The following is a 228,987-nucleotide window of genomic DNA, read 5'->3' as shown; positions in this document are numbered from 1 at the left end:
AACCGGGTGAACGGCTCTCCGCCGTCCACCTCGAAGGTCGTGTGTTGCGGGGCGTGGTTGGCATGTTGGGCCGCGGCGACGAAATAGGCCGCCGAACCGACCGCCTTCTTCAGATCGGGATTCGTACCCGAGATGATCGCCGCATCCACGCCGATCCCGGCCATCACGCCGAAGTACTCGGGCTCACCACCGTCGGCGCGCACCGACACCAGATCGATCGGGTGATCGGTGCCCTCGAAGGCCAACTCCAGGGCGGCCCGCTCGTCCAGGGGAATGCCCAGATTCTTCGCCAACAGGTTGCCGGTGCCGGCCGGAATCAGCCCGAACGAAATTCCCGTCCCGGCCAATCCGTTGCAGATCGCCCGAATCGTCCCGTCGCCGCCGGCACCCAACACCAGATCGACCTCCTTGCGGCGGGCCACCTCGGTCATCTCCGCGCCGGGGTCCTCGGGGGTGGTCTCCAACCAGATCGGACGGGCCCAGCCGCGCGAACTCAGTTCGTAGTGCACATGGCGCCGAAAGGTCGCCTCATCGGTGACCTTGGACGGGTTCAGAATCACCGCACAGCGCGGTTTCAGCTCGGTGCCGTCCCGGGCCAGGGCTCGGCTGCGGCGGGCGGCCAGCGCGGTCAACTCCGGCGGCACCACCTTCACCCCGGCCAACACCAGACAGGACGTCGCCGCGAAGGCGCCGAACAGCAGGCCCCCGATCAGGTCACTGAACCAATGCGCCCCCAGCACCCAGCGGTCGAACCCGACCAGGGCAATCACCGCCACACCACCGAGTCGCCAGCCGATCGTCACCCGCGTCGACTGACGGGTGACCACCACCGTGGCGGTGATCAGAATCGCGGCCATCGTGGTCGCGGTGACATGCCCGGACGGGTAGGCAAAGCCGGATTGGGTGATCAACACCAACCCGTCATCGGGACGTGGACGGGCGAAGATCTGGGCGATCAGCCACCGGCCGAGGGCCCCGATGGGCAGCGAGAACAGCAACGCCCAACTCATCAGCCGCAGCCGGCGGCGCCAAGCCCAGACGGCCAGAATCAGCAGCACCGGATAGATCACGAAGGGGTGGGTGAACACCGCGATCGCCGAGGCGATCTGCCCCACGGGTGAGGTCAGTGCCGGGGGCCGGCCGATGCTCAACCGGCGATCCAGGCCCTCGAGCGCCCCGGCGCCGACCAGCAACGTCCACACCACGAAGGCCAGCAGCGAGCCGACGGTCACCAGCAAGCTGAACCGTGAGATCGCCCGAGGTGCCATGTGACGAACAATACGTGTGCGTACCCTGTGCCCATGTCACCCACAACCCGGCCGCGTCACGCCATCGTGCTGGGCGGCGGCCGGTCGCGCCGGATGGGCACCGACAAACTCGCCCTGCCGGTGGCCGGAACCACCGTGCTGCAGCGCACCTGCACCGCCGCCCTGACCTGGGCCGAAGAGGTTGTGGTTGCCGGCCCGGCCCGTCCCTGGTCGGACGAGAGGGTGCGGTTCGCCGGTGAGGATCCGCCCTTCGGGGGTCCGGTGGCCGGTCTCGCCGCGGCCCTGGCAGCACTTCCGGACGAGCCGGCCGAGGTGCTGCTGTTGGCCGGTGATCTGGCCGATCCGGCCGCGATCGTGGCCCGGCTGGCGGCCGCCGACCTCGGACCCGACGGGGTGGTGCTGCTCGCCGACGACGGCTGGCCGCAGCTTCTGGCCGGGCGCTACCGCCTGCAGGCATTGCGCACCGCACTGGCCGCGGCTCCCAGATTGCGCGATATCGGGGTGCACCGGGTGTTGGGCACCCTCGAATTGGCCCGCATCCCCACCGAGGCAGACATCCTCGGCGATCTCGACACGCCGACCCAGGCTCGTGCCGCGGGAATCGACCCCGATTTTTGACAGTTACGACACGTGGTAGGAGTAGAGGCCCAATCCTTATTACGTTTTGTCGTAGCGCATGGGAGACTTTGGTATGAGCACCGACTCCGCACGCATTGACGGGCCTGCTTCGGACGCCTTGTTGAAGATCGGAAAGTTCTTCAGCAGGTGGGACGGGACCGAGGACGGACGGGCAGTGTTCCGCGAAGGCGGACGTGCCGGTGATGTCTTCTACCGCGACCGCTGGAGCCACGACAAGGTCGTGCGGTCCACTCATGGCGTCAACTGCACCGGTTCCTGTTCCTGGAAGGTGTACGTCAAGGACGGCATCATCACCTGGGAAGCCCAGCAGACCGACTACCCGTCCACCGGCCCCGACCGGCCCGAATACGAACCCCGTGGTTGCCCCCGGGGCGCCGCCTTCTCGTGGTACACCTACTCACCCACCCGGGTGCGCTTCCCCTACGGACGCGGCGTGTTGATCGAGATGTACCGCGAGGCCAAGAAGCGTCTCGGCGACCCGGTCGAAGCCTTCCGGGAAATCTCCACCGACCCCGAGAAGCGCCGCCGCTACCAGCAGGCCCGCGGCAAGGGCGGCCTGGTGCGGATCAGCTGGGAGGAAGCGGTCGAGATCGCCGCCGCCAGCTACATCAACACGATCAAGCACTACGGCCCCGACCGGTGCGTGTCCTTCTCGCCGATTCCGGCGATGAGTCAGGTCTCGCACGCCATCGGTACCCGCTTCACGCACCTGATCGGCGGTGCGATGACCAGCTTCTACGACTGGTACGCCGACCTGCCGGTCGCCTCACCCCAGGTCTTCGGTGACCAGACCGACGTCCCCGAATCGGGCGACTGGTGGGATGCCACCTACCTGATGATGTGGGGCTCCAATGTGCCGGTGACCCGCACCCCGGACGCCCACTGGATGGCCGAAGTGCGATACCGCGGCACCAAGGTGATCACCGTCGCCCCCGACTACGCCGACAACGTGAAGTTCGCCGATGAATGGCTGCCCGCCCAGGCCGGCACCGACGGGGCCCTGGCGATGGCGATGGGCCACGTCATCCTCAAGGAGAACTTCGTCGACAAGAAGGTCGACTACTTCGACTCCTATGTGAAGCAGTACACCGACCTCGGCATGTTGATCACCCTGGTCGAACACCCCAACGGCCAGGGCCTGACCGCCGGCAAGTTCCTCACCGCGGCCGACCTGCCCGCGTACGCCGACAGCGCCGATGCGGCCTTCAAAACCGTGATGTGGGACGAGGCCACCGGGGCCCCGGCCATCCCGAACGGCACCATGGGTCACCGCTACAACGAAGAGGGCCTGGGGGAGTGGAACCTCGATCTGGGTGACATCGAACCGGCCCTGACCCTGCTGGGCGGTGCCGACACCACCAACGTCGAGGTCGCCCTGCCGTGCTTCGAAGACCCCAAGGGGGTCGGCTCGATCATCCGCCGCGGCGTACCGGCGCGCATGGTCGAGGGGCAACTGGTCACGACCGTGTTCGACCTGATGCTGGCCCAGTACGGCGTCGGACGGGAAGGACTGCCCGGGGTCTGGGCCGACAGCTACGACGACGTCAACGTGCCCTACACCCCGGCCTGGCAGGCCGAGATCACCTCGGTGCCCGCCGAGGCCTGCATCCGCGTCGCCCGCGAGTTCGCCACGAACTCCGAGGAGTCCAAGGGCCGCACGATGATCATCATCGGTGCCGGCATCTGCCACTGGTTCCACGCCGACGCCACCTACCGGGCGATCATGGCGCTGCTGATGCTCACCGGTTGTATCGGACGCAACGGCGGCGGCTGGGCGCACTACGTCGGCCAGGAAAAGTGCCGTCCGATGACCGGCTGGTTCAACATGGCCAACGCGACCGACTGGACCCGTCCGCCGCGCACCATGATCGGTACCGCCTATTGGTACATGCACACCGACCAGTGGCGCACCGACGGATTCTCCGGCGACCGGATCACCTCCCCGCTGTCGACCGGGGCGCTGGACGGGCTGCACACCGCCGACGCGGTGGCCCTGTCGCAGCGACTCGGCTGGATGCCCTTCTACCCGCAGTTCGACCGCAACCCCCTCGAACTGGCCGACGAGGCCAAGGCCGCGGTGGAAGCCGGGGAGTACGAAACCCCGGCCGCCTATGTCGCGGCGAAACTGAAGTCGGGTGAGCTGAAGAGTTCGGTCGAGGACATCGACGCCCCCGAGAACTGGCCGCGCACGATGATCCTGTGGCGGTCGAACCTCTTCGGTTCGTCGGCCAAGGGCAACGAGTACTTCCTGAAACACCTCCTGGGCACCCACCACAACGTGATGCCCAACGAGCACGGCGCCGACCTGCGACCCGAGGTCGTCCAATGGCACGACGAAGCACCCGAGGGCAAGCTCGACCTGCTGATCACCGCCGACTTCCGGATGACCAGCTCGACCCTGCTGTCCGACATCGTCTTCCCGGCCGCCACCTGGTACGAGAAGTACGACCTCAGCTCCACCGACATGCACCCCTATGTGCATGCCTTCACCCCCGCGATCGACCCGCCCTGGGAAACCAAATCCGACTTCGACGTGTTCACCGAACTGGCGCTGAAGTTGTCCGAACTGGCCAAGGGACGTCTCGACACCCGCCTCGACCTGGTCGCGGTGCCGATGCAACACGACACCCCCGGCGAGATCGCCCAACCCGGCGGCCACGTCCCCGATTGGCGGGGCACCGACGTGCCGGCCGTCCCGGGCAAGAACCTGCCGCTGCTGCAGGTCGTCGAACGTGACTACACCGCGATCGCCGACAAGCTGCTGACCGTCGGCCCGCTCGCCGAGAAGCTCGGTTTCACCGTCAAGAACATCACCTATGACGTGAAGCACCAGGTCGACCGGCTGGCCAAGTTGCACGGGGTCTACCCCTCCGGCCCGGCCGCCGGACGTCCGGCGATCAACACCGACGAACGGTTGGCCGAGGCGATCCTGACCTTCTCGGGCACCACCAACGGCGAACTCGCCACCCAGGGATTCCGGGATCTGGAACGCAAGACCGGACGCAAGCTGGCCGACCTGTCGGCGGGCTCGGAGGAGAAGATCATCACCTTCGTGCAAACCCAGCAGGCACCCCAACCGGTGATCACCTCACCCGAATGGTCCGGATCCGAAACCGGGGGCAGACGCTACGCCGCCTTCACCATCAACACCGAACGGCTCAAGCCGTGGCACACCCTCTCGGGCCGGATGCACTTCTTCCTCGACCACGACTGGATGATCGACGCCGGGGAACAGTTGCCGATCTTCCGGCCGCCGCTGGACATGACCCAGGCCTACGGCGAACCCGAGATCGGCCCGACCGGCGAGAAGGCGATCACGCTGCGCTACCTCACCGTGCACAACAAGTGGTCGATCCACTCCGAGTACCAGGACAACCTGTTCATGTTGAGTCTCGGACGGGGCGGACCCCAGGCGTGGTTGAGCGTCAACGACGCCGCCAGCATCGGGGTGCGCGACAACGACTGGATCGAACTGACCAACGCCAACGGGGTGTTCGTGGCCCGTGCGGTGGTCACCCCGAAGCTGCCGGACGGGATCGCCTACGTCCAGCACGCCCAGGAGCGCACGATCGACGTGCCCAAGTCGGAGGCCACCGGTAGGCGCGGCGGCATCCACAACTCGGTCACCCGCATCCTGCTCAAACCCACCCACCTGATCGGCGGTTATGCCCACCAGGCGTACGCCTTCAACTACATCGGTCCCACCGGCGTACAACGCGACATCGTGTCGACGGTGCGTCGCCGCTCCCAGGAGGTGCAGTACTGATGGCCAAGAAGCGTCGCGTGATGGCCCAGGTCGCGATGGTGATGAACCTGGACAAGTGCATCGGATGCCATACCTGTTCGGTCACCTGCAAGCAGGCCTGGACGAACCGGGCCGGCACCGAATACGTCTGGTTCAACAACGTCGAGACCCGTCCCGGGCAGGGATACCCCCGCACCTACGAGGACCAGGAGAAGTGGCAGGGCGGCTGGGTCCGCACCCGCTCGGGTCGGCTCAAGCTGCGTTCCGGCGGCCGTTTCAAGAAGCTGCTGTCGATCTTCGCCTCCCCGGTGCAGCCGGAGATGGCCGACTACTACGAACCCTGGACCTACGACTACGAAACCCTGATCCAGGCACCCCTGGGCGACGACTTCCCGGTCGCCCGGCCCAAATCGCTGGTCACCGGCGACGACATGGCGATCGAGGCCTCGGCGAACTGGGACGACGCGCTGGGCGGTATCCACGAAACCGGGGACGAGGACCCGATCGTGCGCAAGCTGCGCGAGGAGGCCAACACCCAGATCAAGTTCGAGTACGAGAAGGCGTTCATGATGTTCGTGCCGCGCATCTGCGAGCACTGCCTGAACCCCTCGTGCATGGCCTCCTGCCCGTCCGGTGCGCTGTACAAGCGGGCCGAGGACGGAATCGTGCTGGTCGACCAGGATCGGTGCCGCGGCTGGCGGCACTGCATCACCGGCTGCCCGTACAAGAAGATCTACTTCAACCACCGCTCCGGCAAGGCCGAGAAGTGCACGATGTGTTACCCGCGCATCGAGGTGGGCCTGCCCACCGTGTGCTCCGAAACCTGCGTCGGCAGGCTGCGGTACATCGGCATCATCCTCTACGACGCCGACCGGGTCACCGAGGCGGCCCTGGCCGACGAGAAGGACCTGTACCAGGCCCAGCTCGACCTGATGCTCGACCCGCACGACCCGCAGGTGATCGCCGATGCGAAGGCCAACGACATCCCGAGTGACTGGCTGGCCGCGGCTCAGAAGTCGCCCGTCTACGCGCTGATCAAGCACTTCAAGGTGGCGCTGCCGTTGCATCCGGAATACCGCACCATGCCGATGGTCTGGTACATCCCGCCGCTGTCGCCGGTGATCGACCTGCTGAAGGGCCAGGGTCACGATGCCGAGGCCGCCGGCAACCTGTTCGGGGCGATCGACGCGTTGCGCATTCCGGTGGAGTATCTGGCCGAGTTGTTCACCGCCGGCGACACCGAGATCGTCACCGGGGTGCTGCAGAAACTCGCCGCGATGCGTTCCTACATGCGCGATGTCACCCTGGGTCGGCCCAGGCAACCGGAGTTGGCCCACGCGGTCGGCATGGAGCCGGGCGCGATGGAACAGATGTACCGGCTGCTGGCGATCGCCAAGTACAACGAGCGCTACGTCATTCCCAAGGCCCACCGCGAGCAGGCACACAACCTCGAGGAGATCGGCTGCTCCCTCGACTTCGAGGACGGCCCGGGCATGGCCGAGGGGCCCTTCGGCACCTCGTCCGGACGGGTGGTGCCGGTCGCGATCGAAAGCTACGCCGACGCCAAGGCCCGGCAGACCGATGCGAGTGGTGCCTGATGTCGGCCGTGGTGTTCCAAGCCGCCGGGATGCTGTTGAGCTACCCGGACGAGACCCTGCTCGCCCGGCTGCCGATGATCGAACAGGCGGTCGCCGAAGCGGGTGTGGCCGGTGACTTCGGCCCGACCATCGCACACCTGCGCAGCCGGCCCCTGATGGAGTTGCAGTCCTGGCATGTCCAGGAGTTCGACCTGTCGCGCCGCCACGCCCTGCACCTCACCTACTGGACCGACGGGGACACCCGCCGCCGCGGTGAGGTGCTGGCCGCCATCAAGCAGACCTACCGCGAATCGGGCCTGCTGGTCGATCTGGACGGGGAACTGCCCGACTACCTGCCGATGGTGTTGGAGTTCACCGCCACCGGCGACCACCGGCTCGGGGTGGGCATCCTGAACCGGTACCGCGCGTCGCTGGAACTACTGCGGCTCGCGCTGGTCGACGACGACCTGCCCCAGGCCGGGGTGCTGGCCGCCGTCTGCAAGGCCCTCGGCGGGCCGTCACCGCAAACCCGCGCCCAGGTGCGCGACCTGATGGCCGGGCCGCCGCGCGAAACCGTGGGCCTGGACCCCGTCATGCTCCCGTATCCCACCCTGCAAGGAAGCTGAGATGAACGTTCTGCTGTGGGGAGTGCTGCCCTACCTCGTCGTGCTCATCCTGGTCGGCGGCCTGATCTGGCGGTATCGCTTCGATCAGTTCGGCTGGACGACCCGTTCGTCGCAGGTGTACGAATCAAAGCTGCTGAAGATCGGTTCACCGATCTTCCACTTCGCCCTGCTGGCGGTACTGATCGGCCACATCGTCGGCCTGCTGATTCCCAAGGCCTTCACCGACTGGATCGGTCTCGACCAGCACACCTACCACCTCGGCGCCTTCTACGGTGGCGGCCTGGCCGGCCTGGCCCTGGTGGTCGGGTTGGTCCTGCTGATCTACCGGCGCCGGTCGAACAAGGCGGTGTTCCGGGCCACCACCTGGAACGACAAGGTGATGTACGTCGTCCTGGCCGGGGTGATCGGGCTGGGGCTGTTCGCCACCCTGACCGGTGACACCTACGCCTCGGGCGCCGAACACAACTACCGCGAAACGGTGTCGGTGTGGTTCCGCTCGCTGTTCATCTTCCAACCGAAGGTGGAGGCGATGGCGGCGGCGACCTGGCAGTTCCAGGCCCACGTGATCATCGGCCTGCTGCTGTTCGCGATCACCCCGTTCACCCGTCTGGTGCACGCCTTCACCGCGCCGGTGCACTACCTCTTCCGTCCCTACATCGTCTACCGCTCCCGCGACACCAGCCCGCGGCACTCCCACACCACCCCCGGCCGTGGATGGGAGCCGATCGAAACCCCGCGCAGCAAGCGCTGAGCCGACCCCGACAACAACACAACGAGTAGAAGGCCTTCCCGGTGAGCAAACTGATTGAAGTCGCACCCATCCACGACACGGGCAAGGGTGCCGGCCGGGTGATGACGATGTCGACCATCGCCTTCACCCTGATGTTCGCGGTCTGGTTGATGTTCGGCATCCTGGGCATCCCGATCCAGAAAGAACTCGGCCTGTCGGACGAGCAACTCTCCTGGATCAGCGCCCTGGCCGTACTGAACGGCTCGATGTGGCGGCTGCCCGCCGGCATCCTCACCGACCGGATCGGTGGCCGCAAGGTCACCTTGTTCATGCTCTTCGCCACCGCGATCCCGGCCTACCTGGTGTCGTTGGCGAACAGCTACGTGCTGGTGCTGGTACTGGCCTTCTTCGTCGGTTTCGCCGGCAACCTCTTCTCGGTCGGTACCGCCTGGAACTCCGCCTGGTTCGGGCGCGACCGACAAGGACTCGCGCTCGGCGTGTTCGGGGCCGGCAACGTCGGCGCCTCGGTCACCAAGTTCATCGGCCCGCCGCTGATCGCAGCCACCGCCGGGTCCACCTTCCTGCTCGGCATCCAGGGTGGCTGGCGACTGATCCCGGTGATCTACGCGGCGCTGTTGATCATCACCGGCATCGCCACCTGGTTGATCGTGCCCCGGGTCGACCGGGCCCCCGGTGCCTCGCGGTCGATCCGGGAAATGCTGCAGCCGCTGAAGAACCTGCGGGTGTGGCGGTTCAGCCTCTACTACGTCGCGGTCTTCGGTGCCTACGTGGCCCTGTCGGCCTGGTTGCCCAAGTACTACGTGGACAACTTCGATGTCTCGCTGACCACCGCCGGATTGCTCACCGCCACCTTCATCTTCCCGGCCTCCCTGCTGCGGCCCCTGGGCGGCTGGGTCAGCGACCGGTGGGGCGCCCGCCGGGCGATGTACTTCACCTTCGCGGTGATGCTGGTCACCAGCGGCATCCTGATGATGCCGAACGGGTTCCTGACCATCGTCCACCCGGGTGGGGAACAAACCACCCACCTGCACTACACGATGCAACTGCCCTTCTTCGTGGTTCTGGTGTTTCTGCTCGGCTGCGCGATGGGCATCGGCAAGGCAGCCGTGTACAAGCACATTCCGGAGTACTTCCCCGACAATGTCGGCTCGGTCGGTGGCCTGGTCGGCATGCTCGGCGGCCTCGGTGGCTTCTTCCTGCCGCCGCTGTTCGCCTACACCAAGACCTGGTCGGGCTTCCCGAGCAGCACCTTCTTCTGCATCTTCGTTCTGGTTGCCATCTGCGCGGTGTGGATGCACTGGACGGTTCACCACATGTTGGCCAAGGCCACGCCCGAGTTGGCTGGTCGGATCGAAAGCGACGCATCATGAGCACCAAGTTGGAAACCGAAGGCGACTGGCTCAAGACCTGGGATCCGGAGGACCCCGACAAGTGGGACAAGGGCCTGGCCTGGCACACCCTGGTCATCACCACCTTCACCCTGACCCTGTGCTTCGTCGCCTGGTTCCTGCCCAGCGCGATCATCCCGAAGCTGAACGCCCTGGGGTACGAGTTCACCAAGACCCAGCTCTACTGGATGGCCTCGATGCCCGGCCTGTCCGGCGGCCTGCTGCGGTTGGTCTGGATGGTGCTGCCACCCAAGATCGGCACCCGCAAGATGGTCGCCCTGACCACCCTCCTGCTGGTGCTGCCGGTGCTCGGCTGGGGTGTCGAGGTGACCAACCCGGACGTGCCGTACTGGCGGCTGATGGGCTTGGCCTTCCTGGCCGGTATCGGCGGTGGCGCCTTCTCGGGCTTCATGCCGTCGACCTCCTACTTCTTCCCCAAGTCGAAGCAGGGCACCGCGCTCGGCATCCAGGCCGGCATCGGCAACTTCGGGGTGTCCCTGGTGCAGTTGCTGACCCCGTGGTTGATCGGCTTCGGCATGTTCGGCTTCCTCGGCTCGCAGCAGATGTCGGTCTCGGGCGAGAACTCGATCACCGTCTGGTACCAGAACTCCGCGCTGGTCTACCTGCCGTTCATCATCGCCGGCGCCATCTGGGCCTACATCGCGCTGCGCTCGGTGCCGATCAAGGCCAACATCAAGCAGCAGTTCGACATCTTCGGTAACCAGGACACCTGGTGGATGACGATTCTCTACATCATGACCTTCGGCACCTTCTCGGGCCTGTCGGCCCAGTTCGGCCTGCTGATGAACAACCTCTACGGGTCGGGCAACTCCGCCATCGTGGACGGCGTCGGCGCCACCGCCAGAGTGCTGGTCGAGGGCTACCAGGTGCCGGACGCGGTCAAGTTCGTCTTCCTCGGCCCGCTGGTCGGTGCCGGTGCCCGGGTGCTGTTCTCACCGCTCACCGACAAGATGGGTGGCGCGATCTGGACGCTGATCTCCGGCGTCGGCGTGCTCGGCGCGATCATCTTCACGATCCCGGCACTCACCCCCGACCTGAGCTCGGCCGAGGCGCTGAAGGGCGACTTCAACCAGTTCCTGTGGGGCATGCTCGCGATCTTCCTGTTCTCGGGCATCGGCAACGCGTCCACCTTCAAACAGATGCCGATGATCTTCGAGAAGCGCCAAGCCGGCGGGGTGATCGGTTGGACGGCCGCGATCGCCGCCTTCGGGCCGTTCCTGTTCGGGGTGGGCCTGACCATCATGAGCCCGACGGTGTTCTACATCATCGGTGCGGTGTGGGCAGCCGCCTGCATCGTGATCACCTGGTTCCGGTACGCCCGCAAGGGAGCCCCGAAGCCGAGCTGACGATCAGACGTGGCCGGCGCCGTCCAGTTGTTCGACGATGTAGGTGAGCAACGGCCCGACCACGGACACGGTGTCGCGGACCCCGCCCCGGGATCCGGGGGAGTTCACGATCAGCGTGGGCGGCGCCGACGGTAGGTCGATCACCCCGGCGATCCCGCGCGACAACAGCGCACGCGGTTCCTTCGTCGAGCCCACCCGGCGAATCTCCTCCATCAGGCCCGGGATCTCGTAACTGACCATTTCCTTGGTCAAGCTCGTCGACACGTCGGTGGGCCCGATGCTGGCCCCGCCCACGGTGAACACGATCCGGGCTCCGTCGGCAATGGCGGCCTCGATGGCGCGTTGCAACAGGTCCCGGTCCTGCGGCACGACCACGGCCTGGCCCACTTCGAGCCCCAACTCGCTGAGGGCCTCCCGCAGCACCGGCCCGGCGCGATCCTCGCTGCGGTCGTCGGCGGCTCGGTTCGAACAGGTGATGGCGACGGCCCGATAGCTCATGGGGCTCAGTGTAGGGCGACCCCCGAGGCGACGACCAGATCCTGCCAACCCATGCCGACGGTCTTGAACACATTCGGACGATCGGTGGCCCGCGACACCTCACCGAGCACCAACTGGCGCATCGTGTGCAGATCGCCCCGGTGCAGCGTCCCGTCCTCGATCGCCAACACCACATCGCCGGCCTCCCGCAGAGCGGTGTCGGTCTCTTCGACCACCACCAGGGAGCGCCCCACCAGTGCGGCATCGAGCTCACGCTTGTCGGGTTCGTGGGCGCCGATCGCGACCACACAGGCCCCGTCGGCCACCCAGGAGCCGTCGATCACCGGTTCGGACGCCGAGGTGCAGATCACCACCAGATCGGCCGCGCCGACCGCCTCGGCCAGCCCGTCCCGGGCGACGGCAGCACAGGGCAGGCCCAACTCGGTGACCTGCTGTGCCGCGGCTGAGGCATGAGCGGTATCGCGCGAGTGCAGCAGAGCCCGGCGGGGCCGGCGAATCGCCAGCAGGGCCTCGGCATGGCTCACGGTCTGCGGCCCGCTGCCGATGAACACCACCGTGTCGACCTGCTCGGCGCACAGCGCGTCCACCCCCACCATCGAGACCGCCGGGGTGCGCAGGTGGGTCAGCGAGGCCGCGTCGATCAGCGTCGTCGGGGTGAGCGTGGCGGCGTCCAGGAGCACATACAGGCCCTGAATCCGGGGCAGGCCGAGGTCGGGGTTGCCGGGGGCCACCGACAACACCTTCACCCCGCTGAGCTCGCCGACGGTCGAGGGCATCAGCAGGAAGTGGCCCGCCCCGGCCGGGGTGGCGGTGCGCGGCGGGTCATCGGCCGGGTCGAAGCCGGACACCAACGCCTCGTGCAGCAGTCGACGGGCCCGGTCGGGGCTCATCCGGGCCCGCACCTGATCGGCATCGATCCAGTCCGGTGCGGCCATGGCGTCTCCTTCGCGCGTGCAGCCAGAAACTCGGTGGGTCAGGAGGTCCAGGCGCGCCAGAGCGCGGCGTACTCCCCGTCCTGGGCGAGTAGTTCCTCGTGTGACCCGAGTTCGGCGATCTTACCGTCGATCACGACCGCGATCCGGTCGGCATCGTGGGCGGTGTGCAGCCGGTGCGCGATCGCGACCACCGTGCGTCCGGTCAGCAGGGTGCCGATCGAGCCCTCGAGGTGGCGGGCGGTGGCCGGGTCGATCAGTGAGGTCGCCTCGTCCAGTACCAGGGTGTGCGGATCGGCCAACACCAACCGGGCCAGCGCGATCTGCTGGGCCTGAGCCGGGGTGAGTTCGGTGTTGCCGGCCCCCACCACCGTGTTGACCCCGTCGGGGAAGGCCGACACCCAGCCCCAGGCGTCCACGGTGCGCAGGGCGCGCTCGACCTCCTCGGGGCCGGAGTCCTCGCGGGCGAGCACGATGTTGTCGCGGATCGTGCCCTTGAAGACGTGGTGCTCCTGGGTCACCAGCGCAACCTCGGTGCGCAGGGTCTCCAGCGGCAACTGCAACAGTTCCGCCCCACCGACCGTCACCGTGCCGGTGCGCGGGCCGTTGATGCCGGCCAGCAGTCGGCTGAGCGTCGACTTGCCCGACCCGGACGGGCCGACCACCGCCAACCGCTCCCCGGGAATCAACGCCAGGTCGATGCCGTGCAGCACGTCCAGCCCTTCGCGGTAGGCGAAGCGCAGGTCGGTGCCGATCAGCTCCGACCCGTCCGGACGATCCGGGCCCTCTTCGCGATCACTCGGGATCGCCGCGATACCCAACAAACGCGAGGTGGACGACAGACCCACCTGCAGGTAGTCGAGGCTCATGATGAGCTGGTTCACCGGGGTGACCAGGGCCTGGATGTACAGCAGGGCGGCGGTGACCTCGCCGAGCGTCGCCCAACCGTTGGCGACCCCGACACCGCCGAACAGCACCGTCAGCACCAGCGGCAGCCGGAAGGACAGGTCGATGCCGATGAACAGCAGGTTGCGCAGCGCCACGGTGTACCGCTCGGCCTGCCCGGCGGTGTCCAGATCGTCTTTGTTGCGAACGTGGCGATCCTCGGCAAGTCCGAGTGCCTCGACGGTGCGGGCGCCCTCGACGGTTTCGGTCAGGGTGCTGAAGATGTCGGAGTAGGTGGCGCCCTCGGCGATGTAGGCCGGCTGCGCCTTGCGCAGGTAGGGCCGCGCCACGACGATCACCGCGAGCGCCGACAGCAGGGTCGGAATCGCCATGAACCACGAGTTGAGTACCACCGCCACCAGGGTCAGCACGGTGGTCACCGAGGCGATCATCATCAACGGCAGGGCGAAGCGGACGGCCTCGCTCATGCTCGACACGTCGCGGGTGACGCGGGTGACCAGGTCGCCGCTGCTCGCGGTTTCGACCTTGCCCAGCGGCAGGCGCAACACCGTGCGCACCACCGACTCGCGGGCTGCGGCCAACACGTCCTGACCGAGCACCGCCGATGACCAGCGGGCCAGGAAGGTGAAGATCGTCTGCATCACCACCGCGATCAGCACGATCACGGCCAGCGAGTTGATGGTCGGGATGTTGACCTGTCCGGCTCCGGTGAGATCGACCAGGTGACCCAGCAGGCGGGGCACCACCAGACCGGCGATGGCGGCGATGGCATTCATCGCCAGGGTCAACGCGATCAGGCCCTTGCGGGTGCGGAACAGGCCCTTGGCGAAGTTCAGGACCGCTCCCGAACGCGCCACCGGCAGGCCACGAGCCGGGTTGCGGGAGGCAGCGAAGGAATCCTGGGCCCGTTCGGCGCGCAGCCGGTGCCGGATGCGCCAGGCCTTCGGGCTGCGGGACGCCCGCTTCGGGTCGAGGATCTCCGGAATGGCCGGCGGCCGTTCGGAGCGATCGTGCCAGGTGCGGGCCGAGGCGGCGGTGAACTCGTCCACCGTGGTCTGCTCAAGCATCGGTCACCTCCTCGTCGAAAGCGCGCAGCACGGTGCGCCGGTAAAGGTCGTGGCCCTCGGCCAACTCGTCATGGGTGCCGACCCCGCAGACCTCACCGTCCTCGATGAAGACCACCCGGTCGGCATGCCGCAGCACCAGCGGTGAGGCCGACACCACCACGGTGGTGCGGTCACGGCGGAAGTAGGCGAGCCGTTCGGCGATCGCGGCCTCGGTGTGGGCGTCCACCGCCGAGGTCGGCTCGACCAGGATCAGCACGTCGGGGTCGATACCCAGGGCCCGGGCCAGCACCAGCCGTTGCCGCTGGCCACCGGACAAACCTCGGCCGCGTTCGTCGATGCGGCCCTGCCAACCCTCGGCGAGGGTCAGGTGGACGTCCTCGGCGGCGGCCACCCGGATCACTTCCTCGGCCTCGGCGCGGCTCAATCGGCCGTGCGGGTCGATCAGCTCCTGCAGGGTGCCGGCGAACACCTGCGATGCGGCATCACTGACCAGTACGTGCTCGCGCACCTCGGCCAAGGGCACGTCCGACAGGTCGATGCCGTCGGCGGTGACCTGCCAGCGTCCCTTGGCGGCGTCTTCGTCGCGGTCGATCAGCCGTTGCCGGCGGGCGCGGCGTTCGGCCCGGGCGGCGGCTCTGGCCCGGCGGCCGGTGACCTCGCCGAGGTCTTCCCCGACCGGATCGGAATCGCGCGACAGGTACCGTCCCAGCCGGTCGGCGATCGCGGCGGTGCTGTCGGGCTGGGCGGCGGCCAGCACGGTCAGTTGACCGGGGGTGATGGTCACCCCGGAGCGGTGGTCGTGCAGGGTCGCATTCGGCCAATCGACCCGTCCGGCGGCCGGAGCCTGCTCGGGCCAGGGCGAGAGCTGTTGGAACAGCACGATGGTCTTGCGGGCCGACACCAGGCCGCGAATCCACTTCTGGGCGAACTCGAAGAACACCGCGATCGGCACCATCATGAACACGGCGTAGCCGAAGAAGGCCACCAGTTGTCCGATGCTCAGCCGCCCGTCGAGAACTTCCCGAGCGCCCAGCCAGGTCAGCATCAGCAGCAACAACCCCGACAACAGCACGCCGAAGGACTCCACCACGGCCTGCCAGGACATCGCGCGCACCCCGGCCTGGCGCACCCGTTGGGACTGGGCGGCGTAGTTGTCGCCGAAGGTGCGTTCCCCGCCGATACCGCGCAGGATGCGCAGACCGGCGACGATGTCGGTGACCAGCCCGGTCAACTCGGAGGCTCGGCTGCGCTCGGTTTCCTGGGCCAACTGCATCGGCCGCAGTACCGGGGTCGCCCCCAGCAACAGCACCGGGGCCGCGATCAGGGCGGCGATCCCCAGCGGCGGGGAGGTGTGGATCATCAGCGCGACCACGATCCCGAAGGTGATCGTCGAGGACACGAACCGGCCGAAGATTTCCAGGGTGTTGCCGAAGATTTCCGAGTCGGAGTTCGCCACGCTGAGCACTTCGCCGGTGGGCAGGCGTCGGGGCAGCACATGGCCCAGCCCGGTGGCGCGGCGGGTGACCAGCCCGATCACCCCGTACGTGGTGATCAGCCAGCCCTTCACCAGCAACCAGTGATGGGTCACGATGCCGAAGGTGCCGATCACGACCACGCCCACCAGCCATCCCGACCAGGTCAGCAGGGCGGTGGTGTCACCGCCGGCGATACCGGTGTCGATCACCCGACCGAGCAGGAAGGGGATGATCGCCATCGGCAACTGCCGCAGCAGCGCGGCGAGAATCAACAACACCAACACATCGCGTTGTTGCCACAGCAACCAGCCCAGAAAGCGGGAGGGAGAACGGGTATCGGGGCGTTGTTCGGGGTCGATCGGCACACCGCCGGAGTCGGTTGCCAGTTCGGGAGGGAAATCACGCATCGCGCCGACCAGCCTAGATCTGCGGTCCGCACTTGTCGCCTGGATTAAATGCAGCAGAACGAGACCGGCACCGGTACGGCCACCGCCTAGGATCGGGGTATGAGCGAATCCGATGCCGAGCAGCCTCGTACCGCCCTGACCGGTTCGACCGATGACGGGCGTACTTATGTGATCAGCCCGACTTCGATGGCCGTGGAGGAGAACGGCGACACCGAGGAGGAGCAGACCTCATCACCCACCGACATGGTCTCCGAACCCGCCAAGGTGATGCGGATCGGCACGATGGTGCGCCAACTGCTGGAGGAAGTGCGCTCCGCACCGCTGGACGACCCGGGGCGGCGTCGGCTGGCCCAGCTCCAGGCCGCCTCGATCGATGAACTCAAGGACGGCCTCAGCCCCGAGTTGGCCGAGGAACTCGAACGCTTGACCACCCCGTTCAACTCCGACGAGGCACCCACCGATGCCGAACTGCGGATCTCCCAGGCGCAGCTCGTCGGCTGGCTCGAGGGCTTGTTCCAGGGCATCCAAACGGCCCTGGTGGCGCAGCAGATGGCCGCTCGGGCCCAGTTGGACCAGATGCGACGGGCCCTGCCCGGCACTCCCGGAGGCATGCCCGGGGCCGAACCCGACCCCACTGCCGGGCCCGGCGGTGGGCACAGCGGCGGCATGTACCTATAAGCAAACACCTGCCCGTCTGAGTACCCGTACTCAGGCGGTTATGAGTGCATACCCAGGGCTGAAGTGAGGTAGTCGGCCCCACCGATCTCGGCCAATTCGGCCGCTCCTGCGTGAAAGTCTGGATCAGTCGTCCGACGGAACCGGATCACTCTCCGGTCCGTCATAACCCCGTTCGACACACAGGTAGAAACCAGGAGATACGTACGACCATGAGTGACAGCCTCATCGAAGCAGGCGCCAATACGATCCCGTGCTTGGAGTTCACTTCTCTGTACCAGCACTCCCTGATCGAGGAGCCCCCGACGACGTCGGCCCCGATCGAGACCCGGCGTGAGTACCAGATGATGACCCGCAAAGCGGCGAACCTGTGCGGCGGCTGCCCCCTGTCCTCCCAGTGCCTCTACGACGCCGTCGTGCGCCACGATGTCAACGGCTTCGTCGGTGGCACCACCCAGCGGCAGCGCAATGAGATGCGCCATATTCTCGGCATCAAAGTCGCCCCCGAAGACTTCGACACCCTGGCCGGGGTGACCACCCCGCACCGCCAGGTCGACCACAACGAAGTTGTTCGGCTGCGGCAGGCCAACCCGCACGAGAGCCTGGAAACGATCGCCCAGCGGCTCGGTTGCTCGCTCTCGACGGTCAAGCGGCACCTGCGCAAGGCGCGAGCTGCGGCGGCCGCGGGCCCGAAGAAGGCGCCGGAGCAGCCGAAGCTGCCGACCATGTCGGCGGTGCGCAACGCACTGGTGACGGTCACCCAGCCGGCCCGCACGCGCCGAGCTGCCTGACCACCTCGTCGAACAGAAACGACCCGCCCCGGTGCGGGTCGTTTCTCAATTGGCCGGAAACCAGCGGTTCAGTTCGGCGGCGGTGCCGCCGTCGATGAAGCGGCCGGTGATCGCGTCGGCCACCGCACACACCTCGGCGGGGGCATCCCCGAGAGCGACACCGCGGCCGGCCCAGCCGAGCATTTCGATGTCGTTGTGGCCATCACCCAGGGCGAGCACATCGGCCGCGTCGATGCCGAGTTCGGCGCACACGCCGGCCAGGGCGGCGGCCTTGTTGATGCCCTGCGGGGCGATATCCAGCCAGGACGAGTAGCCGATCGAGTAGCTGACCCCCTCGAGACCGAGCCGATGGGCCATCGCGGTGAAGTCGTCGTGGGAAACGCTGGAATCGCGCAGGATCACGCGGGTCACCGGCTCCGCGGCCAGGTCGTCGAGGTCGACCAGGTGGATCTCGCCGTCCAGTTCCCCGTCGGGGAAGGGCTGGCTGACCCGGTAACCCACCCCGACAACCTCGGCGGCGATCGCGGTGCGCGGGGCGATCCGGGCGACCCGCTCGATCACATCACCGGGGTCGAAGGTGACCTCGCGCAGGTACTCCACCGGCGGATAGTCCACGATCACCGCACCATTGGACGCCACCGCCATGCCCGGCGGCAGGCCGAGCCGGTCGAACACCGGACGGGTGCTGTGCCAGGCCCGTCCGGTGGCCAACACCACGCGGGTGCCGGCGGTCAGGGCTCGTTGCACCGCGGCGCGGATCTCGTCGGGCATGGTGCCGTCGTGATCGATCACGGTGCCGTCGATGTCGAGGGCGAGCAAACGGGGTTGCCACGTCACGGAGTCCTCCTGAGGGGGTGGGTCAGGTGGTGGGGGAGGGTATACCCGGTCAGCGGACCGGGGTCAGGGCCTCGCGGCCCTGCAGGTACGGCCGCAGCGCCTCGGGGATGCGCACCGAGCCATCGGCCTGCTGGTGGTTCTCCAGCAGCATCACGATGATTCGGGTCACCGCACACAGGGTGCCGTTCAGGGTGGCCAGCGGAGCCGTCCCATCGGCGCCCCGGCTGCGGATGGCGAGCCTACGGGCCTGGAAGTCGGTGCAGTTCGAGGTCGAAGTGATCTCGCGGTAGCGCTCCTGGGTGGGCAGCCAGGCCTCGCAGTCGAACTTGCGGGCCGCGCTCAGCCCCAGGTCACCGGTGGCCACGTCGATCACCCGATAGGGCAGTTCGAGGGCGTCGATGAATTCCTTCTCGTAGCCGAGCAGTTGGCGGTGCATCTCGGCGGCCTCGGCCGGCTCGCAGTAGACGAACATCTCGACCTTGTCGAACCAGTGCACCCGAAAGATGCCCCGGGTGTCCTTGCCGTAGGAGCCGGCCTCGCGGCGGTAGGACGGGGAGTAGCCGGCGTAGCGCAGCGGCAATTGCTTCGCGTCCAGGATCTCGTCGCTGTGATAGGCCGCCATCGGCACCTCGGCGGTGCCGACCAGGTACATGTCGTCGGCCTCGAGGTGGTACACGTCCTGGGCCGCCTGACCGAGAAAGCCGGTGCCCTCCATCGCCGGGGACTTCACCAGCGCCGGGGGAATCATCGCGGTGAAACCCCACTCGCGGGCCTTGGCCATCGCCAGATTGATCAGCGCCAACTCCAGTTCGGCCCCCTGACCGACCAGGTAGTAGAACCGCGAACCGGAGACCTTCGCGCCGCGCTCGGTGTCGATCGCACCGAGAATTTCGCCGAGTTCGAGGTGGTCGCGCGGGGTGAATCCCTCGGCCGCGAAATCACGGGGGGTGCCGTGGGTCTCCAGCACCACGAAGTCGTCCTCGCCGCCGACGGGGGCATCCGGGTCGACCAGGTTGCCGACCTGACGCAGCAGCGCGTCGAAGCGAGCGCCGGCCTCATCGGTGCCGGCCTGGGCCTGCTTCACCTCGGCGGCCAGTTCCTTGGTGCGCGCCAGCAGGGCGGCCTTCTCGTCCCCGGAGGCCTTGGCGACCTGACGACCCAGATCCTTCTGCTCCGCACGCAGGGTCTCGAAGGCGGTGATCGAACTGCGCCGTTGTGCCTCGGCAGTCAGGAGTTCGTCGACGATCGCAGGCGATTCACCCCGCGCGGTTTGCGAGGCACGGACGAGGTCGGGGTTGGTGCGCAGCAGTTTGACGTCAATCACGTGGCCCAGCCTATCCGGGCCCGGGAATGGGCGTGGGCCCCGCATCAGCGGGGCCCACGCGTCAAACAGATCAGGAGTTCAGCGGGTCACTTCTTTTCCCAGCCGATGTCCTGAACCGGGCCGACGTAGAACATGTCGGCACCGAAGTTGGCCAGACCCTTCTTGGTGGCGATGATCTCCGGACCGTTCCACAGGGGCAGCAGACCGTAGCGGTGGAAGGCCTCGGCCTCCAGCTCATTGGCCTTCTCGATCTGCTCCTCCTGGGTGCCCAGCTTCATCATTTCCTGGATCTTCTCGTCCAGTTCCTTGGTGCCGGTGCCCGACTTGTTCAACTGCGAGTCGCTGCACCAGATCTGGCAGAAGTAGGCGACACCGAAGGGGTCGGACGAGGCGAAGCCCATCGAGACCGCGTCGAAGGTCTTGTTGGTCATCGTGTTCGAGAACTCCGCGCCGGAACGCTGGTCGATCTGCAGATCGACGCCGATCTCCTTGTACATGGCCTGCATCGCCTTGGCCAGGTTCTGGGTCAGCGCCAGGTCGGAGAACAGCGGGTAGGTCAGCGACAGCTTCTCGCCGTCCTTCTCGCGGATGCCATCGTCACCCTTGGTCCAGCCGGCCTCATCGAGCAGCTTCTCGGCACCTTCCTTGTCGAAGTTGATCTCGGCCTTGGCGACGTTGTCCTGGTAGCCCTCCTGGTACGGGAAGAGGGTCAGCGAGCCGGGCAGCTCCTCGGTGTAGTCGATACCGTTGAAGCGCACCGCGGCGACCTGCGAGCGGTCGAAGCCCTTCATCAGCGCCTCGCGGACCTTGTCGTCCTTGAGCTTCTCGGAGTCGGCGTTCAGCACGAACAGCGAGCTGGAGGGGATCACCGACTTGCGCATTTCGGTGTCGGCGACGTCCTTGATCTGCGACTGCACCTCGGCGTTACCGGCGCCGATGGCGTCCAGCTCGCCGTTCTTGAAGGCGTTCACCGCGGCGGTGTCCTCCATGGCGCGGAAGATGCGCTCGTCGAGCTTGCCCTCGTCGCCCCACCACTTCTCGTTGCGCTCGAAGACCACGGTGCCGGCGTTCTGGTCGTAGCTCTTGAGCTTGTACGGTCCGGCGCCCCATTCGGGATGCGGCTTGTTGATGTAACCCTGGTTGTACACGTCGGCCGCGGCGGCCTTCGGGTGCAGGATGTCGTTGAACAGGCCCTGCCACCAGACCCACATGCCGTCGAACTCGACGACCGCGACCTTGTCGGTGTCACCCTTGGTGACCGACTTGATCAGCGAGTAGCCGTCGGTGGAGTTCGCAGCGTAGGCGTCGTCCTTGCCGGAGTTGGTCTTCCAGGTCGCCTCGAAGGCCTTCCAGTCGATCGGGGTGCCGTCGTTGAAGGTCGCCTCGTCGCGGATGGTGAAGGTCACCTTGGTGTTGCCGTCGACGGTCTCTTCCTTGACGTCGGTGAGGTAGTCGGGGTTGAACGACCACTCGCCCTCGGGGGTGAAGTAGGCCATCACCGGGTTGTACCAGCGCCAGACGTCGCGGGTGTAGCGGGTGCCGTCGGCGTGGAAGACGTTGAACTGCGGGGTGATCTCGATCAGGCTGGTGGTCAGCTTGCCACCGTCCTCGATCTCGTCCCGCTCCTTCGGGTTGTACTGGGCCTCGGTGGTAACGCCGCCCTTGCCGTCGCCGTTGTCTCCGCCCTGGCCGCCGCCCTGGCCGTCACCGGCACAGGCGGACAACCCCAGGGCCAGAACAGCGGCAAGAGCTGCCAGCTTTCTGGTGGTGAACTTCATGGGTTCTTCCTTTCGGTGGGTCCCGTAGCCGGTTGGCTAACGGTGGTGACAAGCGTTGGTGTGGTCCAGTCCGGGCGGGCCGGTCAGCTCGGGGACGGAACTGGTGCATACCTCTTGCCGGTCGGGGGTGAGTGTCTGGTAGAGGGGACACCGGGAGACGAATCGACAGCCCGATGCCTTCTCGGTGGGGCTCGGCAGGTCGCCCGACAGCAGGATTCGTTCGCGTTCGCGCTCGATGCGCGGGTCGGGCACCGGGATCGCCGACAGCAGCGCCTCGGTGTAAGGGTGCTGGGGGTTGTCGAAGACCTCATCGACGTCACCCAGTTCCACGAACCGACCCAGGTACATCACCGCCACCCGATCGGCGAGGTGGCGCACCACCGACAGGTCGTGGGCCACGAACAGGTAGCTGAGCCCGAGCCGGGCCTTCAGTTCGTCGAGCAGGTTGATCACGCCGGCCTGAATCGACACGTCCAGAGCCGATACCGGTTCGTCCAACACCACCAGGTCGGGGTTGGACGCCAGGGCGCGGGCGATACCGATGCGCTGGCGCTGACCGCCGGAGAACGCTCCGGGGAACCGATCGGCGTGGGCCGGGTCGAGACCGACGGTGGCCATCAGGTCGGCGACCCGGTCGTCGGCTTCCTGCTTCGGCACGCCGAAGGCGCTCATCGGTTCGGAGATGATCTCGTGCACGGTGAAGCGCGGATCCAATGCGCCCATCGGGTCCTGGAAGACGATCTGCATGTTGTGGCGCAGTTCGCGTTCGGCGCGGTGGTTCTTCAGGGTCGACAGGTCGGTACCGTCGACGACGATCCGGCCGGTGGATTCGCGGCCCAGGTCCATCAGGGCGAGCAGGGTGGTGGTCTTGCCACAACCCGATTCGCCCACGATCGCGAGGGTTTCGCCCTGGCGGATGTCGAAGCTGACCCCGTCGACCGCGTGCACCGTGCCGACCCGGCGCTTCAGCACCGAGCCCTTCATCAGCGGGAACTCGCGGTTCAGGTCGGTGACGCTGAGCACTTCGGGACGTTCCTCGCGCGGGATCCCGGCCACGATCGACTCGGGAATCTCGGGTGCTTTGAAGACCGGTTCGCCGTTGATCGCGCCGTGGTCGATCTCCTGGGAGCGCCAGCAGGCGGCCCGGTGCGGACGGTTGCCGTCGCGGGTCTGCTCCTCGGTGTGCACCTGCGCCAACGGGGGTTCGCCGGTGCGGCACTTGTCGATCGCGATCGGGCAGCGGGGCGCGAAGGGGCACGCGTCCGGCAGGTTGATCAGCATCGGTGGGTTGCCCTCGATCGGCACCAGGGGTGCCTCACTGCTGGCGTCCGGACGGGGGATCGCACCCAGCAGGCCGAGGGTGTACGGCATCCGCGGGGCGTGGAAGGTTTCGTCCACCCCGGCGGCTTCGACGGCCCGTCCGGCATACATCACCATCACGTCGTCGGCGGTACCGGCGACCACCCCCATGTCGTGGGTGATCATCATCACCGCGGCATCGGTTTCGCGCTGGGCCTTCTTCAACAGCTCCAGCACCTGGGCCTGAATGGTGACGTCCAGGGCGGTGGTCGGTTCGTCGGCGATGATCACCCGGGGGTTGTTGGCCATCGCGATCGCGATCACCACCCGCTGACGCATACCGCCGGAGAACTCGTGCGGGAAGGCCTTCACCCGCCGCTCGGGGTTCGGGATGCCGACCAGGTCGAGCAGTTCGACCGCGCGGCTCCAGGCGGCCTGCTTGGAGACCTTCTGGTGGGCCTGCAGGGCCTCGACGAGTTGGTCGCCGACGGTGAACACCGGGGTCAGGCTGGACAGCGGGTCCTGGAAGATCATCGAGATGTCGTTGCCGCGAATCCGCGACATCCGCGAGTCGGACAGGCCGATCAGCTCCTGGCCGTTCAGGGTGATCGAGCCTTCCACCCGGGCGTTGCTGCTGAGCAGGCCCATCACCGACAGGGAGGTGACCGACTTGCCCGAGCCCGACTCACCGACGATGCCCAGGGTGCGTCCGGGGTACAGGTCGAAGGAGATCCCGCGTACCGCGTCCACCCGTCCGGCCTCGGAGGGGAAGGACACATGCAGGTCGCGTACCGACAACACCGGTTCGGTCATGCCCGGCCTCCCGACTGTGAGCTCGGGTCGAGGGCATCACGCAGTCCGTCGGCGATGAAGGCCATCGAGGTGGTCAACAGGGTCAAGGTGGCGGCCGGGAACCAGAACATCCAGGGGGCGCTGGTCAGCACCGAGCCGCCTTGTCCGATCAGGGAGCCCAGGGACACGTCCGGCGGTTTCACACCGAAGCCCAGGAAGGACAGTGCGGTTTCGCTCATGATCGTGGTGACCACGCCCAGGGCGAAGTGAATCGTCAGCATCGAACCGATGTTCGGGACGATGTGTCGCAGCACCACCGTCATCGGACGCAAGCCCATGTAGCGGGCCGCCGACACGTACTCGCGTTCGCGCAGGCTGATGGTCAGGGTCCACACGATGCGGGCGTAGAACATCCAGCCGAACAGGATCAGCACCACGATCAGTGCCTTCCAGTCGCCGCCGCGGTCGTTGGCGATCAACGCCAGGATCAGGAAGCTCGGCACCACCAGCAGGAAGTGGATGACCGCGAGCACTGCCTTCTCGAAGTTGCCACCGATGTAGGCCGCGGTCGCACCGACCACCGCCGAGATGACGGTGGTGCTCAGCGACACCACGACACCGATCACCAGCGAGCGTTGCAGGCCGTGCACCAGCATCGCGAAGAGGTCGTTGCCGGCGCCGTTGGTGCCGAGGATGTGGTCGCCGCCGGGCGGCACCGTGATCGCCAGGAAGTCGACGTCGGTGTAGTGGTGCGGGGTCAGGAATCCGCCGAAGATCGAGATCAGCACCAGCAGCAGGAAGATCGTCAGGCCCAGCACGGCCATCTTGTTGCGCAGATAGCGGCGGATGTAGAGGCGCCACTTGGCGGTCGGCTTGCTGCGGCCGGCCAACAGCACCTGGGCCTCTTCGGCCGGCACCAGATCTTCGGCGATTTCCATCAGGTTGGCGCCGGTGAGCTGGGTGGCCCGATCGGTGAGCGGGCTGGTGCCCGGGGTGCTGTCGGTGGGTGGGGTACCCATCGGTTCGTCCTTGCGGGGCAACTGGGCGTCGTGTTCGTAGTTCATCTCAGCTCACCCGCACTCGGGGGTCGAGGGCCGCGACGACGATGTCGGACAGGATCGCGCCGACCGCGGTCAACATTGCCGCGAAGGCCGCCGAGGCCACCACGCCGTGCACGTCGTTCTTGGTGATGGTCTGAATGAAGTACCGGCCCATGCCTTCCCAGCCGAAAATGGTCTCGGTCATCACCGCGCCGGTGAACACCGCCGGAATGCTGAACGCCACCGAAGTGGCCACCGGAATCAGCGAGGTGCGCAGGGCGTGTTTGCGCACCGCCTGCGACTTGGTGAGGCCCTTGGCCCGCGCGGTGCGGACGTAGTCGGCGTTGATGTTGTCGAGCAACAGGGAGCGTTGCAGGAAGTGGGTCGCGGAGTACTGGATGATGATCAGCGAAATGGTGGGCAGTACCAGGTGTTGCAGGGTGTCGATCAGGACGGGGAAGAATCCCTCGACGCCGATCGATTTCGCCCCGGTGACGTAGAAGACGGTGCCCCCGACGGCCTGGTTGAAGCGGATACCCACCACCACCACGATGAAACCCATCACCACCGCGGGGATGTTCATGGTGAAAATCGAAATGCCCTGCCAGACCCGGTCGGCCAGCTTGTACTGCCGCGAGGCGGTGTAGACACCCAGGCCGACGCCGATCACGGTGGCCAGGATGGTCGCCCCGAGCACCAACTGGGCGCTGACCCACATCCGGTAGGCGACCTCACCGTTGACGTTCACCCCGACCGGGGAGGCGCCCCAGTCCCATTTCGTGACGATGTTGGTGATCCACGTCCACCAGCGCTCCAGCAGCGGGGTGCTCGGGCTGAGGTTGTAGGTGCCCAGGGTGTTGTCGATGACTTCCGGCGGCAGCGGGGGCCGCCGATCGGTGTAGTTCGACCGCGGGTCGAGGAATCCCCAAGCCAAGAAGTAAGTCAAGTTGGTCGCCAGCACGATCAGCGCCAGCCAGCCTGCGATGCGACGGATGAGGTACTTGATCATCGGCCGTCAGACGCCGTTTCGCTCGTGCCACATGGGGTGGGTTGTCTCCTGTTAACTCGCTGGTAACGATCAAGTAGCAAACCCCTACCAGGTCGACATGTCAACGGATGAGACCGAAAGTTACTCAACTTTGCCTATTGGTCCCGGGGGTGGACAGTGGTCCCGAATGCCGGACCGACGATAGGGCCGGGACGGGGTCAGTGGCGGTTCAAACGCGCCCCGATATCGGTCGCAATGTCGTCCATCACCGTTCGATTGGCGTTGCCGGGAACCAGAATGTGAGTCTCGCGTCCATCGCGGTGTTCCAGGGTGATCCGGCCTCCGCTGTCGGACTGGACGGCCCGGGAGATCTCGGCCCATTGCCCGGCGGCCTGTTGGTTGCCGCCGGTGATCCGGTAGCCGGATTCGTCGGTGGTGACCGCCACCTTCAACCGGATCGGAGCGATGAAGGCGAAGCCGATCAGGACCGCACCGAGCACCAGCAGTAGAACGCCGAGCACCATCAGCAGGCCGGGCCAGGAAAGGGCGTTGCTGAGCACCACCAGCAGTGCGCCGGCCACCACCAGCACCGCGGCGATCACCAGAGCACGCACCGGCACCGGGGGTTGCAGGACATACCGCTTCACGCGGCGAGGGTGGGATTCGAACCCACGGAACGGTCACCCGCTCGGCCGCTTTCAAGGCGGCTGCACTAGTCCACTATGCGACCTCGCCAGTCGCGCCCGGGGGCGCGGACCCCTCATCGTAACCGATCAGGCGACGAGCACGATCTTGCCGATGTTCTCGCCCGAATCGAGCAACTCGTGGGCCCGGGCCGCTTCGCGCAGCGGAATCCGGGTCTCCTGGGTGGGTTGGATCGTGCCGTCGGCCAGCAGCGGCCACACCGTCTCGCGCAGCCGATTGCAGATCGCGGTCTTCTGTTCGATCGGCCGACCGCGCAGCGACAGGGCGGTCACCGAGGCCCGCTTGGTCAGCAGGGTGTTGAGGTTCAGCTCACCCTTCACCCCGCCCTGCAGGCCGATCACGGTCAGCCGACCGTCGGGTGCCAGCGCCTTGACATTGGGCATCAGGTACTTGGCGCCCATGTTGTCCAGAATCACGTCCACCCCGCGGCCGTCGGTGGCCTCGGCCACCCCGGCCTCCCAGTCCTCGCGATAGTTCAGGGCGACGTCGGCGCCGAGCTTGCGGCAGTACTCGAGTTTGGCCTCACTGCCCGCGGTGGTCAGCACCCGGGCGCCGAGGGCCTTGGCGTACTGGATCGCGAACGACCCGATGCCGCCCGAACCGCCGTGCACCAGGAAGGTCTCGCCTTCGCGGAGCCCGGCCTGGTCCAGATTCGACAGTACGGTCGCGGCCACCTCGACCACCGCACCGGCGGTGACCAGATCCATCCCCTCCGGAGGGGGCAGGCATTGCCCGGCCGGTGCGACCACGTACTCGGCATAGCCACCGCCGGCAAGCAGGGCGACCACCGGGTCACCGACCGTCCAGTCGCTGACGCCTTCACCCAGGGCCTCGACGTGGCCGGACACCTCCAGGCCGATCACCTCGCTGACCCCCGGCGGCGGGGGATAGTGGCCCTTGCGCTGCAGGACGTCGGCCCGGTTCACCCCGGCCGCAGTCGTCCGGATCAGCACTTCACCGGGTGCGGGGGTGGGGGTGTCGACCTCGGCCCAGGTCAGCACCTCGGGGTCGCCGAAGCTCGGAGTGGTGATCGCATACATGACCTCCACTCTGTCATGCCGGTCGGGCCCGACTCAGTTCACCCAGGGGGGTGGGTTCTCGCGGGCGTGCTGGGCCCGTTCGGGGTCGTAGGCGCACACGTCGTCGACGTTCTCACTGGTCGGCGCCTCGCTCTGGCCCTGGCTCGGTTGCTCGGTGGGATCGCCGCCGGGCTGCTGCGGTTCGCTGGGTTGCTCGCCGGGGCCGTTGCTCGGCTCGGCCGGCTCACCCGCGGAGGGTTCGGAGGACGGGTCCTGGGACGGCTCGGGGCTCGCCGGGGGCTTCTTCGATTCACCCAGGGCCTGCTGCACCCGTTCGCGCATCAGCTCGAAGTCGGGATTGGCGCTGACGAACCCGTCCACCCCGTTCTTGAACACGATCGAGCGGACGTTGCCGCCCTGCACCCGGGTGGCCAACTCGACCAGCGGGGCGAGCAACTCCTGCGGGATGTCGGTGAAGACGATCTCACTGGAGGCCCGGGCGATCGCCTCGTAGCGGGTCAGGACGGTTTGCGGGTTCACCTGACGGATCACCGCGTTGATCACGCAGCGCTGACGGTCCATCCGCGCGAAGTCGTCCGAGCCGTAGCGGCCGCGGGCGTACCAGAGGGCCTCGGCGCCGCTGAGATGTTGATTCTCGCCGGGGGAGAGCCAACGCTTGGGCGGAATGCCCTTGTCGGTGTTGCCGCCCATCGCGATGTACTCGTTGATGTTCAGCGTCACCCCGCCGAAGGCGTTGATCAGTTCGGTGAAGCCCTCGAGGTTCACCAGTGCGTAGTAGTCGATCTTCAGGCCCAGGGCCTCACCGACCGACAGCTTCATCACATCGGCGCCCAGGTTGTCGGTCTCGCCGAGGATCTCGGGGTGTTGACCCGGGACGTTCATGTACATCGCGTTCAGGAAGTACTCGGCGTTGGCGCCGTCGCCGTCGGTGAAGCCGTTGGGATAGGCCTCGCGCAGCGGGCCCTCGGGGAAGGGCATCCGTGCGGTATTACGGGGCAGGCTGAACAAGGTGGTGGCGCCGGTGGCGGTGTCGATGCTGGCCACGATCACGGTGTCGGTGCGCACGCCCTCGCGGCCCTTGCCGCCGTCGCCGCCGAGCAGCAGCACGTTCAGTCGCGGTTTGTCGGCCCAGGAGTCCGGGGCCTGATCGGGACGGGTGGCGCTCTTGGTGCGGTCGGAGCGACCGAACACCTTCTCGACCAGGGCGGCCTGGTCGTAGCTGTAGCGGGCGGCGACCGCCATCGGTGCCGAGATCGCGAACACCAGCACGCCGACCAGCAGTGCCCCGCCGAGTCGGCGGCGGTGGCTGGGGTGTTGACCGCGCAGCAGTAGGTGGCTGAGCACGATCATCGCCGCCCAGAGCACCGCGACCACGGCGATCAGCGCGGTGGCCACGCGCAGGGTTTCCGGATCGACCGCGGCGGCGATCAGGGCGCGCCGGTTGGCCAGGCCCAGGATCAGCACCACCAGGACGGGGATGGTGAAGGCCGCCAGGATGATCCACCCGGCCTTGCGACGGCCCGCGCGCACCAAACCCACCCCGGGGATGATCGCGCTGAGCACCGTCCAGCCGGTCAGCGAACCGGCCGACCGTTTCACGGGTGCTTGGTCGGCGGGGGCTGCGTCCGGGGTGTTCCCGGTTCGGCTCATGGGTGTTCTCCTCCATGCCTGGTGGAAATCACTGTAACCCGTGGGGGCCAACCGATTCCTCGCCGAAGCGGGGCGCACCCGTCCCTTTGGGTGAACCTGGGGTTACCAGTTAATGTTATATAGATGAAAGTTTCCGCGCCTGTTCCGTCGCGGACGGGCCTGGAGAAGTGGCTCGTCCGAGTCGGTTCCATGCTCGCGGTGGTGCTGGTGTCGATCTTCAGCGCCTACATCCTGCAGCGTTCGACCCACCTGGAATGGCACCGTCGGATCGATACCGACATCACCCTGTCGCGGCTGGACGTGCTCCTCCTGGTGGTGTTGACCGCTGGACTCTGGTCGATCTTCGGACGTGTGTCGTGGGCGCTGGCAACGGTGGCCGGCGGATCGCTGCTGATCGGGGCGATCAACAACGCCAAGGTGCAACTGCGCCGCGAACCGGTCTATCCCAGCGACACCAGCTTCGTCTCCGAAACCAACTCGATCGCCTCGATGGTGGACGGCGGTTCGGCGTGGAGTGTGCTGTTGCCGGTGCTGGCCACGGTGGTGGCGATCGTGGGAATCGGCATGCTGCTGTCGCGCCGCTTTCCGCGCACCCCGCTGCGGTCGTCCGATGGTGGGCTGAATCGCGGCATGGTCGGCAGCCGGTTGGTGGTCTTCGCCCTGTCGACGACCCTGCTGCTGCATGCCTCGGCCTTCAACGAACCGGGCAACCTGTGGCGCGCGGCCTACGACCGGTCGGCCACCTGGAAGCCCTGGGATCAGGTGCACAACTACCGCACCAACGGCTTCGTGGGCGGGTTCCTGTACAACATGCCGGTCGATCCGATGCCGCGTCCGACCGAGTACAGCGCCGAGGAGATGACCCGGCTGAGTGAGCGATACACCCAGCGGGCGAACAAGATCAACGCCGGTCGGCACGGTTCGCTGAGTGACGTCAACGTGGTCTTCGTGCTGGCCGAGTCGTTCTCCGACCCGTCCTGGATGGAGGGTTTCACCCTCGAACAGAACCCGATTCCGCGCACCCAGCAGGTGATGGACGAGACGATCTCCGGGGGCATGTACACCACCGGCTACGGCGGTGGCACGTCCACGATGGAGTTCGAATCGCTCACCGGGCAGCCGGTCGGATTGTTCCAACCCCAGGTGTCGTCGCCGTACCAGAACTTCGTCAGCGATCGGCCCGATTACCCCTCTGCGGTCGGGGCTTTCAACGGCTTGGGGCACCGCACGATCGCGATCCACCCCTACAACCTGGACATGTACAAGCGGGTGGCGGTTTACGAAACCCTCGGCTTCGATCAGGTGATCGACCAGAACGCGATGCATTCGACCGACAAGATCGCCACCAGCCGCTACATCAGCGATGCCTCGGCCTTCGACGAGACCCTGCGTCAGATCGATCAGAACAGGCGGCCGGTGTTCGTCAACCTGGTCACGATGCAGAACCACGGGGCGTACCACGGCTCCTACCCCGACCCGATCGGTTCCGATATCGCCGATCCGGACGTGGCGGAGAAGGTCGAGCAGTACTCGCGAGGGTTGGCACACACCGACGAGGCTCTGGCCGGGTTCCTGCACGAACTGCGCCAGCGCAACGAGAAGACGGTCGTGGTGTTCTACGGCGACCACCATCCGGGTATCTACGGCGACGCGTTGATGAAGCGCAACGAGTCGGGGGCCCTGTTCCGGATTCCGTTCTTCGTCTGGAACAGCGAGACCAACCGCGCCCAGCACGTCGAGGCGGTGACACCGGCGATGCTGTTGCCGCTGCTGTACGAGGCGGCCGATGCCCCGGTGCCGCCCTATGTGGCCCTGCTCGATGACGTGCGCCGCAAGCTGCCGGTGATTCAGCACGCTCGCGCCCTCGATGCCGACGGCAAGCCCGCCGACATCAATGCGCTGGACCCGGCGACCGCTGCGTTGATCAACGACCTGCGGATGGTGCAGTACGACTTCGCCGTGGGGCAGCGCTACGGGCTCGAAGTGATGTGGCCGGGTGCGCTGGGTGAGTCGGATCTGCTGGCCGCCGGAAACGCGGTCACCCAGGGGCCCACGAGTTAGTTGCTTTTGCCCGCGGTGCTGCCGAAGCGGTAGAGTGTGCGCCGCAACATGGAGGCGTCGCCTAGTCTGGTCCATGGCGCCCGCCTGCTAAGCGGGAGCGGTCTTAAAGCCGCACGCGGGTTCAAATCCCGCCGCCTCCGCCATCGGAATCACCCGAACCCCTGCTGGGTTCGGGTTTTTCTTTGCCGGGGTCTGGGCCGTAAAGATGTCGACCACACGGCTTCCCGGCTCACCGCAGCCCGGGGTACGTAAAGCCTCAACTCAGGCTGGCCCGGGTACCTAAATCCCCAACTCACCCCCACCAGAACCCCGATTCAGGCCGAATCCGGGAGGTGAGTTGCCAGTTTTGGTACCCCTGGCCAGAACTACCCCGGGCTTGGCAGCCGCGGGGTGGCCGAGTCTGCTTCCGGGATACCGAAATCCGGGTACCTCCCTCGCCCCTGTCCCACGAAGGCGCTGAGCCTTCCGGCGCGACCGTATTGGCTGCGCCGACTCGCTCAGCGCCTTCGCAGGTCAGCACCTCAGACGGCCTCGTGGCCGCGGGTGCCGTCGGAGACCCGGAAGACCTCGTCGACGGTGGTAACCCAGACCTTGCCGTCGCCGGGGTTGCCGGTGCGGGCCGCATCGAGCACGACCCGGCAGATCTGCATCGCGTCCATATCATCGGCGACAACGTCGAGCCGCACCTTGGGCAACAGATCGGAAGAGTAGGTCACCCCGCGATACACCTGCCGGTGACCGCGCTGGCGGCCGTAGCCGCCGGCCTGGGAGATCGTCAGACCGTTGACACCGAACTCCTCCAGAGCATTCTGGACGACGCTGACGCGTTCGGGTCTGATGATTGCCGTGACGAGTTTCATCATCGAGCTCCTTCCGGGCTGATCTGTTCGACATCCGTGGTGTTCACTGCCCCGTCCGGGCCGGGCACGGGCACCGGCCGGAACACCGCCCCGACGCCGACACCGCCGAACTCGTAGGCCGACTCGGCGTGCTCGACCAGGTCGACACCGGCGACCTCGGTGTCTTCGGTGACCCGCAGACCCACCAGCAGCTTTACCAGCAGCCCGATCAGCAGGGTCAGCACACCGGAGTACCCGACCGCGACGAGGGTGGCGACGACCTGAGCCACCAGTTGCCCGGCACCTCCGCCGTAGAACAGGCCGCCGGCCGTGCCACCGGCAACCGGCAGAGCGAAGAAGCCGATCGCCACGGTGCCGACCAGCCCGGAAACAAGGTGCACCCCCACCACGTCCAGGGAGTCGTCGTAGCCGAGCTTGAACTTCAGACCCACCGCGAAGGCCGAGGCCAGCCCGCACAGCACGCCGATCGCCACCGCGCCGAGCACCGAGACGTTCGCGCAGGCGGGGGTGATGCCGACCAGGCCGGCGACGATCCCGGAGGCTGCGCCCAGGGTGGTGCAGGCACCGTCGCGGAAGTGTTCGACCGCCATCCAAGCCAGCATTGCAGCGGCCGGAGCCAGCAGCGTGTTGACCCAGATCAGCCCGGCCTCGTGGGCCTCGGTGGCGGCCCCGACGTTGAAACCGAACCAGCCGATCCACAGCATCGTGGCGCCGATCAGCACCAAGGGCAGGCTGTGCGGACGCTGGTTCGGGTCCTCGCCGAAACCGACCCGCTTGCCGACCAGAAGCGCCAACACCAGGGCGGCCACGCCGGCGTTGATGTGCACCACCGTGCCACCGGCGTAGTCGATCGCCTCACCGAAGACCTGTCCGATATACCCATCCGCCGACAGCAGCCCACCGCCCCAGACCATGAAGGCCAAGGGGCAATAGACGAAGGTGACCCACAGCGGCACGAAGAGCAGCCAGGCCGAGAACTTGGTGCGGTCGGCCACACCACCGGCGATCAGAGCGACGGTGATGATCGCGAAGGTGGCCGCGAAGCCGACGGTGATCAGGCCGGCCGGGTCGCTGCCGGCCCCGACGAGGTGGCCGAGGCCGAAGTCCTGCAGCGGGTTGCCGAAGATCTGCCCGATCGAGGTGCCCGCGGTCATCGAGTACCCCCACAGCACCCAGACGACCGCCGTGATCGCCAGTGCCGAGAAGCACATCATCATCATGTTGAGCGTGGATTTCGCCCGCGTCATCCCGCCGTAGAAGAACGCCACTCCGGGTGTCATCAGTAGGACGAGGGCGGCGGCCACGATCAACCACACGTGGACTGCTGTGAGTTCCATGGTTCCTGCCTAGTGCTGGTGCCTCCCCGCGCCCGAAACCGCCGGAGCACGGCGGCTGTTGGCGCGGGGACGAGGCGGTTTGTCGCCTCGTGGGCTCAGCTTTCAGCAGGTGTGTTTCGCCGCAGTTGTGGCCGGATTGCGGTGATGTAACTCATCTCACAGCGGCGTTACGGGTGTGTTTCGCGCCCGGCAGGAGCTGGGAAACGGCGAACGGGGCGCCGTCCGCAATGGACGACGCCCCGTTCGGAGCCGTGGTGGATCAGCCCAGACGCTCGGTCAGGCCCTTCAGCTCGTCGTTCAACTTGGGCGGCAGCTTGTCGCCGATCCTGTCGAACCACTCCTGGATCAGCGGCAGCTCGGCCTGCCATTCCTCGGGAACGAAGGCGGTCGCGGCGGCGATGTCGGCCGGATCCTCCGACAGGCCACTGGTGTCCAGCTCACCCTCGGCCGGGATGATGCCGATCGGGGTCTCCTGGCCGGTGGCCTTGCCCTCGATGCGATCGATGGCCCACTTCAGCACGCGGCTGTTGTCGCCGAAGCCCGGCCACAGGAAGCGGCCGTCGTCGCCGCGACGGAACCAGTTCACGTAGAACACCGCCGGCATGTTCGCACCCTCGGTGGCGCCCATCTTGTACCAGTGGTTCAGGTAGTCGCCGACGTGGTAGCCCATGAACGGCAGCATGGCCATCGGGTCGCGACGCACCACACCGACCGCACCGGCGGCCGCGGCCGTGGTGGCCGAGGAGCAGGTGGCGCCCATGAACACGCCGTGATCCCAGTCGCGGGCCTGGGTGACCAGCGGGATGGTGTCGGAACGACGCCCACCGAACAGGATGATGTCGATCGGCACACCCTGCGGGTCCTCGAACTCGTCGGCCAGGATCGGGCACTGGGTGATCGGGGTGGTGAAGCGGCTGTTCGGGTGAGCGGCCGGCTTGTCCGAATCGGGGGTCCAGTCGTTGCCCAGCCAGTCGATCAGGTGCGACGGGGTTTCGTCGGTCATGCCCTCCCACCAGACGCCGCCCTCGTCGGTCAGTGCGACGTTGGTGAAGATCGAGTTGCCCGCCTCGACGGTGCGCATCGCGTTCGGGTTGGTGTCGTGACCGGTGCCCGGGGCCACCCCGAAGAAGCCGTACTCGGGGTTGACCGCGTACAGCCGGCCGTCGGCGCCGAAGCGCATCCAGGCGATGTCATCGCCCAGGGTCTCGGCCTTCCAGCCCGGGATGGTCGGCTCGAGCATCGCCAGGTTGGTCTTGCCGCAGGCCGACGGGAAGGCGGCCGCGATGTTGTAGGACTTACCCTCCGGCGAGGTGAGCTTCAGGATGAGCATGTGCTCGGCCAGCCAGCCCTCGTCGCGGGCCATCACCGAGGCGATGCGCAGCGCGTAGCACTTCTTGCCCAGCAGCGAGTTGCCGCCGTAGCCCGAACCGAACGACCAGATCGCGCGCTCCTCGGGGAAGTGCACGATGTACTTGGTCGAGTTGCACGGCCACGACACGTCCTGCTGGCCCTCTTCGAGCGGCGAGCCGACCGAGTGCAGGCAGGGGACGAAATCGGCGTTCTTCTTGGTGATGTCGTCGAGCACGTGCTGGCCCATCCGGGTCATCAGCTTCATCGAGATCACCACGTACGGCGAGTCGGACAACTCGACGCCGTACTTCGGGTCCTCGGAATCCAGCGGGCCCATGCAGAACGGCACGACGAACATCGTGCGGCCCTTCATGCTGCCGCGGAAGAGCGGAATCAGCGTCTGCTTCATCTCTTCCGGGTCGCGCCAGTTGTTGGTCGGGCCGGCGTCGGCCTCGTCCTTGGAGCAGATGAAAGTCGCATCCTCGACCCGGGCAACGTCGGACGGGTCGGTGCGCGCGTACACGGAGTTCTTCAACACGTCGTCATTCAGCCGGGTCATCGTTCCGGACGCGACGAGGCGGTCGACCATCTCGTTCCACTCGGCGTCCGATCCGTCGCACCAGTAAATGTCGTCCGGTTGCGTCAGCTCCGCGACCTCCCGAACCCAATCGAGAAGCTTCTCGTGGGTGGTGGGAGCAGAGGTCAGATCGGGGGTAGCAGTCACGTCGTTGTCTCCTGCGGCAAAAAGGGACCAGTAGTAAAGGTGGATCGAGCCTATCCCAGCCCGGAGGTGAGGCTCACCAAAGGGCGGGGTTTCTACGTTGTGAGCCCGCAAAACAGGTCCGAAACGCGGGGTAAAAATGATCAACGTCACACCAGGTGGATATGACCAGTTGCAAAAGTGGTCTGGGTTACTCAAGAGTCACCACCGAGGGTGTCCCGTAGAACGGAACCATGATTGCCCGGGGTCGGGCTCAACCCGCACTGTCGTGGGTGTTAAGGGACGCAGGGGCGCGTCCCCGGAAGGGAACCGTGGAGCAGAGCGAACGGGAGCAAGCAGCGGCCGACCTGATGGCCGCCTATTCGTCGCGCCGGCCGATCGATCCGTTGATCAACCGGTGGCCCGACATGGAAATCGAGGACTCCTACGCCATTCAGCTGTTGCAGATGGAGGAGTTCCAGGCCAAGGGGCGCTACACCCAGGGCCACAAGGTCGGCCTGACATCGGCGGTCGTCCAGAAGCAGATCGGCGTCTCCCAGCCCGACTTCGGGCACTTGTTGGATGACTTCTTCCACCTGGAGCACCTGCCGATTCCATTCACCCGCTACATCCAGCCGAAGGTCGAACCCGAGATCGCCTTCGTCCTGGGCAAGCCGTTGACCGGCCCCGGCGTCACCGTCGCCGAGGCCGTCGCCGCGATCGACTACGTGCTGCCGGCACTGGAGATCGTCGACTCGCGGATCGTCGACTGGAAGATCTCGATCTACGACACCATCGCCGACAACGCCTCCTCCGGTGGCGTGGTGCTGGGCAGCACGCCCCGCAAGCTCACCGACCTGGATCTGCGGATGATGGGCTGCGTGATGCACCGCAACGGTCAGCAGGCCGGCACCGGCCTGGGTGGCGCGGTACTCGGTTCGCCGATCACCTCGCTGGTCTGGCTGGCGAACACCCTCGGCCCCCGTGGGGTCACCCTGGAAGCCGGACACGTGGTGTTGCCCGGCTCGATCACCCCGATGGTCGCCTGTGGACCCGGCGACACCGTCACCGCAACCTTCGCCGGCCTCGGCTCGGTCACGGCACGTTTCGACCAAGGAGATAACTGATGAGTGAAACCAAGAAGGGCACTGCCGCCATCGTCGGACCGGGCAACATCGGTACCGACCTGATGTACAAGCTGATGCGCCGCAGCGACATCATCGACCCGATCTACATGATCGGTGTGGACGAGAAGAGCGCCGGGCTGCACCGCGCCCGCAAGGCCGGTGTGCAGGCCTCGCACGAGGGTGTCGACTGGCTGCTGGCCCAGGACGAGCTGCCCGACATCGTCTTCGAATGTACCTCGGCCAAGGCCCACGCCGCCAACGCCCCCCGCTACGAGGAGGCGGGCATCGTTGCGGTCGACCTGACCCCGGCCGCGGTCGGCCCGTTCATCTGCCCCCCGGTGAACCTGGAGTTCAACCTGGACGCAATGAACGTCAACATGATCACCTGCGGTGGCCAGGCCACCACCCCGATCGTGCGGGCCATCGCCGACGTCGTCCCGGTCAGCTACGCCGAGATCGTCGCCTCCCTGTCGTCGCGCTCGGCCGGCCCCGGCACCCGCGCGAACATCGACGAGTTCACCGAGACCACCTCGCATGCGCTGCAGGTCGTCGGTGGCGCCGAGAAGGGCAAGGCGATCATCATCCTGAACCCGGCCGAGCCGCCGATGATGATGCGCAACACCATCTTCTGCGCGATCCCCGCCGAGGCCGCCGAGCCCGGTGAGGTGCACGACAAGCTGCTCGAGTCGATTCACAACATGGTCGCCCGGGTGCAGGAATACGTCCCCGGTTACAAGCTGCGCGCCGAGCCGCAGTTTGATCCCGCGAACGAGCTGTGGGGCGGCAACGCCCGCGTGAACGTCCCGGTCGAGGTCAAGGGCAACGGCGACTTCCTGCCCGACTTCGCCGGCAACCTCGACATCATCACCGCCTCGGCCGCCCGCGTCGGCGACATCATCGTGTCGCACCGCCTCGGCATCGAATCGGGTTGGCACAAGGCCAGCGAACTTGCCGGTACCGCCGGCGCCTCGAAGGGAGAATGAGCATGACCAAGGTACGGATCACCGACACCACCCTGCGCGACGGCTCGCACCCGATGAGCCACCAGTTCACCGAGGAGCAGGTGCGCGAGACCGTTGCCGGTCTGGACGCCGCCGGCGTCGAGGTCATCGAGGTCACCCACGGTGACGGCCTGGAGGGCGCGTCGTTCAACTACGGCTTCTCCAAGGTCGACGAGAAGATCCTGATCAAGGCTGCGGTCGAAGAGGCCAAGCAGGCCAAGATCGCCGTCCTGATGCTGCCCGGCGTGGGCACCGTCGAGTCGCTGCACAAGGCTCAGGACCTGGGTGCCCGGGTGGCCCGGATCGCCACCCACTGCACCGAGGCCGACGTCTCCATCCAGCACTTCGGCGCCGCCCGCGACCTCGGCCTGGAAACCGTCGGCTTCCTGATGATGTCGCACACCCAGTCGCCCGAGGTGCTGGCCCAGCAGGCCCGCATCATGGCCGACGCCGGCTGCCAGTGCGTCTACGTGGTCGACTCGGCCGGCGCGATGATCCTGGAGGACGCCTCCACCCGGGTCGAGGCGCTGGTTGCCGAACTCGGCAACGACGCCCAGGTGGGCTTCCACGGCCACCAGAACATGTCCTTCGGTGTCGCCAACTCGGTGCTGGCCGTCCGGGCCGGTGCCCGCCAGATCGACGGCGCCACCTGTGCGCTGGGTGCCGGTGCGGGCAACAGCCCGACCGAGGTGCTGGCTCCGGTGTTCGAGCGGCTCGGCATCGAGACCGGTATCGACTCGCAGAAGATCATGGACGTGGCCGAGACCGTCGTGAAGCCGTACATCCCGGTGCTGCCGCACATGGGTCGTGCGGCGATCACCCAGGGCTACGCCGGTGTCTACTCCAGCTTCCTGCTGCACGCGGTGCGCGCGGCCGAGCGTTACGACGTGTCGGCGCACGACATTCTGACCCGGGTCGGCGAGCGCGGTTACGTGGGTGGTCAGGAAGACATGATCATCGATATCGCCCTCGAGCTGCAGTCCGAGCAGAAGGCCGCTTCGTGACCAAGACGGTGGGAATGGCGCTGGGCGCCGACGGCGAGGTGGCCCGCGTCACCGATGAGCTGCTGCTGCCGATCGGCGCCCCGATGCCCCAGGGCCTGAGTCAACCGACCCTGCAGCCCTACCTGGGGCTGTTGATCGGCGACGAAGTGGGCGATGCGGTCTTCGAGGCCGGATCGTCGATCTGGATGGTGCACGGCGTGGTGGTCGTGCGTGATGGTGACGAGATCCGCGGCATGTGGACCGCCCCCCGGGGCCGGATCGCCGACGAACTCGACCTGAGGTTCACCGGCGTGCTGGTGCACGCCAACGGTGAAGTGATCAACAGTGGTACCGGCGCCGCCGGCCACGGCCATCCCGCCGGCGCTCTGCTCGCCGTGCAGGATGCGCTGCACGAGGACGAGGACGTGGCTACCGACATGGTGCTCGCCCCCGGATTGACCCCGCCGATCCCGGTCACCCCGGGGCTGGCCTACGGCTTCGAATTCAACGACGGCCTGGGAGAAATCCACATCGCAGGTTGATCCCGCACCAACAGGTATCGGCATTGCCGTTCGGTTTTGATGCTGTTCGGCAGTGCTGATACTGTTGGTCCTCGGTTCGGCTCCGGCTGAACCGAAAAGGACCCGTAGCTTAACGGATAGAGCATCTGACTACGGATCAGAAGGTTGGGGGTTCGAATCCCTCCGGGTCCGCCAAAGATTCATCGACATGCAGCCCGGCCCCGGCGGCCGGGTTTTTGCATTGCCGGGGACGACAGGTCAGGAGATCGTGCCGGGGCCGGGGTTGCCCAGGGCGTCCGGGTTCAGCAGGTCGAGCTTCGGCGGCCGCAGAATCTCGCGGGCCACATTGTGGTAGCCGAACCGGTCGAGCAGCATCGCTGCGTCCTCGTCGGGCAGATCGTAGGCGTGGGCGAGCATCCGGACGTGCTCGGTGTAGAAGGCGTGCAGCCGCGACACGCCCTTGACGAACTCCAGTTCCTTCGACATGACCTCAACCCAACTCGGCCAGGAAGGCCGGGACGCGATCCTTGGGGCGTCCGATGATGGCCCGGTCACCGGCCACCAATACCGGACGCTGCATCAACCGGGGATGCTCGGTGAGCACCGCGATGACCTGCTCGCGGGTCTGCACGTCCTGATCGGTCAGCCCGAGTTCGTCGAAGTTCTTGTCCCGGCGCACCAGATCGGTGGGCGGATCCTCCAACTTGTCGAGCAGGTCTCCGAGCGCGGCGGCATCCAGCGGGTCCTTCAGGTACTGGACGACATCAGGAGTCACCTGCGCCTCATCGGCGGCCTCAAGGGCCGCGCGCGAGGTCGAGCAGCGGGGATTGTGCAGCACTGTCAGCTCAGACATGGCAGCCAACCTACCGCGTGGCGGTGCCCTCTCAACATGTCGTCCGGCTCGGATTCCGGCACTCGGGCGGGCTGTGCTCGCTCGGGTGATTCCCCACCTGCGGCCGTGCCATCATGGAGGCTATGTCACAGCGCACGCAACCGCCGATCGCACTCACCATCGCCGGTTCCGAGGCCACCGGTGGCGCCGGGGCCCAGGCCGATCTGAAAACCTTCCAGGCCCGCGGTGTCTTCGGGCTGGCCGCCCTGACCTGCATCGTCAGCTTCGCCCCGAAGGACAACTGGAACCACCGCTTCGTACCGGTGGACGCCCAGGTGATCGCCGATCAGCTCGAGGTGGAGTTCGCCACCTACGACATCCAGCACATCAAGATCGGCATGCTCGGCACCCCGGTGACCATCGACACCGTGGCCGCCGCCCTGGCCGACCGTTCGCCGACGACCCTGCTGGTCGACCCGGTGCTGATCTGCAAGGGCCAGGAGGCCGGTGCGGCCCTGGACACCGACACCGCGCTGCGGGAGAAGATCCTGCCGTTGGCCACCTTCGTCACCCCGAACCACTTCGAGGCGATGACCCTGGCCGGGATGGACGCGATCGACGATGTGGACGACCTGACCACCGCCGCCAAGCGGATCCACGAGGCAACCGGAGCCGCGGTACTCGCCAAGGGTGGGGTGCGGTTGGACGGCCCGGACGCGGTGGACGTGTTCTACGACGGCGACACCCTCGAGGTGCTCAGCGTGCCGAAGATCGGTGAGCACGCGGTCAGCGGTGCCGGCTGTTCCCTGGCCGCGGCGGTCACCGCCGAACTGGCCAAGGGAGCCGCCCCGTTGGAGGCCGCGCGCACCGCGAAGGAGTTCGTCACCCGCGGGATCGAGGCCCGGGTCGCGGCGAACACCCCCTTCGACGTGCTGCGCCAACTCTGAGGCTGCCCGGAGAAGTCGGAACACTCAGAACATCGTGAGGCAGCGCGGGTCGCGCCGGGCCTGCAGTATCGCGTTCAGCTGATCGACCTGCTCGTCGGGGCCGTGCACCAGCCCGGCGGCGACCAGCGCACCCAGGTGTACCCCGCCGAGCAGGACCGACCCCAGGGCTTGAATGTGCAATTCGATCTCGGCGCTGTCGGCATGGGTCAGTTCGCCCACCCCGTCGGTGACCCGCAACTGCCAGGCGCCGTCGGCGAAACCCATCGGGTCGAGCACCCGGAAGCGGCATTCCCCGTCTTGGAAATACGGTCGGGCGCCGAAGGCGGCCACCGGGTCGAGTACCCGCAGCCAGAGCATGTCGCGGCTGTTGGTGACCGTGTAGCCGTGCCGGTCGGCCATCGCCCAGGGCAATGGGTCGTCCACCGGCGCATTCTTGTAACGCACCTGGGTGACCAGGTCCATCGTGCAGAGGAAATGCCACAGGGCCAGGTGGGCGCGGTCGTTGACCGCGACCAGTTCGAAGACGGCGATGTGCTGTTGGACGTCGTCCCAGCCGTGACGCCAGGTGACGTAGCCGTCGGGGGTGCCGTTGTCGTCCCAATGCGCGGCCGAACGGACCTTGGGGCTCACCTCGAAGGTGTCCGAATCGATCGCACCGCTGAGCACCGCGCGACGTTTCGGGCCGCGTTGTACCGAGCCGGCCTGGTGCAGGTGGAACTGACCGAAAACCTGATCGGCGATGGTGGACAGGCCCTCGGGGGTCAAGAACTCCACCCGGCCACTCGGTGGTTCGTTCAGGCCGAACTTCGGGCCGGCGTCCACCTCGATGGCATTGCGGAAGGTGGCGGGTCCGAAGCCGAAACGCCCGTAAATGGTCGCCTCGGTCACGGTCAGCCCGGCCACCGGCACCCCGGCCCGGTGGGCATCGGTGAGCGACTCGGTCATCAACCGACGCAGGAATCCCTGCCGGCGATGGGTGGGCCGCACGGTCACGTCCGAGATCTGCAGCAGCGGTAGCGTCCGGCCGCTGCCGAGGGACAACTCCCCGGTCCACTCGCAGAAGGTCGCCACCGGCTCGTCATCACTGATCGCACCCTCGGGGCTGCCGGTGGCGTGCACCCCGCGCAGCACCCAACCCTCCTCGACAGCGATCTCGGCCTCACCGCGCAGCCGCTTGTCGGTGTTGCGCTCCTCGTGGAAGCCGCGGCGCACCGCGGAGGAAAAGGACCGGAAGATCGGGTCGTCGTGCGCGTTGGGTTCGGTGACGGTGTTCAGCCGGTATTCGTAAGCCACGCACTCAGCCTAGTGACTGCAACACCGTGAGGTTGGGGAATTCTTTGACGTCCTCGTGCTGGTCGATGATCTCGGGCCAGGTCACCCAGCGCGGTGCCCAGTGCCCCTGGGCGAGTTGGACGAAGCCGACGCGGGTGGCCGCCTCGCGGGAGTCACCGGCGTAGTCGACCAGAACGTACTCCCCGGCCCGACGCAGCACATGCACCGGGGTCGGGCCGGTGGTCCAAGTGGCCACGCTGGTGACGTGTACCCAGCGCTGCACCTCGTCGTTGCTGACCACCTTGCGCGCCGAACCGTCGGCGGTGGGGGTGAAATCGGCCGGCGCCTGCACCCCGTGGGCGATCAAGACCGTGTGTCGATCGGTCAGCACACAGGCCCGGAAAGTGGTGCCGTCCACCAGGGTGGCGTAGTTGCCGTTCTCGGCCAGTCGTCCGGCCGGATTGGCCTGGGGCTGGCCACCGGACGGGCCCTGCCAGGTGCCGGTGCGGGCATCCCAGGTGGCCAGGTGCTGGTCGGGGCCCAGGCTGTGAATCCGCCACAGCTCGGCCAGATGCGGCACGGCCAGGGACCGGGTGCCCAGAATCTCGAACTCGTCGATCGGGTCGGTGCTGGTGGCTCCGGGGGCCGAACCGGTACCGGTCCAGGGCCGGGTGTGATCGCGGTGCACCTGCGCGATCGATTCCCGATCGTCCGGTTCCACGCCGCGGTCGAGGGGAATGATCAGGTCGCGGTCGCGCACCCCGGCGAAGCGCAGCACGTCGTACCAGTCGGCGCGGCGGTCGAAGGCTGCGGTGGCGTTGGCGTGCTCGTTGACCACGAAACCCAGGCCGAGGGCGTCGAACAACTGGGCGGGCGTGGTCAGGTGCCGGACGTGATCGAGCGGATGCACCATACCGCGCACGGTGCTGACCTGGCCGCTGAGCAGTGCCTCGGATTCACCGGGCAACAACACCCGCTGATAGGCCACCGACATGCCGGCGGGCAGGGTCGCCAGGGGCTGGTCGGCTCGTCCGAACTGGGTGGGCCAGGCGATCATCGGGCCGCTGCGACCGGCGATCGGTGGGGCCGGACGGCGCAGGTCGTCCCACACCGACCCCAACAGGCCGGCACCGATCGCCACGGTGGCACCGGCCCCGGCCTTGGCGGCTTGGTCCTCGACCGGTGCCGAGCCCTCGCCCGGTTTCGGAGCCGGTGCGGCCTGCTGCTGGTTCGGTGGCGCCTGGATCGGGGCGGCAGTGGTGGGTTGTTTCGGAGTCGGCTGGGGTTGCTGTGGTGGCGGGGTGGGTTGCGGGCCGGTGCTCGGGTTCGCTCCGCCCGGGGCGCCGCCGGTCGGACCGGCCATCGGGCCCGCCGGTGCCGCCGGGGGAGCGGCCGGCATCGACATCGGGGCACTGGTCAGGTTCGGCCCGGGAGCCGGCGCCGGCGCGGCCGGGGGCGGTGCACCACCGGCACCACCCATCATCGGCCCGCCCACCATCGGCCCGGACGACTGGGCTGTGCCGCCACCCTGGGCCGGTGGTGCCGCCACACCGGCGCTGGAGGTGCCGGGGGCCGACGGGGCCTGCGGCGGACGGTAGCTGTCACCGGACGAACCGCTGCTGTCGCCGCCGGAACCGCCCGAATATGACGGGGCGGGGCCGCTCGAACCGCTGGGCTGGGTACCGACCGGCTCGGGTGCCGCGGGCGGGGCACTCGGGGCGGGCGCCGACGGGATGTGCTGGGTCGGCGGTTGGTGGCCGGAATGACTGGGGCCACCGTGACCTTGACCGCCGTGACCCGGATGTCCGCCGGGGCCGGGATGGCTCGGGGCGGGACGGTCGGGTGCCGGACGCTCGGCGGGGGCCGAGGAACCCGGCTGATCGGCCCCCGGCGCCGGGCCGCCAAGTGACGAACCACCGGGTGCTGAGCCACCGGGTGTCGAGGTGTCGGGTGCTGATCCGCCCGGGGTCGAGTTCCCGGGTGGCGGCCCGCCGCCCTGACCGGCTGGTGGCCCGCCGGGCTCGAACTCGTCCAACGCGCCGTCCGGGCGAGACCGGACACCGAGGATCTCGTCCATCGTCAGGGGCCCACCTTCGGCCGCCCCGCCCGAGGGCGGGTCGACCTGTATCAGCTCGGGGTCGATCTCATCCTCGGTCACCGATTCGGCGGCGTCGAGCAGCGATCCGGTGCCCAGCCCCCCGGGCTCTCCGGTGCTGATCACGCTGTCGGCCTGCTCCTGCATGGCCGCTCGTTCTTCTTCGGTGAAGGCCTGTTCGGCGGCCCCCGACCACGGATTGTCCGATTCCCCGGTGGCTGCTCGGGCGCCGTCGACCGATTGGGTTGCGGTCTCGTGTTCGGTGCTGCCGACCAGGTCGCGGGCATCCTGCTCGGCCTGCTCGCGGGCCTGCGGTGAGGTGGGGGTGAGGCCGGTGTCGTTGAACGGCGCGTACTTGTCGCCCTCGTCGCGCGCACCCTCGGTGCCGCCCTTGCCGGTGGTGACCTTCGGTTCGATGTTCACCGCGGGGGACAGGGCCGACAGTTGCGCGGTCAACGCGGCGGCGATGGCCTGACAGTAGGCCTGCGCGGCGATGTGCAACTGCCGCACCTGCACCAGGGCGGCCACCTTGCCGCCGACGGGGGCGGTGGCCAGTTTCATCAACAACTGGGTGAGGCTCACCTGCAGGTTCGCCAGCACCACGTTGATGGCGTGTTTCGCGTTGGTCACCAGCAGTGCGGCGGTGTGGGCGGTCTCGGCCAGCGACTCGGACGCTTCGATCACCGTGCCGAGCCACCCGCGGACGGTGGCGGCCTTGGCCGCGGCCGCCTCGGCGCCGGGGCCGGTGTGGCTGCTCATGTTCTCGAAGGCCTGAGCCAGGTCCGAGGAGATGTCGGACTGGGCCGCGCCGTAGTCCGTCCAGGCTTGGCCCAACTCCTCGAGCTTGGTCTCATCGGCCTCGGGGAAGGACGATTCCCACACCCAGTCGGGCACCAGGGGGCCGGCTTTCGGGGTGATCACGTCTGGATCTCCTGACTCAGATCCACCCCGTTCTGCTCGCCCTCGGCATAGACGAGGCGCATCCGGTCGATGTTCTCGGCGATCGCAGCGAGTTGGGCGCCGACCTGCAGTGCCGCGGTCATCGTCTCGGTGGCGGGCTCGAGGTAGGCCGAGGCGAACGCCCGTCCGGGCTCGTCGACCCCCCAACACATGGCGGAGGCCTCAACGACCGCGGACAGGGCCGAGGCGTCGGTGGCGGCTTGGTCGGCGACCGTGCGAACCGCGTCGGCGCCGGTGCTCAGCTCATCCAGGTCGAAGGAAAGATCAGGCATCGAGTTTCCAATCCGGTGCGTCGATCGGGCCAGGTTTGGTGGTCGGGGCCGGTGGGGTGCGCAACTGTTCCTGCAGCTTCTCGGGCAGCAGGGCGGTGACCTCGGGCATCCGGTCCAGCAGGGCACCGACCACGTCCGGGTCGATGTCGGCACCGGTGGCCGATCGTTGTTCGGCGAGGTCGTCGATGGCCGAGTTCACCGCGAACATCAGCTCGTCACGCAGCCGTTGAATGGAGCCGAGCCGCAGCGCGGGCGGCTCGAGAACCAGGTCCACCAGGCGGTGGTCGGCATCGACGGTGGCCACGATCGCCCCGTCGGCTGCCTCTCCCACGCCTTGGGTGTCGGCCCCTTCGGTGAGCAGGGACGCCAAGGTGCGGGCGTTCTCCTCATACTCGCGGGTGAGGAGCTCTTCGCGGCGCGCCAAATCCTGGATGCTGGCCTCAAGAATGTGGGCCGGCGGCAGGTTTTCGGCCACAGCCGACCCCCTCCTCGGTCGAAGTTGCCGTCCTTTCTACCGTGCTGCGGGTTCACCCCCGAAGCGCCGGATTTGGGGGTAGGTTTGCCCGGGTGAGCATGCAGACACCCTCGTGGGACCAGGCCGTGTGGCAGCCCGTTGCGGGCTTCGAATTCACCGATATCACCTACCACCGGGCGGTTGATGCCGGCGTGGTGCGGATCGCCTTCGATCGTCCGGAGGTGCGCAATGCCTTCCGTCCGCACACCGTGGACGAGCTGTACCGGGCCCTGGACCACGCCCGGATGTCGTCCGATGTCGGATGCGTGTTGCTGACCGGCAACGGGCCCTCACCCAAGGACGGCGGCTGGGCCTTCTGCTCCGGCGGCGACCAGCGGATCCGGGGCCGGGCGGGATACCAGTACGCCGAGGGTGAATCGGCCGAAACCGTCGACCCGGCACAACTCGGTCGATTGCACATTCTCGAGGTGCAGCGACTGATCCGATTCATGCCGAAGGTCGTGATCGCCCTGGTCAACGGCTGGGCCGCCGGCGGTGGACACAGCCTGCACGTGGTCTGCGATCTGACCCTGGCCAGCGCCGAACATGCCCGGTTCAAGCAGACCGACGCCGACGTCGGCTCCTTCGACGGAGGATTCGGCTCGGCCTACCTCGCCCGCCAGGTCGGGCAGAAGTTCGCCCGCGAGATCTTCTTCCTGGGTGATGACTACGACGCCGAGGACGCCCACCGGATGGGCATGGTGAACAAGGTCGTCCCGCACGCCGAACTGGAAGCCGAAGGGTTGGCCTGGGCGAAGAAGGTGCTCGGCAAATCACCCACCGCACAGCGGATGCTGAAGTTCGCCTTCAACGCGATCGACGACGGATTGGTCGGCCAGCAGGTCTTCGCCGGGGAAACCACCCGGTTGGCGTACATGACCGATGAGGCGGTGGAGGGACGGGACTCCTTCCTGCAGAAGCGCGACCCCGACTGGTCGGCCTTTCCGTACTACTACTGAGCGACTTGCTACTGAGCCGTGACCGGGCCTGCGGGCTCGAGCTATGGCGTAGCGCCGGATCCTGCTGAATGGCACGTTCCTCCATCCGGATGTTGACGAGACCACCCTTGTGACATTCGGAGTGCCCCTTGAGGAGAGAACATGCGGCGATCATGGCCCAGAGTTGTTGCCCTGTTGGTGGCTGGTGGCCTGGCCTTTTCGGCCTGTGCCCGTGATGCGGCGGATCCCCGGGACAATCCCACGCACGACGGTGACACCAGCCACTTCACGCCGGGGGTCTACGAGGAATCCGACCCGGGGGAACCGACCTCCGGGGGCACCCTGACCTTCGCAGCCTTCTCGGAGGCGCGGAGCCTCGACCCGACCAAGACCATCGCCACGGGGTATTCCGGTGGCAACGCGCTCGTTGCGGTGTACGACCAACTGGTGCGGTGGAACGTCCGGGAAGAGAAGTTCGAGCCGCGCCTGGCCGAATCGGTGGAGCCCAACGACGACCACACCGAGTGGACGATCACGCTGCGGGAGGGTGCCACTTTCTCCGACGGTACTCCGGTGAACGCGGACGCGGTGGTCGGGTCGTTCGAGTACTACGTGAAGAACAAGGGCTTCGACATGGCGGTGATCGGGCCGTTGTGGGGTGGGGCCGAGAAGGTTGATGACCGCACCGTCCGGGTCAACCTGACCGAGTCGTGGGCCACTTTCCCCTTCGCCCTGGGTCTGGGCATGGGGTTCATTGTGGCCCCGGCTGCGATCGAGAAGGGTCCCGAGGGGTTCACCCCGATCGGTGCGGGGCCGTTCACACTGGATTCGTACAGCCCCACCGAAGAACTGGTGCTGGCCAAGAACCCCAAATACTGGGACGGGGAGCCCCACCTCGACAAACTGAGGTTCGTCTGGCTGGGTGCCGACCAGACCAAATATGAATCCCTGAACGGCGACCAGGTACAGGCCGCGGTCATTCGCGATGTCGACATCATCAAGAAGGCCCGCGATGCCGACCTGCCGGGTTGGGTCTCCAACGACAATGTCGGTACCGGCATTCTGGTCAATCGCGCCGACGGACGTCCCGCCGGCGAGTACCCCGAAATCGTGTTGGCAATGGCGCACGCCATCGACGAGAAGGCCCTGTACGACAGGGTCTTCGACGGTCTCGGCCTACCCTCGAAGCACCTGTTCGGGCCGCAATCTCCGTGGCACCACGCTGATGCGAAGTCACCCGAATACGACCCCGACAAAGCGACCGAACTGCTCAACAAGGCCAAGGAGAAGGGCTTCGACGGCCGAATCGTCAACACCACGCTGGCCACCCCGGTCTCTCGAGATCAGGCCATGATCATCAAGGCACAGTTGGAGGCAGTGGGTTTCACGGTCGAGAACGACTTCATTCGCACGGTGGCCGACCACTCGGTCAAGACCCAGGTCGAGCGCGACTTCGATGTCAACCGCAGTGCGCAAGCAATCACCGATATCGATCCGTACTGGCGGCTGTACAGCGCGTTCCACTCCTCCTCGGTGGCCAACATCTCGAGCTATCACGACCCGGAGATGGACAAGCTGATCGACGAACTGCGCGAGGCGGCCGGTGATGACCGCGCCGATGTGCTGCGTCGCGTGGAAGAAAAGGTCGCCGCCGACATGCCGGTGATTCCGTTGGGTGCCGGTATCGCCATGGTGGGGTGGACGGCCGATGCGCACGGCATCAATCCCACCAACGACGGCATGGTCGGCTTCGAGAAGGCCTGGCTCTCGAAGAAGTGAACGACCGTGAGTGATGACCCACTCGCACCGAACATCCCAACTGGAGACCGAAGTCATGAAACGACCGAATACGGCCATCAACGCGGAGCACGCGCGCGTCGACGCCCTCGCTCTCGAGGTGCTCGCCCACCCCTCCATGATCGAACTGCAACAGCGGCTGGCCACCGACCTGCTCGACAGTCCGCAAGGGCGCACCTCATCGGGGGCACGGACGATCGGACGAGCCCTGGACGCTCTGGCGGCGGCCTCGGTCAACTACGTGATGACCGAGGCCGGTGGTTCTGATGAACTCCGTTGGTCGGTGCTGGCGGAGAGGGATCTCGGCGACGTGAGTTTCCCCAACAGCGGTTACGGGATCGAGAACCCCGACAATGTGTATCGCCTGGCGTCATTGGATGCGTCGAGCAGGTATGAGCTGCGGGGGCGCATCGACCCGACCCACCGCCCCGTCGAGGTCCATCTGGAGATCCGCGATGGAATTCCGGGAATGACCGCGTTGAACCCGGAGGCGGGGTTACAACTGAGCACCTTGGCGCTCGACGAGAAGAACGTCGATGACGAGGGTCGCTTCTCCGTCCTGATCGAACCCGGCGGGCCGAATGGTTCGGCGACCATGTCGTCCGGTGCGGACAAGCCGGCGCACCTGATCATCCGCGACCTGCTCGATGATTGGGGCAGTGAAATGCCCTGCCAGGTTGAACTCGTTCGACTTGATGGGCCGGTACCGCTTCCGCCTGATCTCGATCGGCTGGCCGAACTGACCACGCGGATGCTCGATACGATCGCGCGCTTTTGGATCACGTACTTCGCCACCTACTCCTATCCCCGAGTGGGCAACGCGGTTGCGCCGGCTCGGGTCAGGCCCGGAGGGCGCGGAGCGTCGTCCGGTGGCTGGTTCTCGCTGGCCGACGATGACGCACTCGTGATCACCCTGGATCCGCTGAGTGCCCGGTCGATGGGGATTCAGGTCACCGATCCCTGGGGCCTGGCCTATGAGTACCGGCACCGAACCAGCAGTCTGAACACCTCCCAGTCGACACCCAATGCCGATGGCACTTACACCTTCGTCCTGTCACCGCAGGACCCGGGGGTGCCGAACTGGCTCGATCCGTCCGGCCACGGCTCGGGGTTGATGGCGGTGCGCTGGCAGGCCTTCGAGGACGAACCGTCCGACGCCGGGGTGATCGAGAGCCGCTGCGTCAAACTGGACGCACTGGAACATCACCTGCCCGAGGGCACACCGCGGATGGACGCCACCGAACGCGAGGCCCAACGGGCCGACCGGGCGCGCGACTTCTTCCGCCGCTTCCCGACTTACTCCGAGTAGCGCTACTCGGTCAGGCCGTAGAGCCGGTCGCCGGCATCGCCGAGGCCCGGAACGATGTAGGCGTCCTCGTTGAGCCGCTCGTCCAGGGCGGCCAACACCAGCCGACAGGGCACCTGCAGATCGTCCAGTACGCTGCGCAAGTAATCGATGCCCTCGGGGGCGGCCAGCAGGCAGATCGCGATGATCTGCCGGGCGCCACGCTTGACCAGGAAGTTGATCGTGCCGGCCAGCGAACCACCGGTGGCCAGCATCGGGTCGAGCACGTAGCACTGCCGTCCCGACAGATCGCTGGGCAACCGCTCGGCGTAGGTCACCGGCTGCAGGGTCTCCTCGTTGCGGGCCATACCCACGAAGCCGACCTCGGCGGTGGGCATCAGCCGGGACATGCCCTCCAACATGCCCAGCCCGGCACGCAGGATGGGCACCACGAGGGGGCGCGGACGGGCCAGATGCACCCCGGTGGTCTGGGTCAGTGGCGTGGTCACCCCACACTGTTCGACCCGGATGTCGCGGGTCGCCTCGTAGGCCAACAACGTGACCAGTTCTTCGGTGAGACGCCGGAAGGTCGGCGAATCGGTGTCTTCCTGACGCAGCAGAGTCAGTTTGTGTGCCACCAGCGGGTGGTCGATCACGTGCACATCCACGGGAAATACTGTGTCATACCGCCCACGAACGGTGGCACGCGATGCCCCCTGAAGCGTCCGGGTGTGACACGATGAACTGGCGCACGAACAGGAGGCCGTTGTGAGCAGCTTTGAACCGGACGACGAGTATGTGTCCTTCGACCTCGATGACGACGACAACGACGATGACGACTACGACGATCTGGATGATCTCGAGGACGCATCCGAGGACGACATCGACTTCTGCGTGGCGGTGTACCGCGAGGAGGGCGAGCTCGTTGCTGCCGCCCTGCCCACCGAAACCGCCAACGATCTCGATGAGTTGATCGCGCAGTTGTTGCGGTTGCCCGGTGAGGCCGGGTCGATCGGCTTCGTCTCCCTGGTCGATGAGGTGTTCATCGCGGTGCGCGTGCGCGGCCGCAAGGTGCAGGTGCTGTTGTCGGACGGGCTGGCCAGTGAGGACTGGCCGTTGGCCCGCGACGTCCTCGACTACCTCGGCACCGACCTGGACGACGACATCGACGACGACGAGGTCGAACCGGTCGGTGACCTGGAGATCTTCGCCGATCTCGGCGTGAGCGATTTCGATGTGGAGGCGTTGATCGACGCCCTGGACGATTCCAGTGAGCAGGTGTTCACGATCGTCGACCGAATCGGATTCGGCGCGCAGGTACGCCGGGTGGTCGAAGCGGAGTTCTGAGGTGCCCGGCTGGGCCGAGCAGATGGCTCGGGCCATCGAGGTGGCCCGTGGAGTGACAGAACACGGCGATGTGCCGATCGGTGCGGTCGTGCTCGACCCGTCCGGTGCCGTGATCGCCGTCGGCGGCAACGAGCGAGAACTCACCGGTGACCCGACCGCCCATGCCGAGATCGTGGCACTGCGCCGAGCCGCGGAACGAACCGGATCGTGGCGGCTCGACGGGCACACCCTGGTGGTCACCCTGGAGCCATGCACGATGTGCGCCGGCGCGATCGCCCAAGCCCGGCTGGCCCGGCTGGTGTTCGGCGCCTACGACGAGAAGGCCGGCGCGGTGGCGTCCCTGTTCGATGTGCTGCGCGATCCGCGGCTGCCGCACCGGGTCGAGGTGATCAGCGGCATCGCCGAAGCCGAATGTGCGGCCCTGTTACAGGAGTTCTTCGGCGGGAACCGGGCAAAGAAATAGCCCGAACCCACCGGGCTCGGGCTATTTCGATGTCGGAAGACATCACAGCGGTGACGGCGGGATTTGAACCCGCGGTGGGTCTCCCCACACTCGCTTTCGAGGCGAGCTCTTTCGGCCGCTCAGACACGTCACCGCCGAAAAGGGTACCGCGTTTGGGTGGTCGGTTTCCAATCAGCCGGTTTCGGCGGGCGGTTCGGTTTCCTGCGGCAGGCATACCTGGTCGCCCGGAACGTTGATCGACTTGGGTGCGTTCGGAACGATGCCGTGGTACTCCGAGCCGACCAACACATCGACGGTGCCGTCGTTGCGGCCGTCACCACGGGTGGCGGACTTGGCCAGATTCTGCGCGGTCAGCTTCACTTCGGGGTTGTGCTCGTTGCCGCCGACCACGATGGTCTGGGTGACCTGCTGTTCGACATTGCCGACCTCGATCACATTGAAACCGCGGTCGCCCAAGAGATTCGCCACGTGCCGGGCCAGGCCCCGTTTGCTCGATCCGTTGTACACCCGGACGCTGACCTGACTGGATTCCAGGGTGCTGGCCGCCTGCGGAATGCAATCGGGGGTGGCCGGTTCGGGCAACGGTGCCATCACATTGCGCCAGCCCCACTGCGCGGCGAAGACCAGGCCGACGATCAGAATCAGCAGGGTCAGGGGTGTGCGCACATGGCGCCAGGCGTTCCGCATCCGGTGACTACTTGAGTTCGAGAACGCGGGCGTGCATCACCTGGCGTTGTTGCAGGGCGGCGCGCAGGGCACGGTGCAATCCGTCTTCGAGGTACAACTCGCCCCGCCAGGACACCACATGGGGGAACAGGTCGCCGTAGAAGGTCGAGTCCTCTTCCATCAGTGCTTCCAGGTCCAAGGTGCGCTTGGTGGTGACCAATTGGTCGAGGCGCACCTGATGGGGGGCGATTGCAGCCCACTGTCGCTGGACGTACCCATGATCAGGGTACGGCCGTCCGTCTCCCACGCGCCTAAAGATCACGTCTAGCACTGTAGTCAACGAAAACCACGATATGGCCACCGGACTGTCACGATTTGCCAACCTTCCGGACCGAGGCCCGTTTCTCGCGCGGGGTATCGGGGGAGTGGCTGAGCGACCCGGAATCCGATACGTGAGAATCGGATCATGACTGACCCCGCCCAGCCCGCGATCGATCCGGCCACCGTCGAGACCATCACCTCCGGCTACACCTTCGACGAGCCGGCCATCGACATCGGCGTGCTCACCGACGGCACCACCCCGATCCCGGAGGCGGGGGTGCGGATTCCGTTGGCCATGTTGAACCGGCACGGCTTGGTGGCCGGGGCCACCGGCACCGGGAAAACCCGCACCCTGCAGGTCTTGGCCGAACAGATCTCGGCCCAAGGGGTGCCGGTGTTCGCCGCCGACATCAAGGGCGACCTGGCCGGTCTGGCGATGCCCGGCGAAGGCGGCGAGAAACTGTTGGAACGCACCGGGGCGATCGGGCAGGAGTGGACCCCGCGCGGGTTTCCGGTGGAGTTCTGGGCACTCGGCGGTCAGGGCATGGGGGTGCCGCTGCGAGCCACCGTCACCGCCTTCGGTCCGCTGCTGCTGAGCAAGGTGCTCGACCTCAACGAGGTGCAGGAATCCTCCCTCGGCCTGGTCTTCCACTACGCCGACGGGCACGGCCTGCCGCTGCTGGACCTGGCCGACCTGCGCTCGGTGTTGCAGCACCTGACCAGTGCCGAGGGCAAGGCCGAACTCAAGGAGATCGGTGGGGTGTCCTCGGCGACGGTCGGGGTGATTCTGCGCAAACTGATCACCCTGGCCGATCAGGGTGGGGACGAGTTCTTCGGCGAACCGGAGTTCGACACCGCCGACCTGATGCGGGTCACCGGCGACGGTTTGGGCGTGATCTCGCTGCTGGAATTGCCCGACCTGGCCTCCCGTCCGGCACTGTTCTCCACCTTCATGATGTGGCTGCTGGCCGACCTGTTCGCCGACCTGCCCGAGGTCGGAGACACCGACAAGCCGAAGCTGGTGTTCTTCTTCGACGAGGCGCACCTGCTGTTCAAGGGGGCGTCGAAAGCCTTCCTCGAGGCGATCGTGCAGACCGTCCGGTTGATTCGGTCGAAGGGGGTGGGGGTTTTCTTCGTCACCCAGACCCCGTCCGACCTACCCGACGATGTGCTGGCCCAACTCGGCTCGCGGGTGCAGCACCAGTTGCGGGCGCACACCCCGCGGGACGCCAAGGCGCTCAAGGAAACCGTGCAGACCTTCCCCACCTCGACCTATGGCGATCTGGCCGAGGTATTGCAGAAACTCGGCACCGGCGAGGCCGTGGTCACCGTGATGGATCCGGACGGCGCACCGACCCCGGTGGCCTGGACGCGGGTGCGGGCTCCGCAGGCATCGATGTCCAGCGTCGACCCCGGCGTACTCGGCCCCGGGATCGCCGCATCGGCGATGAGCACCAAGTACGGGCAGGCGATCGACCGGGAGTCGGCGCATGAGATTCTCGCCCGCAAGGTCGAAGAGGGTGCCCGGGCCGCGGAGGAAGAAGCCCACGCCGCACAGCAATCACCCGCGCGCAAGAGTGCGGCACCAGCGAAGCCGCGAACCACGGGACGAGCGAAGGCGCAGAAGAGCACGATCGAGCAGGTCACCGAATCATCGGCCTTCAAACAGTTCGCCCGCTCGGCCGGACGTGAGATCGTCCGATCAATTTTCGGGACGGCCCGCCGCCGACGCTGAACTCAGCCCGCGGCGTCCAAGCGACTCGCCAACACCGGGCCGAACCGGCCGCTCAGGTCGTGCCCGGTGTCGGCCGGCCACTCATGTCCGGTGCGAAAGCCCAAGCCCGCGTAGTGGGCCAAGCCCGCCCTCGCGCCGTGAACCGGGTCACCGAGCGCGTCGTACCCGTCGGTGCTGTCGGTGCCGTCGTCGTCGGCACCGGTGTACCAGAACATGTCGAAGTGTTGTTTCAACGCGTCGGCGTAGGGGTCTTCGTCGACGTTGTCGGGTCGGCCACCGCCCCCGAAGAGCACCGCACCGCCACCGGAGATCGTGTCGGATCGTGTCGGCAGGTAGTGCTGGGTGATGAACTGCGCCCCGCCGGAGTAGCCGACCAGCCACACCCGGTGTGGGTCGATGCGGTACTGGTTGGTGATTCGCTCGACCAGGGCGGCGACGTACTCACTGTTGGTGGCACCCGACTCCCACCAGGTGAGGGTGTCGGTATCGGGGGTGCGAACCGCGACCGTGACGAAACCGCGCTCGCGGGCGACCGACACCACCCCATCGGGGCCGCCGAGGCAGTCGGGGTCATCGGGATGGTCGAACTCCTCGGCCCCGTCGCCGTGGAAGTACAGCACCAGGCCGAGCGGGGTATCGTCCGACAAGCCCTCGGCGAAGAGGTGATACTGGGAGCTCTCCCCGTGGGCCGTGAAGGTCTCGAACGTGCGATCGGTGAGGGGCTCACCCGCATCGGTCGGCGCACAGCCGGCACTGAGCAGAACCAACATCCCGATCAGCAACGACCAAGCCCGGCTCGTGAGGTGCGGGACTGTCATGACACCTCCGTTGCGCTCGGATGTCGTGAGCGTACTCAGTAGGCGGGCGCGGAGCCTGCCTTGTCGCTGTCGGCTTCGAGGGCGGCGACCCGCTCGGAGATCGCCTGATGCAGCAGCACCGTTTCGAAGCCGGCGATCACATAGCTGAAGCCCAGTTCGCGGGCGGTCGGCACCTCGTCCCAGCTACCCAGCGCAACACCACAGAGCACGCCGGCCTCCCGGCAGATCTCGACGATGCCGCGCAGCACCTCGGCAACCTCCGGTTGGTGCACCAGGCCGAGCGACGTGGTCACCTTCATGCCCAGGTCCAGGGAGAGATCGGCCGGGCCGACCAGCACCCCGTACAGGTCGGGGGTCGCGACGATCTCGGCGAGGTTCTCGTACGATTCGCGGCTCTCCACCATGATCACGCAGTGGCCGTCGTTGATCGCGTCGGTCTTCACCGAGGCCGGGCCGAAACTGCGGGTGCCCTTCGGCTGGTGCAGGCAGGCCCGCACCGCCCGGGAGGCCTCATCGGCGGTGTCGACGAAGGGGACGATCACCGCATCGGCCCCGGCGTCCAGAGCCTTGCCGATCCGGGCATTGGCCGAGGAGGCCACCCGAACCCACAGTTTCGCCGAGCCGGGCAACTGGGTCGTCTGGGACAGTTCCAGCACGGTTGTTTCGGTCACCAAGGAGTGCTGCAGGTCGATGGCCAACATGTCCAGGCCGGATTGCAGGGCAACCCGTCCCAGGCTGGTATCCGCCGTCGCCCACCACATGCCGTATTCCATGCTCGCGCCTTCGCCCTCGGGGTCGGTCGCCGGTGACCGCACCTCTGCGAATCACGCTAACCAGCGGGGCTGCGGTGCCGGACGCGCTTTCCGCGAACGGGAACGCATCACGGACGAATCGCGACGTACTTCGTCTCCAGGAATTCCGAGATGCCCTCGGCCCCACCCTCCCGGCCGAGCCCGGATTGCTTGACCCCACCGAAGGGTGCCGCGGCGTCGGACAGGATGCCGGTGTTCCATGCCACCATGCCCGACTGGAGTCGCTCGATGACGTAGAGAGCTTCGCCGGCCTCGGCGGCGAAAACATAGGCAGCCAGCCCGAACTCGGTGGCATTGGCCCAGCCGATGGCATCGTCGAGATCATCGAAGGTGGTGATGGGTGCGAAGGGGCCGAAGATCTCCTCCTGCTGACAACGCGCATCCACCGGAACCCGGTGCACCACGGTCGGCTCGACGAAGAACCCGTCTCCGGGCACGGCCTGCCCGCCGGTCATCAGTTGACCACCCCGATCGACGGCATCATCGACCAGGTCGAGCACCGAACTGCGCTGCTTTTCGGTCACCATCGGCCCGACCGAGGTGCCGTCGGCCAAACCGTTGCCGACGGTGAGGGCCGCCATCCGCTCGGCAAGGCGAGCGGCGAACTCGTCGGCCAAGGAGGCGTGCACGTAGAACCGGTTCGCAGCCGTGCAGGCTTCCCCCATATTGCGCATCTTGGCGTCGATGGCCCCGGTCACCGCCCGGTCGAGATCCGCGCTCGGCAGCACCAGGAAGGGCGCATTGCCCCCCAACTCCATCGACGTCCGCAGCACCCCATCGGCGGCACTGCGCAGTAGTGCTTTCCCGACCGGGGTCGACCCGGTGAAGGTCAGTTTCCGTAGCCGCGAATCGGCGAGGATCGCGTCCGAAACCCCGGAGGAGTTGGTGGTGGTGATGCAGTTCACCACCCCTGCGGGCAGGCCCGCATCCTCCAGAGCACGCATCAGCAGCAAGGTGGTCAACGGGGTCTCGGAAGCCGGCTTGATCACCACGGTGCAGCCGGCTGCCAGGGCCGGGGCGATCTTGCGGGTGGCCATCGCCAACGGAAAGTTCCACGGGGTGATCGCATACACCGGGCCGACCGGCACCCGCATCGTCATGATGCGTTGCCCCGAAGCCGGCGCGATCGAGTACTCGCCCCGTACCCGCACGGCCTCCTCGGCGAACCAGCGCAAGAACTCAGCGCCGTAACGCACCTCGCCGTGGGCCTCGGCCAGTGGTTTGCCCATCTCCATGGTCATGCAGCCGGCGAACAGGTCCGCCCGCTCGTGAACCAGGGCGAAGGTGCGGGCCAAGATCTCCGAACGCTCCCGGGGGGTGGTCTCGGCCCACGCCTCGGCGGTGTCGCAGGCTGCGTCCAGAGCGGTGATGCCGTCACTCACCCCACCGTCGGCCACCTGAGCGATCACCTCACCCGTGGCCGGGTTGACCACGGGGAACTCTGCTTGTGTGCGTTGCCATTCCCCCTCGATGAACAAGCCGGACGGAAGAGCTGAACGCAGTTCGTGCAATGGATCGGACACGTGACCTCCCAGGCGGGTGACAGGGCATGACTAACGGGTTCGATCAGTATTTCCTCCGGATTCGGGGTCAAGCCAAGGCCGAGCAGCCGAAAGGCCCCGAACGGGTGACGCGCCGGCGCGGAAGCGCTTTCTAGGGTTGCAACAACCCGCCCCGGCCAGGCCGCCGGGGGCCCCGGTCAACAAGGAGGTGGACCACGTGTTCGAACTGCACAAGCTGCTGTGGGACATCAGGAATGTCCCCTCGGTCAATGCCCGCTTCAAACAAGACCCGGGTGAGGTGGTCGACGCATACGGCATCGAGGAACCGGATCGCACGTCCTTGATGAACCTCGACTTCCGCGCTCTCTACGAACGTGGCGCCAACCCTTACTTGCTGTACTTCTGCGCCATCCAGTTGGAAGTCGACCGAGCCCAGTACTACGCGCAACTGCGCAACGAGGAGGTGGCCGGAACATGAGCCAGGGCGCCATCGTCCAGGTGTTCGCCACATCGCACTCACCCGGCATCGCCGGATGGCCCGAACGGGCCGGTGAGGGGCAGTACGAGGCCGTCATGGCCGGGTACGCCGAAGTGGCGCGGCGACTCCACGAGATGAAGCCGGACGCCATCATCGCGGTGTCGGTGGAACACTTCACCAACTTCCACCTGGGCAATCACCCGCCCTTCGCGATCGCGACCGGCGAGTCATACCTGGGCCCGGTCACCGAGGAGATGGCTCGGTTCCTCAAGGTGCCGCAACAGCAGTACCCGGGGCATGCCGAACTCGGACGGCACGTGCTCGAATTCGCCCTCGAAGCAGAATTCGACCCGGCACTGATCGAGGGTGGGCTGGCCTTCGACGAGAACTTCTGCACGCCGTGGAAGTACCTCGACCCCGACGCCACCATCCCGATGGTGCCGATCATCGTCAACGGAGTGAATCCGCCCTGGCCCACCCTGCGTCGGTGCTACGCCTTCGGGCAGATGCTCCGTCGCGCCGTTGCCGCACAGTCACTGGTTGAGAAGGTCGCCGTGATCGCCACCGGCGGGCTGTCCCATTCGGTGGGTACGCCCGATTCCGGGTACATCGACGAGCGCTTCGACCGCGACTTCCTCGAGCGGCTCAGCGCCGGTGATCCCGACCGGTTGGTCGATTTCTCCAACGACGAGATCGACGCGGCCGGCAACGGCGCCCACGAGATCCGCACCTGGCTGGTGGCCGCCGGCGCAGCCGGTACTCCCTTCGACGTTCTGGCCTACGAACCCGTCCCCGAGTGGTTGACCGGCACAGGTGTTGCCGCCGCTCGACTTTGAACCCGACAACAACAAGAGAAAGAAGAACGAAATGTCCAAGCTCCCCAAGATCACCGGTGCCGAGATGCGTGGCGTGATGGCTTACCCCCCGACCCCTGCCCTGCCCGGCGCAGAAGCGGTCGACGCGCAGAACACCGTTGACCTGGTCGAATCCGAGCGCATGGTCAAGGCGTTGATCAACGACGGAGTCGACTCCATCGCGACCAACGGCACCTTGGGCGAATGCGCCGCATTGACCCTCGAAGAGTGGAAGGCCTTCGCCGAGTGTGTGGTGAAGACCGCCCAGGGCATCAACCCGGACTTCCCCGTCTTCGTCGGCGCCACCACCCTGAACACCCGCGACACGATCTCCCGGATGCAGTTCCTGCGCGACCTGGGGGCTCACGGCACCCTGCTGGGTAGGCCGATGTGGGGTTCCATGGTGGCGCCGGCGATGGCCAAGTTCTACAAGGACATCGCCGAGGCCGTCCCGGAGGTGGCCATGGTCGTCTACGACAACACCGCAGCCTTCGGTGGCATCATTCCGCGCTCGGTCTACAAGACCCTCGTTGAACTGCCCCAGGTGGTGGCCGTCAAGTACGCCGGCGGCGCCTCCGTCGGTTTCCGCTACCACAACGACATGGCGTGGACCGGCAAGAACTTCCCGCTGATGCCGATCGAGACCGACTGGTTCCCGGCCTGGGAGATGTACGGCGAAGAACTGGTGGGCATGGCCTGGTCGTCGACCACCGCGATGGGCCCCGGCCCGGTGCTCGCCCTGCGCGATGCCCTCCGCGAAGGCCGTACCGATGACGCGCGCTGGCTCACCGAGCGTCTGCGCTGGGCCCACGAGCCCTTCCTCGTCGGCCAGGACTTCATGGAGTTCGCCAAGTACAACGTGAGCCTGGAGAAGATCCGAGTCAACGCGGCCGGCTACATGCAGACCGGCAGCAGCCGGGTTCCGTACACCGACGACATGGTGCCCGAGGAGCACGTGCGCACCACCCTGGAGCACGTCGAGCGGTACAAGCAGATTATCACCGAGGTCGAGCAGCGACTCGGTGGGACTCAGGGGGCCTGACATGACTGCCCCGATCAGCGAACGTTTGAACACAATGCTGATGGGCCTGAAAGACAAAGTGCAGGGTGGGGCCATGCCGGCCCGACTCTTCAACGACGAAGAGGTCTTTCGGACCGAACAGGAACGCTTGTTCGGTCGGGCGTGGAACTTTCTGGCCCATGAGTCCGAGATCCCCGCCAAGGGTGATTACGTTGTCCGCACCATCGCGAACAACAGCATCATCGTGGCGCGCACCGAGGACGGGGAGGTGCGGGCAAGCCTCAACATGTGCCGCCACCGCGGCAACATGATGTGCAAGTCCGACATGGGCAATGCCTCCCACTTCCGCTGCTCCTACCACGGTTGGGTCTACAAGAACACCGGAGACCTGATCGGGGTGCCCTACATGAACGAGGGCTACGACGGTCAGCTCAAGCGCAAGGAATGGGGGCTGCTGCCGGTACGCACCGACTCGTACCAGGGGCTGATCTTCGGCACCCTGGACGATGAGGCCGAAGACCTCGCCGACTACCTGGGTGACTTCACCTTCTACCTGGACATGTACCTCAGGCCGGGGAAGGAAGGCGCCGAGGTGTACGGCCCACCCGACCGGTGGCTGGCCGACACCGATTGGAAGATCTGCGCGGAGAACTTCAACGGTGACGGCTACCACACCCCGGTGGCCCACCAGTTCGGATTCCATCTGGGCTACTTCCGGTCGTCGGGGGCGACGCACTCCCAGGGCTGGGCGGCCAGCATTCCCGGGAAGGGCCATGGCATCGGCCTGGGGCACACTCCGGATTTTCCTGCCTTCGCCGGCTTCCCCGAAGCCACGAAGGCGGACATGAAGGAGACCCTCAGCGAGGATCAGTGGGAAGTCTTCTCCAAGGTCCGCACCGCGGTCGGGCTGGTGTTCCCCAACCTCGCTTTCCTGATGCAGCCGTTCAGCATGGAGCCCGGGGAGGTGGGGGTGCGGTTCGTCACCATGCGGCTCTACCGCCCCTACGCCCCGGGCAAGATGGAGATGCTGTCGTGGTGCCTGGTGCCCAAGGGTGCGAGCCAGGAGTACAAGGACGAGGCCTATCAGGCCTACACCCTTGCCTTCGGCCAAGCCGGCACTTTCGAACAGGACGACTTCGAGAACTGGAGCAAGGTCACCCGAAGCGCCGCTTCGAGCCTGCTGCGACACCGCGAGGTCGACTTCCCCTACTTCATGGGCAGCCACCGCGAGCCGTTGACCCGTGAGGAGTTCGCCGGCCCGGGGCACGTCGTCAGTCCCTACGTCAACGACACCAACTTCCGCAACCTGTGGAGTTGTTACGCCGACTACCTGTCGCGAGAGGAGTGATGATGTCCGTCTCGCACGACGACCCCCGGCTCACCGGGGTGAGCGACCCGCAAACGACCAACGACTTACGGACCTTTCTGTACCTGGAGGCGTTGGCCCTGGAGGAGCGTCGCTTCCGCGACTGGCTGCAGTTCTGGGCGCCGGAGGCGACCTACCAGATGCCGGTGCGGATCACTCGGGAAGCCGGGGCGGAATGGGAACTGGCCCCGAAAGCACACGTGTTCGATGACACCAAGCGCTCCTTGGAGATTCGGGTCGAACGCCTCGAAACGGAGTTCGCGTGGGCCGAACAGCCCCCCTCGCGCACCCGGCGCTACGTCACGAATGTGCTGGTCTTCCCCGGGGAACAGCCCGAGCAGTACGTGGTGCGCAGCAACGTACTGATTTACCGCAGCCGTGGCGACGATCCGGTACCGAGCCTGCTGTCGGTGCAGCGCCGCGACACCATCGTTCGCGACGGCGACAGCTGGCTGATCACCGAACGCTGGGGTGCGCTCGATCAGTCCCTGGTGAACGCCCACAACCTGTCCATCTTCTTCTAGGAGTTGTCATGCCCGACACCCCACAAGCCCGGGTCGAAGTGCCCGAACCCGACGGCACCGCGAAGAGCATTCCCTCCGACGACGTCGACGGGCCGATCGTGATCTCCAACGAGTTCGCCGACGTGGTGGTTCGCCGGGTGAAGACCCGCAACGGCACCCGGTTGGAGATTGCCTCGCCACGCCGGGGGGCCCGCATCCACCTCGATGCGGTCGCCCTGGACTGCCTCAGCTACTCCGAGCCCGAGCTCATCACATCCTTGCTGAGTCACAACCCCGGCACCTCATGACCGCCGGGACCCTGGACGGTCTGCGGATCCTCGTGACCGGAGGTGGCTCCGGCATCGGCCTTGCCGCGGTGAGGTCGTACCTGGAAGCCGGAGCCACCGTCACGGTGCTGGACCGCAACGTCACGGCCCTCACGGGCCACGACTCCGGTCGACTGCAGGCGATCGAGGGTGATGCGCTCTCGGCCGATGCCCTCCAGGGCGCAGTGGACGCCGTGGGGGCCGAACTCGACCAGCTCACGTGCTGTGTCGGCACCTTCGACGGCTACACCGCCCTCGATGACATCGAGGCAGCCGATCTGGCCACCGCCGCCACCGAGGTGTGGCAGGTGAACGTCCTGTCGGCATTGCTGGCGATCCGCGTGTCTCTGCCGGCACTGCGACGGGCGACGGCCCCGGCGTCGATCACCTTGACGCTGTCGGAATCGGCTTTTCACCCGGTCGGCGGAGGAGTCCTGTACGGAAGCTCGAAATGGGCCCTGCGCGGGGTGGTGTCGCACCTGTCCACCAACCTCGCACCGCAGATCAGGGTGAATGGTGTCGCCCCCGGCGGAACCGGCGGAACCAAGTTTTCCGGAGCCGAGAGTCTCGGTTTGGCCCGGCAGTCGGCCGACACCGTGCCCGGCCGGGACGCGCGGATCGCGGCGGGCACGCTGCTGCAACTGACACCCCAACCCGAGGATCACGCCGGTGCTTATCAGTACCTGGCCGACCCTCGGGCCGCCCGCTGCGTGACGGGTGTGGTGATCAATTCCGATGGCGGGAGAAAACCATGACAACGGTGACCGAACACGTGGGCACCTGGCTCGCCCAAGCAGGCGTCGAACATGTCTTCGGCGTGATCGGTAGTGGCAACTACCGAGCCACCGCCGCGATGGTGGCCGAAGGAGCAGAGTTTCACGCCGTGCGGCACGAATCGGCCGCGGTGGGCGCATGCGACGGTCTCTGGCGCACCACGGGCCGAATCGGCGTCGCGTCGGTTCACCAGGGCCCCGGTTTCACCAACGCACTGACGGCGTTGGGCGAAGCCGCCAAGTCGAGATCGCCACTTCTGGTGGTGGCCGGTTGCGCACCTGCCGGCGACCTGCGATCGACCTTCCGGGCCGACCAAGCCGCAATGGCCACTGCGGTGGGCGCGATAGCCGACCGGATCCATTCGGCCGAATCGGTCGACCAAGACCTGCAGCGGGCCTGGCAACGGGCCGTCGACGAACGGCGTCCGGTTCTGCTCGACCTGCCGCTCGACATCCAAGACCTGCCGTACTCGGGCGGAAAACAGTACCGCCCCGCCGCCCCGACCGTCGCGGCCCGGGGTGCCGACGTCGCCGAGGTCCACGAGGCTCTCCGGGCGGCTCGGCGGCCACTGTTGCTCGCCGGCAGGGGGGCGTGGCTGGCCGGGGCAGGGGCCGAGTTGCGCGAACTGGCCGATCGCACGGGCGCACTCCTGGCCACCTCCGCACATGCCAAGGATCTTTTCGCAGGTCACCCGGCCAACCTCGGGATCATGGGCGGCTTCTCTCCCCAATGGGTCGTCGACGCCCTGGCCGAAGTCGACCTCATCATCGCGTTCGGATGCTCACTCACGCACTGGACGACGCGGGCCGACACCCTGGTCTCGGACCGGAAGGTGATCCAGATCGACAACGATCCGGCGGCCCTGCGCCTCAACCGGTTCGTCGATCTGGCCCTGGTCAGCGACGTCGCCACGTGCGTCACCGACCTGCTGTCATCGGTGGAAGGCGGAGGAGAACCGGCCACGGTAACCCCGGTCGAGTCGATCTGGCCCGATGCACCACAGGGCCTGCACCCGGGACAGGTGGTGCGCGAACTCGATCAGTTGCTGCCCGCCGAACGCACCGTGGTCGTCGATGGGGGTCACTTCATCGGATGGCCGATCGTCGGTCTGCAGGTTCCCGACCCGTCGGGCTTCATCTTCACCAGCGGTGGCTTTCAATCCATCGGTTTGGGCCTGGGGGCAGCACTCGGGGCTGCTCTGGGACGTCCCGATCGGCTCACCGTTCTGGTCGCCGGTGACGGCGGCTGGCAGATGTCGCTGGCCGATCTGGAAACCGCCTGCCGGTTGCGGTTGAAGCTGCTCGTGGTGGTACTCAACGACAGCGCCTACGGAGCCGAGGTACACCACTTCGGCATGGACGACCCCGGCTACGAACTCGTGCGATTCCCGGAAGTTGACCTGGCGGCCGGCGCCCGAGGCTTCGGCGCCGCCGGCATCACGGTGCGCTCCCTGGACGACCTGGCCGCGATCGGTGAGTGGTTGCAGGCCGGTGCGGGACCGCTCGTGGTCGACGTTCGGATCGACCCCACCGTGGTCGGCTACTGGATCGAACAAGACTTCCGGCACTGAAAGAACCCGGCACCGCCTACCCGAAGGGACCCCGAAATGAGTGATGACGCCCAGTTGGACGAGGCGCAACGTTATGTGGACGACATGGCTCGAGCGCGTGGCTACGTGCTCGAGTACCACAAGGTGATGGCCAAGCACGATTTCCCGGTGTTGCAGGCAGCCAACGGTCTGGTGAGCGCTGCCTACCTGAAGGACCGGTTACTGGACCGGCGCACCAAGGAACTGCTCTTCGTGCTGAGCCTGACCGTGCTCCGCGCCCCGCAACCACACATCGAGAGCCACATCCGGGTCGCCTTGGACCTCGGTGTTTCGGCTCAGGAAATCCTGGAAGCCATCGAAATCGCGCTACCCGAAGCCGGGGTCGTTGCCTTCCAGGGTGGATTCGAAGCCTGGAAGAACGTGGTGGGCGCCGACGGTCTCGAACCGACGTTGGACGTGCACGGATCCGGAAGCTGACCGCGCCGCAACCGACAGTGCGGCTCACACGCAGAGATAACCGCCGTCCACATAGATGATCTGGCCGGTGACGTAACTGGCCGCATCCGAGGCCAGGAACACGGCCGCTCCGCCCATCTCCTCGGGCCGGGCGAACCGACCCATCGGGATGTGCGCCAGCAAGGCCGACATCCTCTCCGGGGTGTCCGACAACGGGCGGGTCATGTCGGTTTCGACCATCCCGGGGCCGATGCCGTTGACCCGGATGCCGTCACCCGCCCATTCCAGGGCCAAGCTCTTGGTCAACTGGGCCACCCCGCCCTTGCTGGCCGCGTAACCGGCTGCCCAGGCATTGCCCACCACACTGTTGAGGGAAGCAACGTTGATGATGCTGCCCCGGCGCTGCTCGCGCATGATCTCGGCGGCCGCCTGACAGAGCAGAAAAGTGCTGCGCAGATTCAGGTTCTGAATGGCGTCCCACTCCGTCGCCGTCATCTCCCGAGCCGCTTTGCGCAGGGTTCCGCCATGGGAATTCACCCAGATATCCAGCCGGCCGAAGTGACCCAAAACCGCCTCGATCAGGCGGCCCGGTGTCTCGGGGTCGGTGACATCGGCAACCAGGCCCTCGGCCTGCACACCCGCGCCGCCACAGGCGTCCACGGTGGTGGACAGGGCAACCTCGTCGCGTCCGGTGAGCAGCACATCGACGCCGGCGCCGGCCAGGGCCCGGGCGATCGCAGCACCGATGCCGCGGGACGCGCCGGTGACCACTGCCACCCGGCCACTCAGTCCTTCCATCCCAGGAACTCTACGGCCGAGCGCGCCCCCTGTCGTGACCCGGACGGGTACCGCTTTCCGGCTTTCGGAGCAGGCATCGGCGAACAGGGCTTGTTTGTACCCGAATGGGGCACGCAATCACCTACCGCGAGTGCCTAGGTTTCCAGAAAGCCTTTCACCAGTCGCCGCTCTCGCCCGAATCGCGGGCGGTCGGTTTGACGACAGCGGAAGTAGGAAAAGACATGACCACGAAACGACGGGGTTTCAGACTGGCTGTCCTCGCAGCATCCGCATCGATGGCTCTTGCTGCATGCACCGGAGGCGGTGTCGGCGGGCAGAACGGCTCGGATGACGAAGTCACCCTGAAATACGCGTTCTTCGCGCCGGCCGCGAGCTTCCCGTCCCTCCAGATGGAGGAGTGGAAGAAGCAGATCGAAGAGCGCACCGATGGCAAGGTCAAGGTGGAACTGTTCCCGGGCGGAACGCTGCTCGGTGCCGGAGACATCTACGACGGCGTCTCCTCCGGTGTCGTCGACGTGGGGCTGGATTCGCCCGCCTACGACACCGGACGCTTTCCGGTGTCCTCGGTGATCAACCTGCCCCTGGGATTCACCGACGCGACCTCGGCGAGCGCGGCCTTCCTGGCCCTGCTGGACGAGGAGAAGCCGAAGGAATTCGAGCAGTTCGAGATCATCACGGCCTTCACCACCGAGCCTGCCTACTTGCAGACCAAGAAGCCGGTGCGCACCCGATCCGACCTGGCCGGCATGAACGTCCGCACCTCCGGGGCGCAACTGCCGGTGCTGGAACAGTTGGGTGCCGCGCCCGTGGCGATGCCGATGCCCGATGTGCCGCAGTCCATGCAGACCGGCGTGATCGAGGGGTATGTCTCCTCCCGGGAGGTCCTGAAGGACTTCGGGTTGGTCGATCAGGTGTCGTACGTGACCGACTACCCGCTGGGGATGTCGAACAGCTTCGTCGCGGTGATGAGCAAGGAGAAGTACGACGCCCTGCCCGATGACGTGAAGCAAATCATTCAGGAGCTGAAGCCCGAAATGTCGAAGTGGGCTTCGGAGTACCACGACAAGGAGAACGTCGGAAAGGCGTTGGACGAAGCCAAGGGCAAGGGTGTGGAGACCGTCGAGGTCGAGGCGTCCGAGAAACCGGCCTGGGACGAGGTGCGGGACAAGCAGGTCGAGGCCTGGGTGAGCCGCAACACGTCCATCGATGCGGAGAAGACCGTGGAGAAGATGCGGGATCTGCAGAAGAAGCATGGTGGGGGCTGACCGTGGACTCCATCGCCCGACGCGTGGTGGCGATCAGTGATTGGGTCTCGAAGGCACTGTTGGTGATCGCAGCCGCATCCCTCGTATGGCTGATGCTGTTGTTGGTCGGAAACGTGGTACTGCGCAGCGTTGCCGAGCCCGTCACGGGCACCTACGAAATGGCTTCGATGATCGGGGTCTTCGTCGCCGGCCTGGCCCTGGCGGATGCGCAACGTGCCAAGAGCCATGTCTCGATCGACTTCCTCACCAATCGCCTGCCGGCGCGGGTGCAGAAGTGGTTGGCAGCAGTGGTGATCGTCGCCTCGATCGCCCTGCTGGTCCAGCTCACCGTCTCCCTGGTGGTGTACGGCCTCAATCAACGGCTCACCGGAGCAGTCACCGAATCGCTGCGGATCCCCTTCTGGCCGTCGGTGCTGTTGCTGGCCGCCGGAGTCGCGGGAATCGTTCTCGTCCTGCTCGGCGATCTCGCTCGCCTGTGGCTGGAACGGGACAAGAAGCCCGCCGAACTCACCGCCTGGTGAGCTCCCGACCGTCACGGAGAAGACATGGAACCCTCGACGATCGCCATCATCGGCATCCTCGTGATGCTGGTGCTGTTGAGCCTGCGAATGCCGATCGCGTTCGTGATGCTGGCCGTGGGACTCACCGGATCCACGGTGATGATCGGCTCGGACGCGGCACTGCAACTCGTGGCCTCCGACATGTACCGGCAGTCGGCGTCCTATGCGATGACGGTGGTACCGCTGTTCATCCTGATGGGCCAGGTGATTTTTCGCACCGGCATGAGCGCCCGCCTTTTCGATGCCGCTTATCGGTGGATTGGGCACCTGCCCGGCGGCGTCGCGGCCACCACGATCATGGCGTCCATTGCCTTCTCGGCCGTCAGCGGCTCGAACTCGGCCGCGACGGCAACGATGGGGGCAGTGGCTCTGCCCGAGATGAAGAAGTACAACTACGACCGTCGGCTGGCCGGGGGAGCGATTGCCATCGGCGGCACTCTCGGGGTGCTGATCCCACCGTCCACGGCGTTGATCATCATCGCCATCCAGGCGGAGTTGTCCATCAGCGTGCTGTTCGGTGCCGCCATCGTCCCCGGGCTGATCGTCGGCCTGTTGCTGGTGATCACCGCGCTGGTGATCAGTTGGCGCAAACCGGAACTCGGCCCTCCGGGCCCGAAATCCACCTGGGGTGAACGCATTCGCTCCCTCACCGGGGTGATCGAGATCCTGGTGCTGTTCACCGTGGCCATCGGCGGCATGCTCCGCGGACTTTTCACCCCCACCGAAGCCGCAGCAGTCGGAGCCTTCGGAGCGATCGCCCTGGCGTTGCTCAGGCGAAAGCTGACATTCTCCGCATTCTGGAAAGCCTGCGTCGAAACACTGCGGATCTCGGCGATGGTGATTCTGCTGGTTATCTCAGCGGTGGTTTTCGGCCGTTTCCTCAGCTTGACGCGGGCACCATTTGCGCTGGCCGATTGGGTCGGAAATCTCGCCGTGCCGCCCTTGTTGGTGTTGCTGGTGGTGTTCGTGATCTACCTGATCGGCGGCGCGATCATGGATGCCCTGGGATTCCTGGTGATCTCCATTCCGATCTTCTTCCCGTTGGTGGTGGCCCTCGGGTACGACGTCGTGTGGTTCACCATCATCGTCACCCTGATCACCACGCTCGGCGCCGTCACACCACCGGTCGGGGTCAACGGATTCATCACATCCGGCCTCGACAAATCGTGGTTGAACGTCGTGACCGTATTCCGGGGCGTCGTCCCGTTCTACATCCCCTATGCAATCTCGTGCGTGTTGTTCATGGTCTTCCCGCAAATCATTCTTTTCGCGGTCGGAACGTGATGAAGGTACCCGATCAGGGGACGCGGCCCCGCGTTATCTCCCTCTAGCGTCAAATACAGAAAGCCATACCTGACAGGAGCTCTCGGATGAGTCTCGATATTCGCAAGTTGTTCTCCCAGGTGGAGGAAAGCCGCACCAGTGCCGGCCGCAGTGACGACGGTGGTCCGCTGCGCAAGGTGGCCACCTGCATGGTGCTGCGCAACCCCTACGCCGGTCAGGGCTATGTCGATGATCTGTCGGCGCTGATCGAGGATTCGGCCGAGATCGGCACCCTGCTCGGCCGGGAGGCGGCGCGCCTGCTGGGTGAGCCGGTCGAGTCGTACGGCAAGGGCGGTCTGGTGGGTACCAACGGCGAACAGGAACACGTGAACGCCGCCCTGACCTCCGTCTTCGGCAACGCCTTCCGTGAGGCCATCGGTGGTGGCGAGGCCTGGATCACCTCGGTCACCAAGCCCGCGGTCGCCGGCTCGGTGATCGATGTGCCGCTGGCCTACAAGGACGAGGTGTGGGTGCGCAGCCACTACGACGCACTCGAAGTACGCATCCCGGATGCGCCGCACCCCGACGAGATGGTCGTGATCTGCGTGGTGTCCAACCGCGGCCGGATCAACGCCCGGGTCGGCGGCATGACCGTCGCCGAGGCACGGCAGCAGGGGGCCTGATCATGGGTGGCAACCTTGCGATCGTCAACATCGGCGCCGTGTTCTCCGGTGACCTGGCAGCGCCCATGGTCAACGATGCGGACACGATCATCGTCCGGGATGGCCTGATCGAATCCGTCGGTCGGCTCGAGGACGTCAAGGATGCGGTGGACGCTGCGGAGTTGAAGATCGATGCCGCCGGAGTGACCGTCGCCCCGGGACTCATCGACTCCCACTGTCACGTCGTCCTCGGCGATTACACGCCGCGGCAGAAGACCGTGGACTTCCTGGCCAGCTACGTACACGGCGGTATCACCAGTTGCGTGTCGCCCGGCGAGATCCATGCACCCGGACGCCCGCACACCGCTTCGGGAGTGAAGGCCCTGGCTGTCGTGGCCAAGGAGACCTTCGACAACCTCCGCCCCGGCGGCATGCGCGTGCACGCCGGCGCGGTGGTACTCGAACCGACCCTCACCCGGGAAGACTTCGCCGAACTCCAAGCGGCCGGGGTGCGATTGGCGAAGTTCGGCTTCGGGCGATACCACGACCCGGCCGACGGGGTTGACCAAGTGCGGTGGGCCCAGGAACACGGCATCACCGTGATGTGTCACTCGGGCGGGGCCTCGATCCCCGGTAGCAAGCCGATCACCCCCGACCATCTGCTGCTGCTCCACCCCGATGTCTGCGGGCACGTGAACGGTGGCCCGACCTCACTCGACCCGGACGGGGTGGATCGGGTGATGGACGAGACCGAGATGGCCCTGCAACTCGTGCAGGCCGGCAACCTCTCCTCGTCGCTGCGCATTCTCAACCGTGCGGTTGAACGCGACGTGCTGCACCGAGTGGTGATCGGATCCGATACCCCCACCGGAACCGGCGTGATGCCGCTCGGCATGATCAAAACGGTGGCGGAACTGAGTTCCCTGTGCGATCTGGAACCGGCCCGGGTCTGGGCCCTGGCCACGGGAAACTGCGCCGATGTGTGGGATCTGCCGTCCGGGCGCATCGCCCCGGGACGGGCCGCCGACCTGGTGTTGATGGACGCGCCGTGGGGATCCCGGGGCGGGACCGCTGCCGAGGCGCTCGCCCTCGGCGACATTCCCGGAATCAGCTGTGTGGTTACCGATGGCAAGGTGCGGGCCCTTCGGAGCCGAAACACCCCCGCGGCCGCGCGATCGGCCACGACCACGCCCGAACTGCCGCACCTCACCGAGGGGCACTAGCCCCGGAAACTCGCCTGTCGGCGGGAAAGGAGAACGTGAACTATGGGTTACCGCGTTGAACTGGACCTCACCCAATGCCAGGGGTATGCCAACTGCCTGATCGAGGCGAGCGACCTCTTCGACTTCGACGACGAGGCGAACAAGGCGATCCTCAAGGTGGCCGAGCCATCGGATGAGCTTCGCGCCCAGGCGGACAACGCCGTGCGCGGTTGTCCGGCACGGGCGATCTCGGTGGTGGAACGAGACGCTTGATGAAGCACATCGTGATCGCAGGAGCCTCCCTGGCGGGGCTGAGCGCGGCCGAAGCGCTGCGCGAGGCCGGCTTCGAAGGCGACCTGACCATGCTGAGCGCCGAGGACGTGGTCCCCTACGACCGTCCACCGCTGTCCAAGGAAGCGCTCCAGACCGGGGTCGACCTGGATCGGCTCGCCCTGCGCCCCACCGACTGGTACGACGACAACGGAGTTCAGCTCCGGTTGTCGACCACCGCCGGCGGCCTGGACGCCGTTGCCCGGCAACTGCGACTGGACGGCGGCGAGGTCATTGATTTCGACGGCCTGGTGATCGCGACCGGCTCCCATGCCCGTCGGTTGACCGCATTCGGCGAGGACCGGGGCTTCTTCTATCTGCGCACCCACGCCGACGCCGTCCGGCTGCGGGAACACCTGGTACCGGGCGGGCATCTGGTGGTGATCGGCGCCGGATTCATCGGCCTCGAGATCGCCGCGAGCGCACGCGTCATCGGTTTGGATGTCACCGTCCTCGAAGTCGCCCCCAGCCCATTGAGTCGGGCCTTCGGCGACCAGGTCGGCGAGTGGATCCGTCAGGTGCACGAACGCAACGGGATCACGTTCCGGTGCGGGTGTCGGGTCGAGACCGTCGACCAGTCGGACGGCAAGACACTGCTCCGGCTCGGCACCGACGAAATGATCGAAGCCGATGTGGTGGTGGCCGGAGTGGGTGCGGCACCCAACGTCGAATGGCTGGCCGGTTCCGGCCTGAAAGTCACCGACGGGGTGGTCTGCCAACCCGGCCTGACGACCGGGGCCCCCGGGATCGTGGCTGCCGGCGACGTTGCCCGCTGGTACAACCCCACCTTCGACGAGGTCATGCGCATCGAGCACTGGACCAACGCTGTCGAGCAGGGACGCCATGCGGCCTGGAGCCTGATGGACCCCGGGGCCCCGTTCATGGCCGTGCCCTACTTCTGGAGCGACCAACACGAAGCGAAGATCCGGTTCGTCGGACGGGCCAACGCCGCCGACACGGTCAGGATCGAACGAAGTACCGACGAGCAGCTGGTTGCCCTGTACGGGCGCGATGGCGTGATCACCGGTGCGGTGTGCGCGAATGCCCCCCGGGAACTCGCCCGATTGCGGAAGGCGATCAGCGACCGTGCGCCGCTGCTCGACGTGATCGGAACCTCAACCAGCCCTCGATAACAATCCACGACACAACAAGGAGACACACATGACTCAGCAGGATACGACCGCCCCCGATGGCCTGGCCATCATCGAACTCTTCCCCCAGGACGAGGACTGGTCGTTGCAGACGATGCGTCTGCTCGCCCAGGTGGCCGTCGGCGGGGCGGACCTGTTCGAATGTGCCCGGGCCGCCGCCCGGATCGGTAACCAGACCACCGACGGTGAAGTCTGGGAACGGGAATGGCGTCGAGCCTCCGAAGAGGCCGAAGCTCTCGCCGACAAGGCCCTGGCCGACGGCAACCCGGTGACCGCCCGGCGCGCCTACTTCCGCTCGTGCAGCTACATCCGGCACTCGGAGTTCTTCCTGCCCTCGAAGGACCCCCGGCGCGCCGAGGCCTACCGCCGCGGTACGGCGAACTTCCAGAAGGCCGTGGAGTTGTCCGACGGACTGATCGAACGGATTCATGTGCCGTACGAGGACGGCACCACCATGGATGGTTACATCGTCCGCCCCGACAACAGCGGGCAGGCCCGTCCCACGGTGTTGTTCCTGGGTGGCGCCGACTCGTGGGCCGAGGAACTGTACTTCCTGGGCGGCACCGAGTTTCCCGCCCGCGGCATGAACGTGGTGATGGTGGACACCCCCGGACGCGGCTCCTCGCTGCGGTTCAAGGAGCTGTACTCCCGTCCCGATTACGAGGTGCCGGTGCGTGCGGTGCTCGACTTCCTGGAACAGCGCCCGGACGTCGACGCCGACCGGATCGGTCTGGCAGGGGTGAGCTTCGGCGGCTATTACGCTCCGCGGGCGGCCGCCTTCGAACCCCGCGTCAAGGCCGTGGCCGCGTGGTGCGGAACCTGGAGCATCCTGACCGACTTCTACGAGTGGTACCCGCCGCTGCAGGAACAGTTGCAGTGGCTGACCGGCTCGAAGGACGACGCGGAGGCCCGGGAGAAGCTGGCGGAGTTCACCTTCGACGGGGTCGTCGACAAGATCTCGGTTCCGGTCTACGTGATGCACGGCACCGACGACATCATCATGGATGTTCGCGGAGCGGAGAAGTTCGTGGACGCACTCACCGTCGACGACGTAACCTTCCGGGTCTACGACCAAGCCGGATCGTTGCATTGCAGCTACGACTATTTGGCAGTTGCCGCAGCAGATCTGGCGGACTGGTTCACACACAAGATGTGAGCTCGTTCGCAACGAACTGAAGCCACATTTTCACCGTGATTACGACGCAACGACGCGTCCCGAAAAAGGTGCAGCCTATGGGGTCACGAAGGCAGGACGCCCGATACGCTTTCGCGCGCGAGCTGAATCGGTGTGTGACTATCGATGAGATCGAGGAAACCTACTTCGAACTCGCGGACGTAGTGGTGCCGGCGGACGCGGCCGGTTTCTATCTCTTCGTCGACACCGATGATCGACAACGAAGAATCCGGGCGACCCTGGACGCCGATTTCCTGGACGATTACGAAAAGCGGGGACGGCCCGACGATCCCGTGCTCGATTTCGTGGTCGAACACGGTTTGCCCATCGACTCCTCCCGGTTGCGTCCGACCACCTGGCAGCCCTCGGGGGCGCGCCAGGTCTTGGGCGACGTCGGGTTGGACCAGTCGATGGAGGGCCCCCTGGTGATGGCCGGGCGGGTGGTCGGCACGATCAACTTCGCCCGGGCCGGAACCGACGAGTTCGAGAAGGCCGATCTCGGCAGCACCCGCTTCATGGCCGAGCACCTCAGCTTGGCCCTGGAGCGGGCGCAACGGCATGCCGTGGTGACCGAACGTGCCGACCTGCTCAGTGTCGTGCTGGACCACATGAATTCCGGGGTGGTGGTGGCCAGTTGTTGTGGCACGAAGTTCATCCACATCAACGATCTGGCCCGAGCCACCCTGGACAAGGAAACCTCAACCGGGACGGTGGAAGCAGAAGTCCGTGAGGTACTGCGAACCTTCGTGTCCGAGGGAAGACGCAGCCTCACGGTCACCCTGCGGGATGTGAAAGCAACCCGCATCATCGTCAAGATCTACCGGCTGCCGGGAACCGACGCGGTGATGGTGGAGTTGCACGATGCCACCGCCGAGAGTTTCGTGGAACTACCGGCGTGGGACATCCTGTCCGCCCGGGAACAGGAGATCGCCGAGTTGGTGAGCCTGGGGCTGAGCACCAAGGAGATCGCCGAGCGGGCTTTCGTCACCCAGAACACGGTCAAGCAGCATCTGAAGCGGATCTTCGCCAAGACCGACGTCCGGAATCGCGCCGAACTCATTCAGGCCATCTGGGCTGCTCGGAGCCGCGCCGAAGCCGAGTAACCCGAGAAGCCGTGACCGAGGTCAGAAGATCGCGATGACGTCCCGGTTCAGGAACGCGCCGTGGCCGGTGCGAGTGCTCCAGCAGGTCATCCCGTTCTCGGCGCTGTGGCAGACGTAGTCGTCGAAGTACACGCTGGTGCCGTAGGGGATGGTCCGGGCCTCGCCCATCGACGGGTCCATGAACCGGGGCACGTCGCCCTTGGGTCCGAGCTGCGGGACGCCGTCCAGGGAGACCCACCATTTCGAGCCCATGTTCGGGTCACGGCCCATCTTCGGGTCCTGGATCATCGACAGCACACCGCAGCCGACGTAGTCCGGCCCGAAGTCGCAGCCGATGTTCTGGGTCGGGGACACCAGCGACGCCCAGCCGTCGGGGCCGCGTCGCAGTTCGGTCGCCGCGCCGGGCTGCGGTCCGCCCGCTCCCGGGTAGGCACCCTCGGGGAGGTCGACGTCGGTACCGGTGCTGGGCTCGGACGGCGAGGGTGGCGGCATCTGTGTTTGCGGTGTCCTGGGGGTCGGCTCGGCCGGCTCGCTACCAGGCGATGCCTCGACCGTCGGTTCCGGTTCCTCGTCGGGCGTCGACTCCGGTGTCGGTTCGGCGGGTTCTTGGGAGACCGTTGTTTCCGGAGCCGGATTCGCCTCATCGGCGTTGTCGCCGTCGACCAGGCCGCAAGCCGACAGGGTGAGCGCCACTGTCGCCGTCAACGCGGCCAATGTCCGAGATCGCATGGTTCACCGCCGGGGGTTGGGAGTGCCGGTACGTCCGATCGACGCATCGGTTCACGACCTGAAATGTAGTGCCGGCCCGGACCAGTTGGGAGCGGTGTCGGGAAGGAACAAGACCTTCGTCGTACCCCAGCACCTCCTCGGGCCACCCTCGTGGGACAGGACGCGTTCAGGTGGCCAGCGAGGCCTGCCGCCGGCGGCGGTGCTGCATCGTGGCGAGCAGAGCCAGGACGAAAACCACCCCGTAACAGACCGCCATGGCCGAACTGGTGGGCGCGTCGAGGGCGTAGGCGATCCAGAATCCGGCGAGCGCGCCGACGATGGCGATCACAACGGTCAGGGCGAGCATCATCGGCAAGGTCCGGCTCAACAGGTAGGCCGCGGCCGGCGGCACGATCATCAGGGCAATCACCAGAATCGCGCCGGCGGCATGGAAAGCCGCGGTCACGGTCAGGGACACGAGCAACATGAAAGCGGTGTTCACCCACCCCGAACGGATGCCCACACTCCGGGCGAACCGGGCATCGAAGGTGGTGATCTTCAGCCGCGGGTACAGGGCGGTCACGAAGGCGATGTTCACCAGCAGCATGCCCAGCATCACGTAGAGGTACTTGGGCCCGACGGAAACCCCGGCAACGACCAGTTGATCCCAGGCGGCCAGGTTCAGATCACCGACCAGCACCGCGTGGGTGTCCAGGTGCACGTTGGCGAAGTTGAGCGTAATCATGATCACGCCCAGGCTGAACAGGGCGGGAAAGATCAGGCCCTGGGGCGCGTCCCCGGTGAGCAATCCGGTGCGCTCCAGCCATTCGCTGCCGACCACCACCAGGAGCCCGGCCAGCGCCGCCCCGACGATCAGCAGCGGTGAGTTGAGATCACTGGTCAACAGGTAGCCCATCACGATGCCGGGTAACACCGAGTGGCTGATGCCGTCCACCAACATGGCGTTCTTGCGCAGCACGATGAAGGTGCCGGGAATGGCGCAGGCCACGGCGGTGACCACGGCCAACAGGATGATGCCGAGGAGGAAACTCATCGCACACCCACCCCGGCGTCCCGTCGCAGCTCGGCGAGGGCCCGATGGCGCGCCCGCAGTCGGGTGATGATGCTGCGGCGCGGCGACACCAACAACGAGATCACGAACATCACGAACAGGGTGAGCACGATCAACGGCCCGGTGGGCACCCGCCCGAGGGCGATCGAGGCGTAGGCGCCGATGCCACTGCCGACCGCCCCGAAGACCGCCGACAGGGTGACCATGCCGGCCAGGGTGTGGGTCCACTGGCGGGCGGTGGCCGGCGGGGTGACCACGAAAGCGACCATCAGCACCAATCCGACCGCTTTGAGGCCGATCACCGTGGCGATCACGATGGTGGTGAACATCAACGCGTCGATCGTGCGCGGGCCGAAGCCGAGCACCGTGGAATGGGCGGGGTCGAAGGTGCGCAGCGCGAATTCCTTCCAGAACACGATCATCAACCCCAGTGCGAGCACTCCCACCACCAGGCTGGTGATCAGGTCGGCGACGGTGATCACCGAGGCATTGCCGAACAAGTAGTCCTGAATGCCGCCCTTGCCGGCGAAGGCCCCGTCGGTGACCACGCGCAGCAACAACATGCCCGCGCCGAAGAAGATCGTGAGCGAAATCGCCATCGCGGTGTCGATCGGGATCTTGGACACCGCCGCGACCCCATTGGCGAACCCCACAGCCGCGGTGCCCATCAGGACCGCGCCCAGCAGCAGGCCGATCATGTTGCGTCCGTCGGCCCCGACGAAGGCCGCGGCCAGGAAAGCGATCAGGGTTCCGGGCAGAGCCGCATGCGAGATCACGTCACTGATCAACGATTGCCTTCGCAGGTAGGCGAAACTGCCGAGTGCGCCGGCCACCAGGCCGATCGTCATGGTGCCGAAGAACACCATCCGGTAGGTGTGGTTGGCGAAGAAGTCCAGCAGGCTCATCCGGTGAACCCCGGCAGCACCGCGTTGGCCGGCAGGTCGTAGGCCGTCCGGACGTGGGTCGCGGTGAAGGCCTCGGCCACCGGCCCGGACGAGATCACCCGGCCGTTGAGCAGGGTGACCTGATCGCAGTACTCACGCACCGTGGCCAGATCATGATGGACGATCACGACCGTCTTGCCCTGTCGGCGCAAGGTGTGCAACACGGTGACGATGGCCTGCTGACTCTTGGCGTCCACGCCCTGGAAGGGTTCGTCCATGAAGTACAGGTCGGGATCCTGGACCAGGGCCCGGGCCAGGAACACCCGTTGCCGCTGACCACCGGACAGTTCCCCGATCTGTCGGCCGGCCAGCTCGGCGATGTCGACCAACTCCAGGGCCTCGACGGCCCGTTTTCGTTCGGCCTTGCCCGGACGACGGAACCAACCCAGCGACCCGTAGGTGCCCATCATCACGGTGTCGAGCACGGTGGTCGGAAAATCCCAATCGACGCTGGTGGACTGGGGCATGTAACCCACCCGACCGCGTACCCGGGCCAATGGCTCGGAGAAGAACTCGGTGCCCCCGGTCAAGGGTTTGACCAGCCCCAACATGGCCCTGATCAGGGTCGACTTGCCGGCACCGTTGGGTCCGACGATGCCCATCACCACCCCCTCGGGCACGCAGAAATCAACATGGCGCAATACCGGCTCGGCCCGGTAGGCCACCGAAAGGTTGGTCGCCCGGCACACGTGGGTCGGCTCCGGTGCCTTGTTCGGAACCTGCCGAACCTGCGCCGGGGTCGCGATCCGAGGCGTGGTGAGTTGAGTCACGATTTCTCCGTTCCCAGGGCATCGGCGATCGCCGTGGCGTTGTGCAGCAGGACGCCCGAGTAGGTGTCCACCCCCGGCTCGGCTCCCAACGAGTCGGCATACAGCTCCTGATCGGAGATCCGGACCTCCCAGCCGCGAGCACGAACGGCCTCGCGCAGACTCTTGATCGCCTGTGGGTTGGCCTGGTTGTCCTGGAAGATCATCGGCACCTCGTGGTCGGCGATCAGATCGGCCAACCGCGACAGTTCTTCCGGGCTGAGCACCGCATCGGAGGAGATGAAGTCGGTGGCGTGCACCGTGAGGTGGTAGGTGTCGCCGAGGTAGTTGAAGGCGTCGTGGCCGGTCACCAGCATGCGTGGTTCGGGTAACCCGGCCAGCAATCGATCGACCTCTTCGGCGGTGGCTTCGATCTCGGTGCGGTATTCGGCGGCGTTGGCCCGGTACTGCTCGGCCCGATCGGGATCGATCTCGGCCAACTTGTCGGCGATGTAGTCGATGACCAGAACCCAGGCGTGCGGGTTGTTCCAGACATGGGGATCGCGCAGGGGTTCTCCCTGCTCATCGGTTTCGGGCAGGGAGAGCAGCACGTCGTCGGGGAGCTGCTCAGCTGCGGCCAACTGTTTGCGGCCCAAACTCCGCAGTTGGTCGACCAGGTGCGCCTCGAGCCGAAAACCGTTCCACAGCACCACGTCGGCGTCCTGGATCCGCTGGATGTCCCGCGTCGACGGTTGGTAGGTGTGCGGGTCGCCGCCGGGGCCGACCATCGTGATCACCTCCGCCTCGGGGGCGATGTTCTGCGCGGCGTCGGCCAGGTAGCCGGTAGTGGCGAAGATCCGCAGTACCTCGTTGTCGGCCCGGTCGGAACATCCCACTGCCCCCAGGGCGAGCACTGCGCACAGCAGGGCGGCCAGGGCCGCGCGGGGTGCGCTGGTCGGTGGGGGAGACAAACCGGACTCCATCTGCGTCGGTGTTCGGGGTGAATGGTGTTGGGGTGTTCGGTCCAGCACCGGGCGCGGACACCGAGGCCCGGCCCGCCCGGGTCAACTGATGCCGTACTCCCGGATCTTGCGGTAGATCGTGGCCCGGGACATGCCCAGCGATTCCGCAGCCCGCTGTTTGTTGCCCGATTGCTCGTCCAGGGCCCGGACGATGGCGTCGCGTTCCAGCCACTCCATCGTGGTGAGCTGGCGCCGGGCGGTGGCCCGGCATTGGCCGGGCAGGTCCTCCAACTCGACCGTTCCGGAACGCTGGGTGCGCATCACCTTGAGCAGCACGTCCTCCAGTTCGGCGACATTGCCCGGCCACGGCAGCCGACTCAACTGCGCCAGGGCGGCGGTGGAGAACCTCAGGTCCGACCGGTGGCGATCGAGCAGGTGCCGGACGATGGCGGGCAGATCCTCCATGTGATGCCGCAACGGGGGCAGCCGCAGGGTGTGGGCGATGAAGGGCATCAGGCTGGTCATCAGGTGATCACTGATCGGCGGGGTGACGGTCACCGCCAGGAAGCCACCGGTGGCATCGCCGCCGTACTCCTGCAACTCGGCACCCAGGTGTTCGACGTCGTCGGGGGACAACCGTTCGGCATTGCGCAGCAGCACGGTGCGCTGGTCATCGAGGGCGTTCAGCACCGCCTCGGTGGCGCCGGGGCTCGCGGCGTCGACGACGAGGGGCAGGCTGCTCGGTGCGTGGGCCCGTTCCACCGCCTGCAGCAAGGCCATCTTGCCGGAGCCACGCTCACCTTCCACCATCAGCCATGCATCGCGCCGACGAATCTCCAGGGCCCGGTCGACGATCCGACGCCACGGGATGCTGTTGCCGGCCAGACCCGGTACCGGAGGGCCGGAGGGGGCCGGTCGGCTGGTCTGCGACTGGCTCTGGATCCGGACGAGCAAGCCGGTGCTCTCGGCGCTGCGGGTATCGAGGCGCACGACCCGACCGGACGGCAGTTCCAGGATGGAGGTACCCGGCTCGGAATGATCGCGGGCATGCTCCAACAAACTGGTCTGGTCGGTGACCGAAAAACTCTCCTGGGTGGCACTGCTCAATGCGGTGAAACTCTCCCCGATCGCCATCAGGGGCATGCCCTGCATCTCGGCGCGCTGGAACTCGTAGAACAGCGAACGGTCGGAGTTGGGCGACAAATCCAACAGCAGATCCTGCAGGCGTGCGGACATCTGTTTGGCGATCGCCAGCACCAACGAATTGGCGTGCCGGGCGTCCAGCGTGATGTCGAGGACACCCAGCAGCTTCTTCGACAACGGGTGGATCACCGGCACCCCGGCACAACTGAACGACGCCAGGTTCTCGACATAGTGCTCACCCCCGTGTACCTGCATCGAGGTGCCGTGCTGCAGGGCGGTGCCGATGCCATTGGTGCCCACTTCGGACTCGTGATACGAGAAGCCGGGCGCGAGGTTCACCTTGTCGAGCCGACGCGCCAAGGTGCGGTCGCCGCTGTGACGGGCCAGCACCACCCCGTCGGCGGCGGTGAGCAGAACCGCAGCCGGTTCGTCGGCGAGGGCGTCGGTGAGCCGGGCGAACTCCGACTCCCCCATATCGGTCAGCAGGGTGGAGGAGAGTTCGTCGGTGAATCGCGGCTCGAAGGGCTTGGATTCGATCTGCCAATCACGGCAGCGACGCCAGGATTTGAGGATCGTGGGTCTGACCCGCACCAGGGCCTTCTGTGCCTGCGCCTCATCGCGCGCCAGCAACTCGAGGCTGGCCGCCCCGCTGGTGCCCTCTCCTGACGATTCGTAGTTCATCCCCATCCTTTCTCGGGTCCGCAGACCGGTCCTGCACGCCCGGAAATGGGGCGCTGGTCTGCGATCACTTAAGACTACGTAACCGGCAGATGGTGACACATCTCACATTGAGACGAAGCTTTTCTCACGATGAGACGTGGCGCGGGTCACATTGCGGGTCTTCTTGAGGACATCGGCAGCGAGTTGGTCACCGGAGACCGACTCCCCAACCCATGGAGGCAACAATGAGCCGACAGAGTCTCAGTAAAGCTCATGCCAAGATCACAGAGTTGTCCTGGGAGCCCACCTTCGCCACCCCTGCCACACGGTTCGGCACCGACTACACCTTCGAAAAGGCGCCGAAGAAGGACCCTCTGAAGCAGATCATGCGTTCTTACTTCCCGATGGAGGAAGAGAAGGACAACCGGGTATTCGGGGCGATGGACGGCGCTATCCGCGGCAACATGTTCCGCCAGGTGCAGCAGCGCTGGATGGAATGGCAGAAGCTCTTCCTCAGCATCATCCCGTTCCCCGAGATCTCCGCCGCACGCGCCATGCCCATGGCGATCGACGCGGTTCCCAATCCCGAGATCCACAACGGGTTGGCGGTTCAGATGATCGACGAGGTGCGTCACTCGACGATCCAGATGAACCTCAAGAAGTTGTACATGAACCACTACATCGACCCCGCCGGGTTCGATTCCACCGAACGCAACTTCGCCAACAACTACGCCGGCACCATCGGTCGTCAGTTCGGTGAGGGCTTCATCACCGGTGACGCCATCACCGCGGCGAACATCTACCTGACGGTGGTTGCCGAAACGGCCTTCACCAACACCCTGTTCGTGGCCATGCCGGACGAGGCCGCGGCCAACGGTGACTACCTGATGCCGACGGTCTTCCACTCGGTGCAGTCGGACGAGTCCCGCCACATCTCCAACGGCTACTCGATCCTGTTGATGGCTCTGGCCGACGAGCGCAACCGTCCGCTGTTGGAACGCGACCTCCGTTATGCGTGGTGGAACAACCACTGCGTGGTGGACGCGGCCATCGGCACCTTCATCGAATACGGCACCAAGGACCGCCGCAAGGATCGCGAGTCCTACGCCGAGATGTGGCGCCGCTGGATCTACGACGACTACTACCGTTCGTACCTGATTCCGCTGGAGAAGTACGGCTTGAAGATCCCCCACGACCTGGTCGAGGAGGCCTGGAACCGGATCGTCAACAAGCACTACGTGCACAACGTGGCGCAGTTCTTCGCCACCGGCTGGCCGGTCAACTACTGGCGCATCGACCCGATGACCGATACCGACTTCGAGTGGTTCGAGGAGAAGTACCCGGGTTGGTACAACAGCTTCGGCAAGTGGTGGGAGAACTACAACCGGCTGAAGCACCCGGGCAAGAACAAGCCCATCGCCTTCGAGGACGTGGACTACCAGTACCCGCACCGTTGCTGGACCTGCATGGTGCCCTGCCTGATCCGCGAGGACACCGTGATGGAGTCGGTCGACGGACAGGTGCGTACCTACTGCTCCGAGACCTGTGCGTGGACCGACATCACCGCCTTCCGCGGTGAATACGAGGGCCGGGAGACCCCGAACATGGGCCGCCTCACCGGTCACCGTGAATGGGAGACCCTGCACCACGGTCAGGACCTGGCCGACGTCATCACCAACCTCGGTTACGTGCGTGACGACGGCAAGACCCTGATCCCACAGCCGCATCTGGATCTGGACGACCCCAGCAAGATGTGGACTCTCGACGACGTCCGGGGCATCACCTTCAACAGCCCGAACGTCCTGCTCAACGAAATGACACCCGAAGAGCGCGAGGCCCACATGGCCGAGTACCGCGCCGGCGGTCCGGGTGGACGACCGGCCAAGGCAACTGCCAACGCCTGATCCCACGGACTGATCACCACGGAATGGCCGGGACCGGCTTCCACGCGTCCGGTCCCGGCCATTTCCGGCCCACCCGAAAGGAGCCTCGATGGGGGAGAAATACACCATCACGTTCGAGCCGGTTGATCTCGAGATGGAGGTGGACGAGGACGAGACGATCCTGGATGCAGCATTCCGCCAGGGTGTGAACCTGATGCACGGATGCCGTGAGGGTCGCTGTTCGGCCTGCAAGTCCTTCGTGCTCGACGGTGACATCCAGCTCGACTACTACTCGACCTTCGCGCTGAACGATTTCGAACTGGACGAGGGCTACACCTTGCTCTGCAAGGCCCACGCCTACAGCGACTGCCAGATCGAACTCCTCAACTACGACGAGGACGAGATCCACAACGCAGTGCCGATCCAGGAAATCACCACCAAGATCGCGGCCATCACCCACGTCACCTCCGACATCGTTTCGTTGAAACTCGATGTGGTGGCGCCTCAGAAGGGGTTCACCTTCAAGGCCGGACAGTACGCGGACATCCATCTGCCGGACTGTGCGGACACCCGCTCCTTCTCGATGGCCTCGACCCAGGCGGATCCGACCGCGTTGGAGTTCCTGATCAAGCAGTATCCCGGCGGAAAGATGGCCGAGATGCTCGACAACGAGCTGAAGGCCGGCGATGAGTTGAAACTCACCGGGCCCTACGGCTCGTGCACGGTCAAACCGGGTGAGGAACGCCCCGTGGTGTGTATCGGCGGCGGTGCCGGAATGGCCCCCCTGTTGTCGATCGTGCGCCACATGGCCGAGAACGGCATCGATCGTGAGGTGCGTTTCTTCTACGGAGCCCGAACGCCGGATGACCTCTTCTACCTGGACGAGATCAAGGCCCTGGGGGAGAAGTTCAGTGACTTCGCCTTCACCGTCGTGCTGTCCCACACCGATGACCCGGACTGGTCATCCCTCGGGTTGTCCGACGGTGAGGTGGGCATGGTCACCGATGCGGTCGAGCGCAGCCAACTGATCCTGCCCGAGCGCGACGTCTACCTCTGCGGGCCACCGCCGATGGTCGATGCCGCCCTGGAGCTCATGGAGCGTGAAGGCGTTCCGATTCAGCAAACCCATTACGACAAGTTCGAATCCGCCGTCGCCGCGACCGTGTGACGGCACCGCACAGCAAATAGGAGGCAGGCATGTCAGAGCAGACAGCCACCACAACCCGCAGCTTCCCCAGTATCGAGTTCACCGACGCCGAGGCCGGCGCGCTGGAGTTCCCCAGCTCGACCAGCCGGCACTACAACTACTTCCAGCCGGCCAAGCGCCGCGCCACGATGTACGAGGACGTCACCGTCGACGTACAGCCCGACCCCGACCGGTACCTGACCCAGGGCTGGATCTACGGGTTCGGCAACGGCCCGGGTGGGTACCCCAAGGACTGGACGGCACTGAAGTCCAGTGACTGGCACGTGTTCCGCGACCCCAACGAGGAGTGGAACCAGACCATCTACCGCCGGGGTGCCGAAGTGGTGGCGCAGGTGCAGCTCAGCCTCACCAATGCCAAGAACGCACATGCCTACGATGCGTGGGACGCCTCCTGGACGCGCTTCGTGGAACGCAATGTCGGCGCCTGGATGCACGCCGAGAACGGCTTGGGACTGCACGTCTTCACGCCGATGAACCGCCTGGGCCCGACCAACATGATCAACACCTGCGCGGCGGTGGCTGCCGGGCACAAGATTCGGGTCGCCCAGGACCTGGCCCTGTTCAACCTGGATCTCAGCGAAGCCCTGGAGGGATTCGACGGGAGTGCCCATCGGGAAACCTGGCACAACGCCCCCGAATGGCAGGGGGTGCGGGAGAACCTCGAACGCATCACCGCCATCGACGACTGGGCCGAGATGCACTTCGCCACCAACATCGTCTTCGAGCAACTGGTGGGTGCGCTGTTCCGCAGCCACCTGGTGATGCAGGTGGCGGCCCGCAACAGCGACTACGTCACCCCGACCCTGATCGGTACCGCCGAGTACGACTACAACAACAACCTGCGCGGTAGCCGGGCCCTGTTCAAGATGCTCAGCAGTGACGAGGAGCACGGCGAAGCCAACCGCAAGCTGATGGGCGAATGGCTCGAGCGGTGGGTGCCGGTCAGCCTCGAGGCTGCCAACAAGCTGCAGCCCATCTGGTCGCAGCCGCACGAGAAGCCCGTCACCTACGCCGATTCCCTCGGACGGGCGAAGCAATCCATGGCCACCCTGCTGGGCGACATCGGCCTCGAAGTACCCAAGGAGATCCAAGCATGACTGACATGAAATTCGGTTCCGACGTCGAATCTTCGAACAAGTGTGGCGTCACGCTGATGAACAGCCAGATCGGTGAAGCCGTCGCCGACTACATGAGTGAGAAGGAGGGCGTGGCGCTGACCCGCTACCCGTCCATGACTCGTGTCGACGGCACCGGCGTCCTGGTCTTCGATTACGACGAGATCAGCGAGTACCTGGGTGAGGACTTCGACTCCTCGGCCTTCGAGGAGATCTCCTCGACCCACTACGGACGAATGGTCCACTTCGACGACAAGACGATGCTCTTCGCCAGCCCCGAAGATGCGGCGGAGTACATCGGTTTCGACCTCGATGTGATGTGACAACCAGCCTCCGGACGGGGCTGTCGACCTCGCCCCGTCCGGAGCGGGCCCAACAATCCGGGACCGCGACAGATTCACCCAAACCAGATTTACATCCCCTTGCACCGGAGGAGAAGTTTTCCAATGTACGAAAAGAATGGCGACAAGTACTTCATCGTGGACAGCCACGTCCATCTGTGGGACGGCCGCGAATCGAATCACCGCAACATCCACGGAAAGCAGTTCATCGACTGCTTCTACGATTACCACGCGAACCTTTCGCCCGAGAGTGAGAAGTGGGATTACGAAACCTACTGCTACTACGGCAAAGAAAAGTTCATGAAGGACCTTTTCGAGGATGGTTATGTCGACCACGCCATCTTCCAGGCCACCATTTTGCGTGAGTTCTACATCAACAACTTCGCGCAGGTGGACGACTCCTGGGCACTGTGCCAGGAACACCCCGACAAGCTGACCTACAACCACGCCTGGGATCCGCGCGACGGTGAGGTCGGTCTGGAACGGCTCCACGCCGATGCCGAGAAGTTCAACCTCAAGGGCATCAAGCTCTACACCGCCGAATGGAACGGTGACTCCCGCGGTTGGCGCCTGGACGACCCGTGGTCGGTGCGGTACCTGGAGGCCGCACGCGAGCTGGGCATCAAGCACATCCACGTGCACAAGGGCCCGACGATTCGTCCGCTCGACAAGGACGCCTTCAACGTCGATGACGTCGACCACGTGGCGACCGACTTCACCGATCTCAACTTCATCGTCGAGCACTGCGGTCTGCCGCGCCTGGAGGACTTCTGCTGGATCGCGACCCAGGAGTCGAACGTGTACGCCGGCCTCGCCGTCGCCATCCCGTTCATCCACACCCGCCCGCGCTACTTCGCCCAGGTCATCGGTGAACTCCTGTACTGGATCGGTGACGAGAAGATCCTCTTCGCCAGTGACTACGCGCTGTGGTCGCCCAAGTGGCTGGTGGAGAAGTTCGTGGACTTCCAGATCCCGGCCGACATGACCGAGTACGGTCCGCTGACGGTCGAGAACAAGAAGAAGATCCTCGGCCTCAACGCGGCCCGGATGTACGACATCGAGGTGCCGGCCGAGTGCCAGGTGCAGCCCGGTGACAGCGAGCCGCAGGCCAACGAGGCGATGGAGCCGACCAGCACCGGTAGCGATGCGGAGGCGGCGCGGACTCCTGCGGTGGCGCGATGACCATCACCACCACGCAGGGCCTACGTGAAGCGGTGTGGGCGGCGTTGGGGACAGTGATCGACCCGGAGCTGGATGAGCCGATCACCGACCTCGGATTCGTCCGCAGTTGGGACGTCTCCGACAACGGTGACGTGGACGTCCATCTACGTCTACCCACCGCATTCTGCGCACCGAACTTCGCGTACCTGATGTGTTCCGATGCCCAGGAGGCCCTGATGGGTCTCCTGGGGGTCGGGCGGGTGCGCGTGGAACTCGACGATCATCACGACTCGGAGAAGATCAACGCCGGCTTGGCCGCGATGGCCGGGTACCGGGGCACCTTCGGACACGAAGCCCTCGAAGACCTGGACGAGTTGCGTTCGACCTTTCAGCGCAAGGCCTATGTCGCAGCCCTGGAGCGGGCCTGTGGGCAGGCATTGCGGGAACGCGAACTCGAACCCGAAGCGCTGTTCGACCTGCAGTTGTCAGATCTGCCCGAGGGCAAGGAGAAGGCCGGACTGTTGCGTCGGCGCGCCGACATCGGGTTGTCGAACGATCCCGGTCTGCCGGTGATGGTCGACGAGGACGGGTCACCGGTGCCGCGTGATCGGATTCCGGTGAAACTGCGATTCGCCCGAACCGTGCGGGTTTCGGTGGACGGTAATGCGCACTTCTGTCGAGGTCTGTTGCGCACCCGTTACCCCGATTCCGGTGACGACCAAACGCCGCGTGAATACACCGGCGAAATCTAGAAACTCTTTCACGAATATCCAGGACTGAACGGAAAAGGAAGGACCTACCGCGATGCGTGCAGTCAGGGTGGTTGGATACCACACGAATATGGAAATGCAGGACGTCGAGAAGCCCACGATCCAGGGGCCGCTCGATGTGATTGTGAAGGTCGGGGCCGCCGGCGTGTGCCGAACCGACCTGCACATTCTCGAAGGGCAATGGGAGGAAAAGAGCGGCGTAACGCTGCCGTACACGATCGGTCACGAGAACGCCGGGTGGATCGAAGAGGTCGGCCCCGGGGTGACGAACCTGAAGAAGGGCGACAAGGTCATCCTGCACCCCTTGATCACCTGTGGCCTGTGCCGGGCCTGCCGGCGCGGTGACGACGTGCACTGTGAGAACTCCGACTTTCCCGGTATCGGATGCAATGGGGGCTATGCCGAGTATCTGCGCACCTCGGCGCGCTCCTGCGTGAAGCTGTCGGACAATCTCGAGCCCGCCGATGTCGCCGCCCTGGCCGACGCCGGCCTGACCGCACAGCATGTCTGCGCCAAGGCCGCCAAGCTGCTGACCGCCTCCGACCGGGTGGTGATGATCGGTGCCGGCGGCCTGGGCCATATCGGTATCCAGGTCATGAAGGCCATCTCCGGTGCGGAACTGATCGTGGTCGACCGCAACGAGGCGGCGCTGGCCCTGGCCGGGGAACTCGGTGCCGACCGCACCGTCCTGGCCGACGGCAGCCACGTCGAGAAGGTGCTCGAACTGACCGACGGTCACGGCGCCGAAGCGATCATCGACTTCGTCGGTGAGGGTGGCGCCACCGCCGAGGGCAAGGCCATGTTGCGCCAGGCCGGCAACTACTACGTGGTGGGTTACGGCGAGAACATCAACGTGCCGACCATCGACATGGTCTCCGAGGAGATCAGCTTCATCGGCAACCTGGTCGGTTCGTACAACGACCTGCAGGACCTGATGAACCTCGCTGCACGCGGTTTGGTCACCCTGCACACCCAGCAGTACAAGCTGGACGACTTCCAGCAGGCCATCGACGACCTCGACGCGGGCAAGGTCCGTGGCCGAGCGATCCTGATTCCCTGAGGAGTGGACTGATGGCGAAATTACTGCGTTTCAACGTCGAAGCACGCCAACTGCTCGAACAGGGCGTCAATGCTCTGGCCGATGCGGTGAAGGTGACACTGGGGCCGAAGGGCCGCAATGCGGTGCTGGAGAAGCTGACCGGTGCCCCGACGATCACCAATGACGGGGTCACCATCGCGCGCGAGATCCAGTTGGGGAACCCCTTCGCCAATATGGGTGCCCAGTTGGTGAAGGAGGTCGCGATGAAGACCAACTTCACCTCCGGTGACGGAACGACCACCGCCACCGTGCTGGCCCAGGCATTGGTGCGGGAGGGCCTGCGCGCGGTCGACGAGGGCGCCAACCCGATGCAGTTGCGTCGCGGTATCGAGGTTGCCGCCCAAGCGATCGTCGAATCGCTGGAGTCGACCGCGCGCAAGGTCGAGGACGCCAATGACCTGATGCACATTGCGACCTTGTCGGCCAGCGATGATCCGCGCATCGGCGGGGTGATCGCCGAGGCCCTCAACCGGGTCGGCACCTCGGGTGTGGTGACGGTCGATGAGTCACCGATCTACGGGCTCAGCATGGACGTGATGGACGGGATCGAGATCGATCACGGCTTCATCTCGCCCTACATGGCCCTCGACCGCGACCGGATGGAGACGGTCTTCGAAAACCCGTGCATCTTGTTGACCAACAAGAAGATCGACCAGGTGCAGGATCTGATGCCGGCGCTGGAAGCGGCCTCGAGGGCCGAACGCAACCTCGTCGTGATCGCCGAGGATGTGACCGGCCCCGCCCTGCAGATGTTGGTCACCAACAACGTGCACGACACCTTCCGGTCCGTGGTGGTGCGGGCCCCGGGCTTCGGCCACCGCCGGGTGGCCGAGTTGGACGATCTGGCGGTCGCGCTGGCCGGCAAGGTCGTCTCCGATGATTCCGGGCTCACCTTCTCGCAGGTCACCCTCGACACGCTGGGCAGTTGCGACCGGATCAATGTCACCGAGGCAGCCACCACCTTCTTCGGCGGACACGGGGCCAGCGAGCAGATCGAGGCGCGCCTGCAACAGATCGAGAAGGAGACCGAACGCGCCACGATCGACCACGACATCGACAACCTCAAGCTGCGTGCCGCCCGGTTGTCGGGACGGGTCGTGGTGATCAATGTCGGTGCCGCCACCGATGTCGAACTCAAGGAGACCATGCACCGCGTCGAGGACTCCCTGGCCGCGACCAGGGCCGCCCTCGAAGAAGGGGTCATCCCCGGCGGTGGCACGGCGCTGGTTCAGGCATTGCCGGCACTCGATCGGTTGGAGTTGACCGGTGATGCCCTGCGCGGACGGGAAATCGTCCGCAAGGCCATCACCGAGCCGCTGTACTGGATCGCGATGAACGCCGGGTACGAGGGCTCCGAGGTGGTTGACCGGGTGCAGACCCTGCCGACCGGCCACGGGTTCGATGCGATGACCGGTGAGTACGACGACATGAGTGCCCGAGGGATCATCGACCCGTTGAAGGTGACCCGTTCGGCGCTGGAGAGTGCCGCCTCGATCGCGGCGCTGTTGATCACCACCGAGACCGCCATCGTCGAGGAAGTGATGGGCAATCCCGGATCGATTCACGCGCCGGGATTCGGTGACTTGGCCGAGGGGTTGGTACGTCCGTCGAATGTCTACTGAGTAGATCCCAACACCCCGGTGCAGCGGGGCAAGGCAGTGGGCGGGTTTTGAGTCGCGGCGATTCCCGCCCACTGCACTTGGTTGACCCGGCTGCACCATCGCGACGACCGTCGCGACAGTCCGCCGGCCGCAATGATTGTCGAGTTCGGTGTCGGCAACGGCAAGTCAGGTGCCGCAATACGTCACATAGCGGCTGGTGAAATCCGCCGGGGCGGGTTCGGCATAGCGTTCCATCCCCGGCCGTTCGGTGAACGGGTCGCGGACCAGGGCCAGCAACTGCTCGAAGGGCTCGTAGTTGCCCTCGGCAGCCGCGGCGAGGGCCTCTTCGACCAGGTGGTTGCGCGGAATGTAGATCGGGTTGGTCTCCGGGTTGAGCTCCCGGAAGGTCGTGGTGAAATCCAAGTCCTTGGTCTGCATCCGGGCCAGCAACTCGTCGAGGGGCAGCTCGGTCTTGGCCGCGAACCGTTCCCGATGGGCCGTCTCGTATTCGTTGAAGAAGGCCCGGATTCGCTCGTTGGCATCCGGGACGGCCGACTCGCCGCCCATCAGGGGCAGCAGGGTCTCGGCGAAGCGGGCCAGGTTCCAGGCCGCGACCGCGGGCTGCTGGTCGTAGCGGTACCGGCCGTGGGTATCGATCGAACTGAAGACCTGATCGGGCTGATAGGCGTCCAGGAAGGCGCAGGGGCCGTAGTCGATCGTCTCGCCCGAGATCGTCATGTTGTCGGTGTTCATCACCCCGTGGATGAACCCGACACTCATCCAGGCCGCGATCAGTCGGGCCTGCCGCGACACCACCGCGGACAGGAATCCGGCATAGTCGCCGGCGGCCAGATCGGGGTAGTGGCGGGCCATCGCGTAATCGGCCAGCTTGCGCACATGGTCGAGCGTGCCGTGCCGGGCCACCAACTCGAAGGTGCCCACCCGCAGGTGCGAGGCCGCGACCCGGGTCAGGATCGCCCCGGGCTGCGGGCCCTGCCGCAGCACTGATTCACCGGTGGTGACCGCGGCCAACGCCCGGGTGGTCGGAATGCCCAGGGCATGCATCGCCTCACCCATCAGGTATTCGCGCAACACCGGGCCGATCACGGCCTTACCGTCCCCGCCGCGTGAGAACGGGGTGCGTCCCGAACCCTTGAAGGCGATGTCGCGGCGTCGGCCCTCGGCGTCGACGACCTCGCCGAGCAGCACCGCCCGGCCGTCGCCGAGCATCGGGTTGAAGTGGCCGAACTGGTGCCCGGCATAGGCCTGGGCGATCGGCTCGGCACCCTCGGGCACGGCATTGCCCGACAGCACCGCCAGCCCGTCGTCCGACCGCAGCACGGCCGGGTCGAGGCCGAGTTCGACAGCCAACTCGTCGTTGAGCACCACCAACTCCGGCGCCGGCGAGCCACCCGGCTGCCAGTCGCGGTAGAAGCCGACGAGCTCGCGGGCGTAGCTGTTGTCGAAACCCCAATCCATCCTCTTTGCCTCCTGACGCCACAGTACTTGCGCGTCGTGTGAAGAAAGGCTCATCTCCTACTGGGAACCCTTGTGGGAGGGTCGGCGGACGATATGTACTTTTTTTGACGACAGTCTTTTTTTCGCTATGAGTGTGCGCTAGCGTGACCCGCGTCACTGTCACCAGTGGGCGCCGTCCGTTGGCCCTGCTGGATCCATTCCCATGTTCAGGAAGGCGCCCCATGCGAATCAGGCGACTTGTCATTGCTCCGATGGTTTCCGCGCTCGCACTGCTTGCAGCTTGCGGGGGTGGTCAGGGCTCGGGGGCCGATGGCGAGGAAGCCCCGGTCAAACTCAGCGTGGTTTCCGCCTTCGACCGGGAAGACCCCCTGATGAAGGGTTTCTGGCTCTTCGAGGAGAAGCTCAAGGAAGAAGCCCCCTGGGTGACACTCGACTACCGCGGTGGCACTGAGGTCATGGCCTCCGATCAGTTGGGTGAAGGGGTCTCCACGGGCGGCATCGATATGGCGGCCACCGGTGCCACCTTCCATTCCCAGAACGTTCCGATGGCCCGGGCGATGGTCATGTCTCCCTTGACAGCCAAGGAAGAACGCGAAAAGGGAGCCACCGACCTGTTGGCGGAAGCGCACAACAAGGCGGGTATCCACTACGTGGGGCGGATGGCTGAAGGAGTGCCGTACAAGCTGTACTTCCGGGAGGAAGTCAACCCCCTCAAGCTCTCGGGCAAGTCGATCCGGACCTCGCCCGTGTATGTCGGGCTGTTGGAAGCGCTGGGGGCGGGCCCTGTGGCGATGCCTCCCGGTGAGATCTACGGCGCCTTGGAACGAGGCGTCGTGGACGGCTACGGCTGGCCCGCCCTGGGTGTCGTTGCGAGTGGCTGGGGAGACGTCACCGGGTACGAGACGTCCGCGTCCTTCTACCAAATGGACACCGTCATCATCATGAACGCGGACAAGTGGTCCAGCTTGGACGAGAAGACGCAAGAGGCTGTCAACAAGGCCATCCTGGAAACCGAGGACGAACTCGGAGATCTGTATCAGGAGCTCCTGGAAGCCGATGCCAAGGAGCGCGAAGGCGCGGGCATCAAGGTGATCGAAATGAGCGAGGCGGACACCGAGGAGTTTGTGAAGAAGGCGGACGAAGCGGGATGGTCCTCGGTGCTCAGCCGTGCGCCCGAAGCTCAACAGCTCCGCGACATCTACGGAAACTAGGATGAAAGCAGTAGATCGCGTTCTGAAGACCATCGCGACCTTCAGCGTCTGGATCGCCGCTCTGTGCATCGTGATCATGGCGCTGCTCGTCACCGTGGCCGTCGCATCGCGGTTCTTCCTCGGCGAGCCGCTGACTGCGCTCTTCGAGTTCAGTGAGTACTCGATCCTGGCCATCACAATGCTGGCGGCGCCGCTTCTGCTGCGGGAGGACGAGCACGTCAAGGTCGATCTCCTGTCCGAGCTGCTGGGAAACGATCATTGGATCTCGAGGGCAGCCGACTGGCTGGTTGCGGTGATCATCCTGGTCATCTGCGTCACGTTGGCATGGTTCTCCGTTACCACCGCATTGAATGATCATCGCGTGGGCGCGGTGACCAGCACCTATCTGCAACTGCCCAGGTGGCCGCTCACCGCTCTCCTGGCCGTTGGGTCGCTGGGCCTGTTGGTCGAGTCGGTGCGCCGAATTCTGGCGCTACCCGGCAGGCGTGAAACGGATCACGCCACCGATTCGGTCTCGCCGACCTACTGATCAAGCGAAAGAGATACTTTCCATGGAATGGTGGCTGACTCTCGCCATCTTCGTTGGCGGCTTGTTCATCCTGCTGCTGGCGCGCGTCCCGGTGGCGTTCGCTCTTTTCGGGCTCACTGCGGCGGCAGCAACTTTCTATTACGGATTCAAGCCGGCCGGCCGCATCATGATGCTGTCCGCGTACGAGACTCTGACGTCGTTCGTGCTGGCTCCGATCGCCCTGTTCATCCTGATGGGCGACATCGTGTTCCGGACCGGTGTGGCGTCGCGGTCACTGGCAGGCATCCGGGACCTTTTCCCCCGTCAGGTGCCGGCTCGAACCGGCCTTCTGACATCGGTGACCGGTGCCCTGTTCGGCATGATGTCGGGTTCGACGCTCGCCAACACGGCGCTCCTGGGCAAAACCTTCCTGCCGGACATGCTCCGCGAGGGGTACAAGCCGCAACTGGCCATGGGCACGGTGACGGCGGGCGGGGGATTGGCCATGATCATTCCTCCGAGCACCCTGGCGATCGTGTGGGCGGCGACGGCGAACGTGCCGGTGGGCCCCTTGCTCGTTGCCGGGATCATTCCCGGCATCGTCATGATGGTTGGCTACATTCTGGTCACCCTGATCTGGGGTGGTCCCCTGAAGGGTGCGGGTTCCGGGCACGGTGCCCATGAGGCCGAGGCCGGCAAGACCTTGGCCAAGCGGCTGATCGTCGGTCTGCGTGAAGCACTTCCCCTGGCTGTGATCGTGTTCCTGGTACTGGGCATGATCTTCCTCGGCGTGGCCACTCCGACGGAGTCGGCGGCCCTCGGTGTGCTCGGAGCTTTCGTGTTGGCTCTGGCTTACCGCAAGCTGAGTTGGTCGGTGATCAAGGAGTCCACGATCGAGTCCGCCAAGGTCTCGGCGATGCTCTACTTCATCATGGCCAGCTCGAGTGCCTACAGCCAGGTGATGAGCTTTTCCGGGGCCACCTCGGGTTTCATCGACTTCGTCACCGGCATGGTTCTGCACCCGGCCGTGCTGCTCATTCTGATTCAGTTGATCCTGCTGTTCCTGGGGGCATTCCTCGAGCAGGTCTCCATCATGCTGATCACGCTTCCGTTGCTCATGCCCGTGGTCAACGCCATGGGTTGGGACCCGATCTGGTTCGGGATTCTGATGCTCATCAACCTTCGTATTGCTCTTGTCACCCCGCCGTTCGGCATGGAGCTGTTCGTGATGAAGGGCGTGGCCGGGGCCGGTGTGCGGATGCGGGAGGTCTATGCGGGGGTGGCACCGTTCGTGCTCTCCGACGTGGCCGTGATGGTCCTGATCGCACTGGTGCCCGGCATTGCGCTGGCACTGCCCGGCCTCATGGGAGGCTGACCCGCGTGGTTTGATGCCGTGATGCCTTCCCGCAAAGAGTGAGGCACCTGCTGCAACCCGCCCAGGAGGTGAGCCGGTGAGCGACGTCATTTCCGAACGGGACGCCTGGCGTGCGCTGTGGGCCCTGGTGATCGGGTTCTTCATGATTCTGGTGGACAGCACCATCGTCTCGGTGGCCACACCGGCGTTGATGGTGGCCTTCGACGCCGACATCGCCCGCGTGCTGTGGGTGACCAGTGCCTACCTGCTCGGCTACGCGGTTCCGCTGTTGATCGCCGGACGGCTCGGCGACCGCTTCGGCCCGCGGCGGCTCTACCTGACCGGGCTGTTCTGCTTCACCCTCTTCTCGGTGCTGTGCGGGCTGGCGGTGAACATCGAGATGCTGATCGTGATGCGGCTGCTGCAGGGGCTGTCGGCCTCGCTGATGACACCCCAGACGATGGCCATCGTGACCCGGCTGTTCCCGGCCGAACGACGCGGCCCGGCGCTGGGGCTGTGGGGTGCGGTCGCCGGGGCGGCGGTGCTGGTCGGGCCGTTGGCCGGGGGCCTGCTGGTGGGCACCCTGGGCTGGCAGTGGATCTTCTTCGTCAACCTTCCCGTGGGCCTGTTCGGGCTGGTTCTGGCCTACCGCCGGTTACCGGTTCTGGAGATCAACAGGCACCGGTTCGACATCCTGGGTGTGGTGCTGTCGGCGATCGGCCTGTTCTGTTTCATCTTCGGCCTCGAGGAGGCGGAGAACTTCGGCTGGGGCCAGATCTGGGGGCCGGTCACGGTGTGGCGGCTGATCATCGCCGGTCTGGTGGTGCTCATGGTGTTCATCGGCTGGCAAGCCGTGAACCGGGGCGAACCACTGGTGCCGCTGCAACTGTTCCGCGACCGCAACTTCAGCATCGCCAACCTGGCCATCACCGCGATGGGGTTCACCTCCACCGCGATGGTCTTCCCGATGATGATCTACACCCAGGTGGCCCGTGGCCTGTCACCCACCCAGGCGGCCCTGCTGACCCTCCCGATGGCCATCAGCAGCGGTGTGCTCGGCCCCGTCGTCGGGATGGTCATGCATCGGATCAACCCGCGCTGGTTCGCGATGGCCGGGTTCTTCATCCTCAGTGCCGCCCTGGTCGGGTACTGGTTCGCGATGCGTCCGGACGCCTCGGTGCTGTGGCTGCTGCTGCCGTCACTGTTCCTGGGCATCGGCAGTTCGGGAATCTGGGGCCCGTTGTCGATCTCGGCGACCCGCAATCTGCCGGCACACCGGGCCGGCGCAGGCGCCGGGGTGTACAACACCACCCGGCAGATGGGTGCAGTGGTCGGCAGCGCCGCGATCGCGGTGTGGATGCAGGCCCGGCTGAGCGCCCACCTGCCCGGAGCCGGCCACACCACCCCGACGCTCGGGGCGGAGCTGCCCGAGGGCCTCGCCGCCCCCTTCGCCCGAGCGATGGGCGAGGCGGTCCTGCTGCCGGCGGCCGTGGCCGCGGTCGGGTTCGTCGGGGTGCTGTTCCTGACCCGGGTGGTCACCACCGCGCCGCCGGCGCAGGACGGGGCGGTCAGCCCGGCAGGTCGTTGAGACCCACCGTGCTGGCCACCCAGCGCTCGTAGTGGTCGAGCACCGAGTCGCAGACCTGATCCCGGTCGAAGGGCATCAGGTCGTAGCCGCCACCGACCGGCAGGTTGACCTCCAAGGTGGTGGTCATGTCGTCGGCCTCGATCACCCGGGCACCGAAACTCGGTGCCAGATGTCGGCGCACGCTCACCGGGTAGTAGAAGTCCTCGTGCTCCTCCGAGGGCACCACCAGTTCGACCGTGCGGCGCACCAGACCGTCGGGCTGGAGTTCGCCGATCACCAGATCGGTCTCCACCCCGCGCTGCTCCAACTCGGCCTGGACATCGCGCAGGGCCGGGATGACGACCTTCTCGAGCCGGTCGTTGGCGGCCTTGACCGACACCACACCGAAGGCCCGCGACAGCCGCAATCGCCACGGATCGCGCGGAACCGGGGCGGCCAGGGCCGAGGTCAGCCTGGCCTGGGCGATCGCGGTCTGCATCCGCTCGCGCTCCAACGCCCGATGCAGGCCGAACATCACCGCGATCATCACGAAGGCGAAGGGCAGGCCCATGATCACCGTCGCGTTCTGCAGCGCCGGAATACCTCCCACCAACAACATGCCCACGGTCAACACACCGGTGGCCATGGCCCAGAAGATTCGCAGCAGCGGACGACCGTCCACGCCGGTACCGGGCAGGTCGGACGACAGGTTCGCCATCACCAGTGCGCCGGAGTCGGCCGAGGTGACGTAGAACAGCAGACCGACGAAGGTGGCCAACCCGATCAGGAACAGCGCCCCCGGGTACTGCTGAAGCAGGGTGAAGAAGCCCTCCTCGGGGGAATTGACCGCCAACTCACCGAAGGCCTCGTCCCCCTCGCGGATCCGCTGCACCGCGCTGTTGCCGAACAGCGACACCCACATCACGATGTAGCTGAACGGAATGGTCATCGTGCCCAGCACGAACTGGCCGATGGTGCGACCCTTGGAAATCCGGGCCAGGAACATGCCGACGAAGCTCGCCCAAGCCACCCACCAGGCCCAGAAGAACAGCGTCCAGCCGCTCATCCACTCGTCCGGGTGGTCGAAGGCCATCGTGTCCATCGTCATGCCGGGGAACATCGAGATGAAGTCACCGACGTTCATCACCACCGCGCGCAGCAGGAAGGCGGTCTGCCCGGTCACCAGTACCCAGCCGGCCAGCAGCACGGCCAGCAACACGTTGAGCTGGGACAGCACCCGAATGCCGCGGTCAATACCGGTCACCGCCGAGGTGGTCGCCACCGCGACCGCCAGAATCGTCAGCCCGACCTGCACCGGGATGCCCTGGGCGGCACCGAACAACAGCCCGAGACCGACGTTGAGCATCACCACGCCGATACCCAGCGAGGTCGCCACCCCGAAGATGGTGCCGAGCACGGTGGCCACGTCGACGGCATCGCCGATCGGGCCGCGGATCCGCTTACCGATCAGCGGGTACAGGGTGGAGCGCACCGCCAGCGGCAGCCCCAGCCGGTGGGCGTAGAAGCCCAGCGCCAAGCCCATCAGGGCATACATGCCCCACCCGGTGATGCCGTAGTGGAACAGGGTCCACACCGTGGACTCGCGGGCCGCGTCCAGGGTGCCGCCGTCACCCTGCGGCGGAAAGAGGTACTGGCTGGACGGTTCGGCAACGGCGAAGAACATCACATCGGTGCCGATACCGGCGGCGAACAGCATCGCCGCCCAGGAGAAGGTCGAGAATTCCGGACGGTCGGTGTCCTTGCCCAACCGCACATTGCGGTAGCGCCCGCCGATGTAGATCACGAAGACCAGGACGACCGTGGCCAGGCCGATGTAGAACCAGCCGAACCAGTTGGCGGTCCACCCGACCATCACCCCCAGGATCTCGGCGGAGCGTTCCGGGGCCAGCAGGGCCCACAGCGCCACGATCGCGGTGAAGGCGGCCGAGACGATCAGCACCGTCCACTTGGTGCGCGGTTTGAGCTGGGTCAGGTCTTCGTGGTCGTCGGCCGGGTCTGCGGTCCTGGTCACGGGGCTGCTCACGGGGTCACGTCCTCGGTCGGGGTCGGGGAATCTGCGGGCTCGGCCGCCGCACGCTGGGCGCGTGCCTCGACCTCCGCCTCGTCCCGGGCCTCGGCCTGCGCGATGGCAGCCAGAGCACTGGGAATCTCGGTGCGGGCATTCCACCCGGAGTTGCGCGCGTCACCCTCGGGGTAGAGCGGCATCCCGGCGTGGGCCTTGTACACCGGCGGGTACTCCGGCGGCAGCGGGGTGTTGCCGGCGATCAGGTCGGCCGCCTTCTCGGCGACCATCATCACCGGGGCGTAAATGTTGCCGTTGGTGATGGTCGGGAAGACCGACGCGTCCACCACCCGCAGGCCCTCGACACCGTGCACCCGCATCGAGGCGGGGTCGACCACCGCCATCTCGTCGGTGCCCATCTTGGCCGAGCAGGACGGGTGCAGGGCGGTCTCGGCGTCCTTGGCCACCCAGTCCAGGATCTCCTCGTCGGTCTGCACCGACGGGCCGGGGGAGGTTTCGCCACCGTCGAAGGCGGCGAAGGCCGGCTGGGACAGGATGTGCCGGGCCGCCCGCACCACCTCGACCCACTCGCGGCGGTCGTTCTCGGTGGACAGGTAGTTGAACAGGATCGCCGGATGCCGGAAGGGGTCGGCGTCCTTGATCCGGACGTGGCCGCGCACATCGGAGTTCATCGGCCCGATGTGCACCTGGTAGCCGTGCTTGCCCTCCGAGGCGGTGCCGTCGTAACGCACCGCGATCGGCAGGAAGTGGAACATCAGGTTGGGGTAGGCCACCTCGTCGTTGGTGCGGATGAAACCGCCGCCCTCGAAGTGGTTGCTGGCCCCGACGCCCTTGTTGAAGAACAGCCATTCGGCACCGATGTAGGGCGCCTTCCACATCTTCAGCCAGGGTGCGATCGAGACCGGCTGCAGGCAGACGTGCTGCAGGTAGACCTCGAGGTGGTCCTGCAGGTTCTCACCGACCCCGGGCAGTTCGATGCGGGTGTTCACCCCGGCGGCGGCCAGGGTTTCCGGGTCGCCGATGCCAGACAGTTGCATCAACTGCGGAGTGTTGAAGGCGCCACCGCACAGGATCACCTCGCCGGCGTCCACCGAGTGGTGACGGCGCCGGGGACGGGTGAAGTCCACCCCGGTGACCCGGTTGCCCTGCCAGCGCAGCCCGGTGACGGTCGACAGGGTGGCGATGTCGAGGTTCTTGCGGTCGCGGATCGGACGCAGGTAGGCGCGCGAGGCCGACAGTCGGCTGCCCCGGTAGACGTTGCGGTCGAAGGGGGCGAAGCCCTCCTGCCGGTAGCCGTTCACGTCGTCGGTGCGGGCGAAACCGGCCTGTTCGGTGGCCTCGAAGAAGGCCTGGAAGAGCGGGCTGTTGGCCGGGCCACGCTCCAGCTTCAACGGTCCCGAGCCACCGCGCCAGGCGTCGGCACCGGCCAGGGTGCTCTCCATCCGCTTGAAGTAGGGCAGGCAGTGGGCGTAGTCCCAGTGCTCCATGCCGTCGAACTCGGCCCACTTGTCGTAGTCGCCGGCGTTACCGCGCTGGAAGATCATGCCGTTGATCGAGGACGACCCACCCAGCACCTTGCCGCGGGCGTGGGCGACCCGGCGTCCACCCATGAAGGGCTCGGGCTCGGTCTCGTAGGCCCAGTCGTACAGCGGGTTGCCCGAGGGGAACATCAGGGCCGCGGGCATGTGGATCAGCGGGTCGAGGATGAAGTCGGCGCGGCCGGCCTCCAGCACCAGCACCGTGGTGCTCTCATCGGACGACAGGCGGTTGGCCAATGCGGAGCCGGCCGAGCCGCCCCCAACGATGACGTAGTCGTAACGGTCTCTCATCATTCTCCCAACGGGCGATGGTGGACAGAAAACAAACAAAAAACTCGGGGGTCCGGGTGCCGCGTTCGGTGCGGCATCCGGTCGGGTTCACTCGCGGCCGGCGAACCAATCGGCCGGGGCGGGTCGGGTGTTGTGCCAGATGTGCTTGGTCTCGACGTACTCGTGCAGGCCGGCGACACCGAGCTCGCGTCCGATACCGGATTGCTTCATCCCGCCCCACTCGGCCTGCGGCACATAGGGGTGGTAGTCGTTGATCCAGATCGTGCCGTGGCGCAGCCGACGGGCGACCCGCTCGGCACGTCCGGCATTCTCGGTCCAGACGGCACCGGCCAGGCCGTAGGTGGTGTCGTTGGCGATCGCGACCGCGGCGTCCTCGAGCTCGTCGTCGCCGGTGCCCGAGAAGGTCTCGACGGTCAGTACCGGGCCGAAGGATTCGTCGTGCACACAGCTCATCTCGCGGGTGCAACGATCCAGGATGGTCGGTGGGTAGTAGGAGCCGGCGGCCAGGTCACCCTCGGGGATCGTCCCGCCGCAGCGCACCACGGCACCCTCCTCGCGGGCCTTGTCGACGTAGGCGGCGACCTTGTCGCGGTGCTCGTCGCTGATCAGCGGTCCGGTTTCGGCCTGCTCGTCGAAGGGGCCACCGAGCCGGATCATCTCGGCGCGGCGCACCAACTCGTCGACGACCTGATCGTGGATCTCCTCCTGGACGATCAGCCGGGCCCCGGCGGAGCAGACCTGACCGGAGTCGAGGAAGATCGCGGTCAGCGCGTTGTCGATCGCCGCCGGCAGGTCGGCGTCGGCGAAGATCACGTTGGGGTTCTTGCCACCGAGTTCCAGGGCGATCCGCTTCACGGTGCCGGAGGCCGCGGCCATGATCGCCTTGCCGGTCTGCAGGCCCCCGGTGAAGGAGACCAGATCGACATCCGGGTGTTCGGTCAGCACGCTGCCGACCTCGGCGCCGGTACCCAGCACCAGGTTGGCCACCCCGGCCGGCAGGCCGGCGCGTTCCAGGGCGCCCATCAGCCAGATCGAGGTTTGCGGGGTGAGTTCGCTGGGCTTGAGCACGAAGGTGTTGCCGGCGGCCAGGGCCGGGGCGACCTTCCAGGCGGTCTGCAGCAGCGGGAAGTTCCACGGTGTGATCAGCGCGCAGACCCCGACCGGTTCGTGCACCACCCGGGAGGAGACATCCGGCTGACCGGTGTCGATCACCCGTCCGGCCTCGCCCTGCACCAGCGCCGCGAAGTGCCGGAAGACCGCGGCGATATCGTCCATGTCGATGCGGGATTCGACCAGCCGCTTGCCGGTGTCCTCGGATTCGAGGCGGGCGACTTCTTCCTGTTCGGCGTCGAGCAGGTCGGCCACCTTCATCAGCACCGCGGCCCGCTCCGGGGTCGGGGTGGTGGGCCAGTGGCCCTCGTCGAAGGCCCGGCGGGCGGCGGCGATGGCCTCGCGGGCGTCCTGCTCGTTGGCTTCGGCGACGGTGACCACCACCGAGCGGTCTGCGGGGCAGGTGATTTCGCGGGTGGCTCCCGATGCCGCCTCGCGCCACCGGCCGTCGATATACAGGGTCGACATGCAGGCTCCTCCGGGCGGCGCGGAACACCGCCGATCGGTCGAAAGTGGGTAGATAACGGGCGTTACATTTACAGTAACGGTCGTTATACTTTCACCATGTCCGCGAGTGTGCAAGAGCGATCCGTCCAGGAGCGCCTACTCGATGCCGCCGATGAACTGTTCTTCGTCGATGGTGTGATCGCCACTCCCGTCGACGTGATTCTGCGCAAAGCGCACGCCTCACCGCCGAGCCTGTACAAGCATTTCGGCAACAAGGAGGGCCTGATCACCGCCGCCCTGGAACGTCGGTTGCGGATCTGGATGCAGGTCTGGGACGAGGCGATCGAGCGGGCGAGCACGCCGGTGGAGTTGGCCCTGTCGGTGTGGCCGGCGCTGCGCCGCTACCAGAGCGACTTTCTGGAGGAACGGTGGTGTGCTTTCAGTGGTACCACCGCGGCGACCCCACATCCGGGGATTCCCCTGCAGCGGGTGCTGGGTGCCGAAACCCGGCTGTTGCGGGAGCGCACCGCCGAGTTGGTCGGGCATCTGGGGTTGGACGAGCGGGGGTCGGCCCGGCTCACCAAGCAACTGGTGATCGCCTATGCCGGCACGATGGCGATGATGTTGCGCGAACCCTATGCCTCGGCGATCGACGACGGGGAAGCGACCGCCCGGGAGTTGGTGGAAGCTGCTCTGGCGCATCCGGGTGACGGACCGAGAATCCGCGCCGACTTCTAGACTCCGAACATGACCAGGTACGTGATCATCGGTGCGGGAGCTGTTGGCGGCACGATCGGGGCCCGGCTCGCGCTGGCGGGCATCGACACGGTGTGGGTGGCTCGGGGCGAGCACGGACGGGCCTTGCGTGAGCGCGGACTCACCCTGCTCACCCCCGACGACAACGACACCGTGCCTGCCCCGGTCTGGCTCGACCCAACCGAGGCGGAACTCACCGCCGACGACGTGCTCGTGGTGGCGGTGAAAACCCACCAGGTCGCCGAGGCGCTGGCGACCTGGGCCGATCTTCCGGTGCGATTGGCCGACGGTTCGACGTCCACCGCGGGGGAGTCGCTGCCGGTGATCATGGCCACCAACGGGGTCGCCGCCGAAACGATTGCCCAGCGGTGGTTCGCCCGGGTGTTCGGCATGTCGGTGTGGGCGCCGACGGTGAACCTCGACCCCGGGGTGGTGATCGCCCGCTTCACCCCGGTGGTGGCGGTGCTGCACTGCTCCCGGGTGCCCGCCGCCCTCACCACCGACGCCGACCGGGAACTCCTTGCCGAGCTCAGCCGCACCTGGGGTGGCACGAAGATGACCATCCCGCTGCCCGATGACGTGATGCCGTGGAAGTACCGCAAGCTGCTCACCAACATCGGCAACGTCGTCCAAGCCCTGGTCGGTTCATCGGAGGCCCGCGACGTGGTGCGGGCTGCGGACGCGGAGGCCCGTGAGGTCATCAAGGCGGCCGGCATCGACATCGTCGACGACGAGACCGAGGCCGCCCAGCGGCGGCAGGGGCCGAAGATCGCCGAGGTTCCCGGCGGTCCGGAGAAGCTGGGCGGGTCGACCTGGCAGTCGTTGGCCAAGGGACGCGGCAGCGTCGAGACCGACTACCTGAACGGCGAGATCACCGCGATCGCCCACGCCACCGGGCAGCGCGCCCCGCTGAACACGACGCTGGCCAGGCTGGGACGACAAGCCGCGGCCACCGGGGCCCAACCCGGTGACCTGAGTGCGGCCGAACTGCGCGAAATTCTGGGATTGCCGCCGCAGGACTGAGGTTCTGGGCTAGCCCCGGAAGGTCAGGATCGAACCGTTGCCGGGTACCCCGTCCCAGACCACCTCGCGATGGCCCCGGCCGCGCAGCACCGCCTCGGCCACCCGCATCGTGTCGCCGTGGGTGACCACGATCAGGTGGCCCGGTGCGGTGGGCACCTCGGCGGTGAAGAACTCCGTGAGCCGGGCATGTACATCGGCGATCGACTCGCCACCACCCCAGCGCACCTCGCTGAGATGACACCCCTCCGGTACCGGCTCGGGAACAAGATCGGCGGTCAGCCGGCCCTGCAGCTCACCCAGGTGTTGTTCGCGCAGCGCCTCGTCCCGCCTCACTGCCACCCCGAGCCGGTCGGCGATGATCTCGGCGGTCTCTCGGGCCCGAACCAGGTCGCTGCTGACCAGCCGGCAGGCATCGGCACCGACGATCCGCACCAGTTCCTCGGCTGCGGCTTCGGCCTGCCGTCGGCCCAGGTCGGTGAGTGGGGGATGAACGGTCTGGCCCTGCAGTCGGCGCTCGACATTCCAGGTCGACTGGCCGTGCCGCACCAGGTGCACCACGGTTTGTCGGCAGGCAGCCCCGAGGGACGAGTGGTCAGGGGACAAGGGCGTAGACATCCATCACCCAGCCGAGTTCGGCCCGTACCGCGGCGCGGGTGGCCACCACCTCGTCGATCACCTCGGCCAACCGGCCCGACCGCAACTGTTGCTGCGGCATGCCCAGGCAGGCGCCCCAGTACAACTGCAGATCGGGCGCGCGTTCGACCAGGTCACGACAGGCCAGGTGACCGTCCAACATCACCACCACGGTGCCCAGTTCGGGTGACCATTCGGAGACCAGGCGACGTCCGGTGGTGATGTGTACCGGCCCACCGACGGCATTCAGCGGAATCCGGTGTTCGGCGGCCAGCGCCTGAATCGCCGAAATGCCGGGGATCACCCGCACCTGCACCTCGATCTCGGCGGCGATGCGATTCACCATCCGGATCGTCGAGTCGTAGAAGGCCGGGTCACCCCAGACCAGAAACCCGACCGTCGCATCGGTCGGCATCGACTCGATCTCGGTGACGAAGCGGGCCACCCGGGCCGCATGCCAGGCCTCGACCCCGGCCCGGTATTGCTCGGCGGTGCGTTTGGCGTCGGGGCCGCGTTCGGGGTCGGGCACCGCGCGCAGTTCCCAGCGGTCGTGCTCGATCGCCTGCGTGCAGAGTTCGCGGCGCATGCTCAGCAGTTCGGATTTCTGCTCGCCTTTGTCGGGCACCAGAAAGACGTCCACCTCGTTCATCGCGGCGATCGCCTCGCCGGTGAGGTGGCGGGCCGCACCGAGCCCGATGCCGATGATGTGAATCCGTCTCATCGCTTCTCCTGTGACAGTTCGAGCAACCAATCGAGGTCGAGGTGGGCGGTGACGGCCTCGGCCAGGGTGTCCAGCATCCGTTCCCGGCGAGCGGCGAAGCCTTCGCTGTCGGGGTGGGGTTGCCACGGGGAGCCGACCCGGGCGGCCACCTCGGCCAGCCACGCGCGGCGGAACTCGTCGCCTTCGAAGATGCCGTGCCAGATCGTGCCGGTGACCGCACCGGACTGCTGCCCACCGGGGAAGGAGCCGTCGTCGTCGACCACCCCGTGGTGAATCTCGTAGCCCGACACCGGCAGCCCACCCCAGGTGCCGGACGGTCGACCCAGCACCTTCTCGGCACCGAATCTCACCGACCCCGGCAGCAGTCCCAGGCCGGGTACCGAGCCGGCACCGGATTCGTGCTCGTCGTCGATGTGGTCGACCAGCATCTGGTAGCCACCACAGATGCCCAGCACCGGACGTCCGGCCTCGGCGCGGACCCGCAACACCTCGGCCAAGCCGCGTTCCCGCAGCCAGGCCAGGTCACTGACCGTGGCCCGGGTGCCGGGCAGCACCACCAGGTCGGCGGCGGCGCACACTTGCGGGTCGGTGGTGACCGATACCTGAACCCCCGGTTCGGCGGCCAGGGCATCGACGTCGGTGACATTGGAGGTGCGCGGAAAGCGCACCACCGCGACCCGCAGGTCACCTTCGGCGGCCTCATGTCCCCAACGGGCGGTGGACAGCGCATCCTCCGAATCGAGCCAGATGCCCTCCAGCCAGGGCAACACCCCGGCACACGGTATGCCGGTGCGGCGGGTGATCTCGTCCAGGCCGGGGGTGAGCACATCCCGATCGCCGCGGAACTTGTTGATCAGGTAGCCGCGCAGCAGCATCCGGTCGGGCTGGTCGAGCAATGCCCAGGTGCCGTACAGGGCGGCCAGCACCCCGCCGCGGTCGATGTCGCCGACCAGGATCATCGGCAGATCGAACCGTCGGGCCAGACCGAGGTTCACGTAATCCCCGGCGCGCAGGTTGATTTCGGCCGGTGACCCGGCGCCTTCGGCGAGCACCAGGTCATGGCTGTCGCGCAGTTCTTCGTAGGCGGCGAAGGCGGCTTCGGCGAGGTGGCGGCGGCCGGTGGCGTACTGGCCGGCGTCCAGCACCCCGGCCGGACGGCCGCGCAGCACGATGTGGGAGCGGCGATCGGAGCCCGGTTTCAGCAGCACCGGATTGTGCACCCCGGACGGTTCCACCCCGGCGGCCTGGGCCTGGAGGTATTGGGCCCGGCCGATCTCGGCGCCGTCGAGACAGACCATCGAGTTGTTCGACATGTTCTGCGCCTTGAACGGGGCCACGGAGAGTCCCCGGCCGGCGAAGGCCCGGCACAGGGCGGCGGTGACCACCGACTTGCCGGAATCGGAGCTGGTTCCGGCGATCAACAACCCGGCCAGGGCTCAGCCCTCCTTCACCACGAGCGGGCAACCGGCCACCACCAGCACCACCCGGTCACAGACCGCGGCCAACCGCTGGTTCGCCGTGCCCAGCCAGTCGGCGAAGAGCCGTCCGGCCCGGTGTTCGCTGACCAGCGACAGGCCGACCTCCTCGCTGACGATCACCAGGTCGTGCTCGAAGGCGGTCACCGCGGCGACCATGTCGTCGAGCCGAGCGCCGAGAGTCCCGGCCCAGCCGGGCCGGTCGTCCCAGGCTCCGAGTTCATCCAGTTGCCGGGCCAGCCAGGTGCCGACCGAATCCAGCAGCACCGTCCGGTCGGCGCTCGCCAGGGTGGCCGGAACATCGCCCGATTCGACCGTCCGCCACGACGCCGGACGGCGGGCCCGGTGCGCGTTGACGCGGGCCTGCCAGTCGGCATCGTCGGGCCCGGGTACCGGGCCGGTGGCCAGGTAGATCGCAGGTGCCTCACCCAGCAACTGTTCGGCGTGGGCCGATTTGCCCGACCGGATGCCGCCGGTCACCAGCGTGCAAGTTGGGGTTGGTGTCATCGGGCTGCTCCGATCGCCAGAACCATCAGTACCACCGTGGTGGCGATCTCGATACCGGCACCGAACACATCACCGGTGGTGCCGCCGATTCGGCGCAACACCAGCCGGGAGAAGAGCCACAGCACCAGCAGCGTCACCAGGGCCGCGACCGGACCCCACCACCAGGCCAGCCCGGACACCAGCACCGCCCCGGTCAGGGCCACCGTGCTGCCCAGCACCACCAGCACCATCAGTGGTGCCGGCACGCTGCCGGCCATCACCGCCCCCATCCCGGCCGAGCGGGCCGCCGGCATGCCGCGCACACACAACACCGGGGCGGCGATGCGTCCGAAGGCCAGGGCCACCGCGACCAGGAGTCCGGTCCACGGCAGTACAGTCAGTGCGGCCAGCGACCCGGCCTGGACGAGCAACACCAGCACCAGGGCGGCGACCCCCATCGGGCCGACATCGCCGCGGTGCATGATTTCCAGGGCCCGTTCCCGGGTCCAGCCGCCACCGAGCCCGTCCACGGTGTCGGTCAACCCGTCCAGGTGCATCGCCCGGGTGAGTACCGCCATTGCGGCCAGGGCCAGGGCACCGGCGACCGGGCCGGACAGGCCCAGCCAGGTGGCCCCCTGGAAGATCGCCCCGGCGACCAGGGTGATCGGCAGGACGACCACGGGGGCCAGACTCATCGCCTCCCGGGCGGCACCCTTCGGCAGGGGCATCAGGTTGCCGACCGGGATGATCGTCAACGTGCCCAATGCCAGCCGGGCCCCGGTCGCCAGGCTCACAACACGTCCGCCAGCAGAGCCATTTCGCGCTGCACCAGCACCGCCGAGCGCAGCAACGGCAGCGCCGCCATCGCCCCCGAGCCCTCACCCAGGCGCATGCCGAGGTCGAGCAGCGGGGTCAGGCCGAGGGCCTTCACGGCATGATCCAGGCACGGTTCGGGGGTGCGGTGCGCGGCGATCAGCCACTCGCGCACCCCGGGGGCCAGAGCCTCGGCATAGAGCGCTTCGGTGGTGGCGATATTGCCGTCGAGCAGTACCGGAACCCCGGCCCGGGCGGCGGCGATCATCACCCCGACGCCGACGGCGATGTCGGGCGAGCCGATTCGCCGCAACCGTTCCCGGGCATCGGCCGCATCGTCGGCCCGGTCGATGATCTGCTGGACGGTGCGCTGTTTACCGGCGAAGGCCTCCTCGTCCAACCCGGCACCACGACCGGTGACCTCGGTTGCCGGCAGGCCCAGCTCGGCACCCACCAGGGCGGCGCTGGCGGTGGTGTTGCCGATGCCCAGGTCACCCAGGATCAGCACCTGGGCGCCGGCGGCGACCTCTTCGGCGCAGATGGCTTCACCGGTTTCCAGGGACGCATTCAGCCCGGCCTGGTCCATCGCATCGTCGGTGTCGATCGGCGGGCAGCCGGTGCCGAGTTTGTGGGCGTCCACCCCGTCGGCGAAGGTGCCGGCCGGTGCATCCACGCTGATGTCGAGCACCCGCAGGTGCACCCCGTGTTGGCGGGCCAACACCGACACCCCGGCCCGTCCGGCCACGATCTCGTTGACCATCGCGATGGTGACCGCCGAGGGGTAGGCCGCCACCCCCGAGGCGGTGACGCCGTGATCACCGGCGAGCACCACGGCCCGCACGTTGTCCAGGGGCTCGGGTGGGCAGAGATCCTGCATCGCCGCCAGCCGGGCGCCGAGTTCTTCGAGTCGGCCCAGCGAACCGATCGGCTTGGCCAGCCCGTCGATGCGTTCGGCCGCCTCGCGCTGGGTGTCGGGTGAGGGTGGCGTGATCGTGGTGTTCATTCCTCCAGGTCTCCTTCCACGGAGAGATAGACCTCTTGCAGGTCGGCGATCAGTTCCGGATCGGGGTTCTCCCACAGGCCACGGTCGGCGGCCTCGGAGAGGGTTTCGATGATGTCGCGCATCGCCCACGGGTTGGCCCGGCGCAGGAACTCCTGGTTCTGCTCCGACAGCACGTATTCGTTGGCGAGGGTCTCGTACATCCAGTCGGGCACCACCCCGGTGGTGGCATCGAAACCGAACAGGTAATCGACGGTCGCCGCCAGCTCGAAGGCGCCCTTGTAACCATGGGCCTGCATCGCGGCGATCCAGCGGGGGTTCACCACCCGGGCCCGGAAGATTCGGTTGGTTTCCTCCGACAGGGTGCGGGTGCGCACCGCCTCGGGGGTGGTCGAGTCACCGACATAGGCGCGCGGTTCGTTGCCCGACAGGGCTCGCACGGTGGCGATCATGCCGCCGTGGAACTGGTAGAAGTCGTCGGCATCGAGAATGTCGGATTCGCGGTTGTCGATGTTCTTGGCCGCGGCCTGGATCCGGGCGTAGTTGCGCTGCATGTCGTCGCGGGCCGGCTTGCCGTCCATTTCGCGGCCGTAGGCATACCCGCCCCACTGGGTGTACACCTCGGCCAGGTCTGTGTCGTCGCGCCAGTTGCCGGCGGTCACCGCCTGCAGGATGCCCGCCCCGTAGGTGCCCGGTTTCGACCCGAAGATGCGGGTGCGGGCGCGACGTTCGTCGCCGTGTTCGGCCAGATCGGCGCGGGCATTGGCCCGGACGTAGTTCTGCTCGTCCGGCTCGTCCAGCCCGGCGACCAGTTCGACCGCATCGTCCAGCAGTGCGATCACATGCGGGAAGGCATCGCGGAAGAAGCCCGAGATCCGCACCGTGACGTCGATCCGGGGTCGACCGAGTTCGTCCAGGGGGACGGGTTCGAGCCCGATCACCCGCCGGGACTGCTCGTCCCACACCGGGGTGACCCCGAGCAGGGCCAGGATCTGGCCGATGTCGTCGCCGGAGGTGCGCATCGCCGAGGTGCCCCAGGCCGAGATCCCGACCGAGCGCGGGTACTCACCGGTGTCTTCGCGGTAGCGCTCGAGCAGGGAGTCGGCCAGCGCGATACCGGTTTGGTGGGCGAGTTTGGACGGGATCGCCTTCGGGTCGACCGAGTAGAAGTTGCGTCCGGTGGGCAGCACGTTGACCAGCCCGCGCAGCGGAGAACCGGACGGCCCGGCCGGAATGTAGCCGCCGTCCAGGGCGTGCAGCACCATGTCGATCTCGCGGTCGGTGGCGCGCAGCCGGGGGATGATCTCGTCGCAGGCGAACCGCAGGGCGGCGGCAGCCTCGTCGTTCGGCCCGCCCAGGATGTCGGCGACCACCGCCTCGACCGCATCGGCCGACCAGTGGTGGGCGGCAACCTGTTCGACCAGGCGACGGGCGGTGTGTTCGGCCAGGTCGGTGTCGGTCTTCGAGGCGTTGTTCTCGGCCAATCCCAGCGCGGTGCGCAGACCCCGGACGAATCCGGTGCTGCCGCCGAACATCTGGTTGGCCCGCAGCATCGCCAACACCAGGTTGACCTCGCCCTCACCCTCGGGTGCCTGCCCCAGCACGTGCAGCCCGTCGCGGATCTGCACGTCCTTGATCTCACACAGCCAGCCGTCGACGTGCAGCACGAACTCGTCGAAGGCCTCGTCGTCGGGACGTTCCTCCAGGCCCAGGTCGAAGTGCAGTTTCGCGGCCTGGATCAGGGTCCAGATCTCCCCGCGCAGGGCCGGGGCCTTGGCCGGGTCCATCGCCTGGACGTTGCCGTACTCGTCCAGCAACTGCTCCAACCGGGAGATGTCACCGTAGGACTCGGCCCGGGCCATCGGCGGCACCAGGTGGTCGACGATGGTGGCGTGCGCCCGGCGTTTGGCCTGGGTGCCCTCACCGGGGTCGTTGACCAGGAACGGATAGATCAGCGGGACGCTGCCCAGCGCGGCGTCCGGGCCGCAGCCGTCGGAGAGGGCCAGGTTCTTGCCGGGCAGCCATTCCAGGTTGCCGTGTTTGCCGACGTGCACGATTGCGTGCGCCCCGAAACCGTGCTCGATCCACTGGTAGGTGGCCACGTAATGGTGGGTGGGCGGCAGGTCGGGGTCGTGGTAGATCGCGATCGGGTTGTCGCCGAAGCCGCGCGGCGGCTGCACCAACAGCACCACATTGCCCGAGCCCAATGCAGCCGAGACGATCTCCCCGTCCGGGTCGGTTTCGCGGTCGACGTACACCTCGCCGGGGGCCTCACCCCAGTGTTCGGTCATCGCCTCACGCAGATCGGCCGGTAGCCGCTCGAACCAGCCGCGGTACTGCGCGGCGCTGATCCGCACCTGCGCCTCGGACACCTGCTCCTGGGTGAGCCAATCGGGATCCTGGCCCCCGGCGGCGATCAGGGCATGCATCAGCGCGTTGCCGGCGGTGGTTTCGGGGTCCTCGTCGGCGACCGGGGGCAGCGGGTCGACCCCGGGCAGGGTGCACGGCGAACCGAGGTCGTAACCGGCCTCGCGCATCGCCCGCAGCAGCCTGATCGTGGACACCGGGGTGTCCAGGCCGACGGCATTGCCGATTCGGGAGTGCTTGGTCGGGTAGGCCGACAGCAGCACCGCGATCCGCCGTTCGGCCGGCGGGATGCGCCGCAACCGGGCGTGGTTCACCGCGATCTGCGCGACCCGGGCGCAGCGTTCGTGATCGGGCACGTAGTGCGGCAGGCCGTCCCCGTCGGTTTCGCGGAAGGAGAAAGCGACCGTGATCAACCGGCCGTCGAACTCCGGGACGGCCACCTGGGTGGCCACGTCCAGCGGCGACATGCCGTCGTCGGATTCGGTCCAGGAGGCCCGGCTCCAGGTCAGGCACAGGCCCTGCAGGATCGGGATGTCGAGTGCGGCGAGTTTCTCCACATCCCAGGATTCGTCATCCTCACCGGCCCCGGCGGTGGCCGGTTTGGTGCCCCCGGCGGCCAGCACGGTGGTGACCAGCGCGTCCAGGGTGCCCAGGTACTCGATCAGGTCGGCCGAGGCGTCGCGCAGCGAGGTGGCGTGAATCGGCACCCCGATGCCACCGGCGGCGTCGATCGCATCGGCCAGGGCGTGCACGTAGTCGGTGTTCTCCGCGGCGTACTGGGCCCGGTAGAACAACACCCCGACCCGGGGTCGGTCGGCATCGGTGGGTTCGGGACGGTCGAGCACCCCCCAGCTCGGAAGTTCGACCGGCGGCTCGAAACCGTCCCCGGTCATCAACAGGGTGTCGCTCAGGAACCGGTGCAGGTTGGCCAGGTTCGTCGCGCCACCGTAGGCCAGGTAACGATGGGCCTCGGCGACGGTGCCCTTGGGTGCGGTCGACAGTGCCATCAACTCGGCGTTCGGGGCCTGCTCGCCGCCGAGCACCACCACGGGCACCTGCAACGCACCCAGACCGGGGACGAGGGTCTGCAGATCCTGGGGGCTGCCAAGGATGCGGGCGATCACCAGATCACAGCCGCCGATGTCGGGCACCTCGGTGCGGGCGGGGTTGGCCCACAGATAGTCGGCGCCGCTGGCCCTGGCGCTGAGCAGGTCGGTATCGGATGTCGACAGCAGTGCGATACGGGGCATCGGCGACGCAACTCCTCACCGGGGTGTCCACGCCCCGGGTGGTAGGGAACCGCCGAGTACCGGCGGCAACGGTGGCTGGAGCACGTTCCTGACTCACCCCGATGGGGCTCACAGTGGCGGGACCGTCCCGGACTTTCACCGGGTTCCGTGCTGTCAACCAGGAGACACCCTAGCGCGAGGCGAACCGGAACTGTCGATGCCCGCCGCCCCGGCAGAGAGCCCGGAAAGCCCGAGTCCTACGATGACGGCGTGTTGACCTCGACCCGTCCCGCCCAAGATCGTTGCCCCGGAGTTCTGCGCCCCTACGTCAGTGGGGACGGCGCGTTGGTGCGGTTGCGATCACCCGGCGGACGCGTACCGGCCGAGACCCTGCGGGCACTGACCGGTTACGCCGCCGCCAACGGGGCGCCGGTGCTGCAGTTGACCAGCCGCGGCAACCTGCAACTGCGCGGTCTGCCCGACCCGCTGCCGGCCGACCTGGAACCGCTGGTGGTCGAGCTCGGCCTGTTGCCCACCCCCAGCCATGAGGTGATGCGCAACATCATCGCCGCGCCCTTCGATGCGGCTTCGGCCGAGATGGCGACCGCTTTCGACGCCGGGCTGCGGGCCGATGAGGAACTGGCTCGGCTGCCCGGACGGCTGCTGGTCGCCTTCGACGACGGCACCGGGGTGATGCTCGGGGAACCGTGGGATCTGGCCCATGTCGCCGAGACCCCGGACTCGGGCCTGCTGCTCGCCGCCGGTTGCCCCCGGGTGCGTCGGGTGGCCCGCGGTGAGGCCGTGGCCGCGATGTTGGAACTGGCCCGGGCCTTCGTCGCCGACCGGGAACATCCCCATCCCGATCCGGTGTGGAATGTGCGCGATCTGCCGGCCGAGGCGTCCGTGTTCGCCTTGTTGACCGACGCAGTGGACGAGCTGCCGGCCGCGACCACCCCGCCCGAACCCGGCATCCACGGCGACGACCTGTTGGTCGGGGTGCCGCTCGGCATGCTGGAGCCGGCCCAGGCCGACCTGATCGCCGAACTGTGTTCTGGGGTGGTCGTGGTCACCCCGTGGCGGTCGATCCTGCTGCCCGGACGGGGCGATGCCGAGGTCGCGGGCCGGCTGGCCGAGACCGGCCTGATCATCAACGCCGGCGATGCTTCGACCCGGGTGAGTGCCTGTGTCGGGGCGCCGCACTGTGTCCGCACGAGTTCGCCGACCCTGCAGATCGCCCGCGATCTGGCTCGCGACGGTGACCTCGGCCACGTCCATGTCTCGGGCTGCGACCGCCGCTGCGGGCACTCCGCCCGCGCGGTGGACGTGATCGCCCCGACCGATACCGAGCACGCCCGACACCTGCTCCGGGAGGCAACCCGATGACCATCCGCCGGCCGGCCCGCCGCTACGACTACATCACCGACGGTCAGGAGATCTACCGTCGCTCCTTCGGGATGATCCGCGATGAGGCCCGGGCCCGGCTCGGCGCCTTCGCGGGTGATGTGGCCGATGTCGCCGTCCGGGTCGTGCATGCCGCCGGTGATGTCGAGGTGGCCGACCGGGTCGCCGCCCACCCGGAAGTGGTGCGCGCCGCCCGGGCAGCATTGCGTGCCGGGGCACCGATCCTGACCGACTCGCAAATGCTCGCCCACGGCGTCACCCGGCGCCGGCTGCCGGTCGACAACGAGGTGGTCTGCACGCTGCGCGATGAGCGGGTGCCCGAACTGGCCGCATCCTGGGACACCACCCGGGCCGCGGCGGCGGTGTCGCTGTGGGGGGAGCGGCTGGCCGGAGCGGTGGTGGCGATCGGCAATGCCCCGACCGCGCTGTTCCATCTGCTCGAAGTGCTGCTCGACGAAGACCTGGCCGCTCCTCGTCCGGCGGCGATCATCGGCATGCCGGTCGGCTTCGTCGGATCGGCCGAGTCGAAGCAGGCACTCGCCGAGCACGAACTGCCCGAGGGTGGGCAGGTGCCCTGGATCGTGGTGCACGGCCGCCGGGGCGGGTCGGCGATGGCCGCCGCCGCGGTGAATGCGATCGCCCACGAACACGAGTTGGCATGAGCGGACGTCTGTACGGGGTCGGCCTCGGCCCGGGGGACCCCGGCCTGATCACAGTGCGCGCCGCCGGGCTGATCGGCCGCGCCGATGTGATCGCCTACCACGCCGGTGCCGGTGGACGGGCTTCGATCGCCCGCGGGATCGCCGCCGACCTGTTGCCGGACGGGGTGATCGAGGAAGAACTGCGCTACCCGGTCACCACCGGCAGCTATCAGCACCCCGGCGGCTACCACGGGCTGATGGCCGAGTTCTACGACGACTGTGCCGCCCGATTGAGGGCTCATCTGACCGCCGGACGCGAAGTGGTGGTGCTCGCCGAGGGCGACCCGCTGTTCTACGGCTCCTTCATGTACCTGCACGACCGGCTCGCGCCCGAGTTCGAGACCGTGGTGGTGCCCGGGGTGACCGCGATCAGTGGCGGCACCGCGGCGATCCCCGAGCCGCTGTGCCGGCACGAGGACGTGCTCACCGTGTTGCCGGGCACCCTGCCGGTGCCCGAACTCGCCCGCCGCCTGGCCGACACCGACGCCGCGGTGATCATGAAACTCGGCCGCACCTTCGCCGGGGTGGTCGAGGCCCTGCGTCAGGCCGGGCTGTTGGAGCGGGCGGTCTATGTCGAACGTGCCAGCCGCGAGGGTGAGCGGGTGTTGCCGGTGGCCGAGGTCGACCCGGCCTCGGTGCCCTATATGTCGCTGATCGTGGTGCCGGGTCTGGATCGGCGCGCCGACTCGGCCGGACGAGCCGAACCGGTGGCGGCCGAATCGTCCGACACCGAATCGGGTACCGGAACCGTCCATGTGGTCGGCCTCGGGCCCGGCCCCGACCGCTGGCTGACCCCCGAAGCGGCCGAGGTGTTGGCCATGGTCGACGACGTGATCGGTTATGCCCCCTATGTCGAGCGGGTGCCGCAACGCGAGGGCCTCACCCGGCATGCCAGCGGCAATACGGTCGAGGTCGACCGGGGCCGGCTGGCCTGCGAACTGGCCCTGGCCGGACGACAGATCGCGGTGGTCTCCGGCGGCGACGCCGGCATCTTCGGGATGGCCGCCGCGGTTTTCGAAGCCGCCGACTGTCCCGAGTTCGCCGACGTGCCGATCAACGTGGTGCCCGGGATGACCGCAGCGGTCGCCGCCTCGGCACTGGCCGGGGCACCGCTGGGGGCCGACCTGGTGTTGCTGTCGCTGAGCGACCGGTTGAAACCGTGGTCGGTGATCGAGAAACGGCTGCGCGCCACCGGTGAGGCCGACTTCGTCCTGGCGTTGTACAACCCGCGCTCACGGTCGCGTCCCGACCTGCTCGGCCGGGCCCGCGAGGTGCTGCTGCAGGTCAAGGCACCCGAAACCGTGGTGGTCGTCGCACGCGATGTCGGACGCGCCGAGGAGTCGCTGACCGTCACCACCCTGGCCGACCTCGACCCGGAAACCATCGACATGAAGTGCCTGGTGATCGTCGGTGCCTCCGGCACCCGGGTGAGGGCCGACGGACGGGTCTGGACGCCCCGGTTCGTCGCCGACGACCAGACCTCAGCGCAGTAGCCGGGCGATCTCGACGGCGGTGCGTGGCGGGTTGTCCGAGGGGATTTCCACGCCGGCCTGCTGCAGGATCTGCACCTGCCAGGGCACATCCAAGCGTGCGGCGGCGAGCAGATTCTGATCGGTGAGGATCTCGGCGGTGGGCCCCTGCCACACCGAGGCGTCGTGCACCACGGCCACCTGATCGGCCCACTGCCAGGCCAGGTCGACATCGTGGGTGGCCACCACCACGGTGGTTCCGGCGGCCTGCAGCCGGCCCCAGGTGTTCAACAACTGCTTCACCGCGACCGGGTCCAGACCGGCGGTGGGCTCGTCCAACAACAACACCTCGGGACGCATCGCCACCGCGCCGGCGATCGCGACCCGTTTGCGCTGGCCGTACGAGAGCTGATGGACCGGCCGGTCGGCGAGGTCGACGATCTCCAACAGAGCCAGAGCCTCGTCGACCCGGGCCAGGGCCTCGGCATCGCTCAGCCCGAGGTTCAGCGGACCGAAGGAAACATCGGCGCGCACATCGGCGGAGAAGAGCTGATCGTCCGGGTCCTGCAACACCAACTGCACCCGCTGCCGATGCGTGGTCAGCGACCCGGGCCGGTGCTTCAGCTTTTCGCCGCGGTAACTCACCCGTCCGGCTGCGGGTTCATGGGCGCCCGACAGCACCCGCAGCAAGGTGGTCTTGCCCGAACCGTTGGCACCCATCAGCGCCAGCCGGCCTCCGGAGGTGACCGTCATCGAGGCATCGACGAGCACCTTCGGCAGGCCGCGGTACCCGGCGGTCACGGCCTCGGCGGCCAACAGGGTGTGCGCGTCACTCATCGCAGTACCGCGGTGGTGATCGATATTGACATCAGCGTGACCAGCAGCAGCCCGGAGAGAACCAGGAACCGCCGCGACACCGGACGGGGTGGGGTGAGCGTGCGCAGCGAACCGGTGTAGCCGCGACCCTCCAGTCCGGCCTCCAGGCGTTGGGCACGGGTCCAGGCCTGCCGCAGCACCGCACCCCCGACGCCACCCACCGAGCGACGGGCGGACGAGGCACTCGCGTAGCCGAGCCGGGCCCGCTGGGCCTCCATGATCGCCCCGGCCGAACTCAGCAGCGAGAACAGCATCCGGTACATCAACCCGGCGATCTCGACCAGTACCTCGGGTACTCGCAGGGCCCGCAGCCCGGCGAGCAGGTCGCTCATCGGGGTGGTGGCGGCCAACAGCAACACCGCCGAGAAGGACGCGACACTGCGGGTGGTCACCTGGGCGGCCAGCGCCAGGCTGTCGTCGGTCGCCGACAGCAACCACCACGACCAGATCGCCTCGGCCGGCGGACGGCCCACAAGTACCGCGATCACCACCGCCCCGATCAGCACGAAAGTGGCCGGGCCGAGCAGGGCCAGGGCATACCCGCGGGGTGGTATCCGGGCGCCGACCAGGGCGATCAGCACCGACACCAGCAACACCAACCCCGATACCGCCGTGGTGGGGGAGGTGACCGCAACCAGGAGCAGCCCCAGGCTCAACACCGCCTTCTCCAGGGTCGAGCGGGTGCGCCAAGGGCTGTTCCAGGCTGCGTCGTCCAGCGCCGGTCGCGCCATCGGCTACGTCGTGTCGCTGCTGGTGGCCGATTCGGTCACGGCATCGGGGGTCTGTTCGGCACCCCGACTCGAACGCCGACCACGCCACAGGGCGCCGAGCACGAAGCCGAGCACCCCGCCACCGATACCCGCCTGCAGGGCGAACAGGCCCGACTCGATCTCACCGGCCGGCTCGAAGAAGGGCGTGAACCACGGTTCGTAGTGCGGGTTCGATTCCTCGATCGTCTCGGTGGCCTGGCCGTCGGTGCCGCCGAAGCCTTCCTCGTCCCCGCTGATCTGTTGGTTGCCGATCACCAGCGCGATGCCGAAGATCAGCACCACGGCCGCAACGATCAGGGCGTTGATCACTGACTTAGACATGGACGGGCTCCTTCTCCGGTGCTTCGCCGGCCGGCAGATCGACCTTGAGGTCGTGCAGTTCGGTGGGTGCCCAGGAGCGCAGCACGTTGAACAGCAGCACCCCGATCAGGCCCTCGACGATCGACAACGGAATCTGGGTGATCGCGAAGATGCCCAGGAAGGTCGCCCAGGCGCCGATGAATCCGCTGGAGGCATCGGGGAAAGCCAGTGCCAGTTGGGTGGCGGTGACGACGTAGGTGATCAGGTTCGCCGCCGCCACGGCGAAGAAGATCCGGACGGAGAAGGGTGCCGGCTTGAGCAACTTGTACAAACCGTAAGCCGCCCAGGGGCCCACGATCGCCATCGAGAAGGCGTTCGCGCCCAGGGTGGTCAAACCACCGTGGGCCAGCAGGAGGGCTTGGAAGAGCAGAACGATGGTGCCCAACACCGCCATCACGGGTGGTCGGAAGATGATCGCCCCCACCCCGGTGCCGGTCGGATGGGAGGAACTGCCGGTCACCGACGGCAGCTTGATCGCCGACATGACGAAGGTGAAAGCACCGGCCGCGCCGAGCAACAGCTTGGCGTTCGGGTGTTCCTTGACGGTCTTGGTGATGGCGATGGCACCGTGCACCACGAAGGGTGCGGCTGCGATCGTCCACGCGACGGCGTGGGCCGGCGGCAGAAAGCCTTCGGCAATATGCATGGGTCAACTGGCCTCTCTCGGAATTGCGCGTTCCGATCGTTGGGCAGATGTGGGCGAGTTCCTGACTCACAGGGCAGAGCCCTGTTCACAGTGGCGCGACCGTCCCGGGTTTGCACCGGGTTCCTCGTTGCCGCATCTGATTGTGGTGACCATAGCACCGGGTTCGGACAGTTCGACGGCTCGGCCGGCTGACCGGCTACTCGCTCCCGGCGGCCTGTCTGGTGCGGTACAGATGTGACTCGATGAAGCCTTCGGCGCGCAGCGCCCAACCGACGATGATCACCGCCGCCTGGGTGAGCCCTTGGGCCTCGACCTGGTCGGCGATATCGGCCAGGGTGCCGTGCAGGATCAACTCGTCCGGCCCACTGACCTGCGAGCCGACCACCACCGGGCAGTCGGCGCCGTAGTAGGGCGTCAATTCTTCGGCCAGCCGTCGGGTGTGTCGGATCGCCAGATGCAGCACCAGGGTGGCGCGGGTTTCGGCGAAGGCGGCCAGGGTTTCGGTGGGCGGCATCTTGGTCGAATCGCGCTGGGCGCGGGTCAACACCACCGATTGGGTGACCTCGGGGACGGTGAGTTCGCGGCCCACGATCGCGGCGGTGGCGGCATAGGCCGGCACCCCCGGGGTGATGTCCCAGGGCACCCCGGCCCGGTCGAGGCGACGGGCCTGCTCGGCGATCGCCGAGTAGATCGACGGGTCTCCCGAGCACAGCCGGGCCACATCGGTGCCCTCGGCGTGAGCGCGCACCATGTGCTCGATGATCTCGTCCAGGTTGATGCCCTGGGTGTCGATCAGTTCGGCATCGGGCGGGCAATGGGCCAACACCCGCTCGTCCAGATAGGTGCCGGCGTACAGGCACATGCCGCTGGCGCCGAGCAGGTTGACCGCCCGCAGGGTCAGCAGGTCGTGGGCGCCGGGGCCGGCACCGATGAAGTGGACGGTCATGTGGTCTCCTCGGGTGCGGGCCGGTGCGGGGCTGCCGGACGGGTGGCCGACCATTCGACCACCGGACGGGCCGGTCGCCAGGCGAGGTAGCTGCCCAGCGGGTCGGCGCGTTCGATCATGATCCGGCGCAGTTCACCACCGAACCTGCGGTGCGCCTCGACGACCACCCGTTCGGTGTCGATGGTCACGGTGTGGGCCACGATCCGGCCGCCGGGGGCCAGAGCGGCCCAGGCCCGGTCGATCACCTCGGCGGTGATGCCGCCACCGAGAAAGACCGCGTCCGGGGTGGGCAGATCGGTCAAGGCCGAAGCGACGTCCGATGCGACCACCCGCACGCCGGTGGCCCCGGCGGATCGCGCGTTGGCGGTGATCCGGGCGGCCCGTTCGGGGTGGCGTTCCACCGCGTGGGCGGTGCAGCGCGGGTCGTGCAGGGCCCATTCGATCGCGACCGATCCGGCCCCGGCACCCAGATCCCACAACACCTGCCCGGGGGCCGGACGCAGTGCGGCCAGGGCGATGGCCCGCAGTTCGCGCTTGGTGAGTTGGCCGTCGTGATCGAAGGTCTCGTCGGGGCGTCCCGGTGTCGTGCCGATCGTGGGCCCGGCGGGCAGTTCGACCGCGATCACATGCAACCGCGGGACGGGGGTGGTCGCGGCGGTGTCGACGGACAGTTCGATGCGTTCCTCGTCGGCCGCCCCCAGGTTGGCCAGCACCGTCAGCCGGGTCTCCGGCCAGTCGGCGCGCAGCATCTCGGCCACCCGCGCCGGCCCGGACTCGTCGGGGGAGAGCACCAGGATCCGGCGATGCGGGGTGAGCAGTCGGTTGATCGCCTCGGGGCCGGAGGTGAGCAGGGACACCACGTCCACGTCGCGGGTCGACCACCCCATCGCCGCCCGGGCCAGCGCCACCGAACCGGCCACCGGGTGCACCCGCACCCGATCGGCTCCGAGCCGTCGGATCAGTGTGGCGCCGATGCCGTGGTCCAGGGGGTCACCGGTGGCGAGCACCACCACCGGTTGGGGACCCTCGGACAACTCGGCCAGTAACTCGTCCAAGCCGGGCAACAGCGGACGAGGCCACTCGACCTTGTCGGCCGGGTGCTCGGCCACCGCGGCCAGTAACCGGGGAGAGCCGACCAGCACCGCGGCGCCGTCCACGATGCGGCGCAGGTCGGGCGGCAGGGCCGTCACTCCGGCCGCCGGAACCCCCACCACTTCGATCACGGCGGACAGTGTAGACCGCGACCGCGGGGTGCTCGGCGGGCCCCGGGTACGGTCCGGCGCCGCCCTCGGCTCGGCCCGGACACCGAGCCAACGAACCTGGCGATGGATGAAAACGCATCCGAATCGGCCCGATCCTGCCCGAAAATGCGAGATAGGCCGCTCAGGGGTGCGTTTTCATCCACGACCCCGGACCGTCCGGCCCCGATCCGGCGGCGCACACCGCACCCTCCCCGTCCTTCAACCGCCCCCGGCCCAGCACGCGAACCGGCCATGCATGGCATGATGGGCAACGGTTCTGATGAGGAATTGCGGTTACATCCCGCAGCGGTCCCGCCACTGTGAAGCCACCGGAAGGGTGGACGAGCCAGGACATCATCCAGAGCCCCGCCGGCCAACGGGCCGTCGGCTCACGACGGGCGAGCGAGGCACTCGCCAGGAGGAAGTAGATGTCACAGTTCCCGTTCTCCGCCATCCTCGGCGCCGACGACATGGGGCTGGCCCTGATCCTGACCGCGATCTCCAGCGAGGTCGGCGGTGTTCTGGTGCGTGGCGAAAAGGGCACGGCCAAATCGACGATGGTGCGCGGGCTGGCCGAAATCCTGCCCGACCAGGAGGTGATGGCGGGCTGTCGCTTCGGCTGCGACCCGGCCCACCCCGACCCGACCTGCCCCGACCTGGCCCGCAATACCGGCGAGGTGCTTTTCCGGGCCGCGCGGCTGGTGGAACTGCCGGTGGGTGCCACCGAAGACCGGGTGATCGGCTCGCTCGACCTGCGCAAGGCCCTCGGTGGACAGGGGGCGGAGTTCGAACCCGGGCTGCTCGCCGAGGCCAACCGCGGCATCCTGTACGTCGACGAGGTGAACCTGCTGCACGACCATCTGGTCGATCTGCTGCTGGACGCCGCCGCGATGGGCCGCAACACCGTCGAACGCGACGGCATCTCGGTCTCCCACGCCGCCCGGATCGTGCTGGTCGGCACGATGAACCCCGAAGAGGGCGAACTGCGCCCCCAGTTGCTCGACCGCTTCGGTCTGACCGTCGAGGTTGCCGCCAGCCGTGACCCCGAACTGCGTGCCGAAATCGTCCGTCGTCGGCTCGCCTACGACCTCGACCCGGCCGGATTCTGTGCCCGCTATGCCGATCAACAAGAAGCCCTGCGGGCTCGCATCGCCCACGCCCGCGATCTCGTCGGCCGGGTGAGGTTGCCCGATCGGGAGCTGGAACGCATCTCCCGGGTCTGTGCCGGTTTCGAGGTGGACGGGATGCGCGCCGACATCGTCACCGCCCGGGCCGCCAAGGCTCATGCCGCCTGGTTCGACCGCGACACCGTCACCCGGGCCGATGTGCGGGCCGCCGCGCGACTCGCCCTGCCGCACCGCCGCCGACGCAACCCCTTCGACGCCCCCGGCCTGGACGAGGACCTGCTCGACCAACTGCTCGGCGACGACGACCCCGAGGACGACCCGCCCACCCCCGAACCGGAAAACCCCGAGGGCCCCGACGAGGACGGCCCGGACACCCCACCGGAGAACCCCGGCCCACCCGATTCCCCCGGTGACCCGAATCCCGAGCCACCGCCGTCCGAGACACCCGCACCACCCGAGCCCGAGCCCGAACGTCCGGACGACAAGCACCCTCAGGAGCCGGAACTCCCGGCGCCCGCACCCCGGGGCACCGCCCGTCCGGCCACCCCGTTCGTGGCCCGCAATCTGGAGGTGCGCGGCCTGGGTGCCGGACGGGCCGGACGACGCAGCCGGGCGATCACCGACCACGGCCGCACCATCGGGGCCACCACCCGGGATCTGCGACGGGTACACCTACCGGCCACGCTCACCGCGGCCGCCCGCAACCGGGGCCGGCACCCGTATCCGGGCCCACTGCGGCTGAGTACCGAAGATCTGCGTGGGGCGATCACCCAGGGCCGGGAATCGAACCTGGTGGTCTTCGCCGTCGACACCTCGGGCTCGATGGGTGCCCGGCAGCGGATGAGCGAGGTCAAGACCGCGGTGCTGTCCCTGCTCCTGGACGCCTACCGCAAACGCGACCGGGTCGCGGTGGTCACCTTCCGGGGTCACTCGTCCGAACTGGCCCTACCGGCGACCACCTCGGTGGAGGCCGCCGAACGGTGCCTGGCCGATCTGCCGCACGGTGGCCGCACGCCGTTGGCCGAGGGGCTGATGCGGGTGGCTCGCACCATCGAGCTGGAACGCATCCGCGACCCGCGCCGCCGCGCCCTGGTGGTGCTGCTCACCGACGGTCGGGCCACCAGTGGCCCGAATGCGGTGGCCCGGGCCCGCGAGATCGCCGATCAGTGGGGCACCGTCGGCGCCGATGTGGTGGTGGTCGACTGCGAATCGGGCCGGTTCCGAATGGGCCTGGCCCGCGACCTGGCCGTCCGAATGGGGGCGCGTTACCTGCCGCTGCCCGAGGTGGCGGCCGAAGCCCTGGTGACGGCGGTCGGTCACACCACAGCAACGAACGGGAGGGCAGCCTGATGGCGCAAGGAAAAACCCCGGTCACCGCCGACGACGGCCTGACCACCCGGCAGCGCCGCAACCAACCCCTGGTGATGGTGCACACCGGCGCCGGCAAGGGAAAATCGACCGCGGCCTTCGGGCTGGCCCTGCGCGGCTGGAACCAGGGCTGGTCGACCGGAGTGTTCCAGTTCGTGAAGTCGGCCAAGTGGCGGATCGGGGAACAAACCGCCCTCGAGGCGCTCAACCGGGTACACGAGGAAACCGGTGAGGGTGGCCCGATCGAATGGCACAAGATGGGGTCGGGCTGGTCGTGGTCGCGCAAGGCCGGCACCGAACAGGACCACGCCCGCGACGCCCGCGAGGGCTGGGCCGAGATCAAACGCCGGCTGGCCGCCGAAACCCACAGCCTCTACATCCTCGACGAGTTCACCTACGTCATGAAGTGGGGATGGGTCGAGGTCGATGACGTCATCGAGACTCTCCGCAACCGCCCCGGTTACCAGCATGTGGTGATCACCGGACGCGACGCCGCCCCCGCCCTGATCGAGATGGCCGACCTGGTCACCGAGATGACCAAGGTGACTCACCCCTTCGACCGCGGCCAGAAGGGCCAGAAGGGCATCGAGTGGTGAAACTGCCACGGGTGGTGATCGCGGCGGCGGCATCGGGACAGGGCAAAACCACCGTCACCGTCGGGTTGATGGCCGCCCTCACCCGGGCCGGCCACCGGGTTGCCCCGGCCAAGGTCGGGCCCGACTACATCGACCCCGGCTACCACGCACTGGCCACCGGTCGGGCCGGGCGCAACCTCGACCCCTGGCTGTGCCCCGAGGAACTGATGCTGCCGCTGCTCGCCCACGGCCACCTGACCCCACAACCGGCCGACCTGTCGGTGATCGAGGGCGTGATGGGCCTCTACGACGGACGCCTCGGCAGCGGCGGCTTCGCCTCCACCGCCCACATCGCCACCCGCACCGAGAGCCCGGTGGTGTTGGTGATCGACATCTCCGCCGCGGCCCGCACGGTGGCCGCGATGGTGCACGGGTTGGCCGGATTCGACCCGGCGATCCACATCGCCGGGGTGATCCTGAACAAGTCGGGCTCGCAACGACACACCGACGAGGTGCGCGGGGCGGTCGAGGCGGCCGGCCACCGGGTGTTGGGGGTGCTGCCGCGGGCTGCGGGGGTGAGTGCCCCGTCCCGGCATCTGGGGTTGATTCCGGTCGCCGAACGCGACGGTGCGGTGCGCGCCCTGGATCTGCTCGCCGAGCAGACCGCCGAACACATCGACCTGGACGCGATTGTCGAGATCGCCGGTCGCGCCCCCGCGGTGGACGTCGAACCGTGGACACCCCCGACGCGGGTGGAGGGCCCCGGGGCCCGTCCGGTGGTGGCCCTGGCGGGGGGACGGGCCTTCACCTTCCGGTATCCCGAAACCGCCGAACTGTTGTGTGCTCAGGGTCTCGACCCGGTCGAGTTCGACCCCGCCCGCGACCGGGAACTGCCCGCCGGCACCGCCGGGCTCTACCTGGGCGGCGGTTTCCCCGAGGTCTATGCCAATGGGTTGGCCGCCAACACCGCGCTGCGCACCGAGATCCGCGAGGCGATCGCGGCCGGCCTGCCGACGGTCGCCGAGTGCGCCGGGCTGTTGTACCTGTGCGAATCCCTCGACGGCCACGACATGGTCGGCGCGATCGAGGCCCGGGCCGCGATGCATCCGCGGCTCAGGTTGCAGTACCACCGTGCGGTGCTCGGCACGGATTCGGTGCTCGGCCCGGCCGGTACCGAGGTGCACGGCCACGAGTTCCACCGCACCCGGGTGGCCCCGGCCGCCGGCCCGGCCCCGGCCTGGTTGCTCGGGGACGAACCGGAGGGTTTCACCGCCGACCCGGCCGGCACCGGCCGCGCCACGATGCACGCCTCCTACCTGCACACCCATTGGGCCGGTGCCCCCGAACTCGGGGTGGCCTTCGCCGGGGCGGTTGCCGATTTCGCCGCGGTTCAGGCACGCGGTGCCGGGGGAGGGGTACCAAAACCCCCAACTCACCCCCCGGATTCGGCCCGAATCGAGCAAAATCCGGCCCTGAGTGACCGGTTTTGGTACCCCGACCCCGCCCTCGACTCCCTGGACCACCACGGGGACGCCGAGTTGGGCGACGGTTTGGCCGATTTCGCGGTCAACGTCCGAGCCGCAGCGCCACCGGCCTGGTTGCAGCAGGCGATCACCGACAGCCTGAGCAATATCGCCGCCTACCCCGACGCCACCGACGCCCGCCGGGCGATCGCCCGCCGCCACGGCCTGCCCGACGAGATGGTGCTGCCGACCAACGGCGCGGCCGAAGCCTTCACCCTGATCGCCCGGGCCCTCACACCACGTCGTCCGGTGATCGTGCACCCGCAGTTCACCGAACCCGAATCGGCGCTGTTGGCTGCCGGTCAGGTTCCCGAGCACGTCCTCACCGCCTGTGAGGACGGCTTCGTACTGCACGCCGCCGACGTGCCCGAGGACGCCGATCTGGTGCTGATCGGCAACCCGACCAACCCCACCGGGGTGCTGCATCCGCGCGCCGTGCTCGACGGGTTGCGCCGGCCCGGCCGCACCCTGGTGATCGACGAGGCCTTCATGGACGCGGTACCCGGCGAGGCCGAAACCCTGATCGCGCGCGATATGGCCGGGCTGATCGTGCTGCGTTCGCTGACCAAGACCTGGTCGATCGCCGGGCTGCGGGCCGGCTACGTGGTGGCTGACCCACAACTCATCGACAAGCTCGCCGGCCAGCAACCGCACTGGTCTGTCTCGGCCCCGGCCGCCGCCGCGATGGTGGCCACCGCCGCCGGGTCGGCGGTCGGTGAGGCGGCCGAGGGTGCCACCGAACTGCGCCGTTGGCGCGACCACCTGGTCGCCGGACTCGAAGGCCTCGGGCTGCGTCCGGTGCCCGGCCACGCCCCCTTCGTGCTGGTGCGGGTGGGGGAGCGGGTCCGTCCGGCCCTGCGCCACAAGGGTTTCGCGGTGCGTACCGGGGCCAGCTTTCCCGGACTCGGAGCCGACTGGATCCGGATCGCGGTCCGCCGCCCCGACCTGACCGACCCGTTGCTCGACGCGCTCGGCACAACCTTGGAGGAGCTCCGGTGACACTCACCCATCCGCACCGCAGCGTGCTGATCCACCACCCGCAGGACGGGGTCAGCGCCCGCATCCACGCCCTGCTGGACGACGGGGCGCGGGTCAGCGTGCTCAGCACCGAACCGTCGGCGGCACTGCGCGACCTCGCGTCCCGGGGTTTGATCGAACTGGTCACCGAGGCCGATCCCTATGGCTACGACGTGGTGCTGCGTGACCGGGCCGAACGGTTGCCGGTCAACGCCACGGTGACCGATCCGGGCGAGCCGGGCACCGTCACCCTGGTCGGCGGCGGGCCCGGTGACGAAGGACTGCTCACCCTGGCCGGACTGGCCGCGATCCGCACCGCCGACGTCCTGATCTGCGACCGGCTGGCCCCGCTCGGGGTGCTGCGCGAGGCCCGACCCGATGCCCAGGTGATCCACGTCGGCAAAATCCCGCGCGGCGAATACACCCCCCAAGAGGTGATCAACGCCCTACTGGTGCAGCACGCCCGAGCCGGCAAACAGGTCGTCCGCTTCAAAGGTGGCGACAGTTTCGTCTTCGGCCGCGGCGGTGAGGAATGGATTGCCTGCCGCCGGGCCGGGGTACCGGTGCGGGTGGTTCCCGGGGTCACCTCCTCGGTGGCCGCAGCGGCCCTGGCCGGCATCCCGGTCACCCACCGGCACCTGGTGCAGGGGTTCGCGGTGGTCTCCGGGCACGCCGGGCCCGAGGACGAGCGCGACCACCTCAACTGGTCGGCCCTGGCCACGTCGGGGCTCACCATCGTGGTGCTGATGGGGGTCGCCGCGCTGGGCCGGATCACCGCTCGGCTGATCGCCGAGGGTCTGCCGGCCGACACCCCGGCCGCCTGCATCGCCGATGCCAGCATGCCCAGCCAACGCAGCGTCACCGGCACCGTGGCCACCATCGACACCCTGGCCGCCGAGGCCGGGATCGCCGCCCCCGCGGTGACCGTGATCGGCCACGTGGTGACCGCGCTGGAGACAGCGGACACGTCATCGGCAGCCGAACCCTCGCACCCTCAGCCGGCGACGTCATGAGGCGACGTCTGCGCCGGGCAGCGACCGATCCGGTGACCCTGGGGTTGGTGGCGGGCTTCGTCGCCGACGGGGTTCTCGGCGATCCGCAACGCCACCACCCGGTGGCCGGCTTCGGCCACCTCGCGACCGCCCTGCAACAGCCCCTGTACCGCGACAACCGCATCGCCGGAGTGGGGTACACCGCACTGCTCGTGGGCGGCACGGTGCTGGCTGCCCACGGCGCCGACCGGACGCTGCGGCGGCTCGGCCCGGCCGCCACCATCCTCGGGGTCGCCGCCGGGACGTGGGCGGTGCTCGGCGGGCGCAGCTTGACCCGGGAGGCCACCGCGGTGCACGACCTGGTGGCCGTCGATGATCTGCCCGGTGCCCGGCAGCGGGTGCGTTCGCTGGTGGGTCGCGACCCCTCGTCCCTGAAGGCGGACGAACTCGGCCGGGCCTGTGTCGAATCGGTCGCCGAGAACACCTCCGACGCGGTCACCGCCCCCCTGCTGTGGGGTGCGGTCGCCGGGCTTCCCGGTCTGCTCGGCTACCGGGCGGTGAACACCCTGGACGCGATGGTCGGGCACCGCACGTCCAGGTGGCGGCGCTTCGGTTGGGCCGCCGCCCGGCTGGATGATCTGGCGAACCTGGTGCCGGCCCGGGTCGCCACCGTGCTCACCGCCGCCCTGTCTGGACGTCCCCGTGAGGTGTTGCGGGTGGTGCGCCGCGACGCCCCGGCCCATCCGAGCCCCAATGCCGGCCCGATCGAGGCCGCCTTCGCCGAAACCCTCGAGGTGCGGCTCGGCGGCAGCAATGTCTACGCCGGAACGAGCGAAGACCGGGGCACACTCGGTGATGGTCGACCGGTGCGCATCGACGATGTGCCCGCGGCGGTGCGGCTCAGCGCGCGACTGTCCTGGGCAACCCTGGCCGTCGCCGTGGCGACGCGCACGGTGTGGCACCTGGTTCGGCCGGGGCGCTGATCGCTCAGTCGGCACCGAGGTGGGTGAGCACCCCGGCCAGGCTGTCCACCTCCGTGGCGCCGGTGGGCAGTGACGGACGGGAGACCACCACCACGGCCACCCCCAATTCGGCCGCAGCATCGAGTTTGGCGGCGGTGTAGCTGCCGCCGGAATCCTTGGTCAGCAACACATCGATGCCGTGTTTGCGCAACAGCGCGGTCTCCCCGTCGCGTTCATAGGGCCCGCGGTCGTGCACCACCGTCCAGGATTCGGGGGCCGGGTCGGTCAGTGGTTCGACCACCCGCACCAGCACCGACCGGTCGGCCCAGGGGTCCCGGAAATGCGGCAGGGTCTGGCGTCCGGTGGTCAGGAACGGGCGCGTCCCCAAGGTGTCGGCGGCCTCCCGGGCCGCGGGGTAGGAGGGCACCCAGGTCCACGTGTCGGCCAGAGGATGCGTACTCCACCCGGGCCGGGCATAGCGCACGAAGGGCACCTCGGCGATCTCGGCGGCGGCGACCGCGTTGGCGGTCATCGTGGTCGCGAACGGGTGCGTCGCATCGACCACATGCGTGATCCGCTCGTCGGCCACGTATTCGGCCAGCCCGGTCACCCCACCGAATCCACCGATCCGAACCTCTCCGGCCGGCATCCGGGGCCGCGACACCCGTCCGGCCATCGACGAGATCACCGGCACGCCTCGCTCGTCCAACACCGCCGCCAGCGAACGGGCCTCGGCGGTGCCCCCCAGAATCAACACCTGCATGACGCCGAGCTTAGGACGACGAATGGTTGACTGGCGCCATGAACGACAGCTTCGATCCGGAAGATGCCCACCGGGCGTCAATGGCCCGCGAGGCCGACATCGGTGCCTTCGCCCACCTCTACACCGACCCGCCGCGCCCCACCGACGGGCCGCTGGCCGGGCTCACCGCCGGCATCAAGGACGTGATCGAAACCGCCGACGCCCCCACCGCACTGGGTTCGGTGCATTATCGAGGACGACAGACCGGACGCGATGCCGCGGTGGTCACCGCGCTGCGCCGAGCCGGAGCCACCCTGATCGGCAAGACCACCACCGCCGAGTTCGCCTACCGCGACGCCCCGAACACCCGCAACCCGCTCGACCTCGAACGCACCCCGGGCGGCTCCTCGTCCGGATCCGCCGCGGCGGTTGCGGCCGGGATGGTCGACTTCGCCCTGGCCACCCAGACCGGGGGCTCGACGATTCGTCCGGCCGCCTACTGCGGCGTGGTCGGGTACAAGCCGACCTTCGGTGTGGTCTCGACCGCGGGGGTGATGCAACTGGCTGCGAGCTTCGACACCGTCGGGGTGATCGCCCGCGATGTCACCACGGTGGCGCGGGTGGCCGAGGTGGTGGCGGGCCTGCCCCCGCTCAGCATTCCGGCTGAACCGCCGCAGGTCGGCGTCCTCGGCGCAGCGACCCTGCAACGCTGCGAGGCCGAAACCCTCGAAGCACTGCGGCTGGTGGAGGAGGCGATCACCGCAGCGGGTGGTGAGCTGACCGAGGTGGCGGTTGATCTGGATCGGTTGCGGGAACTGCACGGGGTGATCAACGCCTACGAGGGTGCCCGCTCGTTGGCCGGGGACGCCGACCACGCCCGGCCCAACAATGTTGAACTGATCGGACGCGGTCGGGCCCTGTCGGTGACGGAGTACATCGCCGCGGTGCGGGAACTGGAGGACCTGCGACCGATCGTGGACGCAACGCTGGCGCAGGTCGATGTGCTGATCGGCCCGGCCACCCTGGGTTGGCCGCCGCTGGGGCTGACCAAGACCGGAGATGCGTCCTACTGTCAACCGTGGAGCGCGGCCCGGGTGCCGGCGATCACCGTGCCGATCAGGCCCTTCGCCGAGAAACTGCCGGTCGGGGTGCAACTGGTGGCCCCGCGGTGGGCCGATGCCGAACTGCTCGGCTGGGCGGGGTGGCTGGAAAGCGTGAGGTCCTCCCCGCAGCCGTAGCACGGGGAGGACCTCTCAGCGCGGAGGATACGAGATTCGAACTCGTGAGGGCGTGAGCCCAACCCGCTTTCCAAGCGAGCGCCATAGGCCGCTAGGCGAATCCTCCACGGGGCAGTTTAGCCGACGGTGTGCGCTGCCCAAAAATCGCGGATTCGCCCGTGGAACGGGTGGACGGATCCCCGATCAGTTGCGGCCGAGTTCGACCGCGTCGATCAGGTACTCGCGGGCCGCCTCGAACTCCAGGATCGGATCGTCGTTCGGATCGCGGATGGTCCACGCCGGGGCATAGACCCGGCCGCGCAGGGCCCGGAAAACCTCGTTGGCAAGTTCGTCCAGGTTGCCCCAGTAGAAGCACCAGGCGAACAAGGACAGATGCCTCGCCTCCAACTGTTCTTCGACCGGATAACCGGACTTGAACATCTTGGTGTAGGCGAGTTTCAGGAAGCCCTGCACCCACTCGTTCTCAACGGTTGCCTGGTCGCATTCCGCTTCGCTCAACTCGTGGAAGGCGAGCAGGAACTCCCAACGCTCGATCACCAGTTCGGCTGCCACGACCAAGCTGTCATGTCCCTCGGGGACGTTCTGGGCGATGTACTCGGCCAGAGCGAGCTGGTGATGACTGTCGCCGAACCACCGTTCGTCGAGTTGTGCCCCGAGCTTGAACAGGCCCAGCCGGTTGAACGGATCGATGGCCTGCCACAACTGCGCCACCTCCAGCGGCTCACCGGTGGCATAGGCCGAGGTCTGGGCGTGCAGGAACGGCACGATGTCGGTGTTGTTGAGTTCCCGCCCGGCCGCAGTGAGCAGGTCCAGGCCGGTGAGCAGGTGCGTCCGGAAGTCGGCCCACTGGTCTTCCGCGACCTTGTCGGCGGTCTGTTCGGAGCGTCGGAACCAGCCGACGGCTTGGTGAATCACGCCCGCGACCATCTTGGCGTGCGGGGTTGCGCCGTGGTTCGGTGACAGGCGCTCCATCCAGTCGTTGTAGAGCGCTGCGCCGGTGGGGGTGTTGATGTCGAAGTACTTGCCCAAATCCTCGAGCATCAGGTACCGGCCCCGGGTGTCCAGGCTTTCGTAGAGTGCCAACAGGGCGCCGAGGTCCACCGCGGGAATGATCTGGTCCAGTTGGTCGGACCAGGTCTTCGGGAACCCGCCGACCAGCCTGCGGGGCGGTTCCTGGGCCATCCGGGCCGCGATCTCGGCCTCGCGACGCTTGTTTTTCGATGAGAACAGATTTCCGAAGAGACCCATCTGCTGCTTTTCCTTCCACTGAAGCCGGTCCACCCGGCCATAGCGGGACACCGTAACCATGCCCGGGGGCGTATTGGTGAACGATTCGTAAGCAGAATCTGACACGCCCCCATCCCGTCCATGACCGCCGGAGGAAGTACTCGGTTTTCCGGTATCCCGGAGGCAGGTTAGGCGACCCACAGTTGCCAGGTCCGGGCGAGTCCGGGCCCGGGGGTACCAAAACAGGCAACTCACCCTGCGGATTCGGCCGGAACCGGGGTCTTGGTGGGGGTGAGTTGGGGGTTTTGGTACCCGGGTCGGAGTGAGTTGGGGTTTGCGCTCGAGGCTCGCACTCCCCAACACGAGCTCCGCAGCAGGTTCGGCTGCATCGACTGCCGGAGGCTGTCGATTGGAATGTGATGGGCCACGGGACGCCCGGGCCGTTTCGGCCCTGCGTGATCTTCGGGTAGCCTTGCTGGAAGGTCCCCCGTGCGGCGTTATCTCGCCCAACTCCCCCAGGGCCGGAAGGCAGCAAGGGTAAGTGAGCTCTTTCGGGTGTGCGGGGGGCCCCTTTATTTTTCCGCCGGTGTTCACATCCGGCGATGCTCGGAGCACCAACAGCGAAGACAGTGGTGAAAACTGTCAGTGCCCTCGCCTAGGGTTGCCCCTGTGAGTGAACCGTTCGATGAAGATCCCACTGTGGCGATGGCCGGTGAGGCCGCACTCATCGACGCGCCGCCGCCGGCCGACCGGCCCGAAGCCCTGTTGGCGCTGTATCGGCGCTACCGCCCGGAGACCTTCGCCGAGGTGATCGGGCAGGACCACGTCACCGAACCGCTGCAGCGAGCCCTGACCAACAACCGGGTGAACCACGCCTACTTGTTCTCCGGGCCGCGCGGCTGTGGCAAGACCACCTCGGCGCGCATCTTGGCCCGGGCGCTGAACTGCGAACAGGGCCCCACCCCGGTGCCCTGTGGGGAATGCGACTCCTGCCGGGCGCTGGCCCGCGGGGGTGCCGGCAGCATCGACGTGATCGAAATCGACGCGGCCTCCCACGGTGGCGTGGACGATGCCCGCGACCTGCGGGAACGCGCCTTCTTCGCCCCGGTGCACTCGCGCTACAAGATCTACATCGTCGACGAGGCCCACATGGTCACCACGGCCGGCTTCAACGCGATGCTCAAGGTGGTGGAGGAACCCCCGCCGCATGTGAAGTTCATCTTCGCCACCACCGAACCCGACAAGGTGATCGGCACGATCCGCTCGCGCACCCATCACTATCCCTTCCGGCTGGTGCCACCCAAGGCCTTGGGCAACTATCTGGCCGAGGTGTGCGCCTCGGAAGGGGTGGACATCGAACGCACCGTGTTGCCGTTGGTGGTGCGCGCCGGCGGCGGATCGGTGCGAGATTCCCTCTCGGTGCTCGACCAGTTGCTCGGCGGGGCCGCCGACGAGGGCGTCACCTACGCCCAGGCCTCGGCCCTGCTCGGCTTCACCCCAGATTCACTGCTGGACGAGATCGTCGACGCCTTCGCCGCCGGGGACGGTGCCGGGGTCTTCGCCACTGTCGACAAGGTGATCGAGGTCGGCCAGGATCCGCGCCGCTTCGCCGAAGACCTGCTGCGCCGGTTCCGCGATCTGGTGATCACCACCCAGGTACCCGACGCGATCAGTTCGGGCCTGGTGGACGTGGCCGCCGACCAGGCCGAACGCCTGGTCAGCCAGGGAGCCGCGCTGGGCGCCGGGGAACTGACCCGGGCCGCCGAGGTGCTCGCCAAGGGCATCACCGACATGCGCGGCACCACCGCACCCCGGCTGCACCTGGAACTGATGTGTTCGCGGATTCTGTTGCCGGAGGCCGATCTGGGCGGCCGCGGTCTGCATGCCCGGATCGACCGGCTGGAACGCCGGATCGGGGTGGACGGCCCGGTTGCCGCCGATGAACAAGAAGCCGCCCGACCCATCGCTCGGCCTGCTCCGCAACGTCCCTCGCCGCCTTCGCAAGCAGAGCGGAGCGAGGGAGTATCGCAGCCCGCGGAAGCAGCGCAGAGCGCCGGAACACCGCAGAGCGGGGGCGCGGGAGAAGGCCGACCGGCCACGCCCGTCGAGCAGCCAGTGGCAGAGGCCGGCTCCGGCCGTGCCGAATCCGGTGGTACTGATTCCGGTCGTACTGAACTCGATCGCGCCGACGCCGACCGGGCTGCCGAACCGGCGCCGAACCGATCGCGGCCTGCTACCGATTCGCCCTCCGCACCCGCCGACACCCCCGGTGACGATCGGGGGTCGCAGGAAGCCGCCCGGTCATCGACCGAATCACAGCCGACCGAGCGACAGCCCGAGCCACGGCCCGCCGACCCGGCGCCACCGGCCGAGGCTGCATCGGTCGCGGGTGCACCGGTCGAGGGTGCACCGGTCGAAACCGTGCCGGCCGCATCTGCGCCGGCCGAATCCGCTCCCGCTGCCGGTGGTGGGCTGAGTACCGCCGACATGCGCCGGCTGTGGCCCGATGTGCTCGAAGAGGTGAAACGTCGGCGCCGGTTCACCTGGATCCTGCTCAGCCAGAATGCCCAGGTGGTCGAGGTCGTCGATGGGCAACTGACCCTGGCGTTGGCCAATGCCGGGGCCCGGGATCGCTTCGGTAGTGGGGGATCACAGGACGTCCTCGCCGACGCGCTGGTCGAGGTGGTCGGCGCCAACCTGCGCATCGTCACGATCGTCGATGGCGCGGCTGTGGCACCGAGGGGCCGTGGTGGGCAGCGATCTCCCGATCCCGCCCCACGGCAGCGCGCACCCCAAGAACGCTCGCAGGCCGCCCCGCAGGAGAGCCGTCCGGCGGATTCCGGGCCACAGGGCCGTGGCGCCGATCGGCCACTCGCACCCGAGCAGCGCGGCACGGAGCCGTCGGGCCCGGAGCAACCCGACCCTTCGGCGGGGCCACGGTCACGGATCCCGGCCGACGCCCCGCGACATCATGAGGATCCACCGCCCGATCCGTGGGACGACCCCGCTCCGCCGGATGATCGCTTCGAGCCGATGCACGATGCTCGGTCGAACAAGAATGCTCGGCCGAACAACAATGCCCGGCCGAACGACACAACGCCCGCGGCGCCGGTGACCCCGAGCGCCGACCGTGCAACGGTGGGGCGCAGTGTCGCCGAGGCGCGGCAGCGAATCCGCCCCACCCGGCATGCCCGGGGTGCACAGCCCAGTGAGCCCGAGGACGACTTCGACGAGTCCGAGGCCGACGACGCGGTGGTGATCGACGACTCGTCCACCGAATCGCAGGCCGATCTGCTCAAGGAATACCTGGGTGCCGAACTCATCGGCGAGGAAGGCGACAACAAGCCCACCTTCTAGGTGGGTCCGCCTTCCGAACGCACCACACGGGACAACGAACCGACACCTGCCGGCCCGAGCGGTCAGGCGCTCTGCAGTCGCCGTCCCTCGAAGGCCCGGCCCAGGGTGACCTCGTCGGCGTATTCCAGATCGCCGCCGACCGGCAGACCGCTGGCGAGCTTCGACACGCTGATCCCCATCGGGGCGATCAATCGGGTCAGATAGGTCGCGGTCGCCTCGCCCTCGAGGTTCGGATCGGTCGCCAGGATCACCTCGGTGATCCGGTCATCGGCCAACCGCTGCACGAGTTCGCGAATGTGCAGATCTCCGGGGCCGACCCCGTCGATCGGGCTGATCGCCCCACCCAGCACGTGATAGCGGCCCCGGAACTCGCGGGTGCGCTCGATCGCCATCACGTCCTTGGGCTCCTCGACCACACACAACGAACTGTCGTCCCGGCGCGGATCGGCACAGATCCGGCAGGTGGTCGACTCGGAGACGTTGAAACAGGTCTCGCAGAACTGGGCGGTCTCCTTCACCCGGCGCAGCGTGTCGGCCAGCCGGTACACATCCTCCGGATCGGCCGCCAGCACATGGAAGGCCAAGCGCTGGGCACTCTTGGGCCCGATCCCGGGTAACCGTCCGAGTTCTTCGATCAGATCCTGGACGGGACCTTCGTACACCTCAGATCCCGAGGCCGCCGGCCAGGCCGCCGAGTCCGCTGGCGAGCGGGCCGAGCTTGGCCTGGGTCAGAGCCGTGACCTGGTTGTTGGCATCGCGAACCGCGGCCACGACCAGATCGGCCAGGGTCTCGGTGTCCTCGGGATCCACCACGTCCGGAGAGATCGTCAGGCTCTTCAGTTCACCGGCACCGGTCACCACGGCCTTGACCATCCCGCCGCCGGCGGAGCCCTCGAGTTCGGTCGCGGCGATCTCGGCCTGGGCCTGCTCGAACTGAGCCTTCATCGCGTTGGCCTGGGCCATCAGCCCACCCATATCGAAGCCCTCGGGGATCATGGCGTCCTTTCCAGCCCCGGCACTCTGCCGGAAGCACGTCATCGACTACGTCCACAGCCTATGCTCCCAAAGCCGACAACCCCGCACCGAAACTCGGGCGGGGTTGTGGAAACCGGCGTGGGACGGGTTTGCTCAGGCCGGTTCGATGTTGAAGTTGACGGTGTTGTTCTCGACGGAGGTCACAACCACCTTGTACTTGGTCTCTTCGCCGTCCTTGGTGGCGGTGCAGGTCATCTCGGCGCCAACCTCGGCCGGCAGGCTGTCGGGGCAGCTCACCTCGTCCGGGGCCAGTTCGGGGTAGCTCGCGAGCTGCTGCTTGATCTGCTCCTCGACATCGCTGGCCGAGACGCTGGCCTGGCAGCCAGCCAGCCCGAGGGCGACAATCACCGCAAAGACGGGGGCGATGAACTTACGCATTCTTACTCCTCAACAATGGCGGGTAACGCTGAATCGACGCACCCGGAGCTGTTCGGGTTCCCGGACCAGCCGGTTCGGAATCAACCTATCGGCCCGTACGTCGCCCGGTCCACAAGGTCCCGCGGGGTTGCCGCTTCGTTATCGACTTCGCGTCCAAATCCCGTTCCCGGGCTGCATGTGCGAGAAAGGGGGCGGAGCGGGAAGGGAGAGCGGAGAGCGTGATGCGGGCGAGTCAGCGTGAGCGTTGGCGTGCTCGGCCCGGGCTGCCTACACTGTGCACTGTCCGCACGGCGACGATGGGGCCATCACCCCGGAGCTGTTGGAAGAACGGTCACCCGCCCCGGCGGAGGGCTCATTAGAACCAACGGCGGACGATCCAGGAGCGGGTCGGCAGCGTCCGGCCAAGAAGGGTGGTACCGCGGGGCCCGGCCTCGTCCCTTCGGCCATGCATTCGGTTGAACGAAGGAAGCACACCCGCGATGAGCACCTCCGCGCGCGTCTATAACGCCGTCCCCCCGCAGATCGACCTGCCCGCGATGGAACGGCAGATTCTCGAGCTGTGGGAATCCGGCGACACCTTCGCCGAATCCCTGGCCAAGAACGCCGACCGGCCCCGGTGGAACTTCTACGAGGGCCCGCCCACCGCCAACGGCATGCCCGGCACCCACCACATCGAGGCCCGGGTGTTCAAGGACGTCTTTCCCCGCTTCCGCACGATGCAGGGCTACCGGGTCGACCGCAAGGCCGGCTGGGACTGCCACGGCCTGCCGGTCGAACTGGCCGTCGAGAAGGAACTCGGCTTCAACGGCAAGGAGGACATCGAGGCCTACGGGGTCGAGAACTTCAACAACCGTTGCCGCGAATCGGTACAGCGTCACGTCGGCGCCTTCGCCGAGCTCACCGAACGGATGGGCTACTGGGTGAACCTCGACGAGGCCTACTGGACGATGCGTCCGGCCTATGTCGAATCGGAATGGTGGGCGCTGAAGCAGATCTTCGACAAGGGCTGGTTGGTCGAGGACCACCGCGTCGCCCCCTACTGCCCGCGCTGCGGCACCACCCTGTCCGATCACGAACTCGCCCAGGGGTACGAGGACACCGTCGACACCACCGCCTACGTCCGGCTGCCGTTGACCAGCGGCGACTGGAGCGGACGGGCCGACCTGATGATCTGGACGACCACCCCGTGGACCCTGCTGTCGAATGCCCTGGTCGCGGCCGGCGCCGACATCACCTACGTGGTCGCCCAGGTTGGCGATGACAAGCCCGTGATCGTGGCCAAGGAACTCGCCGATGAACTCCTCGGCGAAGGCTGGACCCAGTTGGACGAGTTCCCCGGCTCGCGGATGGTCGGCTGGGCCTACCAGCGCGCCTTCGATCAGGTCGAACAGCCCGGCATCGCGTTCTTCGTGGTCACCGAGGACTATGTGGCCCTGGGTGAGGGCACCGGGCTGGTGCACCAGGCGCCCGCCTTCGGTGAGGACGACTTCCGTTCCTGCCGCAGCCACGGGGTGGCGATGGTGAACCCGATCGAACCCGACGGCACTTTCGAGGCCGATCTCGACCTGGTCGGGGGGCTGTTCTTCAAGGACGCCGACCCGATCGTCCTGGCCGACCTGGAGGAGCGCGGCCTGCTGTTCCGCACCGCCTCCTTCAGCCACCCCTACCCGCACTGCTGGCGCTGCCACACCCCGCTGATGTATTACGCCCAGCCGTCCTGGTACATCCGCACCACCTCCTTCCACGACGAACTGCTGCGCGAGAACGAGGCCACCAATTGGTACCCCGAAACCATCAAGTGGGGTCGCTATGGCGACTGGTTGCGCAACAACGTCGACTGGGCACTGTCGCGGTCGCGGTACTGGGGCACCCCGCTGCCGGTGTGGCGCAATGACGAGAACCCCGACGACATGGTGTGCGTCGGCTCGCTGGCCGAACTGTCCGAACTGACCGGACGTGACCTGTCCGATCTCGACCCGCACCGTCCGTTCATCGACGAGGTGACCTTCACCAAGCCGGGCGTGCCCGGCACCTACCGGCGGGTCGAAGAGGTGATCGACGCCTGGTTCGACTCCGGCGCGATGCCCTTTGCGCAGTGGGGCTACCCCTATGTCGAGGGTTCGGAGGAGCAGTTCAAGAACGCCTACCCGGCCGATTTCATCTGTGAGGCCACCGACCAGACCCGCGGCTGGTTCTACTCGCTGATGGCGGTCGGCACCGCGGTGTTCGACCAGAGCTCCTACCGCAACGTGCTCTGCCTGGGCCACATCCTGGCCGAGGACGGCAAGAAGATGAGCAAGCACCTGGGCAACATCATCGAACCGATGCCGCTGATGGACAAGCACGGTGCCGACGGGGTGCGCTGGTTCATGGCCGCCGCCGGATCACCCTGGCAGGCGCGCCGGGTCGGCGACACCGCAATCCAGGAAGCCGTCCGCAAGGTGTTGCTGACCTACTGGAATACGGTCGCCTTCCACGCCCTGTACGCCCGCACCAACAACTGGGCCCCCGGCGATCGCGCGGACGAGGCCGAACCCCGTCTGCTCGACCGCTGGCTGCGCTCGGCCACCCAACAACTGGTTGCCGACGTCACCGCCGCGCTGGAGAACTTCGACACCCAGCGTGCCGGTCACCAGCTCGCGACCTTCATCGACAACCTGTCGAACTGGTACGTCCGCCGGTCGCGACGCAACTTCTGGGACGGCGACCCGGCCGCCCTGCAAACCCTCCATGACACCCTCGAGGTGCTCACCCGGCTGCTCGCCCCGATGGTGCCGTTCATCACCGAACGGGTCTGGCAGGACCTGATCGTGCCGACCGTGCCCGACGCCCCGGCCTCGGTGCACCTGGCCGATTGGCCGGTGGTCGACGAAGACCTGCTCGACCCCGAACTCGACCGGGCGATGGCGCTGACCCGCCGATTGGTCGAACTGGGCCGCTCGGCCCGCGCCGAGGCCAAGGTCAAGACCCGCCAGCCGCTGCGCCGGGTGCTGGTGCCGTCGGCGTCGTACGAGGTGCTCAGTGCGGAGCTGCGCGGTGAGGTGGCCGACGAACTCAACGTCCAGGCGGTGGAGTCCTTCGCCTCGGCCGGTGACCTGGTCGACTACTCGGCCAAGGGCAACTTCCGCAATCTGGGCAAGCGCTTCGCCAAGCAGACCCCGACGGTGGCCGCTGCGATCGCCGAAGCGGACGCGGCCGAACTGTACGCCGCGCTGCAGGCCGAGGGTGTGGCCCGGGTCGAGGTCGCCGGCGAGACCGTCGAGATCGGTGCGGACGACGTGATCATCTCCGAGCGGCCCCGCGAGGGCTGGTCGGTGATCAACGAGCAGGGCGAAACCGTGGCCCTGGACCTCGAACTCACCCCCGAACTGGTGCGCGCCGGATTGGCCCGCGAGGTGATCCGCATGGTGCAGGACGCCCGCAAGTCGTCCGGCTTCGAGGTCTCGGACCGGATCGTGCTGCACTGGGATGCCGAGGGTGACCTGGCCGAGGCGATCGCCGAACACGGCGAACTGATCGCCGGTGAGGTGCTCGCGGTGGAGATGTCGCGCGAAACCGCCGCCGACGACTGGACCCGCGACGACGACCTGGGCCTGGCGCTGAAGGTTCGCGTGACGGCATGAGTGAGGACGCGCCGGGCAAGCAGGCCCCTCCCGAACCGGTGGTTTTCCTGCACGGGCTGGGGGAGACCCCGCAGGCCTGGCAGGACCAGGTGCTGGCTCTGCCCGCGGGCCATCCGGCGCTGGCGCCGTGGCTGCTCGGCACCCGACCCGGACGAGCCGACCAGTTCGATCTGACCTCGGCCGCGGCGGCCGTGGCCACCGAACTCGACCGGATCGGGGCCGCCCGGGCCCGGCTGTGTGGGGTGTCCCTGGGTGCCACCGTGGCCCTGCAGGCCGCGATGGACTACCCCGACCGGGTGTCGAAGCTGGTCGTGTGCGCCGCCCAGGTGGCGCCGCCGAAGGCCGTCCTGGTCGCGCAGCGGGCAATGCTGCGGATGGTGCCGCGCCGCAAACTGGCCGACAAGGCCCTGGACAAGGACAAGCTGCTGGCGGTGCTCAAGGAGTTCGGCAAGCTCGACATCAGCGGCCGTCTCGGCGAGGTGCGGGTACCGACCCGGGTGCTGATCGGGGCCGACGACCGGGCCAACAAACCCGCCGCCCGGCTGATCGCCCACCGGATCGCCGGCGCGGAACTGCACGAGATTCCCGGCGCCGGGCACACCCCGCACAGCGACAACCCGGACGCGTTCAACCGGTTGGCGATCGATTTCCTGATCGCGGCGTAGTCTTCAACAGGGATCTACCTTCAAGGAGCCGGGATGGCGGTCAGTGCGCGCGATGTCCAAGCGATCGAGGCGGCGAAACTGTATTACGTCGACGAGATGTCCCAGGCCCGGATCGCCGAACTCCTCGAGGTGTCCCGTCCCACGGTCTCCAAGCTGATCCAGCATGCCCGTGACGCCGGCTTCGTGACGATCAACATCACCGATCCGCGCGAGGCCGAGGGGGAGCTGGTGGCCGCCCTGCGCGACCGTTACAGCTTGGACGAGGTGGTCATCGCCGCCACCCCGGTCGATGACGATCACGGCGTGCTGAGCTATCTCGGCCATCGCGGCGCCGAGGTGGTGGCCTCCCTGGTCGCCGACGGTGACCTGGTCGGCGTGGGGTGGGGCAACACCATCCACGAACTCTCCCGCCACCTGCCCTCACGGCAGTTGCGGGGGGTCGAGGTGATCCAGCTCAAGGGTGGACTGACCTACTCGGGCAAGGACACCAAGGATGTCGAGATCATCGAGAACTTCTGCCGGGCCTTCGGCGCCTACGGGCGCTATCTGCCCCTGCCGGTGATCTTCGACTCGGTGGACGTGAAGACGATCGTGGAGAACGAACGGCACATCCGGCAGTCGCTGCAACTCGGCGCCACCAGCCGGATCGCGGTGTTCACCATCGGTGGGGTGGATTCCAGCAGCACCCTGTTCAACCTGGGATACCTCACCGAGGCCGAGCGGCAGCGACTGCAGGCCAACGCGGTCGGCGACATCCTGTCGCGGTACTTCGACAGTGAGGGGCGGGTGGCCGATGAGGAACTGGACGCCCGCACCCTGGCGATCCCCCTGGAGGATCTCAAGCGCATCGATCATCGGGTGCTGGTGGCCGGTGGGCCGGCCAAGACCGAGGCGATCCGTACCGCCCTGACCGTCGGCTACGCGAACCATCTGGTGACCGATCACCACACCGCACGCAGATTGGTCGATTAGCGAACATTTGGAAAAATCCGATCTTTACAAAAGTGCCGAACCGGCGTAACGTGGTTTCCAGCCATCTACGACGGAGGTCTTTCAATGAAGAAAGCCGGATTCATCGACCACACGCTGTTGCGTCCCGATGCGCGGCGGGCTGAGGTCGACAAACTCATCGACGAGGCGTTGGACGCCGGGTTCGCGACGGTCTGTGTTCAGCCCACCTGGGTGGCGCACGCCGCCGATCGTCTGCGCGGCAGTGAGGTGGGGGTGTGCACCGTGGTGGGGTTCCCGCATGGTGCGAGCACTTCGGCCACCAAAGCCTTCGAAGCTGCCGATGCCGTTGAGCGTGGAGCCATCGAGGTCGACATGGTCGTCAATATCGGCGCCGTCGTCGACGGCGACTGGGACCTGGTTCGCTCCGACATCGCAGCCGTCCTCGACGCGGTCAAGGGTCGCGCGGGTCTGAAGGTCATCTTCGAGACCTGCCTGCTGACCGACGAGCAGATCGTCAAGACCTGCGAACTGTGCAGCGACCTGGGTGTCGCCTTCGTGAAGACGTCCACCGGGTTCTCCACCGGCGGCGCCACCATCGAAGCGGTCAAGCTGATGAGCGAGACCGTCACCAACGGGGTGCAGGTCAAGGCCTCCGGCGGTATCCGCACCCCCGAACAGTTCGAGAAGTTCCTGGCCGCCGGTGCGAACCGGATCGGCGCCAGCGCCGGCGCCGCGCTGCTGGGGGAGGTGGCACCGGCATGTTGATCAAGCACGGAGCCGAGCAGCTCGACAACGGCTACCTGACCAAGACGCCGCTGTTCCAGTACATCCTGCTGTCCATCCTGTTCCCGCTGTGGGGTGTGGCGGCCAGCCTGAACGACATCCTGATCACCCAGTTCAAGACCGTCTTCACCCTGAGCGACTTCGCCACGGCCTTCGTGCAGTCGGCCTTCTACGGCGGGTACTTCCTGATCGCGATCCCGGCCTCGCTGGTGATCAAGAAGTCGAGCTACAAGATCGCGATCATGATCGGCCTGTTGTTCTACATCATCGGCTGCTCGCTGTTCTTCCCCGCCTCGAACATGGCCACCTACGGGGTCTTCCTCTTCGCCCTGTTCGCGATCGCGCTGGGGTTGTCCTTCCTGGAGACCTCGGCCAACACCTACTCGTCCATGATCGGGCCGAAGAAGAACTCGACCCTGCGGCTCAACATCTCGCAGACCTTCTACCCCCTGGGGTCGATCGCCGGCATCCTGCTCGGCAAGTACCTGGTCTTCGGTGACGGTGAATCGCTGCACAAGCAGGCCGAAGGGCTGACCCCCGAGCAACACAAGGTGTTCGCGGCCGAACTGCTGCAGAAGACCCTGCTGCCGTACAAATACATCATCTTCGTGCTGATCGTGGTGATGATCCTCTTCGCCCTGACCAAGTACCCGGCCTGCAAACCGCTGGCCGACGCGACCCACGTCGCCAAGGCGAAGATCGGCGAAACGCTGCGTTACCTCGCCGGCAACAAGGACTTCCGCAAGGGCATCCTCGCCCAGTTCCTCTACGTCGGCATGCAGACCGCGGTTTGGTCGTTCACCATCCGACTCGCGCTGACCCTGGACGAGGGGCTGAACGAACGCAACGCGTCCACCTTCATGATCTTCAGCTTCGTCGCCTTCTTCGTCGGCAAGTTCATCGCCAACCTGCTGATGACGAAGTTCAACGAGAACAAGGTGCTGATCGGCTACTCGGTGTTGGGTGTGGGCACCCTCGCCTATGTGGCGCTGGTGCCGAATATGACCGCGGTCTGGGCCGCGATCATCGCCTCCGGCCTGTTCGGCCCGTGCTGGGCAACGATCTACGCCCGCACCCTCGACACGATCAAGGACAAGCGGCACACCGAAACCGGTGGCGCGGTGATCGTGATGTCGATCATCGGCGGCGCGGTGATCCCGGTCATCCAGGGCTGGGTCTCCGACCGCACCGGTTCGATGCAGCTTTCCTTCCTGGTCTCGATGCTCTGCTTCGTGGCCGTGCTGATCTTCTTCTGGGACAGCCACCGGCAGGAGTTGCGCAAACCCCGGATCGACTCCTCCGAAGCCCCGGTGGAGGTGGCGAAGTGAGCACCCGGATTGCCTTGGAGCACGACTACTTCACCGATCGGCCGCGAACGATCCTCGAACACGACGGCATCACCGTCACCGCCTTCCGGTACGACACCGGGGTGGAAGCGCTCCGGTTGCAGAACCAGCGCGGCCACATCATCGTCCTGCCCTACCTGGGGCAGATGATCTGGGACGTGGTGTTCGACGGCCGCTCGCTGACCATGCTGAACATGTTCGATCAACCCCGGACGGTGGACACCGTGGTCGACACCTACGGCTGCTTCGCCTTCCACTCGGGGCTGCTCAGCAACGGCTGCCCCGCCCCGGAGGACACCCACCCCCTGCACGGTGAGATGCCGTGTGCGCCGATGGACCGCGCGTGGCTGGATGTGCGCCCCGGTGAGGTCGGCGTGGGAGGGGTCTACCACTACGTCCAGGGATTCGGGCACCACTACGAGGCGAAGCCCTCGGTGACGATCACCACCGACCGGCCGCGGCTGAGCATCGACATGGCGGTGACGAACCTGTCGAAGTACCAGCCGATGCCGCTGCAGTACATGTGCCACATGAACTACGCCTACGTCGAGGACGCCCGGTTCACCCAATCGATGAACGAGGAGGTCTTCCACCTGCGCGACACCGTGCCGGCCCATGTGCAGCCGACCCCGGAGTGGGAGGAACTGAACGCCGAGATCCAACGGGGCGAAGTGGACTTCTCGACACTGGCCGAGGGGCACCGCTGCGATCCCGAGATCGTCTTCTTCGCCGACGACCTGGCTCGGCACGGCGAGGTCGTGGAGTTCGGGATGCACTCACCGGCGGGGTACGCCTACTCGACGAAGTTCGCTACGGCAGACTTCAACTACGCCACTCGGTGGCTGTTGTGGAATCCCGACCAGCAGGTTGCCGCCTTCTGTCTGCCGGCGACCTGCCGGCCCGAGGGACACCTCGCGGCGGTTGCCCGGGGGACGCTGATCGAGCTGGCGCCCGGGGCGACCAGGACATTCCACGTTGACACCGGAGTCAAGGAGGACTCATGACCATCGCAGTTATCGGGTCGAACATGGTCGACCTGATCACCTACATCGACCGGATGCCGGCCGACGGGGAAACCGTCGAAGCGCCCGATTTCGAGATGGGGTGCGGCGGCAAGGGTGCGAACCAGGCCGTCGCCGCCGCCAAGCTCGGCTCGGAGGTGCTGATGCTGACCCGGGTCGGCGACGACATCTTCGCCGACAACACCGTGGCCAACTTCGAGCGTTTCGGCATCGACACCCGCTACGTGCTGCGCACCGAGGGCCCCAGCGGGGTGGCGCCGATCTTCGTCGACAAGGACAGCCACAACCGGATCCTGATCATCAAGGGCGCCAACGCCAAGCTGAGCCCGGCCGACATCGACGCGGCGGCCGACGACCTGAAACGGGCGAAGCTGATCGTGCTGCAGTTGGAGGTACCGCTGGAGACGGTCTACGCCGCGATCGACTTCGGGGTTCGCCACGACATTCCGGTGCTGTTGAATCCGGCACCGGCCTGCGCGGACCTGGCCTTCGACCAGGTCGCCCGGTGCACCTACTTCATGCCGAACGAACCCGAGCTGGCCTTGCTGACCGGAATGCCCGTCGACACCCTGGAGCAGGTCGAGGCCGCCGCCCGGAAGGTCGCGGCCAGCGGGGTGCCGAACGTCATCGTGACGCTCGGACGCCGCGGGGTGATGTGGCTGGCGGACGGGCAGGTGCAGATCGTCGGTGGCCTGGAGGTGAAGGCGGTCGACACCACCGGCGCCGGGGACGCCTTCATCGGATGCTTCAGCCATTCCGTGGTCAGCCACGGCGATGTCGCCAAGGCCTTGGCCGAGGCCAACCGTTATGCGGCCGACAGTGTCACCCGGCGGGGCACCCAAACGTCCTATGCCGACGAGGTGGTTGCCCACCCCGGGGCCTGAGGTCAGCGGCCGGTGCCGGCGTAGACGATCGCTTCGCCCTCGGCGTCGAGTCCGAAGGCGGTGTGGGCGGCGCGAACCGCCACGTCCACCTCGGGGGCATCGACCACCACCGAGATGCGGATCTCGGAGGTGGAGATCATCCCGATGTTGATGCCGGCATCGGCCAGGGCCTTGAAGAACTTGGCGGTGACACCGGGGTGCGAACGCATCCCGACACCGACCACCGACACCTTGCCGATCTGGTCGTCGTAGAGCAGTTCCTGGAACCCGGCTTCCTCCTGAATGGCGGTCAGGGCCTGGGTCGCCTTGCGGCCGTCGGAGGTCGGCAGGGTGAACGAGATATCGGTGCGCGAGGTGTCGATCTTCGACACGTTCTGCACGATCATGTCGACGTTGATCTCGTTCTCGGCGATCACCTCGAAGATCTTGGCGGCCACACCGACCCGGTCGGGCACCCCGACGATGGTGATCTTCGCCTCGCCCCGGTCGTGGGCGACACCCGAAATCAGCGGCTGTTCCATGGGGGATCCTTCCTCGAGCTGGGTGACCCAGGTACCGGGGTTGTCACTGAACGAACTGCGGACGTGCACCGGCACGAGCTCGCGACGGGCGTACTCCACGCACCGCAGATGCAGGATCTTGGCGCCACAGGCGGCCATCTCCATCATCTCTTCGTAGCTGATCCGCGGCACCTGGCGAGCGCCGGGCACGATCCGCGGATCGGCGGTGAACACCCCGTCCACATCGGAGTAGATCTCGCAGTAGTCGGCGCCACAGGCCGAGGCCAGGGCGACCGCGGTGGTGTCGGAGGCGCCGCGACCCAGAGTGGTGACGTCCTTGGTGGTCTGGGAGACCCCTTGGAAGCCGGCCACGATCACGATGTCACCCTCGTCCAGGGCGCTCATCACCCGGCCGGGGGTGATGTCGATGATGCGGGCATTGCCGTGGGTTTCGGTGGTGATCACGCCGGCCTGCGAACCGGTGTAGGAGCGGGCCTTCACACCGAGGTCGGCCAGGGCCATCGCCAACAGTGCAGCGCTCTGCCGCTCGCCGGTGGTGAGCAGCATGTCGAGCTCGCGGGGTGCGGGCATGGGGGAGACCTGCAGGGCCAGATCCATCAGCTCATCGGTGGTGTCACCCATGGCGGAGATCACCACGACGACCTCATTGCCGGCCTGTTTGGTCGCGACGATCCGTCGCGCGACCCGCTTGATGCTTTCGGCGTCGGCGACCGATGAGCCACCGTATTTCTGCACGACGCGTGCCACTGGGCCTCCTTCAGTCTTTGCCCGGCGTCACTGTACTCCTTGGCATGGGCCCCGGCCCAATGCGTACTCCTAGCAAGGCGTCTCAGCCCAATGCGAGCACCTGCTGAGCCAAGCCGGCGATCCAGCTCTCGGCCGGCGTGGTCTCGGGGTTGTCGGAGGTCGTCTGCATCATCAGCACCTTGACCTCGTCACCGCGCTCCACCCAGTACGACAGGCCGATCGAACCGGGGGTGGAACCCCCCTTGAATCCGACGTAGTCGGCATCGTCCAGTTGTACGCCCGGGTTCTTGCTCAGGATGTCGCGCACCGGCTCGCCGGCGGGAGTTTTGGCCCGCTCCTGCAGCTTCTGGTGCGCCCGGCACAGGTCGGTGGCCGTGCCGTACCACTCCAGGCTGTCCTCCCAGAAGGGCTTGGACATCGCCTCCGGGTTGTACTGACGGTCCCACGCGGGCAGGCCCTTGAGGATCTCGCGCTGCTTGTCGCTGGTCTCGGCATGCGGGTCGGTCGGCGATCCGGTGGTCTCGGCCCAGCGCTTGCGCAGTTCCGGGTCGGCGGCCATCTGGAAGATCTCACGGGTGGTTGTGAAGGGCTTCAACATCTCGGGCTGGTGGTGACCCATCGCGGTCAGTTCGGCCTCGACCGCCTCACGTCCGACATGGTTGATCAACATGTCGGTGGCGGTGTTGTCGCTGACCGAAATCATCAGCTCGGCCGCCTCGGAGACGGTCACCTTGGTGCCGGCCGGCTCGTCCTGCAGCTTGCCCGACGGCAAGGACTTCACCTCGTCGGTGACGGTGAGTTGGTCGTCCCAACCGATCTTGCCCTTCTCGACCTCGGAGATCACCGCCCCCAGGACGTACAGCTTGAACATCGATCCCATCGGCAGTGCCGAATCCTGGTTGTTGGCCTCGATCGGCTTGCACTCCTTGTCGGCGAGCAGGAACGAGTTGTTCGGCGCCCGCTTCTCGAGCGCCTTCTTGGCCTCCTCGGGTGAGTTGACCTCCGGCACCTCCTCGGCCGGGATGAAGAGCATCGCGTCGATCAGGTTGTTGCCGTCCACAGTGATCTGCATCTCGAACTGGCCCTGATCCGAGCTCAGTCGGGCCACCGCCTGGGTGTCGGTGCCGTTCCACTGGGTGACGGTGAACGGACGCAGCCCTCGCAGTTGGTCGAACACCCCCGGCACCTGGTCGGCCGGCATTTGCTGGAGGAAGGACGGCGCGAAACGCTTCTTGACCTCGTCGGCGGTCGGACCGGAGTCGGCCTCCAGGGTCTCGATCACCCACTTGCCCGCCTTGCCGACCGGGGTGTCGGGGATCGAGGCCGGGGACGGGGCCGGGGATTCGTCGGGAGTCTCGTCGGTGCCGGGGGACTCACCGGCGGCGGGGGTGTCGCCGGTGGCAGGGGACTCGGAGCCCTCCGGTTCGCCGGACCCACCCGAGCAGGCCACCAGGGCCAACAACGGGACGATCATCAACAGAGCAAGCAGTTTGCGCACGGCCATGGAGACATCCTGACACGTCCCGGGCGAGCTCCGAATACTCCCGCCCGGGTAATCCTCGTCGCCGATCTACGACTCGGGTCGGACCCGGGATCGGAACCTCGGACGGATGTGCCCGCCCCGGCGGGAGCCCTAGCGTTTCGGGTATGGAGAGCTGGGGTTGGTTGGAGCGGTGGGCCGTGGCGATGTGCGCGGCGGCGGGGCTGGGGGTGCTCGCAATGGTCACCAACATCACCACCGACGAGCAGTTGTCGGGGCAGGCCGACGCCTGGCTCACGGCGCGGTCGTTCCTGAGCAACCTGGTGAACTCCGGCACGGTGTGGGGTGGACTGTTGGTGCTGGCCGGCTGGCTGGTGCGTCACCGGTGGCAGGCCATGGTGGCCGGGGTGTTGGCGGGTGAGTTGGCCCTGTTCGTGCACTACGGCTTGGCCGAGGCCTGCGGTCCGCTGTTGCCGGTCGCGCAGCCGGGGTTCGAGGACAACGGGTACTGGTTCGTCGCCGCAGCGATCTTCGGTGCCCCGCTCGGACTGATCGGGGCGTTGGCCCATCGGGCCGGGAGGGTCGGTGTGGTGGCCACCCTCGTCGTGCCGATCGGTGCGATCATCGAGCCCTTCTTCCTGGGGCAGTTCACCCGCCTAGCGATGGTGCACTGGCCCACCCACGTGTCGAGCTTCCTCAGCGGTGTCGTGCTGGTGGTGGCGGGGCTGATGATGACGGTGAAGGTGCTGCGGGGTCGCGCGTCCGAACACAGTTCCGAACACGAATCCCCACACGTGCCCGTGTGAACGACGTGAGCCGTTGCACCAGGTCGGCACAACGGCTCACTGCCGTCACAAAGGGGGTGTTCCGCTCAGGTGCGCGAAAGCATGATCTCGGCGATCTCGGCCGGGTCGGCGTCAACCGCATCGTCCCCGATGACCAGCTCCACCCGATCCACGATTCCGGTGAAGCGGTTCCGGCGCGGGTGGTCGGCGTAGTCGTCGGTGACCGGTGATTGCCGGTCACAGCCGATGTCGAGGGTCTCGTCCAGGCTGAACATCCAGCCCACCGTGCCCTCCAGGCGGCCCGTGGCGACCACGTGGTCGTCGACCAGAAGTTCCAGATCGCCGCCCTTGCCCGGGCCACCGCCGTCATAACGGAAGCGCACGGTCGCGGTGTGCTCCCCGGCCGACAGTTTCTCCGCGGCGCGGACGTAGGTGCGTCGGCCGCAGTGGTTGTAGCAGTACGAGACCTTGCCCTCGTGGACGTACAGCGACCAGCCGGCGAAGCGTCCGCCCTGGGCGATCAACACGCCGTCAGCACCCGCTTCGGGCACCTCGAAGTGGGCGGTCATGAGGTAGCTGCTGTTCTTGATGTTCGGGGCCGAGTTCTCCCGCAGCCCACGCATCGTCGGACGCAGGGTGATGCTGCGGCGATGACCCAACAGATCCGGACGCGGTGCGTCTTCGGCCCGGAACCGGTCGTGCAGCCGGTCGTCCATCGGCAGCACGTTGTGTCGGGCGGCCTCGAGCAGGAAGGCCTGCTTCATCTGCTCGACCTTCTCGGGGTACTGGTCGGCCACGTTGCGGGCCTGGGTCCAGTCGCTGTTGGTGTCGTACAGCTCCCACACGTCCTCGCTGAGCCGGGGGAGCGGCTCGCGGGCGTTGGGGCTCCAGGGCATCCGCTGGTGCAGGGTGACGCAGGTCCATCCGTCCTGGTAGATACCGCGACTGCCCATCACCTCGAAATACTGGGTGGTGTGCTGATCGGGGGCGTCGGCGTCGGCGAAGGTGTAGAACAGCGAGGTGCCCTCGATCGGGGCCTGCTCGATACCGTCCACCACCCTCGGCTGCGGAATCCCGGCGGCCTCCAGGATCGTGGGGGTGATGTCGACCACGTGATGCCACTGGTGGCGCAACTCGCCGCCGGTGCTGATGCCGTTCGGCCAGTGCACGATCATCCCGTTGCGGGTGCCGCCGTAGTGCGAGGCGAACTTCTTCGACCGCTGGTACGGGGTGTTCATCGCCAGTGCCCAACCGAACGGGTAGTTGGAGAAGGTGTTCGGGCCACCGGCCTCGTCCAGCCGGGCAGCGACCTCTTCCACCGACATCGGTACCCGGTTCAGGTTGGCCAGGTTGTTGTGGGTGCCGTACAGGCTGCCCTCGGCCGCCGCGCCGTTGTCGCCCAGGATGTAGATCACCAGGGTGTTGTCGAGCTGGCCCATCTTCTCGATGGTGTTGAGCAGCCGGTCGACCTGGGCGTCCATGTGCTCGGCCATCTCGGCGTAGAGCTCCATCATCCGCCCGCAGACGAGGCGTTCGGTATCACCCATCGAATCCCAGTCGGGGATGTCGGAATCGAACTCGGTCAGTTCGGCATCGGCCGGGATCACCCCGAGTTCCTTCTGCCGGGTGAAGATCCGCTCCCGCTCGGCCGCCCAGCCGTGGTTGAACTCGTCGCGGTAGCGACCGCGCCAGGAGTCGGGTACCTGCAGCGGGTCGTGGCAGGCGCCGAAGCTGAGGTAGGTGAACCAGGGACGGTCGGGTTCCAGCTCCGAGACCGACTGGATCCACCCGGACGCCTGGTCGACCAGGTCCTCCGACAGGTGGTAGCCCTCTTCGGGCGTGCGCGGCGGGTCGATCGGGGTGAACCCGTCGATCAGCGCGGGGTAGAACTGGTTGGTCTCGGCACCGATGAAGCCGTAGAACCGGTCGAAGCCCTCGTTCAGTGGCCAGCGGTCGAAGGGGCCGGTCTCGCCGATCTCCCACAGCGGGGTCTGGTGCATTTTGCCGAAGGCGCCGGTGAGATAGCCGTTCTTCGACAGGATCTGCGGCAGCATCGCCATGTTGTCGGGACGGATGCCGTCCATGCCGGGGGCGGAGGTGGCCATCTCGGGAACGTTGCCCATGCCGGCGCTGTGATGGTTGCGCCCGGTCAACAGGGCCATCCGGGTCGGGGCGCAGATGGCGGTGGTGTGGAAGCGGGTGTAGCGCAGTCCGTCCTCGGCCAGGCGCTCGGCGGCGGGCATCCGGCAAGGGCCGCCGTAGGCCGTCGAAGCGGCGAAACCCATGTCGTCCACCAGGATCACCAGCACATTGGGTGCGCCCTCGGGAGGCAGCGGCCGCTCCGGCAGCGGGTAGGGCTCCTGGTCACGCATATCCATGGTGGGGGTGGTGGCCGGGGGGCGCTTGGGGTTCAGCGGCAGAATCGTGCGATCCATCGGGGACTCCTTCGACGAGCGAATGCCCGAAACGCTAACGGCACAATTGAGGCCCTGGCCTTAAAAATCCCGATGGGCGGGTGGTGGCTGATCGGGCGATGCCCACGAAACATGGACGATGTGCGGAACGGGGAAGTTGGTACTACACTGGCCCGGTGCTCGGAAACGGGCACTTCGGGGTGTGGCGCAGCTTGGTAGCGCGCATCGTTCGGGACGATGAGGTCGCAGGTTCAAATCCTGTCACCCCGACCAATGTTTCTCGATCCGCATGGCCCGGGCCCGAAATGGGTTCGGGCCTCGCTCGTTCTTCGTGGGCAGGGAGAAGACTCACTCGCGGTTGTCGGCCCGCGAGCGGGCCAGAGCCTTGGCCGCAGCGCCGACTCCGGCCCGCACGTTGCGGTCGGCCAGTCGGCCGAAGTACGAACCCAGGCTGACTCCACCGGCAATGGCCAATCCGGTGGCCGCGGCACCCCACAGGTGGGTCGCACTACTGGTGCCGGCCAGGGTGGCCATGTCGGGTTCGGTCAGGTAGTACAGGCCCCGGTAGATCATGCTGCCGGGCAGGAAGGCGACGATGCCGGCGGTGGTCACCGCCAGGGCCGGGACGCCCAGGCGAATGGCCACCGAGTGGGTGAGCAGGCCCACCACGGTGCAGGCGAAGGCGGTGGCGGCCACGGTGCCGAAACCGAGCTGGCCCACCATCAGGTAGCCGAACCAGCCGACCACCGCGACCGCACACGACACCGCCACCGTGCGCAGACCGGAGTAGCCGCCGAGGGAGAAACCGGCGGCGATCAGCGCCACCGCAATGATCTGGACGAGGGTTGATTGCGCTATTCCGGCTGGTGGAAGCATGTACGAGGGCACCCCAAGCCGGAAGGCGATCGTGATCACGGTGAGGACGCCGACCACGATCCCGAGGGTGAGAATCACGACCTCGAAGGCGCGTCCCGAAGCCGTCACGTAGTAGCCGTCGATCGCGTCCTGGGCCGCGCCCACCGCGGTGAGACCGGCCAGCAACACCACGATGCCGGTGGCCACCAGAATGGATGGTCGCAACACATCCAACTCATCGGGTACCCAGGCCCGGGCCGTCACCAGGCCCATCGCCACCGCGGTGGGAATGGCACCGCCGACGATCTGGGCGAAGAAGGCGGGCAACCGCAACCGGGCGGTGAGCAGCGAGACCCGGTCGACCAGGGCCACGATCAACATCGCCGCGACGATTTCCAACGGACGCCCGCCCAGCAGGGTGCACACCCCGGCCGCCATCAACACGAAGGCCAGGGTGACGATGCTGCGACGGTAGATCCGCGGCTGGGCCATGATCCGACTGAATCGGTCGTGCGCCTCGTCCAAGGGGAGCCGGTGCGCGGCGATGTCGTCGATCAGCTCATGGGTCTCGGCCAGACGGGTGTAGTCGGGGGTACGGGTGGCCACGGTGCGCACCATCGTCACCGGGTCCTCGTAGGGGCCGCGGTGATGGGTGACCGTGATCGCGGTGAAGGTCACATCGACGTGCACCGACCGCAGCCCGTAGGCCCTGGTGACGGTGAGGATGTTGGCGGTCACGTCCGAGGCCGAGGCGCCGGTGGCCATCGTGGAGGCGGCGATCCGCATGGCCAGATCGATCACCATCCGGGAACGGGCCTGCTCGACGCCATCGCTGTGTTCGCGAAGATCCCATCCCCAGGTGGGCGGATCGACCTCCCTGAAAACCATCCGGGCACGGTCGAGGAACCGACCGCGGGGGGCGGGGGCGGGGTGGGGGCTGGATTCGGCGTTCAGCTCGCGAACCCGGAAATCATCGAGTCCATCTGCATCTGGCACCGCACCACTGTGCCATGACGATTTCCGAGAACAAATCCGAGGACGGGCCCGGGGCTCAGGAAGTGGTCAAAGTCACCAAAGTTGCCGACGGACGGCAGGCGAATCGGAACGGCGCGAGCGGAGAGGTGCCCAGCCCACCGGAGACATGCAGGTAGCCGCGGCGTCCGGCACCGGGGTGCACCGACAGGCCGGCGGCCCGGCCGGGCGGCAGGTCACAGTTGCTCACCAGGGCCCCGTATCCCGGCACGCACACCTGCCCGCCGTGGGTGTGACCGGCGAACACCAGAGCACAACCGTCGTCGATCATCGAGTCGACCACCCGCGCATAGGGAGCGTGGGTCACGCCGATGCCGAGGTCGACCTCGGACGGCACCGGGCCGGCCACCGACAGGTAGTCATCGCGGCCCAGATGGGCGTCATCGGTGCCCCGGAACTCGATCGACATCCCGGCCACGTCCAGCACGGCCTTGTGGTGGTTCAGGTCGTGCCAACCACGGGCGACGAAGGTGTCGCGCAGCTTGTCCCAGGGCAGTTCGGGACGATCGTCCACCTCATGACCGTCGGTGGAGCCGAAGTAGCTGAACGGGTTCTTCCACCGCGGCCCGTAGTAGTCGTTGGAACCGAAGACGAACACCCCCGGCACGTCCAACAACCGGTCCAGAGCGCCCAACGCGACCTCGACGCCCTCGGCCGAGCCGAGATTGTCACCGGTGTTGATCACCAAGTCGGGTTGCAGCCCGGCCAGGCGGGCGACGAAATCCTGCTTGCGCCGCTGCCGCGGAATCACGTGCATGTCGGAGACGTGCAGGATCCGGATCGGACGGGCACCGGCCGGCAACACCGGCACGGTCACCCGGCGCACTTCGAACCAGCGGGCTTCCCAGACTCCCCAGGAGAACCCGGCCGCCCCGATCGCACCGAGTGCGGCAACTCCCCGACCGACCCGGCGGGCGAACCCGGACGTCCGCGCAGACGCCTCCCGGGTCATGGGGTCGGTTTGCTGGACGGCTTCGGCTTGTTGCCGCCATCACCGGGTGTCTTCGGAGGGTTGGGCTCCTTCGACTCCTTCGGATCCGGTTTCTTGGTTTCCTTCGGCTCCGGCTTCTTGGTTTCCTTGGGCGTCGGCTTCGGCTTCGGCGGCGGGGGCTTGGGCTTCGGCCCGGCCGAGAAGCTCATGTAGATGTTGCCCCACTCCTCGACGGTGCCGGTCGGCGAGATGCCGAGGTAGGTGCCCTTGCGCGAGGAGTGGTAGCGGGTCACCTTGATCACGGTGAAGCCGGCGTTCTCCAGCTTGATCTGGGCATCCTGCGGGCCCAATCCGCTGACGTCGGGCACCTTCACCATCTTCGGCTTGAAGGCGCCGGGCTTGACCGCGGTGAATTTGGTCTTCGGCTTGCCCTCGAGCGCCTTGGCCATCGCCGGGGTGTAGATCCGGCCGGCGTCACCCGAACCCGAGCCTTCCAGCGACACACCGGTCGACAGCCGCTTGTACTTCAGCGACTTGCGCTTGTCCTTCCAGTACGGGTGGGTCTTGTCGACCGCGATCATCGCCACACCGGTCATCTCCGGGGTGTACCCGGCGAACCACACGGCGGCGTTGGAGTCGGTGGTACCGGTCTTGCCGGCCTGCGGGTAACCACCCGGAATCCGCACCCGGGTACCGGTACCGCTGCTCATCACGCCCTGCAGCAGTTCGTTCACACCGTCGGCGACCTCGGGCGGCATCACCTGCTCACAGTGGGCCGATGGCACTTCCAGGGCCGATCCATCGCGTTTGGCGATCGATTCCAGGATCACCGGCTCGCAGTGCTTACCCCGTCCGGCGAAGGTGTTGTAGGCCTCGGCCATCGACAGCGGGGTGATGTCCAGCGAACCCAGGGTGACCGAGGGGAACCAGGACGGGCAGGCCAGCGGATCCTGCTTGCAGGCCTCACCCTTGGCGGTCAGCGAACCACCCATCGACTGCTCGACACCGATCTTCTCGGCCATCTTCATGGTGTTACAGACTCCGGCCGCCTTCACCAGGTGGACGAAGTAGGTGTTCACCGACCAGTTGGTGGCCTGCCGCATGTTCATCATCGCGGCACTGCGGGTGGAGTTCGCCACCTTCCAGTTGCCCATCTGGAACGGGCCGTCACAGGAGGTGAAGGTCTGTCCCTTGAAGTTCTGCGGCGAGGTGGAGTTGAACTGCTTGCTCATCGGGATACCGCGTTCCAGCGCGGCAGCCAGGGTGACCGCCTTGAAGGTCGATCCGGCCTGGTAACCCTCGGCCCCACCCATCGACGAGGAAGCGGCGTAGTTGTAGAAGGTCTGACCCTTGCCGGTGCCCATCTGCGGACGCGACTGCGCCATCGCGGTGATCAGGCCGGTACCGGGCTGCATCATCACCAGCACACCCAGAGCCGGGTCGTCCGGGCCGACGATCTTGGCCACCGACTTCTCGGCCTCGCGCTGGGCGGCCGGGTCGATCCGGGTCTTCACGACCAGACCACCACGGTTCAGCATCTTCTCCCGGTCCTGCGGGGTGGCACCGAGGCTTTCGGTGTTCAGCAGAGTGCGGCGCACGTAGTCACACAGGAAGGGGAACTCGGTGCCGACACAGCCGTTGCGGGTGGGGGAGACCTTGGACGGGTCCCACTTGACGGCCTTGGCCTGCTCGGCCTGCTCCTCGCTGATCACGCCGACCTCGGCCATCCGGCTCAGCACCACATTGCGGCGTTCGATGGCCGCGCGCGGGTTGGCCACCGGGTTCACCGAGTCGGGGCTCTGCACCAGGCCCGCCAGCATCGCCGACTGATCGATGGTCAGCTTGTCGGCGGTGGTACCGAAGTAATGCATCGCGGCGGCCTGCACACCGTAGGTGCCGTCACCGTAGTAAGCGATGTTGAGGTAACGCTCGAGGATCTCGTCCTTGGAGAACTGCTCCTCGACCGCGATCGCGTAGCGAAGCTCTTGAATCTTGCGCGCGTAGGTGGTTTCGGTCGCCTGCTTGACCGCTTCCTTGTCGCCCTCGGCGATCGCCTTCTCGACCAGCGCCATCTTCACGTACTGCTGGGTGATACTCGAACCACCCTGGGTGGAGCCACCCGAGGTGTTGCGCACCAGCGCGCGCAAGGTCGCCTTCAGGTCGAGCGCGCCGTGTTCGTAGAAGCGGTGGTCCTCAATGGCGATCTGGGCTTGCCGCATCATCGGGGAGATCTGGTCCAACCCGACGTAGATCCGGTTCTCGTCATAGAAGATCGCCAGCTCGGTACCGTCGGCGGCCAACACCTTCGACCGTTCCATCTGCGGCGGCGTCTTGAGCTCCGCGGGCAGGTTCGACAGACCATTGGCCGTCGCCTTGGTGGCCGAACTCGCCACCAGCGTCACCGGAAGCAGAAGTGCCGCCGAGACCAGGCCCAACAGGACGCTGACCACGACGAAGGAGATGGCTGAGGACCCGATTGTTCCCAGTCGTTTCGCGCGCATGGGCTCCAGAGTACGTGACGCCGGTGGTCATTCCCCAATCGAAACACCCGGAAACTGGCGTGTCCGACTGGACGAAATCTCGCCTCCGCGATAGGCGCGACTACCCGTCGCCGGCCAATTGCTCGCCCACCGTGCGCAGTGTCTCGACACTGGTCACATCCGACTCCAGGGCGAAGGCGCGGGCGGTGGGGGCCCCGGCGTGTTTGGTGGCGAAGCGGGCCACCAACTCCCGTTCGCGGCGCATCATCTGCTCGCGGGCGGCATGGCGACGCAGCGCCACCACCTCGATCTCGTGGCCGCCGCCGTCGAGATCCTCGGCCAGCGCGAAGGACCGTTCGGCCGACAGATCGGCCACCTTGGAGGTGTGCACCCGGTTCAGGATCATGCCGGCCAGCGGCATTCGTTCCCCGGCCAGCCGGTCGACGAAGAAGGACGCCTCGCGCAGGGCATCGCGTTCGGGCGCGGCCACCACCAGGAAGGTCGTCCAATCCGAGGCCAGGGTGGCCAGGGTCTGCTCCGCCCGCTGCCGGAAACCGCCGAAGAGGGCCTCGAAGGCCGACACGAAGGTCTGCACATCACGCAACAGTTGCCCGCCCAGCACCTTCGACATCGCCCCGACCACCAGGTTCACCCCGACGCTCATCAGCTTCATCGGCCCGCGGGCCGGCATCAGGAACAGCCGCAGCATCTTGCCGTCCAGCAGGTTGCTGAGGTGTTCGGGGGCATCCAGAAAGTCCAGCGCCGACCGCGACGGCGGGGTGTCCACCACGATCAGGTCCCACCGGCCGGTTTGCTCCGACTGGCGGTGCAGTTGGCCGAGCTTCTCCATCGCCATGTACTCCTGGGTGCCGGAGAAGGACGTCGACAGCGCCTCGTAGAAGGGGTTGGCGAAGATCTGCTGCGCCTTCTCGGGGCTGGAATGGGCCAGCACCACATCGTCGAAGGTGCGCTTCATATCGAGCATCATCGCGTCCAGCGAGCCACCCCGGGAGGTGTCGATCGACTCCACCGGACGAGGGGTGTTGTCCAACTCGCCGATCCCCAGCGACTGGGCGAGCCGTTTGGCCGGATCGATGGTGAGCACCACCACCTTGCGTCCGGCCTCGGCGGCGCGCACCGCCAGGGACGCCGACACGGTGGTCTTGCCGACCCCACCCGAGCCACAGCAGATCACGATGCGTTTGCTGGTGTCGGCCAACAGGGCGTCCACGTCCAGCCGGGGCAGGTCACCGCGCACGTCGCGTTTCATCGGCCCACCTCCCCGGGCATTTGCCGGGCCAGTGCGTCGGCGAGGGTGAACAGGGTGGCCCGGTCGACCCCGGCCGGGTCGTCGGGCAGTTCGATCAGCGGCAGCCGGAGTTCCTCCAACTGGGTGCGACAGGCTTGTTCGTTCGCCCACCAGGCGGCGTCGAAGGCCAGTTCCTCGGCGAGGGCGGCATTCTCGTCCGCCCCCAGGCCGGGCACCTCGACCGGAAGCTCGCGGGCGGCGGCCCGGACGATCTGGTCGGCCGGTAGGGGCAGCTCGGTGATCCGGTTGCAGATCACCGACCCGACGGTGATGCCGGTGTCGGACAGCTCGGCGACCGCTTCCCGGGTCTCGGTGACGGGCATGTCCTGCAGCAGGGTGACCAGGTGCACCACGGTGTGTTCGGAGCGGAACAGTCGGATGATCGAGTCGGCCTGGTTGTGGATCGGGCCCATCTTGGCCAGTCCGGCGACGGCCTGGTGGACGTTCAGGAAGGCCCCGATCCGCCCGGTCGGCGGTGCGTCCAGCACCACCGCGTCGTAGGCATTGCGACGGTTCTTGAGTTTGCGGCGGACCGCCTCGTAAACCTTGCCGGTGAGCAGCACATCGCGCAGCCCGGGGGCGATCGAGGTGGCGAAGTCGTAGACCCCGAACTTGTCGAGGGCCTTGCCGGCCAGGCCGAGCTTGTAGAACTTGTCCAGGTATTCGAGCAGGGCCGAGCGGGCGTCGATCGACAGGCCGTGCACTGCACCACCGGACGAGGTGCGCAGCAGCAGGGGTTCGGTGGCCGGTGCGAGCCGGGGTACCTCGAAAAGTTCCGATACCGCGTGGCGGTCTTCGACCTCGCACAACAGCACCCGGCGGCCGGCGGTGGCCAGCGCGCAGGCCAGGGCGGCGGCAACCGTGGTCTTACCGGTGCCTCCCTTGCCGCTGACGATATGCAGGGCATGCCCCGAAAGTTGGCCGGCGGTCATGAGGGCCAAGTTACCGCGTGTCGACAACTGGTGGGCGACCGGTCACCAATCGGGGTAGGGGTGGGCGAGCTCCGCGGCGGTCAGTTCGACCTCCATCCCCTCGGTCTCCCGCAGGTGATACAGCTGGGCGATGGACGACAGCCGGGCGGCGAACTTCACATTCGCGGGGGCGTCGTCGTAGACGTGCTCGACCACCGCGTCGGGGGTGCGGTGGCCGGCCTGCACCGCCTCGCGGATCTGGGCGAGCCGTTCGGTGCGGTGGTTGCGGTAGTACCGCAGCACCCCGACCGGGTCGGTCAGCACCGGGGCGTGACCCGGCAGCAGTTCGGTGACCTCGTGGTCGAGGCAGACCTGTTCCATCAGGTCGAGGGACGCGAAATAGCTGGTCAGGTTGCCGTCCGGCGGCACGATCACGGTGGTGCCGCGGCCCAGCACCATGTCGCCGGTCATCAGCCGGGCGGGCTCGCCGGGGGCGGTGTGCAGAAAACCGATCGAGTCGTCGGTGTGCCCGGGAATGTGCAGCACCCGCAGCGCGGCACCATTGCCCAGGTTGATCTCGTCGTCGGCGCCCAGGGGTTCACCGACGCACAGTTCGGGATCGAAGGCCCGAATCGGGGGATTGCCGGTGCGGTTCGCCAACGGACCGGTGGCTTCGATGTGGTCGATGTGACGGTGGGTCACCCAGATTTCCTCGACCGTGCCGGCCAACTCGACGATCGCGGTGAGGTGATCGGGATCGTCGGGGCCCGGGTCGACCACGATCATGCCGCCGTCGGTCGGCAGCAGCCAGGTGTTGGTGCCGTCCAGCGACATCGGGCCGGGGTTCGGGGCCAGGATGTGCTTGGGTCCCAACTCGCCGGGGGGCTGGGTGTCGGGCCAGGCGAAGCTGCTCATTCCTTGTCTCCGGGGTAGAACCATTCGTACCGGTCGTCGACCAGCCGGATCTCGCCGAGCACCGGTTCGACGATCCGGTCGGTGGCTGCGGCCACCACCGCGTCGAAACTGCGCAGATCGGCCATCTCCTTGAGCACCGACCAGGTGGGGGCCAGCAACTGGATCACCCCGGCCTCGTGGGCCGCCAGGGCCTCGGCCGGACGCAGCCAGTCGGCGCGGTCGGCCTCGCCGGAGACGTCGCGGGCCTGTTGCCCCTCGGGCAGACGGGCGATGAAGAACCAGGTGTCGTAGCGGCGGGCCTCGAACACCGGGGTGATCCACCGGGCCCACAACCACAGGTCATCGGGGCCGAGGTGCACATCGGCCTCCTCGGCCAACTCGCGCACCGCGGCCGCGCGGATCGGGTCGGGGGACTCCCGGTCGATCGGGTCGACCGCGCCCCCGGGAAAGACCACCCGGTTCGGGGCGAACTTCATCTTGCCGTGGCGCATCATCAGCCACACCTTGGCGTCGGGGCCGTCGGCGTCGAAGAGGATCACGGTGGCGGCATCGCGCGGGGTGACCCCCTCGGTGATCTTCACCCAATCGCTCATCTTCGGCGGGGCGGTACCGGCATTGGTGATCACCCGCGGCACATGACGCAGGACGTCGTGGGAGTGCGACGCCACAATCAGTTCACCTCCACCAACAGCTCGAGCTCCACCGCCGCATCCAGCGGCAGTGCGGCCACCCCGACCGCGCTGCGCGCGTGCTCGCCGTCGGCTCCGAAGATCTCCCCGAGCAACAGGGACGCGCCGTTGGCGACCTTGGGTTGTTCGGTGAAGAACGGTGAGGAGGCGACGTAGACGGTCAGCTTCAGCACCCGGGTGATCGCATCCAGGCCACCGGCCTGCTCGGCGGCCGCAGCGAGCGCATTCAAGGTGGCATCGCGGGCCTGCTGGACGGCCTCGTCCAGGGTCACCGCGTCACCGACCTTGCCGGTGGTGGGCAGTTCGCCCCCGACGAAGGGCAACTGGCCGGAGGTGTACACCAGGTTGCCGGTGCGCACCGCCGGCACGTAGTCCGCCACCGGGGCGGCGACCGGGGGCAGGGTGAGCCCGAGGCCGCGCAGACGCTCGCTGGGGGCGCTCATCACTGGGCCAGCGGTCGTTTGAAGTAGGCGACGAGATTCTCGGGGTTGGGGCCGGGCACGATCTGCACCAACTCCCAGCCGTCCTGCCCCCAGTTGTCCAGGATCTGCTTGGTGGCGTGTACCAGTACCGGCGCGGTTGCGTATTCCCACTTGGTCATGGCGCCCACCTTAGATGCCGGTGGGCATCAACGCCGACCGGTTCTCACCGATAAGTGGAACCGGCCTCAGCGGGCGCGCTTCTCCAACCGATCGAGGTCGAGCAGGGTGACCGAGCGCGGTTCCAGCCGAATCCAGCCGCGGGCGGCGAAATCGGCCAGGGCCTTGTTGACGGTCTCCCGGGACGCACCGACCAGTTGGGCGAGTTCTTCCTGGGTCAGGTCGTGGTGCACCACGACCGCCTCGGCACGCGGTTCGCCGAAGCGTTCCGACAGGTCCAGCAGGGCCTTGGCGACCCGTCCGGGCACATCGGAGAAGACCAGGTCGGCGACCACGTCGTTGGTGCGCCGCAGCCGCTTGGCCAACTGGCCGAGCAGGCCCAGGGCGACCTGGGGACGGTTCGACAGCCACTTCTCCAACTCGGCGTGCTCCAGGCAGCGCAGTTTGCAACTGGTCACCGCGGTGGCGGTGGTGGAGCGCGGGCCGGGGTCGAAGACCGACAGCTCGCCGAACATCTGCCCGGGGCCGAGGACGGCCATCAGGTTCTCCCGTCCGGCGGTGCCCACCCGGCCCAGTTTCATCTTGCCGTCGACCACCACATACAACTGGTCGCCGACATCGCCCTCGTGGAACAGTACGGCGCCCCGGTGCAGCCGAATCGTCGTCATGGCAGCGGCCAGGGTGCTGGCCTCTTCGGTGTCCAAACCGTTGAACAGAGGTGCTTGCTTCAATACGTCCGGGTCCACGGCTCGCCTCCTGGAGTATGTGTTGCATCACATTACCGCTTGGTATCTTCGCGCACCCAGCCCGGTGCCCGAGACGCCTAAGCTAACCCCATGTCCGAAACTGTTGCCCGCCCGCCGCTGGCCCTGGTGCGGCGAGCCCGCCGGATGCACCGGATGCTCGCCGAGCTGTACCCCGAGGCGCGCTGCGAACTGGACTTCGGATCACCCTTCGAACTGCTGATCGCGACGATCCTGTCGGCCCAGACCACCGACAAGCGGGTCAATGCGGTCACCCCGGAACTGTTCCGGCGCTGGCCGGACGCCCCGTCCCTGGCCGGTGCCGAGGTGGCCGAGGTCGAGGAATTGCTGCATCCCTTGGGCTTTTACCGGGCCAAGACCGGCACCATCATCGGTACCGCGGCCGCGCTCACCGAGCACCACGGCGGACGGGTGCCGCACCGACTCGCCGACCTGGTGAAGCTGCCCGGGGTGGGCCGCAAGACCGCCAACGTGGTGCTGGGCAATGCCTTCGACGTGCCGGGCATCACCGTCGACACCCACTTCGCCCGGCTGGTGCGCCGCTGGCAGTGGGCCACCGCCGACGACCCGGTGAAGATCGAACACCAGGTCGGGGATCTGTTTCCCAAACGTGATTGGACGATGCTCAGCCACCGGGTGATCTGGCACGGCCGCCGCCGGTGCCACGCCCGCAACCCGGCCTGCGGAGCCTGCCCCCTGGCCCGACTCTGCCCGGCCTACGGCGAAGGGGAGATCGACCCGGTGAAGGCCGGCAAGCTGGTGCGGGAGCCACGGGCATGACCGCACGCAATGTCGCCGTGCGGTTGGCCGCGGTGGTGGTTGCCCTGGTGGTGTTGGCCGGTTGCGCCTCGACCACCCCGGTGCAGCCGGTCGGGGAGCCGAGCGCCGATCGGCGCCCGACCGCCACCACCGGCGACGGTGACCTGGTGGAGCGACGCCGGGCCGCTGGAATCGACGACTGCCCGGCAAGTGACCCCGAGGTCGCCGCACACCCCGAGGGGTTGCCCGATCTCACCCTGGACTGCCTCGGCGGAGACTCACAGGTGCGGTTGGCCGGTCTGCGCGGTGAGCCGATGCTGATCAACGTCTGGGCCCAATGGTGTGGGCCCTGCCGTACCGAAGCACCTTTCCTGGCCGAGGCGGCCCAGGCCCGTCCGGACGTGCAGGTGCTGGGCATCGATTTCGATGATCCCGAGCCGGCGGCCGCGGTCGACTTCGCCGGACAGGCCGGGTGGGGCTGGCCGCAGGTGGTCGACCCCGACAAGCGGATCGCCCCCGAGATGCGGGTGATCGGGCCGCCGCAGAGTTTCCTGGTCGACGCCGAGGGACGCATCGTGCACGTGCACGTCGGGCCGTTCACCTCCACCGAACAGGTACTCGAAACGCTCGACCGGCACCTGCCGCAGTGACCCGTCCCGCCGGCCGGGCGGTGGAAACGAGCCGGGCACAGTTCGGGCACAAGGGCTAAAGTCTGCCCATGCCCTTGCCCGATTCGCTGAGTACGCTGGCCGCCCGGTTGGCGGAACCTGTCGCGCTCACCGGGGTGATGGCCGAACGACCGCCGCGGGGTGGCGCGCAGGCCTCGGTACTGGCCCTGATCGCCGAGGAAGACGCCGGGCCCGACCTGTTGTTCATCGAAAAATCGTCCCTGCTGCGCAAACATGCCGGCCAGGTCGCCTTTCCCGGCGGACGGGCCGAGGAGCACGACCCCGACCCGATTCACACCGCTCTGCGCGAGGCCGAGGAGGAAACCGCGGTCGACCCGTCCTCGGTCGAAGTGTTGGGAGCACTACCGGCCGCCCATGTCAGCAACAGCGGTTTCGACGTCACCTGTGTGGTGGGGTGGTGGCGCGAACCCGGGCCGGTCTACCCGGCCGACCCCGGGGAGGTCGCCGCGGTGCACCGGATTCGGGTGGCCGACCTGGTCGAACCCCAACGCCGGGCCAACGTGCTGTACAACCCGAGCGCCTGGGGTCCGGCGTTCAACCTGGGTGAGTTGTTCATCTGGGGGCTGACCGCCCACCTGCTCGATGCCTTGTTGGATCTGGCCGCCTGGTCACAGCCCTGGGACACGAAAGCCTTCGTCGAGGTACCGCCCCGGTTCGGGATCGGTTTTCACCCCAACTCGCGGGTCGACGAACACTGAAACCCGCCCGTCAACGGTTGCCGGTTCAGCGGGCCAGCTGCTTGCCCTGCTCGCGGGCGGCCAACTCGGCCTGTACCTGCTCCCCACCCAGGGTCACCGCCTGTTTGGCGGCCGCCACGGTGGCCTGAGCCTGGGCGATGGTCTTCTCCGGCGCCTTGGCCTTGGACACCTGCGACTTGCCGATCAGCGCCAGAATGCCCGCGATCAGCAGACCCAGTACCGCCATCGTGACGAAGCCGAGCAGCACCGACAGCAGGGTGGAGAAGTCGAAGAGCTCGCGCCACATGATGCCGAAGCCGAAGGAGCCGGCCCAGATCAGCAGCACCAGGGCGGTGAGAGCGAAGACCGCAGCCCCGGCGAACATGCCGCCGCCGACCCCGGCCTTCTTCGCCGAACGGCCCAATTCCTGCTTGGCGAGTTCCAACTCGCCGGCCACCACCACTTTGACGTCATCGGTGATGTTCTTGATGATGTCGCCGATCTGGTCCGCCATGGAAGTCTCCTCGCCAATGTCGCTATGTCCTTCGAAGCCTAGTGCACACTGTCTGCCATGACAGACAGCCACCTCGCGGTTCGCTATGCCCACGCCGTCGATCAGCGCGACGGCGAGGCCCTGGGCAGCGTTTTCGCCCCCGACGCGGTCTTCGTCCTCGACCCCGCGATGGCCCGTCCGGGGCAACCCGCCCAGTGGCAGGGTCGGGACGCCATCGTCGAAGGGGTGCTGGCCGGGGTCGCCGGGTTGATCGCGACCCGGCACGAGATCCTCGGCCAGTCCCGACCCACCGGGAACACCACCCTCACCTACTGCCAGGCCCATCACATCTTCGAACACCGGGGCGTGCCCACCGACGAGGTGCTCGCGGTGCGCTATCTCGACACGCTGGTGGGTGATGGGGACGAGTGGCTGATCGAGCGGCGGGAGGTGTACCTCGACTGGTCGTGGCGACAGGAAGTGCGGTTGCCCCGGCGCAGTTGAGCGTCAGGGCTCCGGGGTCTCGCCGGCGTCCAAGCTCCCGATCAGTCGCACCGACCGCACCCGTCGGCCCAGGAAACGCGCCGCTTCCGGGGCGGTCGCCAGCCATACCGCAGCCCGGGCGGGCACGGTGGGGGAGTTCGTGGCGGTGTGGGCGGACACCTTGTCGGTACCTCCCCGGGCGAGACCGGATTCGGTGATCACGAAACCCGGGTCGAGATTGAAGGCCTGCACCCCGTGGGTTCGGTATTCGGCATTCACCACGCCGGCCAACCTGCCGAAGGCGGCCTTGGACGCGGCATAGGACAGCCCCCAGCCACCCGCTCCGGCGGCCGCCGGCGGGTCGGCGTAGGCCGAACCGGACACGATGTTGATGAACGTGCCGCCGCCCCGGCGCACCAGGTGCGGAATCACCGTGCGGGTCAGGGCGAGTTGATGCAGAAAGTTCCCCCGCCACATCGCCTCGGCGTCGCCGAGACTGATGTCGGCCAACCGGTCCATATTGCCCTCGGTCTGGGCATAGGCGTTGTTCACGCACACGTCGATCCGGCCCAACTCGGCGATCACCCGATCGGCCACCGCCTCGACCTCGTCGAGGTTCAGCAGATCCATCCGGATACTCGCCACCCGGGCGCCGTGGTCGAGAATTTCGGCCCTGGCCGATTCCAGCGACCCCGCCACCGGCAGCACCTCGGAGCCGGTGCGGGCCTTCACCGAGCCCTCACCCTCCCGCACGGTGCGGGCGGTGATCGCCACGTCGAAGCCGGCCTTGGCGAACTCGACGGCGGTGGCGCGTCCGATACCCCGGCTGGCGCCGGTGATCAGCGCGACCGGCCGGCTCAGAGGAACCGCTCCCGTCCGTACTGGATGAACTCGGCGTCCAGCTTGGCCTTCTCCTCCTCGGTCATCGGGTGGTAGCTCACCGCGTCGCGGCCCACCCAGCGGTAGACCGGCTCATCGGTGTGCCACTTGTCGGCCTGCAGGTCTCGCTTCAGCACCTTGTTGGAGCCGGTCACCGGCAGGTTCTCCGACACCCGGACGAATCGTGGGGTGGCCTTGGCCCCCAGATCGGCCTGCTCCCGCAGGAAAGCCGCGAAATGCTCGACGTCGAAATCGGCCAACGAGGCCACCTCGATCGCGGCCATCGCCTGATCGCCCGAACGTTGGTCGGGCACCGCGAAGACCCCACAGGCGATGGTGGCCGGGTAGCGGCGCAGCACGTGCTCGATCATCAGCGCAGAGGTGTTCTCACCATCGATCCGGATCCAGTCGCCCTTGCGTCCGGCGAAGTAGATGAACCCGTCCTGGTCGATGTAGCCGAGGTCGCCGGTCCAGTACCAGCCGTTGCGCAGCCGTTCGGCGTCCGCCTCGTCGTTCTTGTAGTACCCCTCGAAGGCCCGGGCGCCCTCGATGTTGATCATCTCGCCGATCGCCTCATCGGGGTTCTGGACGATGCCGTGCTCGTCCAGAATGGCCGGCGGACGTTCCTCGAAGTTGTCGGGGTTGACGATCTTGATGCCGGCATGGGCCGGCCGACCCAGCGCTCCAGCGGGGGCATCGGGGTCCAGGCGCACCGACCCGGCCCCCTCCGAGGAGCCGTAGCCCTCGTACAACTGGGCGCCGAAACGGCGGATGAACTCGGCCTTGTCATTCGGTGAGGCCTCGGTACCGAAACCCCGCTCCAGGGTGTTGTCGATGTCGTCGGGCCGTTCGGGGGTGGCCATCAGGTAACCCAGGGCCTTGCCGACGTAGGTGAAGAAGGTGGCCCCGAAGAAGCGCACATCGTCGAGGAACTTCGAAGCCGAGAACTTCGGGGTCAGTGCGACGGTCGCACCGTTCACCAGGGCCGGGGCCCACAGCGCCATCAGCGCATTGCCGTGGAACATCGGCATACAGCAGTAGTCGACATCATCGCGGGTGTGGAAGTACTTGCGGGTGTTGAAGTGGCCCAGCCAGGCCAGCCGACGCTGCGAGCACTTCACCGCCTTGGAACGCCCGGTGGTGCCGGAGGTGAACAGCAACAGCAACAACGACTCCGGGCCGACCCCGTCGGCGACCGCCGGTTCGATGCTGTCGCGCAACTCGGCCACCCGCGCCTGGTAACCCGGGTCGTCGACCAGCAGGAAGCGGTCGCGGCCCAGGCCGTGATCGAGGCGGCCGAGACGTTCCATCCCGGCGGTGTCGGTGATGATCAGTTGGCAGTCGACGAAGCGGATCTCATCGGCGAGTTCGGCATCGCCGCGGGTGGGGTTGATGCCGACCACGGTGGCGCCGACCAGTGCGGCACCGCCCAGCCAGAAGGCGAAATCGGGAACGTTCTCCAACAGCACGCCGATGTGGAAGGGGCCCTCGGCCCGCATCTGTTGGGCCAGTGCCCCGCGAGCCGCCGACTCGCGCACCACCTCGTCCCACGACCAGGTCTGCTCCCGGGTGCGCAGACCGGGGTGGTCGTCGCCCAATCGGGCCAGTAGAGCGGTCGCGATGTCCGGGTAATCATCCGGACGAGGCGTGCGGGGATCTTCGGTCTCAACGGTCATGGGTGGCAGCCCTCCTCGCGGGCACACGCTAACCACCCGCGGGAAGGCTGTAACGGGGCTATCCCGCTACTCGGGAGAGCCGTCCTCCCAGGACGGCACCTGGCTGGGTCGGCGGCGATGCAACATCAGGGCGGCGATCAGGGCCGACAGCAACGAGCCGAGCAACACCGCGGCCTTGGCGGCATCGAGCAGTTCGGCCTCACCGGGGAAGCTCAGCTCGGCCACCAGCAGGGCCACGGTGAAGCCGATACCGCCCAACATCGCCACCGCGAAGACATCGGTCCACCGCAAGCCCTCCGGCAGCGTGGCACTGGTCAGCCGGGCGGTCAGCCAAGCGGCCCCGGAGATGCCGAGCACCTTGCCCAGCAGCAGGCCGGCGATGATACCGAGCGCGACCGGTTCGGTGACGATGCGCTGCAGGGCGGGTCCGGTGACCACCACACCGGCCGACATCAGCGCGAAGATCGGTACCGCGATGCTGGACGAGATCGGGCGCCAGAAGTGCTCCCAGCGGTCGATCGGGTCGAGCGATTCGTCGGCGGAGGTTCTGGTCAACAGACCCAACAGCACACCGGTGATGGTGGCGTGCACCCCGGAGGAGAACATGCACCACCAGGTGATCAGGAACAGCACCACATAGATCGGCCACAGGTCGATGCGCAGCCGCTGCAGGACGTACCAGGCCGCGGCACAGGCCAGCGCCCCACCCAGCCAGAGCCAGGCCAGGGAACTGGTGAAGACCACCGCGATCACCGCGATCGCGCCGATGTCGTCGACGATCGCCAGGGTCAGCAGGAAGGCGCGCAGCCCGGCCGGTAGGCGGGGCCCGGCCAGGGCCAGCACGGTCAAGGCGAAGGCGATATCGGTGGCCATCGGAATGGCCCACCCCTCGACACGTCCGCCGGGCATCGTCAGGTTGATCGCCAGATAGAGCAGGGCGGGCACGATCATGCCGCCGATGGCTGCGGCGATCGGCACCATCGCCTGGGCCGGACGACGCAGTGAGCCGGCGGTCAGCTCACGTTTGAGCTCCATCCCGGCCACGAAGAAGAAGATCGCCAGCAGGCCGTCGGCCGCCCAATGCTGCAGGTCCAGCGGGCCGATGCCGATCTGCTGGACGGAGCGGTACGAGGCGGTGTGCAGATTCGCCCAGACCAGGCCGGCCACCGCGGCGGCCAGCATGAAGATGCCGCCGAAGGTTTCCATCCGCAGCACATCGGAGATCGCGATGGCGTCCTGATGGTCCGGACGGGGGAACAGCACGATCCGGCGACGGCGTGATCTGGAGGCGGACACGAAACTCCTGAAAAATTGGGTGCGCGAATGGGGCTTGCCGACCAGACTTCCCGGCGCTCCGGGCACAGATAGTACAGCCTCGTCTCCACCCGGGCGCACGACAACGGCCCGGGCGGGGCGAAGCGCCGCACCCGGGCCGTCTCGACGGAAACCGTGGGCCGAGCCGTCAGGAGCCCGAGGCCAGATCCTTCTGGATCGTCTGCATCACCGACGAGTCGGTCAACGTGGTGACGTCACCCAGTTCGCGCCCCTCGGCCATGTCGCGCAGCAGGCGGCGCATGATCTTGCCCGAACGGGTCTTGGGTAGTTCGTCCACCACCAACACCTGGCGCGGTTTGGCGATCGGCGAGATCTCGTGGGCGACGTGATTGCGCAGGGTGTTGACGATGTCGTCGTCCTTTTCGTGGCCACCGCGCAGAATCACGAAGGCCACGATCGCCTGTCCGGTGGTCTCGTCGGTGGCGCCGACCACGGCGGCCTCGGCCACCGCATCGTGGGAGACCAGGGCCGATTCGATCTCGGCGGTCGACATCCGGTGCCCCGACACGTTCATCACGTCGTCGACCCGGCCCATCACCCAGAAGTGCCCGTCCTCGTCCTTCTTCGCGCCGTCGCCGGCGAAGTAGATGCCGGCGTAGCGGGCCCAGTAGGTGTCGATGTAGCGCTGATCATCACCCCACAGGGTGCGCAGCATCGCCGGCCACGGCTTGGTGACCACCAACAGACCGCTCTCGCCGTTTTCGACCGGCTGGCCGTCCTCGTTGACCACGTCGACCGAGACCCCGGGCACCGCGTACATCGCCGCGCCGGGCTTGGTCTCGTCGACCCCGGGCAGCGGCGACATCATGTGCATGCCGGTTTCGGTCTGCCACCAGGTGTCGACCACCGGGGTGCGGTTGTGGCCGATGTGCTCGCGGTACCACAGCCACGCCTCGGGGTTGATCGGCTCACCGACCGACCCGAGAATGCGCAGGCTGGACAGTTCGAACTCCGCCGGCACCGCCGGACCCCACTTCATGAAGGTGCGGATCGCGGTCGGGGCGCAGTAGAGCACCGTGACCCGGTACTTGTCGACGATCTCCCACCAGCGTCCCTTGTGCGGGGTGTCGGGGGTGCCCTCGTACATCACCTGGGTGGCGCCGTTGGCCAGCGGGCCGTACACCAGGTACGAGTGACCGGTGACCCAGCCGATGTCGGCCGCGGTCCAGCAGATGTCGTCGTCCTTGAGGTCGAAGATGCCCCAGTGGGTGTAGGAGGTGCCGACCAGGTAACCACCGGTGGTGTGCAGGATGCCCTTGGGCTTGCCGGTCGACCCCGAGGTGTACATCACGTACAGCGGATGCTCGGCGGGGAAAAGCTGGTATTCGTGGGTGCTCGGCTGCTCGTCGACCAGTTCGTGCCACCAGTGGTCGCGGCCCTCGGTCATCGGGGTGTCCTGGCCGGTGCGGCGCACCACGATGGTGGAGCGCACCTCGGGGCAGTGGGTGAGGGCTTCGTCCACCGCGGGCTTGAGGGCGGCCGCGGCACCGCGCCGGTAGCCACCGTCGGCGGTGATCACCACGGTCACCCCGCAGTCCTGCACCCGGGTGGCGATCGCCTCGGCCGAGAAGCCGCCGAAGATCACGGTGTGAATGGCGCCGATCCGGACGCAGGCCAGCATCGCCACCACGGCCTCGGGGATCATCGGCATGTACACCGCGACCCGGTCACCGGCCTTGACACCCAGCGACTCGAGCGCGTTCGCGGCCCGGCAGACCGATTCGGTCAACTCGGCGTAGGTGATGGTGCGGGTGTCGCCGGGCTCACCCTCGAAGTAGTAGGCGACCTTGTCGCCGTTGCCGTTCTCGACATGACGATCGGCGCAGTTGTAGGCGGCGTTGAGGGTGCCGTCGGCGTACCACGTGGCGAAGGGGGCGTTCGACCAGTCGAGGGTCTGGGTGGGCTTGTCACCCCAGCTGATCCGGTCGGCCTGCGCGGCCCAGAAGGCTTCCGGATCTGCTGCGGCCGCCTCCCGGTCCGCGGCGGTGACGTTGGCGTGAGCAGCCAATTCGGGAGGAGGGGGGAAGGCCTTCTCGTCCCGGGTGTTCGTCGCCTCTTCGCTCATTGCCCCAGCCTCCTGAGAGTTGAATAACCTGTGAGGGCTACCACACTATTACCCGAATGGGGAAGTTCCTCCGATCCGGGTGAGAATGGGCCGGGTGGGGTCGCCGATCCTGAACCCACACAGACATCGCACCTCGGTGCCCATACTCCGGACGGTTTTCACCCATGAAACGCATCGCCAGTTTGAGCATGACGAACCGAGCGTTGATCGCATTGATCACGATCTTCGTGATGATCTTCGGGGTGATCACCGCGCGCAGCCTGAAGCAGGAATTGATCCCGTCGATCTCGATTCCGGTGGCCGTGGTTTTCGTCAGCTACCCGGGCGCCTCCCCGGCGGTGGTCGAGGAGCGGGTCACGGTGCCGATCGAGCAGGCGGTCGGATCGCTGCAGGGGCTGGAATCGACCAACTCCACCTCGTCCACCGGGTCGGCGACGGTGGTGGTCGAAATGACCTACGGCACGAATATGTCGGTGGCCCAACAGGATGTGAAGGCCGCCGTCGACCGGATCGAGGGCCTGTTGCCCGACGAGGCCGACGTGCAGGTCTTCACCGGCAGTGTGGACGACCTGCCGGTGCTGCAGGTGGCGGTCTCGGACGACACCGATCGGGGCAACCTGGCCGCCCGGGTGGATGCCCTGGTGATGAACGACCTGGAGAAGATCGACGGGGTGCGGGCGGTCAGCCTCACCGGGGCACCCGTCCCGCAGGTGCTGGTCGATGTCGACCACGAGGCCCTGGCGGAGAACGGGATCGGGCTCGACGCCGTCCAGCAGGCCCTGGGGGCTGCCGGGCAGCGGGTCTCGGCCGGTGAGCTGACCGAGGGTGAGAAGAAGCTCGCGGTCACGGTCGGGCAACGCTTCGGGTCGGCCGATGACGTCGCAGCGCTGCGGATCGCCACGCCCGACGGCAAGACCATCCGGCTGGACGAGGTCGCCGAGGTCACCCGCAAGAACGAGGCCGCCTCGTCGCTGTCGCGCACCAACGGTGAACCCTCGCTGACCCTGGCGATCACCAAAACCCCCGACGGCAACACGGTGCAGATCAGCAAGGAGGTCAAGGCGCTGCTGCCCACCCTGGCCGGGGAACTCGGTCAGGGAGCCGAGTTCACCACCGTGTTCGACCAGGCCCCGTTCATCATCCAGTCGATCGACGACCTGCTGCGCGAAGGTGGCCTGGGTCTGATCATGGCGGTGATCGTGATCCTGGTGTTTCTGTTGTCGGTGCGCTCCACCCTGGTCACCGCGGTCTCGATTCCCACCTCGGTGCTGGCCGCGCTGATCGGCATGCAGGTTTTCGGCTACACCCTGAACATCCTCACCCTGGGTGCGCTGACGATCGCGATCGGTCGGGTGGTCGACGACTCGATCGTGGTGATCGAGAACATCAAACGGCATCTGTCGTACGGCACCGCGAAGCATCGGGCGGTGCTCACCGGGGTGCAGGAGGTCGCCACCGCGATCACCTCGGCGACGATCACCACCGTGGCGGTATTCCTGCCCCTGGGGCTGGTCGGTGGGCAGGTGGGCGAGTTGTTCCGTCCCTTCGCGATGACCACGACCCTGGCCCTGATGGCCTCGCTGCTGGTGGCGCTGACGATCGTCCCGGTGCTGGCCTACTGGTTCCTGCCCCGGCCCACCGGCGAGGTCGACCGGGCCGAGGTGCAGGCCCGGGCCGAGGCCGAGGAACGTCGCTCGTGGCTGCAACGGCTCTACGTGCCAACCCTGGGCTGGGCGCTGAACCACAAGATCGCGGTGTTGCTGATCGGTGTGCTGTTGCTCGGCACCACCGGGGCGCTGGCCACCCGGCTCGACACCACCTTCCTGGGCGACACCGGGCAGAACACCCTGCGGGTGCAGCAACAGTTCACCCCGGGCCTGTCGTTGGCCAAGCAGGACGAGTTGGCCCGTCCGGTTGAGGACGCGTTGCTCAAGGTCGACGGGGTGGAAACCGTGCAGACCACCGTCGGCAGCGCCGGGGGCCTGGACGTGTTCGCCGGCTCCTCGGCCGACAGCGCCTCCTTTGCGGTCACGATCGACCCCGAGGCCGACGCGACCGCGGTCACCGCCCAGGTGCGCGAACGGATCGAATCGATCACCGATGCCGGTGAACTGACGGTGGTGGCCGGTAGTGAGTTCGGCTCGAACACCATCGACGTGATCGTCGACGCCCCCGACAGCGAACGGCTCGCCGAGGCCAGCGAAACGGTCACTGCGGCGATGCGCGAGGTCGAGGGCACCGCGGACGTGACCAGCTCTCTGTCGGCCGATCGGCCCACGGTCGAGATCGTGATCGACCGCACCAAGGCTGCTGACCGGGGTGTCGCTCCGGAATCGGTGGCCGGCACGGTGCGGGGTCTGCTCGCCCCGCAGCAGGTGAACACCATCGAATCGGGGGCAGCCACCTACGACGTGGTGCTGCAGGTGGGTGATTCGCCCAAGTCGGTGGCCGAACTGGGCGACATCGAACTTGCCGGGATGCCGGCCGAGGCGACACCCGGCCAGGTCCCGGCGGGCCAGGGTCAGCCCGGACAGCCCCAGCAACCCGCCGAACCGGTGACCGTCCGGCTGGGCGATATCGCCTCCATCAAGGAAGTGCTGGTGCCGACCTCGCTGGGCCGCAACGACGGCCAGCGTTCGGCCACCGTGTCGCTCACCCCGACCGAGGCCAACCTGGGGGCGGTCACCCAGCGGGTGGAGGAGAAGCTGGCCGAGGTGTCCCTGCCCGAAGGAGTGGACGTGCGGGTCGGCGGGGTCTCGGCCGAACAATCCGACGCCTTCTCGCAGTTGGGGTTGGCGCTGCTGGTGGCGGTCGCGATCGTGTACGTGGTGATGGTCGCGACCTTCAAATCACTGGTGCAGCCGCTGATTCTGCTGGTGTCGATTCCCTTCGCCGGCATCGGGTCGGCCGCGGCGCTGCTGATCACCGACACGCCCCTGGGGGTGCCGGCCCTGATCGGTTTGTTGATGCTGGTCGGGGTGGTGGTGACCAATGCGATCGTGCTGATCGACCTGGTGAACCAGTACCGCGATCAGGGTCAAAGCCCCCGCGACGCGGTGCTGAACGGTGCCCGGCAGCGGCTCCGTCCGATTCTGATGACCTCGGTGGCAACGATCTGCGCGCTGCTGCCGATGGGGCTGGGCCTCACCGGTGGCGGGGTGTTCATCTCCAAACCGCTCGCAGTGGTGGTGATCGGTGGTCTGCTGTCGTCGACCTTCCTGACCCTGATTCTGGTGCCGGTGCTGTACCTGTTGATCCAGCGCGGCAAGCGCGACGACGTGCGCTTCGACGAGGCGATCCCCGGCGAACCGGAGCCGGCGGTGGCCGGTCTCGAGGTGAAGCCGCGCCGGGCCATCGAGGGGTAGCCCTAGAGCCGAAAGTGCAGCACCTCGCTGTCCTCGGGTGCGGGTTGCTGAGCCGGGTCGACCTGAGCCCGCCAACAAATCGTGCGATAGGGCAGTTGCAGCGGTTCGGGGGGCCTGGCCACCTCGTCGTACACCGCGCCGACGGCTTCGATCGCCTCGGCCTCGCGTTCGGTGCCACCGATTGCGGGACGGGAAACCACCATCGCGATCAACTGCTCGCGGGTGACCTCCACCCAGGTGCGAAAACCCCGCTCGGTGACGTCGGAGAAGTACTGGCTCTCGCGCAGGCTACGCACCGAGTCCTGGCCGAAATCGCCGCGCATCGCGGTGTCGTCCAGCGAGCGCACCAGGCTCGCGAAGCGTTTCACCCACGGCACGGTGTCGTCGCGGACGGTGTAGGACACCGCGAAATGACCACCGGGCTTCAGCACTCGGGCGACCTCGCTGAACAGCAGGCCGGGGGCGAACAGGTGCAAGGTGCTGATCGCGGTAACCGTTTCGAAGCTTCGGGTGGCGAAGGGCAGGGATTCGGCGTGTCCGGCGACGTGGCGTCCGGTGGGGATCCGGGCGGCCAGGCGGGTGATCCGGCCGGGGTTGGCGTCCAGCCCGAAAACGTGGTCTCCGCGGGCGTGCAACACCCTGGCGAAGCTGCCCGTGCCCGACCCGAGATCGAGTACCAGTGACCGGTTGTGCGGCACCAACCAGTCGACCACCTCGGGCCGAAAGGTTGTCGTGGTCACCGGTCGTGCTGCCATGCGGCAAACTTAGCCGGTATGACGGATCCTGCAGCGGTTTTGGGCCGAATCGAGGGCGTGCCGTCGGCCGTCCGGTCGGGTTTGGATGCGGTGGACACCCTCTTGCGTGACCGGGGGATGCGCACCGTGCCCGCCGAGCAGTCGGCCAAGGCGCTGCACGCCGGGGCCCGCGCCAGTGCCGAGATCGCCGACCGTGACGAACCCGCCCCCGATGGCACGAGTTGGGAGGCCGGCGCGGTTCGGGCCGCCACCCAGGTGCTGGAGCTGGCGCCGCTGATCCGCAAGGAACCCGGCCAGGTGATCGCCCGGGTGCATGCCCTGGTCGCCCGCGGCTACCTGCCCGAGGACGGCCTGGGCAGACAGCGCAACGACCCGGGGGTCGGGGAGCGGATGGTGGGGCTGCACGCTCTGCTGACCACTCCGACCGAGGCCTCAGCCCTGGTGGTCGCGGCCATCGCGCACGCCGAGATCGCCACCGTCCGGCCCTTCGGTGCCGGGGACGGGATCGTGGCCAGGCTGGTGGAGCACTTGGTGTTGATCGAAGCCGGTATCGATCCGCGGGCGGTGGTGGTGGCCGCTGCCGGACATCGGGCGGCCGGGGCGGAGTACACCCACGCGCTGGAGGAATATGCGAACGGCGGTCCGGTCGGGGTGCGGGAGTGGATCCTGCACTGTGTTCGGGCGGTGAGCTACGGGGCCGAGGTGTCTCCGCTGGCCGAGATTCCGGTGCGCAAACAGCAGGGAGCGCCGCGGGGGCCGAAGAACGGGAGTGCGAACACCGACTGAGCCGAGAACCGCAAAGGTCGGGAATTGACACGGCACCCGCCAATGGGCGGGTGCCGCATCGCACTTCAGCTCAGGTGATCATGCGCAAATCTAGTGTTGGTCTCGGGCGGTCCCGGATCCAACTAATCCTGTACGACGGTGGGTCGCTGCGTGGGTGCCTGGCTGTTGTGCTCCGGTTTCGGACCTCTCGGTCGTTCACCGTGTAATCATTGTTGCCCCAAAACCGGGCGAAGCCAAGACCTTGGGCGAGTGAAATATTCCACACCCTCGTAACCCCGTTTTGGCTGGGAAAACCCGCGTCATTCCGGTAATGTCTGACTCATCTGGGCAACTTTCGAATGAGGGTTATCCACAGGCTTCCGGAGCCTGCTTGTCCACAGGTTGACCCCGGTCGGGGAAGTCGGCCGATGCGGCGCCCACCGTAAGGGATATGACCGCCCTCACCCACCGTTCACCCATCCTGGTGTGCACCCGTGACGAATCGGTGCTCGACGCCGTGCTGGCCGCCGCCGCAGCGGCCGGGGAGCACATCGACCCGATCACCGACCCTGCCGAACTGATGCCCGCGTGGTCGAGCGCCGGTGCCGTGTTCATCGGCGCCGACTGCGCCGCCGGCACCGTGCGGCTCGGCCTGCCCGCGCGCGAGCGCGTGCACCTGGTCGGTACCGACGCCGGTGAACTGGCCCGCTGGTCGATGCTGCTGGGGGCGGCGGTGGCGGTGATCCCCGAATCGGCCGACCATCTGATCACCGCGGTGCTCGGCGGTGCCGACAGTGATACCCCGGTGGTGGCACTGGTCGGTGCGGCCGGCGGCACCGGCACCTCGACCCTGGCTGCCGGACTGGCTCTGCTCAGCCGTCGTCCGGCCCTGTTGGTGGATGCCGACACCGGCGGTGGCGGACTCGATCTGGTACTCGGGCTCGAGGCCGAACCCGGCTGGCGTTGGCCGGACCTGGCCCACGCCCGTGGCCACCTCGGCACCCTGCGCGGCCAACTGCCACGGCTGGACGAGGTCGACCTACTGTCCTTCGACCGCTCCGGCGAAGCCGGAGAACCGCCCGCCGAAGCCGTCGCCGCGGTACTGGCCGCCGGCCGGCAGGACCACGAGTTGGTGGTGATCGACGCCGGACGGGGCCGTGGTGCGATGGCCCGCGATGCGCTGCGCCATGCCGACATCGTCCTGCTCAGCACCACCGCCGACGTCCGGGCGATCGCGGCCACCGACCACGGCATCCGCCGACTGCGCGATGACCGGTTACCGGTGGACGGAGTGGTGCTGCGTACTGCAAAGGGCTCGGGTATCGGGGCTCAGGAGGTGAGCGCCACGGTGGGGGTGCCGGTGTGGGCGACCGTGCCGCACGACCGGGGTGTGGTCGCCGCCGGCAGGCGTGGCGGGCCACCGGATCGGGCCGCCGGTCGCCGCTGGCGCCGAGGCTGTCTCGACGTGATGCAGCGGGTGCTGCCATGAGCGAACTGACGGTGGTGCGGCCACACCTGGCCGAACTGGGCCGGCCCCCGACCGCCACCGATGTGGCCGAGGCGATGCGTCGCTCGGGACTGGTGGTGACCGATCGGGGCGTACGAGTGCTGATGGCCGAGCTGCGGCGCGATTCCCAGGGGGCCGGGCTGCTCGATCCGCTCCTGGCCGATCCGCGGGTGAGCGATGTGCTGGTGAACGGGGCCGAGGAGGTCTGGGTCGACCGTGGGCACGGCCCGGAACGCACCGAGTTGCGCTTCGCCGATGAGGAAGACCTGCGCCGACTGGCGGTGCGGATGGCCAACCAGGTCGGCCGTCCGCTCGACGACGCCCACCCCTTCGTGGACGCCCGGCTGGCCGACGGCACCCGGGTGCATGCGGTGTTGGCCGGGGTGGCCGCACCGGGCACCTGCCTGTCACTGCGCATCCCGGCGCGTCGGCGAATGACCCTGGACGACTGGGTGCGCCACGGCTCGCTCGAGCAGGCCGGTGCCGAGCTATTGCGCACCATCGTCCGGCAGCGGCTTGCCTATTTGGTCTCCGGTGGAACCGGCACCGGGAAGACCACCATGCTCGCCGCGTTGCTGGCCGAGATCCCACCCGACGAGCGGGTGGTGGTGGTCGAGGACTCCCGGGAGTTGAACCCCGACCACCCGCACTGTGTCCGCCTGGAGGGGCGGCCGGCCAATGCCGAGGGTGCCGGGGCGATCACCCTGACCGCGCTGGTGCGTCAGGCCCTGCGGATGCGGCCCGACCGGGTGGTGCTCGGCGAGGTGCGTGGGGCCGAGTTGTGCGACCTGCTCACCGCCCTGAACACCGGACACGAGGGTGGTTGCGGCACCGTGCACGCCAACTCCGCCGGTGATCTGCCGGCCCGGCTGGAAGCACTGGCCGCTCTGGGTGGGCTCGACCGGATGGCCACCCATGCCCAGGTGGCCGCCGCGCTGGATGTGGTGATCCATCTGACCCGGGGACGCGACGGCTTGCGCCGAGTGGCCGAGATCGGGGTGATCACCCGCACAGACGCCGGATTGATCGAGGTGCTGCCGGCGGTGGTGTTCGATCCGGTGGCCCGCCCCGGCCCCGGCGCCGGGTTGTTGGAAGGGAAGTTGCGATGATCCTCGCGGTGCTGGCCACCGGCTTGGCGGTCTGGGCGGCCTTCGACCCCCGGCGACCGATCACCCGCCTGAGCGTCCGGCCGCCGGCTGTCGAAGCGGTGTCCCGGACGAGCCGGGCGATCGTGCCTGCCGTGGTGCTCGCGGTGCTCGTCGCCGCGGTGGTCGGCGGAATCCGGATCGCGGTCCTGGTCGGGCTCGGTGCCCTGGTGACCGCCACGGCGTGGATCCTGTGGGGCCGGTATCGTGCCCGGCTACAGCAACGTGAGCACCGGGTTGGGGTGGCCGAGGGCTGTGCGCTGTTGGCCCGGGAGGTGCGGGCGGGGCGGCCACCGGTGGAAGCCCTGCTGACCGTGGCCGAGGACCACCCACCCTTCGCCCGGGCCGCCTCAGCTCATCGGGTCGGTGGCTCGGTGGCAGACAGTCTGCGGCAGGCCGCGGCTCTGCCCGGTCAGGCGGGGATGGTGCAACTGGCCCGTGCCTGGGAGGTGTCGGCGCGTACCGGGGCCGCCCTCGGCCCGACCCTCGACGTGGTGGCGGCCGGTCTGCGCGCCGACCAACGGGTGGCCCGCACCACGGCCGGTGAACTGGCCGCGCCCCGCGCCACCGGTCAGGTGCTCGGCCTGTTGCCGGTGGCCGGCATCGTGATCGGCTACGTGCTGGGCGGTAACCCGATCGACTTCCTGATCAACTCCTCCTACGGCCTGGTCTGCCTGGTCGGCGGGGTCGGGCTGACCTGCGCCGGGCTGTTGTGGAGCGACTGGCTCGGGGGGCAACGATGAACGGCTGGCTGGTGGTGGCGATGACGGCCATCGGGGTGTCGGTGTGGTGTGCTCTACCCGCCGCCTCCCTGCGGCGGATACACCGCAAACCGGTGGCAGCAGCAGTGGGAACGTCGCCGACCGGGTCGCTGCGCTGGGCAGTGAGTGGGGGAGTGGTGACTCTGGTGGTCGGGTGGTTGCTGCTGCCGGGCGGTTGGTTGTGGGCCCTGCCGGTGTTGCTGGTGCCGGGCGCGATTGCCGGTGAGCGGTTGGGTCGCCGGGTTCCCTCGGCAGCCCAGCGCCGACACGATCGCCGACGTGCCGAGGACCTACCGGCCGCGCTGGATCTGTTGGCGACCTGCCTGGCCGCCGGGTTGCCCCTGCGGGCCGCGGCGGCTGCGGTGCGTGACATTACCGATGGCCCGGTGCACGACGATCTGGCCGGGGTGTTGCGACGACTCGACCTCGGCGTACCCGATCGGGAGGCCTGGTTGCAGCTCGCCGAGACATCTCGGTGGCGTGGAGTGGCCCGCGACCTGGCGCGCTCAGTGGCTTCCGGCACCGGCTTGGTCGACACCTTGCACCAGGCGGCCGAGGAAGCCCGGCAAGCCCAGCACGCCGACGAACTGGAGCGAGCTCGCACCGTCGGTGTGCGCAGTGTGTGGCCGTTGATGCTCTGTTATCTACCGGCGTTCATGCTGCTCGGCATCGTGCCGATCGTCGGATCGGCGGTGCTGCGGCTGCTCGGCTGAGTACTCGCATCATCGTGTGACATCCTGCGCACCCCTCGGACAAGAAGTCACACGATGATGCGCCACGCAGCCCTGCCGGTGACCCGACCGCCAACCTTTGGGTGATTCGTCCGTCATCCTTGGTTGTGTGGCCGTCTCGATCGGTCGATAAGAGACGTCGGTCACACTAAGATTGCTGCATGAAGCAGGGTGCCGGCTGGCTGCGGAGCCCGATGGTGGCCGCGGCCGCCACGGGCGCTTGGCTGTTTGCGTACCTGCCCATGGGTCAGCCGTGGGCATGGGTGGTGTTCGTGCTCGGCGTTCTTGCCGTGGTGCTGCAGGCCTTCCTGCCGTTGCTCGGTGCGGCACTGATGTTGACCGCCTGTGTGTTGTGTGCGCTGTCGGGCACCATCTTCGGTGAGATCGAACTGCTGTTGCCCCAAGTGTTCATTCTCTTCTGGCTGGGTCGTCGCCAATCCCTGTGGATGCCCGGCGCACTGCTGGTACTCGGTACCGCGGCGTGCGCCTCGGTACGGCCCGAGGCTCCCTGGTATGCCCTGCTCGTCACGGGCACGGTGTACTCGGTACCCCTGCTGTTCGGCCGCGTGGTTCGGCATCGCGCACGCGAGGCCGATGTCGCCGCCGACCGGGCCGCCAGGTTGGCCGGTATTGATCTCGCCGGGGTGATGGACAACACCGCACGGGAGAGTCGGCGCACCGCCGCACAGCAATCATTGCGGGTGATGCGGGCCTCGGTGAAACGGATGTGCGGGGTGATCCGCCGGGTCCAGCGCACCGGCGATGTGCCGGGGCTGAGCCGGGTGCGCGATGAGGCCGAGGCCGCGATCCAGGAACTTCACCGCATCCTGAACCTGCTCGGGGCCAAGGCCGCAGCAGTGTCCGATCCGCCCACTCTCAGAACCGGCATGACCGCGCACCCGTCCGTCGCTCGCTGGTCGACCCAAGCCACCCTGATCACTGCGGCCGCTGCCTTCGTCTGTGTGCTGGTGACCTACCTGGCGGCCGGCTGGCAGTGGCGGCTGGTGCTGTTGGCCGTCGTTGTTCCCGTCGGTGCCTATGTCGCCGGCAAGCACGTGGTGCCTGCGGGCGTGGCAGTGGGAGCAGCTTTCACGATCGCCGCGTTGGGGCCCGAGTTCAATCACTGGGCGCTGCTGCCGATCGAGGGCTGCCTGGCCGTCGTGGTCTGGGTCACGATCGGTCACCACAGCAGACAGGGACTGATCGCATTCCTGGCCGCCTTCTCCGGGGTGTTCGTGATGGGCACCCGCTTCGGCAAAGAGGGGATGGGGTTCGCGCTGGTCAGTGTCGGCCTGAGCGTTCTGGCGGCCAGAGCCTGGCGGGAGAAGGACGACCGGCTGCAGGAGGCGTTGTTGGCCGCCGCCCGGCGCACGGCGGAGATCGCCACCGCCGCCCTGCACGTCGACCGGGACGAACGTCACCGCTTGGCTCGCGACATCCATGACGGGGTGAGCCACGGGATCACCGCGATGACGATGCAGGTGCAAGCCGCCCAGGTCGCCACCGATCAGGAACTTGCCGACCGACACTTGGCGGCAGCGCTGACGGCGGGCGAAGCCACCCTGTCCGAGATCACCGCCATCGCCAGGGATTGGGGTGCCGGCGCCGCGGTCGCGTCCCGATCGGCCGAGGACGTCGCCGGATTGATCGAAGGCGCCAAGGAGATGGGTTTGAACATCCTGCACCGCCGGATGGGTGATTGCGCCGATCCCCTGGTCTTCCAGATCGTTCGGGAGGCTCTCACCAACACCGTCCGCTACGCCCCCGGCGCCCGGGTGATGGTCGAAACCGGTTCCAACGAAGGACGATGCCGGGTGCGGATCGTCGATACCGGGCCGGCGCGCGACCCGGAGATGCCGGCGAAGCCGCTGCCGGGGCTGGGCACCGGGCTGCGTGGATTGGCCAGCCGAGTGGCCGAACGGGGCGGAGCCTTCCGCGCCGAACCTCGGATCCGTGGTTTCGAGTTGTGGGCCGAATGGCCGAATGAGGCAGTCGCCGACCCGGTCGAGGAGCCGCTGCACGATGAGGAACAGCCGGTGCCGGAGGACGTGGAGCAGCCGGTGCCGGAGGAGGAAGCGGTTCCGGAAACCGTCCTATTGGGTCCCGGCCCGGGCCGACCGTTGGAGGCTGTGTAATGAACCAGGAATCCCCGATCCGAGTTGTGGTGGCCGATGACCACAACCTGGTACGTGCCGGGCTGCGCTCGATCATCGAGGTGCAACCCGACATGGAAGTCGTCGGGGAAGCCGTCGATGGTCGCGAGGCCGCCCAACTGGCCGAACGACGCTCCGCCGATGTCGTGCTGATGGACGTTTCCATGCCGGGCACCGATGGGCTGGCCGGGCTCGCTGCGGTGCGTGCGGTCGCGCCGAAGTGCTCGGTGATCATGCTGACCACCTTCAATGTGGAGGAGAGCATCGAACGTGCCCTGCGCTCCGGGGCGGCGGGTTATCTGTTGAAGACCGCGTCCGCCGAGCAGATGTTGTCGGCGATCCGTGCCGCCCACAAGGGCGAACGAGTGTTCTCCCGAGCGGTGCAGGACCGGCTGGTCGACTCCTACCTGGGCCGGGCCAAACCCGCCCCGGACCCTCCGCCGGAGTTCAAGTTGTTGACCGAGCGCGAGTTCCAGGTGTTCACTGAACTGGCCCGCGGCAAGTCGAATGCCGAGATTGCCAAGGCGTTGTTCCTGAGCGAAGGCACCGTGAAGACCTATGTCACCCGCCTGCTGACCAAACTCGGCCTGCGAGATCGGGTGCAGGCGGTGATCTTCGCCCTGCAGCACGGTCTGCTCGCCGAGGAAGAACCCTGATGGAGCGAGGCGGTCGGCGTTACTTCTTGATCCAGGCCTTGCCGACATCCACCATCATCTCGTTGAGGCCGACGACCCCGTGGACGTTGTCCGCCCAGAAGATGGTGGGGGTGCTGTCGCCGTTGCCGCCACAGGATGCGAGGGCGAGAACCGCGGCCAGGGTTGCTCCGATGATGTGGAGGGGTTTGGGAACTCTCATGGACTACCTCGATCGGATGTCGCGCATGTGATGTGCGACACATCCAAGCAGCGCGGGCCGAGCGGGAGCGGTCCTGTGCCGGTGAGCGGGCGAATGAACACAGATACCGTGTGACTTCTTGTTCGAGAGGTGAACAAGAAGTCACACGGTATGCGGTGACGTCGGTGTTACTTCTTGATCCAGGCCTTGCCGAAGTCGACCATCACCTCGTTCAGGCCGACCAGGCCGTGCACGTTCTCGCCCCACAGGATCGTCGGGGTGGTGTACCGGAAGGTGATGATCGGCGCTTGTTCCTGGACGCGGTTTTCGATCTTGCGCAGTTGCTCCTTCATCGCCTCTTCATCGTCCAGCGGAATGGCGCGGAGTTCGTCGACCAGCTTGTCCATCTCCGGATCGGAGGCGTTGGTGACATTGCTGGAACCGTTGGTGGTGTAGGCGCTGTACAGGTTCTGGAAGGGGTCATTGTCGACCAGACCCAGACCAACGCTGGCCACCGAGTACTTGCGCTCGACGTAGATGCGGCTGACCCAATCGGCCAGGTTGCGCACCAGATCGGTCTCGACCTCGAAACCGACCGCCTCCAACTGCGCCTTGAGGGTCAGGAAGGTCTGTTCCCGTTCCGGGCTGCCCGTGGTGGCCGACAGGGTGACCTTGCCGTCGTAGCCCTCGGCCTTGGCCTCCTCGAGTAGCCGCTTGGCTTCCTCGGGGTCGTAGTCGTTCACCTCGACGCCGTCGTCGTACCACTTGGAGATCGGCGCGAACATGGTCTTGCCGTAGTAGCCCTTGCCCTGCAGTGAGCGGTCGGCGATCACCTTCGGGTCGATTGCGTGGGCGAAGGCCTTGCGCACCTGTAGGTACTTGCCCGGGTTGCCGTCGGCCTGATTGATCATGATGACCGCGCCGTTGTTCTGCACCGAAGTGAATCGCGGCAGGTCCTTGGTTGCCAGCTCGTCGATCAAGACCGCGTCGTTGACGTGGGTGGCGTGTACATCACCGCTCTCGTAGGCCTCGAACTTGGTTCGGTCCGCACCCAGCCAGACGAAACGCACCTTGTCGAGGTACGGGGCGCCGTCCCAGTGGTTCGGGTTGGCCTTCAGCACCAACTGCTCACCCGGGGAGTACTCCTCCAAGGTGAAGGCCCCGGCACCGATCGGCTTGAAGTTCTGCTCGTCGCTGGCGATGGCGGCCGGTGCCATGATGAAGCCGATGCCGCGCGCCAGGGTGGACCAGAAGACCGCCCACGGCTTCTTGAGTTTCACCACCACCGTGCGCTCGTCGACCTTCTCGACGCCGTTCCACAGCGGCCCGATGGTGGATACGTCGAAGGCCTTGCTCTGCATGTAGTGGTTCATCGAGCCGATGACCGCGTCGGCGTCCACCGGGGTGCCGTCGGAGAACTTGACGTTTTCCCGCAGAGTGATCGTCCACTCGGTGTAGTCGTCGTTGGGTTCGACGTTCTCGGCCATTCGGGGCTGGTATTCACCGCTGGCGGCGTCGTAGCGCACCAACTGGTCGTAGATCGCCACCAACTGGGTGCCGCCCGACGAGCCGGTCGGAATCACCTTCGTCGGGTCGAGCGAACGCCCCTCGACCAGATCGGCGTAGGTCAGGGTGCCACCCTTCACCGGTTCACCGGGGTCGCCGTCCTGCGGAAAGAACCCGGCCTGCACCGGGTTGTCGGCGGTCTGGTCCGAGTCGGTATCGTCGCCCCCTTCCTGGCCGCGGGCGCAGGCGGAGAGAGTGAGCGCTACGGCAGCAATGACCGCCGCTCCGCGCGCGAAACGTGTTGAGAACATGGGCACCTCGCATCGAGTCTGTGTGCTCGAAATGCAAGCATCCCTTTTCTCTGCACCAGAAAGACCTTCCGAAGAGTGGGAGCGTGCCCGCGCGTTTTCCTCCCCTCAGCCGAGGTAAGCCGCGAGGTGCCTACCGGTCAGGGTCGACCCGGCCGCCACCAAGTCGGACGGGGTGCCCTCGAAGACCACCCGGCCACCGTCATGACCGGCTCCCGGGCCCAGATCGATGATCCAGTCGGCGTGGGCCATCACGGCTTGGTGGTGTTCGATCACGATCACCGACTTGCCGGAATCGACGAGTCGGTCCAACAGGCCCAGTAACTGCTCGACATCGGCCAGATGCAGGCCCGAGGTGGGTTCGTCCAGCACATAGATCTCGCCCTTGTCGCCCATCTGGTTGGCCAGTTTCAGGCGTTGCCGCTCACCGCCCGACAGCGTGGTCAGGGGTTGTCCCAGGGTGATGTAACCGAGCCCGACATCGGCCATCCGGGTCAGAATCTTGTGTGCCGCCGGCACCTTGGCCGCGCCGTCGGCGAAGAACTCCGAGGCCTCGGCCACCGGCATCGCCAGCACCTCGGCGATGTCCTTGCCGCCGAGCGGGTACTGCAACACCTCGGCCTGGAAGCGTTTGCCCTCGCACTCCTGGCAGGTGCTGGCCACGGTCTCCATGAACCCGAGTTCGGTGTAGATCATCCCGTTGCCGTTGCACACCGGGCAGGCACCCTCGGAGTTGGCGCTGAACAGGGCCGGTTTCACACCGTTCGCCTTGGCGAAGGCCTTCCGGATCGGATCCAGCAGTCCGGTGTAGGTGGCCGGGTTGCTCCGCCGCGACCCCCTGATGGCGCTCTGGTCGATGGTGACCACTCCGTCCAGCGGGGATACCGAACCGTTGATCAGCGAACTCTTGCCCGACCCCGCGACCCCGGTCACCACCACCAGCACACCCAGCGGAATGTCGACGTCCACCCCGGTCAGGTTGTGGGTATCGGCCCCGCGCACCTCGATCGCTCCCGTGGCGGTGCGCACGTCGTCCTTGAGACGGGCGCGGTCGTCGAGATGCCGGCCGGTGATCGAGTCGCTCGTGCGCAGCCCGGCCACGTCACCCTGGTAAATCAGCTCACCGCCGAAGCTCCCGGCTCGTGGGCCGAGGTCGATCACCTGATCGGCAACCTCGATCACCTCGGGTTTGTGTTCCACCACCAGCACGGTGTTGCCCTTGTCGCGCAGTTGCAGCAGCAGGTCGTTCATCCGCTGGATGTCGTGGGGGTGCAGCCCGATCGTGGGCTCGTCGAAGACATAGGTCACATCGGTCAGCGACGAACCCAGGTGACGGATCATCTTCAGCCGCTGCGCCTCACCACCCGACAGTGACCCGGACGGACGGTCCAGGCTGAGGTAGCCCAACCCGATGTCGACGAAGGAATCCAGCAGATCCTGCAGCCCGGCGAGCAGTGGCGCGGCCGAGGGCTCCGCCAGGTCGCGCACCCAGCCGGCAAGGTCGGAGACCTGCATGGCGCACAGTTCGGCGATGTTGCGGCCGGCGATTCTCGACTCCAAGGCGTGTTGGGCCAAGCGGGTGCCGCCGCAGTCGGGGCAGGCTTGAAAGGTCACCGCTCGCTCCACGAAGGCCCGCACATGCGGCTGCATCGCCTCGGGATCCTTGCTCAGCATCGACTTGGTGATCTTCGGGATCAGGCCCTCGTAGGTGAGGTTGATACCGTCGACCTTGATCTTGGTGGGCTCCTGGTGCAGCAGGTGGCCCAGTTCCTTCTTGGTGTATTTCGCGATCGGTTTGTCGGGGTCGAAGAAACCCGATCCGATGAAGATTCGGCCGTACCAGCCGTCCATCGTGTAACCGGGCACCTTGAACGGGCCTTCGTTGAGCGATTTGGACGAGTCGTACAGCTCGTCCAGATCAAGTTCTTTGACGTTGCCGGTGCCCTCGCAGCGGGGGCACATGCCACCCACCACGGTGAAACTCTTGCGCACCTTGGTCCGTCCGGCGCCCTTGTCGACGGTGACCGCGCCCGCGCCGGAGACCGAGGGCACATTGAACGAATACGCCTGGGGTGAACCGATGTGTGGGTCGGCGAGCTTGCTGAACAGGATGCGCAGCAGGGCATTCGCATCGGTCACCGTGCCGACGGTGGAGCGGACGTTCGGCGCGATCCGTTCCTGGCCGACCACGATGGCGGTGGTGAGCCCCTCGAGACGGTCGACGTCGGGACGATCGACGGTGGGCATGAACCCTTGGACGAAGGCGGAGTAGGTCTCATTGATCAGGCGCTGCGATTCGGCGGCGACGGTGTCGAAGACCAGGGAGCTCTTGCCCGATCCCGAAACCCCGGTGAACACGGTCAGCCGGCGCTTGGTGATATCGACATCGAGGTTCTTCAGGTTGTTCACCCGGGCCCCGCGCACCGTGATCAGGTCATGGCTGTCGGCGGGGTGTTCGGTGTGGTCGGGCATCTGGGTACTCCATCCGAAGTGGGTCGCCGGCAATCCGGCACCCGTGGACGGTGAGCATACGCCCGGACGACGTTTTCCACAGGCAGAATTTCGACTCGAAGTGTCATCCACAGTCGCGCTCGACCGAGGGAAGTTCGGGCGGCAACTGCCCACTGTGAGAGGTGAGAGGCGAAACCACACGGGTTGCGCCACTACCCCCAGGAGATGACATGTCCCTTTCTCGATCGCTGGTTCGTCCGGTCAAGGACGAACGCGGCATGACCACCGCCGAGTACGCCGTCGGCACTGTCGCCACGGTTTCCCTGGCCGGTGTACTGCTCAAGATCTTCACCGATCCCGAGCTGCAGAAGATGATCTGGGAGTTGATCTTGTGGATCATCAAGCAGGTCACCGGATTCGGGGGCTGAGCCGCCGAGCCGGGGTGGGGTCGCGTCGGCGGCCCCACCCTGCGGTGGCCCTCAGCAACGAACGCGGCATGGTGACCGTCGAACTGGCCGTGGCGACGCTGGCCGCCACGGTCGCGCTGGTGCTGTTGGCGGGGGTGTGGCAACTGGTCGTGTTGCAGATGCGGCTCGGTGATCTGGCCTCCGAGACCGCCCGACAGGCCGCCCGGGGTGACACCGTCGCGGTCGAACGTGCTCGTCGCGGTGCCCCCGATGGTGCGAAGGTGACGATCAACGCCGACGACGGGCAGGTGCATGTCCGTGCGGAGGCGCGGCAGACCTTGCCGGTGGGCGGCCTGACCTTGCATGCCGATGCGTGGGTGGTGGCCGAATGAGCGCCCATGAACCGACCGAGCGTGGCTCGGCCACCTTGTTGATGGTGACCGTGATCGCTCTGTTGGCCGCGGCCGCAGTGGGAGCGGCCATCATCGGGGTCTACTTGGAGGCGGTGCACCGGGCCAGGGCCGGCGCCGACCTGACCGCCGTGTCAGCGGCGGTGGAGCACAGCAGGGGTGGCGCCGCCTGCCGGATCGCCGAGCAGGTGGCGAGCCGCAACGAGGTGCGGTTGATCGATTGTGAGGTGGTGGCCGAGCCGGCTGAGTTCGCGGTCAGCGTCACCGTCGAGGTGCCGGTCAACACCCGGGTCGGTGGGCTGCCGCGTGCCGTGCGCGCCCGGGCACATGCCGGACGCGTGGACGAGGCCCCGCCATGAGTTGCCGGTCAGCTTCCGCCACCCTCCAGCAGCACCGCCATCAGGCGGGCGGCGGCGGCCTTGTCCAGGGGTTGGTTGCCCGACCCGCACTTGGGGGAGACCACACACCCGGGGCAGCCGTCGGTGCAGGGGCAGTTCTCCAGGCGTTGCCGGGTGGCCTGCCACCACTGTTCGGCGCGCTGCCAACCCAGTTCGGCGAAGCCGGATCCGCCGGGGTGTCCGTCGTGGACGAAGATCGTCAGCTCGCCGGTCTGCGGGTGCAGCGCGGTGGACACCCCTCCGATATCCCATCGATCACAGGGAGCGAACAATGGCAACAGGCTGATGGCGGTGTGTTCGGCGGCGTGCGCGGCTCCGGGCAACTGCTTGCGGGTCAGGCCGGCTTCGCGCAGCAACGGTTCGGGTACGGTCCACCACACCGCGCGGGTGCGCAGCGTGGTGCTGGGCAGATCCACCGGGGTCTGGTCCCACACCTTGCCGGTGCGCTCGTCGCGGCGCAGGTAACCGGTGACCTGGCCGATCAGGTCGACCTCGCCGAGGTGCACCCGGCTGCGTCCGGCCGGGCGGGTGTGTTCCTCGCAGATCACGTTGATCTCCGAGGCCGACATCGGCTGGGTGTAGAAGCGGACGTCCTCGCGGTGTACCAGGGCGGTGGCGTTGGTCAGGTCGAGCTCGTCAACCAGCCAGGTCTCCCCTTGGTGCAGATGTACCGCGCCGGGGTGGACGCTGCGGTGGGCCATCGCTGGGTCGACATGGCCCAGCACCTGCCCGGTGTCGGCCTCGATCACCTCCACCGACCGGCCGCCGACGGCCCGGATGTCGATCGCGTCGTGCGGGCGTTGCGGCAGGGTCCAGAACCAGCCCTGTCGGCGGCGCCGCAGGACACCCTGGGCGACCAACTCGTCGGCGACCTCGGTCATGGTCGGGCCGAACCACATCTCGTCCTCGTGGGTCAGCGACAACTCCTGCGCCGCCGCGGCCAGGTGGGGGCCCAGGACATACCGGTTCTCCGGAAACAGCACGGCCGCCTCGACCGGTTCGTCCAGCAGCACCTCGGGGTGGTCGAGCAGATAGGCATCCAGGGGGTCGTTGCGGGCCACCAGCACCACCAGGGCGCGCTGCCCACTGCGGCCGGCCCGTCCGGCCTGCTGCCACAGCGCGGCCCGGGTGCCGGGGTAACCGGAGATCAGCACGGTGTCCATCCCGGCGATGTCGACGCCCAGTTCCAGGGCGTTGGTGGTCGACACCCCGCGAATCGCACCGGACTGCAGGCCGGCTTCGATCTCCCGTCGGTCGTGGGCCAGGTATCCGCCGCGGTACGACTCGATCAGGTCGGTGCACTTGCGGCGAGCCCGCACCGCGACCACCTCGGACATCGTCCGCGACGCCACGAAGGCGATCGTCTGGCGTCCGGCATTGACCTGATCGGCCAACAGATCAGCGGTCTCCTCGTCGTGGTGACCGGTGGGTTGCCACAGCACGATGTCGCGAGCGGCCCGGGGTGCGGAATCGTCGCTGACCGCAACCACCTCGTCGGCCTCGGCCCCGATCAACCGTCCCACCACCTCATCGGGGGCGAGCACGGTGGCCGAGGAGCACAGCACCACCGGGTCGGCGCCGTAGCTCGCGCACAATCGACGCAACCGGCGCACCACCATCGCCACATGCGCACCGAACATGCCCCGGTAGCGATGACACTCGTCGATCACCAGGTAGCGCAGAGTGCGCAGAAAACCTGCCCAGCGCTGATGGTTCGGCAGGATCGAATGGTGCAGCAGGTCGGGGTTGGTCAGCACGTAGGCGGCGTGCTTGCGCGCCCAATCACGTTCGGCCGGCTCCGAATCCCCGTCCACCGCGGCCACCTGCCAGTCGGGCAGGCCGAGCCCGCGACAGGTCTGCAACTGGTCGTGGGCCAGCGCTTTGGTGGGGGACAGATACAGGGCGGTGTGCGGCCGGGTGGGCTGGACGACGTGGTCGCGCAGGGTGCCGCTGCCGGTCGGGCCGGTGGCCTCGGGGCCGCCGTAGGTGGCGGCCAGTACCGGCATCAGGTAGGCGAGGGTCTTGCCCGAGGCCGTTCCTGTTGCGGCGACGGTGTGCCAGCCGGCATGGGCGGCCTCGGCGAACTGCGTCTGGTGTTGCCAGGGGGTCTCGATGCCCCGGGCCCGCCAGGCATCGACCACGGGGGTGGGCAACCAATCCGGCCAGGAGCCGGTTGTCCCGTCCCGGGCGGGCAGCGAACGGTGGTGCCGAACCCGTGGGTCGGCGAAGTCGAAAGCTGCCATGGCGTCACTGTGCCATGCCGCACCGACACGACGACGCGTGCGGCCGTCCGGTCACTCGGTGTCGTCGTCGGTCACCCGGTGCAGGGCGGCGGACAGATGGTGGGTCATCTCCTCACCCACCGCGGCCATCGCCAGGTCGTAGGACAAACAGTCCGCCTCCTCGTTGAGGATGAAACAGCGCTGCACGGCTTCGACGTGTTTGGCGGTCGGGGTCAGGCCCACCATCGTGCTCGTCGAGTGCACCTGGATCTCGTTGGGGTTGACCCGAACGTCGCCGGGGGACACCTCGACCACACCGGACGGTTGCACGATCACCCATTCGATGTCGTTCTCGCCCACCCCGCGCAGGTAACCGGTTTCGTGGTGCATCGGTTTGCCGTCCGGGCTGGTCGTTGTCTGCCGGTACGTGATGAAGGGCCGACCGTCGGTGGTGAAGGTCACCCGTTCGCGATAGGTGAAGTCGTCAATGGTGGGGTAACTGCCCGATCCATCACCCTCCCAAGTGCCTATCAGGCCGGCCAAAACACTCAGAGCGGGATGAACGTCCATGGATGAATCGTAGAAAGGACAGCCGCCCCGCTTGTCTCCGGGGCCATTAGAATCCCGACCAGCGAACAAGGTTCGCAAGGGATCACCACCACCGGTCAAAGGAGACCAGATGAGCTACCGCGCCCAATTCGAAGAGGCCATCAACGATCCGGAAGGGTATTGGGGACGGCAGGCCGAACGTGTGGACTGGTTCCACAAGCCCAAGAACATTCTCGACGCGGAGCGCGCGCCGATCTACCGCTGGTACCCCGACGGGGTTCTCAACACCAGTTACAACGCCCTCGATCGTCATGTCATCAACGGTCGCGGCGACCAGCCCGCCCTGATCTTCCATTCGGCCATCACCGACACCCGGCGCACCTACACCTACGCCGAACTGCTCGACCTGGTCGCCCGCCTCGGTGGGGCACTCAGTGCCCTGGGCGTGCAGAAGGGCGATCGGGTGGTGATCTACATGCCGATGGTGGCCGAGGCCGCGATGGCGATGCTGGCCTGTGCCCGGATCGGCGCGATCCATTCGGTGGTGTTCGGCGGATTCGCCCCCTCCGAGCTGGCCAGCCGCATCGAGGATGCCCAGCCGAAGGTGATCATCTCCGCCTCCTGTGGCCTGGAGGGCCAGCGGGTGATCGAGTACAAGCCGATGCTGGATCGGGCCATCGAACAGTCCGAGCACAAGCCCCAGCACTGCATCATCCTGCAGCGCCCGCAGGCCGAGGCGTCGATGATCGACGAGCGCGACATCGACTGGAATGTGCTGATGCGTCCGGGTGCGATCGAACCGGCCGGCTGCGTCGAAGTGGCCGCCACCGACCCGCTGTACATCTTGTACACCTCGGGTACCACCGGTAAGCCCAAGGGCATCGTGCGCGACAACGGCGGTCATGCCGTGGCGATGTGTTACGCGATGGACGAGTGCTACGACATCGCCCCCGGCGAGGTGATGTTCACCGCCTCCGACGTGGGCTGGGTGGTCGGCCACTCCTTCATCGTCTACGCCCCGCTGCTGAACGGCTCGACCACGGTGCTGTTCGAGGGCAAACCGGTCGGCACCCCCGACGCCGGTACTTTCTGGCGGATCGTCGCCGAGTACGGGGTCAAGGTGTTGTTCGCCGCGCCGACCGCCTTCCGGGCGATCCGCAAGGTCGATCCGGACGGCGAGTTCATCGCCCAGTCCGACCTGTCCAGCCTGAAGACCCTGCTGATGGCCGGGGAACGACTCGACCCCGACACCTACCAGTGGGCGACCGAGAAGGTCGGCGTACCGGTGGTCGACAACTGGTGGCAGACCGAAACCGGTTGGCCGATCGCCTCGAACATGCGCGGGATGGAGCCGATGCCGATCAAACCGGGTTCGCCGACGGTGCCGGTGCCGGGATACAACCTGCACGTCCTCGACCCGATGGGTGCCCCGCTGCCCGCCGGCGAGGAGGGTGCGATCTCGGCCAAGCTGCCGATGCCCCCGGGCACCCTGGCCGGGGTTTGGGGTGACGAACAGCGGTACCTCAACTCCTACCTGACCACCTTCGACGGCTACTACGTCACCGGCGACGGGGGTTTCATCGACGAGGACGGCTATGTCTTCGTGATGGGACGCACCGACGACGTGATCAACGTCGCCGGCCACCGGCTGTCCACCGGTGAGATGGAAGCTGTGCTGGCCACCCACCCGGCGGTCGCCGAGTGTGCGGTGATCGGTGTCGCCGACCAGCTCAAGGGCCAGTTGCCGCGCGGCCTGGTCGTGCTGCGGTCGGGAGCCGAGGAGGATCACGAGAAGGTGATCGCCGAACTGGTGCAGTTGGTGCGCGATCAGATCGGTGCGGTGGCCGCGCTGAAGCAGATCGACGTGGTCTCGGCCCTGCCGAAGACCCGTTCGGGCAAGATCCTGCGCAAGACCATGCGCGAGATCGCCGACGGGGCCGATGCGGTGGTGCCGTCCACCATCGAGGACATGCAGGTGCTGGACGACCTGCGTTCGGTGCTGACCGGCGGGCCGAAGCCGATGATCCGCTGAGGCAAGCTCAGGAACCGAGTTTCAGCCGGACGCCGGCGCGCCGGCAGGCCTCCCGCAGGTCTTCGGTGCGCTGTTCGTCCAGGCCGATCCGGTAGCCGGATACCGGGCCGACGGGTTCTCCGTCGGCCCGGACCACGTTCAGGTGCCAACCGGCCTGCCCACTGCCGAAGGACGGCCGGGCGGTGTCCGCGGGCAACATCGCGTCGCGGCGGCGGGCCCGCCGCTTCAGCGGTGCGAGGTGCAGGGTTTCCAGATAACCGAGTTCGGCCAGCGGCACCTCGCTCGGGTCGCCGGTGTGCGGACGCACGGTCAGTCGGTTGGCGTCGAACTCCAGGGTCACCCCGGGCAGGTTGCGGTACTCCAACACCGCCGAGGTGATCGCGATCAGGAAAACCGCGCCGCCGATGATCAGGCCACCGACCCCCATCTGGTCACCGCGCAGGGCCAACCAGAGAAAGAAGGCGCCGATCAGCAGGCCGATCACCACCCACATGAACGCGTGCACATACTGGCCCCGGGTGGGGGAGAGCTGCACGGTATTCGGGGCGGTGCTGTCGGTCATGGGGCCATACTCTACGGCTCAGGGCCGGGGTGGGTCGGGTGTCTGATCCTCGGTGGTCAGCACATCGGCCTCCCGGCGCACCTTGGGCATCCGCTTGCGGAACTCCTCGACGAAGACATCACGCAACTGGCGGTTGTCCAGCGCCCCGTCCACCCCGCGCAGGCCACCGCGGACGATCCGCTGACACACCACCAACCAGGCCTGTCCCATCGCGAAGGTCAGGCTGGAGGCGACCCCGGCGCTGATCGCCCCACCGGCCAGCGTCCCGGCCCCCGGGATGAACTTCAGCAGGCCGGTGAAGGCGGCGCGTCCGCCTTGGGTGGCGACGGTGGTGGACGCGATCGCGGCCAGCGCGGCGCGTTCGAAGCGGATGCCGTGCAACTGGCCGATCCGGGCCATCATGCCGAGCTGGATCGGCACCAACATCGCGGCGTCGGAGAACGGGATCGGGCTGGCCGCGGCGGCCACCGCAGCGGCGCTGGCCCCGGCAATCACTTTTTGGGCTTCCTTGCCCTTCCGGGAAATGTCCACCGTTTGCGCCGCGTTGAGGGCGCTGGCGACCGCGTCCGGAGCAGCGTGAAAGGTGGCGTCGAGGACGTCGGTCAAGCCGTGAACCGACTGACCAGTGAACTGATCCCTCAATGCGTTGGTCATGAACGGGCGGCCGCCCAGAATCGGCAGGTCCATCGCGATGATCGACTCGGCCAGGGTCACCGCATCGGGGTGGAAGAGGTCGCCGTTCTTCGGCACCTGGGTGAACACCATGATCACCGGCACGTCCAGCTCGTCCAGCTTGCGGACGAAGGCGGCCTCGCTGGCCTCGAACCGCCGATCCATCCCGCGCACGCAATACCAGGCGGCGTGAATCTGCTCGAAGATCGGCCGGCGCCGCATCTCCTTGATCGCCTTCTCCAGGTCCTTCAACAGGTCCTTGTCGTCGCGGCCGATCTCCAAGCCTCGGGTGTCCAGCAGGCCCAGATGACCGCGGCGGTCGAGGTAGAGGTGGCTGCCCTGGGTGACCGGCTCACCGATACCGGTGCGAGCCACCTCGGCACCGAAGATCGCGTTGACCAGCGTCGACTTGCCCACCCCGGTCTTGCCGAAGATGCCCAGGTTCACCCGCCCCAGCGAGGCTGCCTGTTTGTCGAACTCCGAACGGAAGGAGTCGGTGATCCAGTCGGTCATATCGACAATGGTACGGCCCGGCCACCGACCCCCGGCCGCTGGAAGGCAGCCGACGCCGGGCAGCTCAGTCGGTGAGGTCGGCCAGTTCTTCGCTCAGGTTGCGGCCCGAAGTGGCCCGCCAGGTGCGGAAGCCCGCCGAGGTGTGGAAACGGGGCTCGAGCGCCAAAAGGTGTTCCACCACCTGACGCCGGCCGACCCGGAATTGCTCCGGCGGCACCATCCGGTATTCGGCCTGCACCTGACGGACGTAGCTGCGGTAGCGCCTCGGGGTGCTGCCCAGAATCGACAGGTCGGCGTCGGTCAGTGCCGTGCCGGCCTCGTCGTCGGTTTCGGGGTCGTGGTCGCGGGTGAGCCGCACCAGGCGGGCGGTCTCTTCCACCTCCGCACCCGGCACCACCCCGTCCAGCAGTTCCTCGGCCAGGGCCGCCGAGCGTTCCTCGTTGTCGGCGGCGACGGGGTCGTAGACCGCGTCGTGGAACCAGGCCGCCAGCCACACCGCCCGCGGGAACCGGCCGAAGGGCACCTCGTTGCCTGCCAGCAGCCGCAGGGCGTCCAGACTCTCGGCCAGGTGCTCCATCGTGTGGTAGCGCCGGTGCTGTTCACACCACCGGTCGAGCACCCGCCGGCCGAGTTCGGGGGCCTCGGGCAGCAGCCGGTGCCACCGCTGCAGCAGCCGATCGGCCTGTTGCCACAGCTCGGCGGTGTGTTGCTGTTTGGTGACCCGCAATCCCGAGGCGCGCAACCGGCGGACGAGTTCGGGGCTGCGCACCTCCACCGCGCCGTGGCTCACCGCGCGGTGGTACAGCCGTTCGGGAATGTCGTAGTGGTCGCGGTCGAAGGCCGCCGGGGGCAGCCCGATCTGCTGGGCGAAAGCATGCAGCTCGTCCAGCGAGGTGTCCGAGACCAGGTGCGAGAACACCGTCCCGTGGGCGGGCCACAGCGGTGGGTCGATCAGAATCATCGGTTCGGTTCGGGTCAGCTCAGCTCAGCGCGGCCTTCACCTTGGCCGCGACCGTCTTGCCCTCGGCGCGTCCGGCGGCCTGCTCATTGACCGCCTTCACCAACTGCCCCATCTGCTTCATCGTGGGCGCCTCACCGTGTTCGGCGGCGTACCCGGCGACGGCCTGATCGACCAGTTGCTGCAGCTCGTCGTCGGTCAACGGCTGGGGCAGGTACTGGTTCAGGATCTCGGCCTCGGCGAGCTCCTTCTCGGCCAGTTCGGGACGTCCACCGTCGGTGTAGGCCTCGGCCGACTCCTTGCGCTTGCGCACCTCGCGGGTGATCACCCGCAACTCCTCGGCCTCGGACAGTTCCTTGGCCTCGCTACCGGCGACCTCCTCGGTGCTGATCGCTGCCAGCGCCATCCGGATCACGCCCAGCCGCTCGGCCTCGCGCGCCTTCATCGCTTCCTTCATGTCCGCCCGCAGGCGACTCTTCAGCTCGGCCACAGTCTCGTCCTTTCGGTAACGCGTCGACTTTACTGCCCGGACGAAACCGCTCACCACTCGTTTGTGTCGGCCCGCACCCCTAGGCTGAGGATCCGAGCCGAAAGGGGTGCCCATGACCCGGATGCCACGATCCGTCGACTGGCTGCGACGCCTGGTTGCCCACGACACGACCAGCCGCGGCCCGAACCAGCCACTGATCGACGAGGTCGCCGACTATCTGAACGAGTTGGGGGTTTCCCATCAGGTGCGGCCGCACCCCGATCAGGCCGGTAAGGCGAACCTGGTGGCGACGATTCCGGCCGCCGACGGCAGCACCGCCGGCGGGGTACTGCTGTCGGGGCATACCGATGTGGTGCCGGTGGACGGACAGGACTGGAGTACCGACCCGTTCACCGCGACCCTGGTCGACGACCGGATCTACGGCCGCGGCACCGCCGATATGAAGGGCTTCATCGCCGTGGTGCTCGAGGCGGTACCGGCGATGCTTGCCGAACCGCTGAACCGCCCGGTGCACCTGGCTCTGAGCTACGACGAGGAACTCGGCTGCCTGGGCGCCGGTGACCTGGTCGACTGCTTCACCGAGGGCGGCATCACCCCCGATATCGGCATCGTCGGTGAACCGACCACGATGCGGGTGATCCGTGCCCACAAGGCCAGTTATGTCGCCGAGGCGGTTTTCACCGGGGTGGCCGCCCACTCGTCGCTGACCAACCAGGGTGTCAACGCGATCGAGTACGCCGCTGAACTGGTGCGTTGGTGCCGGGAGCGGGCCGACCGGTGGCGCACCGAGGGGCCCTTCGACGAGGCCTTCCCGATCGCCTACACCACGATGAGCGTGAACACCATCGATGGCGGCATCGCCCAGAACACCGTGCCCGACCGGTGTGCGCTGCGTTTCGAGTATCGGGCGATCGGTGCGGTCGACCCCGACGCGGTCTTGGTCGAGGCCGAGGAATTCGTCGCCGGGCTCGATCAGCGGATGCGGGCCGAGGACGAGCGGGCCGGTGCCCGTCTGGAGGTGCTGGCCCGGGTACCGGGCCTGGACACCGGGGACGGGGCGGTGTGCGAACTGTGCACCGAACTGGGCCTGGAGATCCTGCCGGACAAGGTCACCTACGGCACCGAGGCCGGCATGTTCGCCGAAGCCGGGGTGGACACCGTCGTGTGCGGGCCCGGTGACATTGCGGTGGCCCATGCCGCCGACGAATACGTCACCCTCGATCAGTTGCGCGCCTGCGAGGAGTTCATCGACAACCTGATCGGGCACCTGCGCCGCTGAGCGCGGTTCGTGACTCGGAAGCGCGTGACTCGGAAGCGCGTGACTCAGAAGACGAGCACTCCGTGGATTGCGACCGCGATCAAGCCCAGGATGATGACGAAGCCGCCCCAGCCGACCCGGGCGGCCGGGGTGCGGTAATACTTTGCCGAGCCGATCAGGAACAGCCCGGCCAGCAGCGGCAAGAACATGAGGTTTGGGTCGAAAAGCACCGGGACGATCATCAGCAGCGCGAACCACGGCAAGCCGCCCTTGCGCTTCTGCTTCTTGGCCACCGGTGGAGTCGGACGCGGATGCAGCCGCTGACCCTTCGGCGTTACGGGTTGACCCGTCGGGGGCGGGAAAGCCTGTAACTGGGTCTGGGCAGGTCGCAGGTAGCGGGAAGCCGACGCCGGGGCGGTTTCCCGACCCGAGGGTTGGGCCTGCACCCGTGGAGCTGGTTGGGAACCGGCTGGTTGGGAACCGGCGGACTGTTTTCCGGCGGTCCGCGACTTGCCGTACTGCTTCTTGGTGAGCTCCGGCGGTGGCCACGCTCGGGAGGGGAAGGCTTCGACATCGGACTTGGGCGGGGCGGTCTGCTGCCCCAGGTCCACCGGTGGCAGTGGGTCGGCGGGTTTGAGCGGCGCCACCGGTTCGGGACGAGCCGGCAGGGGCCCCTCGTCGACGGTGCGGGTTGATCGTTCCCAGGCCTCGGGCGGACGCTCGTACTCCCAGGGGTACAGGGTGTCGCGTCGGCTCAGCGGTTCCCACTGCAATCGTCCGGCACCGACACCCGGGGCACGCCAGGGCTCCCGTTCGGCCGTCCGGGTGTCAGTGGTGTCGGTGCGGTCGGTGTCGGTTCCGGCGTCGTATTCGGGCAGCCCGTACTTCGGGCTGTAGTACGCAGGGCCGACTGCCGGATCACTCATCGAGACATTGTCTTTCACCCACGGGCCACCTCAGCGGCCGAGCCGGGCACGTTGCAACTGGGCCCCGTCCAGCTCGTGCCAGGAGCCCTCGAAGGCGAGCTGCACCAGGGTGCCGGTGGGGAACTGGTTGCCGACCGTCTTCAGCGCATCGGTGTCGCTGCTGTCGTCGGCCAGAGTGTGCATCAGGGCCGGAATGCCGGGGGCATGCCCGATCACCAGACCGACCCGGACGTCATCGGTGAAGGTCTCGGTGATCGCCTCGAGAATCCGCTCCGAGCCGGCGTTGTAGACCGCCCAGGAATACTCCACCGGAACCCCGAGTTCGAGTGCCGCACAGGTTTGCTGGGTGCGGGTGGCGGCCGAGCAAAGCACGTGGTCGATGCTCAGGTCGAGGCCGCGCAGAAACTCGCCGACCGCGGCCGCCTGCTCCACACCGGCCTCGGTCAGCGGACGTTCCTCGTCCGACAGGCCCGGGGCGAAGTCCTGTGCCCGGGCGTGCCGCATCAACAACAACGTTCGGGTGCTCGCCATGGCGCTCACCTTATCGGCTGTGGGGCAACCACTGACCGGAACCACACTCTGCACCGCCTCGGCGGCCTCCTACGGTGGGAATCCCGAGTTAGGAGAATCGGCAGATGGACAACGACATGCATCCCGAAGTCCGTGCGTTCCTGGAGGCTCTCGACGCCGGCGCCCCCGACGTCCATGCCTATGAACCCTCCGAACTGCGCGAGATCATCCTGTCGCGGCGCGGCCCGCTGGAGCCCGACCCGCCGATGGCCGAGGTGCACGATCTGACCATTGATGGGCCCGGCGGTGAACTTCCGCTGCGGATCTACCGTCCGACCGCCGAGGCCGACCTGCCGGTGGTCGTGTTCGCCCACGGTGGTGGCTTCGTCTTCTGCGATGTCGACACCCACGACGAGTTCTGCCGCACGATCGCCAAGCAGACCGGAACCTTGGTGATCTCGGTCGATTACCGGTTGGCCCCCGAGCATCGGGCGCCCGCGGCTCACGACGACTTCTACGCCGCCCTGCAGTGGGCCGCCGAGCACGCCGGTGAATACGGCGGCGATGCCACCCGGCTGTTCGTGGCCGGGGACTCCGCCGGCGGCAACCTCGCCACCACCGCGGCACTGACCGCCCGGGATCGCGGCGGACCTGCGGTGGCCGGTCAGGTGTTGATCTATCCGGTGATCGACGACGACTTCGAGTCCGAGTCGTACCGCAACTACGGCGAGGGCTACTACAACACCACCTCGAAGATGCAGTGGTACTGGGACCAGTACGCCGACCCCGATGCCCGTGACGATCAGCGGATCAAGCCCACGGTCGCCGAGAGCCTGGCCGGCCTGCCCCCGGCGGTGGTCGTGACGGCCAAGTTCGACCCGCTCTGCTCCGAAGGTGATGACTACGCCGAGCGGCTCGGCCACGAAGGCGTGAAGGTGTGGCATCGGCGGTTCGACCTGTTCCACGGCTTCGTCACGTTTCCGACCCTGCCGCAGAGTCTTGAGGCGCGGACGGAGATCTTCGCGATGATGCGCGAACTGTTCGCCGAGTCGGCGGGCTGACCGCACCGATGACCGAGATTCCGACCGACCTCGCCGACCGGCTTGCGATCGCCGAGGTGACCGCCCGCTACACCCGTGGCGTGGATCGGCGTGACCCGGAGCTGGTGCGCAGTTGCTATCACGCGGATGCGGTCGATCACCATGCCGGGTACGACGGGCCGATCGACGGCTTCATCGAGATGTTGGAGCGGGTGTGGGCCGACCCGGTGCGGGCCCCGGGCACCCAGCACCTGATCGGCCAGCAGCTCATCGAGGTGGATGGGGACACCGCCCGGGTGGAGTCGTACTGCATCAACACCCACTGGGATCGCAGCGGGCAGAATCCGGCGAACAACTACACCGCGGTGTCGCGGATGATCGATCGTTTCGAGCGCCGCGAGGGCCGATGGCTGATCGCCGAACGATGGGCCACCCGGGACGCGACCCTGCCGCACAACGGTGACCGGCCCTCGGTGAACCGGGGCCCCACCGGTTCGGCCGGACCCGATGACCCGCTGTATCACGTGACCGGGTGGCCGCCCTCGGCCTGACCACCCGACTGAGGAGGAACTGATGGGACTGTTGAAACTGGACGCGGGTACCGCGGTGATCACCGGAGCCGGCTCCGGACTGGGGGAGGCTTTCGCCAAGATTCTGGCCGGACGCGGGATGCACGTGGTGGTGGCCGACATCTCGGCCGAACGTGCCGCGCAGGTGGTCGAGGCGATCAAAGCCGAAGGTGGCAGCGCAAGCGCGGCGGGTACCGACGTGACCGACTACGCCCAGGTGGAGGCCTTGGCCGAACAGGTCTATGCCGAACACGGCAGCGTCGAGTTGCTGATCAACAACGCCGGCATCGAAGCGGTCGGGAGGCTCTGGGAGGAGTCGCCGCAGAAGTGGCGCCAGGTGCACGCGGTGAATCTGGACGGGGTGTTCCACGGAGTGCGCGCCTTCGTCCCGCGGATGTTGACCCAGGGCAGCCCGGCGATCGTGGCCAATACCGCCTCGGTCGGGGCGGTCACCACCACCCTCAACCAAGGGGCCTACGTGTCGACCAAACACGCCGTGCTGGCGCTGACCGAAACCCTGCATCGGGAGCTGGCCGCCGAGGGTGCCGACATTCAGGTGTCGGTCGTGATGCCGAACTGGGTGCGCACCCGCATCTTCAGTGACGCCAACACCGATGCACCCGGCGAAGACCAGGCTTCCTCGGGGTTCCTCGACACGATGCGCGCCTCCATCGAGGAGAAGGGCATGGAACCGATCGATGCCGCCCGGGTGCTGATCGAGGCCATCGAACGCGGTGACTTCTGGGCCTTCACCGAGGAGCGGTGTAACGACCTGGTGACGGCTCGGGGTCGGCACTTGATCGACCTGACCGACCCGATCGGCACCTGAGCCCGGGCAGTGCATCGTTGCGACGGTGTGTTTGACTCCTAGGGCCTGGGGTCGGTGTCCGCCACGAACGGGTCGAGGTGACCGGTGCTGGCGCAGCCCCGTGCTGGGACAAGGACGGCGGTCTTCCCGCGCTTCTGCATGGTGCCTTGGGCATGCCAATAGCTCGGTGGGCGATGCCCTACCGAGTCCGGTCGAGGTGGGAACTGCTGCTCTGTGCGAGTTGGTGAGCGTGGCCTGGTGCCACCCAGGTGCGCCCGTCCGGGATTCCGCGATATCGGATTCGGGTTGAGGGCGCGTTCTAAATGCCGGGAATTACTGGTAACCCGACTATTCGCCTTCGTCGCCGGTCGACCCGGTGCCGGCCGGGGTCCGGGCAGGTAGCCGTGTGGGTCTGACCCCGGTCCGGCGCGGTGGTTTTCCGGTTTTCACTGTGCCGTCGGGGGTGACCCGGTACTGATACCCGAGTGGGGAAACCCAATCGAAAACCCCCGGTGCGGGTTGGGTGAGGTGCCATCCGCCGTGGGTTTTGAGGCGGTGGGTGTATTTCGACAACGGTCCGAGGTTGTCGGGGCGGGTTTGTCCCCTGCCCTGCTTGTTCACATGGTCGAAGGCGTTGGTGTGGTCGATCTCGCACGATGCTGAGGGTCGGGTGCCATAGGGGAACACGTCGACCGGGTTACGGGCCTGGACCGCCAACCGCATGCCGGCCGGTACCCGGTAGCCATCGACCGGGGAGAGGTCGGCACCCGCCACTACGGGGCGGACCGTGACTCGGCAGCCGGCCAGCACGTCTTGTAGGTGCGGGAGGAGGGTGTGGCCCCATCGGTCGATGCTGGCGACTCCGGTGGTGGGGTCGATGAGGTCTGCGGCGTCGATGCGGACCACGACTTCGGCGGTGCGGGTGATGGGGGTGATGAATGCCGCTGCGCCCACCCCCGCCCCGGGCAGGGAGTCAGCGGGCAACACCTGATCGGGGTCCGAGGCAAAGCCTTCTTCTTCTGCGTCACCCGGTCCGGTGGCACCTGAGGTCGGGGTCTTGCCGAGATCGGGACCGGCGGGCTCTTCGGTGCCGGACAGAACCAATCCGGTCTCGCCGTCGCCGTCGGTGTCGACGGGGAGGGCGTCTTGGCCGAACACCATCCTGGCGAGTACCCCGACCGCGGCGGCCCGACGGTGATTCTTTGTCTCGCCTTCGACCAGGTCAGCCAACAAGTCCAGGGCTTGGTCGAACGCGATCCCATCGGCCGCATCGACCTGGCCACGTACCCAGGCCTGGCCGTCATCGATCCCACTGACCTGCACATACCGTTCCCGGGCGGCAGCTGCGGCGCGTTCCCGGGCCTTTTGCGGGTCGGCTTTGATGATCCATTTCGGGATCTTGGGCCACACCCGGCCCCACGGCTGCATCCGCAACGCCACCGCACACATCCGATCCAACCGCGCACATCCGGCGGCATCGAGCTCCGCGGCGACGGCCTGATCGGACACTCTTTCGACTTCCCAGTACCGCATCCGGCCCGCCAGAAACCCGGCCCAGAGAGTGGGGTGGCGGTGGCGCAGGTTCATCACCGTGCGGATCCGGGCCAGCGCCGAGCCGACACTGCACCCCAACAAGCCCGCGATCTCGCCGGCGACGAACTCACCGATCCTCGGAGTCCCATCGGCACCACCGTCGACCCAACGTTCCATGCCCTCGAACCACGCCTGGTCATCAACTTGGTGCAGATCACACAACGCCGCGACAGCCAACCCGATGCGGATTTCGCCCGCCACGATCTGCTGGTGGGCATCATCCAACGCCGCGGCGGCATCAGCGGCGGAACGGAAACCGGGGGTGGTGGTCATGAACAGAACACTACGGACCACCACTGACAGTTTCGAACATACAGACGAATCCGGCGGACCATTTGAGGTCACGAAAAGGTCACAGAATTGCTCGTCGCCGGTGCTGAGCGCGGGCACCTCATGCGGGGGAAAGGAGTGCGGCCGGGTGCCGTTGTGGGTCGGCCCACTCCAGAGAAGACCGGCGGTCGAGAGGCGACTCAGCGGCCGTGGAACTCGGGGGTCTCCCGGCGCAGGTTGGCCGCAATCCCGGCCTCGCAGTCGGCGGTCGACCAATGCTGAGCCTGCTCGGCCAGTTCATGACGCAGCGCTGCACGAACCCGGTCGGCCAGATCCCCGCGCAGAGTCTTGCGCATCGAACGCACCGCGATCGGGGCCTGGGCAGCGATCTGCTCGGCCAAAGCCAGACCCTCCTCGCGCACCCGACCGTCCTCGACCAGCCGATCGGCCAGGCCCAGACGGTGAGCCTCCTCACCGGTGACCCGGCGAGCGGTCAGCAACATGTCAGTGGCGGCCTGCTCACCGATGATCCGCGGCAGCGTGACCGACAGCCCGAAGCCCTGATGGAACCCCAGGCCGGCGAAGTTCGCATGAAAGCGGGTGGACGGGGAGGCGACCCGCAGGTCGGCGACACAGGCCAGGCCCAGGCCACCGCCTACCGCCGTGCCCTGCACCGCGGCGACGATCGGTAACTCGAGGTCGAACAGGGTGACCGCGGTGGCATACAGCGTCCGGGCCCAATCGACGAGTTCTTCGCCGAGGCCGCCCTCACTCAGGTTGGCGCCCGCGCAGAAGTGTTTCCCGGCCGAACACAGCAACACCGCGCGGCAGCGGTCATCGCTGCTCACCTCGACGATCGCGTCATGGATCTCGGTCAACAACTCGTGGTTGAAGAAGTTGGCCGGCGGCTGGTTGAGCTCCAGCACCGCGACCTTGCCCTCGTGGCTGACCAGCAGGTTGCTCATCGGCGTTCCTCTCAGTTCTTGGTGGCGACGACCAGGTCGCGGAAGATCGAGGAATCGACCCGGTGCCCGAAACGTTGCCACGGGTCGTTCTCGCCGCCGTCACCACACGGGGTCAACCCGGCCTCGGTGAGCAGGCCCAAGACGTCCTCGCGAGCCAGACCGTGGGTATTCCACGACAGCCCGAGCGCCCCACCGGGCCGCAGTTGCCCGGCCCAGACCCCGATCGCCTCGCCGAGCAGGGCTGCGGGGGATCGGTCGCGGCGGTGGTCGGCCTTCGAGCCGTGCACTACGCCGTAGGGGGCGTCGGTGACGATCGCGTCGAAGCGTCGTTTACCCCACAACGCGGCTGATTGGCGGGTGTCACCGGTGAACACCGACAGGCTCAACTCCGGACCGCCCGGCTGCTGGACGGTTGCGTCGAAGCGGCGACCCAACGACTTGCCCTCGCGGCGCACCGGGTTCGATTCGGCGCGATGCTTGAGGCGCTTGCGGCGCAACCAGGTGCGCAGGAAGGCGCCCATCGCCTCCACCGCCTTGGTATCGGCCTCCACCCCGGCACCGTGGTGCCCGAGCAACCAGGCACTGGTCAAGGTGGTGCCGCGGCCGGCCATCGGGTCGAGCACTGTCCACGGGGTGGGTTTGTCACCACGCACCTGGCTCAGGGTGACGTTCAGCAGCAGCCGGGTGAACTGCTCATTGGTCTTGCCCTGGTACTTCGGGATGGTGACCAGGTCGTCGTCCAGCTTGCCGGTGGGGTGCACCTCGACCGGACGCAGCAGGTTCTCGTCCTGCATCTCGAACAGTGCCAGGAAGGCCGACTGGTCGGCCAACAGTCGGGCCTGGTCGGGGTTCGGCTCGGCCTCGGTGGTGAAGCCCAGGTAGTCGACCCCGGCCACGGTGGTGGTGGCCACCTCGCTCGCCCAGGGGGCGCAGACCCGCAGTTCGGCTTCGGCCAGGGAGGCGACCTGCCCGCCGTAGACCCGGTTGGCCGAGGGATTCAGCAACATCAGATACCGCACAACCGGTCAGCCTAATGGGTGCGGCCGTCGGACGGGTCGGCTCGGACGGGGGTCAGCCCGGCAGACCGCCGAGCCACAGCCCGGCAGCCGCCGCGGCCACGCCCGAACCAAGCATCGCCGCGGCCTGAATCACCGCAGCGAGCCGGTGACCGGCCCGCCAGGCCCGGACGCACTCGATCGCGAAGGTCGAGAACGTGGTCAGGCTGCCGCACAGACCCGTCCCGAGAAGTAGGTACCCGGCGTCGACCGCAAACCCGGCCACCGATCCCAGCAGCAACGAACCGAGCAGGTTCGCCGCGAAGAGTCCGGGGGAGAGTCGCCCGGGGGTACGCGCCGGCAGCCACACCGCCAGCAGGTAACGCAGCACCCCACCCAGGGCGCCGCCCAGAAAAACCCACAGCACGCTCATCGCGATCGCATTCCAAGCCACCAACCGGCCGCCGCGCACACGGCACAGCCGAGAGTCATCACCACCAGGTACGCGAAGCCGGCCGGGGTCGTCGCGGCCACCGCAGCGGTCGAGAAGGTGGTGAAACCGCCCAACAGCCCGGTGCCGAGCAGCGGATTGAGCCGGCGACCCTTACCGGCCGAGCGGGCGGTGGCGCCGACCAGCACTCCCAACAGGGCCGAGCCGATCAAATTGACCAGCCACAGGGCCGGCCAACCGGGAAACAGCAGTTCCACTCCGTAGCGGGCGACTGCGCCCGTCCCGGCGCCCACGGCCACCAGGGCCAGGCCCTGCACAGTGACCCCCGAACGCGGCGAGGCGACCGGCCCCGATGGGCCGATCGCCTCGTCTGCCCCGGTGGGCACAGCGCTATCGGGTGGTCAGTAGTGGTTGACCTGCAGGGCCTCGTAATGGGTGCCCTTGGCGCGAGCGATGGAAGCGCGGATTTCCTCCTCCGCACCGTCGCGTCCGGTCCAGGTCGCGCCCTCGACCGACTTGCCGGGCTCGAGGTCCTTGTAGACGGTGAAGAAGTGCTCGATCTCGAGCAACTGGAACTCCGGAATGTCGGTGAGATCCTGCAGGTGGTCGCGACGGTGGTCGGCCACCGGCACGCACAGCACCTTGTCGTCACCGCCGGCCTCGTCCTTCATCCGGAACATGCCGATCGCCCGGCACTTGATCAGGCAGCCGGGGAAGGTCGCCTCGGGAACCAGCACCATCGCGTCCAGCGGGTCGCCGTCCTGCCCGAGGGTGGTTTCGATGAACCCGTAATCGGACGGGTACTGGGTGGCGGTGAACAGGGTCCGGTCGAGGATGATGCGACCGGTTTCGTGGTCCATCTCGTACTTGTTCTTCGTACCCTTCGGGATTTCCACGGTTACGTAGAACTCCAGCCCGCTGGGAACCTTGGCGGAGGTGCGCTGTGCTGCGTTGTCTTCAGTCACCTGAGGCTCTCTCTATGATGTGGTCGACCGGTCTTGGGGCAGCCTACCGCGCCCCGGGGTGGGGTACGGGCTGGTGTCCGCGTCCCGCCTCCGAAACCGCCGGCGATGAACAGATGGGACGAGCGTGACACGTCGACGGGTAGTGGTCGAGTCGTTCATCGTCGCTGTCGTGATCGTGGCGGTGGTGGCGCTGATGATCTCGGGCGTGGCCGGACGGGCCGTCGAACGCGGCCTGTACGCCACCGGGCTGTGGGTGCCGGTCACCGGGGAGACCACGGTTGCCCCCAGCCGCTTCGCCGAACCCGAGGTCAGTACCCCCACGCCGAGTTTCGACGAGAGCCCGGTGGCCCCGGTCGCGCCCACCGCGGCCGCCCCCGATGCGTCCAGGGTGCGGGCGGCCATCGCCGGCATCGGACGGGACAAGATCGGCGGCACCTTCCACGTCTCGGTGGTCGACCTGGGCTCGGGCACGAAGCTGTATTCGGAGAACGGGGGAGCCCCGGCCGCACCCGCGTCCACGATGAAAGTGCTCACCTCGGTGGCCGCCCTGCAGCAATACGGAGTCGAGCACCGATTCACCACCAAGGTGATGTTGGAGCCGACTCCGGCCGGGCCGACCACGCCGGACAGTGCCTCGCCCTCACCTTCCGCGGCGCCATCCCCGTCCGCCTCACCGGCCACACCGGCACCGCAACAACCACCGACCATCGTGCTGGTCGGCGGCGGTGACCCCTACCTGAACACCGGCACGCTGAAGGACAGTTACCCCGCACCCACGATCGGCACCCTGGCCGAGAGCACCGCGAAGGCCCTCCAGGCCCGCGGCATCACCACCGTCCGGCTGAAGTACGACGATTCACTGTTCACCGGGCCGGCCTGGAATCCCACCTGGCCCTCGAACTATGCCGATCAGGTCACCCCGGTCTCGGCGCTGACGGTGAACCAGGGTCGAGTCGACGGCAGTTCACCCGGCGAGCGGGTTGCCGACCCGTCGGCGACCGCCGCGGCCGTCTTCGTCCAACGGTTGAAGGCCCACGGCATCACCGTCAGCGGCGCCCCGGCCCGGGGTGCGGCACCCGATGGTTCCGACGAGGTGGCGACCCTCGAATCCCTGCCGCTGGGCGAGATCGTCGAACACCTGATGCGGGTCAGTGACAACGACGCCGCCGAGATCTTGATGCGCCACACCGCGATCGCCCGGGGCAAGCCCGGGAGTTTCGAGGGTGGCCGGGCCGCGATCGCCGAAACCATGACCGAACTGGGGGCCTGGTCGGGGTCGATGGTGGTGCACGACGGTTCGGGCCTGTCCCGCGACACCCGAATCACCACCGACGCGCTGGCCATCCTGATGCGTCTGGTGACCACCGACGAACCCCGCTACCGGCCGGTGATGACCGGGATGCCGGTTGGTGGGGTGGACGGGTCGCTGCGGCTGCGTTACGTGGTCGACGGCACCACCGCCGGACGCGGGCAGGTGCGGGCCAAGACCGGCACCCTGCGCCAGGTGCACTCGCTGGCCGGCTACGTCCGCAGCGCCGACGGCTCGCTGATCGGCTTCGCGATGGTCAGCATCGGTGCCAAGGACGAGTACGCCGCGCGCACCTGGCTGGAGAAGGCCTCGGCGGCGATGGCCTCCTGCGGCTGCGGCTGATTGCGTCCGCGGCCGGCAAAAAAACCGGTGAAGTGTGGTGGCGGTAACACTCGCCAAACTTTGACGACGCTGCGTCGGTAACTATTCTGGAGGTGTGAACACACAGGGTGAATCCGCCGCCCCCGAAAGCGGGCGGAAGCGTTGGCTCGCGCTGGTCGTGCTGGCCGTCTCCTTGGGCCTGATCGTGCTGGACGGCACCATCGTGGGTGTCGCGCTGCCGGTGATCATCGCCGACCTGAAGATGTCGTTGACCGGCGCCGAATGGGTGAACAGCCTCTACTCGGTGGTCTTCGCGGCCCTGCTGATGACCGCGGGACGACTCGGTGACCGCTTCGGACGACGCAAGATGCTGATGATCGGCATGGGCATCTTCGTGGTCGGCAGCCTGTTGGCCGCGATCTCGTCCGGCACCTCGCCGTTGATCGCGGCCCGGGCCGTCCAGGGATTGGGCGGGGCGATGATCCTGCCGTCCACCCTCTCGACAGTGAACGCCACCTTCCGCGGCAAGGACCGCGCGATCGCGTTCGGTATCTGGGGTGCGGTGATGGCCGGTGCGGCCGCCCTCGGCCCGCTGTTCGGCGGCCTGCTGACCACCTACGCGACCTGGCACTGGATCTTCCTGATCAACATCCCGCTCGGCGTGGTGCTGATCATTGCCGCCCTGGCGATCGTCCCCGAAACAACCGGAACCCCCGGTGGCCGCGACATGATCGGCCCGGTGCTGGCCGCGATCGGTTTCGGCTCCTTCGTCTTCGGGCTGATCGAGGGTGCCAACCTCGGTTGGTGGAAACCCGAAGGCGTGCTGGCGATCGGCTCCTGGGAATGGGGGTTGGACGCGCCGGTCTCCCCGGCCCCGGTCGCCCTGGCTCTCGGGGTGATCTTCATCGCCGCCTTCATCGCCTATGAGCACCACCGCACGAAGAACGCGCGCACCGGCGTACTCGATACCGCACTGTTCTCGATTCCGACTTTCGCCTGGGGCAACCTGACCGCCGGGCTGGTTGCCGTGGGTGAGTTCTCCCTGATCTTCGTGCTGCCCCTGTACCTGGTGATCGTTCTGGGCCTGGACACTCTCGGGGCCGGTCTGGTGCTGGTCGCGATGGCCGTCGGCGCCTTCATCGCCGGCGGGTCGGCGCGGCATCTGTCGGCCGCACTCGGGCCGGCCCGAGTGGTCGTGCTCGGGTTGGCACTCGAGGTGATCGGCACGGCCGGGACGGCGCTGCTGCTCGGCGCCCAACTCGGTTCGGGCTGGGTCGCGGCCACCATGACGGTCTACGGCGTCGGTGTCGGACTCGCCTCGGCCCAGGTCACCTCGGTGGTGCTGGGTGAGGTGCCGGTGGCCGAATCGGGTACCGGTTCGGCGGTGCAATCCACCGTCCGGCAGATCGGTGCCGCTCTCGGCGCGGCCCTCGGCGGCACGGTGCTGTCGACCGTGCTCGGCACCCACGTGGTGCAGCAGGTGGCCCCGGACGAGTTCGCCCACGCCAGCTCGATCGCGGTCTGGTCGTCGGTGGTGGTGCTGGGGGTGGCACTGTTGGTGTCGCTGCGCCTGAAGGCAGTGGCGCCGAAGATGTCCGGGCACTGAGTCGTCCCGGCCGGGTAGGCTCGCCACCATGACCGCAATGGTGGACTGGGATCTGGCGATCGCGACCGGAACCCGTCTCGTACCGGCCGGGCCGAAGGCCACCCCCGACGAAGTTGCCCGGGTGGTGGAACGGCTCCGCACCTCGGCCCGCACGGCCGAGCAGCACGTCCGCGAGGTCACCCAACTGGATGCCCCGATCGGCCTGTCACCCACCCTGGTGATCGACCGTCCGTCCTGGATCCGGGCCAACGTCGACACCATGCAGATGCTGATCGGACACCTCACCGGCGGCCCGATCATGGCCAAGGCCGGCGGTGTCGAAACCGGCGCCGCCCTGGCCTTCCTGGCACCCCGGATCCTGGGCCAGTTCGACCCCTTCCACCCACCGCACGGACGGCTGCTGTTGGTCGCCCCGAATGTGTTGAAGGTGCAACGCGAACTGCGCCTGGACGCCGACGACTTCGCCCTGTGGGTGTGCCTGCACGAGGAAACCCACCGGGTGCAGTTCACCCACGCCCCCTGGCTGGTCGACCACCTGCGGGTGCGGGTGAACGCCCTGCTGGACGGCTTCGGCGGGCTGTCCGCGGTCGAAGGCATGGCCCGGGCCGCCCGTGAACGGGACGGCTCGTTGATCAACACCCTGATCGACCCCGAACAGCGGGAACTGTTCGACGAAGTGACCGCCCTGATGTCGCTGTTGGAAGGGCACGCCGACGTGATGATGGATCGGGTCGGCACCGCGGTGGTGCCCACCCTGCCCAGAATCCGGCGCAGCTTCGACCAGCGGCGCACCGCCGACCGCGGCCTGATCGACCGGCTGATCCGCCGCGTCCTGGGTCTGGACGCCAAACTGCGCCAGTACCAGGACGGGGCAGCCTTCTGCCGCCGGGTGATCGCCCGCATCGGGGTGGACGGGCTGAACACCGCCTTCGGCGAACCCGCCGCCCTGCCCACGATGGACGAGATCCAGCAGCCGAGCCGGTGGCTCGATCGGATCGACGGCAGGGCCGCCTGAGGTGGCCCGAAGGGCGATGGGGCCACAAACCCTTCAGATCATGCAGGCGGTCACCGCGGTCGACCCCGACTCGGCGACCAACCTGCTGGTGGCCTGCTCCGGGGGCGCCGACTCCCTCGCCCTGGCCGCCGCAGCTCACCTCGCCGCTAGCCACACCGGCCTGGCCACCCACGCCATCGTGATCGATCACGGCCTGCAGGACGGATCGGCCGAGGTCGCCGCCGGTGTGGAATCCCAACTGCGACGACTCGGCTACCAGCACGTGCGCCGGGTGCGGGTCACCGTGACCGATCGCGGCACCGGCCCCGAGGCCGCCGCCCGCGAGGCCCGCTACAACGCCCTGTCGGAGGCCGCCGAAGAGCTGGACGCGGTTGTGCTGCTCGGCCACACGATGGACGACCAGGCCGAAACCGTCCTGCTCGGGCTGGCCCGCGGCTCCGGCACCCGCTCACTGGCCGGGATGCCGGCCCAACGCGGACGCTTCCGCCGCCCGCTTTTGGGCATCCGCCGCCGACAAACCGTGGCCGCCTGTGCCGAACTCGGGCTGCGGCCCTGGCACGACCCGCACAATGCCGACTCCTCCTACACCCGGGTGCGGGTGCGCGAGCGGGTGCTGCCGGTGCTGGCCACCGAACTGGGCCCCGGCATCGTCGAAGCCCTTGCCCGCACCGCCGAACAGGCCGCCGTCGACGCCGATCTGCTCGACGAACTGGCCGCCGAGGCCCTCGAAGAACTCCGCACCGGCGAGGGTGAACTCGACGTCGCCGAACTCATCACCCGTCCCGCGGCGATCAGGCACCGGGTGCTGTTGCGTTGGATGCGCACCAGCGGGGCCCGTGACCTGGCCCACCGGCACGTCCTGGCCGTCGATCAACTGCTCACCGACTGGCGCGGGCAACAGGGTGTCGACGTGCCGGGAATGCGGGTGGTGCGCCGTGCGGGCCGATTGAATGCTGTGGCAGGCTGAGCACGTGGACCATGAACACATCAGTCAGGATCTGACCCATGTGCTGATCAGCGAGGCCGAGATCGCGAAACGGGTCAGCGAGATCGCCGCCGAGATCGACGAGGAGTACCGCGACAAGGAGCCCCTCCTGGTGGGGGTGCTGACCGGTGCGGTGATGGTGATGGCCGACCTGTCGCGGGAGCTGACCATCCACTGCGATATGGACTGGATGGCGATCTCGTCCTACGGATCGGGCACCCAGTCCTCGGGCGTGGTGCGCATTCTCAAGGACCTCAACACCGACATCTCCGGACGCCACGTGCTGGTGGTCGAGGACATCATCGACACCGGGCTGACCCTGTCGTACCTGTTGTCGAACCTCGCCTCGCGCGAACCGGCCAGCCTGGAAATCATGACGATGTTCCGCAAACCCGAGGCCGCGCGCAACGACGTCAACGTCAAGTGGGTGGGCTTCGACATCCCCAACGAATTCGTGGTCGGCTACGGCCTGGACTACTCCGGCAAGTACCGCAATCTGCGCTGTGTCGGCACCCTGACCCCGGAGATCTACTCCTGACCGACTGACGGACGTTGCCGCGAGGTTTTCCGCTTAATTGGTGTGCGGCGGTAAGGTCAACCTGCTCAGACTTCGCCTCGAGACAGGTCCAACAACGTGCAGCGCATCATCCGGGGTCCCTTCGTATGGATCATCCTGGCCTTGCTGGTGCTGATTTTCGCCCTGCAGTTCGCCAACTCCTCCAGTGGTTACCGCGACGAACCGACCTCCAAGGTCGTCCAGATCATCAACGGTGACGAGAAACTGCAGGAAGTGGTCATGAAAGACCGCGAACAGCAGATCCTGGTGACGATGGCCGACGGCAAAACCCGCTACAAGGCCTACTGGGTCGGCCGGCAGTCCGATGCCCTGGTCGAGCGGCTGAACGAACGTGTCTCGGACGGCACCCTGGAGACCTGGAAGGGCGAGAACCCCCAGCCCTCCCTGCTGGTATCGCTGCTGGGCACGCTGTTGCCGTTCATCATCATCATCGTGATCTTCTTCTTCCTGCTGAACTCGATGCAGGGCGGCGGTTCGCGGGTGATGCAGTTCGGTAAATCGAAGGCCAAGATCCACTCCAAGGACACCCCGAAGACGACCTTCACCGATGTCGCCGGGGTGGATGAGGCGATCGAGGAACTGCACGAGATCAAGGAATTCCTGGCCGAACCGGCGAAGTTCCAGGCGGTCGGGGCGAAGATTCCCAAGGGTGTGCTGCTGTACGGCCCGCCCGGTACCGGTAAGACCCTGCTGGCCCGGGCGGTGGCCGGTGAGGCCGGGGTGCCGTTCTACTCGATCTCGGGCTCGGACTTCGTCGAGATGTTCGTCGGTGTCGGTGCCTCCCGGGTGCGTGACCTGTTCGACCAGGCCAAGGAGAACGCTCCGGCGATCGTGTTCATCGACGAGATCGACGCCGTCGGCCGGCACCGTGGCGCCGGGATGGGCGGCGGCCACGACGAGCGCGAACAGACCCTGAACCAGTTGCTGGTCGAGATGGACGGCTTCGACGTGCGCGGCGGGGTGATCCTGATCGCGGCGACCAACCGTCCCGATGTGCTCGACCCCGCCCTGCTGCGTCCGGGCCGTTTCGACCGACAGATCGCGGTCGAGGCCCCCGATCTGGACGGCCGGGAGAAGATCCTGCAGGTGCACGGCCACGGCAAACCGCTGTCGCCCGATGTCGACCTGCGTGGGGTGGCCCGCCGCACCCCCGGATTCACCGGTGCCGACCTGGCCAATGTGCTGAACGAGGCCGCCCTGCTCACCGCCCGGCAGAATGCCCGCCAGATCACCAACGAGTTTCTCGACGAGGCCATCGACCGGGTGATCGCCGGCCCGCAGAAGCGGTCGCGGTTGATGAACGAGAAGGAACGGCTGATCACCGCCTATCACGAAGGTGGGCATGCCCTGGTGGCGGCGGCCCTGCCCGGCACCGACCCGGTACAGAAGGTCACCATCCTGCCGCGCGGCCGGGCCCTGGGGTACACGATGGTGCTGCCGGAACAGGACAAGTACTCCCAGACCCGTGGTGAGTTGCTCGACCAGATCGCCTACATGATGGGTGGCCGGGCCGCGGAGGAACTGGTCTTCCACGACCCCACCACCGGTGCCAGCAACGACATCGAGAAGGCCACCAAGGTGGCCCGGGCGATGGTCACCCAGTACGGCATGACCGAACGCCTCGGTGCGATCAAGCTGGGCGACGACAACTCCGAACCCTTCCTGGGTCGCGACCTGGGGTCGCAACGTGACTACTCCGAGGACGTCGCCGCCGTGGTCGACCAGGAGGTCGCCGCGATCATCCACAACGCCCACCAGGAAGCCTTCGACATCCTGAACGAGAACCGCGCGGTGCTCGACGACCTGGTGACCAAGCTGTTCGAGAAGGAAACCCTCGACCGGGCCCAGGTCGAAGAGGTCTTCAAGCCGCTGATCCGCCGCGAGAAGCGTCCGGCCTGGACCGGCTCGGAGTCGCGGGTACCGTCGGACCTGCCGCCGGTCACCCCGCCCCCGCCGGCCGACGACTCCCAGATCGGCAACCCGCCCGGTGGTGCCCCGTTGCCACCCGGACAGGGCGGTGTGCCACTGCCCGGTCCGCAGCCCGAACCCGGTGCCGGTGCGCCGCCGGTGTTGCCCGGCCCGCCGCCGCCCGGAGGCCCCGAAGCCCCGCCGACGCCGGGTCCCGGCGCCGGACCGACCCAGTAGGATTCGGCCATGCCGGCACGACGCAAGGCCCGCAGGGCCGCCGATGAGGCCCGCAGAGCGGCCGAGGACGACATCATCGACGTCGACGGTCCGCTCACTCCGATCGGGGTGGACCAGGAACGGGTGGCGGCCGCCGTCCGCGAGATCCTGTTGGCGATCGGTGAGGACCCCGATCGCGACGGACTCGTCGACACCCCCGCCCGGGTCGCCCGCAGCTATGCCGAGATCTTCGCCGGCATGAACCACGACCCGGCCGAGATCCTGTCGACCACCTTCGATGTCGACCACGAGGAGTTGGTGCTGGTCAAGGACATCGAGGTGTGGAGTTCCTGCGAACACCACATGGTGCCCTTCACCGGCGTCGCCCATGTCGGTTACATCCCCGGCAAGAAGGGTGTGGTCGGTCTGTCGAAGATCGCCCGCCTGGTCGATGCCTACTCCCGGCGGCTGCAGGTACAGGAGCGCCTTACCAGCCAGATCGCCGACGCCCTGGTCGAACATCTCGACCCCCAGGGCGTGATCGTGGTGATCGACTGCGAACACCTGTGCATGACCATGCGCGGCGTGCGCAAACCCGGTGCCCGCACCGTCACCTCTGCGGTACGCGGGGCCTTGCGGACCCCGGCCACCCGCGCCGAGGCCATGTCGCTCATCCTGGGCTGATTCACCCCACTTTCCACCCGGGGCATGACGCCGGTGGATGAAAACGCACCCCTACGGCGATCATCCGGCGCGTCCGGCCCCGATCGCGCCCTTTCGGGTGCGTTTTCAGCCATTCAGGCCGGTGCACCGATCGGCGGGGCCTCCGGCAGCACATCTCCGAGAGCGGAGGCAGTGGCCGCAGCACTGCCCAGGGTGAAAGCCACCTGCCGTCCCCACAGGAAGTAGCGGTGAATCGGGTAGTCGATGTCGGCACCGATCCCGCCGTGCAGATGCTGGGTGGTGTGCACCACCCGGAGCCCGGCCTCCGAGGCCCACAGCTTCGCCACCAGGGCTGCCGACTCCGCCTCGGCCTCGCGGCCCTGATCCAGTAACCACGCCGCCCGCCAGGTGGTGAGCCGGGTGTTCTCGGTATCCAGGTATCCGTCGGCGGCGCGCAGCGCGACCGCCTGATTGGTGCTCAGCGGACGACCGAACTGTTCCCGCATCGAGGTGTACTCGGCCGTCTGCGCCAAGGCCTCGGCGCACACCCCGACCTGCACCCCGGCCAGGGCCACCCGGGCCCGCCGCAGAATCCAGTTCCGAATCTCGGCTCCATCACCGACCAACAGGTCGGCCTCGTCGACCGTGGCCTCGGCCAACTTGAGGATGCCGGACGAACCCCAGCCGGTGACCTCGGTGCCGGTGCAGCGCACCCCATCGCGGTCGGTCGGCAGAATCGCCACCAGCACCCGGCCGTCGTCGGTGACCGCAGGCACGACGACCGCATCGGCGACGGACAGAGCCGGCACCCCGAGCGCCTCACCGGTGAACCTCCATCCGGAACCGGCCGGCTCGGCACGCACTGCGGCGAGAGTGCCGGGGGCGGATTCGAAGGCGCCGGTGACCAGCAGCGACCCGTCCAACAGGCCGGGCAGCCACCGGGCCTGCTGCTCGTCGGTGCCGAAGCCGGCGATCGGTTGGGCGGCCAGCGTGCTCACCGCCCACAGCGGCACCGGGGCGACCCGGCGACCCTGCTGTTCCAGCAGAGTGACCAGGCCGAGCATGCCGAAACCCGAACCGTCGTGTTCTTCCGGTACCCCGATTCCCACCATTCCGGCCTCGGCCAGGGTTTGCCACAGGTCGGCGTCGAAACCACCGTGGGTCCGTTCGACCTCGGTGACCCGGTCGACCCCGGCCCGGTCGGTGAAGATCTCGGCAGCCAGCGACCGCAGTTCGTGGAGCTCCTCGTCCAGCTTGAAGTCCATCTCACTTCTCCTTCCGGCGGCGCGAGGCCAAGGTCATGCCGAGGGCTTGGGCGGCGACGAACTCGCGCATCACTTCGTTCGAGCCGCCGCCGAAAGTGTTGTTCTGGGCGCGCCGGGCCAAGGCCTCGACCCGGCCCTCGAGCACCGCGCCGGGGGAGTTCGGCCGCAACAGGCCGGACGCGCCGAGCACCTCCTGCAACATGCCGTAGGCCCGCACCACCGCTTCGGTGCCGACCACCTTGGCCGCTGCCGAATCGGCCCCACCCAGAGTGTTGGCGGCGACATCGGCCACCAATCGCAGACTGACCAGGTCGGTGGCGCTCAACAGGGAGTAGACCTCGGCCAGTTTCTGCCGCACCCACGGCTGGTCGAACACCACCCCGTCCCCGCTGGGGGTTTCCCGGGCCCAGGCCAGCACCCCGTCGTACAGTTCGTTGGCGATTCCCACCCGGGCGGCCAACGCCACCCGCTCGTGGTTGAGCTGGTCGGTGATCAACCGCCAGCCCTGGTGGAGTTCACCCACCACATTGTTCAGCGGCACCCGGACGTCCTCGTAATAGGTCGCCGCGGTGCTGATGCCACCGACGGTGTGGATTTCGGTCACCGAGAAGCCCGGGGACGAGGTCGGTACCAGCACCACCGAGATACCCCGGTGCCGTTCGGAATCGGGGTCGCTGCGCACGGCCAGCCAGATCCAATCGGCGAAGACGCCGGCGCTGGTGAAGATCTTGTTGCCGTTGATCATCAACTCGTCACCCTCGACCCGGGCTCGGGTCTGCAGAGCCGCCAGGTCGGTGCCGGCACGGGGTTCGGTGTAGCCGATCGCGAAGATGATCTCCCCGGCCAGGATGCCGGGTAGAAAGTCGTCCTTCTGCTGCTGGGTGCCGTGTTTCATCAGGGCGGGGGCAACGGTGTTCAGGGTGACCAGCGACAGGGGTGCCCCGGCGCGCAGGGCCTCGTCGTAGAAGACATACAGCGCCTCGGGGTCCTCCCCGCGGCCGCCGTACTGTTCCGGCCAGCCCAGCCCGAGCCACCCGTCGCTGCCCATCTGCCGCCAGATCCGGTCGAACACCGGGCCACCCTCGGTCTGCTCGGCCAGGGCTTCGCGGTCGTCGTCGTTGATCAGGGCGGCGAAATAGTCGCGCAGTTCGCGGCGCAACTGTCGGCCCTCGGCGGACAGTTCTGGGTGCATGGAGATTCCTTTGCGTGGGTGGTCAGAGACGTTCGAGCACCAGACAGGTGGTGGCGGCCGCGGCGCAGATCGCGATCATCGCGAACCGGCCGTCACGGCGCACCAATTCGTCGATGGCTGCCGCGATCAACCGGATGCCGGTGGCCCCGGCCGGGTGGCCCAGGGCGATCGCGCCGCCGTTGGGATTCAGCTTCTCGTCGGGCACCTCGTGCACCTGCCGGAAGGACATCGGCACCGAGGCGAAGGCCTCGTTGACCTCGAACAGATCGATGTCGTCGATGGTCATCCCCAGCCGCTCGAGCAGGATCTCCGCACCACGCACCGGACCGTCCAGCATGTACTCCAGATCGCCGCCGATCACGCACTGGGCCCGCAGCCGGGCCTTCGCGGTGAGGCCGAGTTCATCGGCGCGCGCCTGGGACATCACCAGTGCGGCGCTCGCCCCGTCGGAGACCTGTGAGGAGGTTCCGGCGGTGTGCAGGCCGCCGTCCTTGACCGGACGCAGCCCGGCCAACGCCTCGAGGCTGGTCTCGCGCAGGCCCTGATCCCGGGCCACCGGGTTCGGCTGCTCCTCGGCCGCGGGCACCTCGACCGGCAGGATGTGGCGATCGAAACGGTGCTCGTCCCAGGCCCGGTGGGCCAGTTGTTGGGAGCGCAGGCCGAAAGCGTCCAGATCGCTGCGACTGAAGCCGCGCAGTCGGGCAATCCGGTCGGCGGCCTCGTACTGGTCGGGGGTGTTCAACGACCACGACTCGGGACGCGGTGTGCGCAGCCCCTTGCCCTGTTTCGGGGTCAGCGGTACCCGCGACATCAACTCGACCCCGCAGGCCAGGCCGACGTCCAAGGTTCCCAGGGCAACCTGTCCGGCCACCAACAACACCGACTGGGCGGCGGTGCCGCATTGTGCATCGATCGTGGTGGCACCGGTGGCGGGGGGCAGGCCGGCGTGCAGCCAAGCAGTGCGGGTGACATGGCCGTACTGTTCACCGACCGGGGTGACGCAACCACCGATCACCTGCTCGACCAATTCGGGGTCGAGGTTGTTGCGGGCCAGCACGCCACGTTGGGCCAGCCCCAGCAGCTCGGCGGCATGGACGCCCGACAGCCAGCCATTGCGCCGTCCGAAGGGGGTGCGAACCGCGTCGACGATGACCGGGAGCCGTTCGGTGGCGATCACCGGTCGGCCCGCAGCACGATCGCGCTGTGCGGCACCGGTGATCCTCCGGTGACCAGCACATGGTCGAGAGTCTTGACCGGTTGGTTCACCGAGGTGCCGCGCAACAGCCGGACGCCTTCGGCGATGCCGTTCACGCCGTGGATGTAGGCCTCGCCGAGTTGGCCGCCATGGGTGTTCAGCGGCAACCGCCCGTCCACCTCGAGGTTGCCGTCGGCAATGAAGTCCTTCGCCTCACCACGGCCGCAGAAGCCGTACTCCTCCAACTGCAACAACACCATCGGGGTGAAGGCGTCGTACAGGATTGCCGCATCCATACCGTCCGGGCCGACCCCGGCCTGCTGCCACAGTTGCTGGGCGACCAGTTCGACCTCCGGCATCGCGTCGATGTCGTCGCGGTAGTAGCTCGACATCGAGATCTGCTGCGGGCCGACGCCCTGGGCGGCACCGGCGATCAGCACCGGCGGGTGGGGCAGGTCGCGGGCTCGTTCGGCGCTGACGATCACCATCGCGACCCCGCCGTCCGATTCCTGGCAGCAGTCCAACAGGCGCAGTGGGTCGGCGATCATCCGGGAGTTCTGATGATCCTCGATGGTGATCGGACGCTCGTAAAACCAGGCGTGCGGGTTCACCGCGGCGTGCTTGCGCGACAACACACTCACCGCCCCGAAATCGGCGCTGGTCACCCCGTACTCGTGCATGTACCGGCGGGCCAGGAAGGCCTCCTGGGAAGCCGGGGTGAGCAGCCCGTAGGGGTTGATCCAGTTGCGGTACTCCTGATCGGTGTTGTGCGCATAGGCGAACGGGGGAGGGCCGGCCCCGAAGCGGTGTCCGGAGCGCTCGTTGAAGGCGCGATAGACCACGACCACCTCGGCCACCCCAGTGGCCACCGCCATCGCGGCCTGTTGCACCGGGGCGCAAGCGCCACCGCCGCCGTGCGGAATGCGGGAGAAGAACTTCAGCTCCGGAATGCCGAGGGCGCGGGCGACGGCGATCTCGGGGTTGGTCTCCATGGTGAACAGCGCGAAACCGTCCACCTCCTCGACGCCGATCTGGGCGTCGGCCAGTGCGGCGAGCACCGACTCACAGGCCAGTCGCCACTCGCTGCGTCCGGAATTCTTGGAGAACTCGGTGGCGCCGATACCGGCGATGGCTGCTTTGCCCGAGAAACTCATCGCTGTGCTCCTTCGCTGCAGGTGAGCACCATTTCGGCCGATACGTGTACGCCGCGTTCGTTGGCGCCCTTGATTTTCAGGGTGGTGCGGCCGTCGGCGATGTCGGTGACCTCACCGGTGAACCGCAGCACATCGCCGGGAAAGGCCGGCACGCCCAGCCGCAGACCGGTGCGCAGGATGCGGGCATGCGGGCCCGCCCAGTCGGTGACGTAGCGGTTCAGGAATCCGTTGGTGGCGTTGATCGACATGAAGATGTCGGGGGTGCCGCGCTGTTGGGCCTTGGACGGGTCGTGGTGTACGTCCTCGAAGTCCTGGGAGGCGATCGCGGTGGCCGCGATCGTGGTGCGGTCCAAGGGGACGTCGAGGGGTGGCAGTTCGGTGCCGACCCGGTGTTCGGGAATGCCGCTCATCATGCCTCCTGGGGACGTCGCAGCTGGGGGAGGATCTCGCCGTGGGCGTGCTCGGTGAAGGTCACTTCGAGGCGCAGGCCGATTTCCAGTTCGTCGTGGGGGATGCCGGCGATATCGGCCACCAGCCGGGTGCCCTCGTCCAGATCGAGCAGGCCGACCGCCAGCGGGTAGTCGAAGGCGGGGTCCTGCGGGTGGTGCACCACCGTCCAGGCATGGAGGGTGCCGCGGCGGCTCGACTCCACGGTGTCCCACTCGAAGGAACGACAGACCGGACAGGCCGGGCCGGGTGGGTGACGCAGGGTGTCGCAGTCGGTGCACCGCTGGATCAGCAGCCTGCCCTCCTTGGCGCCGTCGAAGAAGAACTTGTTGTCCTCGGTGATGATCAGGTTCGGCACCGAGGTGGGGCGCTCGGTTGTGCTCATTGGTTGCTCCCGGGGCGGAATCGCAGGATGCGGAATTTCTCGTTGACCAAGGGTTCGCCGTGCTGGTCGACGTACCGTTTGTCGAGGGTGATGAAGTAGCCCTCGCCCAGGCCGGTGGTCTTCGGGCCGACCACCGACTCGATCGTGAAGTGGCAGGTGACCTCGTCGCCGGGGTGGAGTTCGCGCACGTACTCCTGATCGACATTGGTGGCCACCACCGAGGTGTACCCGGCCTCGTCCAGCACGGCCATCAGCCGGGAGTAGGCGAAGTCCTCGACCTCACCGGCCTCGCGTTTGCGGTGGATCTCGCGGAACCGACGCAGGCCGGCCATCACCCAGGTCGAGATCATCGCCGGCGGGCAGATGATGTCGGTGCGACCGGTGGCCCGAGCCGTTTCCCGGTCGACATAGACCGGGTTCTCGTCCTCGTGGGCCTCCACCCAGTTGCGGATCATCGCCTCGTTCACGGCATACCGCGACACGCGGGGAGGTTCGGCCACCTCACCGAGGAAGGGCTCGAAGTTCAACTCAGTTGTCACGCGAATCTCCTGTGTGGCGGCGGGGCAACACCACGCCGACCTACTTGAACAAACGTTGGGTCAACAGTAACAATGGGGTCCGGAAGGTTGTCAATAGAGGGGTGGTCGAGTGACTCCAACTCCGGACCGGCGCGAAGAAGTGATCGACCTGGCCGCCGCCTTGTTCGCCCGAAACGGCATTCCCGGCACCTCCATGCGTGACCTGGGCGAAGCCGCACAGATGCACGCCGGCAGCCTCTACCACCACTTCCGCAGCAAGGAAGGGCTGGTCGCGATCATCCTGGACCGACTGATCGAGGAGACGTCGGCACGGATGGCGACGGCGGTGGCCGAGGGTGAAGACGTGTCTGCGCTGGAGACCATCGAGCGCCTGATCCGGGCCACGTTGGCGGTGATCGAGGCCCAGCCGGATGCCACGCAGATGTACCAGCGCGATATGCGCTATCTGCGCGATCACGAGTTGCTGATGCGCCTGGAGGAGTCGTCGGCCGAGATGCGTCGGTACTGGTTGGACGCTCTCGCCCGCGGGGTCGCCGACGGCACGGTGCGCGATGACCTGCCGGTCGAGGTGATGCACCGCACCATGCGGGAGGCCTTGTGGGCCTCCCCGAACTGGCCCGAGCGGGCCGAATACGACCTCGAGGCGTTCTCCGAGCTGATGGTGAAGCAGCTTCTTGGCATGTTGCGACCGCCGGTTGTCCGGCGTGATGGATGAAAACGCACCCAGACGGCGGTCAGGTGTCGCGTACGGGCGAAATCCGGCTCTCCTGGGTGCGGTTTCATCCGGGCCCCGCGATATCCTGGGTGGCACCCGACAGCTCGGAGGCTGATGTGAACGAACAGAAGCGGCGCCTGGTGCACAACCACGGTGCGACCCAGTACGAGTTGTTGATCAACGGGGTGCAGGCCGGATACCTCGATTACGAACTGTCCGGTGACCTGGTGGTGATGCACACCACCTTCATGTCCGAGGAATACAAGGGTCAGGGGCTGGGCAGCTCGATCGTCGAAGCCGCCCTTCAGGACGCCCGGGCCAACGGCCGGAAGGTGGTGCCGCGGTGTCCCTTCGTGCAGGCCTACCTCGCCAAGCACCCGGAGTACGCCGAAGTCGTCGCCTGAGTCAGCGCCGGTCGAGTGCGGGTGTCGACCGAACCTCAGCGCCGGTTGAACCTGGGCGGCGCCACCGCGATCACGACCGCCGAGAAGAGCGCCAATCCGCCGCCGACCAGAGTCGCCACCCACGGGGTGATCACGTACAACGGCAACAGCACCACCGGTGCCAGGGCTGTGCCGACGAACTGGGCCGACATGGTGACCGAGGTCGCCCCGCCCGGGTTCACCGGGGTGCTGCGCAGGGCGATCGCATTCGACCCGATCCGGGCCGCGGTACCGGCAAGCCCGGTGATGAACACCAGGGCCACCAGACCCCACATCCACGGCACCCAGCCGGTGGCGATGAACGCCACCCCCAGGCCGAGGGCGCCCAGGAAGCCCGTGCGCGGAATCCCGATCCGGTCGGCCAGTGATCCGATCGCGGGGCCGGCGATCAGGCCGGCCACCCCGAAGCTCGCCACCACCAGCCCGCGCAGGCCGGGGGAGAGGCCGAAGCGGTCGGAGGCGATCATCGCCCCGAGCACCATCACACCCGACACCGCCCCCTGAAAGCCCAGGGCGAACAGGGCCGATTGCAACAACCGCAGGTTCGCCAGGGCCCGCCACTGCCCACCGCTCACCCGAGGTCCCATCGGCATGCTCGGCACCAGCAGCGCCAGCGCCAAGCCGACCAGGGCGGTCACCGCGAAGGCCGCCCGGTAGTCCCAGCCGGCGGCCAGGCCACCGACCAGTGGTGCGAAGGCCTGTCCGGCGGCGGCCACCGAGGTGTAGAGGCCCATCGCCCGACCCAGTCGTTCCGAGGGCACGGTGCGGGCGATCATCGCGATCAGCACCGGAGTGGTGAACGCATTTGCCAGGCCCTGCAGCCCGCGAGCCAGGAAGAACAGGGTGGGGTCGGTGGTCAGTACACAGGCCACCGACGAGACCGCATAGAGCAGGAAGGCCAGCCGCACCGTCCGGGATTGGCCGTAGCGTGCGGCCAGGGTGCCCGAGACCAGCAGGCCGAGCGAGAACGGGATCATGTAGCTGGTGATCGCCCAGGTGGCGGTCGAGAGGCTGACGCCCAGCCCGGTGGCCAGTTCGGGCAGCATCGTGTTCACCATCGCGGCACCGAAGGGGCCCATGAAGCCGCCGAAGTACAGCGCCCAGACCCGGCGCGGACGAAGCTCGCCGCCGCCCATCTAGTCCTCCAAGGCCTTCTGCAGGGTCAGGTTGAAGGTGACGGTGTCCTTGGCTCCCGAGCCCGCGACCTCGGTGGCCCACATCGCCTTAACTGCGGCGTGGATCATCGTCCAACCCTTGGCAACTTCCTCATCGATGCCGGCCGCCTCACAGACCACCTCGATGCGACGGCGCACCGACCATCGAAACCCCGCTCCGGTACCGAGTTCATCGATGCGGTTGCGCAACAGTGGATGCAGTTCGAATCCGGGCGCACCGGCCAGGGGTTGCGGATCGATCGCCACCCAGCGCTGATCGTGCTCGCGCCACAGCACGTTCTCGAAATGCAGGTCGGTGTGCAGCAGGCTGCTGCCGGACGAGGGGGCCAGCTCGCGGTACAGACCGTGCGCCCGCTCGATCACCCGCCGCGGCAGGCGCGCCGACGACAGGGCCGCGAGTCGTTCGTCCAGCCAGTCGGTGAGCCGCGGAATCTCCGGGCCGACATCGCGGTGCAGTTCACCCAAAAGTCCGCCGATCACCTCGCAGGCTTCATCGATCCACACCTCGGTGAGATCGCGATCGGCGTCCAGTCGTTCCAACAGCAGTGCCCCGCGGGACGGGTCGGCACGCACCAGTCGCACCGCGGCCCCGCCTCCCCACCGTTGCAGGGCGACGTGTTCGGCCCGGCCCTCGACATGGGGCCACACCACCTTCAGGACGAGCGGCTCGTCGTCCCGGCGCACCGGCACCACCACCGCGGTGTGCCCCGAGCGCGAGGGGCCGTCCACCGTGAGTTGCCAGTCCTCGAGCAGTTCGGACAGCAGTCGCGGCAGGGTGGCCAGCCATTTGTCGCCGGCTATGCCATCGTCGGCGGGACGGCCGGTCATCCGGGTGCGCAGATCGTCAGGAATCAGATCGAGGCGTCCGGGGTGGGGGCTGCCGGACGAAGTCATGGGCTCAGTGTCGCACCCACGACCGGGTGCGGGATCGGGTGTTCCTCCACGGGGACCACTACGACCCCGGGCTGACCCTGAATCACGTCCCCGGGCTGACGTCAACCCGCGGCACCCCGCCTAGGCTGGGCGGCATGGAGAACACGGCGGCGCGGCGTTGGTGGCAGGTGCCGTTGCTGCTCGACAGCGTGATTGCCGCCGCCCTGGCGCTCTTTCTGGTGCTCGGCGGACACGGGTACTGGTCCAATTCGTTGACCGGGGTGATCAACTACCTGCTGCCGACCCTGGGCATCTGTGGGTTGCTCGCGCTGCGCCGGGTGCGTCCGCTGCTGTCGGCGATCGGCATCTACGGCATCGCGCTGCTGAACCTGATGGTCGCCGGCCCTTACGGGGTCGCGATCGCCAACGCTCTGGTGTTGCTGGCGCTCTACTCGGTCACCGTGCACGGACCCCGATTTGCGACCATCCCGGCGCTGTTGGGAGCCCTGTTCGGCATCTTCCTGCTGGTGATCACTTCCCAGGTCGATGGCCTGATCGGTGGGCTGTACCCGCTGGTGCCCGGCATCGGTGCGGTGGTGGCGGTGTGGGCGCTGGCGATGATGCGCCGGGCGCGGGAGGAGAGACTCCGGGCCGTCAATGAAAAGGCCCGCCTCGAAGCGGTCAGCCGCAGCCGGGAGGCGGAGATCGCTGTCACCGAGGAACGCGCCCGAATCGCTCGGGAGATGCACGATGTGGTCGCCCATTCCTTGTCGGTGGTGATCGCCCAGGCCGACGGCGGACGCTACGCCGCGGCTCACGACTCCGACGCCGCCGTGCGCGCGCTCACCACGATCTCCGAGATCGGACGCGACGCCCTGGCCGACATCCGCCGAATTCTGGGGGTGCTGCGCGAGGGTGACGAGGGGCAACCCCTGACCACCCCACAACCGCTGCAGGACAACCTGGACGAACTGATCGCGGGGGTACGCGGCACAGGCGCCAGGGTGTCGCTGGTGCGCACCGGTGAGGCCCAAGCGCTGCCGCCCGGTTTCGGACTGGCCGTGCACCGGATCGTCCAGGAGGGCCTGACCAACGCGTTGAAGCACGCCGGACCCAAGGCCGCGATCACTGTCGGGGTGCACTGGCGCCCGGGCATTCTGCGTCTTCAGGTCGACGACGACGGACGCGGTGCCGGTGCGATCTCGGACGGTAAGGGCACCGGGTTGTTGGGCGTGAAGGAACGCGCCGGATTGTTCGGCGGTACTGTGCAAGCCGGGCCCCGTCCCGGAGGTGGCTGGCGGATGCGGGCGGACCTGCCGCTGCTACCGGGAACCGAACAGGAGTGATGATGTCGGAGAGTCCCATCCGGGTGGCGCTGGTCGATGACCAGCAGTTGGTGCGTGCCGGGTTCTCGATGGTGATCGGCTCCCAGCCCGATATGCAGGTGGTCGCCGAGGCCTCCGACGGCGCCGAGGCGCTCGACGTCCTGGCTCGTCAGCCGGTGGACGTGGTGCTGATGGATATCCGGATGCCGAACCTCGACGGGCTGGCCGCGACCGCCGAACTCACCTCCCGTCCGGGGGCCGGCGGCGTCGACCCGCGGGTGGTGATGCTGACCACCTTCGACCTGGACGAGTACGTGCTGCGGGCGATCAAGGCCGGCGCCTCGGGTTTCCTGCTCAAGGACGCTCCGCCCGAGGAGATGCTCACCGCGATTCGTACCGTGCACCACGGTGATGCGGTGATCGCCCCGTCGTCCACCAAGAGGCTGCTCGACCACCTGATCGATGTGCTTCCCGACCGGGAACGCACTCCCAGTGCGGTGCTGGAGCGCCTCACCGAACGCGAACGCGAGGTCCTGGTGCTGATGGCCCGCGGGCGGTCGAACACCGAGATCGGCGAGGAGCTGTTCGTCGCCGAGGCCACCGTGAAAACCCATGTCGGACGGATTCTGGCCAAGCTGGATGCCCGTGATCGGGTGCAGGCAGTGGTGGTCGCCTATGAAACCGGCTTGGTCTCGCCCGGGCGATAGGGTGCTCAGCCGAGGCTGAGGAACTCGCGGAGTTCGGCGAAGGCCTCGGGCACCACCGAGTAGTGCGCCCAGCGTCCTCGCTGCTCGCGGGTCAGCAAGCCGGCATCGACGAGCTTCTTCATGTGGTGGCTGACGGTCGGTTGCGAGATTCCGAGCGGTTCGGTCAGGTCGCAGGCGCACACCGGGTCGCCGCCGGACGCGGCCACGTGCGACAACAGGCGCAGCCGGGTCGAATCGGACAGGGCCTTGAGCATGGTCGCCATCCGGTCGGCCTCCTCGGAGCTCAGCGCCTCGGTCAGCGAGCAGCATTCCGCGGCAGCGGTTGAGACAGGGGCCGAAGTACTCATCGCCCCACCATACATTGACAAGAGTCGATATGTGATCGGATACTCCTTACCTATCGATGGACGTCAATGTGAGGGATGGGCCGTGAGCAGTGCGACTGTTGCCAGGACTGGGTTGATCGGTACGTGACTCACCGAATCGATACGACAGTCACCGGCGCCGAAACCACAGCGACGGATCGCCCCCGTGGTGGACTCGCGGCCCTGTGCATCGCGGTCACCACCAGTTGGGGTCTGCTGTTCTACTCCCTGCCCGTGGCGGTGGCCCCGATGTCGGCCGAGAGTGGTTGGAGCCAGACCGCGATCACCGGAGCTCTCACCGCCGGCATGATCGTGGCCGCCCTGGCCGGCATCAGGGTCGGACGGATGCTCGACCACCGTGGGCCCCGGCTGGTGATGACCGGCGGCGCGGTGATCGGGGTACTGGCGATGCTCGTGGTGGCCTGGTCACCCAACCTGATCGTGTTCTACCTGGCCTGGGTGCTGGCCGGGCTGGCCCAATCCGCGGTGCTCTACACTCCGGCCTTCGCGGTGATCACCCGCTGGTACGGGCCCCGCCGGGTGCCGCCACTGACCACCCTGACCCTGGTCGCCGGGCTGGCATCAACCATTTACGCGCCGATCGTCGCCTTCCTGGTGGACCGCTTCGGATGGCGGATGAGCTACCTGATCATCGCCGCCATTCTGGCCGTGGTGACCGTGCCCCTGCATGCGCTCTTCCTGAACCGCACCTGGACCGCACAGCCCCAACAATCCGACAGCCCCGAGGTGAGCGGACGGGCCGTCCGCGCGGTCACCCGGTCGCCGCGGTTCCTCGTCCTGCAACTGGCCATGTCCCTGGCGACCTTTACCCTGATGGCGGTCACGATCAACATCATTCCGTTGCTGCTGGAAGGCAACGTCACCTACGCACTGGCTGCGTTGGCGCTGGGATTGCTCGGCGCAGGCCAGGTCGTCGGAAGGATCGCCTACCCGTCCCTGGCCGCACGCACGTCACCGCGTACCCGCACCGCGGTGCTGTTGGGGGCAGGAGCGGTCAGCCTGTGGGGGCTGGCGTTGACCCCGGGCCCGGTCTGGTTGCTGATCGCGGTCGCGATCTTCGCCGGAGCCGCCCGCGGCTGTCACACCCTGTTGCAGGCCACGGCGGTCTCCGACCGCTGGGGCACCGAGAACTTCGGCGCCATCAATGGTGTCTTCAGCGCCCCGATGACCTTCGTGGGGGCCTTGGCGCCGGTGGCCGGCCCGGCCCTGGCCGGATGGTTGGGCGGCTTCGCCAAGATGGCGATCGTGATGTCGGCACTGCTGACCGTGGCCGTCGTGCTGGCGGCCGGGGAGAACCGCGCCAGGGCCGGCTAAGGCGCTTTGTCGCTCATGCTGACAATCAGTGAGTTCCGAGCACGATGTCCGTCAAGGCATCCCCGTCAGGAGTCACATGATCGTCGAAGAGCTCAATCAAAACCGAACGAATGGTGCCGCGGTATCGATTGCGGTGAGGGTGATCCGGATATTCGTCGGTGACCGGGGTTTGACGATCACATCCGATATCCATCGTCTCGTCGATCGAAAACATGTAAGGCACTGTTGCTGATAAGCGGCTCTTCGTAGTTGAGCGTGGTCGTGTCGTAACGCAAGGCGGCTCGTGGCCTTGCTGAGGATGGGTGTTGCGAAGCATCCAACCTTGAAGGACACGA

At 67.4% G+C, this 228,987-nt stretch carries 208 protein-coding genes, 6 tRNA genes, 1 other RNA gene and 3 riboswitches (1 of these 218 only partly in view); of the genes, 107 read left to right on the top strand and 108 right to left on the bottom strand.

All coding sequences use genetic code 11. The features are described from left to right. Positions 1-1,268, bottom strand: partial view of a bifunctional phosphatase PAP2/diacylglycerol kinase family protein gene (locus ACR4XW_RS05925; protein WP_434759608.1) — the 5' portion only. 316 nt of this gene lie to the left of the window's left edge; the window shows 1,268 of its 1,584 coding nt (coding positions 1-1,268); its start codon is at positions 1,266-1,268; its stop codon lies off the left edge, out of view. 33 nt (positions 1,269-1,301) lie between these two features. On the opposite strand from ACR4XW_RS05925, the gene mobA reads away from it, so the two are divergent. Genes mobA through ACR4XW_RS05890 form a run of 7 tightly spaced genes read left to right on the top strand, consistent with a single transcriptional unit; the run spans position 1,302 to position 11,361 of the window. After that, the gene (mobA, locus tag ACR4XW_RS05920) at positions 1,302-1,886 is read left to right on the top strand and encodes a molybdenum cofactor guanylyltransferase (RefSeq protein ID WP_434759607.1); all 585 of its coding nucleotides are present in this window, start codon (positions 1,302-1,304) and stop codon (positions 1,884-1,886) included. 58 nt (positions 1,887-1,944) lie between these two features. Next, a complete protein-coding gene (locus ACR4XW_RS05915; RefSeq protein WP_434759606.1) occupies positions 1,945-5,673 on the top strand; it encodes a nitrate reductase subunit alpha in 3,729 nt (1,242 codons plus the stop codon). Continuing rightward, positions 5,673-7,250, top strand: coding sequence for a nitrate reductase subunit beta (narH, locus tag ACR4XW_RS05910; RefSeq protein WP_434759605.1), 1,578 nt, complete (start codon positions 5,673-5,675; stop codon positions 7,248-7,250). The genes ACR4XW_RS05915 and narH overlap by 1 nt, the downstream gene beginning before the upstream one ends. Then, on the top strand, positions 7,250-7,855 hold the full coding sequence (gene narJ, locus ACR4XW_RS05905; RefSeq protein ID WP_434759604.1) for a nitrate reductase molybdenum cofactor assembly chaperone: 606 nt from the start codon (positions 7,250-7,252) through the stop codon (positions 7,853-7,855). The genes narH and narJ overlap by 1 nt, the downstream gene beginning before the upstream one ends. Before the next feature lies 1 nt (position 7,856). Further along, a complete protein-coding gene (gene narI / locus ACR4XW_RS05900) occupies positions 7,857-8,606 on the top strand; it encodes a respiratory nitrate reductase subunit gamma (protein ID WP_434759603.1) in 750 nt (249 codons plus the stop codon). Positions 8,607-8,647: 41 nt separating this feature from the next. Further along, the gene (locus tag ACR4XW_RS05895) at positions 8,648-9,976 is read left to right on the top strand and encodes an MFS transporter (protein WP_434759602.1); all 1,329 of its coding nucleotides are present in this window, start codon (positions 8,648-8,650) and stop codon (positions 9,974-9,976) included. Continuing rightward, positions 9,973-11,361 (top strand): MFS transporter, encoded by a 1,389-nt coding sequence (locus tag ACR4XW_RS05890; RefSeq protein ID WP_434759601.1) that lies wholly within the window; start codon positions 9,973-9,975, stop codon positions 11,359-11,361. The genes ACR4XW_RS05895 and ACR4XW_RS05890 overlap by 4 nt, the downstream gene beginning before the upstream one ends. Before the next feature lie 3 nt (positions 11,362-11,364). On the opposite strand, the gene ACR4XW_RS05885 is transcribed toward ACR4XW_RS05890, so the two are convergent. Genes ACR4XW_RS05885 through ACR4XW_RS05870 form a run of 4 tightly spaced genes read right to left on the bottom strand, consistent with a single transcriptional unit; the run spans position 11,365 to position 16,646 of the window. Then, positions 11,365-11,859, bottom strand: a complete 495-nt coding sequence (locus tag ACR4XW_RS05885; RefSeq protein WP_434759600.1) for a MogA/MoaB family molybdenum cofactor biosynthesis protein — start codon at positions 11,857-11,859, stop codon at positions 11,365-11,367. 5 nt (positions 11,860-11,864) lie between these two features. Beyond that, complete coding sequence (locus tag ACR4XW_RS05880; protein ID WP_434759599.1) at positions 11,865-12,794, bottom strand: ornithine cyclodeaminase family protein; 930 nt, start codon at positions 12,792-12,794, stop codon at positions 11,865-11,867. Positions 12,795-12,832: 38 nt separating this feature from the next. Continuing rightward, positions 12,833-14,764 (bottom strand): ABC transporter ATP-binding protein, encoded by a 1,932-nt coding sequence (locus ACR4XW_RS05875; protein WP_434759598.1) that lies wholly within the window; start codon positions 14,762-14,764, stop codon positions 12,833-12,835. Continuing rightward, a complete protein-coding gene (locus tag ACR4XW_RS05870) occupies positions 14,757-16,646 on the bottom strand; it encodes an ABC transporter transmembrane domain-containing protein (protein WP_434759597.1) in 1,890 nt (629 codons plus the stop codon). The genes ACR4XW_RS05875 and ACR4XW_RS05870 overlap by 8 nt, the downstream gene beginning before the upstream one ends. Positions 16,647-16,745: 99 nt before the next feature. On the opposite strand from ACR4XW_RS05870, the gene ACR4XW_RS05865 reads away from it, so the two are divergent. Together ACR4XW_RS05865 and ACR4XW_RS05860 are read left to right on the top strand one after the other, a co-directional pair. Continuing rightward, the gene (locus ACR4XW_RS05865; protein WP_434759596.1) at positions 16,746-17,324 is read left to right on the top strand and encodes a bacterial proteasome activator family protein; all 579 of its coding nucleotides are present in this window, start codon (positions 16,746-16,748) and stop codon (positions 17,322-17,324) included. Between the two features lie 254 nt (positions 17,325-17,578). Beyond that, a complete protein-coding gene (locus ACR4XW_RS05860) occupies positions 17,579-18,112 on the top strand; it encodes a WhiB family transcriptional regulator (RefSeq protein WP_434759595.1) in 534 nt (177 codons plus the stop codon). A 45-nt stretch (positions 18,113-18,157) separates the two neighbouring features. On the opposite strand, the gene ACR4XW_RS05855 is transcribed toward ACR4XW_RS05860, so the two are convergent. The 10 genes from ACR4XW_RS05855 to ACR4XW_RS05810 form a co-directional block, all read right to left on the bottom strand. Then, positions 18,158-18,949, bottom strand: a complete 792-nt coding sequence (locus ACR4XW_RS05855; protein ID WP_434759594.1) for an HAD family hydrolase — start codon at positions 18,947-18,949, stop codon at positions 18,158-18,160. Positions 18,950-18,998: 49 nt separating this feature from the next. Continuing rightward, the gene (serS, locus tag ACR4XW_RS05850; protein ID WP_434759593.1) at positions 18,999-20,273 is read right to left on the bottom strand and encodes a serine--tRNA ligase; all 1,275 of its coding nucleotides are present in this window, start codon (positions 20,271-20,273) and stop codon (positions 18,999-19,001) included. A gap of 86 nt (positions 20,274-20,359) precedes the next feature. Beyond that, complete coding sequence (locus tag ACR4XW_RS05845; RefSeq protein WP_434759592.1) at positions 20,360-22,051, bottom strand: ABC transporter family substrate-binding protein; 1,692 nt, start codon at positions 22,049-22,051, stop codon at positions 20,360-20,362. Between the two features lie 36 nt (positions 22,052-22,087). Continuing rightward, positions 22,088-24,163, bottom strand: coding sequence for an ABC transporter ATP-binding protein (locus tag ACR4XW_RS05840; protein WP_434759591.1), 2,076 nt, complete (start codon positions 24,161-24,163; stop codon positions 22,088-22,090). Continuing rightward, positions 24,160-25,206 carry an ABC transporter permease gene (locus ACR4XW_RS05835; RefSeq protein ID WP_434759590.1) on the bottom strand — a complete coding sequence of 349 codons (1,047 nt, stop codon included), beginning with the start codon at positions 25,204-25,206 and terminating at the stop codon, positions 24,160-24,162. Before ACR4XW_RS05835 ends, ACR4XW_RS05840 begins: the two co-directional genes overlap by 4 nt. A 1-nt stretch (position 25,207) precedes the next feature. Further along, positions 25,208-26,191, bottom strand: a complete 984-nt coding sequence (locus ACR4XW_RS05830; RefSeq protein ID WP_434759589.1) for an ABC transporter permease — start codon at positions 26,189-26,191, stop codon at positions 25,208-25,210. 197 nt (positions 26,192-26,388) lie between these two features. Beyond that, entirely contained in the window at positions 26,389-26,817 is a 429-nt protein-coding gene (locus ACR4XW_RS05825; RefSeq protein ID WP_434759588.1) for a hypothetical protein, read from the bottom strand. Between the two features lies 1 nt (position 26,818). Beyond that, a tRNA-Ser gene (locus ACR4XW_RS05820) sits at positions 26,819-26,905 on the bottom strand. Between the two features lie 38 nt (positions 26,906-26,943). Continuing rightward, positions 26,944-27,915, bottom strand: coding sequence for an NAD(P)H-quinone oxidoreductase (locus ACR4XW_RS05815; RefSeq protein ID WP_434759587.1), 972 nt, complete (start codon positions 27,913-27,915; stop codon positions 26,944-26,946). A 33-nt stretch (positions 27,916-27,948) separates the two neighbouring features. After that, positions 27,949-29,565, bottom strand: coding sequence for an LCP family protein (locus tag ACR4XW_RS05810; protein ID WP_434759586.1), 1,617 nt, complete (start codon positions 29,563-29,565; stop codon positions 27,949-27,951). A 123-nt stretch (positions 29,566-29,688) separates the two neighbouring features. Between ACR4XW_RS05810 and ACR4XW_RS05805 the strand changes: the two genes are divergently transcribed. Together ACR4XW_RS05805 and ACR4XW_RS05800 are read left to right on the top strand one after the other, a co-directional pair. Next, positions 29,689-31,626, top strand: coding sequence for an LTA synthase family protein (locus ACR4XW_RS05805; RefSeq protein WP_434759585.1), 1,938 nt, complete (start codon positions 29,689-29,691; stop codon positions 31,624-31,626). Between the two features lie 50 nt (positions 31,627-31,676). Then, positions 31,677-31,769 (top strand) — tRNA-Ser (locus ACR4XW_RS05800). Positions 31,770-32,147: 378 nt separating this feature from the next. On the opposite strand, the gene ACR4XW_RS05795 is transcribed toward ACR4XW_RS05800, so the two are convergent. The 3 genes from ACR4XW_RS05795 to ACR4XW_RS05785 all read right to left on the bottom strand — a co-directional run bounded on the left by ACR4XW_RS05795 (position 32,148) and on the right by ACR4XW_RS05785 (position 35,897). Continuing rightward, positions 32,148-32,486 (bottom strand): P-II family nitrogen regulator, encoded by a 339-nt coding sequence (locus ACR4XW_RS05795; protein ID WP_434759584.1) that lies wholly within the window; start codon positions 32,484-32,486, stop codon positions 32,148-32,150. Then, on the bottom strand, positions 32,486-33,823 hold the full coding sequence (locus tag ACR4XW_RS05790; protein ID WP_434759583.1) for an ammonium transporter: 1,338 nt from the start codon (positions 33,821-33,823) through the stop codon (positions 32,486-32,488). Before ACR4XW_RS05790 ends, ACR4XW_RS05795 begins: the two co-directional genes overlap by 1 nt. A gap of 259 nt (positions 33,824-34,082) precedes the next feature. Further along, positions 34,083-35,897, bottom strand: a complete 1,815-nt coding sequence (locus ACR4XW_RS05785) for a phosphoenolpyruvate carboxykinase (GTP) (RefSeq protein WP_434759582.1) — start codon at positions 35,895-35,897, stop codon at positions 34,083-34,085. A 308-nt stretch (positions 35,898-36,205) separates the two neighbouring features. On the opposite strand from ACR4XW_RS05785, the gene ACR4XW_RS05780 reads away from it, so the two are divergent. The 5 genes from ACR4XW_RS05780 to ACR4XW_RS05760 all read left to right on the top strand — a co-directional run bounded on the left by ACR4XW_RS05780 (position 36,206) and on the right by ACR4XW_RS05760 (position 39,700). Then, positions 36,206-37,000, top strand: a complete 795-nt coding sequence (locus tag ACR4XW_RS05780; RefSeq protein ID WP_434759581.1) for a 2-keto-4-pentenoate hydratase — start codon at positions 36,206-36,208, stop codon at positions 36,998-37,000. Continuing rightward, positions 37,000-37,983 carry an acetaldehyde dehydrogenase (acetylating) gene (locus ACR4XW_RS05775; RefSeq protein ID WP_434759580.1) on the top strand — a complete coding sequence of 328 codons (984 nt, stop codon included), beginning with the start codon at positions 37,000-37,002 and terminating at the stop codon, positions 37,981-37,983. Before ACR4XW_RS05780 ends, ACR4XW_RS05775 begins: the two co-directional genes overlap by 1 nt. A 2-nt stretch (positions 37,984-37,985) precedes the next feature. Beyond that, positions 37,986-39,005, top strand: a complete 1,020-nt coding sequence (dmpG, locus tag ACR4XW_RS05770) for a 4-hydroxy-2-oxovalerate aldolase (RefSeq protein ID WP_434759579.1) — start codon at positions 37,986-37,988, stop codon at positions 39,003-39,005. Next, the gene (locus ACR4XW_RS05765) at positions 39,002-39,526 is read left to right on the top strand and encodes a hypothetical protein (RefSeq protein ID WP_434759578.1); all 525 of its coding nucleotides are present in this window, start codon (positions 39,002-39,004) and stop codon (positions 39,524-39,526) included. Before dmpG ends, ACR4XW_RS05765 begins: the two co-directional genes overlap by 4 nt. A gap of 98 nt (positions 39,527-39,624) precedes the next feature. Further along, positions 39,625-39,700, top strand: a tRNA-Arg gene (locus ACR4XW_RS05760). A 63-nt stretch (positions 39,701-39,763) separates the two neighbouring features. Here the strand turns inward: ACR4XW_RS05760 and ACR4XW_RS05755 are convergent. Both ACR4XW_RS05755 and arsC read right to left on the bottom strand, forming a co-directional pair. Then, positions 39,764-39,991: a hypothetical protein gene (locus ACR4XW_RS05755; protein WP_434759577.1), complete on the bottom strand. Its 228-nt coding sequence runs from the start codon at positions 39,989-39,991 to the stop codon at positions 39,764-39,766. Between the two features lie 4 nt (positions 39,992-39,995). Further along, a complete protein-coding gene (gene arsC, locus ACR4XW_RS05750) occupies positions 39,996-40,358 on the bottom strand; it encodes an arsenate reductase (glutaredoxin) (protein WP_434759576.1) in 363 nt (120 codons plus the stop codon). Positions 40,359-40,480: 122 nt separating this feature from the next. Here arsC and ACR4XW_RS05745 point away from each other — a divergent pair, with 122 nt between their 5' ends. After that, positions 40,481-41,284 (top strand): hydroxymethylpyrimidine/phosphomethylpyrimidine kinase, encoded by an 804-nt coding sequence (locus ACR4XW_RS05745; protein WP_434759575.1) that lies wholly within the window; start codon positions 40,481-40,483, stop codon positions 41,282-41,284. A 24-nt stretch (positions 41,285-41,308) separates the two neighbouring features. Here ACR4XW_RS05745 and ACR4XW_RS05740 read toward each other — a convergent pair whose 3' ends face one another. Genes ACR4XW_RS05740 through ACR4XW_RS05725 form a run of 4 tightly spaced genes read right to left on the bottom strand, consistent with a single transcriptional unit; the run spans position 41,309 to position 46,358 of the window. Further along, a complete protein-coding gene (locus tag ACR4XW_RS05740) occupies positions 41,309-42,577 on the bottom strand; it encodes a GNAT family N-acetyltransferase (protein ID WP_434759574.1) in 1,269 nt (422 codons plus the stop codon). 4 nt (positions 42,578-42,581) lie between these two features. Further along, positions 42,582-45,572: a WXG100-like domain-containing protein gene (locus ACR4XW_RS05735; protein ID WP_434759573.1), complete on the bottom strand. Its 2,991-nt coding sequence runs from the start codon at positions 45,570-45,572 to the stop codon at positions 42,582-42,584. Then, positions 45,569-45,883, bottom strand: coding sequence for a hypothetical protein (locus ACR4XW_RS05730; protein WP_434759572.1), 315 nt, complete (start codon positions 45,881-45,883; stop codon positions 45,569-45,571). The genes ACR4XW_RS05735 and ACR4XW_RS05730 overlap by 4 nt, the downstream gene beginning before the upstream one ends. Continuing rightward, positions 45,876-46,358 (bottom strand): YbaB/EbfC family nucleoid-associated protein, encoded by a 483-nt coding sequence (locus tag ACR4XW_RS05725; RefSeq protein ID WP_434759571.1) that lies wholly within the window; start codon positions 46,356-46,358, stop codon positions 45,876-45,878. Before ACR4XW_RS05725 ends, ACR4XW_RS05730 begins: the two co-directional genes overlap by 8 nt. Positions 46,359-46,456: 98 nt before the next feature. Here ACR4XW_RS05725 and ACR4XW_RS05720 point away from each other — a divergent pair, with 98 nt between their 5' ends. The 3 genes from ACR4XW_RS05720 (at position 46,457) to ACR4XW_RS05710 (ending at position 50,441) form a co-directional block, all read left to right on the top strand. Next, entirely contained in the window at positions 46,457-47,356 is a 900-nt protein-coding gene (locus ACR4XW_RS05720) for a 1,4-dihydroxy-2-naphthoyl-CoA synthase (RefSeq protein WP_434759909.1), read from the top strand. A 141-nt stretch (positions 47,357-47,497) separates the two neighbouring features. Further along, positions 47,498-49,114 carry an ABC transporter substrate-binding protein gene (locus tag ACR4XW_RS05715; protein WP_434759570.1) on the top strand — a complete coding sequence of 539 codons (1,617 nt, stop codon included), beginning with the start codon at positions 47,498-47,500 and terminating at the stop codon, positions 49,112-49,114. 55 nt (positions 49,115-49,169) lie between these two features. Beyond that, positions 49,170-50,441 carry a hypothetical protein gene (locus ACR4XW_RS05710; protein ID WP_434759569.1) on the top strand — a complete coding sequence of 424 codons (1,272 nt, stop codon included), beginning with the start codon at positions 49,170-49,172 and terminating at the stop codon, positions 50,439-50,441. Between the two features lie 2 nt (positions 50,442-50,443). Here the strand turns inward: ACR4XW_RS05710 and upp are convergent, their stop codons facing one another. After that, positions 50,444-51,070 (bottom strand): uracil phosphoribosyltransferase, encoded by a 627-nt coding sequence (gene upp, locus ACR4XW_RS05705; RefSeq protein ID WP_434759908.1) that lies wholly within the window; start codon positions 51,068-51,070, stop codon positions 50,444-50,446. A 115-nt stretch (positions 51,071-51,185) separates the two neighbouring features. On the opposite strand from upp, the gene ACR4XW_RS05700 reads away from it, so the two are divergent. Next, entirely contained in the window at positions 51,186-51,764 is a 579-nt protein-coding gene (locus tag ACR4XW_RS05700; RefSeq protein WP_434759568.1) for a tRNA adenosine deaminase-associated protein, read from the top strand. Positions 51,765-51,786: 22 nt separating this feature from the next. Continuing rightward, positions 51,787-52,227 carry a nucleoside deaminase gene (locus tag ACR4XW_RS05695; protein WP_434759907.1) on the top strand — a complete coding sequence of 147 codons (441 nt, stop codon included), beginning with the start codon at positions 51,787-51,789 and terminating at the stop codon, positions 52,225-52,227. A gap of 48 nt (positions 52,228-52,275) precedes the next feature. Here ACR4XW_RS05695 and ACR4XW_RS05690 read toward each other — a convergent pair. From ACR4XW_RS05690 to ACR4XW_RS05680, 3 genes are all read right to left on the bottom strand, one after another. After that, a tRNA-Ser gene (locus ACR4XW_RS05690) sits at positions 52,276-52,360 on the bottom strand. Positions 52,361-52,398: 38 nt separating this feature from the next. After that, entirely contained in the window at positions 52,399-52,914 is a 516-nt protein-coding gene (locus ACR4XW_RS05685) for a LytR C-terminal domain-containing protein (protein ID WP_434759567.1), read from the bottom strand. A 7-nt stretch (positions 52,915-52,921) separates the two neighbouring features. Beyond that, entirely contained in the window at positions 52,922-53,215 is a 294-nt protein-coding gene (locus ACR4XW_RS05680; protein WP_434759566.1) for a type II toxin-antitoxin system VapB family antitoxin, read from the bottom strand. Between the two features lie 144 nt (positions 53,216-53,359). On the opposite strand from ACR4XW_RS05680, the gene ACR4XW_RS05675 reads away from it, so the two are divergent. Then, the gene (locus ACR4XW_RS05675; protein WP_434759565.1) at positions 53,360-54,949 is read left to right on the top strand and encodes a helicase HerA-like domain-containing protein; all 1,590 of its coding nucleotides are present in this window, start codon (positions 53,360-53,362) and stop codon (positions 54,947-54,949) included. 2 nt (positions 54,950-54,951) lie between these two features. Here the strand turns inward: ACR4XW_RS05675 and ACR4XW_RS05670 are convergent, their stop codons facing one another. The 3 genes from ACR4XW_RS05670 to ACR4XW_RS05660 all read right to left on the bottom strand — a co-directional run bounded on the left by ACR4XW_RS05670 (position 54,952) and on the right by ACR4XW_RS05660 (position 58,102). Beyond that, positions 54,952-55,767, bottom strand: coding sequence for an alpha/beta hydrolase family protein (locus tag ACR4XW_RS05670; protein ID WP_434759564.1), 816 nt, complete (start codon positions 55,765-55,767; stop codon positions 54,952-54,954). A gap of 35 nt (positions 55,768-55,802) precedes the next feature. Further along, positions 55,803-56,582 carry an HpcH/HpaI aldolase family protein gene (locus ACR4XW_RS05665; RefSeq protein ID WP_434759563.1) on the bottom strand — a complete coding sequence of 260 codons (780 nt, stop codon included), beginning with the start codon at positions 56,580-56,582 and terminating at the stop codon, positions 55,803-55,805. A 65-nt stretch (positions 56,583-56,647) separates the two neighbouring features. Then, complete coding sequence (locus ACR4XW_RS05660; protein WP_434759562.1) at positions 56,648-58,102, bottom strand: NAD-dependent succinate-semialdehyde dehydrogenase; 1,455 nt, start codon at positions 58,100-58,102, stop codon at positions 56,648-56,650. A 196-nt stretch (positions 58,103-58,298) separates the two neighbouring features. Between ACR4XW_RS05660 and ACR4XW_RS05655 the strand changes: the two genes are divergently transcribed. The 9 genes from ACR4XW_RS05655 to ACR4XW_RS05615 are packed head-to-tail and all read left to right on the top strand — an operon-like array spanning position 58,299 to position 65,429. Beyond that, a complete protein-coding gene (locus ACR4XW_RS05655) occupies positions 58,299-58,559 on the top strand; it encodes a hypothetical protein (RefSeq protein WP_434759561.1) in 261 nt (86 codons plus the stop codon). Next, positions 58,556-59,395: a DODA-type extradiol aromatic ring-opening family dioxygenase gene (locus ACR4XW_RS05650; protein ID WP_434759560.1), complete on the top strand. Its 840-nt coding sequence runs from the start codon at positions 58,556-58,558 to the stop codon at positions 59,393-59,395. The genes ACR4XW_RS05655 and ACR4XW_RS05650 overlap by 4 nt, the downstream gene beginning before the upstream one ends. A 31-nt stretch (positions 59,396-59,426) precedes the next feature. Further along, positions 59,427-60,455: a dihydrodipicolinate synthase family protein gene (locus tag ACR4XW_RS05645; protein ID WP_434759559.1), complete on the top strand. Its 1,029-nt coding sequence runs from the start codon at positions 59,427-59,429 to the stop codon at positions 60,453-60,455. Position 60,456: 1 nt separating this feature from the next. Next, positions 60,457-61,782, top strand: coding sequence for an aromatic ring-hydroxylating oxygenase subunit alpha (locus tag ACR4XW_RS05640; RefSeq protein WP_434759558.1), 1,326 nt, complete (start codon positions 60,457-60,459; stop codon positions 61,780-61,782). A 2-nt stretch (positions 61,783-61,784) separates the two neighbouring features. Further along, the gene (locus tag ACR4XW_RS05635; protein WP_434759557.1) at positions 61,785-62,324 is read left to right on the top strand and encodes an aromatic-ring-hydroxylating dioxygenase subunit beta; all 540 of its coding nucleotides are present in this window, start codon (positions 61,785-61,787) and stop codon (positions 62,322-62,324) included. An 8-nt stretch (positions 62,325-62,332) separates the two neighbouring features. Continuing rightward, on the top strand, positions 62,333-62,611 hold the full coding sequence (locus tag ACR4XW_RS05630) for a hypothetical protein (RefSeq protein WP_434759556.1): 279 nt from the start codon (positions 62,333-62,335) through the stop codon (positions 62,609-62,611). Continuing rightward, positions 62,608-63,384 carry an SDR family NAD(P)-dependent oxidoreductase gene (locus tag ACR4XW_RS05625; protein WP_434759555.1) on the top strand — a complete coding sequence of 259 codons (777 nt, stop codon included), beginning with the start codon at positions 62,608-62,610 and terminating at the stop codon, positions 63,382-63,384. Before ACR4XW_RS05630 ends, ACR4XW_RS05625 begins: the two co-directional genes overlap by 4 nt. A gap of 5 nt (positions 63,385-63,389) precedes the next feature. Beyond that, positions 63,390-64,973: a thiamine pyrophosphate-binding protein gene (locus ACR4XW_RS05620; protein WP_434759554.1), complete on the top strand. Its 1,584-nt coding sequence runs from the start codon at positions 63,390-63,392 to the stop codon at positions 64,971-64,973. A 36-nt stretch (positions 64,974-65,009) separates the two neighbouring features. Then, positions 65,010-65,429: a carboxymuconolactone decarboxylase family protein gene (locus ACR4XW_RS05615; protein ID WP_434759553.1), complete on the top strand. Its 420-nt coding sequence runs from the start codon at positions 65,010-65,012 to the stop codon at positions 65,427-65,429. 24 nt (positions 65,430-65,453) lie between these two features. Here ACR4XW_RS05615 and ACR4XW_RS05610 read toward each other — a convergent pair whose 3' ends face one another. Then, entirely contained in the window at positions 65,454-66,206 is a 753-nt protein-coding gene (locus tag ACR4XW_RS05610) for an SDR family NAD(P)-dependent oxidoreductase (protein WP_434759552.1), read from the bottom strand. Between the two features lie 275 nt (positions 66,207-66,481). On the opposite strand from ACR4XW_RS05610, the gene ACR4XW_RS05605 reads away from it, so the two are divergent. From ACR4XW_RS05605 to ACR4XW_RS05565, 9 genes are all read left to right on the top strand, one after another. Further along, a complete protein-coding gene (locus tag ACR4XW_RS05605) occupies positions 66,482-67,471 on the top strand; it encodes a TRAP transporter substrate-binding protein (RefSeq protein WP_434759551.1) in 990 nt (329 codons plus the stop codon). A 2-nt stretch (positions 67,472-67,473) separates the two neighbouring features. Beyond that, on the top strand, positions 67,474-67,992 hold the full coding sequence (locus ACR4XW_RS05600; RefSeq protein ID WP_434759550.1) for a TRAP transporter small permease: 519 nt from the start codon (positions 67,474-67,476) through the stop codon (positions 67,990-67,992). A 24-nt stretch (positions 67,993-68,016) separates the two neighbouring features. Then, the gene (locus ACR4XW_RS05595) at positions 68,017-69,315 is read left to right on the top strand and encodes a TRAP transporter large permease (protein ID WP_434759549.1); all 1,299 of its coding nucleotides are present in this window, start codon (positions 68,017-68,019) and stop codon (positions 69,313-69,315) included. An 86-nt stretch (positions 69,316-69,401) separates the two neighbouring features. Further along, positions 69,402-69,977, top strand: a complete 576-nt coding sequence (locus ACR4XW_RS05590) for an amino acid synthesis family protein (protein ID WP_434759548.1) — start codon at positions 69,402-69,404, stop codon at positions 69,975-69,977. A 2-nt stretch (positions 69,978-69,979) separates the two neighbouring features. After that, positions 69,980-71,179: an amidohydrolase family protein gene (locus ACR4XW_RS05585; protein WP_434759547.1), complete on the top strand. Its 1,200-nt coding sequence runs from the start codon at positions 69,980-69,982 to the stop codon at positions 71,177-71,179. 42 nt (positions 71,180-71,221) lie between these two features. Continuing rightward, a complete protein-coding gene (locus tag ACR4XW_RS05580) occupies positions 71,222-71,431 on the top strand; it encodes a ferredoxin (protein WP_434759546.1) in 210 nt (69 codons plus the stop codon). Further along, on the top strand, positions 71,431-72,621 hold the full coding sequence (locus ACR4XW_RS05575) for an NAD(P)/FAD-dependent oxidoreductase (RefSeq protein ID WP_434759545.1): 1,191 nt from the start codon (positions 71,431-71,433) through the stop codon (positions 72,619-72,621). Before ACR4XW_RS05580 ends, ACR4XW_RS05575 begins: the two co-directional genes overlap by 1 nt. Positions 72,622-72,649: 28 nt before the next feature. Then, positions 72,650-73,795, top strand: coding sequence for an alpha/beta hydrolase family protein (locus tag ACR4XW_RS05570; RefSeq protein ID WP_434759544.1), 1,146 nt, complete (start codon positions 72,650-72,652; stop codon positions 73,793-73,795). Positions 73,796-73,929: 134 nt separating this feature from the next. Continuing rightward, complete coding sequence (locus ACR4XW_RS05565; RefSeq protein WP_434759543.1) at positions 73,930-74,916, top strand: LuxR C-terminal-related transcriptional regulator; 987 nt, start codon at positions 73,930-73,932, stop codon at positions 74,914-74,916. A gap of 21 nt (positions 74,917-74,937) precedes the next feature. Here the strand turns inward: ACR4XW_RS05565 and ACR4XW_RS05560 are convergent, their stop codons facing one another. The 6 genes from ACR4XW_RS05560 to ACR4XW_RS05535 form a co-directional block, all read right to left on the bottom strand. Then, entirely contained in the window at positions 74,938-75,621 is a 684-nt protein-coding gene (locus tag ACR4XW_RS05560) for a hypothetical protein (RefSeq protein ID WP_434759542.1), read from the bottom strand. Positions 75,622-75,811: 190 nt separating this feature from the next. Then, positions 75,812-76,678 (bottom strand): metal ABC transporter permease, encoded by an 867-nt coding sequence (locus ACR4XW_RS05555; protein WP_434759541.1) that lies wholly within the window; start codon positions 76,676-76,678, stop codon positions 75,812-75,814. Beyond that, positions 76,675-77,601: a metal ABC transporter permease gene (locus ACR4XW_RS05550; protein ID WP_434759540.1), complete on the bottom strand. Its 927-nt coding sequence runs from the start codon at positions 77,599-77,601 to the stop codon at positions 76,675-76,677. The genes ACR4XW_RS05555 and ACR4XW_RS05550 overlap by 4 nt, the downstream gene beginning before the upstream one ends. After that, positions 77,598-78,410, bottom strand: a complete 813-nt coding sequence (locus ACR4XW_RS05545; protein WP_434759539.1) for a metal ABC transporter ATP-binding protein — start codon at positions 78,408-78,410, stop codon at positions 77,598-77,600. Before ACR4XW_RS05545 ends, ACR4XW_RS05550 begins: the two co-directional genes overlap by 4 nt. Next, positions 78,407-79,357: a metal ABC transporter substrate-binding protein gene (locus ACR4XW_RS05540; protein ID WP_434759538.1), complete on the bottom strand. Its 951-nt coding sequence runs from the start codon at positions 79,355-79,357 to the stop codon at positions 78,407-78,409. Before ACR4XW_RS05540 ends, ACR4XW_RS05545 begins: the two co-directional genes overlap by 4 nt. 93 nt (positions 79,358-79,450) lie before the next feature. Further along, positions 79,451-81,172 carry a sigma-54-dependent Fis family transcriptional regulator gene (locus tag ACR4XW_RS05535; protein ID WP_434759537.1) on the bottom strand — a complete coding sequence of 574 codons (1,722 nt, stop codon included), beginning with the start codon at positions 81,170-81,172 and terminating at the stop codon, positions 79,451-79,453. 224 nt (positions 81,173-81,396) lie between these two features. Between ACR4XW_RS05535 and ACR4XW_RS05530 the strand changes: the two genes are divergently transcribed. The 8 genes from ACR4XW_RS05530 (at position 81,397) to groL (ending at position 90,349) form a co-directional block, all read left to right on the top strand. After that, positions 81,397-83,055 carry a ferritin family protein gene (locus ACR4XW_RS05530; RefSeq protein WP_434759536.1) on the top strand — a complete coding sequence of 553 codons (1,659 nt, stop codon included), beginning with the start codon at positions 81,397-81,399 and terminating at the stop codon, positions 83,053-83,055. Between the two features lie 88 nt (positions 83,056-83,143). Continuing rightward, positions 83,144-84,202, top strand: coding sequence for an NADH:ubiquinone reductase (Na(+)-transporting) subunit F (locus ACR4XW_RS05525; RefSeq protein ID WP_434759535.1), 1,059 nt, complete (start codon positions 83,144-83,146; stop codon positions 84,200-84,202). Positions 84,203-84,231: 29 nt separating this feature from the next. Further along, positions 84,232-85,338 carry an aromatic/alkene monooxygenase hydroxylase subunit beta gene (locus tag ACR4XW_RS05520; protein WP_434759534.1) on the top strand — a complete coding sequence of 369 codons (1,107 nt, stop codon included), beginning with the start codon at positions 84,232-84,234 and terminating at the stop codon, positions 85,336-85,338. Further along, a complete protein-coding gene (gene mimD / locus ACR4XW_RS05515) occupies positions 85,335-85,679 on the top strand; it encodes a propane 2-monooxygenase effector subunit MimD (RefSeq protein WP_434759533.1) in 345 nt (114 codons plus the stop codon). The genes ACR4XW_RS05520 and mimD overlap by 4 nt, the downstream gene beginning before the upstream one ends. 123 nt (positions 85,680-85,802) lie before the next feature. Continuing rightward, entirely contained in the window at positions 85,803-86,879 is a 1,077-nt protein-coding gene (locus ACR4XW_RS05510) for an amidohydrolase family protein (RefSeq protein ID WP_434759532.1), read from the top strand. After that, complete coding sequence (locus ACR4XW_RS05505) at positions 86,876-87,610, top strand: iron-sulfur cluster assembly protein (protein ID WP_434759531.1); 735 nt, start codon at positions 86,876-86,878, stop codon at positions 87,608-87,610. Before ACR4XW_RS05510 ends, ACR4XW_RS05505 begins: the two co-directional genes overlap by 4 nt. A gap of 88 nt (positions 87,611-87,698) precedes the next feature. After that, on the top strand, positions 87,699-88,688 hold the full coding sequence (locus ACR4XW_RS05500) for an NAD(P)-dependent alcohol dehydrogenase (protein ID WP_434759530.1): 990 nt from the start codon (positions 87,699-87,701) through the stop codon (positions 88,686-88,688). 11 nt (positions 88,689-88,699) lie between these two features. After that, on the top strand, positions 88,700-90,349 hold the full coding sequence (gene groL, locus ACR4XW_RS05495; RefSeq protein ID WP_434759529.1) for a chaperonin GroEL: 1,650 nt from the start codon (positions 88,700-88,702) through the stop codon (positions 90,347-90,349). A 165-nt stretch (positions 90,350-90,514) separates the two neighbouring features. Here the strand turns inward: groL and ACR4XW_RS05490 are convergent, their stop codons facing one another. Continuing rightward, the gene (locus tag ACR4XW_RS05490; RefSeq protein WP_434759528.1) at positions 90,515-91,807 is read right to left on the bottom strand and encodes a protein adenylyltransferase SelO; all 1,293 of its coding nucleotides are present in this window, start codon (positions 91,805-91,807) and stop codon (positions 90,515-90,517) included. A gap of 221 nt (positions 91,808-92,028) precedes the next feature. Here ACR4XW_RS05490 and dctP point away from each other — a divergent pair, with 221 nt between their 5' ends. The 4 genes from dctP (at position 92,029) to ACR4XW_RS05470 (ending at position 96,468) form a co-directional block, all read left to right on the top strand. Beyond that, positions 92,029-93,018 (top strand): TRAP transporter substrate-binding protein DctP, encoded by a 990-nt coding sequence (gene dctP / locus ACR4XW_RS05485; RefSeq protein WP_434759527.1) that lies wholly within the window; start codon positions 92,029-92,031, stop codon positions 93,016-93,018. A gap of 1 nt (position 93,019) precedes the next feature. Next, the gene (locus ACR4XW_RS05480) at positions 93,020-93,547 is read left to right on the top strand and encodes a TRAP transporter small permease (RefSeq protein ID WP_434759526.1); all 528 of its coding nucleotides are present in this window, start codon (positions 93,020-93,022) and stop codon (positions 93,545-93,547) included. A gap of 22 nt (positions 93,548-93,569) precedes the next feature. Then, the gene (locus ACR4XW_RS05475; RefSeq protein WP_434759525.1) at positions 93,570-94,901 is read left to right on the top strand and encodes a TRAP transporter large permease; all 1,332 of its coding nucleotides are present in this window, start codon (positions 93,570-93,572) and stop codon (positions 94,899-94,901) included. 76 nt (positions 94,902-94,977) lie between these two features. After that, positions 94,978-96,468 carry a DHA2 family efflux MFS transporter permease subunit gene (locus ACR4XW_RS05470; protein ID WP_434759524.1) on the top strand — a complete coding sequence of 497 codons (1,491 nt, stop codon included), beginning with the start codon at positions 94,978-94,980 and terminating at the stop codon, positions 96,466-96,468. On the opposite strand, the gene betT is transcribed toward ACR4XW_RS05470, so the two are convergent. The 3 genes from betT to ACR4XW_RS05455 form a co-directional block, all read right to left on the bottom strand. Beyond that, positions 96,449-98,479 carry a choline BCCT transporter BetT gene (gene betT / locus ACR4XW_RS05465; protein WP_434759523.1) on the bottom strand — a complete coding sequence of 677 codons (2,031 nt, stop codon included), beginning with the start codon at positions 98,477-98,479 and terminating at the stop codon, positions 96,449-96,451. The two genes, ACR4XW_RS05470 and betT, sit on opposite strands and share 20 nt — an antisense overlap. Before the next feature lie 8 nt (positions 98,480-98,487). Beyond that, positions 98,488-100,320 (bottom strand): choline dehydrogenase, encoded by a 1,833-nt coding sequence (gene betA / locus ACR4XW_RS05460; RefSeq protein ID WP_434759522.1) that lies wholly within the window; start codon positions 100,318-100,320, stop codon positions 98,488-98,490. A gap of 87 nt (positions 100,321-100,407) precedes the next feature. Continuing rightward, positions 100,408-101,898 carry an aldehyde dehydrogenase family protein gene (locus tag ACR4XW_RS05455; protein ID WP_434759521.1) on the bottom strand — a complete coding sequence of 497 codons (1,491 nt, stop codon included), beginning with the start codon at positions 101,896-101,898 and terminating at the stop codon, positions 100,408-100,410. A gap of 96 nt (positions 101,899-101,994) precedes the next feature. On the opposite strand from ACR4XW_RS05455, the gene ACR4XW_RS05450 reads away from it, so the two are divergent. Then, entirely contained in the window at positions 101,995-102,615 is a 621-nt protein-coding gene (locus ACR4XW_RS05450) for a TetR/AcrR family transcriptional regulator (RefSeq protein ID WP_434759520.1), read from the top strand. Positions 102,616-102,624: 9 nt separating this feature from the next. Beyond that, complete coding sequence (locus ACR4XW_RS05445; RefSeq protein WP_434759519.1) at positions 102,625-103,656, top strand: ketopantoate reductase family protein; 1,032 nt, start codon at positions 102,625-102,627, stop codon at positions 103,654-103,656. 9 nt (positions 103,657-103,665) lie between these two features. Here the strand turns inward: ACR4XW_RS05445 and ACR4XW_RS05440 are convergent, their stop codons facing one another. From ACR4XW_RS05440 to cobN, 7 genes are read right to left on the bottom strand one after another with little or no spacing between them, the layout of a single operon-like run. After that, on the bottom strand, positions 103,666-104,259 hold the full coding sequence (locus ACR4XW_RS05440) for a histidine phosphatase family protein (RefSeq protein ID WP_434759518.1): 594 nt from the start codon (positions 104,257-104,259) through the stop codon (positions 103,666-103,668). Further along, the gene (cobF, locus tag ACR4XW_RS05435; protein WP_434759517.1) at positions 104,249-105,010 is read right to left on the bottom strand and encodes a precorrin-6A synthase (deacetylating); all 762 of its coding nucleotides are present in this window, start codon (positions 105,008-105,010) and stop codon (positions 104,249-104,251) included. The genes ACR4XW_RS05440 and cobF overlap by 11 nt, the downstream gene beginning before the upstream one ends. Continuing rightward, positions 105,007-106,443 (bottom strand): cobyric acid synthase, encoded by a 1,437-nt coding sequence (locus ACR4XW_RS05430; protein WP_434759906.1) that lies wholly within the window; start codon positions 106,441-106,443, stop codon positions 105,007-105,009. Before ACR4XW_RS05430 ends, cobF begins: the two co-directional genes overlap by 4 nt. Before the next feature lie 3 nt (positions 106,444-106,446). After that, a complete protein-coding gene (locus ACR4XW_RS05425) occupies positions 106,447-106,992 on the bottom strand; it encodes a bifunctional adenosylcobinamide kinase/adenosylcobinamide-phosphate guanylyltransferase (RefSeq protein ID WP_434759516.1) in 546 nt (181 codons plus the stop codon). Further along, on the bottom strand, positions 106,989-107,765 hold the full coding sequence (locus ACR4XW_RS05420; protein WP_434759515.1) for an adenosylcobinamide-GDP ribazoletransferase: 777 nt from the start codon (positions 107,763-107,765) through the stop codon (positions 106,989-106,991). Before ACR4XW_RS05420 ends, ACR4XW_RS05425 begins: the two co-directional genes overlap by 4 nt. Beyond that, positions 107,762-108,787, bottom strand: a complete 1,026-nt coding sequence (gene cobT, locus ACR4XW_RS05415; RefSeq protein ID WP_434759514.1) for a nicotinate-nucleotide--dimethylbenzimidazole phosphoribosyltransferase — start codon at positions 108,785-108,787, stop codon at positions 107,762-107,764. Before cobT ends, ACR4XW_RS05420 begins: the two co-directional genes overlap by 4 nt. After that, the gene (cobN, locus tag ACR4XW_RS05410) at positions 108,784-112,401 is read right to left on the bottom strand and encodes a cobaltochelatase subunit CobN (RefSeq protein ID WP_434759513.1); all 3,618 of its coding nucleotides are present in this window, start codon (positions 112,399-112,401) and stop codon (positions 108,784-108,786) included. The genes cobT and cobN overlap by 4 nt, the downstream gene beginning before the upstream one ends. Positions 112,402-112,463: 62 nt before the next feature. Next, positions 112,464-112,588: riboswitch (cobalamin riboswitch) on the bottom strand. A gap of 62 nt (positions 112,589-112,650) precedes the next feature. Here cobN and ACR4XW_RS05405 point away from each other — a divergent pair. The 3 genes from ACR4XW_RS05405 to ACR4XW_RS05395 are packed head-to-tail and all read left to right on the top strand — an operon-like array spanning position 112,651 to position 115,975. After that, a complete protein-coding gene (locus ACR4XW_RS05405) occupies positions 112,651-113,763 on the top strand; it encodes a ferredoxin-like domain-containing protein (RefSeq protein ID WP_434759512.1) in 1,113 nt (370 codons plus the stop codon). Then, positions 113,760-114,443 carry a precorrin-8X methylmutase gene (locus ACR4XW_RS05400; protein WP_434759511.1) on the top strand — a complete coding sequence of 228 codons (684 nt, stop codon included), beginning with the start codon at positions 113,760-113,762 and terminating at the stop codon, positions 114,441-114,443. The genes ACR4XW_RS05405 and ACR4XW_RS05400 overlap by 4 nt, the downstream gene beginning before the upstream one ends. Then, positions 114,440-115,975 carry a precorrin-2 C(20)-methyltransferase gene (locus ACR4XW_RS05395; protein WP_434759510.1) on the top strand — a complete coding sequence of 512 codons (1,536 nt, stop codon included), beginning with the start codon at positions 114,440-114,442 and terminating at the stop codon, positions 115,973-115,975. Before ACR4XW_RS05400 ends, ACR4XW_RS05395 begins: the two co-directional genes overlap by 4 nt. Here ACR4XW_RS05395 and ACR4XW_RS05390 read toward each other — a convergent pair. The 6 genes from ACR4XW_RS05390 to cbiE form a co-directional block, all read right to left on the bottom strand. Then, complete coding sequence (locus ACR4XW_RS05390) at positions 115,964-116,788, bottom strand: energy-coupling factor ABC transporter ATP-binding protein (RefSeq protein ID WP_434759509.1); 825 nt, start codon at positions 116,786-116,788, stop codon at positions 115,964-115,966. The two genes, ACR4XW_RS05395 and ACR4XW_RS05390, sit on opposite strands and share 12 nt — an antisense overlap. Beyond that, on the bottom strand, positions 116,785-117,558 hold the full coding sequence (cbiQ, locus tag ACR4XW_RS05385) for a cobalt ECF transporter T component CbiQ (protein WP_434759508.1): 774 nt from the start codon (positions 117,556-117,558) through the stop codon (positions 116,785-116,787). The genes ACR4XW_RS05390 and cbiQ overlap by 4 nt, the downstream gene beginning before the upstream one ends. A gap of 3 nt (positions 117,559-117,561) precedes the next feature. Continuing rightward, entirely contained in the window at positions 117,562-117,918 is a 357-nt protein-coding gene (locus ACR4XW_RS05380) for an energy-coupling factor ABC transporter substrate-binding protein (protein WP_434759507.1), read from the bottom strand. After that, a complete protein-coding gene (locus ACR4XW_RS05375; protein ID WP_434759506.1) occupies positions 117,911-118,603 on the bottom strand; it encodes an energy-coupling factor ABC transporter permease in 693 nt (230 codons plus the stop codon). The genes ACR4XW_RS05380 and ACR4XW_RS05375 overlap by 8 nt, the downstream gene beginning before the upstream one ends. Before the next feature lie 35 nt (positions 118,604-118,638). Next, positions 118,639-118,767: riboswitch (cobalamin riboswitch) on the bottom strand. A 32-nt stretch (positions 118,768-118,799) separates the two neighbouring features. Continuing rightward, on the bottom strand, positions 118,800-119,549 hold the full coding sequence (locus ACR4XW_RS05370; RefSeq protein WP_434759505.1) for a cobalt-precorrin-4/precorrin-4 C(11)-methyltransferase: 750 nt from the start codon (positions 119,547-119,549) through the stop codon (positions 118,800-118,802). Continuing rightward, positions 119,546-120,772, bottom strand: a complete 1,227-nt coding sequence (cbiE, locus tag ACR4XW_RS05365) for a precorrin-6y C5,15-methyltransferase (decarboxylating) subunit CbiE (RefSeq protein ID WP_434759504.1) — start codon at positions 120,770-120,772, stop codon at positions 119,546-119,548. Before cbiE ends, ACR4XW_RS05370 begins: the two co-directional genes overlap by 4 nt. A 303-nt stretch (positions 120,773-121,075) precedes the next feature. Then, positions 121,076-121,144, top strand: a riboswitch (cobalamin riboswitch). Positions 121,145-121,218: 74 nt separating this feature from the next. On the opposite strand from cbiE, the gene ACR4XW_RS05360 reads away from it, so the two are divergent. The 5 genes from ACR4XW_RS05360 (at position 121,219) to ACR4XW_RS05340 (ending at position 128,375) form a co-directional block, all read left to right on the top strand. After that, positions 121,219-123,267 (top strand): VWA domain-containing protein, encoded by a 2,049-nt coding sequence (locus tag ACR4XW_RS05360; protein WP_434759503.1) that lies wholly within the window; start codon positions 121,219-121,221, stop codon positions 123,265-123,267. Further along, on the top strand, positions 123,267-123,881 hold the full coding sequence (cobO, locus tag ACR4XW_RS05355) for a cob(I)yrinic acid a,c-diamide adenosyltransferase (protein WP_434759502.1): 615 nt from the start codon (positions 123,267-123,269) through the stop codon (positions 123,879-123,881). The genes ACR4XW_RS05360 and cobO overlap by 1 nt, the downstream gene beginning before the upstream one ends. Continuing rightward, positions 123,878-126,382, top strand: coding sequence for a bifunctional hydrogenobyrinic acid a,c-diamide synthase/histidinol phosphate aminotransferase CobBC (gene cobBC, locus ACR4XW_RS05350; RefSeq protein ID WP_434759905.1), 2,505 nt, complete (start codon positions 123,878-123,880; stop codon positions 126,380-126,382). The genes cobO and cobBC overlap by 4 nt, the downstream gene beginning before the upstream one ends. Before the next feature lie 236 nt (positions 126,383-126,618). Continuing rightward, positions 126,619-127,413 (top strand): uroporphyrinogen-III C-methyltransferase, encoded by a 795-nt coding sequence (gene cobA / locus ACR4XW_RS05345; RefSeq protein WP_434759904.1) that lies wholly within the window; start codon positions 126,619-126,621, stop codon positions 127,411-127,413. Further along, on the top strand, positions 127,410-128,375 hold the full coding sequence (locus ACR4XW_RS05340; RefSeq protein WP_434759501.1) for a cobalamin biosynthesis protein: 966 nt from the start codon (positions 127,410-127,412) through the stop codon (positions 128,373-128,375). Before cobA ends, ACR4XW_RS05340 begins: the two co-directional genes overlap by 4 nt. A gap of 4 nt (positions 128,376-128,379) precedes the next feature. Here ACR4XW_RS05340 and ACR4XW_RS05335 read toward each other — a convergent pair whose 3' ends face one another. Then, positions 128,380-129,117: a cobalt-precorrin-6A reductase gene (locus ACR4XW_RS05335; RefSeq protein WP_434759500.1), complete on the bottom strand. Its 738-nt coding sequence runs from the start codon at positions 129,115-129,117 to the stop codon at positions 128,380-128,382. Positions 129,118-129,155: 38 nt separating this feature from the next. Here ACR4XW_RS05335 and ACR4XW_RS05330 point away from each other — a divergent pair, with 38 nt between their 5' ends. Next, positions 129,156-130,334 (top strand): amidase, encoded by a 1,179-nt coding sequence (locus ACR4XW_RS05330; RefSeq protein WP_434759499.1) that lies wholly within the window; start codon positions 129,156-129,158, stop codon positions 130,332-130,334. Positions 130,335-130,355: 21 nt separating this feature from the next. Here the strand turns inward: ACR4XW_RS05330 and ACR4XW_RS05325 are convergent. Both ACR4XW_RS05325 and ACR4XW_RS05320 read right to left on the bottom strand, forming a co-directional pair. Beyond that, a tRNA-Ser gene (locus tag ACR4XW_RS05325) sits at positions 130,356-130,440 on the bottom strand. A gap of 77 nt (positions 130,441-130,517) precedes the next feature. Further along, a complete protein-coding gene (locus tag ACR4XW_RS05320; protein WP_434759498.1) occupies positions 130,518-131,582 on the bottom strand; it encodes a hypothetical protein in 1,065 nt (354 codons plus the stop codon). Between the two features lie 457 nt (positions 131,583-132,039). Between ACR4XW_RS05320 and ffs the strand changes: the two genes are divergently transcribed. Together ffs and ACR4XW_RS05310 are read left to right on the top strand one after the other, a co-directional pair. Then, positions 132,040-132,136: signal recognition particle sRNA small type (ffs, locus tag ACR4XW_RS05315), an RNA gene on the top strand. Positions 132,137-132,230: 94 nt separating this feature from the next. Beyond that, positions 132,231-134,918 carry a DNA polymerase III subunit gamma and tau gene (locus tag ACR4XW_RS05310; RefSeq protein WP_434759497.1) on the top strand — a complete coding sequence of 896 codons (2,688 nt, stop codon included), beginning with the start codon at positions 132,231-132,233 and terminating at the stop codon, positions 134,916-134,918. A gap of 62 nt (positions 134,919-134,980) precedes the next feature. On the opposite strand, the gene recR is transcribed toward ACR4XW_RS05310, so the two are convergent. From recR to ACR4XW_RS05295, 3 genes are all read right to left on the bottom strand, one after another. Continuing rightward, entirely contained in the window at positions 134,981-135,580 is a 600-nt protein-coding gene (gene recR, locus ACR4XW_RS05305) for a recombination mediator RecR (RefSeq protein ID WP_434759496.1), read from the bottom strand. Between the two features lies 1 nt (position 135,581). Then, positions 135,582-135,914, bottom strand: coding sequence for a YbaB/EbfC family nucleoid-associated protein (locus ACR4XW_RS05300; protein WP_434759495.1), 333 nt, complete (start codon positions 135,912-135,914; stop codon positions 135,582-135,584). Between the two features lie 132 nt (positions 135,915-136,046). Further along, positions 136,047-136,331 carry a DUF4333 domain-containing protein gene (locus ACR4XW_RS05295; RefSeq protein ID WP_434759494.1) on the bottom strand — a complete coding sequence of 95 codons (285 nt, stop codon included), beginning with the start codon at positions 136,329-136,331 and terminating at the stop codon, positions 136,047-136,049. Between the two features lie 479 nt (positions 136,332-136,810). Here ACR4XW_RS05295 and ileS point away from each other — a divergent pair, with 479 nt between their 5' ends. The 7 genes from ileS to rbsK all read left to right on the top strand — a co-directional run bounded on the left by ileS (position 136,811) and on the right by rbsK (position 145,605). Beyond that, positions 136,811-139,954: an isoleucine--tRNA ligase gene (gene ileS / locus ACR4XW_RS05290; RefSeq protein ID WP_434759493.1), complete on the top strand. Its 3,144-nt coding sequence runs from the start codon at positions 136,811-136,813 to the stop codon at positions 139,952-139,954. Next, positions 139,951-140,619, top strand: coding sequence for an alpha/beta fold hydrolase (locus tag ACR4XW_RS05285; protein ID WP_434759492.1), 669 nt, complete (start codon positions 139,951-139,953; stop codon positions 140,617-140,619). The genes ileS and ACR4XW_RS05285 overlap by 4 nt, the downstream gene beginning before the upstream one ends. Positions 140,620-140,652: 33 nt before the next feature. Further along, positions 140,653-141,591 (top strand): sugar-binding transcriptional regulator, encoded by a 939-nt coding sequence (locus ACR4XW_RS05280; RefSeq protein ID WP_434759491.1) that lies wholly within the window; start codon positions 140,653-140,655, stop codon positions 141,589-141,591. 84 nt (positions 141,592-141,675) lie between these two features. Then, positions 141,676-142,335, top strand: coding sequence for a deoxyribose-phosphate aldolase (gene deoC, locus ACR4XW_RS05275; RefSeq protein ID WP_434759490.1), 660 nt, complete (start codon positions 141,676-141,678; stop codon positions 142,333-142,335). Then, positions 142,329-143,681: an L-fucose:H+ symporter permease gene (gene fucP / locus ACR4XW_RS05270; protein WP_434759489.1), complete on the top strand. Its 1,353-nt coding sequence runs from the start codon at positions 142,329-142,331 to the stop codon at positions 143,679-143,681. Before deoC ends, fucP begins: the two co-directional genes overlap by 7 nt. Beyond that, positions 143,678-144,703 carry an aldose 1-epimerase family protein gene (locus tag ACR4XW_RS05265; RefSeq protein WP_434759488.1) on the top strand — a complete coding sequence of 342 codons (1,026 nt, stop codon included), beginning with the start codon at positions 143,678-143,680 and terminating at the stop codon, positions 144,701-144,703. Before fucP ends, ACR4XW_RS05265 begins: the two co-directional genes overlap by 4 nt. Beyond that, entirely contained in the window at positions 144,700-145,605 is a 906-nt protein-coding gene (gene rbsK / locus ACR4XW_RS05260; RefSeq protein ID WP_434759487.1) for a ribokinase, read from the top strand. The genes ACR4XW_RS05265 and rbsK overlap by 4 nt, the downstream gene beginning before the upstream one ends. Positions 145,606-145,607: 2 nt before the next feature. Here the strand turns inward: rbsK and ACR4XW_RS05255 are convergent, their stop codons facing one another. After that, positions 145,608-146,873 carry an aspartate kinase gene (locus tag ACR4XW_RS05255; RefSeq protein WP_434759486.1) on the bottom strand — a complete coding sequence of 422 codons (1,266 nt, stop codon included), beginning with the start codon at positions 146,871-146,873 and terminating at the stop codon, positions 145,608-145,610. Between the two features lie 82 nt (positions 146,874-146,955). Beyond that, positions 146,956-148,377: a serine hydrolase gene (locus ACR4XW_RS05250; RefSeq protein WP_434759485.1), complete on the bottom strand. Its 1,422-nt coding sequence runs from the start codon at positions 148,375-148,377 to the stop codon at positions 146,956-146,958. A gap of 143 nt (positions 148,378-148,520) precedes the next feature. Between ACR4XW_RS05250 and ACR4XW_RS05245 the strand changes: the two genes are divergently transcribed. Next, positions 148,521-149,159 (top strand): hypothetical protein, encoded by a 639-nt coding sequence (locus tag ACR4XW_RS05245; RefSeq protein ID WP_434759484.1) that lies wholly within the window; start codon positions 148,521-148,523, stop codon positions 149,157-149,159. Between the two features lie 65 nt (positions 149,160-149,224). On the opposite strand, the gene ACR4XW_RS05240 is transcribed toward ACR4XW_RS05245, so the two are convergent. After that, positions 149,225-151,573 carry an arylsulfatase gene (locus tag ACR4XW_RS05240; RefSeq protein WP_434759483.1) on the bottom strand — a complete coding sequence of 783 codons (2,349 nt, stop codon included), beginning with the start codon at positions 151,571-151,573 and terminating at the stop codon, positions 149,225-149,227. Positions 151,574-151,748: 175 nt separating this feature from the next. Here ACR4XW_RS05240 and ACR4XW_RS05235 point away from each other — a divergent pair. After that, a tRNA-Pro gene (locus ACR4XW_RS05235) sits at positions 151,749-151,825 on the top strand. A 75-nt stretch (positions 151,826-151,900) separates the two neighbouring features. Here the strand turns inward: ACR4XW_RS05235 and ACR4XW_RS05230 are convergent. The 10 genes from ACR4XW_RS05230 to ACR4XW_RS05185 form a co-directional block, all read right to left on the bottom strand. Then, positions 151,901-153,403: a threonine/serine exporter family protein gene (locus ACR4XW_RS05230; RefSeq protein ID WP_434759482.1), complete on the bottom strand. Its 1,503-nt coding sequence runs from the start codon at positions 153,401-153,403 to the stop codon at positions 151,901-151,903. A 55-nt stretch (positions 153,404-153,458) separates the two neighbouring features. Further along, complete coding sequence (locus ACR4XW_RS05225) at positions 153,459-154,391, bottom strand: metallophosphoesterase (RefSeq protein ID WP_434759481.1); 933 nt, start codon at positions 154,389-154,391, stop codon at positions 153,459-153,461. Next, positions 154,388-156,871: a transglycosylase domain-containing protein gene (locus tag ACR4XW_RS05220; RefSeq protein WP_434759480.1), complete on the bottom strand. Its 2,484-nt coding sequence runs from the start codon at positions 156,869-156,871 to the stop codon at positions 154,388-154,390. The genes ACR4XW_RS05225 and ACR4XW_RS05220 overlap by 4 nt, the downstream gene beginning before the upstream one ends. A 100-nt stretch (positions 156,872-156,971) precedes the next feature. After that, entirely contained in the window at positions 156,972-158,120 is a 1,149-nt protein-coding gene (gene bagB / locus ACR4XW_RS05215) for an ArsA family ATPase (protein ID WP_434759479.1), read from the bottom strand. Further along, positions 158,117-159,091: an ATPase BagA gene (bagA, locus tag ACR4XW_RS05210; RefSeq protein ID WP_434759478.1), complete on the bottom strand. Its 975-nt coding sequence runs from the start codon at positions 159,089-159,091 to the stop codon at positions 158,117-158,119. The genes bagB and bagA overlap by 4 nt, the downstream gene beginning before the upstream one ends. A 42-nt stretch (positions 159,092-159,133) precedes the next feature. Continuing rightward, entirely contained in the window at positions 159,134-159,985 is an 852-nt protein-coding gene (locus ACR4XW_RS05205; RefSeq protein WP_434759477.1) for an MBL fold metallo-hydrolase, read from the bottom strand. Continuing rightward, entirely contained in the window at positions 159,982-160,653 is a 672-nt protein-coding gene (locus ACR4XW_RS05200; RefSeq protein ID WP_434759476.1) for an NUDIX hydrolase, read from the bottom strand. The genes ACR4XW_RS05205 and ACR4XW_RS05200 overlap by 4 nt, the downstream gene beginning before the upstream one ends. Positions 160,654-160,655: 2 nt before the next feature. Then, positions 160,656-161,117 carry a RidA family protein gene (locus ACR4XW_RS05195; protein WP_434759475.1) on the bottom strand — a complete coding sequence of 154 codons (462 nt, stop codon included), beginning with the start codon at positions 161,115-161,117 and terminating at the stop codon, positions 160,656-160,658. After that, a complete protein-coding gene (gene sp36, locus ACR4XW_RS05190; RefSeq protein WP_434759474.1) occupies positions 161,117-161,275 on the bottom strand; it encodes a Sp36 family protein in 159 nt (52 codons plus the stop codon). Before sp36 ends, ACR4XW_RS05195 begins: the two co-directional genes overlap by 1 nt. Positions 161,276-161,341: 66 nt before the next feature. Continuing rightward, entirely contained in the window at positions 161,342-162,019 is a 678-nt protein-coding gene (locus ACR4XW_RS05185) for a Crp/Fnr family transcriptional regulator (protein WP_434759473.1), read from the bottom strand. Between the two features lie 90 nt (positions 162,020-162,109). Between ACR4XW_RS05185 and nth the strand changes: the two genes are divergently transcribed. From nth to ACR4XW_RS05170, 3 genes are all read left to right on the top strand, one after another. Next, positions 162,110-162,817: an endonuclease III gene (gene nth / locus ACR4XW_RS05180; protein ID WP_434759472.1), complete on the top strand. Its 708-nt coding sequence runs from the start codon at positions 162,110-162,112 to the stop codon at positions 162,815-162,817. After that, positions 162,814-163,446 carry a TlpA family protein disulfide reductase gene (locus tag ACR4XW_RS05175; protein WP_434759471.1) on the top strand — a complete coding sequence of 211 codons (633 nt, stop codon included), beginning with the start codon at positions 162,814-162,816 and terminating at the stop codon, positions 163,444-163,446. The genes nth and ACR4XW_RS05175 overlap by 4 nt, the downstream gene beginning before the upstream one ends. Positions 163,447-163,514: 68 nt before the next feature. Continuing rightward, positions 163,515-164,183 carry an NUDIX hydrolase gene (locus ACR4XW_RS05170; RefSeq protein WP_434759470.1) on the top strand — a complete coding sequence of 223 codons (669 nt, stop codon included), beginning with the start codon at positions 163,515-163,517 and terminating at the stop codon, positions 164,181-164,183. Positions 164,184-164,208: 25 nt separating this feature from the next. Here the strand turns inward: ACR4XW_RS05170 and ACR4XW_RS05165 are convergent, their stop codons facing one another. Continuing rightward, positions 164,209-164,676 carry a phage holin family protein gene (locus tag ACR4XW_RS05165; protein WP_434759469.1) on the bottom strand — a complete coding sequence of 156 codons (468 nt, stop codon included), beginning with the start codon at positions 164,674-164,676 and terminating at the stop codon, positions 164,209-164,211. A gap of 57 nt (positions 164,677-164,733) precedes the next feature. On the opposite strand from ACR4XW_RS05165, the gene ACR4XW_RS05160 reads away from it, so the two are divergent. Next, positions 164,734-165,159: a nuclear transport factor 2 family protein gene (locus tag ACR4XW_RS05160; protein WP_434759468.1), complete on the top strand. Its 426-nt coding sequence runs from the start codon at positions 164,734-164,736 to the stop codon at positions 165,157-165,159. Positions 165,160-165,162: 3 nt separating this feature from the next. Here the strand turns inward: ACR4XW_RS05160 and ACR4XW_RS05155 are convergent, their stop codons facing one another. The 4 genes from ACR4XW_RS05155 to acs all read right to left on the bottom strand — a co-directional run bounded on the left by ACR4XW_RS05155 (position 165,163) and on the right by acs (position 171,093). Beyond that, positions 165,163-165,978: an SDR family NAD(P)-dependent oxidoreductase gene (locus ACR4XW_RS05155; protein WP_434759903.1), complete on the bottom strand. Its 816-nt coding sequence runs from the start codon at positions 165,976-165,978 to the stop codon at positions 165,163-165,165. Between the two features lie 17 nt (positions 165,979-165,995). Continuing rightward, on the bottom strand, positions 165,996-167,693 hold the full coding sequence (gene casI / locus ACR4XW_RS05150) for a steroid-22-oyl-CoA synthetase (RefSeq protein WP_434759467.1): 1,698 nt from the start codon (positions 167,691-167,693) through the stop codon (positions 165,996-165,998). A gap of 66 nt (positions 167,694-167,759) precedes the next feature. Next, the gene (gene nhaA, locus ACR4XW_RS05145; protein WP_434759466.1) at positions 167,760-168,989 is read right to left on the bottom strand and encodes a Na+/H+ antiporter NhaA; all 1,230 of its coding nucleotides are present in this window, start codon (positions 168,987-168,989) and stop codon (positions 167,760-167,762) included. 166 nt (positions 168,990-169,155) lie between these two features. Further along, the gene (acs, locus tag ACR4XW_RS05140; protein WP_434759465.1) at positions 169,156-171,093 is read right to left on the bottom strand and encodes an acetate--CoA ligase; all 1,938 of its coding nucleotides are present in this window, start codon (positions 171,091-171,093) and stop codon (positions 169,156-169,158) included. Between the two features lie 164 nt (positions 171,094-171,257). On the opposite strand from acs, the gene ACR4XW_RS05135 reads away from it, so the two are divergent. Next, positions 171,258-174,458: an efflux RND transporter permease subunit gene (locus tag ACR4XW_RS05135; protein ID WP_434759464.1), complete on the top strand. Its 3,201-nt coding sequence runs from the start codon at positions 171,258-171,260 to the stop codon at positions 174,456-174,458. A 2-nt stretch (positions 174,459-174,460) separates the two neighbouring features. On the opposite strand, the gene ACR4XW_RS05130 is transcribed toward ACR4XW_RS05135, so the two are convergent. After that, positions 174,461-175,213 (bottom strand): class I SAM-dependent methyltransferase, encoded by a 753-nt coding sequence (locus ACR4XW_RS05130; RefSeq protein WP_434759463.1) that lies wholly within the window; start codon positions 175,211-175,213, stop codon positions 174,461-174,463. An 18-nt stretch (positions 175,214-175,231) separates the two neighbouring features. Here ACR4XW_RS05130 and ACR4XW_RS05125 point away from each other — a divergent pair, with 18 nt between their 5' ends. From ACR4XW_RS05125 to ACR4XW_RS05095, 7 genes are all read left to right on the top strand, one after another. Beyond that, positions 175,232-175,999 (top strand): Fic family protein, encoded by a 768-nt coding sequence (locus ACR4XW_RS05125; RefSeq protein ID WP_434759462.1) that lies wholly within the window; start codon positions 175,232-175,234, stop codon positions 175,997-175,999. A gap of 430 nt (positions 176,000-176,429) precedes the next feature. Further along, positions 176,430-177,467, top strand: a complete 1,038-nt coding sequence (gene ssd, locus ACR4XW_RS05120; protein WP_434759461.1) for a septum site-determining protein Ssd — start codon at positions 176,430-176,432, stop codon at positions 177,465-177,467. Further along, complete coding sequence (locus tag ACR4XW_RS05115; protein WP_434759460.1) at positions 177,464-178,594, top strand: TadA family conjugal transfer-associated ATPase; 1,131 nt, start codon at positions 177,464-177,466, stop codon at positions 178,592-178,594. Before ssd ends, ACR4XW_RS05115 begins: the two co-directional genes overlap by 4 nt. Continuing rightward, positions 178,591-179,373, top strand: a complete 783-nt coding sequence (locus ACR4XW_RS05110) for a type II secretion system F family protein (RefSeq protein WP_434759459.1) — start codon at positions 178,591-178,593, stop codon at positions 179,371-179,373. The genes ACR4XW_RS05115 and ACR4XW_RS05110 overlap by 4 nt, the downstream gene beginning before the upstream one ends. After that, positions 179,370-180,104: a type II secretion system F family protein gene (locus ACR4XW_RS05105; RefSeq protein WP_434759458.1), complete on the top strand. Its 735-nt coding sequence runs from the start codon at positions 179,370-179,372 to the stop codon at positions 180,102-180,104. Before ACR4XW_RS05110 ends, ACR4XW_RS05105 begins: the two co-directional genes overlap by 4 nt. Positions 180,105-180,283: 179 nt before the next feature. Continuing rightward, positions 180,284-182,257 carry a sensor histidine kinase gene (locus ACR4XW_RS05100; RefSeq protein WP_434759457.1) on the top strand — a complete coding sequence of 658 codons (1,974 nt, stop codon included), beginning with the start codon at positions 180,284-180,286 and terminating at the stop codon, positions 182,255-182,257. Further along, on the top strand, positions 182,257-182,931 hold the full coding sequence (locus tag ACR4XW_RS05095; RefSeq protein WP_434759456.1) for a response regulator: 675 nt from the start codon (positions 182,257-182,259) through the stop codon (positions 182,929-182,931). The genes ACR4XW_RS05100 and ACR4XW_RS05095 overlap by 1 nt, the downstream gene beginning before the upstream one ends. 19 nt (positions 182,932-182,950) lie before the next feature. Here the strand turns inward: ACR4XW_RS05095 and ACR4XW_RS05090 are convergent, their stop codons facing one another. The 3 genes from ACR4XW_RS05090 to ACR4XW_RS05080 form a co-directional block, all read right to left on the bottom strand. Beyond that, a complete protein-coding gene (locus ACR4XW_RS05090) occupies positions 182,951-183,130 on the bottom strand; it encodes a hypothetical protein (RefSeq protein ID WP_434759455.1) in 180 nt (59 codons plus the stop codon). Between the two features lie 167 nt (positions 183,131-183,297). Next, the gene (locus ACR4XW_RS05085) at positions 183,298-184,926 is read right to left on the bottom strand and encodes an ABC transporter substrate-binding protein (protein WP_434759454.1); all 1,629 of its coding nucleotides are present in this window, start codon (positions 184,924-184,926) and stop codon (positions 183,298-183,300) included. 105 nt (positions 184,927-185,031) lie between these two features. Further along, the gene (locus tag ACR4XW_RS05080; RefSeq protein ID WP_434759453.1) at positions 185,032-187,395 is read right to left on the bottom strand and encodes an ATP-binding cassette domain-containing protein; all 2,364 of its coding nucleotides are present in this window, start codon (positions 187,393-187,395) and stop codon (positions 185,032-185,034) included. Positions 187,396-187,604: 209 nt separating this feature from the next. On the opposite strand from ACR4XW_RS05080, the gene ACR4XW_RS05075 reads away from it, so the two are divergent. From ACR4XW_RS05075 to ACR4XW_RS05065, 3 genes are read left to right on the top strand one after another with little or no spacing between them, the layout of a single operon-like run. Next, positions 187,605-187,802 carry a DUF4244 domain-containing protein gene (locus ACR4XW_RS05075; protein WP_434759452.1) on the top strand — a complete coding sequence of 66 codons (198 nt, stop codon included), beginning with the start codon at positions 187,605-187,607 and terminating at the stop codon, positions 187,800-187,802. 44 nt (positions 187,803-187,846) lie between these two features. After that, positions 187,847-188,173, top strand: a complete 327-nt coding sequence (locus ACR4XW_RS05070) for a TadE family type IV pilus minor pilin (RefSeq protein WP_434759451.1) — start codon at positions 187,847-187,849, stop codon at positions 188,171-188,173. Continuing rightward, entirely contained in the window at positions 188,170-188,550 is a 381-nt protein-coding gene (locus ACR4XW_RS05065; RefSeq protein WP_434759450.1) for an Rv3654c family TadE-like protein, read from the top strand. The genes ACR4XW_RS05070 and ACR4XW_RS05065 overlap by 4 nt, the downstream gene beginning before the upstream one ends. 8 nt (positions 188,551-188,558) lie before the next feature. On the opposite strand, the gene ACR4XW_RS05060 is transcribed toward ACR4XW_RS05065, so the two are convergent. Continuing rightward, a complete protein-coding gene (locus ACR4XW_RS05060) occupies positions 188,559-190,832 on the bottom strand; it encodes a DEAD/DEAH box helicase (RefSeq protein WP_434759449.1) in 2,274 nt (757 codons plus the stop codon). A 51-nt stretch (positions 190,833-190,883) separates the two neighbouring features. Then, entirely contained in the window at positions 190,884-191,381 is a 498-nt protein-coding gene (locus ACR4XW_RS05055; protein ID WP_434759448.1) for a heme-binding beta-barrel domain-containing protein, read from the bottom strand. Between the two features lie 109 nt (positions 191,382-191,490). Between ACR4XW_RS05055 and ACR4XW_RS05050 the strand changes: the two genes are divergently transcribed. Beyond that, positions 191,491-193,392 (top strand): propionyl-CoA synthetase, encoded by a 1,902-nt coding sequence (locus tag ACR4XW_RS05050; protein ID WP_434759447.1) that lies wholly within the window; start codon positions 191,491-191,493, stop codon positions 193,390-193,392. A gap of 7 nt (positions 193,393-193,399) precedes the next feature. Here ACR4XW_RS05050 and ACR4XW_RS05045 read toward each other — a convergent pair whose 3' ends face one another. The 4 genes from ACR4XW_RS05045 to ACR4XW_RS05030 all read right to left on the bottom strand — a co-directional run bounded on the left by ACR4XW_RS05045 (position 193,400) and on the right by ACR4XW_RS05030 (position 196,587). Continuing rightward, positions 193,400-193,954 (bottom strand): hypothetical protein, encoded by a 555-nt coding sequence (locus ACR4XW_RS05045; protein ID WP_434759446.1) that lies wholly within the window; start codon positions 193,952-193,954, stop codon positions 193,400-193,402. 18 nt (positions 193,955-193,972) lie between these two features. Further along, the gene (locus ACR4XW_RS05040; protein ID WP_434759445.1) at positions 193,973-195,139 is read right to left on the bottom strand and encodes a GTPase family protein; all 1,167 of its coding nucleotides are present in this window, start codon (positions 195,137-195,139) and stop codon (positions 193,973-193,975) included. A 64-nt stretch (positions 195,140-195,203) separates the two neighbouring features. Continuing rightward, complete coding sequence (locus ACR4XW_RS05035) at positions 195,204-196,100, bottom strand: DUF4031 domain-containing protein (protein WP_434759444.1); 897 nt, start codon at positions 196,098-196,100, stop codon at positions 195,204-195,206. Positions 196,101-196,119: 19 nt separating this feature from the next. Continuing rightward, positions 196,120-196,587, bottom strand: a complete 468-nt coding sequence (locus ACR4XW_RS05030) for a GatB/YqeY domain-containing protein (protein WP_434759443.1) — start codon at positions 196,585-196,587, stop codon at positions 196,120-196,122. Positions 196,588-196,699: 112 nt separating this feature from the next. Between ACR4XW_RS05030 and argE the strand changes: the two genes are divergently transcribed. Next, positions 196,700-197,866, top strand: coding sequence for an acetylornithine deacetylase (gene argE, locus ACR4XW_RS05025; RefSeq protein ID WP_434759442.1), 1,167 nt, complete (start codon positions 196,700-196,702; stop codon positions 197,864-197,866). A gap of 44 nt (positions 197,867-197,910) precedes the next feature. Here the strand turns inward: argE and ACR4XW_RS05020 are convergent, their stop codons facing one another. Then, positions 197,911-198,771 (bottom strand): hypothetical protein, encoded by an 861-nt coding sequence (locus ACR4XW_RS05020; protein ID WP_434759441.1) that lies wholly within the window; start codon positions 198,769-198,771, stop codon positions 197,911-197,913. 30 nt (positions 198,772-198,801) lie between these two features. Beyond that, the gene (locus ACR4XW_RS05015) at positions 198,802-199,302 is read right to left on the bottom strand and encodes a SixA phosphatase family protein (protein WP_434759440.1); all 501 of its coding nucleotides are present in this window, start codon (positions 199,300-199,302) and stop codon (positions 198,802-198,804) included. Positions 199,303-199,406: 104 nt separating this feature from the next. Here ACR4XW_RS05015 and lipP1 point away from each other — a divergent pair, with 104 nt between their 5' ends. The 3 genes from lipP1 to ACR4XW_RS05000 are packed head-to-tail and all read left to right on the top strand — an operon-like array spanning position 199,407 to position 201,719. Next, positions 199,407-200,342 (top strand): LipP1 family hormone-sensitive lipase, encoded by a 936-nt coding sequence (lipP1, locus tag ACR4XW_RS05010; protein WP_434759439.1) that lies wholly within the window; start codon positions 199,407-199,409, stop codon positions 200,340-200,342. An 8-nt stretch (positions 200,343-200,350) separates the two neighbouring features. Next, complete coding sequence (locus ACR4XW_RS05005) at positions 200,351-200,872, top strand: nuclear transport factor 2 family protein (protein WP_434759438.1); 522 nt, start codon at positions 200,351-200,353, stop codon at positions 200,870-200,872. Positions 200,873-200,894: 22 nt separating this feature from the next. Further along, entirely contained in the window at positions 200,895-201,719 is an 825-nt protein-coding gene (locus tag ACR4XW_RS05000) for an SDR family NAD(P)-dependent oxidoreductase (RefSeq protein WP_434759437.1), read from the top strand. 327 nt (positions 201,720-202,046) lie between these two features. On the opposite strand, the gene ACR4XW_RS04995 is transcribed toward ACR4XW_RS05000, so the two are convergent. The 6 genes from ACR4XW_RS04995 to ACR4XW_RS04970 form a co-directional block, all read right to left on the bottom strand. Then, positions 202,047-203,564 (bottom strand): HNH endonuclease signature motif containing protein, encoded by a 1,518-nt coding sequence (locus tag ACR4XW_RS04995; RefSeq protein WP_434759436.1) that lies wholly within the window; start codon positions 203,562-203,564, stop codon positions 202,047-202,049. Positions 203,565-203,761: 197 nt separating this feature from the next. Then, complete coding sequence (locus ACR4XW_RS04990) at positions 203,762-204,526, bottom strand: enoyl-CoA hydratase/isomerase family protein (protein ID WP_434759435.1); 765 nt, start codon at positions 204,524-204,526, stop codon at positions 203,762-203,764. A gap of 11 nt (positions 204,527-204,537) precedes the next feature. Continuing rightward, positions 204,538-205,533 carry a TRM11 family SAM-dependent methyltransferase gene (locus ACR4XW_RS04985; RefSeq protein ID WP_434759902.1) on the bottom strand — a complete coding sequence of 332 codons (996 nt, stop codon included), beginning with the start codon at positions 205,531-205,533 and terminating at the stop codon, positions 204,538-204,540. A 64-nt stretch (positions 205,534-205,597) separates the two neighbouring features. Beyond that, on the bottom strand, positions 205,598-205,954 hold the full coding sequence (locus ACR4XW_RS04980; protein WP_434759434.1) for a fluoride efflux transporter FluC: 357 nt from the start codon (positions 205,952-205,954) through the stop codon (positions 205,598-205,600). After that, positions 205,951-206,358, bottom strand: a complete 408-nt coding sequence (locus ACR4XW_RS04975) for a CrcB family protein (RefSeq protein WP_434759433.1) — start codon at positions 206,356-206,358, stop codon at positions 205,951-205,953. Before ACR4XW_RS04975 ends, ACR4XW_RS04980 begins: the two co-directional genes overlap by 4 nt. Before the next feature lie 15 nt (positions 206,359-206,373). Continuing rightward, a complete protein-coding gene (locus ACR4XW_RS04970; RefSeq protein WP_434759432.1) occupies positions 206,374-206,937 on the bottom strand; it encodes an inorganic diphosphatase in 564 nt (187 codons plus the stop codon). A 124-nt stretch (positions 206,938-207,061) separates the two neighbouring features. Between ACR4XW_RS04970 and dacB the strand changes: the two genes are divergently transcribed. The 7 genes from dacB (at position 207,062) to folE (ending at position 215,558) form a co-directional block, all read left to right on the top strand. After that, positions 207,062-208,588 (top strand): D-alanyl-D-alanine carboxypeptidase/D-alanyl-D-alanine endopeptidase, encoded by a 1,527-nt coding sequence (gene dacB, locus ACR4XW_RS04965; protein WP_434759431.1) that lies wholly within the window; start codon positions 207,062-207,064, stop codon positions 208,586-208,588. A 94-nt stretch (positions 208,589-208,682) separates the two neighbouring features. Next, positions 208,683-210,173, top strand: coding sequence for an MFS transporter (locus ACR4XW_RS04960; RefSeq protein WP_434759430.1), 1,491 nt, complete (start codon positions 208,683-208,685; stop codon positions 210,171-210,173). Between the two features lie 28 nt (positions 210,174-210,201). Next, positions 210,202-211,188 (top strand): zinc-dependent metalloprotease, encoded by a 987-nt coding sequence (locus tag ACR4XW_RS04955; RefSeq protein WP_434759429.1) that lies wholly within the window; start codon positions 210,202-210,204, stop codon positions 211,186-211,188. Between the two features lie 40 nt (positions 211,189-211,228). After that, the gene (tilS, locus tag ACR4XW_RS04950) at positions 211,229-212,155 is read left to right on the top strand and encodes a tRNA lysidine(34) synthetase TilS (RefSeq protein ID WP_434759428.1); all 927 of its coding nucleotides are present in this window, start codon (positions 211,229-211,231) and stop codon (positions 212,153-212,155) included. 4 nt (positions 212,156-212,159) lie between these two features. Further along, on the top strand, positions 212,160-212,711 hold the full coding sequence (gene hpt, locus ACR4XW_RS04945; protein ID WP_434759427.1) for a hypoxanthine phosphoribosyltransferase: 552 nt from the start codon (positions 212,160-212,162) through the stop codon (positions 212,709-212,711). Positions 212,712-212,807: 96 nt separating this feature from the next. Next, complete coding sequence (ftsH, locus tag ACR4XW_RS04940; RefSeq protein WP_434759426.1) at positions 212,808-214,895, top strand: ATP-dependent zinc metalloprotease FtsH; 2,088 nt, start codon at positions 212,808-212,810, stop codon at positions 214,893-214,895. A gap of 9 nt (positions 214,896-214,904) precedes the next feature. After that, complete coding sequence (gene folE, locus ACR4XW_RS04935; RefSeq protein WP_434759425.1) at positions 214,905-215,558, top strand: GTP cyclohydrolase I FolE; 654 nt, start codon at positions 214,905-214,907, stop codon at positions 215,556-215,558. A gap of 113 nt (positions 215,559-215,671) precedes the next feature. On the opposite strand, the gene ACR4XW_RS04930 is transcribed toward folE, so the two are convergent. The 7 genes from ACR4XW_RS04930 to ACR4XW_RS04900 are packed head-to-tail and all read right to left on the bottom strand — an operon-like array spanning position 215,672 to position 221,714. Further along, positions 215,672-216,802, bottom strand: a complete 1,131-nt coding sequence (locus tag ACR4XW_RS04930; protein ID WP_434759424.1) for an acyl-CoA dehydrogenase family protein — start codon at positions 216,800-216,802, stop codon at positions 215,672-215,674. A gap of 1 nt (position 216,803) precedes the next feature. Then, a complete protein-coding gene (locus tag ACR4XW_RS04925) occupies positions 216,804-217,994 on the bottom strand; it encodes an acyl-CoA dehydrogenase family protein (protein ID WP_434759423.1) in 1,191 nt (396 codons plus the stop codon). Between the two features lie 22 nt (positions 217,995-218,016). Continuing rightward, the gene (locus ACR4XW_RS04920) at positions 218,017-219,171 is read right to left on the bottom strand and encodes a steroid 3-ketoacyl-CoA thiolase (RefSeq protein WP_434759422.1); all 1,155 of its coding nucleotides are present in this window, start codon (positions 219,169-219,171) and stop codon (positions 218,017-218,019) included. Further along, positions 219,168-220,343 (bottom strand): lipid-transfer protein, encoded by a 1,176-nt coding sequence (locus tag ACR4XW_RS04915; RefSeq protein WP_434759421.1) that lies wholly within the window; start codon positions 220,341-220,343, stop codon positions 219,168-219,170. The genes ACR4XW_RS04920 and ACR4XW_RS04915 overlap by 4 nt, the downstream gene beginning before the upstream one ends. Next, complete coding sequence (locus tag ACR4XW_RS04910) at positions 220,340-220,753, bottom strand: MaoC/PaaZ C-terminal domain-containing protein (protein WP_434759420.1); 414 nt, start codon at positions 220,751-220,753, stop codon at positions 220,340-220,342. The genes ACR4XW_RS04915 and ACR4XW_RS04910 overlap by 4 nt, the downstream gene beginning before the upstream one ends. Further along, complete coding sequence (locus ACR4XW_RS04905) at positions 220,753-221,175, bottom strand: Zn-ribbon domain-containing OB-fold protein (protein ID WP_434759419.1); 423 nt, start codon at positions 221,173-221,175, stop codon at positions 220,753-220,755. The genes ACR4XW_RS04910 and ACR4XW_RS04905 overlap by 1 nt, the downstream gene beginning before the upstream one ends. Further along, positions 221,172-221,714: an FAS1-like dehydratase domain-containing protein gene (locus ACR4XW_RS04900; protein ID WP_434759418.1), complete on the bottom strand. Its 543-nt coding sequence runs from the start codon at positions 221,712-221,714 to the stop codon at positions 221,172-221,174. Before ACR4XW_RS04900 ends, ACR4XW_RS04905 begins: the two co-directional genes overlap by 4 nt. Positions 221,715-221,823: 109 nt before the next feature. Here ACR4XW_RS04900 and ACR4XW_RS04895 point away from each other — a divergent pair, with 109 nt between their 5' ends. Beyond that, on the top strand, positions 221,824-222,429 hold the full coding sequence (locus tag ACR4XW_RS04895) for a TetR/AcrR family transcriptional regulator (protein ID WP_434759417.1): 606 nt from the start codon (positions 221,824-221,826) through the stop codon (positions 222,427-222,429). A 116-nt stretch (positions 222,430-222,545) separates the two neighbouring features. Next, positions 222,546-222,833, top strand: coding sequence for a GNAT family N-acetyltransferase (locus ACR4XW_RS04890; protein ID WP_434759416.1), 288 nt, complete (start codon positions 222,546-222,548; stop codon positions 222,831-222,833). Positions 222,834-222,868: 35 nt separating this feature from the next. Here ACR4XW_RS04890 and ACR4XW_RS04885 read toward each other — a convergent pair whose 3' ends face one another. Together ACR4XW_RS04885 and ACR4XW_RS04880 are read right to left on the bottom strand one after the other, a co-directional pair. Then, the gene (locus ACR4XW_RS04885) at positions 222,869-224,008 is read right to left on the bottom strand and encodes an MFS transporter (protein ID WP_434759415.1); all 1,140 of its coding nucleotides are present in this window, start codon (positions 224,006-224,008) and stop codon (positions 222,869-222,871) included. Further along, on the bottom strand, positions 224,009-224,941 hold the full coding sequence (locus ACR4XW_RS04880; protein ID WP_434759414.1) for an aminoglycoside phosphotransferase family protein: 933 nt from the start codon (positions 224,939-224,941) through the stop codon (positions 224,009-224,011). Between the two features lie 134 nt (positions 224,942-225,075). On the opposite strand from ACR4XW_RS04880, the gene ACR4XW_RS04875 reads away from it, so the two are divergent. Both ACR4XW_RS04875 and ACR4XW_RS04870 read left to right on the top strand, forming a co-directional pair. After that, a complete protein-coding gene (locus ACR4XW_RS04875; RefSeq protein WP_434759413.1) occupies positions 225,076-226,266 on the top strand; it encodes a sensor histidine kinase in 1,191 nt (396 codons plus the stop codon). Further along, on the top strand, positions 226,266-226,952 hold the full coding sequence (locus tag ACR4XW_RS04870; protein WP_434759412.1) for a response regulator: 687 nt from the start codon (positions 226,266-226,268) through the stop codon (positions 226,950-226,952). The genes ACR4XW_RS04875 and ACR4XW_RS04870 overlap by 1 nt, the downstream gene beginning before the upstream one ends. A 5-nt stretch (positions 226,953-226,957) precedes the next feature. On the opposite strand, the gene ACR4XW_RS04865 is transcribed toward ACR4XW_RS04870, so the two are convergent. Further along, the gene (locus ACR4XW_RS04865) at positions 226,958-227,299 is read right to left on the bottom strand and encodes an ArsR/SmtB family transcription factor (protein WP_434759411.1); all 342 of its coding nucleotides are present in this window, start codon (positions 227,297-227,299) and stop codon (positions 226,958-226,960) included. A 123-nt stretch (positions 227,300-227,422) separates the two neighbouring features. On the opposite strand from ACR4XW_RS04865, the gene ACR4XW_RS04860 reads away from it, so the two are divergent. Next, positions 227,423-228,652, top strand: coding sequence for an MFS transporter (locus ACR4XW_RS04860; protein ID WP_434759410.1), 1,230 nt, complete (start codon positions 227,423-227,425; stop codon positions 228,650-228,652). 25 nt (positions 228,653-228,677) lie between these two features. Here the strand turns inward: ACR4XW_RS04860 and ACR4XW_RS04855 are convergent. Next, positions 228,678-228,987: hypothetical protein (locus tag ACR4XW_RS04855; protein ID WP_434759409.1), on the bottom strand; the 310-nt coding region annotated here is incomplete at its 5' end.

The organism is Pseudenemella bisphenolivorans (genome assembly GCF_051133435.1).
GTDB lineage: Bacteria > Actinomycetota > Actinomycetes > Propionibacteriales > Propionibacteriaceae > JAAYAO01.
Note: the sequence above shows the minus strand (reverse complement) of the source record. Positions and strands in the feature narration are given on the sequence as shown.

Excerpts from the sequence above, each read along its gene's own strand:
- ACR4XW_RS05020 (WP_434759441.1), bottom strand. The coding sequence starts at position 198,771 with ATGAGTGATCCGGCAGTCGGCCCTGCGTACTACAGCCCGAAGTACGGG.
- ACR4XW_RS05530 (WP_434759536.1), top strand. The coding sequence starts at position 81,397 with ATGAGCCGACAGAGTCTCAGTAAAGCTCATGCCAAGATCACAGAGTTG.
- ACR4XW_RS05685 (WP_434759567.1), bottom strand. The coding sequence starts at position 52,914 with ATGCGGAACGCCTGGCGCCATGTGCGCACACCCCTGACCCTGCTGATT.
- acs (WP_434759465.1), bottom strand. The coding sequence starts at position 171,093 with ATGAGCGAAGAGGCGACGAACACCCGGGACGAGAAGGCCTTCCCCCCT.
- ACR4XW_RS05550 (WP_434759540.1), bottom strand. The coding sequence starts at position 77,601 with ATGAGCCTGCTGGACTTCTTCGCCAACCACACCTACCGGATGGTGTTC.
- ACR4XW_RS05710 (WP_434759569.1), top strand. The coding sequence starts at position 49,170 with ATGAAACGACCGAATACGGCCATCAACGCGGAGCACGCGCGCGTCGAC.
- nth (WP_434759472.1), top strand. The coding sequence starts at position 162,110 with ATGTCCGAAACTGTTGCCCGCCCGCCGCTGGCCCTGGTGCGGCGAGCC.
- ACR4XW_RS05080 (WP_434759453.1), bottom strand. The coding sequence starts at position 187,395 with ATGCCCGACCACACCGAACACCCCGCCGACAGCCATGACCTGATCACG.
- ACR4XW_RS05670 (WP_434759564.1), bottom strand. The coding sequence starts at position 55,767 with ATGACAGTCCCGCACCTCACGAGCCGGGCTTGGTCGTTGCTGATCGGG.
- ACR4XW_RS05115 (WP_434759460.1), top strand. The coding sequence starts at position 177,464 with ATGAGCGAACTGACGGTGGTGCGGCCACACCTGGCCGAACTGGGCCGG.
- ACR4XW_RS04925 (WP_434759423.1), bottom strand. The coding sequence starts at position 217,994 with ATGCACCCAGAACTGTCCGCCGAGGGCCGACAGTTGCGCCGCGAACTG.
- ACR4XW_RS05635 (WP_434759557.1), top strand. The coding sequence starts at position 61,785 with ATGTCCGTCTCGCACGACGACCCCCGGCTCACCGGGGTGAGCGACCCG.
- ACR4XW_RS05445 (WP_434759519.1), top strand. The coding sequence starts at position 102,625 with ATGACCAGGTACGTGATCATCGGTGCGGGAGCTGTTGGCGGCACGATC.
- ACR4XW_RS05640 (WP_434759558.1), top strand. The coding sequence starts at position 60,457 with ATGACTGCCCCGATCAGCGAACGTTTGAACACAATGCTGATGGGCCTG.
- narI (WP_434759603.1), top strand. The coding sequence starts at position 7,857 with ATGAACGTTCTGCTGTGGGGAGTGCTGCCCTACCTCGTCGTGCTCATC.
- ACR4XW_RS05055 (WP_434759448.1), bottom strand. The coding sequence starts at position 191,381 with ATGGACGTTCATCCCGCTCTGAGTGTTTTGGCCGGCCTGATAGGCACT.
- tilS (WP_434759428.1), top strand. The coding sequence starts at position 211,229 with ATGCAGGCGGTCACCGCGGTCGACCCCGACTCGGCGACCAACCTGCTG.
- casI (WP_434759467.1), bottom strand. The coding sequence starts at position 167,693 with ATGACCGTTGAGACCGAAGATCCCCGCACGCCTCGTCCGGATGATTAC.
- deoC (WP_434759490.1), top strand. The coding sequence starts at position 141,676 with ATGAAGAAAGCCGGATTCATCGACCACACGCTGTTGCGTCCCGATGCG.
- ACR4XW_RS05590 (WP_434759548.1), top strand. The coding sequence starts at position 69,402 with ATGAGTCTCGATATTCGCAAGTTGTTCTCCCAGGTGGAGGAAAGCCGC.
- ACR4XW_RS05535 (WP_434759537.1), bottom strand. The coding sequence starts at position 81,172 with ATGAACTACGAATCGTCAGGAGAGGGCACCAGCGGGGCGGCCAGCCTC.
- ACR4XW_RS05555 (WP_434759541.1), bottom strand. The coding sequence starts at position 76,678 with ATGAGTTTCCTCCTCGGCATCATCCTGTTGGCCGTGGTCACCGCCGTG.
- ACR4XW_RS05625 (WP_434759555.1), top strand. The coding sequence starts at position 62,608 with ATGACCGCCGGGACCCTGGACGGTCTGCGGATCCTCGTGACCGGAGGT.
- ACR4XW_RS05675 (WP_434759565.1), top strand. The coding sequence starts at position 53,360 with ATGACTGACCCCGCCCAGCCCGCGATCGATCCGGCCACCGTCGAGACC.
- ACR4XW_RS05585 (WP_434759547.1), top strand. The coding sequence starts at position 69,980 with ATGGGTGGCAACCTTGCGATCGTCAACATCGGCGCCGTGTTCTCCGGT.
- ACR4XW_RS05630 (WP_434759556.1), top strand. The coding sequence starts at position 62,333 with ATGCCCGACACCCCACAAGCCCGGGTCGAAGTGCCCGAACCCGACGGC.
- ACR4XW_RS05505 (WP_434759531.1), top strand. The coding sequence starts at position 86,876 with ATGACCATCACCACCACGCAGGGCCTACGTGAAGCGGTGTGGGCGGCG.
- ACR4XW_RS05095 (WP_434759456.1), top strand. The coding sequence starts at position 182,257 with ATGAACCAGGAATCCCCGATCCGAGTTGTGGTGGCCGATGACCACAAC.
- ACR4XW_RS05875 (WP_434759598.1), bottom strand. The coding sequence starts at position 14,764 with ATGCTTGAGCAGACCACGGTGGACGAGTTCACCGCCGCCTCGGCCCGC.
- rbsK (WP_434759487.1), top strand. The coding sequence starts at position 144,700 with ATGACCATCGCAGTTATCGGGTCGAACATGGTCGACCTGATCACCTAC.
- narJ (WP_434759604.1), top strand. The coding sequence starts at position 7,250 with ATGTCGGCCGTGGTGTTCCAAGCCGCCGGGATGCTGTTGAGCTACCCG.
- ACR4XW_RS05885 (WP_434759600.1), bottom strand. The coding sequence starts at position 11,859 with ATGAGCTATCGGGCCGTCGCCATCACCTGTTCGAACCGAGCCGCCGAC.
- fucP (WP_434759489.1), top strand. The coding sequence starts at position 142,329 with ATGTTGATCAAGCACGGAGCCGAGCAGCTCGACAACGGCTACCTGACC.
- ACR4XW_RS05450 (WP_434759520.1), top strand. The coding sequence starts at position 101,995 with ATGTCCGCGAGTGTGCAAGAGCGATCCGTCCAGGAGCGCCTACTCGAT.
- ACR4XW_RS05650 (WP_434759560.1), top strand. The coding sequence starts at position 58,556 with ATGAGCCAGGGCGCCATCGTCCAGGTGTTCGCCACATCGCACTCACCC.
- ACR4XW_RS05805 (WP_434759585.1), top strand. The coding sequence starts at position 29,689 with ATGAAAGTTTCCGCGCCTGTTCCGTCGCGGACGGGCCTGGAGAAGTGG.
- ssd (WP_434759461.1), top strand. The coding sequence starts at position 176,430 with ATGACCGCCCTCACCCACCGTTCACCCATCCTGGTGTGCACCCGTGAC.
- ACR4XW_RS05475 (WP_434759525.1), top strand. The coding sequence starts at position 93,570 with ATGGAATGGTGGCTGACTCTCGCCATCTTCGTTGGCGGCTTGTTCATC.
- lipP1 (WP_434759439.1), top strand. The coding sequence starts at position 199,407 with ATGGACAACGACATGCATCCCGAAGTCCGTGCGTTCCTGGAGGCTCTC.
- ACR4XW_RS05755 (WP_434759577.1), bottom strand. The coding sequence starts at position 39,991 with ATGTCGAAGGAACTGGAGTTCGTCAAGGGCGTGTCGCGGCTGCACGCC.
- ACR4XW_RS05390 (WP_434759509.1), bottom strand. The coding sequence starts at position 116,788 with ATGAGTGACGCGCACACCCTGTTGGCCGCCGAGGCCGTGACCGCCGGG.
- ACR4XW_RS05835 (WP_434759590.1), bottom strand. The coding sequence starts at position 25,206 with ATGAACTACGAACACGACGCCCAGTTGCCCCGCAAGGACGAACCGATG.
- ACR4XW_RS05160 (WP_434759468.1), top strand. The coding sequence starts at position 164,734 with ATGACAGACAGCCACCTCGCGGTTCGCTATGCCCACGCCGTCGATCAG.
- ACR4XW_RS05645 (WP_434759559.1), top strand. The coding sequence starts at position 59,427 with ATGTCCAAGCTCCCCAAGATCACCGGTGCCGAGATGCGTGGCGTGATG.
- ACR4XW_RS05455 (WP_434759521.1), bottom strand. The coding sequence starts at position 101,898 with ATGTCGACCCTGTATATCGACGGCCGGTGGCGCGAGGCGGCATCGGGA.
- ACR4XW_RS05295 (WP_434759494.1), bottom strand. The coding sequence starts at position 136,331 with ATGCGTAAGTTCATCGCCCCCGTCTTTGCGGTGATTGTCGCCCTCGGG.
- ACR4XW_RS05865 (WP_434759596.1), top strand. The coding sequence starts at position 16,746 with ATGAGCGAATCCGATGCCGAGCAGCCTCGTACCGCCCTGACCGGTTCG.
- ACR4XW_RS04980 (WP_434759434.1), bottom strand. The coding sequence starts at position 205,954 with ATGAGCGTGCTGTGGGTTTTTCTGGGCGGCGCCCTGGGTGGGGTGCTG.
- ACR4XW_RS05245 (WP_434759484.1), top strand. The coding sequence starts at position 148,521 with ATGGAGAGCTGGGGTTGGTTGGAGCGGTGGGCCGTGGCGATGTGCGCG.
- ACR4XW_RS04880 (WP_434759414.1), bottom strand. The coding sequence starts at position 224,941 with ATGACTTCGTCCGGCAGCCCCCACCCCGGACGCCTCGATCTGATTCCT.
- ACR4XW_RS05595 (WP_434759549.1), top strand. The coding sequence starts at position 68,017 with ATGGAACCCTCGACGATCGCCATCATCGGCATCCTCGTGATGCTGGTG.
- ACR4XW_RS05425 (WP_434759516.1), bottom strand. The coding sequence starts at position 106,992 with ATGACACCAACCCCAACTTGCACGCTGGTGACCGGCGGCATCCGGTCG.
- ACR4XW_RS05525 (WP_434759535.1), top strand. The coding sequence starts at position 83,144 with ATGGGGGAGAAATACACCATCACGTTCGAGCCGGTTGATCTCGAGATG.
- ACR4XW_RS05380 (WP_434759507.1), bottom strand. The coding sequence starts at position 117,918 with ATGTCTAAGTCAGTGATCAACGCCCTGATCGTTGCGGCCGTGGTGCTG.
- ACR4XW_RS05165 (WP_434759469.1), bottom strand. The coding sequence starts at position 164,676 with ATGGCGGACCAGATCGGCGACATCATCAAGAACATCACCGATGACGTC.
- ACR4XW_RS05065 (WP_434759450.1), top strand. The coding sequence starts at position 188,170 with ATGAGCGCCCATGAACCGACCGAGCGTGGCTCGGCCACCTTGTTGATG.
- ACR4XW_RS05105 (WP_434759458.1), top strand. The coding sequence starts at position 179,370 with ATGAACGGCTGGCTGGTGGTGGCGATGACGGCCATCGGGGTGTCGGTG.
- ACR4XW_RS05370 (WP_434759505.1), bottom strand. The coding sequence starts at position 119,549 with ATGACCGTCCACTTCATCGGTGCCGGCCCCGGCGCCCACGACCTGCTG.
- ACR4XW_RS04875 (WP_434759413.1), top strand. The coding sequence starts at position 225,076 with ATGGAGAACACGGCGGCGCGGCGTTGGTGGCAGGTGCCGTTGCTGCTC.
- ACR4XW_RS05220 (WP_434759480.1), bottom strand. The coding sequence starts at position 156,871 with ATGCGCGCGAAACGACTGGGAACAATCGGGTCCTCAGCCATCTCCTTC.
- ACR4XW_RS05240 (WP_434759483.1), bottom strand. The coding sequence starts at position 151,573 with ATGGATCGCACGATTCTGCCGCTGAACCCCAAGCGCCCCCCGGCCACC.
- ACR4XW_RS05810 (WP_434759586.1), bottom strand. The coding sequence starts at position 29,565 with ATGAGCCGAACCGGGAACACCCCGGACGCAGCCCCCGCCGACCAAGCA.
- ileS (WP_434759493.1), top strand. The coding sequence starts at position 136,811 with ATGAGCACCTCCGCGCGCGTCTATAACGCCGTCCCCCCGCAGATCGAC.
- ACR4XW_RS05360 (WP_434759503.1), top strand. The coding sequence starts at position 121,219 with ATGTCACAGTTCCCGTTCTCCGCCATCCTCGGCGCCGACGACATGGGG.
- ACR4XW_RS05730 (WP_434759572.1), bottom strand. The coding sequence starts at position 45,883 with ATGCCTGATCTTTCCTTCGACCTGGATGAGCTGAGCACCGGCGCCGAC.
- narH (WP_434759605.1), top strand. The coding sequence starts at position 5,673 with ATGGCCAAGAAGCGTCGCGTGATGGCCCAGGTCGCGATGGTGATGAAC.
- bagB (WP_434759479.1), bottom strand. The coding sequence starts at position 158,120 with ATGAAACGCGACGTGCGCGGTGACCTGCCCCGGCTGGACGTGGACGCC.
- ACR4XW_RS04885 (WP_434759415.1), bottom strand. The coding sequence starts at position 224,008 with ATGGGCGGCGGCGAGCTTCGTCCGCGCCGGGTCTGGGCGCTGTACTTC.
- ACR4XW_RS05225 (WP_434759481.1), bottom strand. The coding sequence starts at position 154,391 with ATGACCCGGGAGGCGTCTGCGCGGACGTCCGGGTTCGCCCGCCGGGTC.
- ACR4XW_RS05615 (WP_434759553.1), top strand. The coding sequence starts at position 65,010 with ATGAGTGATGACGCCCAGTTGGACGAGGCGCAACGTTATGTGGACGAC.
- ACR4XW_RS05605 (WP_434759551.1), top strand. The coding sequence starts at position 66,482 with ATGGCTCTTGCTGCATGCACCGGAGGCGGTGTCGGCGGGCAGAACGGC.
- argE (WP_434759442.1), top strand. The coding sequence starts at position 196,700 with ATGACCCGGATGCCACGATCCGTCGACTGGCTGCGACGCCTGGTTGCC.
- ACR4XW_RS04915 (WP_434759421.1), bottom strand. The coding sequence starts at position 220,343 with ATGAGTTTCTCGGGCAAAGCAGCCATCGCCGGTATCGGCGCCACCGAG.
- ACR4XW_RS05205 (WP_434759477.1), bottom strand. The coding sequence starts at position 159,985 with ATGAGCAGCTTCGCCTGGCCCGACACCCAGCCCCCCGGCGAGTTGGGA.
- ACR4XW_RS05570 (WP_434759544.1), top strand. The coding sequence starts at position 72,650 with ATGACTCAGCAGGATACGACCGCCCCCGATGGCCTGGCCATCATCGAA.
- ACR4XW_RS05090 (WP_434759455.1), bottom strand. The coding sequence starts at position 183,130 with ATGAGAGTTCCCAAACCCCTCCACATCATCGGAGCAACCCTGGCCGCG.
- ACR4XW_RS05490 (WP_434759528.1), bottom strand. The coding sequence starts at position 91,807 with ATGGATTGGGGTTTCGACAACAGCTACGCCCGCGAGCTCGTCGGCTTC.
- ACR4XW_RS04955 (WP_434759429.1), top strand. The coding sequence starts at position 210,202 with ATGACCGCAATGGTGGACTGGGATCTGGCGATCGCGACCGGAACCCGT.
- ACR4XW_RS05100 (WP_434759457.1), top strand. The coding sequence starts at position 180,284 with ATGAAGCAGGGTGCCGGCTGGCTGCGGAGCCCGATGGTGGCCGCGGCC.
- ACR4XW_RS05870 (WP_434759597.1), bottom strand. The coding sequence starts at position 16,646 with ATGCGTGATTTCCCTCCCGAACTGGCAACCGACTCCGGCGGTGTGCCG.
- dctP (WP_434759527.1), top strand. The coding sequence starts at position 92,029 with ATGCGAATCAGGCGACTTGTCATTGCTCCGATGGTTTCCGCGCTCGCA.
- ACR4XW_RS05845 (WP_434759592.1), bottom strand. The coding sequence starts at position 22,051 with ATGAAGTTCACCACCAGAAAGCTGGCAGCTCTTGCCGCTGTTCTGGCC.
- ACR4XW_RS05720 (WP_434759909.1), top strand. The coding sequence starts at position 46,457 with ATGCAGACACCCTCGTGGGACCAGGCCGTGTGGCAGCCCGTTGCGGGC.
- ACR4XW_RS05795 (WP_434759584.1), bottom strand. The coding sequence starts at position 32,486 with ATGAAACTCGTCACGGCAATCATCAGACCCGAACGCGTCAGCGTCGTC.
- ACR4XW_RS05085 (WP_434759454.1), bottom strand. The coding sequence starts at position 184,926 with ATGTTCTCAACACGTTTCGCGCGCGGAGCGGCGGTCATTGCTGCCGTA.
- dmpG (WP_434759579.1), top strand. The coding sequence starts at position 37,986 with ATGACCAAGGTACGGATCACCGACACCACCCTGCGCGACGGCTCGCAC.
- ACR4XW_RS05035 (WP_434759444.1), bottom strand. The coding sequence starts at position 196,100 with ATGATTCTGATCGACCCACCGCTGTGGCCCGCCCACGGGACGGTGTTC.
- ACR4XW_RS05195 (WP_434759475.1), bottom strand. The coding sequence starts at position 161,117 with ATGAGCGCCCCCAGCGAGCGTCTGCGCGGCCTCGGGCTCACCCTGCCC.
- ACR4XW_RS05790 (WP_434759583.1), bottom strand. The coding sequence starts at position 33,823 with ATGGAACTCACAGCAGTCCACGTGTGGTTGATCGTGGCCGCCGCCCTC.
- ACR4XW_RS05775 (WP_434759580.1), top strand. The coding sequence starts at position 37,000 with ATGAGTGAAACCAAGAAGGGCACTGCCGCCATCGTCGGACCGGGCAAC.
- ACR4XW_RS05015 (WP_434759440.1), bottom strand. The coding sequence starts at position 199,302 with ATGGCGAGCACCCGAACGTTGTTGTTGATGCGGCACGCCCGGGCACAG.
- ACR4XW_RS05745 (WP_434759575.1), top strand. The coding sequence starts at position 40,481 with ATGTCACAGCGCACGCAACCGCCGATCGCACTCACCATCGCCGGTTCC.
- ACR4XW_RS05815 (WP_434759587.1), bottom strand. The coding sequence starts at position 27,915 with ATGTATGCGATCACCACTCCGAGCTTCGGCGACCCCGAGGTGCTGACC.
- ACR4XW_RS05250 (WP_434759485.1), bottom strand. The coding sequence starts at position 148,377 with ATGGCCGTGCGCAAACTGCTTGCTCTGTTGATGATCGTCCCGTTGTTG.
- cbiQ (WP_434759508.1), bottom strand. The coding sequence starts at position 117,558 with ATGGCGCGACCGGCGCTGGACGACGCAGCCTGGAACAGCCCTTGGCGC.
- cobN (WP_434759513.1), bottom strand. The coding sequence starts at position 112,401 with ATGCCCCGTATCGCACTGCTGTCGACATCCGATACCGACCTGCTCAGC.
- ACR4XW_RS05040 (WP_434759445.1), bottom strand. The coding sequence starts at position 195,139 with ATGACCGACTGGATCACCGACTCCTTCCGTTCGGAGTTCGACAAACAG.
- ACR4XW_RS05285 (WP_434759492.1), top strand. The coding sequence starts at position 139,951 with ATGAGTGAGGACGCGCCGGGCAAGCAGGCCCCTCCCGAACCGGTGGTT.
- ACR4XW_RS05130 (WP_434759463.1), bottom strand. The coding sequence starts at position 175,213 with ATGGCAGCACGACCGGTGACCACGACAACCTTTCGGCCCGAGGTGGTC.
- ACR4XW_RS05580 (WP_434759546.1), top strand. The coding sequence starts at position 71,222 with ATGGGTTACCGCGTTGAACTGGACCTCACCCAATGCCAGGGGTATGCC.
- ACR4XW_RS05830 (WP_434759589.1), bottom strand. The coding sequence starts at position 26,191 with ATGATCAAGTACCTCATCCGTCGCATCGCAGGCTGGCTGGCGCTGATC.
- cobT (WP_434759514.1), bottom strand. The coding sequence starts at position 108,787 with ATGAACACCACGATCACGCCACCCTCACCCGACACCCAGCGCGAGGCG.
- ACR4XW_RS05125 (WP_434759462.1), top strand. The coding sequence starts at position 175,232 with ATGACGGATCCTGCAGCGGTTTTGGGCCGAATCGAGGGCGTGCCGTCG.
- ACR4XW_RS05840 (WP_434759591.1), bottom strand. The coding sequence starts at position 24,163 with ATGACCGAACCGGTGTTGTCGGTACGCGACCTGCATGTGTCCTTCCCC.
- ACR4XW_RS05890 (WP_434759601.1), top strand. The coding sequence starts at position 9,973 with ATGAGCACCAAGTTGGAAACCGAAGGCGACTGGCTCAAGACCTGGGAT.
- ACR4XW_RS05005 (WP_434759438.1), top strand. The coding sequence starts at position 200,351 with ATGACCGAGATTCCGACCGACCTCGCCGACCGGCTTGCGATCGCCGAG.
- ACR4XW_RS05375 (WP_434759506.1), bottom strand. The coding sequence starts at position 118,603 with ATGCATATTGCCGAAGGCTTTCTGCCGCCGGCCCACGCCGTCGCGTGG.
- arsC (WP_434759576.1), bottom strand. The coding sequence starts at position 40,358 with ATGTCTGAGCTGACAGTGCTGCACAATCCCCGCTGCTCGACCTCGCGC.
- ACR4XW_RS05280 (WP_434759491.1), top strand. The coding sequence starts at position 140,653 with ATGGCGGTCAGTGCGCGCGATGTCCAAGCGATCGAGGCGGCGAAACTG.
- ACR4XW_RS05500 (WP_434759530.1), top strand. The coding sequence starts at position 87,699 with ATGGAAATGCAGGACGTCGAGAAGCCCACGATCCAGGGGCCGCTCGAT.
- folE (WP_434759425.1), top strand. The coding sequence starts at position 214,905 with ATGCCGGCACGACGCAAGGCCCGCAGGGCCGCCGATGAGGCCCGCAGA.
- ACR4XW_RS05075 (WP_434759452.1), top strand. The coding sequence starts at position 187,605 with ATGTCCCTTTCTCGATCGCTGGTTCGTCCGGTCAAGGACGAACGCGGC.
- ACR4XW_RS04905 (WP_434759419.1), bottom strand. The coding sequence starts at position 221,175 with ATGAGCACAACCGAGCGCCCCACCTCGGTGCCGAACCTGATCATCACC.
- mobA (WP_434759607.1), top strand. The coding sequence starts at position 1,302 with ATGTCACCCACAACCCGGCCGCGTCACGCCATCGTGCTGGGCGGCGGC.
- ACR4XW_RS04995 (WP_434759436.1), bottom strand. The coding sequence starts at position 203,564 with ATGACCACCACCCCCGGTTTCCGTTCCGCCGCTGATGCCGCCGCGGCG.
- ACR4XW_RS04910 (WP_434759420.1), bottom strand. The coding sequence starts at position 220,753 with ATGAGCGGCATTCCCGAACACCGGGTCGGCACCGAACTGCCACCCCTC.
- mimD (WP_434759533.1), top strand. The coding sequence starts at position 85,335 with ATGACTGACATGAAATTCGGTTCCGACGTCGAATCTTCGAACAAGTGT.
- ACR4XW_RS05060 (WP_434759449.1), bottom strand. The coding sequence starts at position 190,832 with ATGGCAGCTTTCGACTTCGCCGACCCACGGGTTCGGCACCACCGTTCG.
- cobO (WP_434759502.1), top strand. The coding sequence starts at position 123,267 with ATGGCGCAAGGAAAAACCCCGGTCACCGCCGACGACGGCCTGACCACC.
- ACR4XW_RS04990 (WP_434759435.1), bottom strand. The coding sequence starts at position 204,526 with ATGAGCAACCTGCTGGTCAGCCACGAGGGCAAGGTCGCGGTGCTGGAG.
- ACR4XW_RS05050 (WP_434759447.1), top strand. The coding sequence starts at position 191,491 with ATGAGCTACCGCGCCCAATTCGAAGAGGCCATCAACGATCCGGAAGGG.
- ACR4XW_RS04930 (WP_434759424.1), bottom strand. The coding sequence starts at position 216,802 with ATGGACTTCAAGCTGGACGAGGAGCTCCACGAACTGCGGTCGCTGGCT.
- ACR4XW_RS04985 (WP_434759902.1), bottom strand. The coding sequence starts at position 205,533 with ATGTTGCTGAATCCCTCGGCCAACCGGGTCTACGGCGGGCAGGTCGCC.
- ACR4XW_RS05510 (WP_434759532.1), top strand. The coding sequence starts at position 85,803 with ATGTACGAAAAGAATGGCGACAAGTACTTCATCGTGGACAGCCACGTC.
- ACR4XW_RS05340 (WP_434759501.1), top strand. The coding sequence starts at position 127,410 with ATGAGGCGACGTCTGCGCCGGGCAGCGACCGATCCGGTGACCCTGGGG.
- ACR4XW_RS05330 (WP_434759499.1), top strand. The coding sequence starts at position 129,156 with ATGAACGACAGCTTCGATCCGGAAGATGCCCACCGGGCGTCAATGGCC.
- cobF (WP_434759517.1), bottom strand. The coding sequence starts at position 105,010 with ATGAGACGGATTCACATCATCGGCATCGGGCTCGGTGCGGCCCGCCAC.
- ACR4XW_RS05575 (WP_434759545.1), top strand. The coding sequence starts at position 71,431 with ATGAAGCACATCGTGATCGCAGGAGCCTCCCTGGCGGGGCTGAGCGCG.
- ACR4XW_RS05695 (WP_434759907.1), top strand. The coding sequence starts at position 51,787 with ATGGCTCGGGCCATCGAGGTGGCCCGTGGAGTGACAGAACACGGCGAT.
- ACR4XW_RS05135 (WP_434759464.1), top strand. The coding sequence starts at position 171,258 with ATGAAACGCATCGCCAGTTTGAGCATGACGAACCGAGCGTTGATCGCA.
- ACR4XW_RS05000 (WP_434759437.1), top strand. The coding sequence starts at position 200,895 with ATGGGACTGTTGAAACTGGACGCGGGTACCGCGGTGATCACCGGAGCC.
- ACR4XW_RS05320 (WP_434759498.1), bottom strand. The coding sequence starts at position 131,582 with ATGGGTCTCTTCGGAAATCTGTTCTCATCGAAAAACAAGCGTCGCGAG.
- ACR4XW_RS05170 (WP_434759470.1), top strand. The coding sequence starts at position 163,515 with ATGCCCTTGCCCGATTCGCTGAGTACGCTGGCCGCCCGGTTGGCGGAA.
- groL (WP_434759529.1), top strand. The coding sequence starts at position 88,700 with ATGGCGAAATTACTGCGTTTCAACGTCGAAGCACGCCAACTGCTCGAA.
- ACR4XW_RS04865 (WP_434759411.1), bottom strand. The coding sequence starts at position 227,299 with ATGAGTACTTCGGCCCCTGTCTCAACCGCTGCCGCGGAATGCTGCTCG.
- ACR4XW_RS05520 (WP_434759534.1), top strand. The coding sequence starts at position 84,232 with ATGTCAGAGCAGACAGCCACCACAACCCGCAGCTTCCCCAGTATCGAG.
- ACR4XW_RS05300 (WP_434759495.1), bottom strand. The coding sequence starts at position 135,914 with ATGATCCCCGAGGGCTTCGATATGGGTGGGCTGATGGCCCAGGCCAAC.
- ACR4XW_RS05395 (WP_434759510.1), top strand. The coding sequence starts at position 114,440 with ATGAGCGGACGTCTGTACGGGGTCGGCCTCGGCCCGGGGGACCCCGGC.
- ACR4XW_RS05480 (WP_434759526.1), top strand. The coding sequence starts at position 93,020 with ATGAAAGCAGTAGATCGCGTTCTGAAGACCATCGCGACCTTCAGCGTC.
- ACR4XW_RS05175 (WP_434759471.1), top strand. The coding sequence starts at position 162,814 with ATGACCGCACGCAATGTCGCCGTGCGGTTGGCCGCGGTGGTGGTTGCC.
- ACR4XW_RS05610 (WP_434759552.1), bottom strand. The coding sequence starts at position 66,206 with ATGGAAGGACTGAGTGGCCGGGTGGCAGTGGTCACCGGCGCGTCCCGC.
- ACR4XW_RS05915 (WP_434759606.1), top strand. The coding sequence starts at position 1,945 with ATGGGAGACTTTGGTATGAGCACCGACTCCGCACGCATTGACGGGCCT.
- sp36 (WP_434759474.1), bottom strand. The coding sequence starts at position 161,275 with ATGACCAAGTGGGAATACGCAACCGCGCCGGTACTGGTACACGCCACC.
- ACR4XW_RS05715 (WP_434759570.1), top strand. The coding sequence starts at position 47,498 with ATGCGGCGATCATGGCCCAGAGTTGTTGCCCTGTTGGTGGCTGGTGGC.
- ACR4XW_RS05335 (WP_434759500.1), bottom strand. The coding sequence starts at position 129,117 with ATGCAGGTGTTGATTCTGGGGGGCACCGCCGAGGCCCGTTCGCTGGCG.
- ACR4XW_RS05110 (WP_434759459.1), top strand. The coding sequence starts at position 178,591 with ATGATCCTCGCGGTGCTGGCCACCGGCTTGGCGGTCTGGGCGGCCTTC.
- ACR4XW_RS04870 (WP_434759412.1), top strand. The coding sequence starts at position 226,266 with ATGATGTCGGAGAGTCCCATCCGGGTGGCGCTGGTCGATGACCAGCAG.
- ACR4XW_RS05880 (WP_434759599.1), bottom strand. The coding sequence starts at position 12,794 with ATGGCCGCACCGGACTGGATCGATGCCGATCAGGTGCGGGCCCGGATG.
- ACR4XW_RS05045 (WP_434759446.1), bottom strand. The coding sequence starts at position 193,954 with ATGACCGACAGCACCGCCCCGAATACCGTGCAGCTCTCCCCCACCCGG.
- betA (WP_434759522.1), bottom strand. The coding sequence starts at position 100,320 with ATGAGAGACCGTTACGACTACGTCATCGTTGGGGGCGGCTCGGCCGGC.
- bagA (WP_434759478.1), bottom strand. The coding sequence starts at position 159,091 with ATGACCGCCGGCCAACTTTCGGGGCATGCCCTGCATATCGTCAGCGGC.
- ACR4XW_RS05400 (WP_434759511.1), top strand. The coding sequence starts at position 113,760 with ATGACCATCCGCCGGCCGGCCCGCCGCTACGACTACATCACCGACGGT.